Origin of the sequence: Pseudomonas sp. 32_A (assembly GCF_017490905.1) — a bacterium.
In the GTDB taxonomy this organism is placed as follows: Bacteria; Pseudomonadota; Gammaproteobacteria; order Pseudomonadales; family Pseudomonadaceae; genus Aquipseudomonas; species Aquipseudomonas inefficax.
In genome coordinates this window covers 1-230,686 of sequence record NZ_JAFGYI010000001.1, presented here as the reverse complement: position 1 = coordinate 230,686, position 230,686 = coordinate 1, and the positions used below count along the sequence as shown (strand labels likewise).

The following is a 230,686-nucleotide window of genomic DNA, read 5'->3' as shown; positions in this document are numbered from 1 at the left end:
GTGCGCATGGAGCGCCAGTGTGCCAATGCCTTGCAGGTAGCGCGCTTCCTCGAAAGCCACGCGCAGATCGAGCAGGTGTACTACCCGGGGCTGGAAAGCCACCCACAGCATGAGCTGTGCAAACGGCAGATGCGCAGTGGCGGGGCGGTGGTGGCGATGAAGGTCAAGGGCGACCGGGCCGCGCTCAACCGCCTGGTGGAGGCGCTGCAGATCTTTGTGCTGGCCGACTCGCTGGGCGGGGTGGAAAGCATGATCAACCACTCCTGGAGCATGTCGCATTGCTCGCTGAGCCCGGAGCAGAAAGGCGTGATGGGGATCAGCGAGAACCTGCTGCGGTTGTCGGTGGGGATCGAGGATTATCGCGACCTGATCGACGACCTGGATGGGGCGTTGACGGCTGCGGCAGCTGTGTGAGGGCTGCTGGCCTCTTCGCGGGTGAACCCGCTCCCACAGGTACTCCACAGGCCTTGAGGGCAGTGGTGACCCTGTGGGAGCGGGTTTACCCGCGAAGAGGCCGGTGGATTCAATGAATTCCTGTCAGGATTTGGGCGGATGGATGATCCGTTCGATCTTGTCCTTGATCAGCAACCGCTCCTTGCGCAGGCGGTTGACGGCTTCGTCGTTGGTGCCGTTGCCTTCGGCGGCTACCACCTCTTTGTCCTTTGCGTTGTATTCCTTGTGCAGTGAGTGCAGCGTCTGGTCCTTGTCGATGAGCGCCTGGAATGCATCAGCGGTAACGTGCAGGTCAGCGAGCAGATCATGCGGAACTGGCATTTCTTCACCTCTGTCAGGGTTGGCGGATGGTTCTGACCATTGAGGATAGTCGTCTTTGCGCAGGTAGGGGACTGGGGTAGGCTGTCGCATCTCCCCTTACCCGGAACCTGCGCCATGCCTCACGTGAATCTGGAATACAGCGACAACCTGGGCGAGCTCAATGTCGACGTCCTGCTGCTGCGTCTGAACCACGCCCTGGTCGGCAGCGGCCAGTTCGCCGACGAGGCCGATATCAAAAGCCGCGCCGAAGCCTTCAAGCACTATCGGGTGGGCACCGCGCCCGGCGAGCGTGCCTTTGCCCATGTGCGCCTTGCCATCCTCAGCGGGCGCTCGCCCGAGGTGAAGACGCAACTGTCCGCCAGCCTGCTGGATGTGCTGCGAGAGGCCATCCCCGAGCAACCCGGGCTGGACATCCAGCTGTGCGTGGAAGTGCTGGACATCGACCGCGAGCCCTACGCCAAGGCTCGCCTGCGCGGCTGAACAAGCGTTGGATGAACTTCTTTTAATGTAGAAAAGGCGCCGGTTCACGAATTTGTTGGCGCCTTTTTCACGAAATATTGATGGCACGCTTTCTAGAGTTCAGCCAAGTTTCCCAGGTGCCGCGCAGGCCCTCGGGCTGATAATCACTCTTGATTGCGAACACCGATGCTCAACTTCAAATCCCTGCGGACTGAATGGGTCACGCTGCTGGCCAGCCTTTACCTGCTGATCGGCTTCAATGTCTTCCTCTGGCAGCATCTTGAACAGGTCGTGCCGCCCGGTTTGCCTGGGCTTTGGCTGAGCCTGGCGTTTGCCGTGCTGATGTTGTTCGCCTTCAACCTGATCCTTACATTGGTTGCCTTCCGTTATATATTGAAACCGGTACTTATCGTGTTGTTCATGAGCGGCGCGGGCGTGGCTTACTTCATGAATCAATACGGTGTACTTATTGATGCGGGCATGTTCCGCAATATGGCGGAAACCAATGTGGCGGAAGTGCGCGACTTGCTCTCGCTGAAGTTCGCCTTGTATATCCTGGGGTTGGGTGTAGTGCCTTCGGTCCTGTTGTGGAAGGCGCCTGTCGCCTATCGCGCCTGGCACCGTGAACTGCTTGGCAAGTTGGTGGTTGGCGGTGCCTGCGTGGTGGCCCTGGGCTCGGTGGCACTGGTCAACTACCAGGGCCTGTCGTCGCTGTTTCGCAACCACCACGAACTGCGCCTGATGCTCACCCCCAGCAATATCGTGGGGGCCTCCATCGGTTATGTCAGCGAGCGTGTCGGCACCGCATCGCACCCCTTCCAGCATTATGGCGAAGATGCCAAGCGTGATGCCGCCTGGCAAAAGCATGAACGCAAGTCGCTGACCGTGCTGGTGGTGGGGGAAAGTGCGCGGGCAGACCACTTCGGCGTGCTTGGCTACAACCGCGATACCACACCGAACCTTGCCAGGGAACAGGGCCTGCTGGCGTTCTCCGATGTGCACTCCTGCGGCACGGAAACCGCTGTCTCGGTGCCGTGCATGTTCTCTGGCATGCAGCGCAAGGACTACGATGCCCGTGTGGCGAAGAACCGCGAAGGGTTGCTGGACATCCTCCAGCGTGCCGGCCTGGCGGTGCAGTGGCGGGACAACCAGTCGGGCTGCAAGGGCACCTGCGACCGCGTGCAATTCATCGATGTCAGCAACCTCAAGGACCCGCAGTTGTGCACTGATGGTGAATGCCATGACCAGATCCTGCTGCAGGGCCTGGCTGAGCTGATCGACAACCTCGACAAGGACACCGTGCTGGTGCTGCACCAGATGGGCAGCCACGGACCGGAATACTTCAAGCGCTACCCTGGCGCCGACCAGCGCTTTGCACCGGTGTGCCAGAGCAACGCGCTGGACCAGTGCAGCGAGCAGGAAATCGTCAACGGCTACGACAACACCTTGGCCTATACCGACAAGGTACTGGCCTCGCTGATCGACACCCTGCGCAGCAAGCAGGACAAGGTCGACACGGCGATGATCTACCTGTCCGACCATGGCGAGTCGCTGGGTGAATACAACCTGTTCCTGCATGGCACGCCTTACGCCATCGCCCCCGAGCAGCAGAAGCACGTGCCGTTGCTGACCTGGTTCTCCGACAGCTACAAGGAGGACTTCGGCGTCGATACCGACTGCCTGGCCAAGCTCAGCGATGCGCCGCTGTCGCAGGACAACCTGTTCCACTCGATGCTCGGCCTGTTGCAGGTACGCACCGAGGTCTACCAGCAGTCGCTGGACATGTTCGCCAGCTGCCGGCCGTGGATGGCGGCCAAGCGCTGAGGCGAAGCGCGTTCCATACTTGGGCTTGCGCGGTCTTTGTGGGAGCGGGCATGCCCGCGAAGCAGGCGACGCGGTGCATGGCACGGGCTTCGCCCGTGTTCGCGGGCATGCCCGCTCCCACAGGGATTACGCGCACCAGAGTTGCTCCTGCCTGAGCATGCACAACAGCACCATTGATCGATATCAAGGATGGCCCGGGTTTCACCAGCAGTGCCCGCGCCGTATATACTGCGCGCCAATGTTAGTGGGAGAGCCTCGTGGCCATCGAAATACACTGGATCCGTGACGACCAGAGCCTGGCCGAACACTGCCGCGACTGGCACCAGCTGCCCTTTGTCGCCGTCGATACCGAATTCATGCGGGTCGACACCTTCTACCCGAAAGCCGGGCTGATCCAGATCGGCGATGGCCAGCGTGCCTTCCTGATCGACCCGTTGCTGATCGGTAACTGGCAACCCTTGGCTGACCTGCTGGATGACAGCGGCGTGGTCAAGGTGCTGCACGCCTGCAGCGAAGACCTCGAGGTGCTGCTGCGCCTGACTGGCAAGCTGCCACAGCCGCTGTTCGACACCCAGCTGGCCGCTGGCTACCTGAACCTGGGCTTCTCCATGGGCTATTCGCGCCTGGTGCAGGAAGTGCTGGGTATCGACCTGCCCAAGGGCGAAACCCGCTCCGACTGGCTGCAGCGGCCGCTCTCGGAAACCCAGGTCAGCTATGCCGCCGAGGATGCCGTACACCTGGCCGAGCTGTTCACCGTGTTGCGCCCGCGCCTGAGTGACGACAAGTACGCCTGGGTGCTGGAGGACGGCGCCGAGCTGGTGGCTGCATTGCGCCGCGAAGTCGAACCCGAAAGCCTGTACCGCGACGTCAAGCTGGCCTGGAAGCTGGCACCCCAGCAACTGGCGGTGCTGCGCGAGCTGTGCGCCTGGCGCGAGCGTGAAGCGCGCAACCGCGATGTGCCGCGCAACCGCATCCTCAAGGAGCACTCGCTGTGGCCCATGGCCAAGAGCCAGCCGAGCAACCTGTCGGCGCTGGCCAAGATCGACGAGATGCATCCGCGCACCATTCGTCAGGACGGTGAGTTCCTCATCCAGCTGATCAAGCGTGCCGCCAGCCTGCCAGCCGAACAATGGCCACAGGCCTTGCCCGAGCCTTTGCCGATCGAGGCCGCAGGCATCCTCAAGCAGCTGCGTGCCATCGGCCAGGCCGAAGGTGAGCGCCTGGGCATTGCCCCCGAACTGATGCTGCGCAAGAAAGCCCTGGAAGCGCTGCTCAAGAGCGGCTACCCCAATGGCCCCTATCAATTGCCCGATTCGCTGCGCGGCTGGCGCCGTGAGCGCATGGGCCAGGCCCTGCTGGACAGCCTGGCAGGCGCCGGAGAGACCCGATGAAACGCATTTGCTCTATCTACAAGAGCCCCCGCAAGAACGAAATGTACCTGTACGTGCTCAAGGCTGACGGCCTGGAGCGCGTGCCCGAAGGCCTGCTGCCGTTTTTCGGCACCCCCAAGCACGCCTTCGACCTGGTGCTTACCCCCGAGCGCAAGCTGGCCCGCGAGGACATCGCCAAGGTGCTGGAAAACCTCGACAACCAGGGTTACCACCTGCAGATGCCGCCGCCGGAAGACGACTACATCGAGCACCTGCCCGAAGAGTTGCTGCGCCGTAACGACCCTGCCTGATCATGCGAGTACTGATTGCTGAGCATGATCATGCTCGATACGCCGAGATCTTGCGCGCAGCCGCGCCTGAGCTGGAAATCCTGACCAGCGGCGACTCCGCCGAACTGGCCCGCCAGGCGGCACGGTGCCCAGTGTGGCTGGGCCAGCCGGACCTGCTGGCAAGCCTGCTGCGCCAGGGCCACAAGCCGGGCTGGATGCAGTCCACCTGGGCTGGTATTACCCCGCTGCTGGCCGAGGGCCTGCCACGTGACTATCGCCTGACCCGCGCCGTGGGCATCTTTGGCCAGGTGATGGCCGAGTACATGCTCACCTACATGCTCGGCCATGAGCGCGAGGTGCTGTCGCGCCTGGTCAGCCAGGTCGAGCGGCGTTGGGATGACCGCCCGGGGCGTACCCTGGAAGGGCGCAAGGTGCTGATCGTCGGCACTGGCGACATTGGCCAGCGGGTGGCCGAGTTCCTGCAGCCGTTTGGCGTGGTGCTGTATGGCGTTGCCAGCAGCGCCCGCGAGCAGGCGCCCTTCGTCGAGGTAGCGGCGCTGGCCGACCTGCCGCGCATGGTTGGCCAGGTCGACTATGTGCTCAACCTGCTGCCGGATACCCCGGCTACCCACGACCTGTATGACGCGGCACTGTTCAAGTGCTTCCAGCCCACGGCGCTGTTCATCAATGCCGGGCGTGGGGCGGCGGTGGTCGACGCTGATCTGGTCGAGGCGCTGAAGGAAGGGCACCTGGCAGGGGCGGTGATCGATGTCTGCCGACAGGAGCCGTTGCCCAGGCAACACCCGTTCTGGACGGCGTGGGGCTTGCTGCTGACCGGGCACAGCTCGGCGCCCACCTCGCCGGCGGCGATGGTGCGGTTGTTTGTCGAGAATGTGCGGGCGTATGTGGCGGGGCAGGGGTTGCGAGGCGAAGTGGACTTCGCCCGGGGTTATTGATTGTGTAATGCCTGTGCCGGCCTCTTCGCGGGTAAACCCGCTCCCACAGGATCTCCGCTACCCTCAGGTCCTGTGGGAGGCTGGTGTTGGCTGTGCTGGTACAGGATCAACACAGGCCCCATGAGGCAGTGGAGATCCCTGTGGGAGCGGGTTTACCCGCGAAGAGGCCGGTACAGCCAATGCAAGGCTTACAGGCTGAAATCACCCTCGGCAGCCAGCTCGCTCAGTGGCTTGCGCGGGCTCGGTACTTCACGCGCCTGCAGGGCTTCGTTCAGGCTGGCCTTGTCGCCCAGCTTGCCGATTGCCACCATGGCATGCAGCACATAGCCTTCAGGGACCTTCAACTCCTGCCGTGCCAGTTCCTGGTCGAAACCGGCCATGCCATGGGTATGCCAGCCGCTGATGCTGGCTTGCAGGGCCAGGTGCCCCCAGGCTGAACCGGTGTCGAAGGTGTGCCACAGCGCCGGTTTTTCTTCCGTGGCGCCCGGGGCGGCGTAGGTGGTCTTGGAAATCACCAGCACCAGCGCCGAAGCCTGTTGCGCCCAGCTGCGGTTGGCCGGCACCAGCAGGTTCAGGTAACGCTCCCAGTTCGGCGTGTCACGGCGGGCATAGAGGAAGCGCCAAGGTTGCGAGTTGTTCGCCGACGGCGCCCAGCGAGCCGCTTCGAGGAAGCTCAGCAAGGTTTCTTCGCTGATCGGCTCGGCGGTGAAGGCACGTGGCGACCAGCGGTTGATGAACTGCTCGTTGATGGCGTAATCGGCAATGCGGGGGGTGGCGCTCATGGCGGCTCCTGCAAAAGGACGGGAAACACGCACGCTACTGCGTCGCGTCGCGACTGACAAGCGGTCTGGCTTTGCCGAAGGCCAGGCTCTAGACTGGCGCCGCCGCGCGCCGTGGCCCCAAGATGAATGCAGGAACCCCGTGTGATGACCGCTGAAAACGCGCCGTTCTGGCGGCGCAAGACCCTCGAACAACTCAGCCCGCAAGAGTGGGAGTCGCTGTGTGACGGCTGCGGCCTGTGCTGCCTGCAAAAGCTCGAGGACGAGGACGACAACAGCGTCTATTACACGCGTATCGCCTGCAAGCTGCTGGATCTGGATACCTGCCAGTGCAGCGATTACCCCAACCGCTTCGCCCAGGTACCAGACTGCATCCAGCTCACCCCGGGCAAGGCCGACCAGTTCAAGTGGCTGCCGAGCACCTGCGGCTACCGCCTGGTCAGCGAGGGCAAGGACCTGCCGGCCTGGCACCACCTGGTCTGCGGTGATCGCCAGCAGGTCCATGAACAGCGCATCTCCCAGTCGGGGCGCATGCTCAGTGAACACGATGTGCACGAAGACGACTGGGAAGACCACCTGATCTTCCGCGCCAGCTGACCGGCGCGGCCCGCTGCCATGGGGAAACAAGGAGTTTCTGTATGCGTTGCCAGCTGTTGTTGCTGTTGGGCCTGATGGCCAGCTCGTCGGCCTGGGCGAAAAAGGTCGACCTCGACTACCAGGTGCGGCTGTTGCCAACCAGTGGCCAGGCGGAGGTCCGCCTCACCTTGGCCGAAGGCAGTGCCGTGCGCAGCCTGGACTTCGACCTGGGCAAGGTCGGGGCCTACAGCGGCTTCCAGGCTGATGGCCAATGGCAACTGCAGGGCCAGCGTGGCGTGTGGCGACCGGCGGCCGGCAAGACCAGCCTCAGCTACCGCGTGCAGCTGGACCAGAAGCGCGCCAGCGGCGCCTATTCGTCGCGCATCACTCCGCATTGGGCACTGTTCCTCGGCGACCAGCTGGTGCCACCTGCACGCCTCGACCAGCAGGATGGCACCGAGCTGGTGGCGCGGCTGGCGTTCGACCTGCCTGAAGGCTGGAAGAGCATCGAAACCTCCTGGCCACGCATCGGCAAGGACAAGTTCCGCATCGACAACGTTTCGCGCCTGTTCGACCGCCCCACCGGCTGGATGCTTGCCGGCGACCTGGGCAGCCGCCGCGCCCGCCTGGGCGAAACCGAGGTCACCGTGGCAGCACCGGTGGGGCAGGGTATGCGGCGCATGGACAACCTGACCATGCTGACCTTTGTCTGGCCGCAATTGCAGGCGGTGTTCCCGCGCAACCCGCCGAAGCTGCTGTTGGTCGGTGCTCGCGATGGCATGTGGCGCGGGGCGATGGCCGCGCAGGGCTCGTTGTACCTGCACAGTGGGCGGCCGATGGTCAGCGAGAATGGCAGCAGCCCGTTGCTGCGCGAAGTGGTGCAACTGTTTGCGCAGATCCATGGGCGTGATGGCAGTGACTGGCTGGTGGAAAGCCTGACTGACTACTACGCCAGCGAGTTGCTGCGCCGCTCGGGCGGGGTAAGTGACGACCGTTACCAGGCCTGGCAGGCGCGCCTGAGCAAGCAGGGCGCCAAGGTCACCCGGCTCAAGGGCGAGCATGCCACCCCGGCGCAGGTGGCGCGGGGGGTGATGTTGTTGCAGGCGCTGGACAAGGAAATCCGCATCCACACCCAGGCCAAACGCTCACTTGACGATGTGGCACGCGGGCTGATGCGCCTGCCCAGTGTCAGCACCGAAGACTTCGTGCAGATCAGCGAGAACGTGCTGGGGCGGCGCTCCGAGGTGTTGCAGAGCAAGGCGTTGCGCTGAGCATCTCTTTCGCCCCTACCGGCCTCTTCGCGGGTGAACCCGCTCCCACAGGTTTTTCGTTGCCTTGTAGGAGCAGCCTTGTGCTGCGAAGAGGCACTTACAGCCACAGACCTCTTTGATCATACCGGCCCTTTCGCAGCACAAGGCTGTTCCTCCAGGTAATGTACTGCCCTCAAGACGGTGCGGTCCCTGTGGGAGCGGGTTCACCCGCGAAGGGGCCAGCACAGGCAGCGAAAAAATCAACTGCCAGCCAACGGATCCTTCCCGGTCACCGTCACCCCCCGCGTTGCCGCGTCGGCACTGGCCTTCAACGTCTCCAGCTCCGCCGCACTGCGCTCGATGTCCGCACGCAACCGCTGGTATTCCTGACGATGGCGCTGCCACCAGGCCTTGGTCGAGCAATGCCCGCTGACCCCGCGCGCCACCGCCAAACCTCCCACCACCATCTGCAGCAAGCCGACCAGGCCGCCATGGCGCAGCCCCTTGCTGAACATAAGCGCTCCCCCGGCCAGCGAGCTGACCCGTTCCAGCCCATGAACATTGTGCTGCGACGATGCAGTCGCGGAATGGATATCGAGCATGGCAAGGCCTCCGTCTGAAGTGTATGCAGGTGACCTGTCGGCCGCCGTCATCGTTCAGTCGGTTACTTGAACCTGGGGCCTGAACGGGTATTCAGCCCTTTGGCCATGCGGTCATACAGCACCACGTTCACCGTCGCTGCCAGATTCATGCAGCCCTCGGTCGGAATGTAGATGGTCTCTTCGCACCACGCCCGCACATCGGCACTGAGGCTGCCGTCTTCCGGCCCGAAGATGTAGATGGCCCGGTCGGGGTGGGTGTATTCCGGCAATGGCCGCGCACCTTCCACCAATTCCACGGCCACCGGTGTGCAGCCCAGCGGGATGATGCGCTGCAGGTCATCGATACCGATCAGCGGGATGTCGTAGTGCACGCGCTTGGTGTCGGTGATGAAGTCACGGGCACGCTCGTAGCGTTTGCCGGTGTAGAACACCGAATTGACGCCATAGCAACCCGCGGCGCGCATCACCGAGCCGACATTTTCTGCCGACTTGGGGTTGAACAGGCCGATGCAGCTGTATCGTTTGTTTGCCACGTACCGGGGCCCTTCGCGAAAAAAGCGCGATTATACGGGCTGCCCGGCAGCAGCGGGGGGCGAATCGATGGTCAGTCTTTCTTCAGCATGCCCGCCAGCCCGGCGAACGGGTTGTGGGTGGCCTTGGCGATGCTCGGGGTGCTGGTTGAGCCTTCGCTGAAGTACTGCTGGTCGGTATAGCGCGAGTGCTCGTTGTCGTGGCAGTACAGGCACAGCAACTCCCAGTTGGAGCCGTCCTGCGGGTTGTTGTCGTGGTTGTGGTCGCGGTGGTGCACGGTCAGCTCGCTCAGACGCTTGCCGGAGAACTCGCGGGCGCAGCGGCCGCAGACGTGCGGGTACATTTTCAGGGCCTTGTCGCGGTAGCCCATTTCCTTGTCGCGCTTGGCATCGGCCAGGATGCGGTCCAGGCGCGCGGTGGCGGCGGCGGAAGAGGTGGAGCTCATGGTGTTTCCTTTGTTCTGATCAGGCAAATGACGGTTATGCCACTGAGTCTAGCGCGCTTGCGGGGCAGGCGGACAGGCGAAAGCTTTGTTTTAGGCGTAGCCTGTAGGAAGGTTCCCGACAGGAGGTTGCTGATGTTTCGCGCGATCCTCGTTGTGCTGTTGTTCGCCGGCCTGCCCATGGCCGAAGCTGCCAGCACGCCACCCCGGCTGAACACGCCGGTGCCCGGTGCACCGGGTACGCCTACGCCTACGCCATATCCGCAGATTACCCCGAGTACGCCGCCCAAGGCCTATGGCAGCCAGCCGGGGGCGCCACTGTTACCGCCGATGCCGGTGCCCGGGCCGCCGAAGGACCAGCCATTGCCGGGGTTGCGGCCGGAGCCGCCGAAGCCGGCGGTGGATGATGATTAAATAAAATCAGCCTGCACCGGATCCTGTGGGAGCGGGCGTGCCCGCGAACACCGGTGAAGCCGGTGCCAACCACCGCGTTGAGTTCTTCGCGGGCATGCCCGCTCCCACAGGGATCGGCGCGGGTGCTCAACCCTGGGTTTTACGCCACACCCAGCTCACCAAACACGAACGCATACTCCAGCGCCACATCCTTCAAGCCCTGGTACCGCCCGCTCATCCCGCCATGCCCAGCCCCCATCTCGGTCTTGAGCAGCAGCAGGTTGTCGTCGGTCTTGCGCGTGCGCAGCCGCGCCACCCATTTGGCCGCTTCCCAGTACTGCACGCGGCTGTCGTTGTAGCCCGCCACCACCAGCATTGCCGGGTAGGCCTGTGCCTTCACGTTCTCGTACGGCGCGTAGGCCTTGATCCGCTCATACACCTGCGGCTCTTCAGGGTTGCCCCATTCGTCGTACTCGGTCACGGTCAGCGGCAGCTCTGGGTCGAGCATGGTGTTGAGCACATCGACGAACGGCACTTCGGCAATCGCACAGCGGAACAGCTCGGGTCGCAGGTTGAGCACTGCACCCATCAGCAGGCCGCCGGCGCTGCCGCCACTGATGGCCAGGCGATCGGCAGCCGTCACACCTTCGGCGATCAGGTGCTCGGCACAGGCGATGAAGTCGCTGAAGGTGTTGTGCTTGTGCTCCTGCTTGCCAGCGCGGTACCAGGCTTCGCCCAGTTCGCCGCCGCCACGCACGTGGGCGATGGCAAAGGCCACGCCGCGCTCCAGCAGGCTCAGGCGCGCATGCGAAAACCACGGGTCGAGGCTTTCGCCATAGGCACCGTAGCCATACAGGTACAACGGCACGGTCCGGCCCAGGTCCTGACGGCGGCGCACCAGGCTGATGGGCACCCGGGTGCCGTCCGCTGCCGTGGCCCACAGGCGCTCGCTGACATAGTCGTCGGCATCGAACGGCCCCAGCACCGGGGTTTGCTTGAGTACCGCCTGGGCACCGCTGGCCAACTCCAGCTGGCGCACCTGGGCCGGGCGGTTGAGTGCTTCGTAGCGCAGGCGCAGGCGCGTGCTGCTGAACTCCAGGCTGTCCTGCACGTACAGGCTGTAGGCGGCATCGGGTAGTTCGACGCGGTAGGCCGCCAGGCCCTGCGGGCGCACTTCGATGATCGGCAGGCCGCCTTCGCGCAGGCTCAGGGTCAGCGCGCCGGCATTCAGGCTGAGGCCCTCGAGCATGATCGCGTCGCGGTGCGGCACCAGCACCTGCCATTGTTCACGGCTGGGCACCGGCGCGACCGGGGCGTGGTACAGGGCGAAGTTGATGCCGTCCTGGTTGGTGCGGATGAACCAGCGCCACTGGCCGTCGAGCTGGCCGTGGTCAGGGAAGTACTCGTGGCCTTCGACGCGTGGCGCCAGGCAGGTGAACGGTGCCAGCGGGGTCTGCGCATCCAGCACCCAGGCTTCGCTGGTGGTCTTGCTGTTGAGCAGCAGCACCAGTTGGCGTTCGGAGCTGGTGCGGTAGCAGTGCAGGAAGAAGCGCCCGTCGGGTTCCTCGAACACGGTCTGCGCACCTGCGTTGCCCAGCGTGTGACGACGCAGGCGCCACGGGCGGTGGGTGTCGTCCAGTTCGGCGAAGAACAGCGTCTGGCTGTCGTTGGCCCAGGTCAGGCTGCCGTCGCAGTCGTCGAAGGGCAGGGCGGTGACGCTGCCACTGGCCAGGTCCTTCACGTACAGGGTGAAGATTTCGTCGCCGCTGGTGTCCAGGCTATACGCCAGCAGGCGGTGGTCGGGGCTGACGTTGAACGCGCCGAGGGACAGGAAACCGCCATTGGCCAGGGCGTTGGGGTCGAGCAGCAGTTCCTCCTGGCCTTCATCGACCGTGTTGGAGTCGTCGGCCGGGCGCGGGCAGCGGTAGTGACGCGGGTACTCGTCGCCCGCGGTGGTACGGGTGTAGTACAGGTAGGGGCCCCAGGGCGCCGGCAGCGAGAGGTCGGTTTCCAGGATGCGACCCTTGATTTCTTCGAACAGTTGTTCGCGCAGCGGCGCCTGGTCGGCCAGGCAGGCTTCCTGGTAGGCGTTCTCGGCCTGCAGGTAGGCAAGCACCTCGGGGGTGTCGCGCTGTTGCAGCCAGGCGTACGGGTCGGCGGTGTTGTCGGCGTGGGCAATCGGGGGTTGGGGCTTGGTTTGCATTGAAGATCTCATGTTTGGGGTCGCCTGTACCGGCCTCTTCGCGGGTAATGCGCATGGCTCGAAGTCTGCAGTGATCCTGTGGGAGCGGGTTTACCCGCGAAGAGGCCGGCACAGGCAAACACTGTCTGCGCCCGGAAAAGTGTTTATCATAGGCATCTCTTTGCCTGGCTTGCACGAACACCATGACCGAGAACGACTACACCCTCGCCTGGGGCCTTTACGCCGTTGCTGCCCTGGGCTGCCTGATGGTGGGCTTCAAGCTCACCGGCTGGATGTGGCGCTGGCTGCGCGAACCGCTGCGGGTGGTGCTGGCAGTGCTGCTGCTGACCCCGACCATCGTCGACCCGGTCAAGGACAGCTTCGCCCCGGCCATTGCCATCACCGCCCTGGATGTTGCCTTCAAGGTCGGCAACAACGCCTGGCGCGCGGTGTCCGACTTCGCCATGTACGGCATGGGCGCCTTCTCCCTGTATTTCCTCTTCGTACTGCTGCGCTTGCCGCTGGAAAAGCGCGCCCGCGAGCGCCGCGCGCAAGCCGAGGCCGCTGCCCAGCGCCAGGCTGCCGAAGATGACCAGCTTGGCGCCCAGGCCCCGCTGGCCGCAGAGCGTCGCGACCGATACCGTGATGCGCCACCCCCTGCCGCCCCGGCCGTCTCCCGAGGCGGCGGCCGGGTCGAGCCCCGTCTGTAAGCGGAGACACGCCTATGTGCGAACTGCTGGGCATGAGTGCCAACGTCCCCACCGACATCGTCTTCAGCTTCACCGGCCTGATGCAGCGCGGCGGCCGTACCGGCCCGCACCGTGACGGCTGGGGCATCGGCTTCTACGAAGGCCGTGGCCTGCGCCTGTTCCAGGACCCGGCTGCCAGCAGCGAGTCGGAAGTGGCCAACCTGGTACAGCGTTATCCGATCAAGAGCGAAGTGGTCATCGGCCACATCCGTCAGGCCAACGTCGGCAAGGTGTGCCTGTCCAACACCCACCCGTTCGTGCGGGAGATGTGGGGTCGCAACTGGTGCTTCGCGCACAATGGCCAGCTGGGCGACTTCAAGGGCCTGGCCAGCTTCTACCGGCCGGTGGGCGACACCGACAGCGAGGCGGCCTTCTGCGACCTGCTCAACCGCATCCGCAGTGCCTTCCCCGAGCCCGTGCCGGTGGAACAGCTGCTGCCGGTGCTGGTCGAAGCCTGTGCCGGCTACCGCAGCCAGGGCGTGTTCAACTGCATGCTCAGCGACGGTGACTGGCTGTTCTGCTTCTGTTCGACCAAGCTGGTGCACATTACCCGCCGTGCACCCTTTGGTGCGGCACGGTTGAAGGATGTCGACCTGATCGTCGATTTTCACACCGAAACCACCCCCAACGACGTGGTCACGGTGATCGCCACCGAGGCCTTGACCGAGAACGAGACCTGGCAGCGCTACGAGCCGGGTCAGTGGGCCCTGTGGCGGCACGGCGAGTGCGTGGCGCACGGCCAGAGCTAAGGATGCGGCATGTTCAGAAGTTACCTGCGGTTGCTGCTGTTCACCTTCGGCCTGCTGGCCGGTATCCAGGTTCCGGGGCTGGTGAAGGACTACAGCCAGCGGGTCGAGGCGCACCTGTTCGAATCACGCGAGGCGCTCGATGGCTTCCGGCAGACTGCCGAACGCTTTTTCAATGGCGACCTGCAGGCGCTGCTGCGGCATTACCGCAGTAGCGACGATCCGGTGTTCCTCAGTGACGCCAACAGCATCGAAAGCCTGATGATCCGCAACCAATTGCTGGAAAACGAATGGCAGGCGCTGCAAGGGGCATGGGCGCAGCGCACCTGGCATGTGCTGGTGCAGGCGGACCCGCAACTGCGGGAAGAGACCCTGAACGGCTATAGCTATCAGATATTGCTAGTGCCCGAGGCGATTGGCTGGGGCGTAGGCGCAGGGTTTGTGCTGGCCTTCGTGGTCGAGAGCCTGCTGCTGGGGATTGGCTGGGTGATTCTGGGTGGGCGGCGCAGGGCGGTGAAAGAGAGCTGGCGCTGATTACTGCTTGCCTGTACTGGCCTCTTCGCGGGTAAACCCGCTCCCACAGGGTTTGCACAGGATTCAAGCTTATGCAGTACCTGTGGGAGCGGGTTTACCCGCGAAAGGGCCAGCACAGGCAGCACAGCTGGTTCACACCAGCACTATCCGCTGAGCCCCCACATCCCGCGCATACCTTTCCAGCACCTGCCGGCATACCCCGACCACTTCATCCACCAGCACCACCCCGGTCTGCCAGGCCACCACCAGTTCCAGGCTCGGCGGCGGTTGCAGCCCCTGCAGCAACACCAGCTCACCTCGGCTCAACTCGGCATCCACCAGCGCCGGCGGCAACGCACCAATGCCGAACCCGTCGCGCAACAACCGGGTAATCGCCGCCACCGAGTTCACGCAATTCAGCCGCGGCGTTTCGGCACCGGCACCCAGTAGCAGGCTCAGCACTTCCTGGTGCGGCCGCGAGTTCTTCGAGAAGGTGATGATCCGCTCACGCCCAAGCTCGGCCAGTGAGGCGTAGTCGCGGTGCTGGTGCGAGCCGGCGGCCACCACCCAGCCCATCGGGTAGCGCGCCAGGTCCAGGCTGCGGATCGACTGCTCGCGCAGCAGGTCGGTCTGCAGGATCACGTCGAGAAAGCCCTTCTGCAATTGCTCGCGAAGGTTCAGCGCAGTGTCGGCCACCAGTTCGATTTCCACCTGCGGGTAACGCTCGGTCAGCTCCGCCACCAGCGCGCTCATCCAGGTGTGGATCACCGTGTCCATCACCCCGATACGGATGCGCCCGACCTTGGCCCGGTCGCTGTCCAGCGACTGTTTCATGGCCTTGGCGGTTTCCAGCATGCGCTCGGCATATTCCAGTACCTTGCCGCCCTCCGGGGTCAGGCTGACGCCGCGTGAGTCGCGCAGCAGCAGCTTCACGCCCAGGTCGGCTTCCAGCGCGGCAATGCGGCTGGACACCGAGGCCTGGGTGGTGAACAGCTTTTCCGCGGTCAGGCGGAAGCTCTTGAGCCGGGCGACCCAGACGAAGGTTTCGAGGAAGCGAAGGTTCATGATCAGTTTTTCTTGTTCCAGACCGGCGGTTTTTCTCGTTGGACGCAAATGGCGCGGCGTCTGAACAATGGCAGCCAGGCCGCGACTCATTGTCGCCCATAAAACAATACCAACAAGCCGAGGCAAGCATGAACCCCACCGGCGTGCAGCAGCAGGTCAGTTCCCCATCTTCGTCCGGGCCTTTCGCCTGGTATCGCGACATCGACTCACAGCAGCGCCGGACGTTCTGGAGCTGCAAGATCGGCTACGGCCTGGACGGCATGGACACACAGATGCTCAGTTTCGTCATCCCGACGCTGATCATGCTGTGGGGCATCACAACCACCGAAGCCGGGTTGATCCACACCAGCACCTTGATCGCCTCGGCCGTGGGTGGCTGGGTGGCCGGCATTCTCTCCGACCGCATCGGCCGCGTGCGCACCCTGCAACTGACGGTGCTGTGGTTTGCCTTCTTCACCTTCCTCTGCGGTTTCGCCCAGAACTACGAACAGCTGCTGATCGCCCGTACCCTGATGGGCTTCGGCTTTGGCGGTGAGTGGACTGCCGGCGCGGTGCTGATCGGCGAGGTGATCCGTGCCCAGGACCGTGGCAAGGCGGTGGGCATGGTGCAGTCCGGCTGGGCGCTTGGCTGGGGCCTCACCGCCATCCTCTACGCGCTGCTGTTCTCCTGGCTGCCGGCAGAGCAGGCCTGGCGCGCGCTGTTCCTGCTGGGCCTGGTGCCGGCGATTTTCGTGATCTTCGTCCGCCGCCTGGTCAAGGACCCCGAGGTGTACCGCGAGGCCAAGGCGGTGGAAAGCGCCGAGGCTCCTGCGCAGTTCTACGAAATCTTTGCCCCGGGCATGCTCTGGACCACCGTGCGTGCGTCGCTGCTGACCACCGGTGCACTGGGCGGCTACTACGCCATTACCTCATGGCTGCCGACCTTCCTGAAGAACGAGCGGGGCCTGAGTGTGCTGGGTACCGGTGGCTACCTGGCCATGGTGATCGTAGGCTCCTACGTCGGCTATGTGGTCAGTGCGTATCTGTCCGACCTGCTGGGGCGCAAGAAGAACTTCATCCTGTTCGCCGTGGGCTCGTTCGTCATCGTGCTGTTGTACACGCAAATGCCGGTCAGCGACGGCGTGATGCTGTGGCTGGGCTTCCCGCTAGGCTTCTTCGCCTCGGGCATCTTCAGCGGCATGGGCGCGTTTCTCACCGAACTGTTCCCCACGCGTATCCGCGGTTCGGGGCAGGGTTTCTGCTACAACATCGGCAAGGTCATTGCGGCGCTGTTCCCGCTGCTGATCGGCGTGCTCGGCCAGAAAGTGCCGCTGGGCCTGGGTATCGGCGTGTTTTCGGCCGTGTCCTACGGCGTGGTGATCGTGGCGGCGCTGAGCCTGCCGGAAACCCGCGGCAAACAACTGCAGGCGCGGTAAGGTAGGCATATGAACAACGACAACGGAGGCCGCGCGGTGGAACGCCTGCTACTCAATTGCGACATGGGCGAGAGTTTCGGCAGCTGGCGCATGGGCCTGGATGCCGAGGTCATGCCTTACATCGATTGCGCCAACATCGCCTGCGGCTACCACGCCGGGGACCCCGGCATCATGCGCCGCACCGTGGCCCTGGCGCTGCAGCACGGCGTGACCATCGGCGCGCACCCGGCCTACCCGGACCTGGTCGGCTTCGGCCGCCGCTCCATGGCCTGCAGCCCGGAGGAAATCCGCGACCTGCTGCATTACCAGATCGGTGCGCTGGACGGCATCTGCAAAGTGTTGGGCGGCCGCGTGGCGTACGTGAAACCCCATGGTGCGCTGTACAACGACATGATGGCCGACCCGCTCAAGCTGCGTACCGTACTGGAGGCTGTGGCGGCCTATGGCGGCGGCCTGCCACTGATGCTGATGGCTACCGCCGACAACCGCGCCGCCCAGGCCCTGGGCGATGAAATTGGCGTGCCGCTGTGGTTCGAAGCATTCGCCGACCGCGCCTATACCGCCAGCGGGCACCTGGTGTCGCGGCGCCTGCCCGGCGCGGTGCACCACGACCCGGCGCTGGTGGTGGAGCAGGCCGTGCGCCTGGCCCGTGGCGACACGCTGGTGGCGGACGATGGCAGTGCGTTGACGCTGGCGGCCAGCACCCTGTGCGTACACGGCGACAACGACAGTTCGGTGGCGGCGGTGCGGCAGATTCGCCAGGCCCTCGATGCCCTGGAGTCGCGATGAAGCCGCGTATTGAAGTTGTGGCCATCGACAGCCTGATGGTGCGCCTGTTCGACTCCATCGACGAGGGCAACATGCCGTGGATGCTTGCCGCCAGCCAGCGCTTGCACGCGGCGTTCGGCGAGCACTTGCTGGACCTGGTGCCGTCCTACACCACGCTGATGGTGCAGTTCGACCTGCCACCGAGTGAGGCGAGGGCGCTGATCATCCGTTCACTGGAGGGCTTGCAGCCAGACACGGGCAGCGGTGGCCGCCGCCATGAGATCCCGGTGTGGTACGACGCCAGCGTCGGCCCGGAGCTGCCGGTGTTGGCGGCCCGCAGTGGCTTGAGTGAAGCAGAGGTGATCCGTTTGCACAGCGAGCGCGAGTACCCGGTGTTCGCCCTGGGTTTCGCCCCCGGTTTCGGCTTCATGGGCCTGGTGGACGAACGCCTGGCCAGCCCGCGCCTTAGCACCCCGCGCAAGCGCGTGGCGGCCGGCAGCGTCGGCATTGCCGAGCGCCAGACGGCGGCCTATCCGGCGGTATCGCCGGGGGGCTGGAACCTGATCGGGCGTACCCCGGTGCGCCTGTTCGACCGTGAACGCGAGGGCTACAGCCTGTTGCAACCCGGTGACCGGGTGCGCTTCGTGCCGGTTTCGCGCAGCGAGTTCGTGGCGTTGGGCGGTGATGTGGAGGCACAAGCATGAAGCAGTTGAAGATCGAGGCCAGTACGCCGCTGTGCCAGTTGCAGGATGCCGGGCGCTTCGGCGTACGCCACCTGGGCGTGACCCAGGGCGGGGCGCTGGACTGGGTGGCGATGCACTGGGCCAACTGGCTGCTGGGCAACCCGTTGACGGCGCCGGTGGTCGAGGTGGCGCTAGGTGGTTTCTGTGTGGTCGCAGAGCAGGATTGTGTGCTGGCCCTGGCCGGTGCCGACCTGGATGCGCGGGTCGATGATCAGCCGCTGGCGCCCTGGCGCAGCTTTGCATTGGCCAAGGGGCAGCGGTTGACCCTGAAGCAGCCGAAGCAGGGCGTGCGGGCGTACCTGGCAGCACCTGGCGGGTTCCTGGGCGAGGATGTGCTGGGCAGTCGTGCCACGGTCGTGCGGGAAGAACTGGGCGGTATCGATGGCCAGGGCTCTGCGCTCGGCAAAGGCCAGCTGCTGGCATTTTCCAGCGCTTCAGCGACCTTGCGTGAGGTACCGGCAGCGCTGCGGCCACAGTACGCACAAAAGCCAGTGCTTGACCTGGTGATCGGCGCACAGATCGGTGACTTCAGCGGTACCAGCCTGTTCGAGGCGTTCAACCGCGAGTGGACGCTGGACAGCCGTGCCGACCGCATGGGCATCCGCCTGCTGGGGCCGCAGCTGGTCTACCAGGGTGCGCCGATGATTTCCGAGGGGATTCCGCTGGGGGCGGTGCAGGTGCCGCCGGATGGGCAGCCGATCGTGTTGCTCAATGACCGGCAGACCATTGGCGGCTATCCGCGGCTGGGGGCATTGACGCCGTTGGCGCTGGCGCAACTGGCGCAGTGCATGCCGGGGGCGGTGGTGCGGTTCAGGGCGGTGGTGCAGGATGAGGCGTGGCGGGAGCAGCAGGTATACCTGGACCGTTGGCGTCAAGGCTGCCGGCCTCTTCGCGGGTGAACCCGCTCCCACATGTACCCCACAGGCCTCAAGGCTTGCGCAATACCTGTGGGAGCGGGTTCACCCGCGAAAGGGCCGGCACTGGCAAAATCACTTGGACAGGTAACGCATCCCTTCCTCCAACCCCTGCAAGGTCAGCGGGTACATCTTGTCTTCGATCAAGTCCCGCACCAGATGGGTCGATGCGGTGTAGTCCCAGGCCTGCTTCGGGTACGGGTTGATCCAGATGATCTTCCTGAATTTCTCCATGAAACGCTGCATCCACACATACCCGGCCTCTTCGTTCCAGTGCTCCACGCTGCCACCCGGCTGGGTAATCTCGTAGGGCGCCATGGCCGCGTCGCCGACGAACACAACCTTGTAGTCATCGCCGTACTTGTGCAGCAGGTCGAAGGTGGAATAGCGCTCCGAGGTGCGGCGCAGGTTGTTCTTCCACACCGACTCGTACACGAAGTTGTGGAAGTAGTAGTACTCCAGGTGCTTGAACTCGGTCTTGCACGCCGAGAACAGTTCTTCGCAGACCTTGACGTGGGCGTCCATCGAGCCACCGATGTCGAACAGCAACAGCAGCTTCACCGTGTTGCGCCGCTCGGGGCGCATCTGGATGTTCAGCAGCCCGGCATCCCGCGCGGTGTGGTCGATGGTGCCGTCGATGTCCAGCTCTTCGGCGGCGCCTTCACGGGCGAACTTGCGCAGCCGGCGCAAGGCCAGCTTGATGTTGCGCGTGCCCAGCTCCACCTGGTCGTCCAGGTTCTTGTATTCGCGCTGGTCCCACACCTTCACCGCCTTGCCCTGGCGCTTGCCGGCCTCACCCACGCGGATGCCCTCGGGGTTGAAGCCGCCCGAACCGAACGGGCTGGTGCCGCCGGTGCCGATCCACTTGTTGCCGCCGGCGTGACGCTCCTTCTGCTCCTCGAGGCGCTTCTTGAACTCCTCGATCAGCTTGTCCAGGCCACCCAGCGACTGGATCTGCGCGCGCTCCTCATCGGTCAGCGAACGCTCGAACTCCTTGCGCAGCCAGTCTTCGGGGATCAACGCCTCGATGTGCCGGTCGAGGTTCTCCAGGCCCTTGAAGTAGGCAGAGAAGGCGCGGTCGAACTTGTCGAAGTGGCGCTCGTCCTTCACCAGGATGGCGCGGGCGAGGTAGTAGAACTCGTCCATGTCGGCAAACACCACGCGCTTTTGCAGGGCCTGGTGCAGGTCGAGCAGTTCGCGTACCGACACCGGCACCTTGGCCGCGCGCATTTCATTGAACAGGTTGAGCAGCATGGCCCGGCTCCTGTCAGCGGTTGCCGCGCCGGCTCATGAAGGCCAGGCGCTCGAGCAGTTGTACGTCCTGCTCGTTCTTCACCAGTGCACCAGCCAGCGGCGGAATGGCCTTGGTCGGGTCGCGCTCGCGCAGCACCGCTTCACCGATGTTGTCAGCCATCAGCAGCTTGAGCCAATCGACCAGTTCGGAGGTGGACGGCTTTTTCTTCAGGCCCGGTACCTTGCGCACGTCGAAGAATACGTCCAGCGCCTCGCTGACCAGCGACTGGCTGATGTTCGGGTAGTGCACGTCGACGATCTGCTGCAGGGTGGTCCGGTCGGGGAAGGCGATGTAGTGGAAGAAGCAGCGGCGCAGGAAGGCGTCTGGCAGCTCCTTTTCGTTGTTCGAGGTGATGATGATGATCGGGCGCTGTCTGGCCTTGATGGTCTCGTCGATTTCGTAGACGTAGAATTCCATCTTGTCGAGTTCTTGCAGCAGGTCGTTGGGGAACTCGATGTCGGCCTTGTCGATTTCGTCGATCAGCAGGATGACCCGTTCCTCGGCTTCGAAGGCCTCCCACAGCTTGCCCTTTTTCAGGTAGTTGCGCACATCGTGGACCTTGTCCACGCCCAGCTGCGAGTCACGCAGGCGGCTGACCGCGTCGTACTCGTAGAGGCCCTGGTGGGCCTTGGTGGTGGACTTGATGTGCCAAGTGATCAGGCGCGCACCGAACGAGGCTGCCAGCTGCTCGGCGAGCATGGTCTTGCCGGTGCCGGGTTCGCCCTTGACCAGCAAGGGGCGTTCGAGGGTGATGGCCGCGTTTACCGCCAGTTTCAGGTCGTCTGTGGCGACGTAGTCGCGGGTGCCTTCGAACTTCATGGGTCTGTCCTCTGCGGTAAGCCTGTAGCGGCCCTTTCGCGGGTAAACCCGCTCCCACAAGTACCCCACCTTCCCTGAGGTTTGTCGAATACCTGTGGGAGCGGGTTTACCCGCGAAGGGGCCAGTACAGGCAGCATCTATTTTCGATTTGTCACCGACTATAACGCGGGCTTCGCCGACTGGAAACGCAGACCGGGTATTCAGTCCCTGAATGCCCCGTCACTCGATCCTAGTCGGAATCCGGCGCGTCACGCTCGTACCGGGCATTGAACGCCTGGATGAACCCGTTGCGCAGTATCTGCAGAAACGCCTCGAAGGCGCTGACATCCTGCTTGTGCACGCTACCGCTGAGCTCTACACGGGTCGCGAACTGGTTCTTTGGCTGGTTCTTCAATACTGTCTCGGTCGCGCCCACCAGCGCTTCCCAGACTGAGCGGAAGAAGCCTTTGTCCTTTTCCTGCACATCCTGCTGCCAGTCGAACACATCCACATCCCGCAACAGCGGCTTGATGTACCCGTTCAGTCGGCCGTTGGTCGCCTCGGCCTCTATCACCACATCGCCGTGCCCGGCATTGAAGTCGAACTTGCCGTAGGCGCTGGCGAAGTCATTGAGCTTGCGCAGCTCGATACCCGTGGCGCGCAGGCGGAACTCGAAGTCATCGAAATCGCTGAATGGGTCGAAAGTGGCGCGGCTTTCCACCTTGGCATCGCCTACGATCAGCGCCGTGCCATCAAAGCTTGCATCGCGTCGGCCCTTTTCGTCACGAATGTTGGTGAGGTTGCGAATACTGGCATCGAGCTGGGTGGCCTTGAGGTTGACCGGTGGCCTGGAGTTGAAGTTACGGAATGTCAGCACGCCTTTGTCGATGCGAACCTCGTTCAGGGTGATCGGCAGCAGTTTTTCCAGTTGCTGGCGCCAGTCGGTGCCCTGACCAGTCTGCGAGTTCTGTTTGTTGCCGCCATCGACGAAGTTGAGTTCCGGCCGGTCGAACACCACTTCGGCAACCACTGCGCGGTCGTACCACAGGGCGTGCCAGCTTACCGACAGGTCGATCAGCGGAGCGTCGAGAAACGGCACCGGCACCTTGCCGGTGGTCTTGACGATCTTCAGGCCGTTGATCTGGTACGCGCCGCGCCACCAGGCCAGGTCCACATCAGTCACCTGGCCACGGTAGTCGCCCATGTCGGCCAGTTTGTCGTTGAGGTAGTTGCGCACCAGATAGGGCAGGGCCAGGTGCAGCGCCAGCAACAGCACGATCAGGCTGGCCAGGCCGATCAACGGCCAGCGATAACGGGCTCTCATCGGAGTGTCTCCAAGGCAGGATATGCGGTTGACCGCAACGCGTCCGGGGGAGTTCGAACAGGCTTTACGGGCCACCGGCCCAGGCTTACCCTTGAGGTCTTTCCCTGCTTACTTTCATGCCAAGGACCCCTGCCATGAGCCGTATCTTTGCAGACAACGCCCACTCCATCGGTAACACGCCGCTGGTGCAGATCAACCGCATTGCCCCGCGCGGCGTGACCATCCTGGCCAAGATCGAAGGGCGTAACCCGGGCTATTCGGTCAAATGCCGCATCGGCGCGAACATGGTCTGGGACGCCGAAAGCAGCGGCAAGCTCAAGCCGGGCATGACCATCGTCGAGCCCACCTCGGGCAACACCGGCATCGGCCTGGCCTTCGTCGCCGCAGCCCGTGGCTACAAACTGATGCTGACAATGCCTGCCTCCATGAGCCTGGAGCGCCGCAAGGTGTTGAAGGCGCTGGGTGCCGAGCTGGTGCTGACCGACCCGGCCAAGGGCATGAAGGGCGCCATCGAGAAGGCCAACGAAATCGTCGCCTCCGACCCGGCCCAGTACTTCCTGCCGGGCCAGTTCGAAAACCCGGCCAACCCTGCGATCCACGAAAAAACCACCGGCCCGGAAATCTGGAACGACACCGACGGCGCGGTCGATGTGCTGGTTGCAGGCGTCGGCACCGGCGGCACCATCACCGGTGTTTCGCGCTACATCAAGCATACGCAGGGCAAGGCGATCCTGTCGGTGGCGGTGGAACCCGTGGCATCGCCGCTGATCACTCAGACCCTGGCCGGCGAGGAGCTCAAGCCCAGCCCGCACAAGATCCAGGGCATCGGGGCAGGCTTCGTGCCGAAGAACCTCGACCTGTCGATTGTCGACCAGGTGGAAACGGTGACTGACGAAGAGTCCAAGGCCATGGCCATCCGCCTGATGCAGGAAGAGGGCATCCTCTGTGGCATTTCCTGTGGTGCGGCGATGGCGGTGGCCGTGCGGCTGGCCGAAAAGCCGGAAATGCAGGGCAAGACCATCGTCGTGATTTTGCCGGACTCCGGCGAGCGCTACCTGTCGAGCATGCTGTTCAGCGACATGTTCAGCGAGCAGGAAAACCAGCAGTGATGGCCTTGCCGCTGATCCGGCGCAACGTTTGGCGGCTTGGTTTATTGCAAAATCTTCATGATTGAGTTGCCGCCCAGGCTGTTTTTACCCCGGCGGCATCAGTTTATGATGGCAGGATGATTTATCGGAGAGCAGGGCGCACAGCCCTGTTTCTTCCTCAAGGAGTGAAAGCATGACCTTTTCCTTTGCAGCCAAGGCGGGTGTCTTGCTGGTGTTTTTTGGCAGCGTGCTGTTCGTGCACCTGCGCGGCAAGGCTCGCTTGCCGATGTTGCGCCAGTTCGTCAACCATTCGGCGCTGTTCGCCCCTTATAACAGCCTGATGTACCTGTTCTCCGGCGTACCGTCCAAGCCCTACCTGGACCGCCAGCGCTTCCCCGAGCTGGACGTGCTGAAGGACAACTGGCAGGAGATCCGCGAAGAGGCCATGCGCCTGTTCGACGAGGGCTACATCCGCGCCGCCGAGAAGGATAACGACGCCGGCTTCGGTTCGTTCTTCAAGAAAGGCTGGAAGCGCTTTTACCTGAAGTGGTACGACAAACCGTTGCCGTCGGCCGAAGCCCTGTGCCCGCGTACTGTCGAGCTGGTCAGCAGCATCCCCAACGTCAAGGGTGCGATGTTCGCCCTGCTGCCAGGCGGCAGCCACCTGAACCCGCACCGCGACCCGTTCGCCGGTTCCCTGCGCTACCACCTGGGCCTGTCCACGCCCAACTCCGATGCCTGCCGCATCTACGTCGATGGTGAGCAGTACGCTTGGCGTGACGGCGAGGACGTGATGTTCGATGAAACCTACGTGCACTGGGTCAAGAACGAGACCGACGTTACGCGGGTGATCCTGTTCTGCGATATCGAGCGCCCGCTGAGCAGCCCGCTGATGACCCGCATCAACCGCCAGGTCAGCGCGTTCCTGGGGCGTGCCACCGCGCCGCAGAATACCGATGACGAGCGTGTCGGCGGGATCAACCAGGCGTATGCCTGGAGCAAGCGCTTCAGTAACCGGGTCAGTGGCCAGGTGAAGCAGTTCAAGCGCGCCAACCCCAAGGCTTACCGCGTGCTGCGGCCGGTGCTGGCGGTGGTGGTGGCATATCTGCTGTATCGCTGGTTGTTCTGATTCTGCCTGTTGGGGCTGCTTCGCAGCCCATCGCGACACAAGGCCGCTCCTACAGGTGATCGTGTACCCCTGTAGGAGCGGCCTTGTGTCGCGAAAGGGGCGCAAAGCGCCCCCGGCGTTCTCCTAGGAATGTTGTCTCAAGCCGGCTCCAATGCCTCGACTACCTTCCCCCGGCTCAGGTGCACCACCTTGTCCGCCGTATCGAAATACCGGTCATCATGCGAAATCACGATGATGGTCTTGCCCATGCGCTTCAGGTCCGGCAGCAGCTCGGTGTAGAACACCCGGCGGAAGGTCGGGTCCTGGTCCGCCGCCCATTCGTCGAACACCAGCACCGGCCGGCCGTCCAGCCAGGCATTGACCAGCGCCAGGCGCTTGCGCTGGCCGGTCGACAGGTCGGTGGTGGTGAAGGCGCCATCGCGCACGCTCACCTTGTGGGCGATCTCCAGCCGTTCCAGGTAGCGCGTGGCATCGCTGGGCAGGCTGTGCTCGTGCTCGGGCAGGTCGTCGAACAGGTAATAGTCGGCGAACACCGTGGTGAACAGCTGGCGATAGTCATCCAGCCCCTCCGGGCCGACCGCCTTGCCGTTCAGGCGCACTTCGCCGCGTTGCGGGGTGTACAGGCCCAGCAGCAGCTTGATCAGCGAAGTCTTGCCGCAGCCGTTCTCGCCGACGATGAACAGGATCTCGCCCGGTTCGATGCTCAGGTTCACCGGCCCGACGCGGAACGGCTCGTTGCCGTCCACCGGCGGGTAGGCGTACTCGACGTCGTGCAGCTCCAGATGCGCGCTGGCCGGGGCGGCGCGCTTGACCGGCGGCTCCAGCAGCAGGTGCGGCTCGGGCGAGGAGAAGCGCTCGGACAGGTCGGCAATGCGGCGGAACGCCACCTGGGCGCGGCCGAGGATCGGCAGGTTGCCGATCAAGGTTTCCAGCGGGCCTTTCATGTACAGCAGCACCAGCACGAAGCCGCTCATCACCGCCGGGTCGTTGCTCGGCCATAGCGATTGCAGGGCCAGGGTCAGGCCGATGACCACGAAGAACAGCATCGACCCCAGGCTCTTGGCCGCGACGAAGATGTTGATGGCGCGGATATGGGTGTTGGCGATGAAGTCGGCGGTGCCCTGGATGTTGCGGGTCAGCATGGCATGGCGGCGGCGGCGGTCGATGCGCAGCTCCTTGGCGCCCTCGGCGATGGCCGAGTAGTGCTTCTGCAGGTTGTCTTCGGCATCGCGGGCGGCGTTGAAGCCGGCCACGCCTTTCTGCCTGGCCACGTACTGGATGCCACTGCCAATGCCGATGGCCGCCAGGGTGATGAGGAAGATCGGCCACGACAGCCAGGCCAGGTAGGCCATGCAGCCAGTCACGGTGGTGAGCGAGATGGCCAGCGGGGCGAAGGCGAAGGCAAAGTCGCTGATGGTATCGACGTCGCGGGTCAGCACCGGGATCAGGCGGTGGGTGCGGTAGCGCTCGATCTGCTCGATCGGCGCCGACAGCACCTTGGCGCCGAGGTCCTTGCGCAGCCTGGCGATGACTTTCTGCCCAACGTAGTTGGTGCCGCTGTCAGCCGCCACGCTGCTGACCAGGGCCAGCACGCACAGGCCGGCGAAGGCCAGGATCACGCCCTGGCTCATGCCGTCAGCGGCATGCAGGCCCTGGTTGACGGTGGCCAGCAGGGCGGTCACGGCCAGGCCGCCGAGCATGCCCAGCAGCACCGAGACGATTACCGCCGGGCGGTAGGGTTTCAGCAGGCCCAGCAATTCGCGGATGGCCCCGGGGGAGGAGGTTTTCATGAAGCGTGATCTCGCTGGTGAGGTGGGGGCGGGGTCAGCTGCCTAGGGTCAGGGAGCCTTTCATCAAGGTGCCGTGGAATGGGAACGAGCAGTAGAAGCTGTACGCGGTACCTGCCTTCAGCGACCGGACGTCGAGGCTGATGCTGTCTGTTTCACCGCCGCCGATCAGGCGGGTGTGGGCGATCACCCGGGTGTCGCCGGGCTTCACGTAGTCCAGTGCCTCGCCGGCTTTCTGGCCGTCGTCGAGCACGCCTTGCATGTCGGCCTGGGTACTCAGCACCCAGTTGTGGCCCATCACGTTCTTCGGCATGTCGCCAGGGTGGGTGAGCGTGACGGTGAACACGGCGCAGGCCTTGGGCACCGTGATGGCGGCCTTGTCGAAGGTCATCTGGTCGGTGCCATGGATTTCCACGGCGCATGGCTCTGCCGACCACGCGGCAGGGGCCACGGCGAGCAGGGCGAAGAGCAGAAGCTGGCGAGTCATGTACGGTTCCTGGGCGATAGAAGGGTGCACATCGTTCAGACGAACCGGCGCGCGCCGGCTTTACCTGTGTGTGCGGCCCAGGTGAATTTCCCCATCGCCCGCTCGTTCATTCAGTCAGGCGCCGACATGGCGCACATCCCGATTTCGCCGCCTATGCGGCCCTGGCCTGAGGTGACCGGACATGAGTGAACTGCTGAGCTTTGCGATCGAACCCCTGGACGCCGCACGCGGCAACCTGCCGCTGCTGGTGCGCGCGCCAGAGCCGGGTATCGACCTGCTGGAAGCCTTTGCCGAGTTGCAGCCGCTGGTGGACCGGCACCTGCTGCAGGCTGGCGGCATCCTGTTTCGCGGCTTCGAGGTGGGTGGTGCCGAAGCTTTCCGCCAGTTCGCCGCTTCCTTCGGTCACCCGCTGCTCAACTACGAGTTTGGCTCCACCCCGCGCAGCAACGTGACCAAGGGCGTGTACACCTCCACCGAGTACCCGGCGCACCAGAGCATCCCCCTGCACAACGAGCAGGCCTACACCCTGGAATGGCCGATGAAGATCTGGTTCTACAGCGTGATCCCCGCCGCGACCGGTGGCGAGACGCCGATTGCCGACAGCCGCGAGGTGTACCGGCGCATGCCGGCGCGCATTCGTGAGCGGCTGGTGGAGAAGGGGCTGATGTACGTGCGCAACTACGGCAACGGCCTTGATGTGGAATGGTCGCAGGTGTTCAACACTGAAGACCCGCGCCAGGTCGAGGCCTATTGCCGGGCGCATGCCATCGAGTGCATCTGGAAGGATGACGGCGAATTGCGCACCCGCCAGCGCTGCCAGGTGGTGGCGCGCCACCCGGTGACCGGGGAGGATGTGTGGTTCAACCAGGCGCACCTGTTCCATGTTTCGAACCTGCAGCCAGAAGTGCGCGAGTCGTTGATGGACATCGTCGAGGAAGAGGACCTGCCGCGTAACGTGTATTACGGCGACGGTACGACCATCGAGGATTCGCTGCTCGATGAAGTGCGCGGGGTGCTGGACGAATGCACCATCAGCTTTCCGTGGCTGGAGAACGATGTGCTGATGTTGGACAACATGCTTGCGGCACATGCGCGGTCGCCGTTTACCGGCAAGCGCAAGGTGGTGGTGGCGATGGCGCAGGGGTATTCCGAGTTTTTGCGCTGATTAGGGAGTGAGGGCTGCCATGTGCCTGCCTTGAGAGGTGTGGTGTCTGTGAGATCGAGCGCCGCCCGCGCGGCGCTTCGCGGGACAAGCCCGCTCCCACATTTGTTGCAACGTGCCGAACCTGTCAGGCCATGGTTGCCAGCCTTGGTGGGTTGACTGGATTTCTGAGTTGGCATTGCTGCCGCATCACCTGTCTCAAGCCATGCACCCAGGCTGACAACGCCTCTCCCACAGGCATGGCCACGTTGCAACAAATGTGGGAGCGGGCTTGTCCCGCGAAGCGCCGCGCGGGCGGCGCTCGATCTCATAGGCACCGAAAGGGTTGTGGCGAACACCTGTCAGCCCAGATGCATTCCCCAGACATGCCTCCTGCAGCCTTCAAAAATCCCAGACTCTTCCTACGCCTCGGGACTGGCAACTCCACCCCTGCGAAATATCCTACAACCTCTGTCGACATGCGTCTGATTGTTCCTGCAAATCCCGCACTCTAGGCTTTGCCCGTCGCTGACGGTTCAGCGATCGGGTGTGGAAACCTGTAGTAAGCATTTCAGGGTTTGTCGTTACATTCAGGAGAACCCATGACCGACGATACCAAAACCACCCCCGGCGTTACCTACTTCTACCAAGGCGAAGGCCAAACCCATCCGCTGTTCCGTATCGCTGAGGGCATCCCCTGCCGCAGCGCCCGGGAGCAAGCCTCGGAGCTGATGGGCTATGCACGCGACTTGTCACTGACCGGCTTGATGGATGGCGATCAGCAGATGCTCTGGGCTTCGCATTACTTCGCAGCCATGGCCAAGGCGCTGCTGGATGATGCCGAGTTGGGTTTGCTGCGCTGATCCTTGTATTGGCTGGGCTGGCCCTTTCGCGGCTAAAGCCGCTCCTACAGGGATTGTGCATGCCTCAGGTTATGCAGAATGCTTCAGGGTATGCACAACTCCTGTGGGAATGGGTTCATCTGGGTCAGGTTCCAGCAGGCAAGGTTTGGCTGATCGAGTTATTTCGTGAATGGTGCGTAACCTGACAAGAATCCAAAGAGCGCGGCCATAGGCATCCAGCAAGCAATTAACCACATAACATTTGCCCAAGTTATTTGTGAATTTTGCAGCCCGCACGCATCACCTTCGCAGACATTGACTGCCTGCTGTACTTGTATCATTGCTACCACAAAAAATGTGATGTAGGTGAGCATGAGCATGATCGGAGCCATGATCAAGATTGAGGACGGAAGATTAGCAAAATAGGATTCGGAAAGTGAGAACTCCCAGCACATCATCATTAGTGGAGGGATGCAATACATAAGGGTGACGCCGAATGCACTACCTTCTACCGGCTGGTTCGCTTGGCGGCATCGATCGATAATCTTTTTCATCAAGAAGTATATTGTTAGGGCGCCAAAAATTGTACATAGGAGTGGAATGAGTTTAAAGCCACGCTGACCCCGGATGAGTAACCAGTGTTTGTAATTCCAGTAATAAAGATAGAGTCCCGCTGATAGACCTCCCATGATGATGAACTTTGATATGGAGGTTACGTAGAGCTGCGTTCTGGTGTGTGGTAACTCGGCTGGCGAACTCTCAGATGTGTGCATTGCGTTGTCTCTGTTGTGGCTAAATTATGAAGTAGTTTATGACTAGCCAAGTGAGCCCGGTTGTATTTAACCATGATGCGATAACTATTTTGGTTTTCAATGGGCTGGGGAGTTGCTCATAATCTTCTTTGTCAAGTAGGCCTCTGCGAATACTTGAGATTGGGAAGGTGATGGCGCCTGCTACCATGAAAATCACCAGCATTCTTGAGCGTATGCTTTTCTCTCCCCAAAGGGTTATGGCGTATGAAAGACATGGGCTTCGGTGAAGTGCTGTGACCATTTCTTTATACTGCTGAGAACTTGCAATGTGAAAGTCCATTGCAAGTGCGGTCAGGCCGAGGCAGAAAGGTGAGGCTACTATAAATATCCTAAATTTTATGTCCAGATGATCAATCATCTTGAAAGGCCTCGAAGATTACTTCACCTAACTCTTCGCCGCCGTCCATGCCTGCAATGCTTCCCGCTAGTGCGCCTGCGCCAGTAATCACAATTCCGCATGCCAAGCCGGCGGCTCCGGCTTTCCAACAAACTTTTGTGGCGGCTTTACCTGCTATCTTTCCGCCTAGCCAGCCCGCAGCTAGCCCGCCTGAAAAATTCCCCGCTTCAGTATTTTTTACCTTTTGACAATCCTTGATATTGCCTGCCTGGCAAACTTCCGATATTTTCAATGCCGAGCCAGTGCCGCCAATGGTAATGCCTATATAACCTCCGGCCTTGAGGTATTTAGCCATTTTGGCCAGTTTGTCTAGGTGTGTCGAGTAACCAGGGATATGCGTCGGGGTCCCTGCTTTACTCCAGTGATGAACTAGGCTTCTTGATGATATCCCCAAGTCTCGTCGTAGGTTTTCATAGCTTCCAAGATTGAGTTGCTTGTTCAGAGTGGTTGCTTTCAGGTTCGCATTCAATTGCTTGAACAGTCTTTGACGCTCCGCAAAGAATTCAGGGTGGCGGAGATGCCCGTGCTTGATGAATTGCTCTTTATGTAGATCCTCTATTTTTTGCAATAGGGTGCTGAGTTCATCCAGCGACTTGGCAACCATCGCCTCGCTCACCCCCATCGCCAGGCTCACATCGCTGAGCAACGCAGCAATCTCGGCTTGATGGCGCATCATGAATTCCGCCTCTTCGGGCGTCAGTTCCGCCAGTGCTTCACGAGCTTGTTTTGCTGCACTCATCGCAGACAGTTCTTCCCGAGTGCACACCGGGCGCCTCAAACCATCGCCAATGACAAAGATCTCGCCCGCCTTGAACCCCTGCTGATAGGTCGGGTTCAGCCGCTCTAGAATTGACCGAGGCAGGTTGGCCTACGGCGCGCCAAGCTCTGCCAGGACTTCCTGGTATGACATGCAGCGCGGAACGATGTAGAAGCCGGGCTCCATGCCTTGAGGAGTGGGCGAGGGCTGAACCACCTCAGGCTGATAGGTACTTCTTATCGGGTTACCCGTCTGGGCGTGTGCTGGTGCCTCACGAACAGGCTCAGATGCGGGTGCCCCGCGCGAAGCCGGAGGTGCGTACCCATTTGCAACCAGGCGATTGCTGCCCTGTGGGCACCCGCATTGCACCAGTGCTCCGTCCAGAGCTGTGGGAATACCATCCTGCCGCCAGCGGACTTCGCCCTCGACGATGGTGCCCGCTTGTCCACATAGCGGGCAGGGTGTGGTCGGGTCGCCTTGAAGTAGCCAGTTGCGGCCATGCACACGGCCCCTGGCTTGGCTGGCAATGCAGATGGCGCCTGTGGTGGTTTCGTCGCCGTCCAGGCCTTGGTATCGGCCGAAGATGTTCATGCGCATGCTCATGGCTCGCCTCTTTTTCAGGTGGAAGCCAGGAACCTAGCAGGCGGTTGGCGGGTATTTTCGGGGTGGTGGGGGTTTAGGAAGGGTCCTACAAGGAATAGAGATTTGGACTACGTTATTTTATTGATGGCAATGCCGGCCTCTTCGCGGGCATGCCCGCTCTCATAGAACAACACATAAATCATCGATTTAGCAGGGCTCTGTGGGAGCGGGCGCGCCCGCGAACACCGGCGTAGCCGGTGCCATACACCGCGTTAGGCCCTTCGCGGGCGCGCCCGCTCCCACAGTGAATGTGACACGCTCTCGAACCTTGTTCTCTATGCAATCTCCCTGCGCGGTCGGTGTGGGAGCTGGCTTGCCGGCGATCACCGGCGCAGCCGGTGCCATACACCGCGTCGCCTGATTCGCGGGCACGCCCGCTCCCACAGGGATGGTGCGGGGCCTAAGGTCGGCGCCACTAAATCACCCCCCCACACCTTCGTCTGACAGTTACCGCTCGACTGCCAGGACATCGCTCGACATGAATGCCGACCAAACGCTCAAGCTCGCCCGCCGCTTCATCGAACTCAGCCCCGACAAGCGCCGCCTGTTCCTCAAGGCGCTGCAGGGCGAGGGCATGGATTTTTCCGTGCTGCCGATTGCGCCCGGGGTGGAGGTGGCCGAGCGTGATCAGCTGTCATACACCCAGCGGCGCATGTGGTTCCTCTGGCAGCTCGACCCGCAAGGTGCGGCGTACAACCTGCCCATGGCCGTGCGCCTGAATGGCCCGCTGGACCTGGCCGCCCTGCAGCACGCCTTCGATGCCCTGGTGGCCCGCCACGAAACCCTGCGCACCCGCTTTGTCGCCGACGGTGATGACGTGCGCCAGCAGGTCGATACCGTCGCCACCCCGTTGCAGCTGCACCAAGATGCCCTGGCCGACCTGGACGAGGGGGCCCGTCAGGCCGCCATCGAAACCATCGCCGAAGCCGAAGCCCTGGCCCCCTTCGACCTGGCCTGCGGCCCGCTGCTGCGTGTGCGCCTGCTGCAACTGGCGGCACAGGAACACATCCTGCTGCTCACCCTGCACCACATCGTCGCCGACGGCTGGTCGATGAACGTGCTGATCGACGAATTCCTGCACCTGTACGACGCCGCCGTGGTAGGCAGCGAAGCCCGCCTGGAACCGTTGCCGATCCAGTACCGCGACTACGCCCTGTGGCAGCGCAGCTGGCTCCAGGCCGGTGAGCAGGAGCGCCAGCTGGTCTACTGGCAGGCGCGCCTGGGCGACGACCATTCGCCGCTTGAGCTGCCACTGGACCGCACCCGTCAGGGCCACCCCAGCTACCGCGGCGCTCGCCACGAATTCCCGATCGCCGCCGACGTCGCCGAACGCCTGCGCGGTGTGGCCCGCAAGCACAACGTCACCCTGTTCATGGTCCTGCTGGCCGCCTTCAAGCTGTTGCTGCAACGCTACAGCGGCCAGGCCGCGATCCGCGTCGGCGTGCCCATCGCCAACCGCAACCGTGTGGAAAGCCAGGGCCTGATCGGCTGCTTCATCAATACTCAGGTGCTGCATACTGAGATCGACCCACTGCTGGACATCACCGGCCTGCTCCAGCGCGTGCGCGAAACTGCCGTAGGCGCGCAAAGCCACCAGGACTTGCCGTTCGAGCAACTGGTCGAGGCCCTGGACCTGCCGCGCAGCAGCGAAAGCCCGCTGTTCCGGGTGCTGTTCAACCATCAGGCGCAGGTGGCGGATGTGCAGGCCATCGAGACCCGCTCCGGCCTGAGCCTGGCTCCGATTGCCCTGGAAAAGCGCAGCGCACGTTTCGACCTGGCGTTGGACACCCACGAGCGCGGCGGGCAGTTGCATGCAGCGTTCACCTATGCGACCGATGTATTCGATGCGGCTACCGTCGAAACCCTCGGTGAGCAGTGGATGACCCTGGTGCAAGCGCTGGCCGCCGAAACGGCTGGCGCCGTAGGCGAGCTGGCATTGCCGGGCCTGGCCACAGCCATTGGCGTAGCAGCACCGGCTAACGAAGTACCCATGGTGCAGGAGCGCTTTGCTGCTGCGGCCCGCCGTCACCCTGAGCGTATCGCGGTGATGGCTGCCTGCGAGCAGGCCAGCTTCGCTGAACTCGATGCCCGCGCCGAGGCCATCGCCGGCCGGCTGGCCGAAGCCGGCGTGGGGCCGGACTCGCTGGTCGGCGTGCTGGCTGACCGCAGCGTCGGCATGCTCGCCAGCATCCTCGGCGTGCTCAAGGCCGGTGGCGCCTACCTGCCGCTGGAGCCTGAGCAACCAGCCGAACGCCTGGCCTACATGCTTGCCGACAGTGGCACGCGGCTGGTGCTGGCCCCCGGCAGCTGGCAGGCCGAGCTACCCGCAGCCGCGCAGCACCTTGACTGGGCGCAAGCCGGCAATGGCCAGGCCACGCGCATCGCTCCAGCACCGGCCAACCTGGCCTATGTGATCTACACCTCCGGCACCACCGGCCAGCCCAAGGGCGTGGCGATCAGCCACGGCGCCCTGGCCAACTACATCGAGGGCATCGCCGCGCGCCTGCCGCTCGAGCGTATCCGCAGCATGGCCCAGGTCTCGACCCCGGCAGCCGACCTTGGCCACACCATGCTGTTCGGCGCCTTGTGCGGCGGCCATACCCTGCATTTGCTGCTACGCGAGCAGGTGCTGGATGCCGAAGGCTTCGCCGCCTACCTGGCCGAGCATCAGGTAGACGCGCTGAAGATCGTACCGTCGCACCTGGAGGCCATGTTGGTGGCTGGCCGCTCGGCGCTGCCGGCACAGTGCCTGGTGCTCGGCGGCGAGGCCATCAGCCCGAGCCTGTTGGACAAGGTCCGCAACCTGGCCCCGGCGCTCAAGGTGTTCAACCACTACGGCCCGACCGAAACCACCGTCGGTGTGCTGGTTGCTGAACTGAACGGGCAGGCCAGCCTCGGCCAGCCCCTGGCCAACACCCGTGTCGCGGTGCTCGACCGCTGCCTGCAACCCTTGCCGGCCAAAGCCAAGGGCGAGCTGTACATCGGTGGCGCCGGCCTGGCCCGTGGCTACCTGAACCGCCCGGCACTCACCGCCGAGCGCTTCGTTCCCGACCCGAACGGCCAGGGCCAGCGCCTGTACCGCAGCGGTGACTGGGTTCGCCAAGGCAGCGACCTGCAGTTCGCCGGGCGCATGGATGGCCAGGTGAAGATCCGGGGCTATCGCGTGGAACTGGCCGAAATCGAGAACCAGCTGCGTGCCCTGGGCGGTGTCGCCAATGCCCTGGTGCGCGTGCATGGCCAGGCGCCGCAACTGCAACTGGCTGCCTGGCTGGTGCCCAGCCAGATGCCGGCCGATATCCTGACCTGGCAGGAATCGATCCGCGCCAGCCTCAAGAGCCTGCTGCCCGAACACATGGTGCCGACCCACCTGATAGTGCTGGAGCACCTGCCGGTCACGGTCAACGGCAAGGTTGACGTCAAGGCGCTGCCGGAACCCGTCGCCACCCAGGTGGCCTATCAAGCGCCGCAGACCCCGCTGCAAACGCAATTGGCGCAGATCTGGGCGCAAGTCCTGCAAGTACCGCAGGTAGGCCTGGGCGACAACTTCTTTGCCCTTGGCGGCCATTCGCTGCTGGCCACCCAGGCGGTATCGCGGATACGCAAGCAATTGGGCGTGGATATTCCGCTGCGCAGCCTGTTCGACACCGTCGACCTGCAGGCCTTTGCCCAGGCAGTGGCCGAAGGCGAGCAGGGCGCAGGCCTGGACATCGAGATCCTCGACCGCCAGCAACCGCTGCCGGTGTCCCGCTCGCAAAACCGCCAGTGGCTGTTCTGGAAGCTCAACCCTGAAAGCCTGGCCTACAACACGCCGATGGCCGTGCGCATGCAGGGCCACCTCGACCACTGCGCCGTGCAGGCTGCGCTGGATGCCTTGGTAACCCGCCACGAATCGTTGCGCACGGTGTTCGTCGAGGCCGACGGCCTGCCCTGGCAGCGCATCCTGCCGGCTGCCACGGTAGCGATCGGCTTCGAAGACCTCAGCGGCCAGGACCACGCCGCGCAGATGCGCAAGCTGGAAGCCGAAGCCTTCGTCCCGTTCGACCTGGAGCGCGGCCCGCTGCTGCGTGCACGGCTGTTCAAGGTGCATGCGCAGGAGCACCTGCTGTCGCTGACCTTGCACCATATCGTCTCCGATGGCTGGTCGATGAGCCTGCTGGTGCGCGAGTTCGCCGCCGCCTACAACGCCGCCGCCACGGGCCAGGCGCAAACCATCGAGCCACTTCCGGTGCAGTACGCCGACTTCGCCGCCTGGCAGCGCAAGTGGCTGGCCGAGGGGCAGATGCAGGCGCAGATCGACTACTGGAAGGCGCGCCTGGAAGACGACTTCGAAGTGCTGGAACTGCCTGCCGACCGCATTCGCCCGCAGGTCAAAAGCTACCAGGGCAGCCGCTTCGACGTGCGCCTGCCACAGGCCCTCACCGAGCGCCTGCGCGCCCTGGCGGTGGCATCCAACGCCACGCTGTTCCATGTGTTCCTGGCGGCCTATGCCATCGTGCTGTCGCGCTACAGCCGCAAGGGCACGCTCAACATCGGCGTGCCGGTCACCAACCGCAACCGCCTGGAACTGGAAGGCCTGATCGGCTTCTTCATCAACGTGGTGGTGGCCCGTATCAGTGTCGATGGCAGCCAGCCCTTTCCGCAGTTGCTGGCGGCGATCAAGGAAACCACCTTACAGGCCCAGGCCAACAAGGATGTGCCGTTCCTCGAGGTAGCCGAGGCGCTGTACCCCGACCGCAGCCAAGGTGTGAACCCGTTCTTCCAGGTGCTGTACAACCACCTGCGCGACCTTGGCGAGCAGGTGTCCAGCGATGCGCTGCACGGCCTGCAGGTCAAGGAAGTGGACCTGCTGGAGCCGGGCGCGCAGTACGACATCTCGCTCAATACCCTGGAGCGCGCCGATGGCGTGACTGCCTCGTTCAACTATTCCACCGACCTGTTCGATGCTGCACGTATCGAGCGCATGGCCGGGCATTGGCAAGCATTGCTGCAAGCCATCTGCGCCGAGCCACGGCGCTGCATTGCCGAGCTGGACTTCCTTGGCAGTGCCGAACGCCAGCAGCTGACCCACGGCTGGAACCCGGCGCCCCAGGCTGGCAGCGGCTTGTGCGCGCACCAGCTGCTGGCGCGCCAGGCCCACGAGCGGCCGGATGCGCTGGCGCTGATCTTCGACGACCAGCAGATGACCTACGCCGAACTGGACCGCAGCAGCAACCAGCTGGCCCACCGCCTTCGGGCGCTGGGCGTGGGGCCGGACTCGCTGGTCGGCGTGGCTGTCGAGCGCGGCCTGGGCATGGCCCTGGCGCTGGTCGCCATCCACAAGGCGGGTGGTGCCTATGTGCCGCTGGACCCGGACTACCCGCAAGAACGCCTGGCCTACATGGTCGAGGACAGCAATATCGGCCTGCTGCTGGCCGATGCGCCCTCGCGTGAGCGCCTGCAACTGGGCAGGCAACTCCCCTGCGTGGTACTGGAACCGGGCACCGAGTGGCTGCACGCCTGGCCCGCCGAACCGCCGGCCAACCTGGCGGCACCGCACAACCTCGCCTATGTCATCTACACCTCCGGCTCCACCGGCATGCCCAAGGGCGTGGCCATCGACCACCACGCCCTGTCGCTGTTCTGCCAGGTGGCAGGCGACTATTCGCGCCTCACCCCGGGCGACCGCGTGCTGCAGTTCGCCACCATCAGCTTCGACGGCTTCATCGAGCAGTTCTTCCCGCCGCTGGCCCAGGGCGCCTGCGTGGTGCTGCGCGACCTGCGACTGTGGGACACCGCCACGCTGCTGGACGAGATCAATCGTCACGGCGTGACCGTTGCCGATCTGCCGGCAGCCTACTGGCGCCTGCTGGCGCTGGAGCGCCGAGCCCCCGAGGCCTATGGCCGGCTGAAGCAGATTCACGTGGGGGGAGAGGCGGTGCCGGAAGATGCCCTGCGCGCCTGGCTGGTCGATGGCCCGCCAGCCGTGCGCCTGCTGAACACCTACGGCCCGACCGAAGCCACCGTGGTCGCCACCACCTACGACTGCTCGCAGATGACCGTGGAGCAGGTCAGCCAGGGTGGGGTGCCGATCGGCCGTGCCTTGCCGGGGCGTACCCTGCATGCCCTGGACGATGGCCTGGCGCCGACACCGGTGGGCGTGCCCGGCGAGCTGTTCATCGGCGGGGCAGGGTGCCTGGCGCGCGGTTATCACCAGCGGCCGTCACTCACCGCTGAGCGTTTCATCCCCGACCCGTTCGACCCGGTCGGCGGTGGCCGGCTGTACCGCACTGGCGACCTTGGCTGCTACGACGAAAACGGCCAGCTGGCCTATCGTGGCCGAGTCGACCACCAGGTTAAGGTGCGTGGTTTCCGTATCGAACTGGGCGAGATCGAGCAGTACCTGCGGGCGCACCCGGATGTCCGCGAAGCCGCCGTGCTGGCCATCGACTTGCCCAGTGGCAAGCAGCTGTGCGCCTATGCGGTGCCGGCCGAAGGCTACCGCGGCGATCTGCGCCAGGCCCTGAAGCAGTACCTCAAGGCCAGCTTGCCTGACTACATGATCCCGGCCTACCTGGTGACCCTGCCGAGCATACCGCTGACCCCCAGCGGCAAACTCGATCGCAAGGCGCTGCCGCTGCCCGACCCGAACCAGCCACAGCACGACTACCAGGCGCCGCAGACCGAGCGGCAGCAGCAGCTGGCGAACATCTGGGCGCAGTTGCTGAGCGTTGCCCGGGTCGGCCTGAACGACAACTTCTTCGAGCTGGGCGGCCACTCCTTGCTGGCTGCCCAGGCCGTGTCGCGGATCAACGTCGAACTGGGGCTGGACATACCCCTGCGGCTGATCTTCAGCCACCCCGAGCTACGCGCGTTCGCCCAGGCGCTGGACGAGCAGGGCCTGTCGCTCTCCGACGACGGCCTGAGCGATATCGAACAAATGATGAATGCATTCACAGAGGCCTGACATGGAACTCACCGCCGCACAACGCATCGCCCAACGTTTCGTTGGCCTCCCCGTGGAGCAACGCCAGCAGATCCTGGAAAAGATGCAGGCCACCGGGCAGAGCTTCCGCCTGCTGCCCATCGTGCCCGCGCGCCAGGGCCTGGCGCGTATTCCGCTGTCGTACGCCCAGCAACGCCTGCTGTTTCTCTGGCAGCTGGAGCCCGACAGCCCGGCCTACAACGTGCCGATGGCAGTACGCCTGAAGGGCGCCCTGGACCAGGCGCTGCTGCAACAGGCGCTGGATGCGCTGGTGCAACGCCACGAGTCGCTGCGTACGCGCTTCGCCTCGGAGGAGGGTGAGTTCTACCAGGAAATCCTCGAACACTGCCCGCTGGCGCTGGTGATGCTCGACGCTGCCGCCGATGAGGCAGCGCTGAGCGTGGCCGTGGATGCCGCCCTCAAGCAGCCTTTCGACCTGCTGACCGGCCCGCTGCTGCGGGTGACCCTGCTGCGCGTGGCCGCCGATCACCACGTGCTGGGGCTGAGCATGCACCACATCATCTCCGATGGCTGGTCAAGCGATGTGCTGGTGCGGGAATTCATCCAGCTGTACAGCGCCCTGGCCGAAGGCCGGCAGGCCGAGTTGCCGGCTCTGCCGATCCAGTACGCCGACTACGCCATCTGGCAGCGCGCCTGGCTCGAGGCCGGTGAAGCGCAGCGCCAGTTGGCCTACTGGCAGGCGCAGTTGGGCGATGAGCAGCCGGTGCTGAGCCTGCCGCTGGACTTCGAGCGCCCGGCCACGCCCAGCCAGCGTGGCGCGGTGGTGCGCGTGGATATCGGCACCGAACAGGCCGAGGCCCTGCGCAGCCAGGCGCGCAAAGGTGGCCACACGTTGTTCGTGCTGGTACTGGCGGCCATGGCGGTGGTGCTGTCGCGCTACAGCGGCCAGGCCGACATCCGCATCGGCGCCCCGAACGCAGGGCGCAACCGCAAGGAGCTGGAAGGCCTGATCGGCTTTTTCATCAACACCCAGGTGCTGCGCGTGCAGGTAGACGAGCGCGCCACCTTTGCCGCGCTGCTGGAGCAGGTAAAGGATGTGATCGGCGGCGCCCAGTCGCACCAGGAACTGCCGTTCGAGCACCTGGTCGATGCCTTGCTGCCCGAGCGCAACCTGGCCCACAACCCGCTGTTCCAGTTCAAGATCAACCAGCACGTGGCTGCCAGCGATGCGGGGCGCAAGCGCCTGGGCGCGCTGGAGGTGGAGGGCTTTGCCCGTGACGGCGGCGATGCCCGCTTCGACCTGGCGTTCGATTTCTCCGACAAGGCCGACGGCATCGAAGGCTACTTCACCTACGCCACCGACCTGTTCGAGCAGGCCACCATCGAACGCATGGCCGCTTCGCTGCGCCAGGTACTGGATGCGCTGATCCGTGACCCGCAGCAGGCGATCGTCGACAGCCCGCAAGTGGCGACGCTGCTACCGGCGACCACGCAGGCCTACCCGCATGGTGACTTCCTCGCCCTGTGGCGCCAGGCAATGGCGCAAGGTCAGGCACACGGTGGTGTGCGTGCCGGTGACCGGTTCATGACCCAGGCCGGTCTGGAGGCGGCGTCCAACCGGCTGGCCAACTACCTGCGCCAGCGCGGCATCGGCGTCGGCAACATCGTTGCCCTGTGCCTGCCGCGCTCCATCGAGTGGGTCAGCGCCTTGCTCGCAGTGCTCAAGACCGGCGCTGCCTACCTGCCGCTGGACGCCCAGCAACCGCAGGAGCGCCTGCAACAACTGATTGCCGACAGTAGCGCCGCTGTCCTAGTGCATGCGCCGGACGACCAGCGCTTCGCAAGCCTGGACAGCGTGCAGCTGATTGCCTGCGATCACACCGCCTGGGCAACCTGCAGCGACAGCCCGGTCGAGGTGGCCATCGCCGCCGAACAACCGGCCTATCTGATCTACACCTCGGGCTCGACTGGTCAGCCGAAAGGCGTGGTGATCAGCCACGGGGCGCTGGCCAGCTACACCCAGGCGGTGCTGGAGCGCCTGCAACTGCCGGCCGCAGCGAGCATGGCGATGGTCTCCACCACCGCAGCCGACCTGGGCCACACGGTGCTGTTCGGTGCCCTGGCCTCAGGCCGCCTGCTGCACTTGTTGCCACAGGAACTGGCGTTCGACCCCGATGGCTTCGCCAGCTACATGGCACAGCACCAGGTCGGCGTGCTCAAGCTGGTGCCGAGCCACCTGCAAGGTTTGCTGCAAGCGGCACGCGCCGCCGATGTGCTGCCCGCCGAGGCACTGATCCTGGGCGGTGAGGCATGCAGCTGGAGCCTGTTGGAAAAAATCCGCGAACTGCGCCCGGCCTGCCGGGTCATCAACCACTACGGCCCGACCGAAACCACAGTCGGCGTGCTCACGTTCGAGCCGGGGCAGCCACAGCCTGGCTGCCGCACGGTGCCGGTCGGGCGCCCGCTGGGCAACGCCTGCGCCCAGGTCCTGGATGGCTACCTCAACCCGTTGGCGACGCGGGTGCCCGGTGAGCTTTACCTGGGTGGGCAAGGCGTCGCCCAGGGCTACCTGGGCCAGCCGGCTTTGACCGCCGAACGCTTCGTGCCGACCGAGGGTGGTGCCCGCTTGTACCGCACCGGCGACCGCGCGCGGCTGACGGCCGATGGCCTGGTCGAGTTCATCGGCCGTGCCGATGACCAGGTGAAGATCCGTGGCTATCGCGTGGAGCCTGGTGAAGTCGGCCGGGTGCTGGCTGGCCTGCCCGGTGTCAGCGAGGCCGTCGTACTGGCCTTGCCACTGGAGGGTGACGCCGAGCGCTTGCAACTGGTGGCCTACGGGGTGGCCGATGCGGGTGTGACCGTGCAGCAGCTGCAGGCGCAATTGCAGGCACGCCTGCCGGACTACATGGTGCCGGCGCAGATACTGCTGCTGGAGCGTCTGCCACTGACTGCCAACGGCAAGCTAGACAAGCGCGCACTGCCGTTACCGGGCGCTGTCAGCCGTGGCTATGTGGCGCCACAAGGTGAAATCGAGGAAAAACTGGCCGCGGTGTGGGCCGATGTGCTCAAGCTGGAACAGGTTGGCAGCACTGACAACTTCTTCGAACTGGGCGGCGACTCGATCCTCAGCCTGCAAATCATCGCCCGGGCCAAACGCCAGGGCATCAGGATCACCCCCAAGCAGCTGTTCGAACAACAGACCATCGCCCAGCTGGCCCAGGTGGCCAAGCGCATCGAACCGAAGCCAGCGGTAGCCGCCGTGGACATTGCCATCAGCGGCGAGACAGGGTTGTTGCCAGCGCAGGCGCGGTTCTTCGAGATGGAGATCGCCCAGCCGGCGCATTGGAACCAGTCGGTACTGCTCAAGCCGACCAGCCCGGTGCAGGTGCAACATCTGGAGGCAGCCCTGCGCGCCGTGGTCGAGCAGCACGATGCCCTGCGCCTGCGCTTCAGCCGTGGCGAAAGCCAGTGGCAGGCACGCTTCCAGCCGCTGGACAATGCACCACTGCTGCACCAGCGCAGCCTGGCCGTCCTGAATGAACTGGATGCCGCCGGCAATCAGGTGCAGGCCAGCCTGAACCTGGAGCACGGGCCGTTGCTGCGCGCCGAACTGTTCGACTTCGCCGATGGCCAGCAGCGCCTGCTGCTGGTGGTCCATCACCTGGTGGTCGACGGCGTGTCGTGGCGGGTGTTGCTGGAAGATCTGCAAGCGGCCTACCGGCAACTGCTGGGCGGCCAGGCCGTGAGCCTGCCCGCCAAGACCACCTCGGTGAAGACCTGGGCCGAGCGCCTGGCCAGCCATGCCGGCAGCCCGACGCTGCAAGCACAGCGCGGCTACTGGTTGCAGGCGCTGGCCGGCGACTCCGGCGAACTGCCGCGGGACAACCCGCAGGGCAGCCTGGCCAACACCCATGCGCGTACCGCCGCCACACGGCTGAATGCCGAGCGCACTGCCAAGCTGCTGAAACAAGCCCCGGCGGCGTATCGCACGCAGATCAACGAGCTGCTGCTGACCGCGCTGGCGCGCACCCTGTGCCAGTGGAGCGCACAGGGCAACGTGCAGGTACTGCTGGAGGGCCATGGCCGCGAAGACCTGTTCGACGACCTCGACCTCAGCCGCACCGTGGGCTGGTTCACCAGCCTGTTCCCGGTGCGTCTTACACCCGGCCAGGACCTTGCCCAGTCGATCAAGGCGATCAAGGAGCAACTGCGCGGCGTGCCGGACAAAGGCCTCGGCTACGGCTTGCTGCGTTACTTCGGTGATGCTGAAGTGCGTGACCGGCTCGAGCGTGCCGCCCAGGCTCGTGTCACCTTCAACTACCTGGGCCAGTTCGATGCCAGTTTCGATGCCGGGGCCGGCGCCCTGTTCACCCCAAGCGGGGAAAGCGCAGGCCGTACCCAATGTGCCGGCGCACAACTGGGCAACTGGCTGAGCATCACCGGCCAGGTGTACGGCGGCGAGCTGTTCCTGGAGTGGACCTACAGCGCCGACATTCATCACCCGGCCACCATCGAGAAGCTGGCCCAGGCCTACGGGCAGGCCTTGGCAGAGCTGGTCGAGCACTGCTGCGATGCGCGGCACCAGGGCGTGACGCCGTCGGACTTCCCGCTGGCCGCGCTGACCCAGGCGCAACTGGACAGCCTGCCGCTGGAGGCCGGGCAGATCGCCGATGTATACCCGCTGTCACCCATGCAGCAAGGGATGTTGTTCCACACCCTTTACGACCAGCAGGCCGGCAACTACATCAACCAGCTGCGCGTGGATGTGGATGGGCTGGATGTGCAGCGTTTCCTGCAGGCGTGGCAGGCCACGCTCGATGCCCACGACATCCTGCGCAGCGGTTTTATCCTGCAAGGCGAGCTGGAACAGGCCGTACAAGTGGTACGCAAGGCCGTCGGATTGCCATGCAGCGAGCATGACTGGCGTGGCCAGCCGGCGCTGGAGCAGGCATTGCAGGCCCTTGCCGAGGGCGAGCGCCAGCGCGGCTTCGACCTTGCTGCCGCGCCGCTGCTGCGTCTGGTTCTGGTACGCACAGGCGATACCCGCCACCACCTGATCTACACCAACCACCACATCCTCATGGACGGCTGGAGCACCTCGCGCCTGTTGGGCGAAGTGCTGCAGCGTTACGCCGGCCTGGTGCCGCAGGCCCAGGCCACGCACTATCGCGACTACATTGCCTGGTTGCAGGGCCAGGACGCAGCCGTTGCCGAAGCCTTCTGGAAAGCCCAGCTTGCGGCCTTGGACGAGCCGACCCGCCTGGCTCAGGCCATCGCCGGCAGCGCAGGCGCGGGCGGAAGTGGCCATGGCGACCACCGCGTGGCCTTCGACCCTGAGCAGACCGCCCGTATCGAAGCCTTCGCCCGGGCCAACCGGGTCACGGTCAACACTCTGGTGCAATCGGCCTGGCTGCTGCTGTTGCAGCGCTGCACTGGCCAGGCCAGCGTGTGCTTCGGCGCCACGGTCGCCGGCCGCCCGGCAGACCTGCCGGGGGTAGAGGAGCAGATCGGCCTGTTCATCAATACCTTGCCGGTTATCGGCACCCCGCGTGCCGAGCAGACCGTGGCCGAGTGGATCGGCCAGGTGCAGGCCGGCAACCTAGCCGTGCGCGAATTCGAGCACACCCCGCTGTACGATGTGCAACGCTGGGCGGGGCAGGGCGGTGACGCCTTGTTCGACAGCATCCTGGTGTTCGAGAACTACCCGGTGGCCGAGGCGCTGCAACAGGGCGTGCCCGGTGGCCTGCGCTTCGGCGACGTGGCCGTGCAGGAACAGACCAACTACCCGCTGACCCTGGTGGTGGAGCTGGGCACCACGCTGTCGATGCAGTACAGCCACGACCGTGCGCTGTGGAGCGACGAGAGCGTTGGCCGCCTGGCTGGCTACTTTGCCAACCTGTTGCAGGCGCTGGTGGAGAATGCTGACGCGAGGATTGGCGAGCTGCCAATGCTGGGGCTGGCAGAACAGCAACAGATGGTCGAAGGCTGGAACGAAACCCACGCGGCGTACCCGGACGAGCGCAGCGTCCACCAGTTGATCGAAGCCCAGGTACTCGCCACCCCGGATGCAGCGGCGCTGGCCTTTGGCGAGCAGACCCTGAGCTATGCCGAGCTCAACCGCCGTAGCAACCAGCTGGCGCACAAGCTGCGCGAGCAGGGCGTGGGCCCGGATGTGCTGGTGGGCATCGCCATGGAGCGTAGCCTGGAGATGGTCGTCGGTTTGCTGGGTATTTTGAAGGCCGGTGGCGCCTATGTGCCACTGGACCCGGAGTACCCCCAGGACCGCCTCAGCTACATGTTCGAGGACAGCGGCATCGCCTTGCTGCTGACCCAGTCGCACCTGCACGAAGCCCTGCCGATCCCGGCCGGCCTGCGCCGCCTGGACCTGGATATGGTGGACCTGAGCGGCTACAGCGATGCCAACCCGAACATCGACGTGGCCCCGCTGAACCTCGCCTATGTGATCTACACCTCCGGTTCCACCGGTCGCCCGAAGGGCGCTGGCAACAGCCATCAGGCGCTGGTCAACCGCCTGTGCTGGATGCAGAAGGCCTACGGCCTGGGCGCCAGCGACAGCGTGCTGCAGAAAACCCCGTTCAGCTTCGACGTGTCGGTGTGGGAGTTCTTCTGGCCGCTGTTGACCGGGGCGCGCCTGGTCATGGCCCAGCCCGGGGCGCACCGCGACCCGCAGCTGCTGGTGGAATGCATCAACCATTACGGCATCAGCACGCTGCACTTCGTACCGTCGATGCTGCAGGCGTTCATGACCCACGAAGCGGTCGAGAGCTGCGTCAGCCTCAAGCGCGTGGTGTGCAGCGGCGAAGCGTTGCCGGCCGAACTGGCCCGCCAGACCCTGCAACGCCTGCCGGCGGCGGGCCTGTACAACCTGTATGGCCCGACCGAAGCGGCGATCGACGTCACCCACTGGACCTGCCAACCGGACGAAAGCATCAGCGTGCCGATCGGCCAGCCGATCGACAACCTCAAGACCCACATCCTTGAAGGCAGCCTGCAACCGGCGGTGCGCGGCAGTGCCGGCGAGCTGTACCTCGGTGGCGTGGGCCTGGCACGTGGTTACCACCAGCGTCCGGCGCTGACCGCCGAACGCTTCGTACCAGACCCGTTCAGCGACAACGGCGGCCGCCTGTACCGCACCGGTGACCTGGCGCGCTACCGCGCCGATGGCGTGATCGACTACGCCGGGCGCATCGACCACCAGGTGAAGATTCGCGGCCTGCGCATCGAATTGGGCGAGATCGAGGCGCGCCTGCTGGAATTGCCGAGTGTGCAGGAGGCCGTGGTGCTGGCCCAGGACGGACCAAGCGGCAAGCAGCTGGTGGGCTATGTGGTGCCTGCCGACAGCACGCAAGACGAAGGCGCCTTGCGCGACAGCCTGCGCGAGGCGCTCAAGGCCGGTTTGCCGGACTACATGGTGCCGGCACACCTGCTGCTGCTCGACAAGCTGCCAGTGACGCCTAACGGCAAGCTTGACCGCAAGGCCCTGCCGCAGCCGGATGCCAGCCAGACGCAGGGCGAGTACATCGCGCCACAGAGAGAGCTGGAGCAGCAGATTGCGGCGATCTGGGCGGATGTGCTGAAGCTGGAGAGGGTCGGCCTGGGTGACAACTTCTTCGAGCTTGGCGGGCACTCGTTGCTGGCCACCTCGGTGATCGTGCGCATCCGGGAGCAGGTGGGGGTAGTGGCCGAATTGAAAGAACTCTTCGAGTTCCCGGTGCTGGCTGACTTCAGTCGCCAGTTGGAGGCCAGGACGCCCTTGGTCGATTCCACCCAGGACCAGCTGGCCAGATCCCTGGCGTTGCTCGATAGCCTGAGCATGGATGAGCTCGATGAGCTGATTTCCTGAGGCCCTGATGTGATCTGTGCGGGCGGGTAAACCCGCATCCACAGGTACAGCGTATTCCTTGAGCTGGCGGGTTCCCTGTGGGAGCGGGCATGCCCGCGAAGCAAGCGACGCGGTAGATGGCACCGGCTGCGCCGGTGTTCGCGGGCGCGCCCGCTCCCACAGGTACAGCGCATTGCTTCAGCTGGCGGGGGGCCTGTGGGAGCGGGTTCACCCGCGAAGCAGGCGACGCGGTGGATGGCACCGGCTGCGCCGGTGTTCGCGGGTAAACCCGCTCCCACAGGTATGGCGCATTGCTTCAGCTGGCGGGGGGCCTGTGGGAGCGGGTTTACCCGCGAAGCAGGCGACGCGGTGGATGGCACCGGCTGCGCCGGTGTTCGCGGGTAAACCCGCTCCCACAGGTATGGCGCATTGCTTCAGCTGGTGGGGTCCCTGTGGGAGCGGGCATGCCCGCGAAGCAAGCGACGCGGTGGATGGCACCGGCTGTGCCGGTGTTCGCGGGCGCGCCCGCTCCCACAGGTACAGCGCATTGCTTCAGCTGGTGGGGTCCCTGTGGGAGCGGGTTTACCCGCGAAGCAAGCGACGCGGTGGATGGCACCGGCTGTGCCGGTGTTCGCGGGCGCGCCCGCTCCCACAGGTATGGCGCATTGCTTCAGCTGGTGGGGTCCCTGTGGGAGCGGGTTTACCCGCGAAGCAGGCGACGCGGTGGAAGGCACCGGCTGCGCCGGTGTTCGCGGGCGCTACTGCCCTGAATTTCCGTCTAAATCCATGCCACCACTCAACCGTCTAACTACGGAGGAAATTGATGAGCTGATTTCTTAGGAGATTCCCTGTGCAAGAGCTGCTCGATACAGTCGTATCGTTGTCCACCCAAAAACGTAAGGCGTTGGCAGCCTTGCTCAAGAAACAAGGCGTGAACCTGTACGGTGTCACGCCGATCTTCCCGAGGGATCCTGCAGAGCCGGTGCTGCTTTCCTACGCTCAGCAGCGCTTGTGGATACTGTCGCAACTGGGCGAGGTGGGCAGTGCGTACAACCTCTCGTCCGTCTTGCGTTTCAAAGGCCACCTGGATACCCAAGCCCTGCAGCGCAGCTTCGAGGCCCTGATCGAGCGCCACGAAACGCTGCGGACCACCTTCCGCCTGGAAGGCGAGCAGGCGGTTCAGGTGATCCACCCACATGTCCCTTTCGAACTGCCCGTTGAAGTGCTGGCGCAGGCCGATGACAACCACTTGCGCCAGCGCGTCGAAGCCGAAGCCCACCTGCCTTTCGACCTGCAACAGGGCCCGCTGCTGCGTGTGCGCCTGTTGCACCTGGCAGCAGACGAACATGTGCTGGTGCTGACCCTGCACCACATTGTCTCCGACGGCTGGTCGATGCCGGTGATGGTCAACGAGCTGGTGCAGCTCTACCACGGCCACAGCCAGGGCCAACCCGTGGAATTGCCGGCGCTGCCGGTGCAGTACGCCGATTACGCCACCTGGCAGCGCAACTGGATGGAGGCCGGCGAACAGGCAAAGCAACTGGCCTACTGGACCGCGCAACTGGGGGAAGAGCAGCCAGTGCTGGAGCTGCCCGCCGACCGCCCGCGGCCCGCCGTGAGCAGCCATCAGGGCGCACGGGTAAAGGTCGCGCTGGGCCAGGAACTGGCCGAGGCACTCAAGCATCTGGCCCAGCAGCAGGGCGTGACGCCGTTCATGTTGTTGCTGGCCAGCTTCCAGGCGCTGCTGCACCGCTACAGCGGCCAGCCAGACATCCGCGTCGGCGTACCGGTTGCCAACCGCAACCGGGTCGAGACCGAGCGCCTGATCGGCTTTTTCGTCAACACCCAGGTGTTACGCGCCGAGTTCGACTTGCAGATGACTTTCATTGACGTGCTGCAGCAGGTGAAGCAACGTGCATTGGGTGCCCAGGCCCATCAGGACCTGCCATTCGAGCAGTTGGTCGAGACCTTGCAGGTCGAGCGCAACCTTGGCCACAGCCCGCTGTTCCAGGTGATGTACAACCACCAGACCCAGGCCAAGGGCGAGCGCCGTAGCCTGCAAGGGCTGCAGATGGAAGAGCTGGCCTGGGACAACCACACCGCCAAGTTCGACCTGACCCTGGATACCTTCGAGCACGAGCAGGGTATTGGCGCGGCACTGACCTACGCCACCGACCTGTTTGACGCCGCGACCGTCGAGGGCATGGCCCGGCATTGGTTGAGCCTGCTGCAGGGGATCGTGTGCGAACCCGGGCAGCGGGTTGCCGACCTGCCGCTGCTGGACGAGCCTGAGCGGCGCATCATCGTGCGCGACTGGAACGCCACCGAAGCGGACTACCCGGCAGGGCACAGCATCCATCAGCTGATCGAAGCCCAAGTGTTCGCCAACCCGGATGCACCGGCGCTGGCCTTTGGCGAGCAGACCCTGAGCTATGCCGAGCTCAACCGCCGTAGCAACCAGCTGGCGCACAAGCTGCGCGAGCTGGGCGTGGGCCCGGATGTGCTGGTGGGCATCGCCATGGAGCGCAGCCTGGAGATGGTCGTCGGTTTGCTGGGTATTTTGAAGGCCGGTGGCGCCTATGTGCCACTGGACCCGGAGTACCCCCAGGACCGTTTGAGCTACATGTTCGAGGACAGCGGCATCGCCTTGCTGCTGACCCAGTCGCACCTGCACGAAGCCCTGCCGATCCCGGCCGGCCTGCGCAGCCTGGACCTGGATATGGTGGACCTGAGCGGCTACAGCGACGCCAACCCGAACATCGACGTGGCCCCGCTTAACCTCGCCTACGTGATCTACACCTCCGGTTCCTCCGGTCGCCCGAAGGGCGCTGGCAACAGCCATCAGGCGCTGGTCAACCGCCTGTGCTGGATGCAGAAGGCCTACGGTCTGGGCGCCAGCGACAGCGTGCTGCAGAAAACCCCGTTCAGCTTCGACGTGTCGGTGTGGGAGTTCTTCTGGCCGCTGCTGACCGGGGCGCGCCTGGTCATGGCCCAGCCCGGGGCGCACCGCGACCCGCAGCTGCTGGTGGAATGCATCAACCATTACGGCATCAGCACGCTGCACTTCGTACCGTCGATGCTGCAGGCGTTCATGACCCACGAAGCGGTCGAAAGCTGCGTCAGCCTCAAGCGCGTGGTGTGCAGCGGCGAAGCGTTGCCGGCCGAACTGGCCCGCCAGACCCTGCAACGCCTGCCGGCGGCGGGCCTGTACAACCTGTATGGCCCGACCGAAGCGGCGATCGACGTCACCCACTGGACCTGCCAACCGGACGAAAGCATCAGCGTGCCGATCGGCCAGCCGATCGACAACCTCAAGACCCACATCCTTGAAGGCAGCCTGCAACCGGCGGTGCGCGGCAGTGCCGGCGAGCTGTACCTCGGTGGCGTGGGCCTGGCGCGTGGTTACCACCAGCGTCCGGCGCTGACCGCCGAACGCTTCGTACCAGACCCGTTCAGCGACAACGGCGGGCGCCTGTACCGCACCGGTGACTTGGCGCGTTATCGCGCCGATGGCGTGATCGACTACGCCGGGCGCATCGACCACCAGGTGAAGATTCGCGGCCTGCGCATCGAACTGGGCGAGATCGAGGCACGCTTGCTGGAACTGCCGAGTGTGCAGGAGGCCGTGGTGCTGGCGCAGGACGGACCAAGCGGCAAGCAGCTGGTGGGCTATGTGGTGCCTGCCGACGGCACGCAAGACGAAAGCGCCTTGCGCGACAGCCTGCGCGAGGCGCTCAAGGCCGGCCTGCCGGACTACATGGTGCCGGCGCACCTGCTGCTGCTCGGCAAGCTGCCAGTGACGCCGAACGGCAAGCTGGACCGCAAGGCCCTGCCGCAGCCGGATGCCAGCCAGACGCAGGGCCAGTACATCGCCCCGCAGAGCGAGCTGGAGCAGCAGATTGCCGCGATCTGGGCGGATGTGCTGAAGCTGGAGAGGGTCGGCCTCGACGACCATTTCTTCATGCAGGGAGGGCACTCTCTGCTGGCAGTTTCGGTGATTGCCCGCATTCGTCAGCACCTGGGGCTGGATGTGCAGCTGCTTACCCTGTTCGAGGCTCCGGTGTTGAGGAACTTTGCCAAACGTGCCGAGCTTGGTGAGCGGGCACCGGCTGCTGCCATCGAATGCGTGAGCAGGGCTCGGCCGCTGGCGCTTTCCTACGCCCAGCAACGCCAGTGGTTCCTGTGGCAGTGGGCACCGCACAGTGCCACCTACAACATTCCGGCAGCACTGAAGCTGGCCGGGGCGCTGGATATCGCTGCCCTGCAGCAAGCCTTCGGCGCCTTGATCGAGCGTCACGAAACCCTGCGCACCACCTTCCGCCTGGACGGCGAGCAGGCGGTGCAGGTCGTTCATGCCCAGGTGCCGTTCGCGCTGGCCATCGAGGAGCAGGCGCACGCCGATGAGGCCGCTGTGCGTGCCTGGGTCGAAGCCGAAGCCGGGCAACCGTTCGACCTGGAGCAGGGGCCGCTGCTGCGCGCCCGGCTGCTGCGCCTGGCGGCGGACCAGCATGTGCTGGTACTGACCCTGCACCATATCGTCGCCGACGGCTGGTCGATGCCAGTGCTGGTCGATGAGCTGGTGCAACTGTATGCGGGCTACAGCCAGGGCCAGGAGCCGACACTGCCGGTCCTGCCGATCCAGTACGCGGACTTCGCCGTGTGGCAGCGCAACTGGATGGAAGCCGGCGAGCAGGCGCGGCAGCTGGCCTACTGGACCGAACAACTGGGTGATGAGCAGCCGGTGCTGGAACTGCCCTTGGATCATCCGCGCCCGGCTGTACCGAGCCACAGAGGGGCGCGGTTACCGATCGTGCTGGACGATGAGTTGGTCACCAACCTGAAGCGCGTTGCCCAGCAGCAGGGCGTGACGCCGTTCATGCTGTTGCTGGCCAGCTTTCAGACCTTGCTGCATCGCTACTCGGGCCAGGCCGATATCCGTGTTGGTGTGCCCACGGCCAACCGCAACCGGGTCGAGACCGAGCGCCTGATCGGCTTCTTCGTCAACACCCAGGTGCTGCGTGCCGAGTTCGATGTGCAGCTGACTTTCGGCGAGCTGCTGCAACAGGTCAGGCAACGTGTCCTGGGCGCGCAGGCCCATCAGGACCTGCCGTTCGAGCAGTTGGTCGAAGCCTTGCAGCCTGAGCGTAACCTTGGGCACAACCCGTTGTTCCAGGTGCTGTACAACCACCAGACAGAACTCAAGGGTAGCCAGCACCGCTTGCCCGGCCTGGAAATGTCCGGCCTGGACTGGAGCACGAACACAGCCAAGTTCGACCTGAGCCTGGATACCTACGAAGCCGAGCAAGGGATCGGTGCGGCGCTGACCTATGCCACTGATCTGTTCGACGCCAGCACCATCGAGCGCATGGCGCGGCACTGGGTCAACCTGCTCGAAGCCATCGTGCGCCAACCGGGCCAGCGTATCAGTGAGCTGCCGTTGCTGGGCGAGGACGAGCAGCAGGCAGTGCTGCATGACTGGAACCGCAACACAGCCGCCTTCCCGGATGAGCGCAGCATTCATGAGCTGATCGAGGCCCGGGTGGCCGCTGCCCCCGAGGCGCCGGCGGTCACCTTCGGCGAGCAGACCCTGAGCTATGGTGAGCTGAACCGCAGGGCCAACCAGCTGGCGCACAAGTTGATCGAGCGTGGCGTTGGCCCTGATGTGCTGGTGGGCATCGCCATGGAGCGCAGCCTGGAAATGGTCATCGGCCTGCTGGGTATCCTCAAGGCCGGTGGCGCCTATGTGCCGCTGGACCCGGAATACCCACAAGACCGCCTCAGCTACATGTTCGCCGACAGTGGCATTGCCTTGCTGCTGACCCAGTCGCACCTGCGCGAGGTGCTGCCAATTCCGGCCGCTATCGAGTGCCTGGAGCTGGATGAGCAGGTTCTGGCCAGCTACAGCGATGCCAATCCGAATATCGAAGTGGCCCCGCAGAACCTGGCCTACGTGATCTACACCTCCGGCTCTACCGGCAAGCCCAAGGGCACGCTGCTGCCGCACCAGAACGTGGTCCGGTTGTTCGCGGCGACGCAGGCGTGGTTCCGCTTCGATGCCAGCGATGTGTGGACGGTGTTCCACTCCTACGCCTTCGACTTCTCGGTGTGGGAGCTGTTCGGCGCGCTGCTGTATGGCGGCCGGGCGGTGATGGTGGCCAAGGACGTGGCTCGTTCCAGCGAGGACTTCCATGCGCTGCTGCAGCGTGAGCAGGTCACGGTGCTGAACCAGACGCCGTCGGCGTTCCGCCAGTTGATCCCGGTGGCCTGCGCGGCAGCGCGGCAGGGGCAGGGCCTGGCCCTGCGGCATGTGGTGTTCGGCGGTGAAGCGCTGGATGTGAGCAGCCTCGCCCCCTGGTTCGAAGCGTTTGGTGATCAGCAGCCACGGCTGATCAACATGTACGGCATCACCGAGACCACGGTACACGTGACCTACCGGCCGATCACCAAGGCCGACCTGGCCAAGGGTGCGAGCAGCCCGATCGGCGAGGTGATTCCGGACCTGTCGTGGTACCTGCTGGATGCTGCGCTGAACCCGGTGGCCCCGGGCAGCCACGGCGAACTGGTGATCGGCCAGGCCGGCCTGGCGCGGGGGTATCACGGGCGCCCGGGGCTGACCGCCGAGCGCTTCGTGCCGAACCCGTTCGACAGCCAGGGTGGTCGCCTGTACCGCTCGGGCGACCTGGCCCGCTACGGCGGCGCGGGAGTGGTGGAGTACCTGGGGCGGATCGACCATCAGGTGAAGATCCGAGGTTTTCGCATCGAGCTGGGCGAGATCGAGGCGCGGCTGCAGGCGCAGGCCAGCGTGGCCCAGGGTTTGGTGTTGGCCCAGGACGGCCCTGGCGGCAAGCAGTTGGTGGGGTATGTGGTGCCTGTCGACAGCACGCAAGACGAAGGCGCATTGCGCAACAGCCTGCGCGAGGCGCTCAAGGCCGGTTTGCCGGACTACATGGTGCCGGCCCACCTGCTGTTCCTGGCCAAGCTGCCGTTGACCGCCAACGGCAAGCTGGACCGCCGTGCGCTGCCGCAGCCGGACGCCAGCCTGCTGCAAGCGGCCTACGTGGCCCCGCAGAGTGAGCTGGAACAACGGATCGCGGCGATCTGGGCCGATGTGCTGAAGCTGGAGCGGGTCGGCCTGGGCGACAACTTCTTCGAACTGGGTGGGCACTCCTTGCTCGCCGTCCAGGTGATCTCCCGGGTACGTCAGAGCCTGGGCGTGGAGCTGCAGTTGCGCGTGCTGTTCGAAACGTCGAGCCTGGCCGACTTCGCCAGGCTTGCAGCGCAAGGTGAGCGAGCTGGCTCTACCGGTATTGCACGGGTTTCTCGGGAGCAACCACTGGCGCTTTCCTACGCCCAGCAACGGCAGTGGTTCCTGTGGCAATGGGCACCGCACAGTGCCACCTACAACATTCCGGCAGCACTGAAGCTGGCCGGGGCGCTGGATATCGCTGCCCTGCAGCAAGCCTTCGGCGCCTTGATCGAGCGTCACGAAACCCTGCGCACCACCTTCCGCCTGGACGGCGAGCAGGCGGTGCAGGTCGTTCATGCCCAGGTGCCGTTCGCGCTGGCCATCGAGGAGCAGGCGCACGCCGATGAGGCCGCTGTGCGTGCCTGGGTCGAAGCCGAAGCCGGGCAACCGTTCGACCTGGAGCAGGGGCCGCTGCTGCGCGCCCGGCTGCTGCGCCTGGCGGCGGACCAGCATGTGCTGGTACTGACACTGCACCATATCGTCGCGGATGGCTGGTCGATGCCGGTGCTGGTCGATGAGCTGGTGCAACTGTATGCGGGCTACAGCCAGGGCCAGGAGCCGACACTGCCGGTCCTGCCGATCCAGTACGCGGACTTCGCCGTGTGGCAGCGCAACTGGATGGAAGCCGGCGAGCAGGCGCGGCAGATGGCCTACTGGACCGAACAATTGGGGGGTGAGCAGCCGGTGCTGGAACTGCCCCTGGATCATCCGCGCCCGGCTGTACCGAGCCACCAAGGCGCGCGTTGGCCGATTGAGTTGGGTAATGAGCTGGCGGTCAACCTCAAGCGCGTTGCCCAGCAGCAGGGCGTGACGCCGTTCATGCTGCTGCTGGCCAGCTTCCAGACCTTGCTGCATCGCTACTCGGGCCAGGTCGATATCCGTGTTGGTGTGCCCACGGCCAACCGCAACCGGGTCGAGACCGAGCGCCTGATCGGCTTCTTCGTCAACACCCAGGTGCTGCGTGCCGAGTTCGATGTGCAGCTGACTTTCGGCGAGCTGCTGCAACAGGTCAGGCAACGTGTCCTGGGCGCGCAGGCCCATCAGGACCTGCCGTTCGAGCAGTTGGTCGAAGCCTTGCAGCCGGAGCGCAACCTTGGGCACAACCCATTGTTCCAGGTGTTGTACAACCACCAGACAGAACTCAAGGGTAGCCAGCACCGCTTGCCGGGCCTGGAAATGTCCGGCCTGGACTGGAGCACGAACACAGCCAAGTTCGACCTGAGCCTGGATACCTACGAAGCCGAGCAAGGGATCGGTGCGGCGCTGACCTATGCCACTGATCTCTTCGACGCCAGGACCATCGAGCGCATGGCGCGGCATTGGGTCAACCTGCTGGAAGCCATCGTGCGCCAACCGGGCCAGCGTATCAGCGAGCTGCCGTTACTGGGCGAGGAGGAGCAGCAGGCAGTACTGCATGACTGGAATCGCAACACCGTCGCTTTCCCGGATGAACGCAGCATTCACGAGCTGATCGAGGCCCGGGTGGCGGCTGCCCCCGAGGCCCCGGCAGTCACTTTCGGCGAGCAGACCCTGAGCTACGGCGAGCTGAACCGCAGGGCCAACCGGCTGGCGCACAAGTTGATCGAGCGTGGCGTTGGCCCTGACGTGCTGGTGGGCATCGCCATGGAGCGCAGCCTGGAAATGGTCATCGGCCTGCTGGGGATTCTCAAGGCCGGTGGCGCCTATGTGCCGCTGGACCCGGAGTACCCAGAGGACCGCCTCAGCTACATGTTCGCCGACAGTGGCATTGCCTTGCTGCTGACCCAGTCGCACCTGCGCAAAGCCCTGCCGATCCCGGTTGGCCTGCACAGCCTGGATCTGGATGTCGAAGACCTGACCGGCTACAGCGATGCCAACCCGAACATCGAAGTAGCCCCGCAGAACCTGGCCTACGTGATCTACACCTCCGGCTCCACCGGCAAGCCCAAGGGCACGCTGCTGCCGCACCAGAACGTGGTCCGGCTGTTCGCGGCGACGCAGGACTGGTTCCGCTTCGATGCCAGTGACGTGTGGACGGTGTTCCACTCCTACGCCTTCGACTTCTCGGTATGGGAGCTGTTCGGCGCGCTGCTGTACGGCGGCCGGGCGGTGATGGTGGCCAAGGATGTGGCACGTTCCACCGAGGACTTCCATGCGCTGCTGCAGCGCGAGCAGGTGACGGTGCTGAACCAGACGCCGTCGGCGTTCCGCCAGTTGATCCCGGTGGCCTGCGCGGCAGCGCGGCAGGGGCAGGGGCAGGGCCTGGCCCTGCGGCATGTGGTGTTCGGCGGTGAAGCGCTGGATGTGAGCAGCCTCGCCCCCTGGTTCGAAGCGTTTGGTGATCAGCAGCCACGGCTGATCAACATGTACGGCATCACCGAAACCACGGTACACGTGACCCACCGGCCGATCACCAAGGCCGACCTGGCCAAGGGTGCGAGCAGCCCGATCGGCGAGGTGATCCCGGACCTGTCGTGGTACCTGCTGGATGCCGCGCTGAACCCGGTGGCCCCGGGCAGCCACGGCGAACTGGTGATCGGCCAGGCCGGCCTGGCGCGGGGCTATCACGGGCGCCCGGGGCTGACCGCCGAGCGCTTCGTGCCGAACCCGTTCGACAGCCAGGGTGGCCGGCTGTATCGCTCGGGCGACCTGGCCCGCTACGGCGGCGCGGGAGTGGTGGAGTACCTGGGACGGATCGACCATCAGGTGAAGATTCGAGGTTTTCGCATCGAGCTGGGCGAGATCGAGGCGCGGTTGCAGGCGCAGGCCAGCGTGGCCCAAGGAGTGGTGCTGGCCCAGGACGGCCCTGGCGGCAAGCAGCTGGTGGGGTATGTGGTGCCTGCCGATGCAGCCGTGATGGCCAGCATCGAGGCCCAGGCTGCCGAGCGTGAAGCGCTGCGTACTGCGCTGAAGGCGAGCCTGCCGGACTACATGGTGCCGGCCCACCTGCTGTTCCTGGCCAAGCTGCCGTTGACCGCCAACGGCAAGCTGGACCGCCGTGCGCTGCCGCAACCGGATGCCAGCCAGTTGCAGCGTGACTACCTCGCACCACAAAGCGAACTGGAGCAACGGATCGCGGCGATCTGGGCCGATGTGTTGAAGCTGGAGCGGGTCGGCCTGGGCGACAACTTCTTCGAACTGGGCGGGCACTCCTTGCTGGCAACCCAGGTCATGGCGCGGCTACAGGTCGAGCTTGGCACGAGCCTGCCCCTGGCGTTGTTGTTCCAGGCGCAAACGCTGCAGGACTACGCAGCAATGATCAATGGCTTGAATACCCATAGCGATGCAGACCTGGATGAACTCCAGGACTTCATGAGCGAGCTTGAGGCAGTCTGAAATGCAAACGGATAACAGAAACATGGCTCTGGTGCAGCGCTTCATCGGCCTGCCGCTGCCACAGCGCAAACTCTTCCTCGAGAAACTGGCGGCGAAGGGCATGAGCCTGGCCCAGTTGCCGATCCCCGAGGTGCGCGGCGAGCATCCATTGCCGGCGCTTTCATACGCCCAGCAACGGCAGTGGTTCCTGTGGCAATGGGAGCCTGCCAGTGCCACCTACAACATCCCGGCTGCCTTGAAATTCAAGGGGGCTCTGAACACCACAGCTCTGCAACTGGCCTTCGAGGCCCTGATCGAGCGACATGAAACCCTGCGTACCACGTTCCGTCGCGACGGTGAGCAGGCGGTGCAGGTCATTCATGGCCAGATGCCGTTCGACCTGCTCATCGAGGAGCAGGCGCACGCCGACGAGGCCGCGGTGCGGGCCTGGGTCGAGACCGAAGCGGGGATACCGTTCGACCTGGAGCAGGGGCCGCTGCTGCGGGCCCGGCTGCTGCGCCTGGCGGCGGACCAGCATGTGCTGGTACTGACCCTGCACCATATCGTCGCCGATGGCTGGTCGATGCCGGTGCTGGTCAATGAGCTGGTACAGTTCTATCAAGGTTTCAGCCAGGGCCAGGTGCCGCAACTGCCGGCCCTGCCGATCCAGTATGCCGACTATGCCATCTGGCAGCGTAGCTGGATGGAAGCTGGCGAACAGGCACGGCAACTGGCTTACTGGACCGAACAATTGGGTGATGAGCAACCGGTGCTGGAGCTGCCGCTGGACCATCCGCGCCCGGCCATGCCAAGTCACAGAGGGGCACGGTTGCCGATCGTGCTGGACGATGAGCTGGCCACCCACCTGAAACGGGTTGCCCAGCAGCAGGGCGTGACGCCTTTCATGCTGTTGCTGGCCAGCTTCCAGACCCTGCTGCATCGCTACTCGGGCCAGGCGGACATCCGCGTTGGGGTACCGATTGCCAACCGCAACCGGGTCGAGACCGAGCGCCTGATCGGCTTCTTCGTCAACACCCAGGTGCTGCGTGCCGAGTTCGATGTGCAGCTGACCTTCGGCGAGCTGCTGCAACAGGTCAAGCAACGAGCCCTGGGTGCCCAGGCCCACCAGGACCTGCCGTTCGAGCAGTTGGTCGATGCGCTGCAACCGGAGCGCAACCTCAGTTACAACCCGCTGTTTCAAGTGCTGTACAACCACCAGACCCAGGCCAAGGGCGAGCCTCGACGTATAGCAGGGCTGGAGATGGAGGCGTTGGCCTGGGACAACCACACCGCCAAGTTCGACCTGGCTTTGGACACCTCCGAGCATGAACAGGGCATCGGGGCTTCGTTGATCTACGCCACCGACCTGTTCGACGCCAGCACCATCGAGCGCATGGCGCGGCATTGGGTCAACCTGCTGGAAGCTATCGTGCGCCAACCGGGCCAGCGTATCAGCGAGCTGCCGTTGCTCGGCGAAGACGAGCAGCAAGCCGTGCTGCGTGACTGGAACCGCAACACCGTCGCCTTCCCGGATGAGCGAACCATTCATGAACTGATCGAGGCCCGGGTGGCCGCCGCTCCCGAGGCGCCGGCAGTCACTTTCGGCGAGCAGACCCTGAGCTATGGCGAGCTGAACCGTCGGGCCAACCAGCTGGCGCACAAGTTGATCGAGCGTGGCGTTGGCCCTGATGTGCTGGTGGGCATCGCCATGGAGCGCAGCCTGGAAATGGTCATCGGCCTGCTGGGTATCCTCAAGGCCGGTGGCGCCTATGTGCCGCTGGACCCGGAGTACCCAGAGGACCGCCTCAGCTACATGTTCGCCGACAGTGGCATTGCCTTGCTGCTGACTCAGTCGCACCTGCGCCAGGTGCTGCCAATTCCGGCCGCTATCGAGTGCCTGGAGCTGGATGAGCAGGCTCTGGCCAGCTACAGCGACGCCAACCCCGGGGTTGCAGTAGCCCCGCAGAACCTGGCCTACGTGATCTACACCTCCGGCTCCACCGGCAAGCCCAAGGGCACGCTGCTGCCGCACCAGAACGTGGTCCGCCTGTTCGCGGCGACGCAGGACTGGTTCCGCTTCGATGCCAGCGATGTGTGGACGGTGTTCCACTCCTACGCTTTCGACTTCTCGGTATGGGAGCTGTTCGGCGCGCTGCTGTACGGCGGCCGGGCGGTGATGGTGGCCAAGGATGTGGCACGTTCCACCGAGGACTTCCATGCGCTGCTGCAGCGCGAGCAGGTGACGGTCCTGAACCAGACGCCGTCGGCGTTCCGCCAGTTGATCCCGGTGGCTTGCGCGGCAGCGCGGCAGGGGCAGGGCCTGGCCCTGCGGCACGTGGTGTTCGGCGGTGAAGCGCTGGACGTGAGCAGCCTCGCTCCCTGGTTCGAGGTATTCGGCGACCAGCAGCCACGGCTGATCAACATGTACGGCATCACCGAAACCACGGTGCATGTGACCTACCGGCCGATCACCAAGGCCGACCTGACCAAGGGCGCGAGCAGCCCGATCGGCGAGGTGATCCCGGACCTGTCGTGGTATCTGCTGGATGCCGCGCTGAACCCGGTGGCCCCGGGCAGCCATGGCGAACTGGTGATCGGCCAGGCCGGCCTGGCGCGGGGCTATCACGGGCGCCCGGGGCTGACCGCCGAGCGCTTCGTGCCGAACCCGTTCGACAGCCAGGGTGGCCGCCTGTATCGCTCGGGCGACCTGGCCCGCTACGGCGGCGCGGGAGTGGTGGAGTACCTGGGACGGATCGACCATCAGGTGAAGATCCGAGGTTTTCGCATCGAGCTGGGCGAGATCGAGGCGCGGCTGCAGGCGCAGGCCAGCGTGGCCCAGGGTGTGGTGCTGGCCCAGGACGGCCCTGGCGGCAAGCAGTTGGTGGGTTATGTAGTACCTGCCGATGCGGCCGTGATGGCCAGCATCGAGGCCCAGGCTGCCGAGCGTGAAGCGCTGCGTACTGCGCTGAAGGCGAGCCTGCCGGACTACATGGTGCCGGCCCACCTGCTGTTCCTGGCCAAGCTGCCGTTGACCGCCAACGGCAAGCTGGACCGCCGTGCGCTGCCGCAACCGGATGCCAGCCAGTTGCAGCGTGACTACCTCGCACCACAAAGCGAACTGGAGCAACGGATCGCGGCGATCTGGGCCGATGTGTTGAAGCTGGACCGGGTGGGCCTGGACGACAACTTTTTCGAACTGGGTGGCGACTCCATCGTTTCCCTGCAGGTCGTGGGCAAGGCCCGTCAGGCCGGCGTACAGTTCACCCCCAAGCAATTGTTCCAGCATCAGACCGTACAAGGCCTGGCCACGGTGGCACGGCGTGTTGTCGCAGGTGCGAGCGAACAAGGGCCGATCACGGGCAGCACACCGCTGACACCGATTCAGCACTGGTTCTTCGAGGCCGATATTGGCCAGCGCGGGCACTGGAACCAGTCGGTTATGCTGACACCCAGCGAACCCCTGCAGGCGAACCGCCTGCACGATGCGTTGCTGGCACTGGTCGCCCATCATGATGCACTGCGCCTGGGCTTCGAGCAGCAGGCGGGGGCCTGGCAAGCGGAATACAAGCCACAGCAACAGGCCCGGATACTCTGGGAGCATGCCTGCGCGGACGAGGAGGCGTTGACCGTACTCGCTGACCAGGCCCAACGCAGCCTGGACCTGCAGCAAGGCTCGCTGGTCCGTGCGCTGCTGGCCAGCCTGCCCGATGGCAGCCAGCGTCTGCTGCTGGTCATTCATCACCTGGCGGTGGATGGTGTGTCGTGGCGCCTGTTGCTGGAGGACCTGCAACAGGCCTACCAGGCCCTGGGCAACCGGCAGCCGGTGCAATTGCCAGCCAAGACCAGCGCCTACAAGGCCTGGGCGCAGCAGTTGCAGGCCTATGCCCAAAGTGAGGCGCTGCAAGCGGAACTTGCCTACTGGCAAGCGCAGTTGCAGGGCACCAGCGACCATCTGCCGTGCGCCAATGCGCTGGGTGGCAACCAGCAGCAGCACGCAGCGTCGGTCAGTACGCGGCTGGGCCGCGAGGCCACGCGGCAGTTGTTGCATGATGCCCCGGCGGCCTATCGCACGCAGATCAATGATTTGCTGCTGACAGCCCTGGCTCGAGTGATCGCCCGCTGGGCCGAGCAGCCACAGGTGCTGGTCAGGCTGGAAGGCCATGGCCGGGAAGACCTGTTCGACGACATTGACCTGAGCCGCACGGTGGGCTGGTTCACCAGCATGTACCCAGTGAAGTTGAGCCCCTTGGGGGGCATCGGCGAATCGATCAAGGCGATCAAGGAGCAGTTGCGGGCCGTGCCGAACAAAGGCCTGGGCTATGGCGCGCTGAAGTACATGGGGCCGACTGGTGCGCGTGAAGCCCTGGCTGCGTTGCCTCAGGGGGAGATCGTGTTCAACTACCTCGGGCAGTTCGACGGTAGCTTCGACGAGCAGTCGGGCTTGTTCGCACCCGCCCGGGAATACGGTGGTGCGGCCAAACCGGCCGATGCGCCGCTCGATAGCCAGATCGCCCTGAACGGCCAGGTATATGGCGGCGAGCTGAAACTTGGCTGGACCTTCAGTGCGCAGCGCTACGACACGGCGGTCATGCAGCGGTTGGCAGATGACTATGCCGCAGAGCTTGGCGCGCTCATCGCTCATTGCTGCGAGCCTGGCAACCGTGGTGTAACGCCTTCGGACTTCCCACTGGCCGCGCTGAGCCAACAGCAACTGGATGACCTGCCGGCAGTTGCACGGCAGGTGGCCGATATCTACCCACTGTCGCCGATGCAGCAGGGCATGCTGTTCCATTCGCTACAGGGGCCTGAAGGCGCGCTTTACATCAACCAGACGTCGGTGGAAGTCAAAGGTCTGGAAATCGATCGGTTCGTGGCAGCCTGGCAGCAGGTGATCGGCTGCCACGATATCCTGCGCAGTGCGTTCTGGTCGGCGCCCCACCTGGCCGAGCCTTTGCAGCTTGTCTACCGCAAGGTCGAATTGCCGGTGGTCGTGCATGACTGGCGCGACCGCCCGGTGAGTGCGCAGATGCTGCAGGCGCTGGCCGAGGCCGACGCCGCACAAGGCCTGGACCTGAGTGTCGCGCCGTTGATGCGCCTGACGCTGGTGCGGCTGGACGACGAGCGTCTGCACCTGCTGTGGACCCGTCATCACATTCTGATGGACGGCTGGAGCACTTCACGACTGCTCGGTGAGGTGTTGCAGACCTACCATGGTCACCCTGCACGAGCACCGGCAGGGCGGTTTGGCGATTACATCCGCTGGCTTGCCGGGCAACCCAAGGCGGCGCTGGAGCAGTTCTGGCGAGGCAAGCTGCAAGAGCTGGAAAGCCCTACCTGGCTGGCGGACAGCCTGGCGGCTCGCCCGTCGGCAGACCTGCAGGGGCACGCCGCGCTGTACCTGCGCTGGGATGCCTCGCGTACCCGGCAACTGCGTGAGCAGGCCCAGCGCCTGCGCATCACTGCCAACACCTTGATCCAAGCGACCTGGCTGCTGCTGCTTCAGCGCTATACCGGGCAAGCCACGGTGTGCTTCGGCGCCACCGTGGCCGGCCGGCCGGCCGGCTTGCCCGGCGCCGACGAAATGCTGGGGTTGTTCATCAACACCTTGCCGGTGGTGCAGACGCCTCAACCGCAGCAACGGACTGTCGACTGGCTGCAGCAACTGCAGGCCTACAACCTGGAACTGCGGGACCACGAACATGCAGCCTTGGCCGATGTGCAGCGCTGGGCGGGGCAGGCCGGGCAAGCATTGTTCGACAGCATCGTGGTATTCGAGAACTACCCGGTGGACGAGCGCCTGCAAGAGGGCGGGGGTGGCTCGCTGCAGTTCGGTGAGGTGAGCAACCGCGACGTGACCAACTACGCCATGGACCTGGCGGTGCATCTGGGCGAGACGCTCTCGGTCGAGTTCCTCTACCTGCGCAACCGCTTCACGGAGCAAGCCACCGACAGCATTCGTGGCAGTTTCGAACGGCTGCTCGCGGGCATGCTCGACAACCCTGACGCCACCGTGGGCAGCCTGGACATGCTGACCCCGGCGCAAGCGCAGCAGGCCCAGGCTCGCAATGCCCTGCAGCCACGCGAGCGGGCCATGCCCAGGCTGGCCGAGCTGATCGGCCGGCATGCCCAGGCGCGGCCCGAGGCAATCGCGGTGGCCTGTGGCGAGCGACAGTTGAGCTATGCCCAACTGGATGAGCGTGCCAACCGCCTGGCACACCACCTGATTGCCTTGGGCGCGCGCCCGGAGGTTACGGTCGGCATCGCCCTGGAACGCTCGGTGGAGGTGATCGTGGCTTTCCTGGCAGTGATGAAAACCGGCGCCGCCTATGTGCCGCTGGATATCGACTACCCGCAGGATCGCTTGCAGTGGATTGTCGAGGATTCGGCCATGCACCTGCTGCTGACCAGCAGCGGCTTGCGCCAGCGTTTTGCCGGCGTGGAGCACTGCGTGGAGCTGGACCTTCTGGCTATCGCCAGCCTGCCGTCCGATGCCCCCCAGGTGCTGGTGCACGACGCCAACCTGGCGTACCTGATCTACACCTCCGGCTCCACCGGCAAACCCAAGGGCGTGGCGGTCAGCCATGGGCAGATCGGCATGCACTGCCAGGCAATCGCCCGCCTTTACCAGATGGATGAAAGCACTCGTGAGCTGTTGTTCATGTCGTTCGCTTTCGATGGTGCCCAGGAGCGCTGGCTGTCGACCTTGTCGTCGGGCGGTTGCCTGGTGGTGCGCGATAGCCAGCTGTGGACTGCCGAGCAGACCTGGCAGGTACTGCATGCCGAACGCATCGACATTGCCTGCTTCCCGCCGGCGTACCTGCAGCAACTGGCCGAGTTCGCGCAAACCCGGCAGGAGGTTGCACCGCCGGTGCGTATCTATTGCTTTGGCGGTGACGCGGTGCCCGATGCACTGTTCGAGCTGGTCAAGCGGACCTTGCGCCCGCAGTTCCTGACCAATGGCTACGGGCCTACGGAAACGGTCGTGACCCCCCTGTTGTGGAAAGTATCGGCACAGCAGTCATGCCAGGCGGTGTACGCGCCGATCGGTGAGCGGGTTGGCCAACGCACGCTGCATGTACTGGACCAGGGCCTGAACCCGGTGCCCGATGGCGTGGCCGGGGAGCTCTACATTGGTGGCGAGGGTGTAGCGCGCGGGTATCACCAGCGCCCGTCACTGACCGCCGAGCGCTTTGTCGCCGACCCGTTTGCCCAGGGCGGGCGGCTGTACCGCACCGGTGACCGGGTGCGTCGTCGGGCCGATGGCGTGATCGACTTCATCGGCCGCCTGGACAACCAGTTGAAGGTTCGCGGTTTCCGCATCGAGCCCGGGGAAATCGAAGCACGGCTGCGGAACCTGGCGGATGTGCGGGATGCCGTGGTGGTGGCCCGGGAGGGCGCTACCGGCAAGCAACTGGTGGCTTATCTGGTCACCAGCAATGGGGCGACTTCCGCCACACCATTGCGTGACGCCTTGCGTGCCGACCTGCCGGACTACATGGTACCGACCCAGTGGGTAGTGCTGCCGGCGTTACCACTCACGCCCAACGGCAAGATCGATCGCAATGCGCTGCCGGCCCCGCAGTTGGCCGCGCGACCGGCGCGGGTGGCTCCGCGTGATGACACGGAGAGGGCATTGGCGGCTATCTGGCAGGAAGTGCTGGAAGTGGATGAAGTCGGTGTCGATGACAACTTCTTCGAGTTGGGGGGCGATTCGTTGCGTGTGCTGAAGATGCTGTCGAAGGTACGAGCGCGGCCCGACCTGTCGATCGAGCTGAAACTGCGTGATGTCATGGCCAGGCCCACCATTGGCGAGCTTTCCGGCTATACCGATGCCGAAGTCGCCCTTGATCCGCTGCTGCTGCTCAACAGCCGGGTAGCCGGGGCCAGGCCTCTGTTCTGCCTGCATGCAGGCTTTGGCACGGTGTTCGACTACGAGCCGCTGGCGCGTCGACTGGAAGGGCATTGCAGCGTTTACGGCGTGCAATGCCGCATGCTGCTCGATCGCAACTGGCAGGATGATTCGTTGCAGGCCATGGCGATCGACTATGCCCAGTACATTCGCCAGAAGCAGCCCGAAGGGCCATACCAGCTTGCCGGCTGGTCGCTGGGTGGCACGCTGGCGGTGCTGGTGGCCCAGGAGCTGGAAGCCCAGGGCCAGCAAGTATCGATGCTTGGCCTGGTCGACAGTTTCATCCCCACCGGTGCGTCGGCAACGCCGGCTGCGGACTGGAGTGACGACCTTGGCAGCTTCCTGAGTGTGCTGCTGGGGCTGGCCAAGGAGCAGGTGGCGCTGCCGGCCGTTGCGCCGGGCAGTGGTGTTCCGCTGCTTGAGCGGCTGATCGATGAGGTACGCTCGGGGCTGCGGGCATCGTCGGCCTTCGCCAGTGTAGAAAGCGCCGAACTGGCCCACACCTTTGCCGTGGCGATGCAACTGAAGGCGTTGTCGGAGCGCTTGCCGGCATTGCCGACGACCCGTGCCGCTGCCTTGTGCTGGTGGGCTGGTGACCATGGCCAACGTTTCGCGGTTCACGGAAGCCGCGAGAACCACACGGTTGCAGCGGGTCACTATGACATCCTCAAACATCGGGACGTGATCGAGGGGCTGGCGGCCAGGCTGGTGGCGGAGCCGGTCCCGGGCTGATCCGCCAAGCCCAGCTGAATGACCTGTGGGGCCCACCTTCAACCTGGGCCCCACAGGTTTTTCATGTCGGCAGTGCCGTCACCGAGACGAAAAAAAGCGGCGTCATCCTGTGTGGATGACGCCGCTTCGACTACAACGGTACAGGTGGCTGTCGGCCTAGAAGTCGTAGCGCAGGCTCATGGTGGCATTACGCGGGTCACCGTAATGGCCAACACTGCCGCCGATACCCGAGTAGTACTTCTCGTCGAAGATGTTGTTCAGGTTCAGGGTGGCGGCCAGATGGTCGGTGACCTGATAGCGCGCCATCAGGCTGGCAACCGTGTAGTCATCCTGGGTGGCTCGGGCTTTGAGGCTGTTGTAGTAGAGCGACATGCTGGAGTTCCAGGACACCCCGCCACCCACCGTCAGCCTGTTCCAGTCACCCTGGAAGCGATAGGTGTTCCAGAAGCGGAAGGTGTCCATGGAGTACTGCGTCAGCTGGCGCACGCCATCGGCGTCCTCCGTGCGGGCATGGCTGTAGCTGGTCATGACCTGCCAACCAGGCAGTACCTCACCCGACAGTTCCAGGTCGATACCCTTGGTTTCGGTACCCTTTGCGCCCTTGTAGGCTTGCTGGTCGAGCGTGCCTGGCACGATCGCGTCGCCATCCTGCACCGCCAGGTTGTCACGCTTGACCAGGAACAATGCCGTACTGGCGTTCAGACGCCCGTCGTAGAACGCCCCTTTCCAGCCTACTTCGTAGTTGCTGCCTATGACAGGGCCAATGACCGAACCGTTACGATCGAGGTTGGATTGTGGCTTGAAGATATCGGTATAGCTGGCGTACACCGATTGCTCGGGGGTCAGGTCATAGATGATGCCCGCGTACGGTGTTACTTCACCCCGCTCGTGCATTTTGACGTTCGTAGTAGGCCAGTAGTAATAGTCGTAGTCATAGTCGGAGGTGCGCGCGCCCACGATTACGTTGAGGTCGTCCATCAGGTTGAACTTGAATGCCGCGTAGGCGCCTCGCTGGCTGCTCTTGATGTCGAGAATTTCCCCCAGTGCGCCAGTATCGGTAGGCCGAGGCAGGTAGTTGTCCCAGTCATAGAAGTTGACGGTTGTGTTGCCTACGTCATAACCGGTGTGATCGTTCTTGTAATCCTGATAGTTGAAACCGGTGATGAACTCGTGGGTGCGCCCGAACAGGGAAAAAGGCCCCTGCAGCGTCAGGTCCAGGCCGCGCTGGGTCTGGTCGGCTTCAGCGTTGTAACGCAACATTCGCGCAGCGCCGGTTTCTTCATTGATCCACGCTCGGCCCGAAGAGGTCTGATAAGAGCCGTTGTAGTTATCGCGATTGGAATCCATGTAGTTCGCGGCCAGCTTGAGTTGCCAGTCATTGGCGAAAGTGTGCTCGGCGGCCATGAAATAGTTGGTGGTTTCCAGCTCGTCGTACATCCAGCGGGCGCCGGAGCTGGTCGAGCGGGAGAAGTTGGTCTGCTTGCCGTTGGTGAACAACAGCGGCACACCCGGTGAACCGGTGGCCTTGAACTTCTGGTAATCGACGCCGAAACGCACCAGGGTGGCGTCGTTCAGGTCCGCTTCGAGAACACCGTAGAGAATGTCCTTGTCTTCCTTGTACCAGTCGCGAAAGCTGCCGCTTTTCTGCTTGGCCGCCACCATGCGCCCGCGCAGGTTGCCGCCCTCGGTCAAGGGGCCGGAAACATCGACTTCGCTGCGGTAGGAGTCCCAGGAGCCGACAGTGCCCTGGATGTGCGACTGGAATTCGCGGGTCGGGCGTTTGCGAATGAGGTTGACCACGCCGCCGGGTTCACCGGCGCCGGTCATCAGGCCGGTGGCGCCGCGGACGATTTCGACGCGGTCGTAAATGGTCATGTCCAGCAAGGTGCTGGGCATGTTGCGGGTCTGGTTTTCCTGGGTGGTGGTCACGCCGTCAAGCTGGTAGGTGTTGATGGCACTGCCGCGGGAGTAGATGTTGTAGCGCAGGCCACCGTCCTGGGACATGGTGATGCCCGGTGTCTGGTTCAGCACCTGGGTCACGCTGTTGAGCTGCTGGTCGTCCATGCGCTGGCGGGTGATCACACTGATCGACTGGGGCGTCTCACGTATCGACAGGTTCATCTTGGTGGCAGTGTTGGTGACACCGGTGGTGTAGGAGCCCGTGCCTTCGGTGGTGGCACCAAGGCCCACGCTATTGACGTTGGTCGCCGAAAGCTCGACCTGGCCGGCCTGTGCGCCCGAACTGGCCGTCACCGTTACGGTGTTGCCATCGATCTGGTAACGCAGCCCGGTGCCTTGCAGCAGTGTCCGCAGCGAAGACTGCAGGTCATGCCGGCCCTTGAGGGCCGTGGAGCGCAGCCCATTGATGTCCTCCGGGCTGTACAGCAACTGGGTATCGGTCTGCCTGGCCAGTGCCTGCAACGCCGAGTTCATCGACTGCGCTGGAATGTCCAGGGTCCACTCCTGTGCCTGCACCTGGGCAACCATCGCAGCGGATATCGCCAGGCCCAGGCCGATGCGGGTTAACGCGCGCTGGGGGCGAAGGGAATGACGGATCAGTAACGCTTTGGCAAGCGGGTTGAGCGGGCCGGGGAGGGACTTGGACATCTATTGCGGTCTCGTTGGCAGAGGGTTTTTTTCTATGTCAGCTATAGGACGCAGCACCTGTGAAAAACCGGAACGATTCTTATTGGCGATTTTTTTGCCCGGTGCTGCGTTAACCGCGTCACAACTTCACAGTTCGCGTGCTACGCGAAAGCCGAGGAAGTCACCGCGGGTGGTCTTGAGGCGGTCGTTGCGGTTGGCCGAGCGGGAGAAGATCGGCGGTTCGCCCCAGTCGTTGCCGCGCATGTGCGCGCGGATGCACTTGGGGTCCTGGATCCAGGCGCTGCCGTCGGTGGGGGCGCCTTCGTAGCTGTCGTGGTAGCAGTCGGCGACCCATTCGTAGACGTTGCCGTGCATGTCGTACATGCCGAAGGCATTGGGCGGGTAGCTGCCCACCGGGGCGGTGAAGGCGTAGCCGTCCTTGGGACCATAGGTGTTGGCGTGCTTGCTGATTTCGTACTTGCCCGGTTCGTCGAAGGGGAAGGGGAACGGGCCGCTGGAGCCACCACGGGCGGCATATTCGCGTTCGGCTTCGCTGACCATGCGGTAGGGTTTGCCGGTGGTTTTCGCCAGCCATCGGGTGTAGGCCTGCACTTCGTCGTAGTCGACGCACACCGCCGGCTGGCGGGGGCCTTGCTTGTAGCTGGGCTTGCTGGCTTCGCACCAGCGGCCAGGGCGGTCGTCGCCGCTCTTGATGACGGTGCCGGTGGCCTTGATGTAGGCGTCCAGTTCGCCGGCGGTGACCTGGTAGCGGCTCATGGCGAAGGGCTTGGCGAAGGTCACGGTGTGCAGCGGGCCCTCGTCGGGCTGGCGGCCGACTTCGTCGTCGGGGGCACCCATTACATAGCTGCCGGCGGGCAGCACGACCATCTCGGGGCAGTCCTTGCAGTCTTGGAACACGTCGCCGGGCTTGGCGGCGTGGGCGTAGGCGCTGACCAGCAGCAGGCAGGTGACCTGGGCTGGCCGGTAGAGCCAGGCGGATACGTTCATTGGTGGTCCTCGAAACGGGTGAATGCGGGCTGCGTTTCGCATTCAGACGAATCGGGGTGGTGAGAAATTAACCAATACACACGCGGCCCCTTACCAGCCAGTTAACGTCACTGGGGCTGCTGCGCAGCCCATCGCCGGCAAGCCAGGCTCCCATAGGGACCGCGAAAAATCTTGAGGCCTGCGCTGTACTTGTGGGAGCCCGGCTTGCCGGCGATGGGGCGCGAAGCGGCCCCGGCAATATCGGCGTGGATGCAAAGAACTGGGGCCGCTTCGCGCCCCCTCGCGACACAAGGCCGCTCCTACACGGGATCATGGCCGGCGGGGTAGTTGCCAGCCAGGAAACACCGGGCTATAGTCCAGCCCACTGTTCTCTTCCCGAAGACCTGTTCATGCCAGCCAGCCCTTCCACCACAAGCTTTGCCATCGCGCCAGTCGCGGGCATGGTCGTGCGTGGCTGCCAGCAGCCGGCGATGATCAGTCACTATCCACCACCACCTGTCAGTGGCGTCGTAGGCGGCGTAGCTCCGCCTGCTTGCGTGGTCGTGCTGGGCTGATCGGCTTCTGGCCGCATCCCTTCGCACACGCAACCTACTGAACACGGTCGGCGACTTCCCACGCTGAAGCACACGCCGTCCGTCTGGCTTATTCGCCTTGAATCAGGTGGCAATAAATGTCTGTCTTTAGCAAAGCATCCGTGGCCTCGGCGGCCACTACCAGCCTGTTCGTCCTGCTGTGGAGCAGCGGGGCGATCGTTTCCAAACTTGGCCTGGCACACGCCAGCCCGTTCGCCTTCCTGCTGTTGCGCTCGGCGCTGGCCCTGGCCGGCCTGCTGTTGATCGGCCCGTTGCTGGGGCTACGCTGGCCGCGCAGTCGCGGGGCCATCCTGCGAGCCCTGGGTACCGGCTCTGTGTTACTCGGCGCCTATCAGATCTTCTATCTGCTGGCGCTCGATACCCACGTTACCCCCGGCGTCATGGCCACGGTGATGGGGGTACAACCGATCCTGACCGTGGTGCTGATGGAGCGCCAGCGCTCCTGGAGCCGCTTGTTCGGCCTGGGGTTGGGGCTTGGCGGGTTGATCATGGTGGTCTACCAGGGCATCAACCTGGGCGGGGTGTCGCTGGCGGGGATGCTGTTCGCCTTGCTGGCCCTGGTCAGCATGACCTTCGGCTCAATCCTGCAGAAGCGCATCACCGACAACCCCATGGGCACGCTGCCTCTGCAGTATCTGGCCGGCTTTGCCATGTGCGCGCTGTTCGCGCCGCTGCAGCCGTTGCATGTGGAGTGGACTGGTGGTTTCGTCGGCGCGCTGCTGTGGATGGGGTTGGTGGTCTCGTTGCTGGCGACCCTGCTGCTGTACCGGCTGATCGCCAAGGGTAACCTGGTCAATGTCACCAGCCTGTTCTACCTGGTGCCGGCAGTGACCGCGGTGATGGACCTGCTGATCTTCGGCAACCGCCTGGCGCCGCTCAGCCTGCTGGGCATGGGGCTGATCGTGGTGGGCCTGCTGTTCGTGTTTCGCAAGCCCGCCGCGCGCCTGGCCGAGGCGTAGGCCCTAGCGAAATTCTTCGGGGATGGCGTGGCGCAGTACGCCTTCCTCGAAGTCCAGCAGGCCGGCTTCGCGCTGGGTGAGCAGGTAGTAGAGCAAGGTGTCGAGCGAGCGCTGCGGCGGGACCTCGACCGCCAGCATCTTCACCGCCTGCTCGGTTTCGCAGTTGCAGCCGAAGTCGTGCAAGGCCGCGCATACCTGGTCCAGGGTTTCCGGGGGCTTGACGATCACCCGGAACACCGAGCTGCCGCTGCTGCGGCGCAGTTCGGCGAACCAGGTTTCGCCGGCGTCCTCACGGGTGCCGATCACGTCGCCCGGGGCGATGCCGTAGACATGGAAGGGAATGTTGTCGACGGCATAGCCGCCTTCCACGGCCTTGGCCCACAGGCCCTCGACCGAGGCGGGCGGGTAGCCGTTTTCGTCCTGCTCCAGGCGGAACAGCACCTTCTTGTACGCGTCGTTCATCCTGTACCCCGCTTCAGCTTCGTGCCGGGCGCAGCACCAGCCACAATGCCAGGCCAATCAGCAGGCCGCCGTACAGGTGCGCCATCGACAGCGGTTCGTCCAGCAGCCACGCCCCCCACAATACGCCGAATACCGGAATCAGGAAGGTCACGGTGCTGGCCTTGACCGGGCCGATCTCCTCCAGCAGGCGGAAGTACAGGATGTAGGCGAACGCTGTGCACAGCAGGCCCAGCCCCATCAACGACAGCCACACCTGCCAGCCACCCCAGCTGGCAGGCGGCTGGGTCAGCGCGCTCCAGGCGAACAGCGGGCTCAGCATCAGGGTGGCGCCGAGCATGCTGCCCAGTGCCGACAGACGGCTGTCCAGGCCGCTGACCCAGCGGCGGGCGAGGAAGCCGGCAAAGCCGTAGCAGGTGGTGGCCGCCAGGCAGGCAAGTGCGCCTTGCAGCAGGGCCAGGTCCAGGGCCACCGGGCCGGCGCCGCTGAGGATGCCGACGCCGAACAGGCCCAGGAAGATGCCGCAGAGCTTGGCCAGGGTCATTGGTTCGCGGAAGAACAGCACGCCGACCAGCACGCCCATCAACGGCGTGGTGGCGTTGAAGATTGCCGAGTAGCCGGCAGGCAGTACCTGGGCGGCCACGGAGTAGAACGTGGCGGGGATGCCGGAGTTGATCATGCCCAGCACCAGGCAGGCGCCGAGCTTGCCCTGGAAATCCCAGCGCACGCGGGCGGCGGCGAGCAGTGCAACCAGGCCCAGGCAGGCGATGGACACACGGAAGAACGCCGTCGGCACCGTACCCAGTTCGGGGGCGATGATGCGCATGAACAGGAAGCTCGCCCCCCAGACGGCGGCAAGGGTCAGCAGGCGGGCTAGGGCGATGGGGCTCACAGCGGTCTCCGGAGGCGGGGCAGGGGCGCGAGTGTACGTCAGGGGGCCAAGGGATTCTTGTGCTTTCTTGCGGTGTAAATCTGTGCCGGCCTCTTCGCGGGTAAACCCGCTCCCACAGGATTACCACAGGGCCGTGCATTGCACAGAACCTGTGGGAGCGGGTTTACCCGCGAAGAGGTCGGCACAGGCTCCGCAAAAACCAAGAGGCGACTAAGCTCTGTAACTCAACACCGCACCGAGGTCTTCGCATGTCCCAGCCCTGGCCAGCAGTCGAAATCGCCCGGATGATCCTCGCCGGCTTCGACGACTACCGCGACCACTTCCAGCGCATCACCCTCGGTGCCCGCCAGCGCTTCGAGCAGGCGCGCTGGCAGGAGATCCAGCATGCCGCCGCCGCCCGCATCAACCTCTACGAAGAGAAGGTCGCCGAGGTCAACGGCTGGCTGCGTCAGGGCTTTGCCGAGGAGGTGCTGCTCGACGTCGAGCAATGGCCACTGGTGAAGAATGCCTACATCCACCTGATCGACCCGCGGCTGGACGACGAGCTGTCCGAGACCTGGTACAACTCGCTGTTCTGCAGCCTGTTCAGCCATGACCTGATCAGCGACGGCTGCATGTTCATCCATACCACCCGGCCCTCGATGCGCGGCCGCGAGCGCGCCGCGCAGACCCGTACCTATCGGCCGGACGGCGGGCTCAAGAGCCTGCTCCGGGCGGTGTTCACCGATTACCCGTTCGATGTGCCATACGGTGACCTGGAGGGCGACCTGACACGCCTGCAAGAGCAATTGCGCGAGTGCCTGCCGGACTGGGTGTGCAAGGACCCAGCGCTGGCGCTGGAGCTGTTCGTGCCGGTGCTGTACCGCAACAAGGGTGCCTACCTGGTTGGCCGGCTGTTCAACAGCGACGAGCAGTGGCCGCTGGTAATCCCGCTGCTGCACCGCGAAGGGCACGGCATCGAGGCCGATGCGCTGATCACCGACGAGGCCGAGGTGTCGATCATCTTTTCCTTCACCCGCTCGTACTTCATGGTCGATGTGCCGGTGCCGGCGGAGTTCGTCAACTTCCTCAAGCGCATCTTGCCGGGCAAGCACGTGGCCGAGCTGTATACCTCCATCGGTTTCTACAAGCACGGCAAGTCGGAGTTCTACCGGGCGCTGATCAACCACCTGGCCAACAGCGACGACCGCTTCGTCATGGCGCCCGGGGTGCGTGGCATGGTCATGAGCGTGTTCACCCTGCCGGGCTTCAACACCGTGTTCAAGATCATCAAGGATCGCTTTTCACCGTCGAAGACGGTCGACCGTGCCACGGTGATCGACAAGTACCGGCTGGTGAAAAGCGTCGACCGCGTTGGGCGGATGGCCGATACCCAGGAGTTTGCCGATTTTCGCTTCCCGCGCAGCAAGTTCGAGCCGGAGTGCCTGGCCGAACTGCTGGAGGTGGCGCCATCGACCGTGGCGCTGGAAGGTGACACGGTGCTGATCCGCCACTGCTGGACCGAGCGGCGCATGACGCCGCTGAACCTGTATCTGGAGCACGCCAGCGAGGGCCAGGTGCTGGAGGCGCTGGAGGATTACGGCCTGGCCATCAAGCAGCTGGCGGCGGCGAATATCTTCCCTGGCGACATGCTGTTGAAGAACTTTGGCGTTACCCGCCATGGCCGGGTGGTGTTCTATGACTATGACGAGATCAGCTTTTTGACCGAGGTGAACTTCCGCCATATCCCGCCGCCGCGTTACCCGGAGGACGAGATGTCGGGCGAGCCGTGGTACTCGATCGGCCCGCATGACGTGTTCCCCGAGGAGTTCCCGCCGTTCCTGTTTGCCGATATCGGCCAGCGGCGGTTGTTCAGCCGCTTGCATGGGGAGTTGTACGATGCGGATTACTGGAAGGGGCTGCAGGCGGCGATTCGTGAAGGGAAGGTGATCGATGTGTTTCCGTATCGGCGCAAGGGGCGGTGATCTTGTTTTATCAGGCCCGGCCTCTTCGCGGGTAAACCCGCTCCCACAGGGACCCCACTGGTTTCAAATCCTGTGCCGTACCTGTGGGAGCGGGTTTACCCGCGAAGAGGCCGGCCCTGCTTTTCCCAGTTAACCCTTCAAACACTTCAACTCACTGAAATCAGTCCGGACCTTGCTCAATTTTTCCTCCAGAAACCGCCGCTGCTGCGGGGTACTCTGCTGCACCAGGTCGACCAGCAAGCTGCGCGCCTGCTGCTCGGTATTCTGATACGCCGCCCGGTACTCCGGCGTCCACAAACTCTCCTTGCGCTGTAACAACGTCGCCAGGCGCGGCTCGAAGCTGGCGTCGTTGCGCTGGTTCATCGCCAGCAGCAATTGCTGCTGCCAGTGCGCTCGATTGGCGATCCATTCGCGGTTCTGGTCGCCCAGCGCCTGGGACCAGGCCTGCACGCGTTGCTTCTGCACCGCGGTCAGCTCGCCGAACCACGGGGTCAGGCGTTTCTCCATGCGTTCGGTACGGCGGGCGATCTGCTTGGCCAACGGCGTATCCACATACTTCTTCTGCCGTTCGCTGATGTCCTCGCGGAACGCCTCGCGCATCTCCGCCACCTGGGCATCGCTCATGCCGCGCAGCAACTCGGTGGCCGAAGGGGTGATTTCCTCGGCCACCCGGCCAATTGCCTCGCGGGCTTCGCGAGTACGCTGCTGCAGGGCCTGGTCGGTCACCTGGTCGTCGGCGACCATGGCGCGTATCCGGTCCAGCCAGTCGAGGTAGCCGGGCAATTGGGTCTTGCAGTGCCAGGCCAGGTGCTCGCGCAGGCGGTCGTCAAGCAGGGCCTTCTGCTCGCTGTTCATGGCCAGGTAGTCGTCCAGCGACCACGGCACCAGGCGGTCGAGGTTGCGGTAGGCCAGGTCGATGCGGCTGCAGGCGGCCAGGGCCAGGGCGAAGCCGATGGCGATGAGCAGGGCTTTGAACAGGCGTAGCGGCATGTGCTGTTCCTTGCTGGGGGCTGGCCAGACGGTAGACGCGACGAGGGGCTGACGGTTCCACCGCATCAGCGGTCGGGCGGCGCGCTGGCTTCAGGTGTAGAATAGCCACCTTGTCTTGAGGAACATCGGAAATGGCTCTGCTTGGGCGTTACAACAGTTTGCAAATCGTGAAACACGTGGACTTCGGCCTGTATCTGGACGGCGGCGCCGACGGCGAGATCCTGCTGCCCGGGCGCTACATCCCGAAAAACGCCGAAACCGAGGTCGATGACTGGCTGAACGTGTTCATCTACCTGGACAGCGAAGACCAGCTGATCGCCACCACCGAGAAGCCCAAGGTGCAGGTCGGCGAATTCGCCAGCCTCAAGGTCAAGGACATCAACGGTGCCGGCATCTTCCTTGACTGGGGCCTGTCCAAGGACCTGCTGATGCCGTACTCGGAAGAGGCGCGGCCGCTGAAGATCGGCGACTACTGCGTGGTGCACGTGTACCTCGACAAGCGCACCCGCCGCATCACTGCCACCTCACGCCTGGACCGCTACCTGGACCGCACCCCGGCGGACTACCAGGTGGGCCAGCCGGTCGAGCTGCTGGTGGCCGGCGAGACGCCTATGGGCTTCAAGGCGATCATCAACAATCGCCACTGGGGCCTGATCCACAAGAACGAAGTTTTCAAGTTCCTGCGCTCGGGCATGCACGAGAAGGGCTTCATCAAGGAAGTGCGCCAGGACGGCAAGATCGCCCTCAGCCTGCAACCGGTCGGCGCGGCCTTGGCCGACAGCCTGCAGGAGCAGATCATGGCGCGCCTGGATGCCGAAGGCGGGGTGCTGAACGTGAGCGACAAGAGCGACCCGGCGCTGATCAGCAAGCTGTTCAACGTCAGCAAGGGCAACTTCAAGAAGGCCATCGGCGGGTTGTTCAAGCAGGGCCGCATCGTCATCCATGACGATCGCATCGAAAAGGCCTGATCAGGCCTGCACGAAGGTACGGAAGTCCAGCTGCTCGCCACCGGGGCGGGTGTCGCGCAGCAGCGAGTCGCGGTCGGCGCTGAGGGCCAGGCTGATGGTCGAGCGGCGCTTGCCCGGGTTGCGCACTTCCATTTGTTCCTGGTGAGCGCGCAGGAAGTTGGTCGGCACCTTCAGGTGCTGCAGCTCGTCGCTTTCCGGGGTGTGCAGCAGCAGGTTGACCCAGTCGGGCTGGCCCTTGCGCAGCAGGGCCACCGGCACCTCGAACCACCACAGGTTGCGCTTGCGGTCGAGGATGGCGAACAGGGTGTTGCTGCTGGTCAGCACCGGGCGGGCCAGTGCTTCGTTGCGCCGGGCGATGGCGGCGGGTTTGTCGAGTTTCATGCAGGTTCCTGCGGGTTGACGCTATGAAGGCCTGCATTGTGAGGGGTGGCGTGTAGCGGAGCAAGGTTTGCCAACCGCCTTGCCGCTCGGTTCGAAGGCAAAAAAACTGTTGGAACGCTTGGCGAAGGCGTCGGGTCCACCGACTGTCGGCACGGTCCTTGTGCCTCCAATTGCAGGAGTTTTGCCATGAGCGGTACCAAAGACAAAGCGAAAGGCCTGGCCAACGAAGCGATCGGCAACGTCAAGCAGGGTGTCGGCAAAGTGACCGACAACGAGCGGCTGCGGGCCGAGGGCGAGGCGCAGGAGCTCAAGGGCGAGGGGCAACAGATCAAGGGCAACGTGAAGGATGCGGTGAAAAAGCCTTGATGTGAGTGACCTGTCCCGGCCATTTCGCGGGTGAACCCGCTCCCACAGGTGCTGCACAGTGCTTGAACTTGCGTAGGACCTGTGGGAGCGGGTTTACCCGCGAAAAGGCCGGTACTGGCGTAAGCAAATTCTTGCAGCATGGCCGGGATCAGCACAGTAACGGCATGGTCTATTAGACTTACCCATGTACTCACGAATCAAGCGGCGAAAGGAGACGCTATGATTTTCCCCGACCTGCGCGGCCTGCCCCTGCACCGCGTGCTGGTACGCACTGTCAAGGAATTTCTCGACGACGAGATGTCGACCTACGCTTCCGCGTTGGCCTACCAGATGCTGTTCTCACTGTTTCCCTTCTTGCTGTTCCTGATCGCCCTGATCGGTTTCCTGCACCTGCCGGACTTCTTTTCCTGGCTGCGCCTGCAATCGGAACTGGTGCTGCCACCCCAGGCACTGGAACAGGTCAACCCGGTGATCGACCAGTTGCAGCAGTCCAAGGGCGGGCTGCTGTCGGTGGGTATCGTGATTGCCCTGTGGACCGCATCGGCCGGTGTGCGCCTGATGATGAGCGCGATGAACGCCGCCTACGATGTGCCCGAGGGCCGCCCGGTATGGAAGCGCATTCCGTTGTCGATCATCTACACAGTCGGCATTGCCGGCATGCTGCTGGTGGCTGCGGCGCTGATGGTGCTGGGGCCGCAGGTGATGGAGTGGATTGCCGCCCAGATCGGCATGCAGGAGGTGATCGTCACCGTGTGGACCATCCTGCGCTGGCCGGCGATCATCATCCTGATGATGGTGGCGGTGGCGCTGATCTATTACGTGATGCCGGATGTGAAGCAGGAATTCCGCTTCATCACACCGGGCTCGGTGCTGGCGGTGGTGGTGTGGATCCTGGCGTCGCTGGGCTTTGCCTACTACGTGAAGACCTTTGCCGATTACAACGCCATGTACGGCAGTATCGGTGCAATCATCGTGCTATTGCTGTATTTCTATATCTCCGCCGCCGTTTTGCTGCTGGGTGCGGAGATGAATGCGGTGATCGAGCACATGTCGAGCGAGGGCAAGAACCCTGGCGAGAAGGACGTCGATGAGCACAAGCCCGGCGAAACCATTACCGTGCTGGGCCATGAGCACCCTGTACCGAGCGAGCATCAATCTTCCGAGCCGAACCCCCGATGATCCGTGACATTCTCAAGATGGGCGACGAACGCCTGCTGCGCATCGCCCCGCCAGTGCCCGAACATATGCTCGGCAGCGCCGAACTGCAGCAACTGATCGACGACATGTTCGAAACCATGCGCCATGTGGGCGGTGTGGGCCTGGCCGCGCCACAGATCGGCATTGACCTGCAGCTGGTGATCTTCGGCTTCGAGCGCAGCGAGCGTTACCCGAATGCCGAACCGGTGCCGCAGACTATCCTGCTCAACCCGGTCATCACGCCGACGTCCAGCGAGATCGAGGACGGTTGGGAAGGTTGCCTGTCGGTGCCTGGCCTGCGCGGCGTGGTACCGCGTTTCAAGCACATCTGCTATGAAGGCATCGACCCCCAGGGCAACCCGATCAACCGCTTTGCCGACGGCTTCCATGCGCGGGTGGTGCAGCATGAATGCGACCACCTGATCGGCCGGCTGTACCCGTCACGCATCCAGGACTTTTCCCGGTTCGGCTACACCGAGGTGCTGTTCCCCGGGCTCGACGCCAGCGACGACTGACCTCGTTGCATTGCTACCAGGCGCTTGCTGCGCTGGTAGCGCTGCAGGCGGCCAGCCAGGGCTTGCGGCAGCAGCTGGGCGATGTCGAAGCCCAGGCGCTGGTAGAAGGGCGCAAGGTCCGGGTGGCAGAACAGCCAGGTGGGCCCGCCAGCCTGCGCCAGCGCCGCCTCGACCAACCGCCCGGCCACCCCCTGGCTGCGCCGTTGCGGGTCGACGAACAACCCGGTCAGCCAGAAGCCATCGCCTACCGGGCTCAGGCTCAAGCCCGCGATGATGCCAGGGCCTCGCGCTACCCACAGCTCAGCATCGCCCGCAGCACGCATGCGTGAGCCGTGCTGGCGGTAAAAGTGGTCCAGCAGCCGGCGTTCCGGGGCCGAAAGTTTCGAACAATCCAAATTTTCAGAAATCGCGCGCCCTGCCCTGAAAGGTGGCCAGAGGCTCTGGCCCGATATTTTGCGCTGAACTTGTCGCAGATTGTTGCATATCTGGCAAGGGTGAATGTCCGAGTTCGGGGTTCAACTATTCCGGGCCGGGAGTAGACTTTTATCCATCCCCACTGGCAGTACGAAGCGGGATCGGTACTTCGTGCCATCTTCATCGCAGATGGCAACTTCTCCGCGCCGAGCACGGCAATAGAAGTCAATCGATCAGCTTGAATGCTCAAAAGGCAAACTCACATGAAACCATTACTGATTCTTGCATTGGTCGGTATGTCCTCGTTCGCCCTCGCCGATGAGGCCAGACCCGTCTCCAGCGAGCCCGTCGCCCAGCAGTACGACTACTCCATGAACCTGGACATCAAGCGGGTGATCAACCTGTCGACCATCCCCAACGTCTGCGAAGTGGTACCTGCGACCATGACCTACGAGGACCACCAGGGCCAGGTGCACACCATTCAGTACCGGGCCATGGGTGAGGGTTGTCAGCAGGGTTGATCGGACATTTGCCTGGTGTCGATGGCCCTTTCACCAGCCTGCTGGTGTCAGGGCTGTCAACCGTATTGCAGTTCAAGCGCCAGAAAAATCCTGAATGAATATCGAGGAAAAAGTGCTATCTTTGTTTGATAGCATTTTTCGATGAACACTCGATACCGCAAGATCCTCGACGCAATTTTCCGAACGCCGACCACGGCGTCGTTGGCTTTCTCCGAGATCGAGGCATTGGTACTCCATCTGGGCGGTGAGGTGCTGGAGCGGCAAGGCTCCAGAGTCAAACTGGTGCTTGGTGGCCAATTCTGGAGATGCCATCGGCCTCATCCAGGCAAGGAAGCCAAGCGGTATCAGATTGAAGAAGCCCGTGAATTCCTCATGCGGGCAGGAGTCAGGATATGAGTTGCATGCGCTACAAAGGCTACGCCGCCCGTATCGAGTACGACGCGCGTGACGATATTTTCGTCGGCCGAGTGCTTGGTATGCGTGACATCATCAGTTTTCACGCAAGCTCGGTGCCCGAGCTGCATGAGGCATTTCGCGGTGCGCTGGAAGACTACCTGGCCGATTGTGCTGAGCAGGGCATTGCGCCGGAAAAACCTGCTTCGGGCAAAGTAATGTTGCGTATTCGGCCCGAAGTTCATGCCGCCGCGAGTGTTGCTGCCCGTGCTGCCGGCAAAAGCCTCAACCAGTGGGCTGATGAGGTCTTTGAGCAAGCCGCAATGGCCTGAGCCAGCCTGCTTTTCGCTATTTCTCGCAGGTATTCTGCCGTCACCGTGCAGAATTGTTTCCCCTGCCTGTCGATTCCTCCAGTTCCCGTTCGACCATAGGTGAAAGCACGCCGCACCGCGTGCCCAATCACCCATGACCTGTCGGAGGAACCCCCGATGAGCACCGCAGCCGAAACCGAGATCCGCCAATTGATCGAGCGCTGGATGCAGGCCGTGCGCGACCGCGACATCCCCAACATCATCGCTCCCTATGCCGACGACATCGTCGCCTTCGATGCCATCCAGGCCCTGCAGTTCAAAGGCAAGGCAACCTACCAGGCGCACTGGGAAATGTGCATGGGCATGTGCCCCGGCCCGATGGTTTTCGAGTTCGCCGAACTTACCGTGCATGCCGCTGGCGACCTGGCCCTGGCCCACTGGCTGAACCGCTGTGGCCCTGCGGACAATGAAAGCCAGTGCGGCTTCATGCGCGCCACCGTGGGCTATCGTCGTCAAGGTGGCCAGTGGCAGGTCATCCACGAGCACTGGTCGGCGCCGTTCGACATGGAAACCCAGAAAGCCCTGTTCGATCTCAAGCCCTGAGCCGTTATCGCCAAACGCACTTTGCCAAAGCCCTGGAGGCGACCATGAAATACCTGTGCCTGGTCTATTGTGACGAGGGGCTGCTGCACAGCCTGCCCGACAGCCCGGAAGACGCCGAATGCATGGCGTATGCCGAATCCATCCAAGGCTCCGGGCGAATGCTGGCGGCCGAGGCGCTGAAGCCGGTGCAGACCGCCACCACAGTGCGCATGCGCAACGGGCACATGAGCCTGACCGATGGCCCGTTCGCCGAGACCAAGGAGCAACTGGCGGGCTTCTACCTGGTGGAAGCCCGCGACCTGAACGAGGCGCTGAACATCGCCAAGGGCATCCCCGCCGCGCGGGTCGGCAGTGTCGAGGTGCGGCCGGTGCGCGAACTGCAACCCTGACAGCAATGGAGACCTACCAGCATGAGCCTTGCACACCCCGCGCAAGCGCAACACGAGTTGTCCATCAGCCGCCTGATCGACGCGCCACCGGCCAAGGTGTTCCGCGCCTGGACCGATCCCCAGTGGCTGATGCAGTGGTGGGGGCCGCACGGCATGACCACCCCGGAGTGCGAGATGCAGTTGTGGATCGGTGGCCTGTTCCGCACCCTGATGCGGGCGCCGGATGGCAGCGAGTACCCGAACCAGGGCGTGTTCCTGGAAATCGCCGCGCCTCGGCGGCTGGTGTTCACCGATGCCTTCGGCCCAGGCTGGGTGCCTTCGGACAAGGCTTTCATGACTGCCGTGATCAGTTTTGACGAGGAGCAGGGCAAAACCCGTTACACCGCCCGCGCCTGGCACTGGAACGCCGCCGATTGCCGCGCCCATGAGGAAATGGGCTTTCACCAGGGCTGGGGAGAAAGCCTGGACCGCCTGGTGGAGGTGGTGACCCAGCGGATGCCCGACTGATGACGGCACTGGCGCAAGTGCGTGCTGAGGTCGAGGCGGTCTACCGGAGCGAGTCACGGCGCATCCTGGCGACGCTGATCCGCCTGCTGGGTGATTTCGACCTGGCCGAGGAGGCCATGCACGACGCCTTCTTCATCGCCGTCGAGCGCTGGCAGCGCGACGGTATTCCCGATAACCCGCGGGCGTGGCTGGTCTCCACCGGCCGCTTCAAGGCCATCGATGCGCTGCGCCGGCGCGCCCGTTTCGACCGTTCCCAGGCGGACCTGAGCATGCAGCTCGACGGCCACGCGCAGGACCCAAGCGAAGAAGAGCTGTTGGCCGACGACCGTCTGCGGCTGATCTTCACCTGCTGCCACCCGGCGTTGTCCGCCGATGCCCAGGTACCGCTGACCCTGCGTGAAGTCTGCGACCTGACCACCGAGCAGATCGCTCGCGCTTTCCTGCAGAGCCCGGCCACCATCGCCCAGCGTATCGTGCGTGCCAAGGCCAAGATCCGTGATGCGGGCATCCCTTATCAGGTGCCGGAGCTCAGCGAACTGCCCGAGCGCCTGGAGAGCGTGCTGCGGGTGATCTACCTGGTGTTCAACGAGGGCTATTCGGCGTCGTCAGGCGAGGCGCTGTTGCAGCAGGAACTGAGCGATGAAGCCATTCGCCTGGCGCGGCTGCTGGTGCAATTGTTGCCCGACCCGGAGGCGGTCGGCCTGCTGGCCCTGATGTTGCTGCAGGCATCCCGGCAGCGGGCGCGTACCGATGGCCAGGGCAACCTGGTATTGCTCGAGCAGCAGGACCGTAGCCTGTGGGACCGGCGACGCATTGACGAAGGTTGCGAGCTGGTGCGCCAGGCCCTGCAAAGCCGCGCGTTCGGTGCGTATACCGTGCAGGCGGCGATAGCGGCGGTGCATGCCGAAGCGGCGACGGCGGAAGAGACCGACTGGGTGGAAATTGTCGGGCTGTATGACGTGCTCCAGCGGCATTGGCCGTCGGCGGTGGTGGAACTGAACAGGGCTGTTGCGTTGGCCAAGCGGGATGGGCCGGAGGTTGGCCTGCGGGAAGTCGACGGTATTCTGGCGAGGGGGGAGTTGCTGGACTATCACCTGGCACATGCGACGCGGGGCGAGCTGCATTACCAGCTGGGGCATATTGAAGAGGCCCGTGCGGCCTGGCGGCAGGCGCTGGCGCTGACCCGGCAGGAGCCGGAGCGCAGGCATATCGAGCGGCGGTTGCAGGCGATCGAATGATGTTGGCTGCGCCGGCCTCTTCGCGGGTAAACCCGCTCCCACAGGATTGCGTCACGGCTTGATGCTGTGAGGTCCATGTGGGAGCGGGTTTACCCGCGAAAGGGCCGGTACTGCCTGCATCAATCTTCAGCTAGCCACAAAATTCGGCGGCGACACCAGCTCGACGGTCTGCTGCTTGCGCGGTGCAAGGATCTCGGCCTCACCGGCAACCACCAGCTCATCATTCTGGTTGTACACATTGGTGGCGATGCGCACCTTGAACTTGGGCAGCTTTTCCAGGATTTCCAGGCGCACGGTCAGGGTATCGCCAATTTTCACCGGCTTCTGGAAGCTCATCTGCTGGCCCAGGTAGATAGTGCCAGGGCCAGGCAGGGTGCAGGCCACTGCAGCACTGATCAGCGCGCCGCTGAACATGCCGTGGGCAATGCGCTCGCGGAACATGCTCTTGGCAGCGAACTCGGCGTCCAGGTGTACCGGGTTGTGGTCACCGGACATCGCGGCGAACAACTGGATGTCGCGTTCTTCGACGGACTTCTTGTACTCGGCCTTGTCGCCGACTTCGAGGGCTTCGTAAGGCGTGTTGGTGACCTGGGACATCGGGGCTTCCTTAAGCGGTAGGCGAGGGCGGCTATCATTCACTGCGCACAGGGCGGCCTAGGGCCAGTGCCTGTTCGAGCCAGCCGAGGATATCGGCGGTGACCTCGTCACGGTTGGTTTCGTTGAGTACTTCGTGCCGCGCCTCAGGATAGACGCGCAGCTGTACATGTCGATTGCCGGTCGCGCGCAGGGCGTCGGCCAGAAGGGTGAGACGCTTGCCGGCACTGACCGGATCACATTCACCACCGATTACCAGCAGTGGCAGGTTCGGATCGATCTGCGCGAGGTTACTCGGCTGGCTGATCTGCGCCAAGCCTTGCAGCAGGTCGAGCCACAATTGATTGCTGCAGCGAAAGCCGCACAACGGGTCGTTGACGTACAGGTCGACCTGCGCCGGGTCGCGGCTGAGCCAGTCGAACGCCGTGCGGTTGGGCTTGAAAGCCTTGTTGAACGAGCCGAACGACAACCACTCTATCAACGCGCTCTTGCCCAGCGGCCCCTGGCGCCAGGCCTCCAGCCGGGCAATCAGCCGCGCCACGCGGTACAGCGCCGCCGGCTGGTAGTTGGAGCCGCTGAGGATCGCCCCCTGCAGGCTGCCACTGTGGTGCAGCAGGTAGGCCTGGGCGATGTAGCTGCCCATGCTGTGGCCGAACAGGAACAGCGGCGTGCCCGGGTATTGCTGGCCGATGTGCTGGGCCAGCAGCCCGAGGTCGTTGACTACGGCATTCCAGCCATGATGGCGGGCGAACAGGCCGAGGCTGCCCAGTTCGGCGGTGCGCCCATGGCCGCGCTGGTCGGCGGCGAACAGGGCGAAGCCGGCCTCGCTCAGGGCATGGCCCAGGTGCTGGTAGCGCCCGGCATGCTCGGCCATGCCGTGGGCCAGCAGGACCACGGCTTTTACCGGTTTGGCCGGCAACCATTGGTGCACATACAGGCTGCAGTGCTCGCTGGCGGGCAACCAGAAGGCGTCGTGAGGCATGGTGGGTCCTTGTGCGCACAGGTTCCCGAACAGTGTATGCACAACCGACCGGATTGCAGGAAGGGCACAAATAAGATTCACAATGTTAATGGCGGCACTTGGCGTATATGCCGCCTTGGGCTTACCTGCTAACGTCGGGTCAACGCCTTTTCGCTTTCGGGCGGGCAGGTGAAAGGACTACAGGACTCGCAGCAGTCCAGGCAGAGGAACAATAATAAATGCAAGCCGACTTCTGGAATGACAAGCGCCCGGCGGGCGTGCCCTCCACCATCGACATCAATGCCTACACCTCGGTCGTCGAGGTGTTCGAGCGCTCCTGCAAACGTTTCGCCGACCGCCCGGCCTTCAGCAACCTGGGCGTGACCCTGACCTACGCAGAGCTGGAGCGCCAATCGGCGGCCTTCGCCGCCTGGCTGCAGCAGCACACCGACCTCAAGCCGGGCGACCGCATCGCGGTGCAGATGCCCAACGTGCTGCAATACCCCATCGCCGTGTTCGGTGCCCTGCGCGCAGGCCTGATCGTGGTCAACACCAACCCGCTGTATACCGAGCGCGAGATGCGCCACCAGTTCAAGGACAGCGGCGCGCGTGCGCTGGTGTACCTGAACATGTTCGGCAAGCGCGTGCAGGAGGTGTTGCCCGATACCGGCATCGAGTACCTGATCGAGGCCAGGATGGGCGACCTGCTGCCCACCGCCAAGGGCTGGCTGGTCAACACCGTGGTCGACAAAGTGAAGAAGATGGTCCCGGCCTATCAGCTGCCCCAGGCGGTGTCGTTCAAGCAGGTACTGCGTCAGGGCCGCGAGCTGTCGCACAAGCCGGTGCCGCTCAGCCTGGACGACACTGCCGTGCTGCAATACACCGGTGGCACCACCGGCCTGGCCAAGGGCGCCATGCTCACCCACGGCAACCTGGTGGCCAACATGCTGCAGGTGCTGGCCTGCTTCTCGCAGCACGGGCCGGACGGGCAGAAGCTGATCAAGGACGGCCAGGAGGTGATGATCGCGCCGCTGCCGCTTTACCATATCTATGCCTTTACCGCGAACTGCATGTGCATGATGGTCACCGGCAACCACAACGTGCTGATCACCAACCCGCGGGATATCTCCGGCTTCATCAAGGAGCTGGGCAAATGGCGTTTTTCCGCCTTGCTGGGCCTGAACACGCTATTCGTCGCACTGATGGACCACCCGGGCTTCCGCCAGCTCGACTTTTCGGCGCTGAAGGTCACCAACTCTGGCGGCACCGCGCTGGTCAAGGCCACGGCCGAGCGCTGGGAGGCGCTTACCGGTTGCCGCATCGTCGAAGGCTACGGCCTGACCGAAACCTCGCCGGTGGCCAGCACCAACCCCTATGGCCAGCTGGCGCGCCTGGGCACGGTGGGTATCCCGGTGGCGGGCACCGCCTTCAAGGTGATCGACGATGACGGCAACGAGCTACCGCTGGGCGAGCGGGGCGAGCTGTGCATCAAGGGCCCGCAGGTGATGAAAGGCTACTGGCAGCAGCCCGAGGCCACGGCCCAGGCCCTGGATGCGGAGGGCTGGTTCAAGACCGGCGACATCGCAGTGATCGACCCGGACGGCTTTACCCGCATCGTCGACCGCAAGAAGGACATGATCATCGTCTCGGGTTTCAACGTGTACCCCAACGAGATCGAGGATGTAGTGATGGGGCACCCCAAGGTTGCCAACTGTGCGGCCATCGGCGTGCCGGACGAGCGTTCCGGCGAGGCGGTCAAGTTGTTCGTGGTACCGCGTGAGGGCGGGCTGAGCGTGGATGAGCTGAAGGCCTACTGCAAGGCCAACTTCACCGGCTACAAGGTGCCCAAGCACATCGTGCTGCGTGAGTCGTTGCCGATGACGCCGGTGGGCAAGATCCTGCGGCGGGAGCTGCGCGACATAGCTTGAGACCGAGTTGGATTCTTCGCGGGTGAACCCGCTCCCACAGGGGCTTGCAGTTCTCAAGGCCTGTGCAGTACCTGTGTGGGAGCGGGTTCACCCGCGAATGCTTTCAAACCGCTCTAACAGGCTATTTACAGCCCGATCTGCGACATTTTGGATAAATACTCTAAAAATGACCTGTATTGTTCATTGAGTCATTTTTGTGACCGTGAGGCCTGTTTTGGCCTCTAGGCGACCCCTGGCAAAGCTGTTACTCTCGGCCCGCTTTCAGATGATCCGGTTTGCAATGAGCCGTCATCACATATCAATAATAAGCGCATCGACGCGTGAATCGAACTTCGCTGTTGCTGAAGGAGTGGGCTTCCATGATCGAACATTTTTGGAAGGATAAGTACCCAGCCGGGATTACGGCGGAAATCAATCCTGACGAATTCCCCAATATCCAGGCGGTACTCAAGCAATCCTGCCAACGCTTTGCCGACAAACCGGCCTTTAGCAACCTGGGCAAGACTATCACTTATGGCGAGCTGTATGCGCTGTCGGGGGCGTTTGCCGCCTGGCTGCAGCAGCATACCGACCTCAAGCCAGGTGACCGCATTGCCGTGCAACTGCCTAACGTATTGCAATACCCGGTGGCGGTATTCGGTGCCATGCGTGCCGGGCTGATCGTGGTCAATACCAACCCGCTGTACACCGCACGGGAAATGGAACATCAGTTCAACGACTCGGGCGCCAAGGCGCTGGTGTGCCTGGCCAACATGGCCCACCTGGCCGAGAAGGTGGTGCCCAAGACTCAGGTCAGGCATGTCATCGTCACCGAAGTGGCCGACCTGCTGCCGCCGCTCAAGCGCCTGCTGATCAACAGCGTGATCAAGTACGTGAAGAAGATGGTGCCGGCCTACAACCTGCCGCAGGCCGTGCGCTTCAACGACGCGTTGGCGTTGGGCAAGGGCCAGCCGGTGACCGAGGCCAACCCACAGGCCAATGACGTGGCGGTGCTGCAATACACCGGTGGCACCACCGGCGTGGCCAAGGGCGCGATGCTGACCCACCGCAACCTGGTGGCCAACATGCTGCAGTGCCGGGCGCTGATGGGCTCCAACCTGCACGAAGGCTGCGAAATCCTCATCACGCCGCTGCCGCTGTACCACATCTATGCCTTTACCTTCCATTGCATGGCGATGATGCTGATCGGCAACCACAACGTGCTGATCAGCAACCCGCGTGACCTGCCGGCCATGGTCAAGGAGCTGGGCAAGTGGAAGTTCAGTGGCTTCGTCGGCCTCAATACCTTGTTCGTTGCCTTGTGCAACAACGAGGCGTTCCGGGCCCTGGACTTCTCGGCGCTGAAGATCACCCTGTCCGGCGGCATGGCCCTGCAGCTGAGCGTGGCCGAGCGCTGGAAGGCCGTGACCGGTTGCGCCATCTGCGAAGGCTATGGCATGACCGAGACCAGCCCGGTGGCCGCGGTGAACCCGTCGGAGGCCAACCAGGTTGGCACTATCGGTATTCCGGTACCCTCGACCCTGTGCAAGGTGATCGACGACGCCGGCAACGAACTGCCGCTGGGCGAAGTTGGTGAGCTGTGCATCAAGGGCCCTCAGGTGATGAAGGGCTACTGGCAGCGCGAGGATGCCACTGCGGAGATCCTCGACAGCAATGGCTGGCTGAAGACCGGTGACATCGCGGTGATCCAGGCGGATGGCTACATGCGCATTGTCGACCGCAAGAAGGACATGATCCTGGTCTCGGGCTTCAACGTGTACCCCAACGAGCTGGAAGATGTGCTGGCGGCCCTGCCAGGCGTGCTGCAGTGCGCGGCCATCGGCGTACCGGACGAGAAGTCCGGTGAAGTGATCAAGGTGTTCATCGTGGTCAAGCCGGGCATGACCGTGACCAAGGAGCAGGTGATGGAGCACATGCGTGCCAACGTCACCGGCTACAAGGTCCCGCGCCAGATCGAGTTCCGCGACGCGTTGCCGACCACCAACGTTGGCAAGATCCTGCGCCGTGAGCTGCGCGATGAAGAGCTGAAGAAGCAGGGCTTGAAGAAGATCGCCTGATCTTCTGAATTACCGGCCTCTTCGCGGGTGAACCCGCTCCCACAGGTTCTGTGCAACTCTCAAGGGTTACGCAATACCTGTGGGAGCGGGTTCACCCGCGAAGAGGCCGGCAAAATCAGCGCAATTTCTCGAGCATCTGGTAGTACCACATCCCCGCCGCCAGCAGCGGATTCCCCAGCAAGTCCCCCATCGGCACCCGCACATGCTTGCACTGGGCAAAGGTGTCGAACTTCTCCAGCGTCCCGGTCAACGCCTCGGCCATGATCTCGCCCATGATGTGGCTGGTGGCAATCCCGTGCCCCGAATAACCCTGGCAATACCACACGTTCTCCGACAGCTTGCCCAGCTGCGGGATGCGGTTGACCACGATGCCCATGGCGCAGCTCCACTGGAACTCGATCGGCACCCCTTTCAATGCCGGGAAGGTGCGCTCGATGCACGGGCGCAGTTCGCCTTCGATATCCCGTGAATCACGGCCGGAATAGTTGGCGCCACCGCCGAACAGCAGGCGCTTGTCGGCGGTCAGGCGGTAGTAGTCGAGCACGAAGCGGCAGTCGTATACCGCCAGGTCCTGCGGGTTGATCTGGTCGGCCAGCTCCCCCAGCGGTGCGGTGGTGACGATGCCGCCCATGGCCGGGAATATCTTGCCCTTGAGCTGGCGCTTTTCCAGTTTGTGGTACACATCGCCGGCCAGCATCACCTGGCGCGCCTCGACCCGCCCGTGCGCGGTGACCACCGCCGGGCGCGGGCCGTGGACGATCTCCAGCACTTCGGAGTTCTCGAAAATCAGCGCCCCCAGGCCATGGGCAGCACGGGCCTCGCCCAGGCACAGGTTGAGCGGGTGCAGGTGCAGGTTGCGCAGGTTCTTCAGCGCGCCCAGGTACAACGGGCTTTGCAGGTGCTCGGCCATGCCGGCGCGGTCCAGCAGTTGCACCTCCTCGCTCATGCCCCGGCGCTGGGCCTCGGCTTCGAATGCGCGCAGCTCGTCCATGTGCGAGGGCTTCATCGCCGCATGCAGGTGGCCGCGCTTGAGGTCGCAGTCGATGCCGTAGCGCGCCACGCGCTGCTCGATCACCTGGTGGCCGCGCCAACGCAAGTGCCAGATGAAGTCATCGACCTCGGCACCCAGGCGGTTGCGCATCTGCGAGCGCATGGCTTCATCGCCCGACAGGCTGCCGGTAACCTGGCCACCGTTGCGCCCGCTGGCACCCCAGCCGATACGGTTGGTTTCGACGATGGCCACCTTCAGGCCGCGCTCGGCCAGTTCCACCGCCGTGGCGACGCCGGTGAAGCCGCCGCCGATGATCGCCACATCCACCTGTACCGTGCCCTTGAGCTGCGGGTACTCGGTGTGGTCGTTGAGGGTGGCGCTGTAGTAGGACGGCGCGCGCTGCGCCGGGCCCTTGTTCAATGCTGCATTCATGAGGGTTCCTTGTAATCTGGGGCTCAGGCCTGGTGCAGGTACCAGCGCCAGTCCTGCTCGCTGACTTCGGCCATGAACTGGCGGTACTCGGCGCGCTTGACCTTCAGGTACACGCCAAGGAAGTCCTCGCCCAGTGCTTCGCGAGCCCAGCTGGAGTGCTGCAGTGCGTCGAGTGCAGTCAGCCAGTCGGTGGGCAGGTGTTCGGTGGCCTGGGCATAGCCGTTGCCTTCCACCGGTGCCCCCGGGTCCAGCTGTTCGCGGATGCCCCGGTGGCTGGCGGCAAGGATCGCCGCAGCGGCCAGGTAGGGGTTGGCATCGGCGCCGCAGATGCGGTGCTCCACATGCCGGCTGTTGGCCGGGCCGCCAGGTATGCGCAGGCTCACGGTGCGGTTGTCGACGCCCCAGGTTGGCGCCAGCGGGGCATAGCTGTTGGCCTGGAAGCGGCGGAACGAGTTGGCGTTGGGGCAGAACAGCAGCAGCGAGTCGCGCAGGTGGCGCAGCATGCCGGCCACGGCCTGGCGCAGCAGCGGGGTGCCGGCCTTGTCTTCACTGGCGAACAGGTTGTTGCCGGCGCTGTCGGCAAGGCTCAGGTGCATGTGCATGCCGGTACCGGCCAGTTGCGCGAACGGCTTGGCCATGAAGCAGGCCTGCATGCCATGGGCGTGGGCAATACCTTTGACCAGGCGTTTGTAGCGCACGGCCTGGTCCATCGCCTGCAGGGCGTCGCCGTGCTCAAGGGTGATTTCCACCTGGCCGGGGGCGTATTCCGAAATCGCCGTGCGCGCCGGGATGCCCTGGGCCTTGCAGGCGGCGTAGAGGTCGGCGAGGAACGGCTCGATCTGCTCCAGTTCGCGCAGGCCATATACCTGGGTGGTGCGTGGGCGGCCGCCGTCGTTGTCCAGTGCCGGTTGCGGGCGGCCTTGGGCATCAGGTTTCTGGTCGAGCAGGTAGAACTCCAGCTCGCACGCCATCACCGGATGGTAGCCGTCGGCCTTCAATGCTTCGATGGTACGCAGCAGCACGTGGCGCGGGTCGGCGACGCTGGCCGGCAGGCCTTCGTTCGGGTGCATGCTCACCTGCACTGCGGCAGTCGGCACCCGGCGCCAGGGCAGGCGCACCAGGCTGCCTTCAAGCGGGTAGGCGCGGCAGTCGATATCGCCCACGTCCCACACCAGGCCGGAGTTTTCCACGTCGTCGCCGTTCAGGGTCAGGCCGAGAATGGTGCTGGGCAGCGGCCGGCCGGTCTGATACACGGCCAGCAGTTCCTCGCGGTGTAGCAGCTTGCCGCGCGGTACGCCGTTGGCGTCGAGGATGAACAGTTCGAACAGCTCGATATCGGGGTTGTCGGCCAGAAAACGGCTGGCCTGCTCTACGGGTGCAAAGTGCATGTTGGATTCGCTCGCGGATGCACGGGCCACCGCGCATGCAGGCGGCCCGGCTGAGTCAAACGGCCAGACGATGGCCGGGTTTGGTCACAAAGGCGAGAGTGGGAAATCCGGTGGGCGTGCGTGACGGCAGTGCCACAGGGCCCAGAAGGCGAGGATGATGTGGACCAGCGGATTTTCACCGGCACGGCGCCGGGCCTTCGCTTGCGAAGGGCGGGACGACGGTGGGGCGATGGGCTGGACGGGAGTCATGCCTTTGATACTCACATGCGGCGTAAGGTTGATTAAAGCAGTGAATGGCAACCTTTACATCGCATTTGGCTAAACATATGTGCTGTTGCAACTGGCCTCTTCGCGGGTGAACCCGCTCCCACAGGATCGCATCGAGGCTGAGAGCTGTGGGGTACCTGTGGGAGCGGGTTTACCCGCGAAGAGGCCGGCACAGGCAGCAGAAACCCGGCAAATCTGCGACAATCGCGCATCCTTCGAATGCCGATCATGAAAAAGCAGGCCCACCTGCATCACTAAAAAGCCCCATGACTGACCACGCCATCGACAAACTGCTGCAAAACCTCGACCACGCCATGATCGCCGACCGCCATCGCCTGCGCCGGCAATTGCACGAACTGCGCAAGCGCCCCGACGAGGCCAAGCTGGCGCAGTGGGTGGAAAAGGTCCAGGCGTCCTGTGCCCAGGTCACTGCGCGCCAGCAGAGCGTGCCGACCGTGCGCTACGACGACAGCCTGCCGATCGCTGCCAAGCGTGACGAAATCAAGAAGGCCCTGGCCGAGCACCAGGTGCTGGTGATCGCCGGCGAAACCGGTTCTGGCAAGACCACCCAGCTGCCGAAGATCTGCCTGGAACTGGGCCGTGGCAGCCATGGCCTGATCGCCCACACCCAGCCCCGCCGCATCGCCGCGCGCAGTGTTGCCGCGCGGGTTGCCGAAGAGCTGGGTACGCCCCTGGGCGGGCTGGTCGGCTACCAGGTGCGCTTCGAGGACCAGAGCGACGCCAATACCCTGGTCAAGCTGATGACCGACGGTATCCTGCTGGCCGAAACCCAGCACGACCGCTTCCTCGAGCGCTACGACACGATCATCGTCGACGAAGCCCACGAACGCAGCCTCAACATCGACTTCCTGCTCGGTTACCTGAAGACCCTGCTGCACCGTCGCCCGGACCTGAAACTGATCATCACCTCGGCGACCATCGACCTTGAGCGTTTCTCCCAACACTTCGACGGTGCGCCTATCATCGAGGTGTCCGGGCGTACCTTCCCGGTGGAAACCTGGTACCGCCCGCTGACCAGCGAGCAGGACGAGGAGGGCAACCAGATCGAGGACGACCTCACCGTCGATCAGGCCATTGTCGCGACCCTGGACGAACTGGCGCAGCACGAGCGCAGCGAGGGCAAGGGCCCCGGCGATGTGCTGATCTTCCTCCCGGGCGAGCGCGAGATCCGCGATGCCGCCGAGATCCTGCGCAAGGCGCAACTGCGCCACACCGAGATCCTGCCGCTGTACGCACGCCTGTCGCCGGCCGAGCAGCAGCGCATCTTCCAGCCGCACACAGGGCGCCGTGTGGTGCTGGCCACCAACGTTGCGGAAACCTCGCTGACCGTGCCGGGCATCCGCTATGTGATCGACACCGGTACCGCGCGCATCAGCCGCTACAGCTACCGCGCCAAGGTCCAGCGCCTGCCCATCGAGGCGGTGTCGCAGGCCAGCGCCAACCAGCGTAAAGGCCGCTGTGGCCGGGTCGAGCCGGGCATCTGCGTGCGCCTGTACAGCGAAGAGGATTTCAACAGCCGGCCGGCGTTCACCGACCCGGAAATCCTGCGCACCAACCTGGCGGCAGTGATTCTGCAGATGCTGCACCTGCGCCTGGGCGCAATCGACGCCTTCCCGTTCATCGAGCCGCCGGATGGCAAGGCCATCAGCGACGGGTTCAACCTGTTGCAGGAGCTGTCGGCGGTCAACCGCGAGAACCAGCTGACGCCGATCGGTCGCCAGCTGGCGCGCCTGCCGATCGACCCGCGGCTGGGCCGCATGCTGCTCGAAGGCGCCCGCCTGGGCAGCCTGCAGGAAGTGCTGATCGTCACCAGTGCGCTGTCGGTGCAAGACCCGCGCGAACGCCCGCCGGAGCGCCAGCAGGCCGCTGACCAGGCACACGCGCAATGGAAGGATGTGGACTCCGACTTCGCCGCGCTGGTCAACCTGTGGCGTGGCTTCGAGGAGCAACGTCAGGCGCTGACCGCCAACCCACTGCGCAACTGGTGCCGCAAGAACTTCCTGAACTACCTGCGCCTGCGCGAATGGCGCGATGCCCATCGCCAGCTTGCGCTGATCTGCCGTGACCTGCAGTTGACGGTGAACAAAGAACCGTGCGACTACCAGAAGATGCACAAGGCCATTCTCAGTGGTCTGCTCAGCCAGATCGGCCAGAAGACCGAAGAAGGCGACTACCAGGGGGCGCGGCAGCGGCGCTTCTGGGTACACCCGTCGTCTGGCCTGGGGCGCAAGCGCCCGCAGTGGGTGATGGCCGCCGAACTGGTCGAGACCACCAAGCTGTACGCACGCATGGTGGCCAAGATCGAACCGGACTGGATCGAACCGCTGGCCGGCCACCTGGTCAAGAAGAACCACTTCGAGCCGCACTGGGAGAAGAAGCGCGGGCAAGTGGTGGCCTATGAACAGATCACCCTGTACGGCCTGATCCTGGTTGGTCGCCGCCCGGTGCATTTCGGCCCGATCGACCCGGTCACCTCACGCGAGCTGTTCATCCGCGAAGGCCTGGTGGGTGGCGAAATCCAGTCGCGGGCCAAGTGCCTGGCGGCCAACAAGCGACTGCTGGAAACCCTCGACGAACTCGAAGCCAAGGCCCGTCGGCGCGACATCCTGGCTGACGAAGAAACGCTGTACGCCTTCTACGAAGCGCGCCTGCCAGCGGAAATCCACCAGACCGCGACCTTCGACGCCTGGTACCGCATGGGCAGCCAGAAGGACGCCAACCTGCTGATCATGCGCGAGGAAGACGTTCTGGCGCGTGAGGCCAGCGAAGTGACCGCTGCGCAGTACCCCGACAGCCTGCAAGTGGGTGAATTGCGCCTGCCGCTGAGCTACCACTTCGAGCCCGGCCACCCGCGTGACGGCGTGACCGTGCGGGTGCCAGCGCCGCTGTTGCCGAGCCTGCCGGGCGAGCGCCTGGAGTGGCTGGTGCCAGGCCTGTTGGAAGCCAAGTGCGTGGCGCTGGTGCGCAACCTGCCCAAGGCCTTGCGCAAGAACTTCGTGCCGGTGCCGGACTTCGTCAAGGCCTCGCTGGCGCGCATGACCTTCGGCCAGGGCGCATTGCCGCAGGCCCTGGGGCAGGAGCTGCTGCGCATGACCGGTGCCCGTGTGCCCGATGAGGCCTGGGACGAGTCGGTCAACCTGGTCGAAGGCCACCTGCGCATGAACATCGAAGTGGTCGATGGCCAGGGCAAGTTCCTCGGTGAAGGCCGCGACCTGGCCGAGCTGACCGCGCGCTTTGCCGCCGCCAGCCAGGCAGCGCTGGCCGTGCCGCGTGACGCCAAGAGCGAGCAGCCGGTGCAGGCCAAGGCCTTCAGCGAGGTCAAGCAGACCGCGCAGCAGAAGATCGCCGGCCTGTCGATGACCGTGTACCCGGCGCTGGTGGAAGAGGGCGGCACCGTGCGCGAAGGGCGCTTCTCGACCCAGGCCGAAGCCGAGTTCCAGCACCGCCGCGCCTTGCAGCGCCTGTTGCTGCAGCAGCTGGCCGAGCCGGCCAAGTACCTGCGCGGCAAGCTGCCAGGGCTTACCGAACTGGGCCTGCTGTACCGTGAAATGGGCCGGGTCGAGGCGCTGGTCGAGGATATTCTGCTGGCCAGCCTGGACAGCTGCATCCTTGAAGGCGAACAGCCGTTGCCACGTGATGGTGCGGCCCTGGCTGGCCTGGCCGAACGCAAGCGCGGCAGCTGGGCCGAGCATGCCGAGCGCCTGGCACGGCAGACGTTGGAAGTGCTGAAGCTGTGGCATGGGCTGCAGAAGCGCTTCAAGGGCAAGATCGACCTGAGCCAGGCGGTGGCGTTGAACGATATCAAGCAACAGCTTGGCAACCTGGTGTACCCGGGCTTCGTCCGCGAAACGCCTGGGGCCTGGTTCAAGGAGCTGCCGCGTTACCTCAAGGCGGTGGAGCTGCGCCTGGAGAAGCTCGGTTCGCAGGTGCAGAAGGACCGGGTGTGGAGTGGTGAACTGGCCAACCTGTGGGCGCAGTACAAGGCCCGTGCCGACAAGCATGCCCAGGAAGGCAAGCGCGATGAACAGCTGACCCTGTACCGCTGGTGGCTGGAGGAATACCGGGTTTCGCTGTTTGCCCAGCAGTTGGGGACCAAGGTGCCGATTTCCGACAAACGATTGAGCAAGCAATGGAGCCAGGTGGAGGGCTAAACTTCCACAGTTGTGGCAATATTGATGCAATTTGGGGCTGCTTGGCGGCCCCTTCGCGGGTACCACAGTGTTCTCAGGAGCGACGCGATCCCTGTGGGAGCGGGCGTGCCCGCGAACGAGGGCGCAGCCCTCGCCCTTAAATTGGCACTAAAGTGCCATTAACCTGTCATGTTTCCCAGCCAGCGCCCTGTGGCGATGGCCTTTGACCAGAGGAACGACCGTGCATAACGTCGTGATCAGCGGCACCGGCCTGTACACCCCGGCCCAGAGCATTTCCAACGAAGAACTGGTGGCCTCCTTCAACACCTGGTCGCAGCAGTTCAACCAGGACAACGCCGCCGCCATCGAGCGCGGTGAAGTCGAAGCAGCGCCGCTGTCCGACGCGGCGTTCATCGAAAAGGCCTCGGGCATCAAGAGCCGCTTCGTCATGGACAAGGCTGGCATCCTCGACCCGCAGCGCATGAAGCCCCGCCTGCCAGAGCGCTCCAACGACGAGCCGTCGGTGCTTTGCGAAATGGCCGTGGCTGCCGCCCGCCAGGCCCTGGAGCGCGCCGGTCGCACCGCCGCCGATGTCGATGGGGTGATCGTCGCCTGCTCCAACCTGCAGCGTCCGTACCCGGCCATTGCCATCGAAGTGCAGCAGGCGCTGGGCATCCAGGGCTTTGCCTTCGACATGAACGTGGCCTGCTCGTCGGCCACTTTCGGCATCCAGACCGCCGCCAACAGCGTGGCCCTGGGCCAGGCGCGTGCGGTGCTGATGGTCAACCCGGAGGTGTGCACCGGCCACCTGAACTTCCGTGACCGCGACAGCCATTTCATCTTTGGCGATGCTGCCACTGCGGTATTGCTCGAACGTGCCGACAAGGCCACTTCGGCGCACCAGTTCGACATCGTCAGCAGCAAGTTGTGGACCGAGTTCTCCAACAACATCCGCAACAACTTCGGCTTCCTCAACCGCGCGGCGGAAGAGGGCGAGGGTGCAGCGGACAAGCTGTTCATCCAGGAAGGCCGCAAGGTGTTCCGCGAAGTGTGCCCGAAGGTGGCCGAACTGATCGGTGAGCACCTGCAGGAAAACGGGCTGCAGCCCAGCGATGTGAAACGCTTCTGGCTGCACCAGGCCAACCTCAGCATGAACCACCTGATCGTCAAGAAGTTGCTGGGACGTGAAGTGGCCGAGGAGGATGCACCGGTGATTCTCGACCGTTACGCCAACACCAGTTCGGCGGGTTCGGTGATTGCCTTCCACCTGTACCAGGACGACCTGCCCAAGGGCTCGCTGGGGGTGTTGAGCTCGTTTGGTGCGGGGTATTCGATTGGTAGCGTGATTCTGCGCAAGCGCTGATTTATCTGGCGCCTGTACCGGCCTCTTCGCGGGCTTGCCCGCTCCCACAGGGACACCACAGCATTCGAAACTGTGATATCCCCTGTGGGAGCGGGTTTACCCGCGAAGAGGCCGGCGCATTTCTGCCAGGCAAAAAAAGCGGGAAACGCCGGATGGGGTCGGCATTTCCCGCTTCAGGTGACGCAGCGCAGGGTATCGCTTAGAACTTGGCTTCCAGGTCTACCTGCAGGGTATCTACATCGGCATCGCTGTTGGGCAATTGCGACAGATCGGTCTTGGCCATCAGGTAGGCCGCGCCCAGGGAGAAGTTCTTGTCGATTTCATAGCCGACCTTGAACTTGTGCCCGCGCGAACCGGTAAAGCCGTTGCCAAAGTCGGAGTCGGTGAACAGGCTGACCACCGCGTTACGCTGCACGTCGCGGTAGTTGTAGTCCAGGCTCCAGGCGCCGACCTTGGTTTTCAGGCCCGCCAGCCAGGCCTGGTCTTCGCCATCGGTGCTTTCGGTGTTCTTCACGTACTGGCCATACGCAGACAGCGGGATGGCAAAGCCGGTGAAGTCCAGCTGGCCGAAGCCTTCCACCAGGTTGAACTCGTTGGTGGTGTTGCCGAACGACTGCAGAATGGTTGCTTCCTTGTCGTTGTCGTAGCCATAGATACTGGCACCGACGGTCAGCTTGAGCACATCTGCCGGTGCGAACTTGGCGCCCAGCTGGCCGTGATAGACCTGTGCGTCATGCTTGTATTGCACACCGTCGCCATCGACGTTGTCCTTGAGGGTGTACTGACCGGCGCTGGCGAACACTTCGGCCCCGCCCAGGTCGGTCTTGTAGGTGGCTGCCACGCCTTCCGGGTTGATGTCGCTGTCCCAGATGATGTCGCCCATGCTCACCCATGGCTGCGCCATCTTGCCGCCAATCAGGTGCAGGTTGGGAACGGCGGTCGGGTGCCAGTCGAGGTAGGCCTGGTCGACCCACAGCGACTTCTTGTCGAAGTAGTTGTCGAAGCTCTGGTTGGTCGAGCGGCGGTCGGCGCTGCTGCCAGTGGCGATACGGATGCCGGCGTCGACCTGCGGGTTGATTTCGCTGTAGAAGCCGACACGGGCACGCACGCGCTGGCGGTCCTGGTTGCCGCTGCTGCTGTTCGGGTCGTCGACGTTGACGTCTTCGTAACGCAGGCGCACATCACCCTTGACCTGGGTCTTGGCGGCCCATGCCACTTTCTGTTCAAAGGAGCTCATCCGGTCGGACTGAGCTTTCTGAGCGGCCTTTTCCTTGGTTTCTTGAGCCAGGTCCGCCTGCAGTTCGTTGTACTGCGCCTGGTTGATCGAGCCGTTGGCGCGGAGCATTTCGAGCAGCTTGGCGTCGACAGCTGCACTGGCCGGAGTACTCAGAGCCAGCATCATGCCGGTGAGGCTCACTCCGGTAAGTGTAGAAACAAGACGCATAAGGTTCTCCCTGTTGAATAAGATGGGGGAGGCTCAAACGCCCGCCCCTGTATTGGCATGTCTTCGGAAAGGGCCTGAATAGACAGGTTCTGGGGTTCCGGAAAACAGGCGCAAGTATTGCGGGGGCGAGTGACAGATTAATGTCGAATTAGTGGCACTGCTGTTAAGTAATTGAGAATGAAAGGATCTGTCCCGGCTATCGTGATTTGAGTGGCGGGCCTTCCTTGGGGATACTGGGTACATTGAAACAGCGAGCCAGAACCGTGACCAGCCTGTACAGCCTTGCCCATTTGCGTGATCTTCCGGCGGCCACCTGGGATGCCCTGGTGCCGGCCGGCCAACCGTTCCTGCGCCATGCGTTTCTCAGCGCCATGGAGGACAGCGGCAGCGTCGCGCGCAACACCGGCTGGGCTGCCGAGCACCTGGTGCTGGAGCGTGACGGGCAGGTACGGGCGCTGCTGCCGGCGTACCGCAAATGGCACTCGTTTGGCGAATACGTGTTCGACCATGGCTGGGCCGATGCCTGTGAGCGGGCCGGCATTGCCTACTACCCCAAGCTGCTCGGTGCCGTGCCGTTCAGCCCGGTCAGCGGCCCGCGCCTGCTCGCCGCCGACCCAGCCGATGGCCTGCTGGTGCTGCAGGCGTTGCCGGAGTACCTGGGCAAGGGCGGGCTGTCTGGCGCGCACATCAATTTCACTGACCCGGCGCTGGACGAACAGCTCGCTGGCCAGCCAGGCTGGATGGAGCGCCTGGGCTGCCAGTTCCATTGGCGCAATCACGGCTACCGCGACTTCCAGGACTTCCTCGACAGCCTCAGTTCACGCAAGCGCAAGCAAATGCGCAAGGAACGTGAACAGGTAGCCGGGCAGGGCATCGATTTTCGTTGGTACCGCGGGGCTGAGCTGGACCAGGCGCAGTGGGATTTCGTCTACCGCTGCTACGCCAACACCTATGCGGTGCGCCGCCGTGCGCCCTACCTGACCCGCGAATTCTTCAGCCTGCTGGCCGAGCGCATGCCCGAGGCGCTACGCGTGGTGATGGCGCGCCAGGGCGGGCGTGATGTGGCCATGGCCTTGAGCCTGGTGGGTGGCGACAGCCTGTTCGGTCGTTACTGGGGTTGCCTGGATGAATTCGACCGGCTGCATTTCGAGACCTGTTTCTACCAGGGCATGGACTTTGCCATTGCCGAGGGTTTGCAGCGTTTCGATGCCGGGGCGCAGGGCGAGCACAAGTTGATTCGCGGGTTCGAGCCGGTGCTGACGCGGTCATGGCACTACCTGCTGCACCCGGGGCTGCGGCGGGCGGTGGAGGATTTTCTGGTGCAGGAGCGGGACGGGGTGCGGGCGTATGCCGAGGAGGCCAGGGGGATGCTGCCCTATCGCCGGGACTGAGGGGTTTGGGTTGCCTTTGCCGGCCTCTTCGCGGGTAAACCCGCTCCCACAGGGATCGCACAAACTTCACGGCCTATGCAGTACCTGTGGGAGCGGGCAAGCCCGCGAAGAGGCCGGCACAGGAAATCAGTCCACTCCGACAAACCCCCCGGTCTGGTGATGCCACAACCGGGCATACAAGCCTTGCTGCTCCAGCAGCTCAGTGTGGCTGCCACTTTCGACAATCCGCCCCTTGTCCAGCACCACCAGCCGGTCCATCCGCGCAATGGTGGAAAGCCGGTGGGCAATGGCGATGACCGTCTTGCCCTGCATCAGCGTCTCCAGGCTTTCCTGGATCGCGGCTTCCACCTCCGAGTCCAGCGCCGAAGTGGCCTCGTCCATGATCAGGATCGGTGCATTCTTCAGCAGCACCCGGGCAATGGCGATGCGCTGGCGCTGGCCACCCGACAGCTTGACCCCGCGCTCCCCCACATGGGCATCGAAACCGGTGCGTCCCTGGGCGTCCGACAGCTGCGGGATGAACTCGTCGGCGCGGGCCCGGCGCACCGCTTCATGTAGCTCCGCCTCGCTGGCACCGGGGCGACCATACAGCAGGTTGTCGCGGATAGAGCGGTGAAGCAGCGAGGTGTCCTGGGTGATCATGCCGATCTGCGCGCGCAGGCTGGCCTGGCTCACTTCGGCAATGTCCTGGCCGTCGATGAGAATGCGCCCACCCTGCACGTCATACAGCCTTAGCAGCAGGTTGACCAGGGTCGACTTGCCTGCCCCGGACGGGCCGATCAGGCCAATCTTCTCGCCCGGGCGGATGTCCAGATTGAGCCCTTCGATCACGTTGGCCGCCTTGCCGTAATGAAAGTCCACGTCATCGAAACGCACCGCACCGCGGCTGACCTTGAGCGCCGGCGCGTTGGGCCGGTCGGTGACGGTGACCGGTTGGGCGATGGTCTGCAGGCCGTCCTGGACCATGCCGATGTTTTCGAAGATGCCGTTGACCACCCACATGATCCAGCCCGACATGTTGACGATGCGGATCACCAGGCCGGTGGCCAGGGCGATGGCGCCCACAGTGATCAGCGACTGGCTCCACAGCCACAGCGCGAGGCCTGTGGTGGTGACCACCAGCAGGCCGTTGAGGGTGGTGATCACCACATCCATGCTGGTGACCACGCGTGCGGCCAGCTGGGTCTTCTCGGTCTGTTCGCTGATCGCTTCGCGGGCGTATTGCTGTTCGTAGTCGGTGTGGGCGAACAGCTTGAGCGTGGCGATGTTGGTGTAGCCGTCGACGATACGGCCCATCAGCTTGGAGCGGGCATCGGAGGAAATCACCGAACGCTCCTTCACCCTGGGGACGAAATAGAACAGCGCGGCAATGTAGCCGGCGATCCATAGCAACAGCGGCAGCATCAGGCGCCAGTCGGCCTCGGCAAACAGCACCAGCGAGGTAATGGCATAGATCAGTACATGCCACAGCGCATCCACCGCCTGCACGGCGGAGTCGCGCAGCGAGTTGCCGGTCTGCATGATGCGCTGGGCGATGCGCCCGGCAAAGTCGCTCTGGAAGAAATTCAGGCTCTGCTTGAGCACATAGGTGTGGTTCTGCCAGCGGATCAGGCTGGTCATGCCGGGGTTGATGGTCTGGTGCACCAGCAGGTCGTGCAGGCCGAAGAACACCGGCCGCAGCAGCAGGACCACCACCAGCATCCAGATCAGCTCACCGCTGTGTTCGCTGAAAAAATTGGCATTGGGGGTGCCCTGGGCCAGGTCGATGATGCGGCTGAGGTAGCTGAACATCGCCACCTCGATCAGCGAGGCGACCAGGCCGACCACCAGCAGGGCGAGAAAGCTGGGCCACACCTGGCGCAGGTAATACAGGTAGAACGGCCACACGGTGGTGGGTGGCGATTCAGTGGGCGCTTCGCGAAAGATATCGATCAGTTGTTCAAAACGGCGGTACAGCATGGGTAACGACACTCCTGTTCCATCCGGCCCTCAGGCGGTTTCACGTCCCTGTGAAGCCTGCGGTCAGTCGATGCGTTTGGCCGACTTGATGTAGACCGGGTCGGCCGGTACATCACGCATGCCTTTCTTGATGGTGGTCGGCGAATTGACGATCTGGTCGACCACTTCCATACCTTTGGTCACTTTGCCGAACACGGCGTAGCCAGCGTCGCGGCCCGGGTTGAGGAAATCATTGTCGGCGACGTTGATGAAGAACTGGCTGGTGGCCGAGTTCGGGTTGGAGGTGCGCGCCATCGACAGTGTGCCGCGGGTGTTCTGCAAGCCGTTGCTGGCTTCGTTGCGAATCGGGTCCTTGGTGTCTTTTTGCACCATCTGGTCAGTGAAGCCCCCGCCCTGGACCATGAACCCCGGGATTACCCGATGGAAGATGGTGTTGTTGTAGAAGCCACTGTCGACGTACTCGAGGAAGTTCTTGGTACTGATCGGTGCCTTCTCGGCATTCAGTTCGATTTCTACCTGGCCGAAGCTGGTGTCCAGCAGTACGTGCGGGGTCTTGTCGGAGGCCATGACGCTGGTGGCGAAGGCGACCGAGCAGGCGGTGAGCAGGAGTTTTTTCAGCATGGGCTCAAAGATCCTTGAGAGGTGGAAGCGGCTGCAAGGAACTGCAGCAGGGTCTGGTTGAAGACCTCGGGTTGGTCGAGGGGTGTAGCGTGCCGGGAATCGTCGATGACCACCAGCCTGGCGTGGGGCATCAGGGCGACGTAGCGTTCTTTCAGTTGTATCGGGGTGTAATCGTGGTCGGCGGCGATGACCAGGGTAGGACAGTGGATCTGCCCGATGCGTTCCTGCACGCCCCAGTCGACGATGGCGTCGAAACTCTTGAGGTAGGCGCGCTTGTCATTGCGCGCCCAGCGCTGGGCCATCTTCTCTCGCAGCTCGGCCTGCCCGGGCTTGGGGAACAGGCGTTCGGCCAGGCCCTTGCCGACGGTTTCGACACTGAGGAGGCGCGCCAGGCTCCAGCGTTTCAGCCACCAGAGCCAGTCACTGCGGGTGCGGCGCTTTACCTCGGGGGCGCTGTTGACGATGCACAGGCTGCGCAGCCATTGCGGGTGGTCGACGGCAAACTGGAAACCGACCATGCCGCCCATGGACAGGCCGACGAAGTGCACCGGGCCGGTGTGCAGGTGTTCGAGCAGGGCCAGCAGGTCGGCACTGAAGGTGGCGATCTGGTAACCGTCGTGGGGCTTGTCTGAGCGGCCGTGGCCGCGGATGTCCATCACGATCACCCGGTAGTGCTGGCTCAGCAGCGGCACCTGCATTTCCCAGTCCTGGCAGCTGGAACCCAGGCCATGCAGCAATACCAGGGGTTCGCCCTGGCCATATTCCGCGTAATGCAGTGCGCATCCTTCGTGTTCGAAATAGGCCATGGGCGCGGTCCTCTCAAGCTTGTGGGGGGGCTGCGAAGGGCACGTCCAGCGGCGCGGTATCGAAATTGCGCAGCAGGTCGATGAGAATCTGCGTGGCCGGGCCCAAGGTCTTCTCTTTGCTCGAGTAAAGGTAGAACAGTGGGTGGCGGCTGCCACCCTGATCCAGCGGCAACGGCTTGAGCACGCCTTCGCGCAGCTCGCGCTCGATCATGTGCCGGGGCAGCCAGGCAAAGCCCAGGCCACTGCTGACGAAGGTAGCGGCGGTGCCCAGGCTGCCGACGGTCCAGCGTTGCTCGGCGCCCAGCCAGCCGACATCGCGTGGCTGGGCGCGGCCGGAGTCGCGGATCACCACCTGCAACTGGCTTTCCAGGTCCTGAAAGGTCAGTTCACGGCCCAGGCGGTGCAGGCTGTGTTCGGGGTGGGCGACGGCGACGAACTCCACCGCGCTCAGTTCGGCGCCCAGGTAGCCGCCGATGCTGTAGCTGCTGATGGCGAGGTCGGCGATGCCTTCGTGCATCACTTCCTCGACGCCAGAAAGCACTTCTTCACGCAGGCGCACCCGGCAGCCGCGGCTCTGCGGCATGAATGCGGCCAGGGCACGAACCAGGCGGGCACTGGGGTAGGCTGCATCGACCACCAGGCGTACCTCGGCCTCCCAGCCCTGTTCCATGTGGTGGGCAAGGTCTTCGAGCTGGCTGGCCTGCTTGACCAGGTGGCGTGAACGGCGCAGCAGGACATTGCCGGCCTCGGTGAGCACTGCCTTGCGACCGTCGATGCGCAGCAGCGGCACGCCCAGTTGCTCCTGCATGCGGGCCACGGTGTAGCTGACCGATGACTGCGAGCGGTGCAATGCCTCGGCGGCCTGGGCAAACCCGCCATGATCGACCACTGCCTGCAGGGTTCGCCACTGGTCAAGGGTTACGCGCGGCGCTTTCATCTTTCGCTCCTGTTGTCCTAAGCTGCGCTCTTTCAAGGAGAGCGGCCCATGAAGAAATGTTGTGCGGCAATACTGATGTGCCTGCCCCTCGGGGCCATGGCTTATCCCATCGATGTGGAGAAGGACCTGACCGGGGTAAAGCTCGACTACACCGCCTATGACACGGCCTATGACATTGGCGCCATCACCCTCAACAACTATGGGCAGGTACCGGCGGCGTGCAAGGTAACCTTTCGCAACGGCCCAGAGGCACCACGGGTGCGCCGGGTGAACGTACCGGCCGGCAAAAGCGTCGATGTCACTGCCAAGTTCAATCGGCAGATCATCAAACTACGGATCGCCTTGAACTGCAGTGCAGAATAAACTGATAAATCGATAGATTGAACCCATTTTTTACGCTTTTTTATCGATAGGTCAAGCCGTAATCTCACCTCCATCGAATCGCAACCCTTTTTGCCGATGGAGGCACCCCATGTCCCGCGTACTGATCATCGAAAGCAGCGCCCGCCAGCAGGATTCCGTTTCCCGTCAGCTGACCCGTGATTTCATCCAGCAGTGGCAGGCCGCCCATCCGGCCGATCAGATCAGTGTGCGCGACCTGGCTGTCAATCCGGTGCCGCACCTGGACGCCAACCTGCTGGGTGGCTGGATGAAGCCCGAAGATCAGCGCAGCGCCGCCGAACTGGACGCCTTGGCCCGCTCCAACGAACTGACCGATGAACTGCTCGCTGCCGACGTGCTGGTGATGGCTGCGCCGATGTACAACTTCACCATCCCCAGCACCCTCAAGGCCTGGCTGGACCACGTGCTGCGTGCCGGCATCACCTTCAAGTACACCCCGACCGGCCCGCAGGGCTTGCTGACCGGCAAGCGCGCCATCGTCCTGACTGCCCGTGGCGGCATCCACGCCGGCGCCACCAGCGACCACCAGGAACCGTACCTGCGCCAGGTAATGGCCTTCATCGGCATTCACGATGTCGACTTCATCCATGCCGAAGGCCTGAACATGAGCCCTGACTTCCATGAGAAGGGCGTCAACCAGGCCAAGGCCAAGCTGGCGGCGGTGGCCTGAGGCTTGGCGAATTCCCAACCCTGACACCTGTTGTTGCTCCTTTGGGTGTACCTGCCCGGCCTGCATGGCCGGGCTTTTTTATGCCAGAAATTCATGGGTGCCTGTGCCGGCCTATTCGCGGGTAAACCCGCTCCCACAGGAATAACACGGCACCTGAGGCCTGTGGTGTCCCTGTGGGAGCGGGTTTACCCGCGAATAGGCCGGCACTGCCCTTACATTCCCCATGGTTGAACTGATTCCCCGCAACCCGCTAAGGTCGCGGCCTTGATCCACGAGAGGCAACCATGGGCTACCTGATAATCGTCGCGCTGATCCAGGCGTTTTCCTTCAGCCTGATCGGCGAGTACCTGGCCGGGCACGTCGACAGCTATTTCGCCGTGCTCGCGCGCGTGGTGCTGGCGGGCCTGGTGTTCCTGCCGCTGACCCGCTGGCGCCAGGTCGAGCCGCGTTTCATGCGTTCGATGCTGCTGATCGGTGCGTTGCAGTACGGCATCACCTACGTCTGCCTGTACCTGAGCTTCCGCGTGCTCACCGTGCCGGAGGTGCTGCTGTTCACCATTCTCACGCCGCTGCACGTGACGCTGATCGAAGATGCCATGAACCGGCGCTTCAACCCGTGGGCGCTGCTGGCGGCGCTGGTGGCAGTGGCCGGCGCGGCGGTGATCCGCTTCGATACCATCAGCGGTGAGTTCTTCATCGGCTTCCTGCTGCTGCAACTGGCCAACTTCACCTACGCCGCCGGCCAGGTGCTGTACCGCCACCTGGTTGCACGCCACCCCAGCGACCTGCCCCACTACAAGCGCTTTGGCTACTTCTACCTCGGCGCGTTGATCGTGGTGTTGCCGGCCTTCCTGCTGTTTGGCAACGCCCAGCACCTGCCGACCACCGATGTGCAGTGGCTGGTGCTGCTGTTCCTGGGCCTGTGCCCGACGGCGCTGGGGCTGTACTGGTGGAACAAAGGCGCGTGCCTGGTATCCGGGGCCACGCTGGCGGTGATGAACAACCTGCATGTACCGGTGGGGCTGCTGTTGAACCTGCTGATCTGGAACCAGCATGAGCCATTGGGCCGGCTGCTCCTCGGCGGGGCGGTGATCCTGGCCTCGGTGTGGATGAGCCGCCTGGGCGGCCTGACGTTATCGGGCAAGGCATGGCGCAGCTAGCTATGACACGTTCGTTACTGGGCCCGTAACCCGTCGGTGACTACCCGATAATCAAAAAAATAAAAATCGGAGTCCGGCGTGAAGCTAGAAACGCGAAGTATCGAATTTGTCCCACACGCTGAGCGTTATGGTACGCCCAAACGATTGTTCACCATCTGGTTCAGCTCCAATTTCCAGATAACCGCCCTGATGGTCGGCACCCTGGGCGTGGCGTCCGGGCTGAGCCTGGGCTGGACCTTGTTGGCCCTGTTGGTCGGCAACCTGATCGGCACCGTGTTCATGGCCGCGCACTCTGCCCAAGGGCCGCACCTGGGCGTGCCACAGATGATCCAGAGCCGGGCGCAGTTCGGTGTCCATGGTGCGGCGCTCCCTCTGCTGGTGATGGTCACGGCCGCAGTCCTGTTCCTCGCCGCCAGCGGCGTGCTGATGCGCAATGCCCTGCAGGCGCTGGTGCCCATGAGCGATGACCAGGCGATCGTGGTGGTCGGTTTGCTGACTTTTGTCATCGGCTTTGTCGGCTACGAGCTGATCCACCGCCTGGGCGCTTGGATGAGCCTGTTGTCCACGCTGGTTTTTGCCGGCGCCCTGGTGCTGATCCTGCTGCACCCCGGCGACATGGCAACCACAACGGCGGTGAGTACCGGCTTCTCGTTCACCGCCTTCAACCTGATCGTGGCCCAGTCGGCCTCCTGGACGCTGGGGTATGGCCCGTATGTGGCCGACTACTCGCGCTATCTCCCCGCCAACGTCAACCCGCGCGCCACGTTCTGGGCCACCTATTGCGGTTGTGCGCTGGGCTCCTTCGCCATGATGGCGCTCGGTGCGCTGGTGGCTGTGGAACTGCCCTCGGCACTGGGACATGACCCGGCCACAGCCATTGCCGCGCTGTTTGGCCCATGGGCGCCGTTGGCGCTGGCAGTTATCGCGCTGGGGGTGATCCAGTACAACGTCCTGTGCCTGTACAGCGCCTACATGTCGTCGGTCACGATCTTTGGCGCCTTCAAGACCATCCGGCGGGTGACCGCGACGGCCAAGGCCCTGGTAATGGCTGGGCTGACCGCAGCGGCAACGGTGATCGCCATCGCCACCCAGTACAATTTCGATACGTTCTTTGCCGACATCCTGATCGGCCAGCTGTACCTGCTGATTCCATGGAGCGCGATCAACCTGGTGGATTACTACTGGGTATGCCGAGGGCACTATGATGTGGGGGCGCTGTATGACGCCAAGGGGCGTTATGGTTGCTTCAATCGTCGAAGCCTGGCGGTGTACGCCGTGTCGATCATCGGTACCATCCCGTTCATGAAGCTGTCGTTCTACACGGGCTTCGTGGCCGAGTGGCTGGGGGCGGACATCAGTTGGGCGATGGGGTTGATCCTGGCCGGTGCGCTGTATTGCATGGTCCATGGGCGCGAGAGTAACCGGCTTTCGACAACCATGAATGCGCACCCCTGACTCGGCCCTGACACGGAAAGGGGCTACTTAAACACCACCCTAAGGCGTCATGCCTGTCAGTCAAACAATTTGCGGCCCATCGCCGGTAAGCCAGCTCTCATTGAACTGCACATAACTCATTGAATTAGCAGGGGCCCTGTGGGAGCGGCTTCAGCCGCGAACACCGGCGCAGCCGGTGCCATGCACCGCGTTGGATTCTTCGCGGCTAAAGCCGCTCCCACAGGTACAACGAAGATCTCACGATCTGCGTGACCTCTCTGGGAGCTGGCTTGCCGGCAATGGGCTGCGAAGCAGCCCCGGCAATCTCAAGCCTCGCTCATGTCTTCCAGCCGACGCGGCGCAGGCTCTTGTGATATACGCCCGCTCAACCCGATCCGCATGTCGTTGCCACTCGGCTGCTGATACAGGCTCAGCCCGAACTCCGGCAACACCGCCAGCAGGTAATCGAAGATATCCCCCTGGATTCGCTCGTAATCCGCCCACACCGTGGTGGTGGTAAAGCAGTAGATCTCCAGCGGCACGCCCTCGGCGGTGGTCTGCATCTGCCGCACCATGCAGGTCATGTTCGGGTGCACGTTGGGGTGGTTCTTCAGGTAGGCCAGGGCGAACGCGCGGAACGTGCCGATGTTGGTCAGCTTGCGGCGGTTGGCCGACAGCTCGGCCACTGGCCCCATGGCCTCGTTCCAGCGCTGCAGCTCCTGACGCTTGCCGGCCAGGTAGTCGGCTAGCAGGTGCACCTGGCTCAGGCGCTGTTCTTCCTCGCGCGTCAGGAATCGCACGCCGGCCGCGTCGATGAACAGGCTGCGCTTGATGCGCCGGCCACCGGACTGCTGCATGCCGCGATAGTTGCGGAACGACTCGCTCATCAGGCGCCAGGTGGGGATGGAGACGATGGTCTTGTCGAAATTCTGCACCTTCACCGTGTGCAGGGTGATGTCCACCACGTCGCCATCGGCGCCGACCTGGGGCATCTCGATCCAGTCGCCCACGTGCAGCATGTCGTTGCTGGTCAGCTGCACGCTGGCGACGAACGACAGCAGGGTGTCCTTGTACACCAACAGCAGCACCGCCGACATGGCGCCCAGACCGGACAGCAGCAACAATGGCGAGCGGTCGATCAGGGTGGCGACGATGACGATGGAGGCGAAGATCCACAGCATCATCTTGGCCAGCTGCACGTAGCCCTTGATCGAGCGGGTGCGGGCGTGTTCGGTGCGGGCATAGATGTCGAGCAGGGCATCCAGCAGGCACGACAGCGCCATGGTCATGAACAGCAGGGTAAAGGCCAGGGCGACATTGCCGAGGAAGTGCTGGGCGGTGTCGGACAGCTCGGGCACCAGTTTCAGGCCGAACTGCAGCACAAGTGACGGCGTGGTCTGCGCCAGGCGGTGGAACACCTTGTTGTTGCGCAGGTCGTCCAGCCACTTCAGCGCTGGCTGGCGGGCCAGCAGGCGGGCGCCATGCAGCACCAGGAAGCGCGCCAGGCGGCCGATGACCAGGGAAACAAGCAGCAGCACCGCCAGGCCGATGGCCGCGTGCAGCATCGGATGTTGGTCAAGGGTGCCCCACAGGTCGAGGGAGTCACGCCAGATTCGTTGAATATCCATGGGCTTGCTTACAGTCTTGTTGCCAAACGAGGCGCCATTAGAGCGCGGATGGCGACAAAGTTGCCAAAAGAAATTCGGCTAAGGCGGCAGAAAACGTTACCCTATGCAACTGAATTTCCCGCACTTGCCTGAGGTTACCTCCGTGTTCTCCCAATTCGCCCTGCACGAACGCCTGCTTAAAGCCGTGGCCGAGCTTAACTTTGTCGAGCCTACCCCGGTGCAGGCTGCGGCCATCCCCCTGGCCCTGCAAGGGCGTGACCTGCGCGTGACCGCGCAGACCGGCAGCGGCAAGACCGCGGCCTTCGTGCTGCCGCTGCTCAATCGCCTGGTCGACCTGCGCGAGCGCCGCGTCGAGATCCGCGCGCTGATCCTGCTGCCGACCCGTGAGCTGGCCCAGCAGACCCTCAAGCAGGTGCAGCTGTTTTCGCAGTTCACCTACATCAAGTCGGGCCTGGTCACCGGTGGTGAAGACTTCAAGGAACAGGCAGCCATGCTGCGCAAGGTGCCGGATGTGCTGATCGGCACCCCGGGCCGCCTGCTCGAGCAGCTCAATGCCGGCAATCTTGACCTGTCCCACGTGCAGGTGCTGATCCTCGACGAAGCCGACCGCATGCTCGACATGGGCTTCGCCGAAGACATGGAGCGCCTGTGCAAGGAGTGCGAGAACCGCCAGCAGACCCTGCTGTTCTCCGCCACCACTGGTGGTGCGGCCCTGCGCGACATGATCGGCAAGGTGTTGAAAGACCCTGAGCACCTGATGCTCAACAGCGTCTCGCAGCTGGCAGAAGGCACCCGCCAGCAGATCATCACCGCCGACCACGACCAGCACAAAGAGCAGATCGTGCAGTGGCTGCTGGCCAACGAAACCTTCGACAAGGCGATCATCTTCACCAACACCCGCGCCCTGGCCGACCGCATCTACGGCCATCTGGTGGCCAAGGACGTTAAGGCCTTCGTACTGCACGGCGAGAAGGACCAGAAGGACCGCAAGCTGGCCCTGGAGCGCTTCAAGCAGGGTAGCTCCAAGGTGCTGGTGGCTACCGACGTCGCGGCCCGTGGCCTGGACATCGACGGCCTGGACCTGGTGATCAACTTCGACATGCCGCGCAGCGGTGACGAGTACGTGCACCGTGTGGGCCGTACCGGCCGTGCCGGTGGCGAAGGCCTGGCGATCTCGCTGATCACTCACAACGACTGGAACCTGATGTCGAGCATCGAGCGCTACCTGAAGCAGCAGTTCGAGCGCCGGGTGATCAAGGAAGTGAAGGGCACCTACAACGGGCCGAAGAAGGTCAAGGCCTCGGGCAAGGCGGCTGGCAGCAAGAAGAAAAAGGTCGAGAAGAAGACCGGTGACAAGAAGGCAGCCGCCAAGCGCAAGCCAACTGCCAAGCCAAAGGCCAACGCACCGCTGGCCAGCGCTGACGGCCTGGCGCCGCTGAAGAAGCGCAAGCCTGCGGCTGAGTAACGCTCGCTAACGGTGTTGGCTGCTTCGCGGGTGAACCCGCTCCCACAGTGACCCTACAGGCTTCCAGGCCTGTGCAATCCCTGTGGGAGCGGGTTTACCCGCGAAGGGGCCAGCACAGGCGACAACTATTCAGCCTTTTTCTCCGCCCCTTTCAATTCCTTGATCCGCGTGTCGATCAGCTGACACTTGTCGGGCAAATCCTTGCTCGCCGTCCCAAGCTCCATCCCTTGAAGCTCGTCATTGATCTCCTTGGCCTTCTGCGGGTTCTGTTCGGTCAACCGGGTGACCAAACCGGCCAGCTCTTCGCGTTTCTGCGTCGCTTCTTCCGGTGTGCAGGCCCAGGCGGGCAGGGCGCAGAACAGGGCAGTGGCGCAGGCAATGGGCAGTAGCAGTTTCATCCTTCCTACCTCCGGCGGTGGTGATGCCCGGTGGAGGCATGCGCCTGGCCGTTAGTTCAGCGCCTTCGACCGATGGGCCTTGCTAGCCGGTTGGCTAGGCCGTTTCCGCTCTAGGCTGTAATCCATTTCCCAAAGCCTCCTGCGGCTATTGAAGGTCGTGCGATCGCCCCCTAGCCTTGGCCTGGATCAGGAGGTATCGTATGTACAGATGTAAATACGGAGCGTCCCAAGGCAGGGTGATGTCATTCGCATCATTTCTGCACGCAAAGCCACCAGATGGGAGGCCAAACATTATGACCAAAGCATCGAAAACTGACTGGAGCCGCCTGGCTCGACAGGACGACCAGGCTATCGATACCTCGGATATTCCTGAACTGGATGAAAATTTCTTCCGCGAGGCCGAGCTGCGAGTTCCAGCCAAGCAGACGGTGACCATTCGCCTGGATTCCGATGTGCTCGCCTGGTTCAAAGAGCAGGGTAGCGGCTACCAGACCCGGATCAATCAGTTGCTGCGCCAGTACATGCAAGCGCAACAACGCCAGCGCTGAGATATTTCGGAACGCCGGGCAACCTCGACAGGTCCCAACCTGTGTACCCCTTCCGTCCACAGCAGGAGCCCGTAGCCATGAGCATCGCCTACGACTGGGACCTGATCGAGCGTTTGCTGCACGAGGTGCAGAACGGCGCCGGTCACAGCTTCACGCCACGCCCCTATGCCGAGCAGCACGCTGCGGCACTGGCCGCCAAAGGTGAGCCGGTGGGCGACCTGGACCACCTGAAAACCCGCGCCTGCGAGTATGAAAGGCTGTTGTTCGAGCGTGGTTTCATCGAAACCCGGCCCGAAGAGGATGGCGGCAATGGCGAGAACTTCGTGTTGACCGAGCGTGGTTCGCGGCTGATGAGCCTGATCGACAGCAGCATCCCGGGCTTCGAGCACCCGCGCCAGGTGCTGGACGAGCAGGAAGATGCGCTGGACGAAACCACCTTCGAGCAGGTGTCGGCGAAGGCACAGATCGCCTGAGGTCGTTTTGAGGGTGGCAAGGGCGGCCATGGAAACCCGATAATCGGTAGTTCATGAACACTGCCGAGACCTCGCCCATGCCAATGACCACCGTCGAGGCCCGCCTATGAGCGCGGTCCGCAAGAACCCTGATGCCTTTGCCTTCCAGGTGATGCTGGGGCTGTGCCTGATCTGGGGTTGCCAGCAGGTTTTGATCAAGACTGCCGCCATCGATATCGCGCCGGTGATGCAGGCGGCGTTGCGCAACGGCATCGCCGCCGTGCTGGTGGGCCTGATGCTGTGCTGGCGCGGGGGTTGGAACCAGGTCGGCAGCACCTGGCGTGCCGGGGTGGTGGCGGGCGGGCTGTTCGGCCTGGAGTTCCTGTTCATTGCAGAGGGGCTGAAGCTGACCTCGGCGGCGCACATGTCGGTGTTCCTCTATACCGCGCCGGTTTTTACCGCGTTGGGCCTGCATTTCAGGTTGCCCAGCGAACGCCTGCGGCTGCTGCAGTGGCTGGGGATCCTGCTGGCGTTCGGCGGCATTGCCATGGCATTTGCCGGCGGTATGTCGTTCGAGCACATGGATGGCCGCACCCTGTTGGGCGATGCCTTTGGCGTGATCGCCGGGCTGGCCTGGGGGGCGACCACAGTGGTGGTGCGCTGCTCGCGGCTGTCGGAGGCGCCGGCGACCCTGACCCTGTTCTATCAGCTGGCGGTGGGCTTTGCCGGGCTGCTGCTGATTGCCTTGCTCAGCGGGCAGATCGGCGCGGTGGCGCTGACGCCGCTGGCGATGGGCAGTGTGCTGTTCCAGGGGATTGTGGTGTCGTTCATCAGCTACCTGACCTGGTTCTGGTTGCTGCGAAAGTACCTGGCGTCGAACCTTGCGGTGTTTTCGTTCATCACCCCGCTGTTCGGGGTGACCTTTGGCGTGTTGCTGCTGGATGAGCCGCTGAGCCTGAACTTTGTGGTTGGCGCGTTGATGGTGCTGCTGGGGGTGGTTCTGGTGAGTGCCGAGCCTTGGGTGAAGCAGCAATTGCGTAAGTTTGTGGGGTAAGGGCTGGCCTGTGCCGGCCTCTTCGCGGGTGAACCCGCTCCCACAAGTTACTGCACAATATTCGAGACCTGTGACATACCCTGTGGGAGCGGGCAAGCCCGCGAAGAGGCCAGATCAGGCAATCTCAATTCAGGATGCGGCCTTGGCCTGACAGGCGCTGCCCTGCTGTACCGAGCTGGCAAACAAGACCAACCCCCCAGCCACCACCAACCCACCCGCCGCCACCATCAGCGCAGGCTGCAGCCCGCCGCTGTAATGGCTGCTGACCGCCGCCAACAATGGCCCGCTCAATTGCCCCAGGGCAAAGCAGGCCGTCAGCAGCCCGGCATTGCGCTGGGTGGCATGCGGCGCGAGCTCCCGCGAACGTTGCATCACCAGCTGCATGCAGGCCAGGAACGGCCCGCCACACAGCACCACGCCCAACGCCAGGCCGACACCCCCGCCCATCAGGCAGGCCAGTACACCCAGCCCCTGCAGCCACAGGGTGGCGGTGAGCCAGATCGAGGTACGGCCGCCGCGCCGCATGCTCACCACCAGCACCCCCAGCGCCGCCGCCAGGCCGAACGCAGGCCAGAACAGGTCGGCAAGCCACTGCCCACGAAACTGCTGGTTGGCCATCTGCGACAGGAAGGTGGCCGGCAGGATGTAGCCCACGCCATACAGCGCATACACCAGCCCCAGGCGGCCGATGCCGACACTGCCCGTTGGGCCCTGGCGTGCAGCCGACGGCACCGGCGCCGCTTGCAGCGCCCCGGGCAGCCAAGGCCGGACCGCCAGCAGCATCACCAGCGCGGCCACGGCATAGATCAGCCACAGTGCTGCCGAGCCCAACCCCCATAAGTGCGCCACCAGTGCCAGCAAACCGGTCAGCGCAATGCCCAGGCCAGGCCCTGCGAACACCAGGGCACCCAGGCGCTGGCGGTTGTTGGCATTGGCTACCTGCTGGCTGAGGCTGGTGATCATCACCAGCACCCAGGCACTGGCTACACCGGTGCCGAAGCGCAGCAGCAGGTGGCTCCAGAATCCGTCGGCGGCCCATGAGACCAAGGTCAGCAGCACGCACAGCCACAGCCCGCCGTGCAGGCGCAGGCGCACCTGGCCCGGCGAGCGGGCGAACATGGCATCGACCGCGCCGATGAAGTAACCCAGGTAGTTGGCCGCTGCGACCAGCCCGGCGACTGTCAGGTCGAGCTGGCCTTCGGCAATCAGTTGCGGCAGCTGCGGAGTCAGGGCGAAACGGCCGATGCCCATGGCCATCATCAGCGCCACGGCGCTGGCCAGCAGTTGAATGAGTGGCGACATGACAAGTCTCCTGCAGGGATGTAAGCGATGGCTGGCAGGTTAGGGCGGTTTCTTTTTCAATAAAATTGAATAATGATGATCAAGTTGTTCTGTTTTGGAGAATGCCGTGGAGTTCAGCCAACTGCGTATCTTCCAGGCCGTGGCCGAGGAAGGTTCGGTCACCCGTGCCGCAGAGCGCCTGCATCGGGTGCCGTCGAACCTGTCGACGCGCTTGCGCCAGCTCGAGGAACAGCTGGGTGTCGAGCTGTTCCTGCGCGAGCGCCAGCGTCTGCAGCTGTCGCCGGCGGGCAAGGTGCTGCTGGACTATGCCAACCGCATGTCTGCCTTGCGCGACGAGGCACTGGCCGCCGTGCGCGGTGGCCAACCGGCCGGGGACTTCGTGCTGGGGACCATGTACAGCACCGCGGCGACCCATTTGCCGAGGTTGCTGGCGCGCTATCACCAGGCCTACCCGGCGGTTAACCTGCAGGTGCGTGCGGCGCCCAGTGGCGAGCTGCTGGAAGGCCTGCTCAACCACACTTTGGACGCGGCCTTGGTGGACGGGCCGCCGAGCCTGTCCGGGCTGGATGGTGTGCCGCTGTGCGATGAGCAACTGGTGCTGATTACCAGCCCCGAGCACCCGGCGGTGCACACTGCCAAGGACGTGGCGGGCAAGGCGGTGTTCACTTTCCGCCAGGGCTGCTCGTACCGCATGCGCCTGGAGGCCTGGTATGCCCATGCCCATACGCCCATGGGCCGGGTGATGGAGATCGAGTCGTACCAGAGCATGCTGGCCTGCGTGATCGCCGGCGCGGGCGTGGCAATGATGGCCAGGTCGATGCTCGACAGCCTGCCCGGGCGCGATCAGGTAAGGGTCCATCCGTTGCAGGCGCCATTCGATCAGGCGGTCACCTGGTTGATGTGGCGCCAGGGCATGCGTGGGGCGAATTTGCAGGCCTGGATCGACCTGCAACAAAGCGAAACGATTAACCAGTCGTCGGAATGCGCCGGTACGGCTTGATCCGTATCAAAATGGCCCTTATCTGTAGCTGTAGAGGCATGCGTAATACAGGACATAGGGCTATGATCTGTATGAAACATCGCAGGATTGAATTGCCGTGAGGCTGACCCGTCAAGGGGGCATTATGAATAAACCACTGTCCAACTGGCTCCACGACCTGGCTGTCGCCTTGGGGCTGATTCCACCACCCTTGCAGCCGGTGCCGATCCCGACTGATGAAGAGCAGCGCAAACGCCAACCGCGTCGTCGCTGATACAGACAAAGGCCGCTGCACCTGGGTGGGTGCAGCGGCCTTTTTGTGCCTGATGAAAATCTGTTGCCTGTACCGGCCTCTTCGCGGGTAAACCCGCTCCCACAGGTCCCCCACAGCACTCGGCCTGTGATATTCCTGTGGGAGCGGGTTTACCCGCGAAAGGGCCAGTACAGGCAGCCCGGATCTGTCAGGCCAGTTTCACCGCCGCCGCCGGCTTGCGCGACACCAGGCTGACCACCACAAAACTCACCAGGCCAACCGCCAGGCTGTAGTAGATCGGCGTATTGGCCTCCAGCCCATCCTTGAACATGAACAGCAGCGCGGTCGCGAAGCCCAGCGACATGCTGGCGATAGCCCCGGCAGTGGTAGCGCGCTTCCAGAAAATCGCGCCGATCAGCGGGATCAGCATGCCGCCGACCAGCAGGTTGTAGGCCAGGGTCAGGGCATTGATCACATCGTTCACCACCAGGGCGATGCCCAGCACCACCAGGCCGGTGAGCAGGGTGAACAGGCGGCTGACGCCCAGGCTCGACGCCTTGCCGCCACGCAGCTTGGGCAGCAGGTCTTCGGTCAGGGTGGTCGACGCAGCCAGCAGGCCGGCGCTGGCGGTGGACATCATGGCGGCCAGCGCCGCTGCCATCAGCAGGCCACGGATGCCATCGGGCAGGGTGGTCTTGATCATCTCGGCAAAGGCATTGTTCGGGTTGGCCAGGTCGGGCATCAGCACATGCGCGGCCATGCCGATCGCGGCGCAGGCCAGGCCGTACAGCACGCAGTACACACCAGCGGTGGTGCCAGCGCGCTGGCAGACCTTCTCGTCACGGGCAGTGAATACCCGCTGCCAGATGTCCTGGCCGATGAGGATGCCGAAGAAGTAGATCAGGAAGTAGGTGATGATGGTGTCCCAGCCAATGGTAGTCAGCTGGAAGCTGGCCGCCGGCAGCTTGGCCACCAGGGTGTCCCAGCCACCGGCCTTGTACAGGCACACTGGCAGCAGGATGAACATCAGGCCGACGGTCTTGATCACGAACTGGACGATGTCGGTCAGGGTCAGCGACCACATGCCGCCAATGGTCGAGTACAGCACCACCACACCACCACCCAGCAGCAGCGAGGCCCAGAACGGCAGGTCGAGCAGCACCTGCAATACGGTGGCCATGGCCAGGGTCGAGGTGACACCGATCATCAGTGCGTAGGCCAGCATGATCACGGCGCTGGCCTGGCGTGCGGCCGGGTTGTAGCGCTGCTCCAGCACCTGGGTCACGGTGAAGATGCGCAGGCGCAGCAAGGGTTTGGCGAGGAACAGGTTGAGGGCGATGATGCCCAGGCCCAGGGCTGCGCACAGCCAGAAGCCGGAGATGCCGTGGACGTAGCCCAGGCGCACGGTGCCGACGGTGGAAGCACCACCGAGCACGGTGGTGGCCATGGTGCCCATGTACAGGACCGGGCCGAGGTTGCGCCCGGCCACCAGGTAGTCCTCGTGGGTTTTCGCGCGCCGCATGCCATACCAGCCAAGCCCGAGCATGCCGGCGGTATAGATCATTACAACAATGATGTCCAAGGCCATTGGGGGTCTCCCGATTATCTTTATTATGGCGAGATCGACCACCCGGGCGTTTGCACGGCGCCCGGCGGTCATGTCGTGTGTTGGCGGGCCTCAGTGGCCCTCCCATATGGCTCCTGCCGGGGTACAGCGGTATTAGCGACGCACTACGCCCGGTAGCACGCAGAGCATCTCGAACAGCAGGTTGGCACCGAGCAGCGAGGTGTTGCCGGTGGTGTCGTAAGGCGGGGAGACTTCGACGAGGTCACAGCCGATCAGGTCCAGGCCGTGGCAGCCGCGAATGATCTCCATCGCCTGGATGGTGGTCAAGCCGCCGATTTCCGGGGTGCCGGTACCGGGCGCCCAGGCCGGGTCGATGCCATCGATGTCGAACGACAGGTACACCGGACCACCGCCGACCTTTTCGCGCACTTCGGCCATCAACGGTTCCAGCGACTTGTGCCAGCACTCTTCGGCCTGGACCACACGGAAGCCCTGGCGGCGGCTCCAGTTGAAGTCATCGGCGGTGTAGCCCTGGGCGCGCAGGCCAATCTGCACCACGCGGTCGCAATCGAGCAGGCCTTCTTCCACGGCGCGGCGGAAGGTGGTGCCGTGGGCGATCTTCTCGCCGAACATGTGGTCGTTGACGTCGGCATGGGCGTCGATGTGCACCAGGCCGATCTTGCCGTGCTTCTTGTGCAGCGCGCGCAGGATGGGCAGGGTGATGGTGTGGTCGCCACCCAGGGTCAGCGGAATGATGTTGTGCTCGAGGACCTCGTCATACGCTTCTTCGATGATGCGCACGGCGTCCAGCAGGTTGAAGGTGTTGATCGCCACGTCACCGATGTCGGCCACCGACAGCGAGTCGAACGGTGCAGCCCCGGTGGCCATGTTGTACGGGCGGATCATCACCGATTCGGCGCGGATCTGGCGCGGGCCGAAGCGGGTGCCGGAGCGCAGCGAGGTACCGATATCCAGTGGCACGCCGATGAAGGCGGCGTCCAGGCCTTGGGCACTTTGCAGGTGGGGGAGACGGAGCATGGTGGCGATGCCGCCGAAACGCGGCATTTCGTTGCCGCCCAGTGGTTGGTGGAGGATCTTGTCCACGGTGGGCCTCATCAGTCGGTCGATTGTTCTGTTTGTTCGAACCTGTGCCGCCGCGCGCCTTTCAGGTTTGGTCTTGCTGGCGGGCAGGGACATTTCGGCCAAGTCTGCTGAAGGTAGTGCCGGGGAAAAATCGCTACCGGCAAATACTTAGTTCAGGAATTTCTGAACTAATGGCGCAGAGCGGTTAGACTGCGCGCAAATACCCTTGCGGAACCGTTGCACCATGGCCTCGACCTTGCCCGACCTGAAACTGCTGCGCATCTTCGTCAGCGTGGTGCGCCACCAGGGCTTTGCCAATGCCCAGCGCGAACTGAACCTGTCGACCTCGGCCATCAGCACCTACATGAGCCAACTGGAAGGCGCCCTGGGGATTGTGCTGTGCCACCGTGGCCGTGGCGGGTTCAGCCTGACCAGCAAAGGCGAGCTGTTCCACCAGGAAACCCTGCGCCTGCTGGCCGAGCTGGACGGTTTCGAACAGTATGCCGCCGCCCTCAAGGGCGAGTTGCGCGGCACCCTCAACCTGGGGGTGATCGACTCCACGGTCGGTGACCGGGCCTTGCCGCTGGCCGAGGCCATCGGCGCCTATAGCCAGGAACACCCGGCGGTGCATCTTCACCTGTCGGTGTCCAGCCCTTACGAGCTGCAACTGGGCGTGCAGGACAACCGCCTGGACCTGGCCATCGGGGCGTTTTCCTCGCGCATGAGCGGGCTGCTCTACCAGCCGCTGTACCGTGAGCAGCACTGGCTTTACTGCAGTAGCCGCCACCCGTTGTATGCCGAGCGGCGCATTCCCGAGCAAGTGGTGACCCAGCAGCGCATGGTCGGGCGTGGCTACTGGAGCCAGGCCGAGCTGGCCCGGCATGGTTTCAAGCACAGCGCGGCAACCGTGGAGAGCATGGAGGCGCAGTTGATCCTGATCCTGTCCGGGGCCTACATCGGCTACCTGCCCGAGCACTATGCCCAGGCCTGGGTCGACAAGGGCGACTTGCGCGTGCTGTCGCCGTCGACCTTCGGCTACCAGGCACCGTTTTCGCTGATCATTCGCCGCGGGCGCAGTCGCGAGCCATTGATCCAGACCTTCCGCGACCTGCTCAAAAGCCAGCTCATCGTGGGCTGAAGTTCGGCACATGCTGTATTTCGTCGGTGCTCGTTAAATTGTTGGCGCCGCTGACCGACAACATAATGGCGCCCTGCTATATATCAAATCAGCGTGTGCTGCTGACTACCTCCCTTTAATCCTGCAAGGATTGCCCAAGATGCGCATGAATTTGCCCGTCACTGAGCACGAAAGAACCTTTCCCAACGACCAACGCCTGATTTCCACCACTGACCTCAACAGCCGCATCACCTACTGCAACGACGCTTTCGTGGAGATCAGCGGGTTCACCTACGACGAACTGGTCGGCCAACCCCACAACCTGGTGCGCCACCCGGACATGCCACCGGCCGTGTTCGGCCACATGTGGGAAACCATCAAACAAGGCAAACCTTGGATGGGCGTGGTCAAGAACCGAGCGAAGAACGGCGATTACTACTGGGTCAGCGCCTATGTCACGGCCATCTACGAGCAGGGCCGCATCAGTGGCTACGAGTCGGTGCGCTCGGTGCCCACTCGTGAGCAGATCCGCCGTGCCGAGGCGCTGTACGCGCGCTTGCGGGCCGGCCGCGCACCGGTGCCGTGGGTGGCCCGCCTGGGGCATGGCCTGGGCCACGGTTGGCCATTGATCGGTGCTGGCCTGGTGTCGGCAGCGGGCTACCTGTGGCTAGCGCCTTACGCGGCGCTCGGGGTGTTGATGGCCAGCCTGCTGGTGGCCTGGTATCTGGTCGAGCACCGGCAGAACCAGGCCGTCCGCCGCACGCTGGCCGAACATCCCAAGGCCTTCACCAGCCCGCTGGTGGCGCTGACCTACAGCGATAACCCGGGCCTGCAAGGCCAGCTCGACCTGGCCATCATCAGTGAGGAAGCGCGCCTGCAAACGGCGCTGACCCGCCTGGTGGATGCAGGGGTCGGGGTGAAGTCGCGGGCGGCGCAGTCGTCCGACTTGTCCGATGCCCAGGCACAGATGCTCGACCGCCAGCGCAACGAGACCGACCAGTCCGCCGCCGCCATCGCGCAGATGGCGGCGACCATCCAGCAGGTTACCCATAACGTGCAGAGCACGGCGCATGCAGCCGGTGATGCCGACCAGCTGGCGCAGCAGGGCAGCGAGCTGGCCATGCAGAGCTTGCAAGCCATGGGCAGCATGAGCAATGCGGTCAACGATATCGGCCAGGCCGTCAATGCGCTTGCCGAGCAGACTCAGTCGATCGGCAGCGTGGTCGATGTGATTACCTCGATCGCCGAGCAGACCAACCTGCTGGCGCTCAACGCGGCCATCGAGGCGGCGCGTGCCGGCGAACAGGGGCGCGGGTTTGCCGTGGTGGCGGACGAAGTGCGATCACTGGCCCAGCGCACCCGTGCTTCGACCGAAGAGATCCACCAGATCATTGCTTCGTTGCGCGCCGGGGCAGAGCGTGCGGTGAGCACCGCCAGCCGCGGCGAGCAGATCTCGCGGGACAGTGTGCACAGTGTCGAGGCGGTGCAGGCAGCGTTGAGCGGGATTGCCCAGGCGGTCAGCCGCATCACCGGCATGAGCCAGCAGATGGCGACGGCATCGGAGCAGCAGAGCCATGTGGCCGAGGACATCAACCAGCAGATCGTGCGCATAGCCCACCTGTGCGACCAGAGTGCCGGGCAGGCCAGGCAGGGCGCGGAAATCAGCCAGGACCTGGAGCGCATGGCGGAGTACCTGCATAGCCTGGCGGAGCGGTTCAACCGCTGAAATCGCAGGGGCTGCTTTGCAGCCCTTTCGCCGGCAAGCCAGCTCCCACAGGTGTTGCACAAGGCCCAGGTCTGTGGTGATCCTGTGGGAGCTGGCTTGCCGGCGAAAGGCCCGCAAAGCGGGCCCCGGTTCTGTGGCAAACTGTTCCCGCCAAGGAGAACCCCATGCCCAGACCCCGCTGCGAGCGCTGCCAGCGCCCGCTCGACCATTGCCTATGCTCACTGATCCCCGCACTCGACAGCCGCACCCGCGTCATCCTGCTGCAGCATCCCAGTGAAACCTCCCATGCCCTGAATACCGCCCGCCTGGCCGCCCTTGGCCTGAACAACGCCGAGTTGCGGGTAGGCGAGGTATTCGATGACCTGAATGAATTGCTGGCGACCCCTGATTACCGGCCAGCCCTGCTGTTCCCGGGCGATGACGCCCAGGAGTTGCTGGCCTATGGCGCGACGGACGACCAACCCTTGCTGTTGATCGTGCCCGACGGCACCTGGCGCAAGGCGCGCAAGCTGCTGTACCTGAACCCGTTGCTGGAAGCATTGCCGCGGGTGACGCTGGGGGCTGTCGCGCCTTCACGCTACCGGTTGCGCAAGGCGCCGCAGGCGGGGGCGTTATCGACTATCGAGGCCGTGGTGGGGGCGTTGAACGCGTTGGAGCGGCCTGCCTGTTTCGATGCGCTACTGGCACCGTTCGAGGCGTTGATCGAAGGGCAGATCAAGGCCATGGGTTTGGAGACGTTCCAGCGTAACCATGGTAGCGAGTGAGAGCAGGGGGCTGCCTTGCAGCCCATTCGCAGCACAAGGCTGCTCCTACAGATGTTGCGCGCTTTCCTGTAGGAGCAACCTTGTGCTGCGAATGGGCCGCAAAGCGGCCCCAAAATCTCAAACCTGATCAGCGCATGTCAGGCAAGCGCGCCTCGGTGCGTACTTCGGTGGAAGCCAGCGCTTCCGGCGGCAGCGAAATACGTTGCTTGCTAAGCAGCTCGCCCATGGTCGCCAGCACGCGATAGCGCGAGAACTCCTCGGTGTAACGCACCTCGGTGTAGCGGCGGTCGGCGTTGTACAGCTCGTTCTCACTGTCCAGTACGTCCAGCAGGGTACGTTGGCCCAGGCCGAACTGGTCCTGGTAAGCCGCGCGCACGCGCTTGGTGGTCTCGGCGTATTCACGCGCAGTCGGCAGCTGCTTGCTGGCATTGTTCATGGCGTTCCACGCCAGGCTCAGGTTCTCGGTCAGCTCACGCAGGGCGTTGTTGCGAATGTCCAGGGCCTGGTTGACCTTGTGTGCGTCGGAGTTCAGGCGAGCCTTGTCGCTGCCGCCGCGGAACAGGTTGTAGTTCATCTCGACGCCGGCTTGCCAGTCGTTATTGTTGTGACCTTTCTCGCCGCCGGTGTTGTTGTTGGCACCTGTGGCCAGGATGGCATCGAAGCGAGGATAGAAGGTCGACTTGGCCACTTCGTACTGTTTCTCGGCGGCATTCACGTCAGCCTGGGCCGACTTGATATAAGGGTTGTTCTGGCGCATGCCTTCACGCGCCTGTTCGAGATCGGCCGGCATTTCCACCTTGATCGATTGTGGGCTTTCCAGCTCGTCCGGCATACGGCCGACGACGCTGAAGAAGTTGGCCTCGGCATCGGCCAGGTCGACTTCGGCGGTGTCCAGGTTGTTTTCCGCCAGGGCGCGACGTGCGCGGGACTGGTCGAGGTCGGCGGTGCTGCCGACGCCGCGCTCGTTGCGCAGGCCGATCTGGTCGTTGACCCGCAGGTGGGCTTGCAGGTTGTTCCTGGCCAGGGTCACCAGCTCGCGGCGCTTGAGCACTTCCAGGTACACCTCGACTGCACGCAGCGCGACATCCTGGGCAACAGCCTGGGTGTAGTAGGCGCGGGAGGTGGAGACCGCTTCGGTGCGGCCTACTTCATTCGAGGTGTTGAAGCCGTCGAAGATCATCTGCCGCAGGCGCAGCTCGGACTGGGTGTAGTTGAGGGTTTCCTTGTTGTGGTTGCCCTCGGCACGAGTCGTGGTGTTGTCCGAACGCTGGCGGCCATAACCGGCGACCAGATCCACGGTAGGGTAGTAGCCACCACGCGCAAACTTCACATCTTCATCAGCCGACAGCTTGCTGTTGCGATTGGAGCTGACCTGCGGGTGGTAATCCACGGCGCTCTGGACAGCCTCGGTGATCGACATCGCCTGTACGTTGGCACTCGCCAGGGCCAACAGTAATGCACTGGTGATGGGGTTCAAGACGCGCATGGTACATCTCCCTGATCCTGGAATTGATCCTGCCGATCGCCAAAAAAATGACGATAAAGAAATTACATATAGTGTTGCAGGTTTTTAATAAGACAGCTAAGTACATTCATCGCGATAGATAAGAAGATTTATTCATATCATATTGCCATTTAATAGAAAAACTGTCTAACAAGCTTACGAAAGAACAAGATTCCGGCAGCGGAAAAATCCATGTAAGCCAGGTAATACATGGCTTCCACAGAGTTCCAGAATTATTTCGGATAAGTGGGATAAAAGTTAGGCGAAGTTGATATTTGGCGACAAAATATTGTCACTTTGGCTTGCGCAGGGTTTTCTGGCTGAGGATATACAGGCTTACCAGCACGGCACTGGCCAACATGAAGGTGCGCGCCCAGAACAGGGGGACCAGATAGCACGACAGGCCGATGCTGGCCCACATCAGGCCGATGGCGTAGACCTTGCCCTTGAGGGGGATACCTTCACCACTGAGGTAGTCCCGGATCCATGGCCCGAGCTTCGGGTGATGGACCAGCCAGTGGTGAAAGCGCGGCGAGCTGCGGGCAAAGCAGGCGGCCGCCAACAGCAGGAACGGGGTGGTGGGCAGTACCGGCAGGAATATCCCCAACACCCCCAACGCGACGCTGAGCCAGCCGGTGGCCAGCAGCAGGTAGCGCACAGGCGACTTAGTGGTGGCGTGGCTTGAGCAGCGCCGGCTTTTCGTCAGGGGCATGCAGCAGCAGGAACAGCGCCGTCAGCGCTTCGGGGATCTGTACGATCATGTCGTCCTGCAGGCCAGCGTTGCTGGCGATGTCGGCGAACTCCGGCTGCTCGTCGAACAGGCCCGAGCCGACCATGATCGGCAGCAGCATCTCGCTGACTTCTTCCTCGGCGTTCTCGAACCAGGCCTCTTCACGCAGGAATACGCCTTCCATGAAGCCGATGCACCAGCCGCGCAGGTCGGAATCGTCCGGTTCGTCGGTCAGGTCGAGGTCGCACGGCAGCTCGAACTCGTCGTCGCTGGCCAGCTGGCGGGCGATGTGCGCCTTGAGCGCCACCAGGGTGGCCTCGATCTCGGTGCGCTGAGCGTCGCTGGCGTAGTGCGGCTCTTCGGCGAACAGGGCGTCGATCCACTCGCGCTCGGGCACGTCCTCTGCATTGATCGACAGGGCGGTGAGGTAGCCGTGGGCGGCGACGTAGTCCAGAGCTTCTTCGTGCAGCTCGTCGGCGTCGAGGAAGGCTTGCAGGCGGGTCAGTTGCTCGGCGAAGGACATTACAGGGCTACCTTGGGGAATAAACGATAACGAATTCTAGCACCTTGCGACGGCGGCGGGGCAAAGGGAACGTCTATCGCAGTGGTGCCCTGCGCGGGGCGGTGCTGCGGTATACTCCGCGATTTTTCATCCAGGGGCAGGTTTTGCCGGCTGCCTGGCAAAAACCGCTTACGCATTTGGCGTGTGCGGGGCGGGTTTTTCGTCCAGCCTGTATCCGGGATGGTACGGCGATTTGTGGAGTTGCACATGCTCGAACAGGCTCAGCGCGTTCTCAAGGACGTCTTCGGCTACGACAGTTTCCGCGGGCGCCAGGCAGCGATCATCGACTGCGTGGCCAATGGCGGCGATGCCCTGGTGCTGATGCCCACCGGCGGCGGCAAGTCGTTGTGTTTCCAGGTGCCGGGGCTGCTGCGCCCGGGCCTGACGGTGGTGGTCTCGCCATTGATTGCGCTGATGGACGACCAGGTCGCCACGCTCGATGAACTGGGTGTGCCGGCCGCCGCGCTGAACTCCACGCTGACCCCGGAACAGCAGCGTGACCTGGCCGGGCGCTTGCGCCGTGGCGAAGTGAAGATGCTGTACCTGGCCCCCGAGCGGCTGGTGCAGCCGCGCATGCTCGACTTCCTGCGCGACCTGGATATCTCGCTGTTCGCCATCGACGAGGCCCACTGCGTGTCGCAATGGGGCCACGATTTCCGCCCCGAATACCTGCAACTGGGCCAGTTGGCCGAGCTGTTCCCGCATGTGCCGCGCATCGCGCTGACCGCCACCGCCGACATGCGCACCCGCGAAGAGATCGTCCAGCGCCTGCACCTGCAAGGCGCCGAACGCTTCCTGTCGAGTTTCGACCGGCCCAACATCTTCTACCGCATCGTGCCCAAGGAGGCGCCGCGCAAGCAGCTGATGGCCTTCCTCGGCGAGCGCCGCGGCAACGCCGGCATCGTCTATTGCCTGTCGCGCAAGAAGGTCGACGAAACCGCTGCCTTCCTCTGCGATCAGGGCTTCCCGGCGCTGCCGTATCATGCCGGCCTGGCTGCCGAGACGCGTGCGGCCAACCAGCACCGCTTCCTCAACGAGGAAGGGCTGATCATGGTCGCCACCATCGCCTTCGGCATGGGTATCGACAAGCCCAACGTGCGCTTTGTAGCGCACCTTGACCTGCCCAAGTCGCTCGAGGCGTACTACCAGGAGACTGGCCGCGCCGGCCGTGACGGGCTGCCGTCCGATGCCTGGATGGCCTACGGGCTGCAGGACATGGTCATGCTCAAGCAGATGCTGCAGAACTCCGAAGGTGACGAGCGCCACAAGCGCATCGAGCAGCACAAGCTCGACGCCATGCTGGCCCTGTGCGAAGAAACCCGTTGCCGCCGCCAGTCGCTGCTGGCCTATTTCGACGAAACGCTCGAGCAACCGTGCGGGCACTGTGACAACTGTGTCGACCAGGTACAGACCTGGGACGCCACCGAGCCGGCCCGCCAGGCGCTGTCGGCGGTGTTCCGCACTGGCCAGCGCTACGGTGTCGGTCACCTGGTCGATGTGCTGCTGGGCAAGGACACCGAGAAGGTGCGCAATTTCGGCCACGAAAAACTCTCGGTGTTTGGCGTCGGCAAGGGGCTGGCCGAGGTCGAGTGGCGTTCGCTGTTCCGTCAGCTGGTGGCACGCGGCCTGGTTGACATCGACCTGGAAGGCTACGGTGGCCTGCGCCTGTCCGACAGCTGCCGGCCTCTGTTGCGTGGCGAGGTGACCCTGCAGCTGCGCCGTGACCTCAAGCCACAGACCACCGCCAGGACTTCTTCGTCCAGTGGCGGCAGCCCGGCCAGCCAACTGGTGCGTGCCGAAGAGCGCGAGCTGTGGGAAGCACTGCGTACCCTGCGGCGCAAGCTGGCCGAGGAACACAGTGTGCCGCCCTATGTCATCTTCCCCGACTCGACGCTGCTGGAGATGCTGCGCAGCCAGCCGGCCAGCCTCAGCGACATGGCCCAGGTCAGCGGCGTGGGGGCGCGCAAGCTGGAGCGTTATGGCCAGGCCTTCCTCGAGGTGCTGAACAACAGCGGCGGCACCGACGAAGCACCGAAAGTGGTGCTCGACCTGCGCCACGAACTGGTCAGCCTGGCCCGCGCCGGCATGACTCCGGCGCAGATCGCCGGCCAGCTCAACTGTAGCGAGAAGAATGTCTACAGCCTGCTGGCCGAGGCGCTGGGCCGCCAGGAATTGAGCCTGGAACAGGCCCTGGACCTGCCGGAAGACCTGATGATGGAGGTGCAGGATGCCTTCCTCGATGGCGAGGGCGAGTTGCCACCAGTGTCGGCGATTGCGCCGCTGTTCGGGGCACGGGTGCCGGAGGGCGTGCTGTACTGCGTGCGGGCTGCGCTGGCGGCCGAATTCGAGCTGTAAGTGGCGACAGGTTCGAAGGCAGAACTGCCATCTGCTGACCTTTGTCATGTTTTTTGACGATTATCGGATATTCCAGGGCGCCCGAGCCTTGCCTCGTGGGGCGGGGCATGATTAGCTGCCTAATAATTAGATCTGTTCAATGAGTTGCTTATGCCCCTGACCGACAACCAACACCGCTTCGGCATGCAGCTGGCCCAGATGTCCCGGGGTTGGCGTGCCGAGCTGGACCGCCGCCTGGCCGGGCTCAACCTGTCCCAGGCGCGCTGGCTGGTGTTGCTGCACCTGGCCCGTTTCGAAGAGGCCCCGACCCAGCGTGAGCTGGCCCAGAGCGTGGGCGTCGAAGGCCCGACCCTGGCGCGCCTGCTCGACAGCCTGGAGGCGCAGGGGCTGGTACGCCGGCAGGCAGTGCTGGAGGACCGGCGGGCGAAGAAGATCGTGCTGTGCCCGCCGGCCAAGCCACTGATCGACCAGATCGAGACGATTGCCAATCAGTTGCGGGTCGAGCTGTTCACTGGCGTGGATGAAGCGGAGCTGCAGGTGTGCATGCGGGTACATGCCAAGATCCTGGCCAACCTGGAGAAATCCTGAGGGGGCCTGGGGCCGCTTTGCGGCCTGTGGGAGCGGGTTTACCCGCGAAGAATGCGACGCGGTGTATGGCACCGGCTTCGCCGGTGTTCGCGGCTAAAGCCGCTCCCACAGGGTACCCGGCATACCTAGAAGGTATGCCCCAGGTTCAGGTACACCGCCTGCTCATGCGCACTGTTGGCCCCGTAGCTCAGGTTCAACGGCCCCAGCGGCGTCTCCAGCCCCAGGAAGATGCTCGCCGCATTGATGTAGCCACTGTCGAACTCGTTATCGTTGTTCCATGCCCGCCCTCGCTCCAGCGACCCACCGATGTACAGCGGGAAGTCCAGCGGCACGTAGGCCCGTGGCGTCAGGCGGCGGTAGTAGACCATGCGCATCAGGCTCACGTTCTGGCCCGATACCGAGTCCTGGCGGAAGCCTGAAAGCTCCCGCGCGCCACCCAGCACGAAGCTCGAAGTCACCACCTCGGTATCATCCAGCGTGCGCCCGTAGCGCCCGCCCAGCACGAAGGTGTTCGGCCCGCTGCTGATGGCCTTGTCCAGGTTGAACATCCACTGCCGGTAATCCTGGTCGGAATCCAGCGACTGGTCATACTTGCGCAAGGTCAGGCCGATATCTTCGCCGCGATGCGGGAAGTACACGTTGTCGAGGGTGTCGAACGAGTACTTCAGCTCGTAGAAACCTTCGTTGAAACTGACCTTGGGCAGGTCCTGGTCGCCGATGCGCACCTCGGCTTCGCCCCAGGCCTTGCCCACGCCCAGGCGCACTTCACCGTTGGTGCCGATCTGCCGCCCCAGGTTCAGGCCAAAGCCGTAACGCTCCAGGCGGTACTCGGCCACCGGGTCGTTGTCCAGGGTGGCTTCGATGTTCTGCGAGCCGAAGTCCAGATACGGTGCGATGAAATAGCGCGAGCCCACGTCCAGCGGCTGGTAGAACTCGCTGTACAGCTCCTGCTGGTCGCCTATCTGACCACGGGTCAGCCATTCGGCGCCGAGGCTGTTGATGCCGTTGACCCGGTAGCTGGCACCCAGGTTGAAGGCGCTGTCGCCGCGCAGGTCGTCCGACAGGTTCAGGCCCAGGCGCAGGTAGTCGGTGCCACCGCGTCGGCCACGGGCATTGATCACCAAGGTGTTGTCGTCGCCCTTGTGCACCACGCGGTACTGCACCCGGTCGAAGTAGTCCAGGCCGTACAGCGTGCCCATGTCGGTCTGCAGGCGGCCGAGCTCCAGCGGCGCATCGATCGGTTGGCGAATGTACGAGCGGATGACCTCGTCGCTGACCTTGGAGTCGTTCTCGATCCTGATCGCGGTGATCGTCGGCGTGCGCTGGCGCGGCGAGCGGGCCACGGCCAGGCTGCTGTCACCTTCGGGCTGGCGCAGGGCGGCAAGGCGCGGGTCGAGCAGGCGGGTGGCGCGGTAGCCGGCCTCGATCATTTCTTGGGCGCGGCCAAAATCGGTCACGCCGAAGGCAGTCAGCGGTGGCTGGATGAGGATGTCATCGCGGTGCAGGCTGGCCAGTTGTTCTTCCGAGTTGCGCCGGGTCATCAGGGTGATCGACTGGTTGAGCACGTCGACCACCGTGGCCAGCTGCTTGCGGTCACGCAGTGGGGTGCCGATGTCGACCACGATGGCCAAGTCCACACCCATTTCACGGGCGACGTCCACCGGGATGTTGTCGACCATGCCGCCGTCCACCAGTAGCCGGCCGTCCAGCTCGACCGGGGCGAACACCGCGGGGATCGACATGCTGGCGCGGATCACCTGGGGCAGGTGGCCACGGCGGAACACCACCTTTTCGCCACTGGCGATATCGGTGGCCACGGCGCGGAAGGGGATGGGCAGCTTGTCGAAGTCACGGGTATCGGCGGTGTGCGCCAGCTTGCTTTCCAGCAGCAGCGCCAGGTTCTGGCCCTGGATCACGCCCAGCGGCAGGCCCAGGCTGCCGTCGTCGCGAAAACTGAGCTTCTGCTTGACCAGGAAGTCGCGGTCATCCTGCTTGCGCCGGAACGGCACGTCCTTGCGCGGCGGGGCGTCGGACAGCGCCTGTTGCCAGTCGAGGGTGGTGGCGAGCTTTTCCAGCTCTTCGACGCTGTAGCCCGAGGCATACAGGCCGCCGACTACGGCCCCCATGCTGGTGCCGGCGATGGCGTCGATGCGCACACCCTGTTCCTCCAAGGCCTTGAGCACACCAATGTGGGCCAGGCCACGGGCCGCGCCCCCCGACAGCACGAGGCCAACCTTGGGCCTGGCGGGTTCGGTGGCGAATGCCGTGAGGGAGGTGAAGGTGAGCAGGAAACAGAACAGCAAACGGCGCATCGTGAGTCTCAAACCGTGGGCTAAAGACCGCTAGTATAAGCGGCCCCTCACCTGGAGATGCCCCACCATGGCCGACAGCAAACCGGAAATCGTCATCACGTATTGCACCCAGTGCCAATGGCTGCTGCGTGCCGCCTGGCTGGCCCAGGAACTGCTCAGCACCTTTACCGACGACCTTGGCCGCGTGGCACTGGAGCCTGGCACCGGCGGTATCTTCCGCATCACCTGCAATGGCGTGCAGGTCTGGGAGCGCAAGGCCGATGGTGGCTTCCCCGAGGCCAAGGTACTGAAGCAGCGGGTTCGCGACCAGATCGACCCGCAGCGTGGCCTGGGCCACAACGACCGCTGAATCAGGCGCCCTCGGCCAGTGATGGCTGCCTGGGCGGTTGTTCGGCGGCCAGGCGGCTGGACAGTACGATGGCGAAGATGATCAGTGCGCCGCCCAGCAGCATGCGCAGGGTCGGGGTTTCGGCGAACACCGCCCAGGCCACGGCGATGCCATAGACCGGCTCCATGCCGAACACCACGGCGGCGGTGCGCGCCTTGATCACCGACAGGCTGGCGACGAACAGGCTGTGTGCCACGCCGGTGCAGAAGATGCCGAGCAGGGCGATCCACAGCCAGTCCATGGTGGTTACGCCAGCCAGGCCCGGCGCCGCGAACGGCAGCAGGCACAGGCCCACTACCAGGTTCTGCCACAGTGCCGCCTGCACCGCAGGCAGGCGGCCGGAGCCAGCGCGGTTGGTGAGTGACAGCAGGGAGAACAGCAGCCCCGACAGCAATGACCAGAGCAGGCCACCGGTGGCTTCACTGGCCAGGTCGAATGCCGGCGTGACCAGTACCAGGCCGATGCTGACCAGCAGCACCAGCAAAGCCTCGTTGCGGCGGATGCGTTCGCGGAACAGCAGGCCCTCGAGGATTACGGTAAAGGCCGGGAAGCTGGCGAAGCCGAGGGTGGCGATGGCCACGCCGGCAACCTTTACCGCGATGAAGAAGCTGACCCAGTGCCCGGCCAGCAGTACGCCGCCGAGCAGCAGGCGGCGGGCGTCCTGACCGCTCAGGCGTTGCCAGCCCGGCCCGGCCAGGCTGGCGAACAGGGCCAGGGCGAGCACGGCGAAGGCGGCGCGGCCGAAGACGATGATCGCCGGGCTGGCGCTGGCGGCCAGTTTGCCGAAGACGCCGGTAAGGCCGAAGAACAGCGCGCCGATGTGCAGGGCGCCGAGGGCGGTACGGTGGTTCATGGGTGGTCCTTGCTCAAGATCTCTGCTGGCTGTGCCGGCCTCTTCGCGGGTAAACCCGCTCCCACAGGTACTGCACCGCTTTTGAAGCCTGTGCAGTACCTGTGGGAGCGGGTTTACCCGCGAAAGGGCCGGCACAGGCAAAGTGTATAGGCACAGGCAAAGGCGGTCTGTCGCAAGACTGGCGTCAATTGTCGCCAGACTCTCGCCGCAAAGCCAATGGCGTACACCCGAACGCCCGCAACATCGCCGCCGAAAACGCACTCTGCGAGCTGTACCCCACCTGCGCCGCAATCTCCCCCATCGGTAGCAAGGTCTGCGTCACCAGCCGCCGCGCCTTGAGCAAGCGCCGCTGGCGAATGTAGTCCATTGGCGTCATCCCGCACTCCGCTGTGAAGCGCGCATGCAGGCGGGCGCTGGACAACCCGGCGATGCGCGCCAGGTCAGCCACTTGCAGCGGGTAGGCGGCATGCTGCTCGATATGCGCATCGAAGGCTGCATAAGGCAGACGCTGGCTGGCCGTGACGCTGGCTGCCACCGTGGGGTTGAGGCTGGCCAGCAGCAGCGCTGCCCCTTGCCGGGCAATCAGTGGGTCGTGCACGGGGCTGGTCGCCAGCCAGTCCACCAATTGTTGCTGGCGTTCATCCAGGCCCAGGGCGGCGGGGCGGTCGAGCAGGCGACGGCTGGCATCGGCATGTTCGCCCAGTTGCTCGCGCAACCAGTGGTCCCCTGGTACATCCAGCACCAGGCAATCGCTGCCGCCATCGCTGGCGCAAGTGTGGTGGGCGCCCGCCGGTACCACGATCAGCCCTTGTCGATCGATCCCGGCGCCATGCCCCTGCACCTCGAACTCCAGGCGACCGCGCAGGCCGAACACCAGTTGCGGGTGTTCGTGGCTGTGGGCGATCAGGCTGTCGCGGTAATGGCGCAGCGAGAGGATCGGGCCGGCGGTCATGGGAAAAGTTGTCCTCGCAGGGCAGAAACGCATTGTGCCTCATTCCCGGCAGTCCATCACTCGTAACGGTTTTGCCACTGCGCTGTCATCCGCGCCTGCCAGTCTCCAGCAAACCGCGCCGGAGCTTGCCCATGACCCATGCCGAACTGTCCCGCCCCTCGCGCAAGCAACGCGTGCGTACCCTGTGGATTTCCGATGTGCATCTGGGCACCCGCGACTGCCAGGCCGAACACCTGTCGCAGTTCCTCAAGGGTTACCAGGCTGACCGCGTCTACCTGGTGGGCGATATCATCGATGGCTGGAAGCTGCGCGGCGGAATCTACTGGCCTCAAGCTCACACCAACGTGATCCGCCGCCTGCTGACCATGAGCAAGCGGGGCACCGAGGTGATCTACGTCACCGGCAACCATGACGAATTCCTGCGCCGTTACTCCAGGCTGATCCTCGGCAACATCCAACTGGTGGACGAGGCCGAGCACCTGACGGCCGATGGCCGCCGCCTGCTGGTGATCCATGGCGACCAGTTCGATGTAATCACCCGTTACCACCGCTGGCTGGCGTTCCTCGGTGACCGTGCCTACGAGTTCACCCTGGTGCTCAACCGTTGGCTCAACCACTGGCGTGCCCGCTATGGATACGGCTATTGGTCGCTGTCGGCGTACCTGAAGCACAAGGTCAAGGGCGCGGTGAACTTCATCAGCGACTTCGAGGATGCCATTGCCCACGAGTGCACCCGCCGTGGTTTTCATGGCGTGGTGTGTGGGCATATCCATCATGCCGAGATTCGCCAGGTGGGGGAGGTGGAGTACCTCAATTGCGGGGATTGGGTGGAGTCGTGCACGGCGCTGATCGAGCATTGGGATGGCACGATCGAGCTGTACCGGTTGGCCGAGGCGCAGGCGCGTGAAGCGCAGGCAGCGGCGGCGGTGCGCGAACCGGTGTAGGGTTTGAGGCCCCAAAAATCTACAGGCTGATCTTGCCCAACAGGATATCCCTGAACATCGCGAAATCCCCGATCAGGCTGTACAACGGGTGGGTAAAGGTCGCAGGCCGGTTCTTTTCGAAAAAGAAGTGCCCGACCCAGGCAAAGCCGTAGCCGAACACGGGCAAGGCCAGCAGCAGCAACCATTTGCCACTGCCGATGGTATAGGCCAGCAGGGCAATCACCAGGCTGGTGCCGACGAAGTGCAGGCGGCGGCAGGTGGGGTTGCTGTGCTCCCCCAGGTAGTAAGGGTAGAACTCGGCAAAACTGCGAAACTGCGCTGTGCTGTTCATGGCAGTGCTCCGGGATTAATACTTCTGGACAAGATGCACGGCATGGAGCCTGATTCGAGTCTAGAGTGACTGGCGAGGCCTATCAGTGACAATAGGCGCCAATTGAATATCCTTGGGGTTCACCGCAGGAGCGGTCAGCATAAGATGCCTGTCATGAGCGAAAGAACCACGTCGGCCAGCTGGGCATCAGGGATCGTCAAGGCACTCGAACTGGAAGGGCTGGACTGTCGGGCCATGTTCAAGCAGCTGGGGCTGGACTTCGCAGCTCTCGACGACCCCGACGCGCGCTTCCCCCAGGATTCCATGACCCGGCTTTGGCAACTGGCGGTGGAACTGTCGGGCAACGAGGCCATAGGCCTGAACATGGCGAGGGTGGTGCGCCCGGCTTCGTTCCATGTGGTGGGTTATGCGTTGATGTCCAGCCGCACCCTGGCCGAAGGCTTCGAGCGCCTGGTGCGTTACCAGCGCATCATCGCCGAAAGCTCCGACCTCAGCTTCGTCCTCGGCCCCGAGGGCTATTCGCTGATCCTGACCGTACACGGCGATCACCTGCCTCCGACCCGGCACAGTGCCGAAGCGTCGCTGGCCTGCGCGCTGGCGCTGTGCAGCTGGCTCAGCGGTCGGCCGGTGCAACCGCGCCGGGTGCTGGTGCAGGGGCCGCAACCAAAGGACATCGAGCCATACAAGGTGGCGTTCCACTCGCCGCTGGTGTTCGGTGCGCCGCACGATGCGTTGGTGTTCGAACGCGCCGACATGGAGGCACCGCTGCCTACGGCCAACGAAGCCATGGCCATCCTGCATGACCGCTTTGCCGGCGAATACCTGGCGCGTTTCTCGGAAAGCCGGGTCACCCATCGCGTGCGTCAGGTACTGTGCCGTATCCTGCCGCAAGGCGAACCCAAGCGCGAAACCCTGGCCCAGGCCCTGCACCTGTCGCAGCGCACCTTGCAGCGGCGGCTGCAGGAAGAAGGCACCAGCTTCCAGACCTTGCTCGACGATACCCGTCGCGAACTGGCCGAACAGTACCTGGCGCAGCCAGGCATGACCCTGCTGGAAACCGCCTACCTGCTGGGGTTTGCCGACCCCAGCAACTTCTATCGGGCGTTTCGCCGCTGGTTCGATGCCACGCCCAGCGAATACCGCGCCCGCCTGGGTGCCGAGCCTGAGGTGGTCAGTGGCGCCAGAACGCCGGCATGCACAACACTAGCACGGTGATGATTTCCAGGCGGCCGAGCAGCATGCCGCTGGCGAGAATCCACTTGGCAGCGTCCGGCAGCGTGGCGTAGTTGCCTGACGGGCCGATCACTTCACCCAGGCCCGGGCCTACACCGGAGACCGTGCCGGCAGCGCCGGTCAGGGCGGTCATCCAGTCCACGCCAAGCAAAGACAGCAGCAACGCCATGACGCAGATGGTGATGGCGAAGAAGAACGAGAAAGTCAGGATCGAACGCACGATTTCTTCGTCGAGGCGGTGGCCGTTGTACTTCTGCTTGATCACTGCGCGCGGGTGGATCAACTGGTTGAGGCTGGCCTTGAGCAGGATGTAGGCCACCTGGAAGCGGAAGATCTTGATACCGCCTGCAGTCGAGCCGGAGCAGCCGCCGACGAAGCCCAGGTAGAAGAACAGCATCAGCGAAAAGTTGCCCCACAGGCTGTAGTCACCCAGGGCGAAGCCGGTGGTGGTGACCACCGAGGTCACGTTCAGCGCCACGTGGCGCAGGGCGTCCAGCCAGTGCAGGTTGGTGGTGGCCCAGTACCAGGTGCCAAGCACCAGCCAGGTGACCACCAGCATGCCTAGCAAACCTTGCACCTGCTGGTCGCGGATCAGTGCCTTGCGGTTGCCGCGCAGGGTCGCCACATAAAGGGTGAAGGGCAGGCTGCCGAGGATCATCACCACCACCGCGACCCAGTGCACGGCCGGGATATCCCACTTGGCCAGCGACTGGTCGGAGGTGGAAAACCCGCCAGTGGAAATCGCCGACATGGCGTGGTTGATGGCATCGAACGGGCTCATGCCGGCCCACCAGAAGCCCAGCGCGCCCAGGATCGAGAAGCCGACGTAAACACCCACGATCGACTTGGCGACCATGTGCGAGCGCGGCATGACCTTCTCCGAGCGGTCGGACGATTCGGTCTGGAACAGGCGCATGCCACCGATGCGCAGCAGCGGCAGGATTGCTACCGCCATGCCGATGAAGCCGATGCCGCCGAGCCAGTGCAGCATCGAACGCCACATCAGGATGCCCGGCGACATGTTGTCCAGCCCGCTGAGCACGGTGGCGCCGGTGGCGGTGATGCCCGACATGCTTTCGAAGAAGGCGTCGGTGTAGCTGATGTGCTGGGTCAGCAGGAACGGCAGGGCGGCGAACACGCATACCACCAGCCAGCTGCTGACGGTCAGCAGGTACATGTCGCGCGGGCGCAGGTGCACGTGTTCGGGGCGGCCCTGGAGTACCAGGGCCAGGCCGGCGATGAAGGTGATCAGGCTTGACCAGAGGAACGACGGCATGTCACGGGTGCGTTCGAAGACCACCAGCGTAGCCATGGGCACGGCCATGCTGACGGCGAGGGTAATCAGGAAGATGCCGATGATGAAACCAATGATCCTTAAGGTCGGCAACGCCATGTGATCTGCTCTGACTCGAAACGGAAGGGCGCCATTCTACCTATGGGTCTGGTGATGTAAACGCTAGAATGGCGACACATTTACCTGCCAGGAGGGTAGCCGATGGAGGCTCTCGACGCATTGCTCAACCGTGTTTCCGTGCCACGCCTGACCGACCCGGCGCCCAATACCGCCCAGCGCGAGGCACTGTTCCAGGCCGCCCTGCGCGCCCCGGACCACGGCCAGCTGCGGCCGTGGCGTTTTCTCACCATCGAAGGCCAGGGCCGCGAGAAGCTGGGTGAGCTGTTCGCCGAAGCGCTGCAGCACAGGGGGGATGCCAGCCAGGCTGCCCTGGACAAGGCCCGCGCCATGCCCCTGCGTGCGCCGTTGCTGATCGTGGTGGTTGCCAAGCTGCAGGACCATTTCAAGGTACCCAAGTCCGAGCAGCGGCTGGCGGCGGGCTGTGCGGCGCACGGCATCCTGATTGCCGCACATGCGCAAGGTATCGGTGCGGTATGGCGCACCGGGGACATGGCTTTCGATGCCCATGTGCACAAGGGCCTGGGGCTGGCCGCGAACGAGGAAATCATCGGTTACCTGTATGTTGGTACGCCGCTGACCGAGCCGCGCACCGCGCCGATTCTGGAAACCGCTGATTTCGTCAGTGCCTGGGGCGAGTAACCTGGCCTTGGGCTGATTGCAGTATCAGGGCCGCTGGCCCTTTCGCGGGTAAACCCGCTCCCACAGGTGCGGCATAATTCTTGAGTCTTGCGCAGTTCCTGTGGGAGCGGGTTTACCCGCGAAGAGGTCAGAGGCCTTCACATCATCAGCTGCCGATTGCCTCAATCTCCCATAGGTGTGGCTTAAGTCTTGAGTCTTGCGCAGTTCCTGTGGGAGCGGGTTTACCCGCGAAGAGGCCAGAGGCCTTCACATCATCAGCTGCCGATTGCCTCAGCCTCAGGCAACTCCAGCCGAGCTACAAATCCACCTTGTGGGTGATTGTCCAAAATCAGACTACCGCCATGCCGCTCCGCCGCCTTGCGTGCAATCGCCAGCCCCAGCCCATGCCCCGGCGCATCCTGCCCCGGCGCACGGAAGAACGGCTCCCCCAGCTGCGCCAGGTGTTCCGCCGCTGCCCCCGGCCCATGGTCACGCACGCTGATCACGATACGGCCCTGCTCGCGCACGGCGCCGACTTCGATCGGCTGGCCCTGCGGGTTGAAGCGCAGGGCGTTGCGCAGCAGGTTGTCCACGGCACGCTCTATCAGCGTTGGCCAGCCCTGCAAGGTCAACCCCGGCTGTGCTTCCAGGCGCACATCCTGCTCTGGTGCGCTGAGCTGGGCGTCCTTGCGCACGCTGCCGAGCAGGGCGTTGAGGTCGACCGGCTCGGCATGCGCCTGTTCGGCATCGACCCGCGCCAGGGCAAGGATTTCGCTGATCAGGTCCTCAAGGCGGTCGCATTCGCGGGTCAGGCGTGGCCACAGCGCCTCGCGCTGCTCAGGCTCGGCACGCTCGGCCAAGGCCAGGGCGATACGCAGCCGGGCCAGCGGTGAGCGCAGTTCATGGGACACATCGCGCAGCAACTGGCGCTGGCTGCCGATGGTGCTTTGCAGGCGCGCCCCCATCTTGTTGAAGTCCTTGGCCAGCACGCCGAACTCGTCACGCCGCGCCGCCAGCCGCGCCAGGCTGTTCTGCTGGTAGGTGGTCTGGCCCAGGTCATGCACGGCGCTGCGCAGGCGGCTGAGCGGGCGGGTGATGGACAGTGTCACCAGCAGGCTGAACAGGGTCAGCACCACCAGCGCAATGCCCAGCGCACTGAGCGGCCACAACAGGCTTTCGCGGTGCCAGGCATCCAGCGCCGGGTGGGGTATGCGGTAGATCAGCAGGTACGTCTCACCGGTGTCGGGGCTGGTGTATTCCTCGGTCAGCCGGCGCCACGGCAGGCGCCGCTGGTCATTGTGCTGGCGTGCCTCGAAGGCCGCCGCACGGCGCGGGAAAGTGCCGGGCACCACGGCTTCGCCACTGTCGTCGAGCACCTGCACGTCGATCTTGTAGCGGTCCTTGCGCCGTTCCAGGAAGTGTTGTGCCGAAGCCAGGCCTTCCTGTTCGTAATGCTTGGCCCACTTGCTGGCCAGGGTATTCAGGCCCGGGTGGCGGCTGAGGATCCAGGCATCCTGGTTGAGCATATGGCCCAGCAGGATCGACAGGCCCGCAACCAGGGTGATGGCCAGCCAGAAACTGGCCAGGATGCGCCAGAACAGTGAACGCAAGTGCACCTCCTGCAAACAAGAAAAGCCCGGCTCGCACTGAGGCGGGCCGGGCATCGGGCGGACAGCTTACTGGGCCTTGTTGCCTTTTTCAGCTTTCCAGGCCTGGAACTCCTGCCACTCGGCTTTCTTTGCGGCGCGTTCCTTCTGCAGTTCGTCGAACTTCTTCTGCTGCTCAGGCTTGAGCAGGGCACGGACCGCGCCGTCGGTCTTGTCGCGGTTGGCCTGCAGTTCGTCTTTCATCGCCTTCTGGTCGGCGGCCGGCAGTTTGGACAGGTAGCGCTCGGTGATGTCGCGGCGCTGTTTCATCTGTTCACCCATCAGCTTGCCGATCTGCTGGCGCTGGTCACGGCTCAGGTCCAGCTGGTGGAAAGGCGCATCACCGCGATGATGTGGGCCGTCGTGGCGCGGGCCGCCTTCAGGCATGGCCATGGCCACGGTCGGCAGGGCGGCGGCGAACATCAGGGCGATAAGGGTCTTGCGCATGGTGTCTCTCCTTTCATGGGCCGGTGGTTACCGGATGAGCACAGTCTAGGGAGATCATCGTCAAGCGCGGTCAGCGGAGGGTAAAGGCTCGGTAAAGATGAATGAGGGCCGCTGCGCGCCCCGGCGATTTCACAGGCAGTAGTAGTAGCCACGGCTGCGCAGGGCGACGATGCGTGGCCGGCCATCGGCGTGGGGGCCGATCTTCTTGCGCAGGTTGCTGACATGCATGTCCAGGCTGCGGTCGTACAGGGTCAGCTTGCGGCCCAGGCCGATCTGCGCCAGTTCCTGCTTGTCCAGCGGCTCGCCGGGTTGGCGCAGCAGCGCTTCGAGAATGCGGCTTTCGGACAGCGTCAGGGTCATTTCGCGGCCATCGATGCTGGCCACGCCACGGGCAGGGCTGTAGACCAGGTCGCCCAGTTCCACCTGGCTGGTGGTGGCGGTGGGGTGGCTGCGGCGCAACACGGCGCGCAGGCGAGCGGTGAGTTCACGCGGGTCGCAAGGTTTGGCCAGGTAGTCGTCGGCGCCCAGTTCCAGGCCAAGGATACGGTCCAGCGGCTCGCCGCGGGCCGAGAGCATCAGTACCGGCAGTTCGGCATGCTCGCTGCGTAACTGCTTGAGCAGTTCCAGGCCACTGCCGTCGGGCAGCATCACGTCCAGCACCACGGCCGCCGGGGCATGCGTGGCCAAGGCCTGGCGTGCGCTCTGGCCATCGTGGCAGGCGCGCACGGTAAAACCTTCCTGGGTCAGCCAGCTGCCGAGCAGCTCGCACAGCTCCTGGTCATCATCTATCAGTAACAGCTCGCTCATGACTCACTCAATTCAACCATTGACGGCGGCTATTCGGCCCGCCAGTGGCAAAGATACCGCAGACTGATGGCAACAGTATAACTGCCGGCACCGCGTGGCCTTCTTCGCGGGCTTGCCCGCTCCCACAGGGAAAGTGCAAAGCTTGAAGCCTGCGCCGTCCCTGTGGGAGCGGGTTTACCCGCGAAGAAGGCCACGCAGTCTCAGATCAAGGCAGCACTTGCTTGAACGGCTTGACCACCACCTTGTCGTACACGCCCGCGGCAATGTAAGGGTCGGCATCGGCCCAGGCCTGCGCGGCGGCCAGGGATTCGAACTCGGCAACGATCAGGCTACCGCTGAAACCCGCTTCGCCAGGGTCGTTGCTGTCGATGGCCGGGTGCGGGCCGGCCAGTACCACGCGGCCCTCGGCCTTCAACTGCTGCAGGCGTTCGATGTGCGCCGGGCGGGCGGCCAGGCGCTTTTCCAGGGAGTTTGCGACGTCGCTGGCGATGATGGCGTAGAGCATGTCAATCCTTGGGTTTGGAGGTAGAAGGGTCGTCGTGCAGGTGGCGCGACAGGTACACACCCTGCGCCACCAGGAACAGCACGGTCATGCCCAGGCTGCCGAACACCTTGAAGTCGACCCAGAAGTCCTGGAAGGTGAAGGCGACGAACAGGTTGGCCGCGCCGCAGAACAGGAAGAAGCCGATCCAGGCCAGGTTCAGGCGGGCCCAGATGGCATCGGGCAGGCTCAGGGCGTGGCCCATGATGCGTTTGATCAGCACCCGGTCGCCGATGAAGTGGCTGCCGGCGAAGCCCAGGGCGAACAGCCAGTTCACCACCGGCGCCTTCCACTTCAGGAAGGTTTCGCTGTGGAAGGTCAGGGTCAGACCACCGAACACCAGGCAGGCCACCAAGGTCAGCCACTGACCCTTTTCCAGCTTGCGCTGGCGCAGGAACAGCGCGCCGTAGACCACCAGCGAGCTGATGATCAGCATGGCCGTGGCGCTGTAGATGCCGCCGAATTCGAAGCTGTGGCCGGCGACTTCCATGGGGCGCGGGTCAAGCTTGTAGACGATGAAGAACAGCAGCAGCGGGATGAAATCGATGAATTGTTTCACAATGGCAGCCAGAATCGGGATGTGACGGCATAATAACAAACATCGATTCCAGCGAAAGCGCTCCTCCATGAATGTTGATCTGCACTGTCACAGCACGGCCTCCGATGGCGCCCTGTCGCCCTCGATACTGGTCGCCCGGGCCCATGAGCATGGGGTGCAAACGCTGGCACTGACCGACCATGACACCATCGAAGGCCTGCCCGAGGCGCGCCAGGCGTGCCGCGACAAGGGCATGCACTGGGTCAGCGGGGTGGAGCTGTCGTGCACCTGGGGTGGCGCAACCATCCATGTGCTGGGTTATGACTTCCCGCTCGACGCGCCGCCCCTGCTGGCGGCGATCGAAGCGCTGCACCGTGGCCGCTGGCTGCGTGCCGAAGAAATCGACAAACGGCTGGCTGCCAAGGGCATGCCCGGTACCCTCGACGGCGCCCGCGCCGTCCAGCACGAACTGGGCGATAGCGGCAATGCTCCGGCGCGCCCGCATTTTGCCGAGTACCTGGTACGTGCCGGGCACGTCAAGGACCGCGGCGAGGCGTTTCGCAAATGGCTGGGGGCCGGCAAGCTGGGGGACGTCAAGCAGCACTGGCCGACCCTCGATGAAACCGTCGCCACCTTGCGCCAGTCCAACGCTTGGGTGAGCCTTGCGCATCCCATGCACTACGATCTGACCCGCAGCAAGCGCAGAAGGCTGATTGCCGACTATATTCAGGCAGGCGGGCAGGCACTTGAAGTGGTCAACGGGATGATGCCTGCCGAGCAGGTGGGCACCATGTCCATCCTCACCCGTGAGTTCGGCTTGCTGGCAAGCGCTGGCAGTGACTTCCACGGCCCCGGCACCTGGGGCGAGATCGGTGCCTACCGGCCTTTGCCCGAGGACCTGCCACCTCTGTGGCGCCGATTCAGCCATGAACAGCCTTTGGCGGTATGAACAGGACGACTACGTGAGCCAATTTTTCCAGATTCATGCGGAGAATCCGCAGGCGCGCCTGATCAAACAGGCCGTCGAGATCATCCGCAAGGGTGGCGTGGTGGTGTATCCGACCGACTCGGCCTATGCCCTGGGTTGCCAGATCGGTAACAAGGCGGCGATCGAGCGGGTGCGGCGCCTGCGCGGCCTGGACAAGACCCACAACTTTACCCTGATGTGCTGCGACATGTCGCAGCTGGGGTTGTATGCCAAGGTCGATACCGGCACCTTCCGCCTGCTCAAGGCCCACGTACCCGGGCCTTACACCTTCATCCTCAACGGCACCCGCGAGGTGCCGCGTCTGCTGCTGCATGAAAAGCGCCGAACCATCGGCCTGCGCGTGCCGGACCATGCCATCACCCTGGCGCTGCTGGCCGAACTGGGCGAGCCGCTGATGAGCGTGAGCCTGATCCTGCCGGGTGATGACGAGCCGATGACCGACCCTTACGAGATCCGCGAGCGCCTGGAGCATCATGTCGATCTGGTAATCGATGGCGGTTTCGGTGACCTCAAGGCATCGACCATCATCGACCTGTCCGGCGATGAACCGGAACTGGTCCGTGAAGGCTGCGGCGATCCCACGCCGTTCCTGGTCAGCGCGTGAGTCAGGTGGAAACACCCGAGGCACCGGCCGAACAGGCCGAGGAGCCTCGGCAGTTGCAACTGGCCCTGGTCTATGGCGAAGCCTTGACCGAGCTGCCGCTGGACCTGTACATCCCGCCGGACGCCCTGGAAGTCATCCTCGAAGCCTTCGAAGGCCCGCTGGACCTGTTGCTGTACCTGATCCGCAAGCAGAACATCGACATTCTCGACATCCCGGTAGCCGAAATCACCCGGCAGTACATGGGCTACGTGGAACTGATGAAGAGCGTGCGCCTGGAGCTGGCCGCCGAATACCTGGTGATGGCTGCCATGCTCGCCGAGATCAAGTCGCGCATGTTGCTGCCGCGCTCGGCCGACGTCGAGGAGGAGGAGGGTGACCCGCGCGCCGAACTGATCCGCCGGCTGCAGGAGTACGAGCGCTTCAAGGCTGCCGCCGAGGGTATCGATGAGTTGCCACGGGTCGGTCGTGAGGTGGTGGTGCCGCGCCTGGAGGCGCCGCAGGCCAAGGTGCGCAAGCTGTTGCCCCAGGTCAGCCTGGAAGAGCTGCTGGTGTCGATGGCCGAGGTGATGCGCCGCAACGACCTGTTCGAAAGCCATCAGATCACCCGCGAGACCTTGTCCACTCGCGAGCGCATGAGCCAGGTGCTGGAACGCCTCAAGGGCGGCGGTTTCGTGCCGTTCGTCGAGCTGTTCGCCGCCGAGGAGGGCAAGCTGGGCGTGGTGGTGACCTTCATGGCGATTCTCGAGCTGGTGAAGGAATCGCTGGTCGAACTGGTGCAGAATGAACCCTTCGCCGCCATCCACGTGCGGCTTCGCCCGGCGCTTGTTGAAGAACCTGATGAACCTGAATGAACCCCGCGACCTGGCGTCGCTGATCGAAGCCTTCCTGCTGGCTTCGGGCAAGCCGCAATCCCTGGAGCGCCTGTACGAGCTGTTCGAGGAAGCCGAGCGACCGGAGCCCAAAGTCTTCAGGCAGGCGCTGGAGCTGCTGGGCAAGTCGTGCAGTGGCCGCGCCTTCGAACTCAAGGAGGTGGCCAGCGGTTACCGTCTGCAGATTCGCGAGGACTTTGCGCCGTGGGTCGGGCGCCTGTGGGAAGAGCGCCCGCAGCGCTACTCGCGTGCTTTGCTGGAAACCCTGGCACTGATCGCCTATCGCCAGCCCATCACCCGTGGCGAAATCGAGGATGTGCGGGGCGTGGCGGTGAACAGCAACATCATCAAGACCTTGATGGAGCGCGAGTGGATCCGCGTGGTCGGCTACCGCGAGGTGCCCGGGCGGCCGGCGATGTTCGCCACTACCAAGGCGTTTCTCGACCATTTCAACCTCAAGAGCCTGGACGAGCTGCCGGCCTTGGCCGAACTGCGGGAGATGGAGCCGGAGCCGCTGCTCGACCCGGATGATGCGCCAGTGCCGGCGCACCTGCAGGCATTGGCCGATGCCAGCCTTGGGGAAGAGGAAGAGGTTGCCGAGCCGAAGGAGGAGACCAGCTTCCGTAGCCTGCTGGTGGAGCTGGATGCCATGGAAGAGGGGCTGAAGACCGATTTTGATGATTTGCGCGAGGAAGAGGCTGAGGCCTCGGTGGAAGAAGAGGGCAAGTCACTGCCCTGAAGCTTCTGTTGTCTGTGCTGGCCCTTTCGCGGGTAAACCCGCTTGCACAGGTACTGCATCACTCTCAAAGCCTGTGATATCCCTGTGGGAGCGGGTTTACCCGCGAAGAGGCCAGCACTGCCAATACTTCACCATTAGGCAGAAACCTCTGGCAAAGCCCACAAAACCCTCTACCCTCCAGTGCGTTCCGCCGCCGAACCGCGTATGATGCGCGGCCTTTTGGCGCGTTCGTCGCCAGAACCCGTATTTCATTCCTACACCGGGAGGTGCCCAGATGAGTGAGCAAGACCTGCAAGATACCGAGATCACCCCTCCATCCGGCGAAAAGCTGCAGAAAGTGCTGGCGCGCATTGGCGTTGGCTCGCGCCGTGACGTCGAGGCCTGGATCAGCCAAGGCCGCATCAAGGTCAACGGCGTCGAGGCCACCCTCGGCCAGCGCGTCGACCTGCACGACGCCATTGCCGTGGATGGCAAGTTGATCAAGCGCGAAGAGGCCGCCGAGGCCACCCGCCGGGTGATCATGTACAACAAGCCCGATGGCGAAATCTGCACCCGTGACGACCCGGAAGGTCGCCCGACCGTGTTCGACCGCCTGCCACGGCCGAAAGAAGGCCGCTGGATCAACATCGGCCGCCTCGACATCAACACCACCGGCCTGCTGCTGTTCACCACCGACGGTGAACTGGCCAACCGCCTGATGCACCCGTCCTACGAGATGGACCGTGAGTACGCGGTACGTGTGCGTGGTGAGGTCGACGACGAGATGATCGAGCGCCTGAAGGCCGGCGTGATGCTGGAAGATGGCCCGGCCAAGTTCACCGATATCCAGAAGGCACCCGGTGGCGAAGGCTTCAACCACTGGTACCACTGCGTGGTGATGGAAGGTCGTAACCGTGAAGTGCGTCGCCTGTGGGAGTCCCAGGGCATGGTGGTCAGCCGCCTGAAGCGCGTGCGTTTCGGCCCGGTGTTCCTCAACTCCGACCTGCCGATGGGCCGCTGGCGGGAAATGACCCAAGGCGAAATCGACATCCTCGCTGCTGAAGTGGGCCTGCAACCGGTGGCGCTGCCAGCCATGAAGCTCAAGGCCAAGGACAAGATGGAGCGCCTGCAGCGCAAATCGACCCGCCCGCTGGGCCGTGGCGAGCGCGTGCGCAACCTGCGCCCGGCTCAGGAAGGTGCAGCTGCCGGCGAACGCCCGGCGCGCCAAGCGCGTGAAGAGGCCCCGCGCAAGTCCAGCCGTGGCAGCACCGTGGCCGAGCGCCCGAGCGAGATGCGCAAGCGTCCGGCCAAGCCTGAGGGTGACAAGCCTGCAGGGCGTGGCCGCGGCAAACCGCGTGGCTGATTGGCTTTTGCGTTGAAAGAGAACCAGCCTTCGGGCTGGTTTTTTTATGCCTGTGAGATTTTGGGGCTGCTTTGCAGCCCTTTCGCGACACAAGGCCGCTCCTACAGGAACCGCGCAATACTCGAAATTGACGCGGCCTCTGTAGGAGCGGCCTTGTGTCGCGATGGGCCGCAAAGCGGCCCCAAGATATTGAACAAAAAGTATTTTTCGGACGACTGGCAAGTTCTCGAACCGCCTTGTAAAGAAAATTGTACGAATGTGGTCGATTTCAGCCAGGATTTCAGATTTGGTCGAATCATGTAAACAAACCTTGCCGCCGCTTCCTCAACAAGACAGCCGGCCAAGCCTCTCCCACCCTTGCCCAAACCCCCGCCCCACGGTGTTATAGCCGCCATTGCCGTGTGCAAAAGCCTGTCCACAGAGACAGGCTGACAAAACAACAAATGGAGGCGCCATGTACGCCGATCACTCCGCCTCTCAAGGCCCACACCACAGGATCGCTGCGTTTTTTCCCGAGGAAACGATGCAGTGCGTTGACGCCTGCGCGTTTGCAGGGGTATACAGTGCGCCGCGTTTTACCTGTGACTCCTTTGCGTACCGCGCACTCTTGATCACGCCTGGTTGACCCGCCCCGGCGGCACCTGAGGTCAAGAAACCCAAGGTAACCACCTTGCCCATTCCGCTGCGCCACGAGCGCGGTGGGTCCGATTCCGTCACAGATAAAAACAATGCAGGTGACTTCGTTCATGAGTGGACAAAACATGCATTCAGGCGAGCTCAAGCGGGGCCTGAAGAACCGCCATATCCAGTTGATCGCCCTCGGCGGTGCGATTGGTACCGGCCTGTTCCTCGGCTCGGCAGGCGTGATGAAATCCGCTGGCCCGTCGATGATCCTTGGCTACGCCATCTGCGGCTTCATCGCCTTCATGATCATGCGCCAGCTCGGCGAAATGATCGTCGAAGAGCCGGTGGCCGGCTCGTTCAGCCATTTCGCTCACACCTACTGGGGTGGTTTCGCCGGCTTCCTGTCCGGCTGGAACTGCTGGGTGCTGTACATCCTGGTGGGCATGTCGGAGCTTTCGGCGGTCGGCAAGTATGTTCACTACTGGTGGCCGGAAATCCCTACCTGGGTCACGGCGGCAGGCTTCTTCGTGCTGATCAACGCCATCAACCTGATGAACGTGAAGTTCTTCGGTGAAGCCGAGTTCTGGTTCGCCATCATCAAGGTGGTGGCCATTGTCAGCATGATCGGCCTGGGTGCCTACCTGCTGACCAGCGGCAGCGGCGGCCCAGAAGCCACAGTGGCCAACCTGTGGTCGCATGGTGGCTTCTTCCCGAACGGTGTCAGCGGGCTGGTGATGGCCCTGGCCTTCATCATGTTCTCCTTCGGTGGCCTGGAAATGCTCGGTTTCACCGCCGCCGAGGCCGACAAGCCGAAGACCGTGATCCCCAAGGCGATCAACCAGGTCATCTACCGCATCCTGATCTTCTATGTCGGTGCCCTGGTGGTGCTGCTGTCGCTGACCCCATGGGACAACCTGGTCGCCAGCATCGATGCGTCCGGTGGCAGCTATGGCAGCAGCCCGTTCGTGCAGGTGTTCTCGCTGCTGGGTAGTGATGTGGCTGCGCACCTGTTGAACTTCGTGGTGCTGACCGCAGCGCTGTCGGTGTACAACAGCGGCACATACTGCAACGCCCGCATGCTGCTGGGCATGGCCGAGCAGGGCGATGCCCCGGCATCGCTGGCCAAGGTCGACAAGCGTGGCGTGCCGGTGCGTTCGATCCTGGCTTCGGCCGCCGTGACCTTCTTCGCGGTGCTGCTCAACTACCTGATGCCACAGAACGCACTGGAGCTGCTGATGTCGCTGGTGGTGGCCACCCTGGTGATCAACTGGGCGATGATCAGCTACTCGCACCTGAAGTTCCGCCAGCACCTGGACCGCACTGGCCAGAAGCCGCTGTTCAAGGCGCTGTGGTACCCCTATGGCAACTACATCTGCCTGGCGTTCGTGGTGCTGATCCTGGGCATCATGCTGATGATCCCGGATATCCAGGTGTCGGTGTATGTGATGCCGCTGTGGGTGTTCGCGATGTTCGTGGTGTACATGGTCAAGCCGCGTCGCCGGATGAATGGCGGTGTCGCTGCGGGTGGCATGGCCAAGTAAGGTGCCGCAGATAGCGTACAAGAACCCGAAGTCAGGAACTGGCTTCGGGTTTTTTATTGCCTGTACCGGCCTCTTCGCGGGTAAACCCGCTCCCACAGGTTTAGCGCTGCTTTAAGCTCAGGTGATGTCCCTGTGGGAGCGGGTTTACCCGCGAAGAGGCCGGCACAGCCAACAATCAGATCTGTTCGAGCAACCAGCTGCGAAACGCTCGCAGCGACGGCAATGCCTCATTGCGCGGCGGATAGATCAGGTAATAACTGCGCTGGCTGGCAAACGCCACCCCCGGGCTGTACAGCTCGCCCTTGGCGAGTTCTTCCTCCACCAGGATGCGCGGCACCAGGCCGATGCCGATCCCGGCCCGTACCGCCTGGATCAGGTGCGAGGTCAGTTCGAAGCTTGGGCCCAGGCGCATTGCCCGGTGCGCCAGGCCATGATGCGAGAACCATTCACCCCAGGCATGCGGGTTGTTGGCCACATTCAGCAGCACCTCTTCACTGATGCGTGCCGGGCTCCAGCCCTGGCTTTCCGCGCCAGCCTCCGGCGGCAATATCACCACCAGTTCCTCGGCATGCAGCCGATGGCAGATCAACCCGGGCAGATCGTGGCTGGCCACGCCGATGGCGGCATCGATCTCGCTGGTGTCGAAGTTGATGGCTTCGATGCGTGAGTGTATGTGCACCAGCATGCCCGGGTGGGCACTGTAGAAGGCGTGCAGGCGTGGCAGCAGCCATTTCGAGCCGAAGGTTGGCAGGGTGGCCAGGCGCAAGGTGCCCACCCCCGACTGGTAGGCCAATGCCTGCAGGGTGGCGCTGCGGATGCGCCCCAGTGCTTCGCTGAGCTCGCGCTGGTACAGGCGGCCGACATCGGTCAGCTGCACCTGGCGCCCCTCGCGGCGGAACAGGGTCAGGCCCAATTGCTGCTCCAATGCCTGCACCTGGCGGCTGACTGCGCTTTGGGTCAGTGACAGTTCGGCGGCGGCGCGGGTGTAACTTTCATGCCGGGCGGCGGCTTCGAAAGCCAGCAACAACGACATGGACGGGGTCAGATGGCGGTAATTCATTCATGAAAGTCATCAATAGCGGCAGGATTATCCGTTTGCCCCTGAAGCGAAACTACAGGAACATTGGCCTGTACGTCATCCTTGCATGGCTGCATCCATGCCGGAACGACAGGAATCCCGTGAATTAGCCCATATCAAGAGGCCATCCTTCGATGATCGCCCAGCTGCCGACCGTTGCCCCGAGCGCCAACTACCCCGAATTCCTCGAAGCCCTGCGCAACAGTGGCTTCCGTGGCCAGATCAGTGCCGACTACGCTACCCGTACGGTGCTGGCCACCGACAACTCGATCTACCAGCGCTTGCCACAGGCGGCGGTGTTTCCGCTGGATGCCGACGATGTGGCGCGGGTCGCCACGCTGATGGCCGAGCCGCGCTTCCAGCAGGTCAAGCTGACCCCGCGCGGCGGTGGTACGGGCACCAACGGCCAGTCGCTGACCGACGGGATCGTCGTCGACCTGTCGCGGCACATGAACAAGATCCTCGAAATCAACGTCGAGGAACGCTGGGTGCGGGTGCAGGCCGGTACCGTCAAGGACCAGCTCAACGCGGCCCTCAAGCCGCACGGGCTGTTCTTCGCCCCCGAGTTGTCCACTTCCAACCGTGCCACTGTCGGCGGCATGATCAACACCGACGCCAGTGGCCAGGGTAGCTGCACCTATGGCAAGACCCGCGACCATGTACTGGAGCTGCACAGCGTGCTGCTCGGTGGCGAGCGCCTGCACAGCCTGCCGATCGACGATGCCGCGCTGGAACAGGCCTGTGCCGCGCCTGGCCGGATCGGTGAGGTGTACCGCATGGCGCGGGACATCCAGGAAACCCAGGCCGACCTCATTGAAACCACCTTCCCCAAGCTCAACCGTTGCCTGACTGGCTACGACCTGGCGCACCTGCGCGACGAGCAGGGCCGCTTCAACCTCAATAGCGTGCTGTGCGGCGCCGAGGGCTCGCTGGGCTATGTGGTCGAAGCCAAGCTCAATGTGCTGCCGATCCCCAAGTACGCCGTGCTGGTCAACGTGCGCTATACCAGCTTCATGGATGCCCTGCGTGATGCCAACGCGCTGATGGCGCACAAGCCGCTGTCGATCGAGACCGTCGACTCCAAGGTGCTGATGCTGGCGATGAAGGATATCGTCTGGCACAGCGTCGCCGAATACTTCCCGGCCGACCCCGAGCGACCGACCCTGGGCATCAATCTGGTGGAGTTCTGCGGCGACCAGCCGGCCGAGGTCAATGCCAAGGTGCAAGCGTTCATCCAGCACCTGCAGAGCGACACCAGCGTCGAGCGCTTGGGCCACACCCTGGCCGAGGGCGCCGAGGCGGTGACCCGCGTCTACACCATGCGCAAGCGTTCGGTGGGCCTGCTGGGGAACGTCGAGGGCGAAGTGCGCCCACAGCCGTTCGTGGAAGACACTGCGGTACCGCCTGAGCAACTGGCCGACTACATCGCCGACTTCCGTGCGCTGCTCGATGGCTATGGCCTGGCCTATGGCATGTTCGGCCATGTCGATGCCGGCGTGCTGCACGTGCGCCCGGCGCTGGACATGAAGGACCCGGCCCAGGCCGCACTGGTCAAGCCGATTTCCGACGCCGTGGCGGCACTGACCAAAAGCTATGGCGGCTTGCTGTGGGGCGAGCACGGCAAGGGCCTGCGTTCGGAATACGTACCGGAATACTTCGGCGAGCTTTACCCGGCGCTGCAGCGTCTGAAGGGGGCTTTCGACCCGCACAACCAGCTCAACCCGGGCAAGATCTGCACCCCGCCAGACAGCGCCGAGGGCCTGACCAAGGTCGATGGCGTGACCCTGCGCGGCGACCTCGACCGCACCATCGACGAACGCGTGTGGCAGGACTTCCCGAGCGCCGTGCACTGCAACGGCAACGGCGCCTGCTACAACTACGACCCCAACGACGCCATGTGCCCGTCGTGGAAGGCCACCCGTGAACGCCAGCATTCGCCCAAGGGCCGCGCTTCGCTGATGCGCGAATGGCTGCGCCTGCAGGGCGAGGCCAACATCGATGTACTGGCGGCTGCGCGCAACAAGGTGTCGTGGCTCAAGGGCCTGCCGGCACGCCTGCGCAACAACCGTGCGCGCAGCCAGGGCCAGGAAGACTTCTCCCATGAGGTTTACGACGCCATGGCCGGTTGCCTGGCGTGCAAGTCGTGCGCCGGGCAGTGCCCGATCAAGGTCAACGTGCCGGACTTCCGCTCGCGCTTCCTCGAGCTGTACCACGGCCGCTACCAGCGCCCGCTGCGTGACTACCTGATCGGTTCGCTGGAATTCACCATCCCGTACCTGGCCCACGCGCCAGGCCTGTACAACGCGGTGATGGGCTCGAAGTGGGTGAGCAAGCTGCTGGCCGACAAGGTCGGCATGGTCGACAGCCCGCTGATCAGCCGCTTCAACTTCCAGGCCACCCTGACCCGCTGCCGCGTTGGCGTGGCCACGGTACCGGCCCTGCGAGAGCTGACTCCAGCGCAGCGCGAGCGCAGCATCGTGCTGGTGCAGGACGCCTTCACCCGTTACTTCGAAACGCCGCTGCTGTCGGCCTTCATCGACCTGGCCCACCGCCTGGGCCACCGGGTGTTCCTGGCGCCGTACAGTGCCAACGGCAAGCCGCTGCATGTTCAGGGCTTCCTTGGGGCGTTCGCCAAGGCAGCGATCCGCAATGCCACCCAGCTCAAGGCCCTGGCCGAGTGCGGCGTGCCGCTGGTGGGCCTGGACCCGGCGATGACCTTGGTGTATCGCCAGGAGTACCAGAAAGTACCGGGCCTGGATGGTTGCCCGCAGGTGCTGTTGCCGCAGGAGTGGTTGATGGATGTGCTGCCGGAGCAGGCGCCGACTGCGCCGGGTAACTTCCGCCTGATGGCGCACTGCACCGAGAAGACCAATGTGCCGGCGAGCACCAGGCAGTGGGAGCAGGTGTTCGCCCGTTTGGGGCTGAAGCTGGTGACCGAGGCGACTGGCTGCTGCGGTATGTCGGGTACCTATGGGCACGAGGCGCGTAACCAGGACACTTCGCGGACCATCTTCGAGCAGTCGTGGGCGACCAAGCTGGACAAGGAAGGTGAGCCGCTGGCGACGGGCTACTCGTGCCGCAGCCAGGTCAAGCGCATGACCGAGCGGCAGATGCGCCACCCGCTGGAAGTGGTGCTGCAGTACGCCCAGCGCTGACCTTCACGGCCCCGGGGGCTGCCTTGCAGCCCATCGCGACACAAGGCCGCTCCTACAAGAGACCGCGTTTTTCTTGTAGGAGCGGCCTTGTGTCGCGAAAGGGGCGCAAAGCGCCCCCTGTTTTTAGAGGCCCCGCTGCCGCCGCACCTGCCTGTACAGATACAGGCTCAACACCAGCCCGCAGGCCGCCGCCGCAGCAGCAAACAGAAACATCGAAGCAAACCCGAACCCTGCCGCCACCGCGCCCACCAGCGGCCCGGTTACTCCCAGCGATAAATCGATGAACAGCGAATAAGCCCCCACCGCCGCCCCACGGTTGGCCGCCGACACCTGGTTCACCGCCTCCACGCCCAACGCCGGGAACACCAGCGAGAAGCCGAACCCGCTCAGCGCGGCCCCCGCCAACGCCAGTTCGGCACTGGGCGCCAGCCACAGCATCAGCAGCCCAAGCGTTTCCACCGACAGGCAGGCGATCGCCACCCGGAACCCGCCAAGCCGGTTGATCAGGTTGCCAAACAGCAGTCGTGCACTGATGAAGCTGGCGCCGAACAGGCTCAGGGTCAGTGCCGCATTGGCCCAGCCACGGCTGGCGTAATACAAGGTGATGAAGGTGGCGATGGTGCCAAAGCCGATCGAGCCCAGGGCAAGCCCCGAGCCGTGCGGGAACACCTTGCCCAGCACCCTCAGGAATGGCAGGCGCACGCCGCTGACGATCGGTGCGGCCTGTTTGGGCCAGGCCAGCAGCAAGCCGAGTGCACACAGCAGGATGATGCTCACGCCCATGCTCCACAGCCCCAGGCCCTTGACCATCAGCACGCCCAACGGAGCGCCGATGGCCAGCGCGCCATAGCTGGCGATGCCGTTCCAGGAAATGACCTTGGCCGTGTTTTCGGCACCTACGCGGCCAATGCCCCAGCCAATCGCACCGGAGCCCACCAGGCTTTCGGCGCTGCCGAGCACCAGGCGGCCGACCAGCAGGCAGGCAAGGCTCAGCCAGGGCAGGTGAGTGAGGAAGGCGCAGGCCAGCATGAACACCCCGCTGAGCCCGCAGCCGGCCAGGCCATACACGACCGCCTTCTTGCTGCCGTGGTTGTCGATGATGCGGCTGGCGGTGGGGCGGCTGAGCAGGGTGGCCAGGTACTGCACGCTGATCACCAGGCCCGCGACCACGGCACTGAAGCCCAGGTCGTTGTGCACATAGCCAGGCAATACGGCCAGCGGGATGCCGATGTTCAGGTAGCCGATGAAGGTGAAGAGGACGATGGAGACGACTTGCAGGGTAACCGCAAGGGGGCGCGGTGAGTGGGGCATGAGGGCCTACGTGGGTTCTGGACGGTGTGAAAACGTGATGACGGGGGTAGCCCGCAGGTCAGCCGTTTTCACACAGTCGGGGGATGCGCGGTTATTCCTGGTCAGCGCTGGATTGATCGTCACCATCCTGCTCGACGGCAGCTGCCGGTTCGGCGTGAACGGTCACGGTTGGCTCTTCTGGGTTCAGGCTTGGGAAGGGAAGATTCGGGATTTCATGCATCTCGTCGTTCCTCGCAAGTGTGAGTGAAAAGTCTGCGCCAGGCGCGTTTGAGGCTTCGCGAAGCAAGGGCAGGATACACAAGTCTGGATGACAGTTTGGTTTTTTTGCCGTTCATTTGTCGGTTTTGCGGGCGGATACCGGACCGGGGCAGGCCGCTGACTGCAGCGGCCCTTGGGGTCACATCAGCAGTTTGCTGCGTAAATCGCCGAGTAACTGCCGGGTGAGGTTCAGGCCATTGAGCAGATAGTTGTCCATGTCACCGTAAACGATCGCTACTTGTTCGAGTGCGGCGTTCAGGTAGTGCGCATCGACGCCCATGACCGGAGCGTAGATGGCCCTGGTTTCCTCTGGCATGGCTACCAGCGCAGCGTTGATGCGCTGGGCGGTGTAGGTGTTGGTTGCCAGGTAATCGTTCATGAGCGTGGCCTCATCGGCACCTGCAATGCTCAACAACAGTGCCGAAACCCAGCCGGTTCGATCTTTGCCTGCGGAGCAGTGGAACAATACCGGGCCTTGGGTTTCAGCCATTGTCGTCAGGACTTCGCCTAACACCTCTCGAATTGCAGCGCTCTGCACAAAGTCGCGATTTACATCCGCCATGAATGCGGCTGTCTGTTCACCGCTCTCAAAGCTGAATGTACTGAGGTCGGTCCTTTCGAAACGCTCACGCAGTACATTGAACTGCCGATAGGTAGCGCCGCTGGGGATCATGTCTGGTTCTGCCTTGATCTCTTGGTCAGCGCGCAGGTCGAAAATGGCGCGAATGCCAAGTTCCTCCAGCAGGAGCATGTCGGCAGCGGAGGGGATCACGGCGTTGCTGCGGTAGAACGCATTGCTGCGTAGGGTTCCGTGGCAGGTAGAGTATGCCGTGACGGTTCCCGCTACATCACGAAAGTTGTCCATGCTGGGCAAGCGTGGTGTATCAAGCCTGAAGACATCTGGGCTGGCGCAGGCTTTTTGCGAAGCGCCAAGCGCAGTTTTCAGTTCGGGATTGTACGAGGATAGGAGACATTTTCTGTCTCGCGGATTTGAAGAGCGCCTAGTTTCAGATATGCGCGACAGCCGTTTCAGCGGCTGATTCCGAGAGAGACAGGCATTGGGCGATTGGGTATGACAGAAGCGTGGAGCCGGCGTGTATGAACCTGGCCGCGGCATGTACGCCGCAGTCAGGTTTACGGGCAGGGTGTCACTTGCGGCCTTCGGCAGCCTCGGCAACCTTGTCGGTGCGTGCGCACATGATGAAGTCATTGCGGTGCAGGCCTTTGATCGAGTGGCTCCACCAGGTCACAGTGACCTTGCCCCACTCGGTCAGCAGGCCCGGGTGGTGGCCTTCGGCTTCGGCGATCTCGCCCACGGCATTAGTGAACGCCAGGGCGTGCTTGAAGTTCTTGAACAGGAACACGCGCTCCAGCTCCATGTGGCCGTCACGTACTTCGATGTTCCAGTCCGGGATTTCGCGAATCAGTTCGGCCAGCTCTTCGTCGGTGACCTTGGGTGCGTCGGCGCGGCAGGCTTCGCAATGGGCTTGGTTCAAGGCATTCATGTGGTGTTTTCCGGTTCGAGTTGTTATCGGCAAGGTCGCTCAGGCAGCGACCTTGGGTGGAAACTTCGGTGCGTGCAGGCCCAGCTGCATGGCTTTGTGAACCATGCCCATGATGTCTTCGTGGGCCAGGTCGAACAGGCGCTTCATGTTCGGCAGCACGAAATACAACGGTTGCAGAATGTCGATGCGGTACGGTGTGCGCATGGCCTCGATCGGGTCGAAGGCCTGGTGCTCGGGCTCGTCAGACAGACTGTAGACGGTCTCCTTTGGCGACGAGAGAATGCCGCCGCCATAGATCTTGCGGCCCTGCGCGGTTTCCATCAGGCCGAACTCGATGGTCATCCAGTACAGGCGTGCCAGGTACACGCGCTGTTCCTTGGTCGCGGCCAGGCCAAGCTTGCCGTAGGTATGGGTGAATTCGGCGAACCAGGGGTTGGTCAGCAGCGGGCAGTGGCCGAAGATCTCGTGGAAGATATCGGGTTCCTGCAGGTAATCCAGCTCTTCCGGAGTGCGGATGAAGGTGGCCACCGGGAAGCGCTTGCTGGCCAGCAGTTCGAAGAAGGTCTGGAAAGGGATCAGCGCCGGCACCCGGGCAACCTGCCAACCGGTGGTGGCGCCCAGCACCTTGTTGATCTCGCCCAGTTGCGGAATACGGTCATGTGGCAGCTTGAGCTGGTCGATGCCGTCGAGGTATTCCTGGCACGCGCGGCCTTCGATCACTTTCAGCTGACGGGTGATCAAGGTGTTCCATACCGCATGCTCTTGCTGCGGGTAATCGATAAAACCATGCGCATCGGGCTCGCGTGCCACGTATTGCGTCTGTTTCATGTGGCTCTCCTGGTGAGGGCTTTTCTTGTTATGTGCAGGACATACCCAAGGAATATCCCTTCGCTGGCCACTTTGCACGGGGTTGGCCCGTGGAAGGTGTTGGCTTTTGGCGATGTTTTCGTAACGATAATTTTACAAAAAGGTGCAAGTGTCGGAAAATCCGAGGCATCTGGCTGAAGCTTCGGCTGTTTTTGTCAGCTTATCTTTACGACTTTTCCGCGCGGTGTTGAAAAACATTGGCGCTTCGAGAGCCTTCATGCGTATCAAAGTGCACTGCCAGAACCGTATTGGCATCCTGCGCGACATCCTCAACCTGCTGGTGGAGTACGGCATCAACGTGCTGCGCGGCGAGGTGGGCGGTGACCATGGCAACGCCATCTACCTGCATTGCCCGAACCTGATCAATTTGCAGTTCCAGGCGCTGCGACCGAAGTTCGAGGCGATTGCCGGGGTATTCGGTGTCAAGCGCGTGGGGCTGATGCCCAGCGAACGCCGGCACATGGAGTTGAATGCGCTGCTGGGGGCGCTGGACTTCCCGGTGCTGTCGATCGACATGGGCGGCAGCATTGTCGCCGCCAACCGTGCCGCTGCGCAGTTGCTGGGGGTGCGGGTGGACGAGGTGCCGGGCATGCCGCTGGCGCGCTATGTGGAGGACTTCGACCTGCCAGAGCTGGTGCGGGCCAACAAGTCGCGTATCAACGGCCTGCGCATCAAGGTCAAGGGCGATGTGTTCCTGGCTGATATCGCGCCACTGCAGTCCGAGCACGACGACAGCGAGGCGCTGGCTGGTGCGGTGTTGACCCTGCACCGCGCTGACCGTATCGGTGAGCGCATCTACAACGTGCGCAAGCAGGAGTTGCGCGGTTTCGACAGCATCTTCCAGAGCTCGCGGGTGATGGCTGCGGTGGTACGCGAGGCGCGGCGCATGGCCCCGCTGGACGCGCCATTGCTGATCGAGGGCGAGACCGGCACCGGCAAGGAGCTGCTGGCGCGTGCCTGCCACCTGGCCAGTCCGCGCGGCCAGTCACCGCTGATGGCGCTCAACTGCGCCGGGTTGCCCGAATCGATGGCCGAGACCGAGCTGTTCGGTTACGGCCCCGGGGCATTCGAAGGGGCGCGGGCCGAGGGCAAGCTGGGGCTGCTGGAACTGACTGCCGGTGGCACGCTGTTCCTCGACGGGGTAGGGGAGATGAGCCCGCGCCTGCAGGTGAAGCTGCTGCGTTTTCTGCAGGATGGCTGCTTCCGTCGCGTAGGTAGTGATGAAGAGGTGTACCTGGATGTGCGGGTGATCTGCGCGACCCAGGTGGATTTGTCCGAATTGTGTGCTCGTGGCGAGTTTCGCCAGGACCTGTATCACCGGCTCAATGTGTTGTCGCTGCACATTCCGCCATTGCGCGAATGCATGGATGGCCTGGAAGGGCTGGTGCAGCATTTTCTCGACCAGGCCAGCCGACAGATCGGCTGCGCCATGCCGCGCCTGGCGCCGGCGGCAATGGACAAACTCGGCCAGTATCATTGGCCGGGTAATGTGAGGCAGTTGGAAAACGTGTTGTTCCAGGCGGTTTCGTTATGCGAAGGCGGCGTGGTCAAAAGTGAACATATACGTTTGCCGGATTACGGCGTGCGCCCACCGCTGGGTGAGTTTTCGCTGGATGGGGATCTTTCGCAGATTGTCGGGCGCTTTGAAAAAGCGGTGCTGGAAAGTTTGATGGGAGAGTTTTCCAGTAGTCGGGCTTTAGGGAAAAGATTGGGTGTTTCGCATACGACCATTGCAAACAAGTTAAGAGATTATTCGCTTAACAAGTCTGTAGATTAGTTGTTTGGCAAAGAACCTGGGACTGCTGCGCAGTCCTATCGCGACACGAGGCCGCTCCTACAGGTACTGCGCCTGACTTGAAAGCTGCGCAATACTTGTAGGAGCGGCCTTGTGTCGCGATAGGGGCCCACTGGGCCCCCAATTCACAAGGCATCAGCCGTTCGAGCAGCCGTTCCCCATCACGCGGTATTCGAGAATGTGCTTCTGGCCCTTGGAGTCCTCGTAGGTCATGCGGGCGGGCACGACTTCGCACACATTGGGCACTTCGCTCATGGAAATGACGCGAGCAATGTCCAGGTGCTGCGAGTAACTGTACTGTTCAACCGGAATCTGCTCGGCATCTTTGGCTTCGCCGGCCATCGCCGCGCCGCAAAGACTGCCAAGTACCAATACCAGTAAAGCTTTCATTTTCAATTTACCTGTCTAAGGTCGTGAGGGGGCACGCGGCGCTTATGGCGCCGCGAGTATTGCTAGTTTTAACTATCGGGTTTGGATGGGGATTAACGCTTGCCTTCGTGGGGGCTGTTACCAGTTGTTAATCGCCTTGCCGTTGCTGGCGAGGTGAATTTTATGGCTGGGGCCAAGGCCGAAACAGTGGGTCTTTTGATAAAGTGTTTTGACAGAATCTGTAACAATCCTCTGGCAAGCGCCCCCTTTTTTTCTCGCCTGGGCTGTAAGGTGCGTGCCAGAGCGCTTTGCCAGAACGGGCGTACCAAATTACTACCAACGTCGAATGGCTTTTGTCGCTCTGGTACAGTTACAAACGGTTCCATACAAAAACAACTATTACACCGAGGTAACACAGATGAGTGCGGCTCCACTGTATCCCGTTCGTCCCGAGGTTGCGGCCACCACCCTGACCGACGAGGCCACCTACAAGGCCATGTACCAGCAGTCGGTGATCAACCCGGACGGCTTCTGGCGCGAGCAGGCCCAGCGCATCGACTGGATCAAGCCGTTCACCAAGGTCAAGCAGACCTCCTTCGACGACCATCACGTCGATATCAAATGGTTCGCCGACGGCACTCTGAACGTTTCCTCCAACTGCCTGGACCGCCACCTCGAAGAGCGCGGCGACCAGTTGGCCATCATCTGGGAAGGCGACGACCCTTCCGAACACCGCAACATCACCTACCGCGAACTGCACGAGCAGGTCTGCAAGTTCGCCAACGCCCTGCGTGGCCAGGATGTGCACCGCGGTGACGTGGTCACCATCTATATGCCGATGATCCCCGAGGCCGTGGTCGCCATGCTGGCCTGTGCGCGTATCGGTGCGATCCATTCGGTAGTGTTCGGCGGCTTTTCGCCCGAGGCGCTGGCCGGCCGTATCATCGACTGCAAGTCCAAGATCGTGATCACCGCCGACGAAGGCGTGCGTGGTGGCCGGCGTACCCCGCTCAAGGCCAACGTCGACCTGGCGCTGACCAACCCTGAAACCAACAGTGTGCAGAAGATCATCGTGTGCAAGCGCACCGGTGGCGACATTGCCTGGCACCAGCACCGCGACATCTGGTACGAAGACCTGATGAAAGTCGCCTCCAGCCACTGCGCGCCGAAAGAGATGGGTGCCGAGGAAGCGCTGTTCATCCTCTATACCTCCGGCTCTACCGGCAAGCCGAAAGGCGTGCTGCACACCACCGGCGGCTACCTGGTATACGCAGCGCTGACCCACGAGCGTGTGTTCGACTATCGCCCGGGCGAGGTGTACTGGTGCACCGCCGATGTGGGTTGGGTCACCGGCCACAGCTACATTGTCTACGGCCCGCTGGCCAATGGCGCCACCACCCTGCTGTTCGAGGGCGTGCCGAACTACCCTGACATCACCCGCGTGTCGAAGATCGTCGACAAGCACAAGGTCAACATCCTGTACACCGCGCCGACCGCCATCCGCGCGATGATGGCCGAAGGGCAGGCTGCTGTTGAAGGTGCCGATGGGTCCAGCCTGCGCCTGCTGGGCTCGGTGGGTGAGCCGATCAACCCCGAAGCCTGGAACTGGTACTACAAGACCGTGGGCAAGGAGCGTTGCCCGATCGTCGACACCTGGTGGCAGACCGAGACCGGCGGCATCCTGATCAGCCCGCTGCCGGGTGCTACCGGCCTCAAGCCGGGCTCGGCAACCCGCCCGTTCTTCGGTGTGGTGCCGGCGCTGGTGGACAACCTGGGCAATCTGATCGAGGGCGCTGCCGAAGGCAACCTGGTGATCCTCGACTCCTGGCCGGGCCAGTCGCGTTCGCTGTACGGCGACCACGACCGTTTCGTCGATACCTACTTCAAGACCTTCCGTGGCATGTACTTCACCGGCGACGGTGCGCGCCGCGACGAGGATGGCTACTACTGGATCACCGGTCGCGTGGATGACGTGCTGAACGTATCCGGTCACCGCATGGGGACTGCCGAGATCGAGAGTGCCATGGTGGCGCATGCGAAAGTGGCCGAGGCTGCGGTGGTGGGTGTGCCGCACGACATCAAGGGGCAGGGCATCTATGTGTATGTCACCCTCAATGCCGGTATCGAGGCCAGCGAGCAGCTGCGCCTGGAGCTGAAGAACTGGGTGCGCAAGGAAATCGGCCCGATCGCCTCGCCGGATGTGATCCAGTGGGCGCCGGGGCTGCCGAAGACCCGGTCGGGCAAGATCATGCGCCGCATCCTGCGCAAGATTGCCACGGGTGAGTACGATGCACTGGGTGACATCTCCACCCTGGCCGACCCGGGCGTGGTGCAGCACCTGATCGATACCCACAAGGCGATGAGCCTGGCTTCTGCCTGATTGCGAAGCAGGGAAGCGCGGCTTTGTTCAATTCCTGTGGGAGCGGCTTTAGCCGCGAAGAACCCAGCGCGGTGGATGGCACCGGCGTTGCCGGTGTTCGCGGCTGAAGCCGCTCCCACAGGGTAAGGCATGCGCCTGAGGCCTGTACTGTATCTGTGAGATCAGCCAACAAGAACCCCGCCCGGGCAACCGGCGGGGTTTTTGCTTTACTGTTACCCGACATTCATCGGTAACTGTTCTGTCACCGACGCCGCACAATATCGGGGCGGCAGGAAACAATTCCGGCCTGTTTCGGGGCGTTTTCGCAGCGTTTTTTGCGACTCGGCACGCTGCACTTGCCGTAATACAAGGCTTTGCCAATAATAGGCCCGGGAATTGCTAGTACTATAGGTTCTATTTCTTGCGCTTTTGCATATTTTGCAATGGCTGTCAACATCGCCCGCTGCCGTTTCAAGCGCTTCTGTAAGTAGTTGTCGCTTTGAAGAAATATCGACTACCGGGCTGTCGTTAAAATGCCACTCACTCGCTCGTGGTCTGCGACCTTGGTCGAACCCTGCGCGGCTCGCGTTGTACCCATTCGCATATCGGGCAGCCGTTACCTGCCTTGTATTGCTTCGTACCGATGGAGTTACCTGATGAAGAAGCTCGCACTGCTTGGCGCCCTGGCGCTGTCCGTGTTTTCCCTGGTGTCGCAGGCCGATGAAAAACCGCTGAAAATCGGCATCGAAGCCGCCTACCCACCCTTCGCCTTCAAGCAGCCAGACGGCAGCATCGCCGGTTTCGACTACGACATCGGCAACGCCCTGTGCGAAGAGATGAAAGCCAAGTGCACCTGGGTCGAGCAAGAGTTCGACGGCCTGATCCCGGCGCTGAAAGTGCGCAAGATCGACGCCATCCTGTCGTCCATGTCGATCACCGACGACCGCAAGAAATCGGTCGACTTCACCAAGCGCTATTACCTGACCCCGGCGCGCCTGGTGATGAAGGAAGGTACCGCCGTCAGTGAAAGTCTGGATGAGCTCAAGGGCAAGAAGATTGGTGTGCAGCGCGGTTCGATCCACGACCGCTTCGCCAAGGAAGTACTGGGCGCCAAAGGTGCCACCGTGGTTCCTTACGGCACCCAGAACGAAATCTACCTGGACGTGGCAGCTGGCCGCCTCGATGGCACCGTGGCTGACGCCACCCTGCTGGAAGACGGCTTCCTCAAGACCGACGCCGGCAAGGGCTTCGCCTTCGTAGGCCCGTCCTTCACCGACGCCAAGTACTTCGGTGACGGCATCGGTATTGCCGTGCGCAAGGGTGACAAGGCCAACGTCGACCGCATCAACGCTGCCATCGACGCCATCCGCGCCAACGGCAAGTACAAAGAAATCGAGAAGAAGTACTTCAACTTCGACATCTACGGTCCAGACTCGAACTAAGACGTCGGGTTTCACCTGTGCAATGGTGCAAACAGCAGAGGCTCTGAGGTTTGCACCATTTTTCATTCTCTAGGTCGAGGACCTCATCATGTTGAAAGGCTACGGGGCAGTCATCCTCGACGGGGCGTGGCTGACGCTTCAGCTCGCCCTGTCGTCGATGGCCCTGGCCATCGTGCTCGGCCTGATCGGTGTGGCGCTGCGCTTGTCGCCGGTGCGCTGGCTGGCCTGGCTGGGCGATCTGTATTCCACGGTGATTCGTGGCATTCCGGACCTGGTCCTGATCCTGCTGATCTTCTACGGCGGGCAGGACATCATCAATCGGGTTGCGCCGCTGCTCGGTTATGAAGACTACATCGACCTGAATCCGCTGATCGCGGGTATCGGTACCCTGGGCTTCATCTTTGGTGCCTACCTGTCGGAAACCTTCCGCGGTGCGTTCCTCGGTATTCCGAAAGGCCAGGCCGAAGCGGGCGTGGCGTATGGCATGAGCAACCGCCAGGTGTTCTTCCGCATCCAGGTGCCGCAGATGATCCGTCTGGCGATTCCGGGCTTCACCAACAACTGGCTGGTGCTGACCAAGGCCACCGCGCTGATTTCGGTAGTCGGCCTGCAGGACATGATGTTCAAGGCCAAGCAGGCGGCCGACGCCACCCGCGAACCTTTCACCTTCTTCCTGGCGGTCGCGGCCCTGTACCTCGTACTGACCAGCATCTCGCTGCTGGCCCTGAAGTATCTGGAGCGCCGCTACTCGGTTGGCGTCAAGGTGGTTGAGCTATGATCTTCGACTACAACGTCGTCTGGGAGGCACTGCCGATGTACTTCGGCGGCCTGCTGACCACCCTCAAGCTGCTGGCGATTTCGCTGTTCTTCGGGCTGCTGGCGGCCATTCCGCTGGGGCTGATGCGGGTTTCGAAGCAGCCGGCAGTCAACCTGGTTGCCTGGCTCTACACGTATGTGATCCGCGGCACGCCGATGCTGGTGCAGCTGTTCCTGATCTACTACGGCCTGGCGCAGTTCGAGGCGGTGCGCGAAAGCTTCCTGTGGCCGCTGCTGTCCAGCGCTACCTTCTGCGCCTGCCTGGCGTTTGGCATCAACACCAGTGCCTACACCGCCGAAATCATCGCCGGCAGCCTCAAGGCCACACCGCATGGCGAGATCGAGGCGGCCAAGGCCATGGGCATGTCGCGCATGAAGATGTACCGGCGCATTCTGCTGCCGTCGGCCCTGCGCCGGGCGCTGCCGCAGTACAGCAACGAAGTGATCATGATGCTGCAGACCACCAGCCTGGCGTCGATCGTCACCCTGATCGACATCACTGGCGCTGCGCGCACGGTCAATGCCCAGTACTACCTGCCTTTCGAGGCCTATATCACGGCGGGCGTGTTCTACCTGTGCCTGACCTTCATCCTGGTGCGCCTGTTCAAGATGGCCGAACGCCGCTGGCTCGGCTACCTGGCGCCGCGCAAGCACTGACCGCTTTGTGAGAATCGACAGCATGTACAAACTCGAAGTCCAAGACCTGCACAAGCGCTACGGCAGCCATGAAGTGCTCAAGGGCGTGTCCCTGTCGGCCAAGGCAGGCGATGTCATCAGCATCATCGGCTCCAGCGGTTCGGGCAAGTCGACCTTCCTGCGCTGCATCAACCTGCTGGAGCAGCCGCACGCCGGCAAGATCCTGCTCAACAACGAAGAGCTGAAGCTGGTACCGGGCAAGGACGGCGCGCTCAAGGCTGCCGACCCGCGTCAGCTGCAGCGCATGCGCTCGCGCCTGTCGATGGTTTTCCAGCACTTCAACCTGTGGTCGCACATGACTGCGCTGGAAAACATCATCGAAGCGCCGGTGCACGTGCTGGGCGTGAACCGCAAGGAGGCCCTGGAAAAGGCCGAGCACTATCTGGCCAAGGTCGGTGTCGCCCATCGCAAGGACGCCTTCCCGGGGCACATGTCCGGCGGCGAGCAGCAACGTGTGGCAATTGCCCGGGCGCTGGCCATGGAGCCGGAGGTCATGCTGTTCGACGAGCCGACCTCGGCGCTGGACCCGGAGCTGGTCGGCGATGTGCTCAAGGTGATGCAGGCGCTGGCCCAGGAAGGCCGCACCATGGTGGTGGTGACTCACGAAATGGGCTTTGCCCGTGAGGTGTCAAACCAGCTGGTGTTCCTGCACAAGGGCCTGGTGGAAGAAACCGGCTGCCCGCGCGAGGTGCTGGCCAACCCGCAGTCGGAGCGCCTGAAGCAGTTCCTCTCCGGCAGCCTCAAGTAAAAACTGCATTTTTGCACCAGAATAGGGCATGCTGCGCGGCGAGCGCAGCCTGACCCGGCGCACAGACTCGAACGACCTCAGGTTTCGGACCGCACCCTATGACCACCCAGCGAATCGGTTTTCTCATCTGGCCCAGTACCAGGCCCTTGACCCTGGCGCTGGCCGAGGAAGTGTTGCAGGTGGCGCAGCGGGTGCACCCGGAGGTGTCCTACGAGCTGGTCTTCCTGCAGGCGGAACCGGCGCAAGAGGGTAGCTGGCGCCTGCCGGGCGAGCCGTGGAATGGCCGCCTTGAGGGGTGTCAAAAGTTGTTCCTGTTGGCTGACGAGCAGCCGTCGGCGGTGGGGGCGGCGTTGTCGTCGGCGCTCAAGCAGCTTGCGCGCAGTGGCTGCATGGTCGGCGGCCTGTCGGCCGGGGTCTACCCTCTGGCCATGCTGGGCCTGCTCGACGGTTACCGGGCTGCGGTGCACTGGCGCTGGCAGGATGATTTTGCCGAGCGCTTTCCCAAGGTGATCGCCACCAGCCACCTGTTCGACTGGGATCGCGATCGTCTGACTGCTTGTGGCGGCATGGCCGTGACCGACCTGCTGCTGGCAGTGCTGGCCCGTGACCACGGGGCGGAACTGGCCGGGGCGGTGTCGGAGGAGCTGGTGGTCGAGCGCATCCGCGAGGGTGGCGAGCGCCAGCGCATTCCGCTGCAGAACCGCCTGGGCTCCAGCCATCCCAAGCTGACCCAGGCGGTGCTGCTGATGGAGGCCAACATCGAAGAGCCGCTGACCACCGACGAAATTGCCCAGCACGTGTGCGTGTCACGCCGGCAGCTGGAGCGCATCTTCAAGCAGTACCTGAACCGCGTGCCGAGCCAGTATTACCTGGAGCTGCGGCTGAACAAGGCGCGACAGATGCTGATGCAGACCAGCAAGTCGATCATCCAGATCGGGCTGTCCTGTGGCTTCTCCTCGGGGCCGCATTTTTCCAGTGCCTATCGCAACTTCTTTGGTGCAACGCCGCGGGAGGATCGCAACCAGCGGCGTAGCAGTAGTCCGTTCGAGCTGAGCTCGGCGCCTGCCGAAAAAGGCTGAGTTTTCCTTCGCCTGTGCCGGCCTCTTCGCGGGTAAACCCGCTCCCACAGGCTCTCCACAGAACCGGAAGATTGTGCGAACCCTGTGGGAGCGGGTTTACCCGCGAAGAGGCCGGCACAGGCAGTATCCATTCTTATGTGAACACCCGTTCACCCAGCCCCCTCTCTCCCGTACACTGCGCGATTGCGACAGTGTTTGTCGCATTGCCGAAAGCCTTGTCAAAACTGGGTTTTGCGCTGTAACAAGTTGTCGCTTGGCCGCAAGGACAGGCGCTGATCAGTCCTTACAATCCCCCCATCGCTCGCCACTTCCAGGCCAGCGTTCCTCTTCAGGAGACTCAGATGTCCGTTGAGCAAGCCCCGGTGCAACGTGCCGATTTCGACCAGGTCATGGTCCCCAACTATTCTCCGGCGGCCTTCATTCCTGTGCGAGGCGAGGGCTCCCGAGTTTGGGACCAGTCGGGTCGCGAGCTGATCGACTTTGCCGGTGGCATCGCGGTCAACGCCCTGGGCCACTGCCACCCGGCACTGGTCAAGGCCCTGACCGAGCAGGCCAACACCCTCTGGCACGTATCCAACGTATTCACCAACGAGCCGGCCCTGCGCCTGGCCCACAAGCTGGTGGACGCCACCTTTGCCGACCGTGCGTTCTTCTGCAACTCCGGCGCCGAGTCCAACGAGGCCGCCTTCAAGCTGGCCCGTCGCGTTGCCCACGACCGCTTCGGGCCGCAAAAGCACGAAATCATCGCCACCGTTAACAGCTTCCACGGCCGTACCCTGTTCACCGTCAGTGTCGGTGGCCAGCCGAAGTACTCCGATGGCTTCGGCCCGAAGATCACCGGCATCAGCCATGTGCCGTACAACGATCTGGAAGCGCTGAAGGCACAGATTTCCGACAAGACCTGCGCCGTGGTGATCGAGCCGATCCAGGGCGAGAGTGGCGTGGTGCCGGCCGACAAGGCCTACCTGGAAGGCGCGCGCAAACTGTGTGACGAACACAATGCCCTGCTGATCTTCGACGAAGTGCAGACCGGCGTTGGCCGTACCGGTTCGCTGTATGCCTACCAGCACTATGGCGTTACCCCGGACATCCTAACCAGCGCCAAGAGCCTGGGCGGCGGTTTCCCGATCGGTGCCATGCTGACCACCACCGAGCTGGCCAAGCACCTGGCCGTCGGCACCCACGGCACCACCTACGGCGGCAACCCGCTGGGCTGCGCCGTCGCCTGTGCGGTGCTGGACGTGGTCAATACCCCGGAAACCCTCGCCGGTATCAAGGCCAAGCATGAACGCTTCAAGGTCCGCCTGGAGCAGATCGGCCAGCAGTACAACCTGTTCAGCCAGGTGCGTGGCGTTGGCCTGCTGCTGGGCTGTGTGCTGACCGAGGCCTGGAAAGGCAAGGCCAAGGATGTGCTCAACGCCGCCGAAAAAGAAGGCGTGATGGTGCTGCAGGCCGGCCCGGACGTGGTCCGCTTCGCACCAAGCCTGGTGGTTGAAGACGCCGACATCGATGAAGGCCTGGGCCGCTTCGAGCGCGCCGTGGCCACCCTGACCAAGGGCTGATCCGCCCGTGGTCCCTTCGCCGGCCCCGGCGCAGGCTCAGCCCGAGTCTGCACCGAGCCGGTGATACCCGATCCCAGTGCAGGTGCCAGTGCACTTGCCGTTTTCCCGTGCCGCCGTGAGCGGCCCGTATTCCAAAGGAGTGACACCATGCTGGTGATGCGCCCCGCGCAAATGGCTGATCTGAACGAAGTGCAGCGCATGGCTGCAGACAGCCCCATTGGTGTCACCTCGCTGCCGGACGACAGCGCTCGCCTGGGCGACAAGATCGCCGCATCCGAGACTTCCTTCGCCGCCGAGGTCAGCTTCAATGGTGAAGAAAGCTACTTCTTCGTGCTCGAAGACAGCGAAACGGGCAAGCTGGCCGGTTGCTCGGCCATCGTCGCTTCGGCCGGCTACTCTGAGCCGTTCTACAGTTTTCGTAACGAGACCTTCGTGCACGCATCGCGCGAGCTGAAGATCCACAACAAGATTCACGTCCTGTCGCTGTGCCATGACCTGACCGGCAACAGCCTGCTGACCAGCTTCTATGTGCTGCCGGAACTGGTGAACAGTGGCTGGGCCGAGCTCAATTCGCGTGGCCGCCTGTTGTTCATGGCCGCTCACCCGGAGCGTTTCGCCGAGTCGGTGGTGACCGAGATCGTCGGCTACAGCGACGAGCAGGGTGAATCGCCGTTCTGGGATGCCATCGGCCGCAACTTCTTCGACCTCAACTACGCCGACGCCGAGCGCCTGTGCGGCCTGAAAAGCCGCACCTTCCTCGCCGAACTGATGCCGCACTACCCGATCTACGTGCCGCTGCTGCCTGACCTGGCACAGGAAGCCATGGGGCAGGTGCACCCTCGGGCGCAGATTACCTTCGACATCCTCATGCGCGAAGGCTTCGAGACCGAGCACTACATCGACATCTTCGATGGTGGCCCGACCCTGCATGCGCGTACCTCGGGTATCCGCTCGATCGCCCAGAGCCGGGTGGTGCCGGTCAAGCTCGAGGACGCCCCGATCAAGGGTGGGCGCCCATACCTGGTGTGCAACGGCCAGTTGCAGGACTACCGCGCGGTGCTGCTGGAGCTGGACTGGGTGCCGGGCAAACCGGTCAGCCTGAGCCTGGCAGCTGCCGAGGCGCTTGGGGTGGGCGAGGGTGCCAGCGTGCGACTGGTCGCGGTCTGAGGTCTGGCAACAGACGTTTCGGGATTGATGCGTTAGAAGAGTTTCGCGCCGGCCGCCGCCGCCGCAAAAGGAGATAGCATGATCGTTCGTCCTGTACGCAGCAGCGATTTGCCTGCGTTGATCGAATTGGCACGCAGCACCGGTACCACTGGGCTGACCACGCTGCCGGCCAACGAAGAGCGCCTGGGGCATCGCGTTGGCTGGGCGGAGAAAAGCTTCCGCGGCGAAGCCGAGCGTGGCGACACCGACTACCTGTTCGTGCTGGAAAACGACGAAGGCATGGTGGTGGGCATCAGTGCCATCGCCGGTGCCGTCGGCCTGCGCGAGCCCTGGTACAACTTCCGTGTCGGCCTGACCGTCAGCGCCTCGCAGGAACTGAAGATCTACCGTGAAATCCCCACCCTGTTCCTGGCCAACGACCTGACCGGCAACTCCGAACTGTGCTCGCTGTTCCTGCGCAGCGACTACCGCTCCGGCCTCAACGGCCGCCTGCTGTCGCGGGCGCGCATGCTGTTCATCGCCGAGTTCCCCGAGCTGTTCGGCAAGAAGATCATCGCCGAAATGCGCGGCATGTCCGACGAGCAGGGCCGCTCGCCGTTCTGGGAAAGCCTGGGCCGGCACTTCTTCAAGATGGAGTTCAGCCAGGCCGACTACCTCACCGGCGTGGGCAACAAGTCGTTCATTGCCGAACTGATGCCGAAGTTTCCGCTGTACACCTGCTTCCTCTCCGAGGCGGCGCGCAACGTTATCGGCCGCGTGCACAAGGATACCGAGCCGGCGCTGGCCATGCTCAAGCAGGAAGGCTTCAACTACCAGGGCTACGTCGACATCTTCGATGCCGGCCCGGCCATCGAGTGCGACACCGACAAGATCCGCGCCGTACGCGAAAGCCAGACCTTGGTGCTGGCCGTGGGCACACCGGGCGATGACGCCACGCCTTACATCATTCACAACCGCAAGCGCGACGACTGCCGCATCACGGCTGCACCTGCGCGGTTGGCCGCCGGTACCCTGGTGGTCGACCCCCTGACGGCCAAGCGTCTGCGCATGGGTGCCGGCGACAACGTACGCGCAGTGCCGCTGTCGGCAAGCCGGGAGGCCAAATAAATGACCACGCATTACATCGCAGGCAACTGGCAGGCCGGCCAGGGCGAAACCCTGCAGTCGCTCAACCCGGTGACGCAAGCCGTCGTCTGGGAGGGGCAGGGCGCCGACGCCAGCCAGGTGGATGCTGCCGTGCAGGCTGCGCGTCAGGCCTTCCCGGCCTGGGCGCAATTGAGCCTGGAAGCACGTATCGATGTGCTGGAGAAGTTCGCCACGCAACTGAAAGCGCATGCCGAAGCCATGGCCCAGTGCATCGGCGAGGAAACCGGCAAGCCCCTGTGGGAGTCGGCGACCGAAGTCACCAGCATGATCAACAAGGTGGCGATCTCGGTACAGAGCTACCGCGAGCGTACCGGCGAAAAGAGCGGCCCGCTGGCCGATGCCACGGCCGTGCTGCGGCACAAGCCCCACGGCGTGGTGGCGGTGTTCGGCCCGTACAACTTCCCCGGCCACTTGCCCAACGGCCATATCGTGCCAGCGTTGCTGGCGGGCAACTGCGTGGTGTTCAAGCCCAGTGAGCTGACGCCCAAGGTCGCCGAACTGACCGTTAATTGCTGGATTGCCGCCGGCCTGCCGGCGGGTGTGCTGAACCTGGTGCAGGGAGCGCGTGAAACCGGCGTGGCGCTGGCCGCCAATCCGGGTATCGATGGCCTGTTCTTCACCGGCTCCAGCCGCACCGGCAACCTGCTGCACCAGCAGTTCGCCGGTCGCCCGGACAAAATCCTGGCCCTGGAAATGGGTGGCAACAACCCGCTGGTGGTGGATGAGGTGAAGGACCTCGACGCCGCGGTGTACACCATCATCCAGTCGGCGTTCATTTCCGCTGGCCAGCGCTGCACCTGCGCCCGTCGCCTGCTGGTGCCGCAAGGCGCCTGGGGCGATGCGCTGCTTGCGCGGCTGGTCGAGGTGAGCAGAACCATCACGGTCGGCGCGTTCGACCAGCAGCCCGCGCCGTTCATGGGCTCGGTGATTTCGCTGCAGGCGGCACGGGCGCTGATTGCGGCCCAGGCCGAACTGGTCGCCAAGGGTGCGGTGAAACTGCTGGAAATGACCCAGCCGCAGGCCGATGCCGCGCTGCTGACCCCAGGCATTGTCGATGTCACTGCCGTGGCCGAGCGCCCGGACGAAGAGTTCTTCGGCCCGCTGCTGCAGGTGGTGCGCTATGCAGACTTCGATGCTGCCATCGACGAGGCCAACAACACCCAGTACGGCCTGGCCGCCGGCTTGCTGTCCGACTCCCGTGCCCGCTACCAGTACTTCTGGCTGCGCAGCCGCGCCGGCATCGTCAACTGGAACAAGCAACTGACCGGTGCCGCCAGCAGTGCGCCGTTCGGTGGTGTGGGCGCCAGTGGCAACCACCGCGCCAGTGCCTATTACGCAGCCGATTACTGCGCTTACCCCGTGGCTTCGCTGGAGACCGCCAGCCTTGCCTTGCCGGCGACCCTGACGCCGGGCATTACCCTATAACAACAGGTCACGGAGCCTAGCCGATGAAATCCTACGAAGTGAATTTTGATGGCCTGGTGGGGCCTACCCACAACTATGGCGGCCTGTCCTACGGCAACGTGGCTTCGCAGAGCAACAGCCAGCAGGGTTCCAACCCGCGCGAAGCCGCGCGCCAGGGCCTGGCGAAGATGAAAGCGCTGGCCGACATGGGCTTCAAGCAGGGCGTGCTGGCGCCGCAGGAGCGCCCGGATGTGGCCGCGCTGCGCCGCCTGGGCTTCAGCGGCAGCGATGCCGAAGTGATCCAGCGTGCCGCCAAGGAGGCCATGCCATTGCTGGTGGCCAGTTGCTCGGCTTCGAGCATGTGGGTGGCCAACGCCGCCACGGTCAGCCCTAGTGCCGATACTGCCGATGGCCGCGTGCACTTCACTGCTGCCAACCTCAATTGCAAGTACCACCGCAGCATCGAGCACCCGACCACCAGCCGCGTGCTGGGGGCCATGTTCAGCGACGCCAGGCACTTTGCCCACCACGAGGCACTGCCTGCGGTGGCACAGTTCGGTGACGAGGGTGCAGCCAACCACACGCGTTTCTGCCGTGCCTATGGCGAGGCCGGTGTGGAGTTCTTCGTCTACGGCCGCAGCGCCTTCGACAGCCGCTACCCGGCGCCGCAGAAGTACCCGGCCCGGCAAACTCTGGAAGCCTCCCAGGCCGTGGCCCGGCTGCATGGCCTGAGCGACGACGGCGTGGTCTACGCTCAACAGAACCCGGCCGTGATCGACCAGGGCGTGTTCCACAACGATGTAATTGCGGTGGGCAACGGCGAGGTGCTGTTCTACCACGAGGACGCTTTCCTCGACACCGACGCGGTACTTGGCCAGCTGCGAGCTAAACTGGCCAGCAAGGGTGGCAACTTCCAGGCCATCTGCGTGCCGCGGGCAGCGGTGACGGTGGAGGATGCGGTGCGTTCCTACCTGTTCAACAGCCAGCTGCTCAGCCGTGATGACGGCTCCATGCTGCTGGTGGTGCCGGAAGAATGCCGCAACAACGAGCGGGTCTGGGCCTATCTGGGCCAGTTGACCAGCCAGGGTGGCCCGGTGCGGGAGGTCAAGGTGTTCGACCTCAAGCAGAGCATGCAGAACGGCGGTGGCCCGGCGTGCCTTCGTTTGCGCGTGGCGTTGAAGGAAACGGAACTGGCAGCCGTCAACCAAGGCGTTATCATGACCGCCTCGCTGTATGACACTCTGCTGCAGTGGGTCGACAAGCATTACCGCGATCGCCTTGGCGAGGCGGACCTGGCCGACCCGCAATTGCTGGTGGAATGCCGTACGGCACTGGACGAACTGACCCAGATCCTGAAGTTGGGCTCGGTGTATCCGTTCCAACGCCAACCTTGAAGAGAGACTTTGCAATGACCGACGCCCTGCGCCTTATCCTGGAAGATGAAGACGGCACCCAGTTGGAAACTTCCTGCACCCGCTTTGCCGTGGTCTGGCAAGGCAAGGAAGTGTGGATTCAGCAGGATGGTCGTGGCCAGCTGCTGATTGGCGTGGATGTCGAGGAAGACGACACCGAGTACGCCAACCTGCTGCTGCGCCCGATGGCCACCAACCTGGTCAGCCTGCAGCTGGAAATGGAACCGGCCGAGGTCGGCGAAGACGACGATCACGTCCATGGCCCCGACTGCGGCCACCATCACTAAGGAAGTACCTATGCTCGCCCTTGGCAAATTGCTTGAGCTGACCCTCACCGATCACGAACCGGCCGAGAAGACCCAAGTGACACCCAAGGGCGCGCGGTTGCGCTGGCTGGGGGAGGGCGCACTTGAGGTGCGCCCGGCTGAAAGCGACGATTGCGGGCTCGATCTGCTGTTGTCTGCCGGCATCCACGGCAATGAAACAGCCCCCATCGAGTTGCTCGAACGGCTGCTGCACGGCGTGGCCAATGGCAAGATCAAGCCGAAGGCGCGAGTGTTGTTCCTGTTCGGCAACCCGCCAGCGATCCGCAAGGGCGAGCGTTTCATCGAGCAGGACATCAATCGCCTGTTCAATGGCCGCCATGAACTGTCCAGCGGCTTTGAGGCATTGCGCGCTGCCGAGCTGGAGCAGTTTGCCCGGGTGTTCTTCAGCAAGCCGGGGCGCAGCCGCTTGCACTACGACCTGCATACGGCCATTCGTGGTTCCAAGATCGAGCAGTTCGCCTTGTACCCTTATAAAGAAGGGCGCAAGCATTCCCGTCGCGAACTGGCGCGTCTGGCGGCAGCTGGCATGGAGGCGGTGTTGCTGCAGAGCAAGTCGTCGATTACCTTCAGCGCCTTCACCTACGAACAGCTCGAGGCCGAGGCCTTTACCCTGGAGCTGGGCAAGGCCCGCCCGTTCGGCCAGAACGAGGAGGTCAACCTCGACAAGCTGGAAGAGCGGCTGATCCAGATCATTGAAGCCAACGAGCCAGAAGGCGAGGGCTCGCTGGACGGCTTGCAGCTGTTCAGCGTTTCCCGCGAGATCATCAAGCACAGCGACAGCTTCCACCTGCACTTGCCGGCGGATATCGAGAACTTCTCCGAGCTGAGCAAGGGCTACCTGCTGGCCGAAGACCTCGCCGAGACGCGCTGGGTGGTCGAGGAGGAGGGGGCGCGCATCATCTTCCCCAACCCCAAGGTCAGGAACGGCTTGCGCGCCGGTATCCTGATCGTGCCGGACTCGGGGCAGCAGTTGGGCTGAGTGCTGGTCCGGGCATGTGGCGCGCGCTCAGGCGCACCACATGGACACGCTCAGTAGTACGTGCGCACTGGCAGGCCTAGCTCCATTCGCAGTGCGTTTTCGTTGAATGGCGGTGGGTTGCTGTTGGTCGGCGCTGTGTCGGGATCATTGTCGAAATCGTACAGCAGGCCGCTCGGCAGGCCGATTGCCTGCAGGTGTGCGTTAGCGACCCTGATCTGCCGGCGATCGATAGTCCTGATCAGGGTATCGCCAGGTATCGTCGTGCCGCTGAAGGCGTTGTACGCCTCGCACATGCAACGGTAAAGGTCGAGCAGCGGCAAATTGTCGCTGAGCGAGCGCGCCAGGTTGAATGCCAGGTTACCACCCTCTGCAGGCCAGCCGGCTACCCATTCCAGCTGGCTGTTGCGCCGCAGGTAATGGTCGCTGTCAGTCGGGTCAGCAATGTAGACACCAAAATGGGTGGCCCCTTGTGTTTCGCTAACCCTTATCCAGGACCGTTTTGCCAGCTCAGCCAGGAGTTGCTGGCCGCACTGCGTGTGGCGCAAGAAAAACAGATGGTTGTGCACGGCCTGCTTGAAGGTATCGCTGCCCTGTATGTCGAATGTGCTGCTGGCGAGCGTGTCGAAGGGCGCTGGCAGGGGCAGTGCGAAGCGGGCGTCGCCCGCCTGGTTGCGGGCATAGACCACCGAATCATGAGGGTCGTCGACCAGGATATGGCCGTTGATACGGCTGTTCGCCGAACCGCTCTTTATAAACGTCAGCCCTTGGCCCACGTCGATCTGCACATCGCCAGCGCCGGTGAACACCTCGGTGATGCCACCGCCGGTGGTGATACGCGTGGTACCGTCTGCGGCCTGAATGATGACCGGCGTCTTCACTTCCTGCGCCACCTGAACGTTGGCCACACCCTTTGCGGTTCTGATGATGAGGGTTTGCCTGGGCGTAGGGGCGAGGATGAACGTCTTGTTGCCGACCTTGGCCATCAGATGGCAATCGTAGGCGGAAATATCGACATCGACGGCCGGGGCATGGCTGTCAATCACCATGTGGTGCCTTCCGGGGATCTGGCCTTGCTCGAACCATAGCTGCTCCAGCAGGACGTCTACCTTGTCATCCCGGTATTCGTAGAATCGATGAACGGCTCTGCCATCCACGGACGTGTCTGCCCACTGTTGAAAACCGCTGGTCCTACCAGAAATGAAATAAACGGGATTGGGGTGCATGAGGGGCCTCGCTTGCAGTGATGGTGGCGGCAGGTAATGCAGCGGCCAAGGCTAAAGGTCTGGGCAGGCGGGGAGTGGTACTTATCTAGGTGCAGGGGCGCGAGGCGGGGCGTTGTGACGAGGCGCTGAACCGGATAGCCTGCATTTTTATGTTCGCAATAACGATTTAATGCCGATTGGCTATTTCGGGCCGATAAACACGCTGTATCTCCTGTGCAGGCTGGCTATAATGGCGCCCTTTGCCGTCGTTTCGTCGATTCGACGTATTAGCCCAAAACGGCCGCCGTTTCCGTGGAAGAACCTATGAAAAGCGCAGAAATCCGTGAAGCCTTCCTTCGCTTCTTCGAAGAGCAGGGACATACCCGAGTCGCCTCCAGTTCGCTGATCCCGAACAACGACCCGACCCTGCTGTTCACCAATGCCGGCATGAACCAGTTCAAGGACTGCTTCCTCGGTGCGGAGAAGCGTGCCTACACGCGTGCCGTCAGCAGCCAGAAGTGCGTGCGCGCCGGCGGCAAGCACAACGACCTGGAAAACGTCGGTTACACCGCGCGTCACCACACCTTCTTCGAAATGCTGGGCAACTTCAGCTTCGGTGACTATTTCAAGCGCGACGCCATTACCTTCGCCTGGACCTTCCTGACTTCGGAAAAATGGCTGAACCTGCCCAAGGAAAAGCTCTGGGTCACCGTCTACGCCACTGACGACGAAGCCTACGATATCTGGACCAAGGAAGTCGGCGTGCCGGCCGAGCGCATGGTGCGCATTGGTGACAACAAGGGCGCCCCTTACGCCTCCGACAACTTCTGGACCATGGGCGACACCGGCCCGTGCGGCCCATGCACCGAGATCTTCTACGACCACGGCCCGGACATCTGGGGCGGCCCACCCGGCTCGCCGGAAGAAGACGGCGACCGCTACATCGAGATCTGGAACAACGTCTTCATGCAGTTCAACCGCACCGCCGACGGCGTGCTGCACCCGCTGCCAGCGCCGTCGGTGGACACCGGCATGGGCCTGGAACGCGTCAGCGCCGTGCTGCAGCACGTGCACTCGAACTACGAGATCGACCTGTTCCAGAATCTGCTGGCGGCCGCGGCCAAGGCCATCGGTTGCAGTAACGAGGGCCAGGCTTCGCTGAAAGTGGTCGCCGATCACATCCGTTCGTGCGGTTTCCTGATCGCTGACGGCGTGCTGCCGTCCAACGAAGGCCGTGGCTACGTGCTGCGCCGCATCATTCGCCGCGCCTGCCGCCACGGTAACAAGCTGGGCGCCAAGGGCAGCTTCTTCTACCAGATCGTTGCCGCGCTGGTCGCCGAAATGGGCGAGGCCTTCCCGGAACTGACCAGCCAGCAGGCGCACATCGAGCGTGTGCTCAAGGCTGAAGAAGAACAGTTCGCCAAGACCCTGGAGCAGGGCCTGCGCATTCTCGAGCAGGACCTGGCCCAGCTCGAAGGCGACGTGGTGCCGGGCGACGTGGTGTTCAAGCTGTACGACACCTACGGCTTCCCGATGGACCTGACCGCCGACATCGCCCGCGAGCGCGAGCTGACCATCGACGAGGCCGGCTTCGAGCGCGAGATGGACGCCCAGCGTGAACGTGCCCGCTCCGCCAGCGCCTTCGGCATGGACTACAACAGCCTGGTCAAGGTCGACAGCGCCACCGAGTTCCTCGGCTACGAGGCCACCGAAGGCCAGGGCAAGATCATCGCCCTGTACAAGGACGGCCAGGCCGTCGACCAGCTGAGTGAAGGCGAGCAGGGCGTGGTCGTGCTCGACCGCACGCCGTTCTACGCCGAATCCGGTGGCCAGGTGGGTGACACCGGCTACCTGCAGGCTGGCGCTGCGCGCTTCGATGTGCGCGACACCACCAAGACTGGCGGTGCCTTCCTGCACCACGGCGTGGTTGCCAGCGGTGCGCTGGTGATCGGTTCGCCAGTCGAGGCCAAGGTCGATGCCGATGTGCAGCACGCCACCTCGCTGAACCACTCCGCCACCCACCTGCTGCACGAAGCGCTGCGTCAGGTACTGGGTGAGCACGTACAGCAGAAAGGCTCGCTGGTGGACAGCCAGCGTCTGCGTTTCGACTTCAGCCACTTCGAGGCGGTGAAACCGGAGCAGATCAAGGCCCTGGAAGACATCGTCAACCGCGAAGTGCGCAAGAACACCGCAGTGGAAACCGAACTGACCGACATCGAAACCGCCAAGGCCAAGGGTGCCATGGCGCTGTTCGGCGAGAAGTACGGCGATACCGTGCGTGTGCTGAGCATGGGCGGCGATTTCTCGGTAGAGCTGTGCGGCGGTATCCACGCCAAGCGCACCGGTGACATCAGCCTGTTCAAGATCATCAGCGAAGGCGGCGTGGCCTCTGGCGTGCGTCGTATCGAAGCGGTCACCGGCGCTGCTGCGCTGGCGTACCTGAACGCTGCCGAAGAGCAGGTCAAGGAAGCCGCGCAACTGGTGAAGGGTAACCGCGACAACCTGATCGACAAGCTGTCGGCTGTGCTCGAGCGCAACCGCCAGCTGGAGAAGCAGCTGGAACAGCTGCAGGCCAAGGCCGCCAGCGCCGCCGGGGACGATCTCTCCAACGCGGCCGTTGAGGTCAAGGGTGCCAAGGTGCTCGCCGCCCGCCTGGATGGGCAGGACGGCAAGGCCCTGCTGGCCCTGGTCGATCAGCTGAAGAACAAGCTCGGCCACGCAGTGATCCTGCTGGGCAGCGAGCATGAGGGCAAGGTCGTGCTGGTGGCCGGCGTGACCAAGGACCTCTCCAGCCAACTCAAGGCTGGCGATCTGATGAAACAAGCCGCTGCGGCGGTGGGTGGCAAGGGCGGTGGCCGTCCGGACATGGCCCAGGGAGGTGGCGTCGACGTCGCTGCACTGGACCAGGCCCTGGCGCTGGCCGTGCCATTCGCAGAGCAGGGACTTTGAGATGAAGGGGGGATGGTCTAGTCGTCCCCCTTCATGTTGGATTGTTTTTTGGGGCCCTGTATGGGCTGAGGCACCATTGAAATGGCGTTGATCGTACAGAAATTTGGCGGCACCTCTGTCGGTTCCATCGAGCGGATCGAGCAGGTAGCCGAAAAGGTCAAGAAACACCGTGAGGCGGGCGACGACCTGGTGGTTGTGTTGTCGGCAATGAGCGGTGAAACCAATCGCCTGATCGACCTGGCCAAGCAGATTACCGATCACCCGGTTCCACGTGAACTGGACGTGATCGTGTCGACCGGTGAGCAGGTCACCATTGCCTTGCTGGCCATGGCCTTGATCAAGCGTGGTGTGCCAGCGGTGTCCTACACCGGCAACCAGGTGCGCATCCTCACCGACAGCGCGCACAACAAGGCGCGCATCCTGCAGATCGACGACCAGAAGATTCGTGCCGACCTCAAGGAAGGCCGCGTGGTCGTGGTGGCGGGCTTCCAGGGCGTCGACGAGCACGGCAGCATCACCACCCTGGGCCGTGGCGGCTCCGACACCACCGGCGTGGCCCTGGCGGCTGCGCTGAAGGCTGACGAGTGCCAGATCTACACCGACGTCGATGGCGTCTACACCACTGACCCGCGCGTTGTGCCACAGGCCCAGCGTCTGGAGAAGATCACCTTCGAAGAGATGCTGGAAATGGCCAGCCTCGGTTCCAAGGTGCTGCAGATCCGTTCGGTGGAGTTCGCCGGCAAGTACAACGTTCCGCTGCGCGTGCTGCACAGCTTCAAGGAGGGTCCGGGTACCCTCATTACCATTGATGAAGAGGAATCCATGGAACAGCCGATCATTTCCGGTATCGCCTTCAACCGTGATGAAGCCAAGCTGACCATTCGCGGCGTGCCGGACACCCCGGGCGTGGCCTTCAAGATCCTCGGCCCGATCAGCGCCTCGAACATCGAGGTCGACATGATCGTGCAGAACGTTGCCCACGATAACACCACCGACTTCACCTTCACCGTACACCGCAACGAGTACGAGAAGGCGCAGAGCGTGCTGGAAAACACCGCCCGCGAAATCGGTGCCCGTGAAGTGATCGGCGATACCAAGATCGCCAAGGTCTCGATCGTCGGCGTCGGCATGCGTTCGCACGCCGGTGTTGCCAGCCGCATGTTCGAAGCCCTGGCCAAGGAGAGCATCAACATCCAGATGATCTCCACCTCCGAGATCAAGGTTTCGGTCGTGATCGAAGAGAAGTACCTGGAGCTGGCCGTACGCGCGCTGCACACCGCGTTCGAGCTCGACGCTCCGGCACGACAGAGCGAGTAATACGCTGCCTGGAAGGGCGCGGCTTGCCGCGCCCTTCGCGTTTCTGCTCGCCGTGCAGGCCCTGTCCTGGCCTGTGCGGCGGGTAACCGGGGCCTGGTCGTCGTCCACGACCAGGCCGCGACACCAAAGACTGTTACCCCTGAATGTTTTGCGTAAGGAGAAAGCTATGTTGATTCTGACTCGTCGGTGCGCCGAGAGCCTGATCATTGGAGACGGCGAGATCACCGTGACGGTGCTCGGCGTCAAGGGCAACCAGGTGCGTATTGGCGTCAGCGCCCCGAAAGAAGTGGCTGTGCACCGCGAGGAAATCTACCTGCGGATCAAGAAAGAGAAGGACGAAGAGCCAAGCCTTTAATTTTTTTGAAGTTTTTTTCAAAAAAAGGGTTGCAAACGAGGAAGAGCCTGTTTAATATTCGCCTCGTGTTGCGGTGAGGTGGCCGAGTGGCCGAAGGCGCTCCCCTGCTAAGGGAGTATACCTCATAAGGGTATCGGGGGTTCGAATCCCCCCTTCACCGCCATTATTCGCTTAGGGCGCTGTAAACGGTAAGAACGCTAAGTAGTTGATTTTAAACGAAAAAGTTCTTGCAAAAATGTTTCAGCGACCTATAATGCGCGGCAAGACACGGACTCATAGCTCAGCTGGATAGAGTACTCGGCTACGAACCGAGCGGTCGGAGGTTCGAATCCTCCTGAGTCCGCCACTTTTTGAAGTGGCTTTGCTTACAAAGCTGCTTCAAAGAACCAGTGGTAATCTGGTCTAAAACTACCATTGCGGACTCATAGCTCAGCTGGATAGAGTACTCGGCTACGAACCGAGCGGTCGCAGGTTCGAATCCTGCTGAGTCCGCCACTTTTTGAAGTGGCTCTGCTTGCAAAGACGCTTCAACCAACCAGTGGTAATCTGGTCTAAAACTACCACCACGGACTCATAGCTCAGCTGGATAGAGTACTCGGCTACGAACCGAGCGGTCGCAGGTTCGAATCCTGCTGAGTCCGCCACACCAAATCAAGAAGCCCGCTCAATTGAGCGGGCTTTTTGTTTTTCTGCGCCAATGAATTGTTGGTGATGTCGATCTAAGCTCTTCTGTAGATTGAGCGTGTGCCTTTGGGGGCCGCTGCGCGACCCTTTCGCGACACAAGGCCGCTCCTACAGAAGTACGCGATCCCTTGTAGGAGCGGCCTTGTGTCGCGATGGGCTGCAAAGCAGCCCCGAGATCGATCAGGCACCGCATACACATCCAGGCACACAACAAATGTAACTTGACCGCCAGACCCACCGCCGCACTGATAGCTTCGAGCGTTGTCCCAGCTTTATCACGCAAACGATTGTTCTGGCCAAAATTTTAAGCGATCTGACAGCTTTAGCAGTGTATGATTGCGCCCGTCAGCCCCGCCGGGGCTTGTGGAAAACCACCATGGACTTACCCAGTAGTTACTCGCTAACAAGATTCATACAGAAAGATCTGACCGATTGATTCTCCCGGCGTGCTCCGCTGCTGGGAGTGGAGTTCGCCTATGACTGAAGTAGAAGTAAAAAAAGCGCAGGAAAGCCTGCAGGACCGCCTGGCCCAGGTGGTCGAACTGCTGCAGCGCCAGCGCGTGGTCGAAGACCTGACCCACCGTCAGGAAGGCGCCCACAACGACCTGGTGGAAAACCTGGTCCACCGCCAGAACCTCGTCGAGCTGCAGCGCAAGCTCGATGACCTGCACCCCGCCGACATCGCCTATATCCTTGAAGCCTTGCCCCTGGAAGACCGCCTGACGGTCTGGCAGCTGGTGCGCTCCGATCGCGATGGCGACATTCTGCTGGAAGTGTCCGACGCCGTGCGGCAATCGTTGATCGCCGACATGGACGATCACGAGCTGCTCGCCGCAGCCAAGGAAATGGACGCCGACGAGCTGGCCGACCTTGCTCCAGAGCTGCCGCGTGACGTTGTTCACGAGCTGATGGAAACCCTCGATGCCCAGCAACGCGAGCGCGTGCGTTCGGCGCTGAGCTATGACGAGGAGCAGGTTGGTGCCTTGATGGACTTCGAGATGGTCACCATCCGCGAAGACGTCAGCCTGGAGGTGGTTTTACGCTACCTGCGCCGCCTGAAAGAGCTGCCGAACCATACCGACAAACTGTTCGTGGTCGACTATGACGGTATTCTCAAGGGCGTATTGCCGATCAAGCGTCTGCTGGTCAACGACCCGGAGAAAAAGGTGGCGGAGGTCATGGCGACCGACCCGGTCTCCTTCCACCCCGAGGAAGATGCCTATGATGCGGCGCAGGCCTTCGAGCGTTATGACCTGGTATCTGCGCCGGTTGTGGACAAGAACGAGCGCCTGATTGGCCGCTTGACCATCGACGAAATGGTTGACCTGATTCGCGAGGAAAGCGAAAGCGAAGTGCTGAACATGGCCGGTTTGCGCGAGGAAGAAGACATCTTCGCCTCGGTCTGGCGTTCGCTGCGCAACCGCTGGGCCTGGCTGGCCATCAACCTGATTACCGCGTTCGTTGCGTCGCGTGTGATCGGCCTGTTCGAAGGTTCGATAGAGAAACTGGTAGCCCTGGCTGCGCTGATGCCGATCGTGGCGGGCATTGGCGGCAACTCCGGTAACCAGACCATCACCATGATCGTGCGCGCCATGGCGCTGGACCAGGTGTCGCCGGGCAACACCAGCCGCCTGATGCGCAAGGAGCTGGCGGTATCGCTGCTCAACGGCCTGATCTGGGGCGGGGTGATCGGTGCGGTGGCGTTCTGGCTGTATGGCAGCTGGTCGTTGGGCCTGGTGATGACTGCGGCGATGACCTTGAACCTGCTGCTGGCGGCCTTGATGGGAGTATTGATCCCGATGACCCTGACACGCCTGGGGCGCGACCCGGCGATGGGCTCCAGCGTGATGATTACCGCAGTGACCGACAGTGGCGGGTTCTTTATCTTCCTCGGGCTGGCCACGCTGTTCTTGCTGTAACCGATTACCTCCAAACGCTGAGGAGGTCCCTGTGGGAGCGGCCTTGTGTCGCGAAAGGGCCGCAGAGCGGCCCCGCAATTTCAGCGGCGCTGCACAACATTCTGGGGCTGCTTCGCAGTCCTTTCGCGACACAAGGCCGCTCCCACAGAGAGTGATCCCGCAGCGGTGATGAGCCCACAAAAAAGCCAGCTTACGCTGGCTTTTTCATGTTCGGCTGCAAACTTCAGGAGGCGTCGGTAGCCATTTCCACATCGTGAGCGATAAGGGCGACCAGCGCGTTCTGCTGGCGGTGAGACAGTTGGCGGAAGCGTTGCAGCAATTCGCGTTCATGCAGGGACAGTTCAGGGCTGTCCAGGCGCATGCTCAACTCGTCACCCAGCGCACCTTCCTGGATAAGGCTCTGTTCCAGGCGCGCGATGATTTCGGAGTTCATGCTGCGGTGATGGTTGCGCGCTACCTCGGCAATGCGCTCACGCATCCCGTCTGGCAGGCGGACGACGAACTTGTCAGCGGTGCGGCTCGAATAAATAGCCTGTTTCATTGGGCGCATATAAATTGACCGGATTTTGGTTCAGGGGAAGCGGTTCTAAAATTGGCCGCACGGGGTGGTAGTACGACCGTGGCGACGACGAAATGTTCAACCGTCTGTGAAAAATGGATGCTCATCTTGCCTCATGGTCGCCGTTTCCTTGGCGTCAATTCTGTGACAAATAGTGAGCCGGATAAAGGCTTTGTGCCAGTACCAATTATCAGAAATGAGTACTGGTTTGAAAAGTTTTACATGCGCCGGCTTGCCCAATCGTCAGACTTTTGCCGCCAAAAACTGGTGAAACGCAGCAAAAGACCGGGAAAAATCATAGAATGCGCCGGTTTCCTTCCATAGAGCATAGTGGCTATGCAACATGACGCAAGCGACCGCCAATCAGGGGCAGGCCGGTTGATCTATCTGGTAGGACCGTCGGGTTCCGGGAAAGATTCCCTGATCGACGCTTCTCGTGAGCGGCTGGCAGCCGCCGGGGTGCAAATCGCTCGTCGCGTCATTACCCGCTCGGCCGAAGCCAAGGGCGAAGCCGCCCATGGCGTCACATCCGAGCAGTTCGAAGCACTGCGCGCACAAGGTGCTTTCGCCATGTATTGGCAAGCCAACGGCCTGGATTACGGCATTCCAGTACAGGTGGACCAGTGGCTGGCGGCGGGCAGGGCGGTGCTGGTGAATGGTTCGCGGGCTTATCTGGCCGAGGCGCGCCGACGCTACCCGAACCTGTTGGCTGTGCTGGTCCAGGTCAGGCCCGAGGTGCTGCGCGAGCGCTTGCTGGCCCGCGGGCGGGAAAGCGCCGAGGAAGTAGAGCAGCGCCTTGCACGTAATGCACGCTTGCAGGCGCTGGCCGATCCATCGCTGCACGTGCTGGACAACTCCACCACTCTGGAAACCGCGGTCGCGGCATTGTTCGCGCTGCTGCATGATGAAGCTGTGCTGCCGCAGGTGTAGCATTGGCAGAAAAGGATTACGCGAAAAAGCCCGCTTGAGGCATGACAAACGCCAGCATGCTGGTTAACATGCTGGCCGTCCCGCTGTGCAGCGCTCGCTGCCGGCATTTGCGTCTCAGTAGCTCAATTGGATAGAGCATCCCCCTCCTAAGGGGAAGGTTGCAGGTTCAATTCCTGCCTGGGACGCCATTTCTCCTTGCTTCTTTCCTGGCCTGCCTTTTGGCCACCGGTCGTCAACAGCGAAGAATTCAGCCTGATCCCACAGGTATTGCACAAGGCTCAAAGGCAGTACAAATCCTGTGGGAGCGGGTTTACCCGCGAAGAGGCCGGCACCGATTCAGGCATGAAAAAAGACCCGCGGCGCCTGGGGCGCTGCGGGCCAAAATCGGCCTTGGCCGCTTCAGTGTCAGATATGCAGGGCGTGGCCCAGGGCGCGCAGTGCCGCTTCCTGTACCGCCTCACCCAGTGTCGGGTGGGCATGGATGGTACCGGCCACGTCCTCCAGGCACGCGCCCATTTCCAGCGACTGGGCGAACGCCGTCGACAACTCGGAAACCGCCACGCCAACCGCCTGCCAACCGAGGATCAGGTGGTTGTCACGGCGCGCCACCACGCGCACGAAACCGCTTTTCGATTCCAGGCTCATGGCCCGGCCATTGGCGGCGAACGGGAACTGCGCGACGATGCAGTCCAACCCTTGCTGGCTGGCTTGCTCCGGGGTCTTGCCGACCACCACTACTTCCGGGTCGGTGAAACACACCGCGGCGATCGCGCTGGGTTCGAAACGGCGTGCCTTGCCGGCGATGATCTCGGCGACCATCTCGCCCTGGGCCATGGCCCGGTGCGCCAGCATCGGTTCGCCGGCCACGTCGCCGATGGCCCAGACGTTGCGCATGCTGGTCTGGCAGCGTTCGTCGATGGCAACGGCGGCGCCGTTCATCTTCAGGTCCAGGCACTCCAGGTTGAAACCTTGCGTGCGCGGCCGACGGCCCACGGCCACCAGCACCTGGTCGGCTTCCAGGCGCAGTTGGCCGCCCTGGCCATCACGGGCCAGCAGACAGCCGCCTTCGTAACCCTCGACGCTGTGGCCCAGGTGCAGGGTGATGCCCAGCTTCTTCAGCGACTCGGCCACCGGGGCGGTCAGCTCGCTGTCGTAGGTCGGCAGGATGCGCTCGCGCGCTTCAACCACGCTGACCCGTGCACCCAGCTTGCGGTAGGCGATGCCCAGCTCCAGGCCGATGTAGCCGCCGCCCACCACTACCAGGTGCTGCGGCAAGGTTTTCGGCGCCAGGGCTTCGGTCGAGGAAATGATCGGCCCGCCCAGCGGCAGCATCGGCAGTTGGACACTGCTGGAACCAGTGGCCAGCAATAGGTGCTCGCACTGGATGCGCTGGCCGTCGACCTCGACCTGCTTGCCGTCGAGCACCTTCGCCCAGCCATGGATCACCTTTACCCCATGCTTTTTCAGCAGCGCGGCGACTCCGGTAGTCAGGCGGTCGACGATGCCGTCCTTCCAGGCCACGCTCTGGCCAATGTCCAGGCGTGGCGAAGCGACGCTGATGCCCAGCTCCGACGGCCCGGCAAAGCGCGAGGTCTGGTGGAACTGCTCGGCCACGTGGATCAGCGCCTTGGACGGGATGCAGCCGATGTTCAGGCAGGTACCGCCCAGTGCCTGGCCTTCCACCAGCACGGTGGGGATGCCCAGTTGCCCGGCGCGGATGGCAGCCACGTAGCCACCAGGGCCGCCGCCGATGATCAACAGGGTAGTCTGGATAGTCTGTTGCATGCTCACTCCACGAACAGGCAGGCGGGTTGTTCGAGCAGGCCGCGCACGGCCTGGATGAACAGCGCGGCGTCCATGCCATCGACCACGCGGTGGTCGAACGAGCTGGACAGGTTCATCATCTTGCGCACGACGATCTGGCCGTCGATCACCACCGGCCGCTCGACCATGCGGTTGACGCCGACGATCGCCACTTCCGGCGTGTTGACCACCGGCGTACTGACGATACCGCCCAGGGCGCCCAGGCTGGTCAGGGTAATGGTCGAACCGGACAGCTCATCGCGGCTGGCCTTGTTGTTGCGGGCAGCGTTGGCCAGGCGCGAAATCTCGCCGGCATTGCTCCACAGGCTGCCAGCTTCGGCATGGCGCAGCACCGGCACCATCAGGCCGTTGTCACCTTGGGTGGCGATGCCCACATGCACCGCGCCATGGCGGGTGATGACCTGGGCTTCGTCGTCATAGGTGGCATTGATCTGTGGGAAGTCGCGCAGTGCCACGACCAGGGCGCGCACCAGGAACGGCAGCAGGGTCAGCTTGCCGCGGCTGTCGCCGTGCTTGCTGTTGAGTTGCTGGCGCAGGGCTTCCAGGGCGGTGACGTCGATTTCTTCCACATAGCTGAAGTGCGCGACCCGGCGCTTGGCGTCCTGCATGCGTTGGGCGATCTTGCGGCGCAGGCCGATCACCGGCACCTGCTCGCTGTCAGTGCGCTTGGCATAGCCGCTCGACGCTTGCCCGCCAGCGCTGTGCGGCTTGCTCATGAAGGCGTCGAGGTCTTCGTGCAGGATACGCCCGGCCGGGCCGCTGCCATGCACGTAACGCAGTTCGATACCGGCATCCAGGGCACGCTTGCGCACCGCCGGCGAGGCCAGCGGCTTGTCGCCCGGCTGGCGCGGCACGATGGGCGCTGCCTCATGGTTGGCAGGCGCCTGGCATGCAGCAGGCTTCACTTCTTTCTGCGGTTCCGGCTTGGCGGCTACCGGAGCTGCCGGGGCCTCGACCGGCTTGGCGTGCGGCACGTCCACATGGTTGCCGCTGCCTTCCACTTCGATGCGGATCAGCTCGCTGCCGACCGCCATCACTTCACCGGGCTGCCCACCCAGGGCCAGCACCTTGCCGCTGACCGGCGAAGGGATTTCGACGGTGGCCTTGTCGGTCATGACGTCGGCCACTACCTGGTCTTCGGCGATCATGTCGCCGACCTTGACGAACCACTCGACCAACTCGACCTGCGCGATGCCTTCGCCAATGTCCGGCATCTTGATGACGTGCGTGCCCATTCAGACCTCCATGACCTTTTTCAATGCCGCACCTACCCGCGAAGGCCCTGGGAAGTAAGCCCATTCCTGTGCGTGGGGGTAGGGGGTGTCCCAGCCGGTGACGCGCTCGATCGGCGCCTCCAGGTGGTGGAAGCAGTGTTCCTGCACCAGCGACACCAGTTCGGCGCCGAAGCCGCAGGTGCGGGTGGCCTCGTGTACCACTACGCAACGGCCGGTCTTTTTCACCGATTCGACGATGGTGTCGAGGTCCAGCGGCCACAGGCTGCGCAGGTCGATCACCTCGGCGTCGACGCCGGTTTCTTCGGCGGCCACCTGGGCCACGTACACGGTGGTGCCGTAGGTCAGCACGGTCACGTCATTGCCGGGGCGGGTAATGGCCGCCTTGTCCAGCGGTACGGTGTAGTAACCGTCTGGCACGGTACTTTGCGGGTGCTTCGACCACGGGGTGACAGGGCGGTCGTGGTGGCCATCGAACGGGCCGTTGTACAGGCGCTTGGGCTCGAGGAAGATCACCGGGTCATCGCATTCGATCGAGGCAATCAGCAGGCCTTTGGCGTCATACGGGTTGGACGGCATGACGGTGCGCAGGCCGCACACCTGGGTGAACATCGCTTCCGGGCTCTGGCTGTGGGTCTGGCCGCCGTAGATGCCGCCGCCGCAAGGCATGCGCAGGGTCAACGGCGCGATGAACTCGCCGGCCGAACGGTAACGCAGGCGCGCCATCTCGGAAACGATCTGGTCGGAGGCCGGGTAGAAGTAGTCGGCGAACTGGATTTCCACCACCGGGCGCAGGCCGTAGGCACCCATGCCCACGGCAGTGCCGACGATGCCGCTCTCGGAGATCGGCGCGTCGAACACGCGCGATTTGCCGTACTTGTTCTGCAGGCCTTCGGTGCAGCGGAACACGCCGCCGAAGTAACCGACGTCCTGGCCGTACACGACCACATTGTCGTCGCGCTCGAGCATGACATCCATGGCCGAGCGCAGGGCCTGGATCATGGTCATGGTAGTGGTGGCCATGGCGGTTTCCGGGTTGATGCTGTTGTTGTGGTCGTTCATCTCAAACCCCCAGTTCCTGGCGTTGGCGGCGCAGGTGATCGGGCATTTCCTTGTACACGTCCTCGAACATCGAGGCGGCGCTCGGGATGTGACCGTTGGCCAGGGTGCCGTACTGCTCGGCTTCCTTCTGCGCGGCGATGACCGCAGCTTCGAACTCGGCAGTGGTGGCCTGGTGTTCTTCCTCGGACCAGTGGCCGATCTTGATCAGGTGCTGCTTCAGGCGGGCGATCGGGTCACCCAGCGGGAAGTGGCTCCAGTCATCGGCGGGGCGGTACTTGGACGGGTCGTCCGAGGTCGAGTGCGGGCCGGCACGGTAGGTGACCCACTCGATCAGGCTTGGGCCAAGGCCACGGCGGGCGCGTTCGGCGGCCCAGCGCGAGGCGGCGTACACGGCGACGAAGTCGTTGCCGTCAACCCGCAGCGAGGCAATGCCGCAACCCACGCCACGGCCGGCGAAGGTGGTCGATTCGCCGCCGGCGATGGCCTGGAAGGTAGAGATGGCCCACTGGTTGTTGACCACGTTGAGGATCACCGGGGCGCGATAAACGTGGGCGAAGGTGAGGGCGGTGTGGAAGTCCGACTCGGCTGTTGCGCCGTCGCCGATCCACGCCGAGGCGATCTTGGTATCGCCCTTGATCGCCGAGGCCATGGCCCAGCCGACCGCCTGCACGAACTGGGTCGCCAGGTTGCCGCTGATGGTGAAGAAACCGGCCTCGCGTACCGAGTACATGATCGGCAGCTGGCGGCCCTTGAGCGGGTCGCGTTCGTTGGACAGCAGCTGGCAGATCATCTCGACCAGCGACACGTCGCGGGCCATCAGGATGCTTTGCTGGCGGTAGGTGGGGAAGCACATGTCGGTGCGGTTCAGCGCCAGGGCCTGGCCGCTGCCGATGGCTTCTTCACCCAGGCTCTGCATGTAGAAGGACATCTTCTTCTGGCGCTGGGCGACCACCATGCGGCTGTCGAAAATCCGCGTCTTGAGCATGGCACGCATGCCCTGACGGAGAACTTGCGGGTCGATGTCTTCGGCCCATGGGCCTTGTGCGTCGCCTTGCTCGTCGAGCACGCGGATCAGGCTGTAGGACAGGTCCGCGGTGTCGGCAGCATCGACGTCGACAGGGGGTTTACGGGCTTGACCTGCATCGTTCAGGCGCAGGTAGGAGAAATCGGTCTGGCAGCCTGGCCGGCCGGTAGGCTCGGGCACATGCAAACGCAGGGGGGCGTACTCGTTCATGCTTTTTACGCTCGCTCGGGTATTTGTTTTTGTGAGCTTTGAAGCGGCCGCCGCTGAGTACCGGCTTGTGACTGGTAAGTCAGCGTCCCCTACATCTTAGAGGTCCGGCAGGAGAATTTTTCTCTCAAGTTGATTGCCTTTGTCGAGCGGGGCAGATAAACATTCCGCATAAACACAAAAAACCGGTGATTTTGTCTCATGCGCAAACTCGATCGTACCGATATCGGCATTCTCAACAGCCTGCAGGAAAACGCCCGCATCACCAACGCCGAGCTGGCCCGCTCGGTGAACCTGTCGCCAACGCCGTGTTTCAACCGGGTCAAGGCGATGGAAGAGTTGGGCGTGATTCGCCAGCAGGTGACCTTGCTGTCGCCGGAGGTGCTGGGCCTGGATGTGAACGTTTTCATCCATGTAAGCCTGGAGAAGCAGGTGGAGCAGGCATTGCACCGCTTCGAAGAAGAGATCGCCGAACGGCCCGAGGTGATGGAGTGCTACCTGATGACCGGTGACCCGGATTACCTGTTGCGGGTGCTACTGCCGAGCATCCAGGCGCTGGAGCGGTTTCTTGATTACCTGACCCGATTGCCGGGGGTGGCCAACATCCGCTCCAGCTTTGCCTTGAAACAGGTGCGCTACAAGACCGCGCTGCCGTTGCCTGCCAATGGCCTGGCGCTACGCGAGTAGGGCTTGCGCGCAGTGCTCGGCGAAGGCGCTATGCCAGTTTGATATTGCGCAGATTGAATTGCAGGACCTCTCCTGGCCGCTCGCTGGCGTTGAGGAAGGGTTGGTTGGTCAGCGCGACGCTGTTCGGGTCTGGGCGGGTATGGGCAACGCGGTAGCCAAACCTGTCGCGTAGGTAGAATCCAATGCTCTCGGCGCTCCCCAGGTCACCGTCCCACGGTTGCAGGGTTTCGATTTTCCAGTGGTCGGCAGCGCGGGTCAGGTTGGCCAGGTTCACGCTGTCGATGATTCGCCCGACGACGCTGGTGGCATACAGGCCCAGCCAGCCATTGTTGTTGCGTTCGAGCCGCGATCCGGCGTAGTCCCAGTGCTGGCCGCACGATATCTGGTAATAGGTGCGATTGTCTTTCTGCTCGATGAAGGCGAAGTCGAATGCTGCGCGCTTGAACTCGCCTTTTTTCGCGGCGCAGTCGCGGCTTTGCTCGGTGCACAGCCAGCCGTCTTCGTCGGCGCTGGTGAACGGATGGGCACTGAAAGATGTGTCAGCGATGACCACCTGGCCGTACTTGCAGTGCAGTTCGGCGGTAAAGTTGGCTCGAATCATGTGGGTTTTCCTTGAGTTAAATGCTCGGACGGGCACGTGGGGCTTCACGGTAGACCGGTCATGGCCGGTTGAAGATCTGGAACTTCTTCTTCAGCACGCCTATCGGAGCTTCGGGCGCGGCGGCACAAGCCTGATCGCGACACGACCTGCACCGGACACGCCGCAGTAGCGGCAAATCACTCAAGGGGGCCTGCGCCAGGCGGTTTTTGCCCTTATGCTTCTAGCACCCCGCCACCTGACCAGGGAGCTTTACGGGACCTATGCGAAATATCTGGAAGCCGTTTCAGTCGTTGTATTTCGCCGCGCTGATGATGTTGATCGGCTCGGGCCTGCTCAGTACCTACCTGGCCCTGCGCCTGGCAGCCGATCATGTCGACAGCCTGTGGGTGGGTGCCTTGATGGCGGCCAACTACTTTGGCCTGGCGGTCGGCGGCAAGGTAGGCCACCGGTTGATTGGCCGGGTCGGGCACATACGCGCCTATGCTACCTGCGCCGGTATCGTTGGCGCGGCGGTGCTCGGCCACGGCCTTACCAGCTGGCTGCCGGCCTGGGTCGGGCTGCGCATGATCGTTGGCCTGGGGATGATGTGCCAGTACATGGTCATCGAGAGCTGGCTCAACGAGCAGGCCGATGTGAAGCACCGCGGCGCGGTGTTCAGCGGCTACATGATCGCTTCGTACCTGGGCCTGGTGCTTGGCCAGTTGATCCTGGTGGTGCACCCGCAACTTGGCCTCGAGCTGCTGATGCTGGTTGCCATGTGCTTCACCCTGTGCCTGGTGCCGGTCGCGATGACCCGGCGCATTCACCCGGCGCCGTTGCGCCCGGCACCGATGGAGCCGAAGTTCTTCATCAAGCGCGTGCCGCAGTCGCTCAGCACGGTGCTTGGGTCGGGGCTGATTGTCGGCTCGTTCTACGGCCTGGCGCCGTTGTATGCTTCCAGCCAGGGGATGACCACCGAGCAGATCGGTCTGTTCATGGGTAGCTGCATCTTTGCCGGCCTGCTTGTGCAGTGGCCGCTGGGCTGGTTGTCGGACCGCTATGACCGCGCGGTGCTGATCCGCAGCGTGGCAGTAGGCTTGGCGCTGGCGGCTGCGCCGTTGGCGATACTGCCCAGCGTGCCGCTGGAATTGCTGTTCGGCATTGGTTTCCTGATTTCCTTACTGCAGTTCTGCCTGTATCCGCTGGCGGTGGCGTTTTCCAATGACCACGTGGAAAGCGAGCGGCGGGTGTCGCTGACTGCAATGCTGTTGGTGACCTACGGCGTAGGCGCCTGTATCGGGCCATTGGCGGCTGGCGTGCTGATGAAGGTGCTGGGGCCGCAGATGCTGTATGCCTTCTTCGTGTTCTTTGCGCTGGTACTGGTGTGGCGCATCCGGCCGAAAGCGGTTACCGGCCTGCACCAGGTGCAGGACGCGCCGTTGGGCCACGTGGCCATGCCGGCGGCCGGTTCGCCGTTGTCGGCGGCACTGGACCCACGGGTGGATGAGCAGACGGTGCAGGAGGTGATGCAGGCGCCGGTGGCAGCGGAGGACACCGAGGAAGAGCCGTCATCAACCGAGCAGCAGGCTGAAGCCGATGCCGGCCTCAAGCAATCGGTATGATCCTTGCCCGCCGACCTGCAGCGCACTGTGGCAGGCGGCGGGCTCGGGGCCGGTTCAGCCAGCCTTGACGTTCTTCAAGTGGAATGTGAGGATCTCGCCTTCTTTAGTTCCGGCGTTCAGGAACCAGTAATGCAGTTTGACTTTTTCTCGGGTGTAGATCGACTTTGACAGTGCAACACGGTGGCCGTCCCGATCGCGCAAATAGAAAGGCACGCTTTCAATGCTTTGCAAGTCGCCATCCCAGGTGCCCAGGGTTTCAATTTTCCACTGGCCCTTGTCATCAACAAGATCGTCGAAGGCGCCATGAGCTCCTATGACCCTGCCGAGGATGTGGGTTGCGTAAAGGCCCAGCCAACCGTTGCGGTTTTTTTTCATGCTGGCGCCGAAGTATTCCCAGGTTTCCGCTCCGTAGATGTTGTAGTGAATGCGGTCACCGGTATGCCTGATGAAGCGGAAGGTGAAGGTCAGTGGCTTGAAACTGACGGTGTCTCCCCGCTGGTCCTCGGTGCACAACCAGCCATCCTGGTCGAGAGAAAACAGCGGGTGCACATAGATCGGCGTTTCGACGACCCCGACCTGCCCATGTTGACAGTGCAGTTCTGCGGTGAAGTTGCTTTGAATCATGGTGTGTCCAGCTCCAGAAGACGGCGTTGCCAGGAGTGGACACATTAGACAGGCGTAACATGCACGCTCAGCGGGAAATGTTCCGCATGCGGGTCATCAATAATCGTCCTTGTCGAACCGCCGCGCCTCACGCTGCAGCTGGTACACGAAGCTTTCGATCTTGCGCTGCGCCTGGCCGCTGAGGTTGTGGAAGCGCACACCGGCAAAAGTGGTGTTGATGCGCTCTTCATAGTGCAGGTGGCGCAGCTCGACCATGGTGTCCACCAGGCCCAGCGGGTTGCCCGCCTTGAAGCGCTCGTACACCTGGCCCAGTTGCAGGCGATCCTCGACATTGCCTTCAAAGCGCAGTTTGCAGCCGGTGGCGGAGATATCCAGCAGCTTGCCACGCAGAGCGCCGTTGCCTTTGAGATGGGCCCCATCAAAGATGATATCGACCAGCTGCGACAGCTTCAGCGCGGCGCGGAAGGCGTTGCGGCGCTGGTGGTAGGTCATTTCTACCGGCATGGCGCCGCGGTAGCAGCGGTTGCCATCGACTTCGCTGATCTTCAGCTCGTGATTGCAGTCCCAGGCGATACGCACGCCATCGTGGAAGCCCTCGACGCGGAAGTGTTCGCCGTTTTCGATGAACTTCTCACCGTCGCGCGGGATCATCTCGTCCAGCGCCAGGGTGTTGCTTTCACGGTCCACGTGCACCACGTAGCTCTGGAAGCGCTGGCTGCGGTCGTGGAAGGTGATGATCAGGGGGTCGTGGCTCTCCTGCAGCTGCCGCAAGTTGGCCGCAATCTCCAAGGGAGTGCTCAGCACCTTTGGCGGCTGCGGGGCATCGGATTCATTGAACACGGCTTATCGTTCTCCAGGCAAAAGCGAAACACGCAATTAACGGCATTTTGCCAGTATGTTCCGTGCCTTGATAGAAAAATCACACTTGGCTGAGGGCCCGTGGCTTGGTCAGCGGCGAGGTGCTGCCGCGGCTGTCGTAGAGCGAGGGCGAATCGCCACCCATGAGGATGCGGATCTGGTTGTCGGTGACGTGTTGCTGCACCTGGATGATCCGGCCATTGGTCTCGTTGAGCTGCTGGCAGGCTTGCATCAACTGGCTGATCACGTCGAGTTGCTGCAGCAGCAGTTCGCCGTTTGGCGATTGTGCCGCAACGGCCTCCACCCCGGCGCGGTTGGCGCTCAGGCCAAGGCTGGTGAGCAGTTGGTTGCGCCGCAGGCCTTGCTGCTCCAGCAATACGATCAAAGACTGCTTGCGGGCCAGGATGTTTTCCAGTGGCGCCATGTCGCGGCCGTGCAGTGCAACGGCCTCCTTCTGCAGGAGATCGAGCAGTTCCTGCATCGGGGCAATGTCATCTTCGATCAGTTGCAGCAAGGTGGTGTCGTGCATGGCTAACTCTTGGCTTTATCTAGCGTCCGTGAAGTCAGCGCGCCGAACGGTCAGCGCTGGGCTTCGAAATCGAGCAGTTTGCTGGCGACCCGGCCGGCATCGACCTGGTAGCTGCCGTCGGCGATCGCCTGTTTCAACTGGGCCACACGGGCACTGTTGACCACCGGCTCGTCGCGCAGCTTGTCGCTGATCTTCTGCAACTGCTGGGCCTCTTGGCTGAGGTGTACCGCTTCTCCGCTGGCGCTGGTGGTGGTTGCCGCTTCCTGGCTGGCTGCCGGTTTTTCGGCGCTGCCGGACGCGGTGTTGCCGCGCACGCCGCCCGTGACGGACGGAGAGTTATTCAAACGACTGAAGTCGATGACCATGATCAGAAACCTCTGGGTATTTGGACGCTTGCCTTGTTTTCGGCCAACCCGAAAGAAACTTTAGGCACAAATGCACAGCCGCCTGTCAGCAAGCTCGCGAACCCGTTTTCTGACACAGTTTAGGAAAAGCGGTTCCTCACCGCCAGCGCAAATCAATGGGCTGGCTACATACTTACCTCGACCTGGCCGGGGCCGGTCACCCTGGCCTTGATCACCCGTTTGGAATTGAGGTTGCGCACCCGGATCTGTTCGCTCAGGCCGCCCTTGCTCAGGGCCTCGCCGGGCATGCGCACACTCAGGCTGCCACTGCGGGCGATGATCACCACGTGGTCGCCCTTGCGCACCACCTCGGCCTGTTCCAGGTGTTGCGGGGTGAGTACCTGGTCGATCACCGTCGGGCGCAGCATCTTCATGCCCACCGCTTGCTCCAGTTCGGTCAGAAAGCCTTGGCCCAAGGTGCCGACATCGCGTTCGCGCAGGGCCACGTCGCCTTCACCCACCACGTTGTCGCGCTTGAGCGGCCGGGTCACCACCACCACGTTGCGGAACAGCCGCACGGTGGCCGGCACGAACACGGTCCACGGTGTCGTGCCCTCGCAGCGCACCTTTACCGTGACACGGCCCAGCGGCTGGGCCGGGCTTTCCAGCGAGGCGTCCAGCTGCTGGCTGCACAGCGGCATGCGCAGGCGTGGGTCAAGCGGGTTGACCTGGATCTCGTAACGGCCGGCGGTCTGGGTGGTGGCCAGATAATCTTCGACGCTGAATTCAAGAAACCCTTGAGTGACACCGATAAGCTGTTCAGGCATGGTAAACGCGTTCGCCATCGTGCGAACGCCGGGCACCAGCAGGCACAGCATGGCCAGCGAGCCAGTCAGCAGGCGTGTCAATCGTCGGGAAAATGTCGTTTTCGTGTACATGGCGCTCAAAAAAGCAAAGCCCGTGCCGACTCGCTAACTGAGTTGCAACGAAAGGCTGAAACATAAGGAGTCTGGCATGGCAGGTGTTATGGATTCGGTCAACCAGCGCACGCAGCTGGTGGGGCAGAATCGCCTGGAATTGCTGCTGTTCCGCCTCAATGGCGAACAGCTTTACGGCATCAACGTATTCAAGGTCAGGGAAGTGCTGCAATGCCCTGCACTGACCCTGCTGCCCAAGGCGCACCCGGTAGTGCGCGGTGTTGCCAATATTCGCGGGGCAACCATCCCGATCCTCGACCTGTCGATGGCCACCGGGTTGCGGCCGCTGCAGGAAGACACGCGCAGCAGTTTTGTGATCATCACCGAGTACAACACCAAGACCCAAGGTTTCCTGGTGCATTCGGTGGAGCGCATCGTCAACATGAACTGGGAAGAAATCCATCCGCCACCCAAGGGCACTGGCCGCGATCACTACCTGACTGCGGTCACCCGGGTGGATAACCGCATGGTCGAGATCATCGATGTGGAGAAGGTGCTGGCCGAAGTGGCGCCGTCGTCCGAGTCGGTGTCGGCCGGGGTGGTCGATGCCGAGGTGCAGGACAAGGCGGTGCTGCTGCGGGTGCTCACCGTCGACGACTCGTCGGTGGCGCGCAAGCAGGTCAGCCGCTGCCTGCAGACCGTGGGGGTCGAGGTGGTGGCGCTCAATGACGGCCGTCAGGCCCTGGAATACCTGCGCAAGCTGGTGGACGAGGGCAAGAAGCCGGAAGAAGAGTTCCTGATGATGATCTCGGACATTGAAATGCCGGAAATGGACGGCTATACGCTTACGGCCGAGATCCGCAGTGATCCGCGCATGCAAAAGCTGCATATCTGCCTGCATACTTCGCTGTCCGGGGTATTCAACCAGGCAATGGTCAAGAAGGTCGGTGCCGATGACTTCCTGGCCAAGTTCAAGCCGGACGACCTCGCCCAGCGCGTGGTCGACCGGATCAAGGCAACGCATTGAAGCCGCCGGGGGCTGGCCCCCCGGCACCAGTGATTGAAAAGAGGCGGCAGTAGTGTCTACGGGTAATTTGGATTTCGAACAGTTCCGGGTGTTCCTGGAGAAAGCCTGTGGCATCCTGCTGGGCGAGAATAAGCAGTACCTGGTTTCCAGCCGTCTCAACAAGCTGATGGAGCAACAGGGCATCAAGAGCCTGGGCGAGCTGGTGCAGCGCATCCAGGCCCAGCCGCGCGGCGGCTTGCGCGAGCAGGTGGTCGATGCCATGACCACTAACGAGACCCTGTGGTTTCGCGATACCTACCCGTTCGAGGTGTTGAAGAACAAGGTCATCCCCGAGTTCATCCGCAACAACCCCGGCCAGCGCCTGCGCATGTGGTCGGCGGCCTGTTCGTCGGGGCAGGAGCCGTACTCCATCTCGATGGCCATCGACGAGTTCGAGCGCAGCAACCTCGGCCAGTTGAAGATGGGCGCGCAGATCGTTGCCACCGACCTGTCCGGCACCATGCTGACCAACTGCAAGACCGGCGAGTACGACAGCCTGGCGATTGCCCGTGGCTTGTCGCAGGAGCGCCTGCAGCGCTACTTCGACACCAAGGGGCCGGGGCGCTGGGCGGTCAAGCCGGCGATTCGCAGCCGCGTCGAGTTCCGCTCGTTCAACCTGCTCGACAGCTATGCCAGCCTGGGCAAGTTCGATGTGGTGTTCTGCCGTAACGTGCTGATCTACTTCTCGGCGCAGGTGAAGAAGGACATCCTGTTGCGTATCCACAGTACCTTGAAGCCGGGCGGGTATCTGTTCCTCGGGGCTTCCGAAGCGCTGAACGGGTTGCCGGACCATTACCAGATGGTGCAGTGCAGCCCGGGGATCATCTACCAGGCGAAGTAAGCACAAAGGCCGGCAACGCAAGTTGCCGGCCTTTTTGTTTGCCTGTGCCGGCCTCTTCGCGGGTAAACCCGCTCCCACAGGTACGGCGTCGCCTTCGAGAGCTGTGCACAACCCTGTGGGAGCGGGTTTACCCGCGAAGAGGTCCCAACAGACAACAGACACTGACGTCAATTTTTTGTTTTGCCGCTTTTGCCGCCTGGCAATTGCCGCTTTCGTCGCTCAAGGCGGAAGGCCTTTGCCGCTTTTCTGGCATCACTCTGACAGCACCTCGCCCTGCAAGCCCGTATTTCCTGGCTTTCTGTTGGTTGGCACAGCCCTTGCTATACCTTGCCCAACGATATTCCGGTCAACCTCCGAAGGTTTCCCCGACATGAGCATCAGCTTCGACAAGGCGCTTGGTATTCACGAAAAGGCCCTGGGCTTCCGCGCCCAGCGTGCCGAAGTGCTGGCCAACAACATCGCCAACGCCGACACGCCCAACTACAAGGCGCGCGACATGGACTTCGCCTCGGTGCTCGCTGCCGAAAGCGACAAGCAGCAGAGCGGCGGCCGTTTCAGCCTCGATCGTACCAACAGCCGCCATATCGAGGCCGAGGGCCTGGCCATGGCCGACGATACCCTCAAGTACCGCACGCCAACGCAGCCGTCGATCGATCAGAACACCGTGGACGCGCAGATCGAGCAATCGAACTACACCGAAAACGCCGTCGGCTTCCAGGCCAGCTTCACCTTGCTCAACAGTAAATTCAAAGGGCTGGTGTCGGCCCTGCGGGGAGAATGATCATGTCCCTTTCCAGTGTCTTCAACATTGCCGGTAGCGGCATGAGTGCGCAGAACACGCGCCTGAACACCGTTGCTTCCAACATCGCCAACGCCGAGACCGTGTCCTCGAGCATCGACCAGACCTACCGCGCCCGCCACCCGGTGTTCGCCACCACCTTCCAGGACGCGCAGGCCGGCGGCAGCCAGTCGCTGTTCGAAGACCAGGGCGAGGCAGGGCAGGGCGTACAGGTAAAAGGCATCGTCGAGGACCAGAGCAACCTGGAAGCCCGCTACGAGCCCAACCACCCGGCGGCGAACAAGGACGGCTACGTCTACTACCCCAACGTCAACGTGGTCGAGGAGATGGCTGACATGATCTCTGCCAGCCGCGCGTTCCAGACCAACGCCGAGCTGATGAACACGGCCAAGGCCATGATGCAGAAAGTCCTGACCCTCGGTCAGTGATAAGGAAACCAGACCATGGCAATCGATACTACCGGCGTGAACCTCAATGAAGTGCTCACGGCTTCCGGTGTGGGTACACCCACGAAAAAGACCGTCGACACTGCATCCAAGACCGGCAACGACTCGCTCGGCAAGGACGCTTTTCTGCAGTTGCTGGTCACCCAGATGCAGCACCAGAACCCGCTGGACCCGCAGGACAACGGTGAGTTCGTTGCCCAGTTGGCACAGTTCAGCAGCCTGGAAGGCATTACCTCGCTGAACGAATCGGTCAATGCCATTACCGGCTCCATGGCCTCGTCCCAGGCCTTGCAGGCGTCGTCGCTGGTCGGGCGCTCGGTGGTGGTGCAGAACGACAAGGCCGTGGTCGACACCGCCGAAAGCTTCAATGCGCAGTTCGTGGTGCCGCAAGCCATCGGCGAAGCGAAGATCACCATCAAGGACAAGGACGGCAATACCGTCAAGACCATCGAACTGGGCGAACAGAAAGCCGGTTACGCCGATTTCATCTGGGACGGTACCAACAACAGCGGCGAGAAAGTCGACCCTGGCACCTACACCTTCACCGCCAGCACCACGGTAGATGGCAAGTCGGTGCAGATGAACACGCTGCTGCCAGCCAAGGTGACCAGCGTCAGCTTCAGCGCCGCCGGCGAAATGGTGCTCAACCTTGCCGGTGTCGGCAAAGTGTCCCTCTCCGACGTGCAAACCATCGGTATCTAAGGCCCGCTAGTGCGGCAAAAGGAGCGAATTCATGTCTTTCAATATCGGCCTTAGCGGTCTGTACGCAGCAAACAAACAGCTGGATGTCACCGGCAACAACATCGCCAACGTCAACACCAACGGCTTCAAGTCGTCGCGTGCCGAGTTCGCCGATGTCTACGCCGGCTCCAACCGCCTGGGCGTGGGCAAGAACCAGGTGGGTAACGGTGTGCGCCTGGCGGCCGTTTCCCAGCAGTTCACCCAGGGTGACGTCAACACCACCGGCAACGTGCTGGACATGGGCATCCAGGGCCAGGGCTTCTTCGTGCTGTCCGATAACGGCTCGCGTGTGTACACCCGTGCGGGTGCCTTCCAGGCCAGCAAAGACAACTTCGTGGTGACCTCGGACGGCCTGCGCCTGCAGGGCTATGCCGCCGACTCGACTGGCAAGATCCAGAAGGGCGTGCTGACCGATCTGCAGATCGATACGTCTTCGCTGCAGCCAAAGGCAACATCGCTGATCGACCAGGGCATCAACCTGAATTCTTCGGCCGCCGACATCCCGCTGGAAGTCGACGATGGCAGTGGCGCGATGGTGCCGAACCTGCCGTTCGATCCTTCCGACCAGACGACGTACACCAAATCGTTCCCGACCAAGGTCTACGACAGTCAGGGCAACGAGCACACCATGGAGCAGTTCTATCGCAAGACCGGCACCAATGAGTGGACCATGTACACCCTGGTGGACGGGCGCAACCCATTCAACCCGGCCTCCACTGCGCCGCTGACCGGTACCATCAGTTTCAACAGCGATGGTTCGGTCAGCAGCATGACGGCCGATAACACCGGGCATCCGGCGGGTGCTTCGTTCACGGTGAACAACAACACCTTCACCATGACCGGCTGGGTGCCGGCGGTGGAAGATTCCGCAGGTAACTGGGGTTCGAATGGCGCGGCCGGCAACGCCGATGGCATGCGCCTGGCGATGAACAGCACCACCTCCTACAACACCGAGACCGCGCGCATGTCGCAGTCCCAGGATGGTTACGCGACCGGTATTCTGTCGAGCCTGAGCATCGACTCGACGGGCGTGCTGTTCGCCAGCTTCAGCAACCAGCAATCCCGCGCCATTGGTCAGGTGGCCCTGGCCAGCTTCGCCAACGAGCAGGGCCTGCAGCAGATCGGTGGTACCCGCTGGACGGAAACCTATACCTCCGGCATTCCGGGCATCGATGCGCCGAAGACCGGTACCCTGGGCAGCGTCGAGTCCAACGCACTGGAAGGCTCGAACGTGAACCTGACGCAAGAGTTGGTCGAGCTGATCAAGGCGCAGAGCAACTACCAGGCGAACGCCAAGACCATCTCCACCGAAAGCACCATCATGCAGACCATCATTCAGATGACCTGATGGTTGCTGGTTGAGCGTGTTTGGACGAACCCCTTTGTCGTGAAGGGGTTCGTCGTGTTTGCAGGAGGCGTCATGAAACGGCTGGTTGTCACATTGATTGCTGCTTTTTGCCTGTACCAGGCCCAGGCCGGTACCGCGCCCTGGTGGCGTTGGGAAAGCCAGGTGGATGGGCGCCTGGTCTGCTCGCAATGGCCGCCGGGGGATGGCTGGAAGAAATTCGCCGGCCCCTACAGCAATGGTGCTTGTCGCGAGCCTTGATAAGGCCGGTGCCGGCCCTTTCGCGGGTAAACCCGCTCCCACAGGAATTGCACAGGTCTTGAGTTCGGCATTGCCCTTTTGGGGCAACTGTCTTGCCCAATTTCTAAAAGCTGGCGCGATGCCCTTGTGGGAGCGGGTTAACCCGCGAAGAGGCCGGCCCAGGTTTGCCGCCATCGGCAACCCAGCGCCGGATAACCGGCGTTCAACACACCGGCGGCACCTTCGAAAGCCCGTATCCACGGGCTTTTTCACGATTTCGGAAAGTTGGTTCGGAACTTGCTTCAGAGCCATTACAGCAACGGCGAGCGGCAAACGATCGCCAGTGCAGCGGAGGATGACTGTGGACAAGATGCTTTACGTGGCCATGACCGGTGCCAGCCAGAATGCGCTGGCGCAGAAGGCGCACGCCAACAACCTGGCGAACATTTCCACCAACGGTTTTCAGCGAGACCTGGAGCAGGCCCGCTCGATGCCGGTGTTCGGCGACAGCTTTCCGTCGCGCGCCTTTGCCATGACCGAGCGCCCGGCCACCGACTTCAGCGAAGGTCCGATGGTGGAAACCGGTCGTGATCTGGACGTGACGGTGACCGGCAAAGGCTTCATCGCCGTGCAGGCTCCTGATGGCAGTGAAGCCTATGTACGTACCGGCAGCCTGAATATCGACGCCCTCGGTGTGCTGCGTGCCGGCAACGGCATGCCGGTGCTCGGCAACGGTGGCCCCATTGCGATTCCGCCAGAGCAGAAGGTCGAGGTCGGCGCCGACGGCACCATCAGCATCCGCTCCATGGGCGAAGACCCGCGGGTGATGGCCGAGGTCGACCGCATCAAGCTGGTCAACCCTGATACCAAAGGCCTGACCAAGGGCCTGGATGGCCTGATCCATACCCGCGACGGCCAGCCGGCCGACGCCGACGTCAACGTGCGGGTGGTGTCGGGCTTCCTGGAAGGCAGCAATGTCAACGCCGTGGAAGAAATGACCTCGGTGCTGGCGCTGTCCCGTCAATTCGAACTGCACGTGAAGATGATGAACGCGGCCAAGGAAGGCGACGAAGCCATGGCGCGTGTTTTGCAAATCGGCTAACCACATTTGAACGCGTGCCGTAATTCAGGCGCACGAGGAGAACATTAAATGCTTCCGGCTCTTTGGGTCGCTAAAACCGGCCTGTCCGCCCAGGACACCAACCTGACGGTCATCTCCAACAACCTGGCCAACGTCTCGACCACCGGCTTCAAGCGTGATCGCGCCGAGTTCCAGGACTTGCTGTACCAGATCAAACGCCAGCCAGGCGCGCAGTCCACCCAGGACAGCGAGCTGCCTTCCGGCCTGCAGGTCGGTACCGGTGTGCGCATTGTCGGCACGCAGAAGAACTTCCAGACCGGCAGCCTGCAAACCACGGAAAACCCGCTGGACATGGCGGTCAACGGGCGTGGCTTCTTCCAGGTGCTGCAGCCGGATGGCACCGTCTCGTACACCCGTGACGGTACCTTCCACCTGAACTCCGACGGCCAGATCGTCACCGCCAACGGCTTCGCCCTGGAGCCTGCCATCGTCGTGCCTAACGACGCGCAGACCTTCACCGTCGGCCAGGACGGCACCGTGTCGATCACCACCGCCGGCAACCCGGCAGCGCAGGTGATCGGCAACATCCAGACCGCCGACTTCATCAACCCGGCCGGCCTGCAGGCGATCGGCGACAACCTGTTCCTCGAGACCGCCGCCAGTGGCGCGCCGCAAGTCGGCACCCCAGGCCTGAACGGTTTCGGCACCACCCTGCAGCAGACCCTGGAAAACTCCAACGTCAGCACCGTGGAAGAACTGGTGAACATGATCACCACCCAGCGTGCCTACGAGATGAACTCCAAGGTCATCTCTACCGCCGACCAGATGCTGTCGTTCGTTACTCAACAGCTCTAAGGCCGACAGCTCCAAGCCCAGTCACCCTGCTGCACCCGTGAGGTAAGCGTCATGAATCGTCTGTTGTCCGTTTTCGCCCTGGGGGGGGCGGTGTTGCTGGCAGGTTGCGTCGCGCCGACGCCCAAGCCCAACGACCCGTACTACGCGCCGGTACTGCCGCGCACCCCGTTGCCGGCAGCGGCCAACAACGGTTCGATCTACCAGGCCGGTTTCGAGCAGAACCTGTACAGCGACCGCAAGGCGTTCCGGGTGGGTGACATCATCACCATCACCCTCAACGAGCGCACCTCGGCCAGCAAGAACGCCGGCTCGCAGATCCAGAAGAACAGCAACGCCAACATCGGCCTGACGTCATTGTTCGGCACCACGCCGAACACCAACAACCCGTTCGGCGGCGGTGACCTGTCGCTGGAGGCCGGCTACAGCGGCGAGCGCGCCACCAAGGGTGACAGCAAGGCAACCCAGGGCAACACCCTGACCGGTTCCATCACCGTGACCGTGGCCGAAGTGCTGCCCAACGGCATTATCGCCGTACGTGGCGAGAAGTGGCTGACCCTGAACACCGGCGAAGAGCTGGTGCGCATCGCCGGCATGATCCGTGCCGACGACATCGCCACCGACAACACCGTGCCGTCCACCCGTGTGGCCGACGCGCGCATCACCTATTCCGGTACCGGCTCGTTTGCCGATGCCAGCCAGCCCGGGTGGCTGGACCGCTTCTTCATCAGCCCGCTTTGGCCTTTCTGAGTACGGATGACCATGTTCAACGTGAGGCAGCTGATTGCCGCAACCCTGCTCCTGTCCTGTGCCTTCGGCGCCCAGGCCGAGCGCCTGAAGGATATCGCCAGCATTTCTGGCGTGCGCTCCAACCAGCTGATCGGTTACGGCCTGGTGGTGGGGCTCAATGGCACGGGTGACCAGACCACCCAGACGCCATTCACCCTGCAGACCTTCAACAACATGCTGTCGCAGTTCGGCATCAAGGTGCCGGCCGGCTCCGGCAACGTGCAGCTGAAAAACGTTGCAGCAGTGTCGGTGCATGCCGACCTGCCGGCGTTCGCCAAGCCAGGCCAGGTGGTGGACATTACCGTGTCCTCGATCGGTAACTCCAAGAGCCTGCGTGGCGGCAGCCTGCTGATGACCCCGCTCAAGGGTATCGATGGCAATGTCTATGCAGTGGCCCAGGGCAACCTGGTGGTAGGCGGTTTCGATGCCGAGGGCCGTGACGGTTCGAAGATCACCGTCAACGTTCCGTCGGCCGGTCGTATCCCTGGTGGTGCTACCGTCGAGCGTGCAGTGCCGAGCGGCTTCAACCAGGGCAACAGCCTGACCCTGAACCTCAACCGCCCCGACTTCACCACCGCCAAGCGCATCGTCGACAAGGTCAACGACCTGCTCGGCCCGGGCGTGGCCCAGGCCGTGGACGGCGGTTCGGTACGGGTCACCGCGCCGATGGACCCGAGCCAGCGCGTGGACTACCTGTCGATCCTCGAGAACCTCGAGATCGACCCGGGCCAGGCGGTTGCCAAGGTCATCATCAACTCGCGTACCGGCACCATCGTCATCGGCCAGAACGTCAAGGTGTCGCCGGCCGCGGTGACCCACGGCAGCCTGACCGTGACCATTACCGAAGACCCGATCGTCAGCCAGCCGGGGCCGTTCTCCAATGGCGAGACCGCCGTGGTGCCACGCTCGCGGGTAAATGCCGAGCAGGAAGCCAAGCCGATGTTCAAGTTCGGCCCGGGCACCACGCTGGATGAAATCGTCCGCGCGGTGAACCAGGTGGGCGCAGCGCCCAGCGACCTGATGGCCATCCTCGAAGCCCTGAAACAGGCCGGCGCCTTGCAAGCCGACCTGATCGTGATCTGAGGACGGCGCGGATGAACAGCAAGAGCCTGGTTACTGGCAGCGCCGACAGCGGTGCCTACACCGACCTCAATCGCCTGAGCTCGCTCAAGCATGGCGACCGCGACAGCGACGCCAACGTACGCAAGGTAGCCCAGGAGTTCGAATCGCTGTTCATCAGCGAAATGCTCAAGGCCTCGCGCAAGGCCAGTGACGTGCTGGCCGCCGACAACCCGATGAACACCGAAACGGTGAAACAGTACCGCGACATGTACGACCAGCAGCTGGCCGTGAGCATGTCCCGCGAGGGCGGTGGTATCGGCCTGCAGGATGTGCTGGTTCGCCAGCTGTCGAAGCACAAGAGCGCGCCGGCCAACACCAGCCCGTTTCCGCGTACCGAGGGCCATGCCCCGACGCTGTGGGGCAACAAGGTGGCCGAGCCAGTGCATGCCGCGCAGTCGACCACCGCCCGCAACGACGTCGCCGCGCTCAATTCGCGCCGCCTGGCGCTGCCAAGCAAGCTCACCGACCGCCTGGTGGCCGGTATCGTGCCGTCGGCGACCAGCACCAATACCGCAGCCGTGCCAGCCCGTGACGGCCAGCAAGTGGCCAAGGCCTTCGCCGTGCCGGACAACGGTCTGCGCATCCTCGGGCGCGCCGTGGCCCAGCCACCGTTGGCACCGAAAAAAGCCTTTGCCGACAGCGACGAGTTCGTCGCCACCATGTTGCCGATGGCCGAGCAGGCGGCGAAGCGCATTGGTATCGACCCACGCTACCTGGTGGCGCAGGCCGCCCTGGAAACCGGTTGGGGCAAGTCGGTCATGCGCAACACCGATGGCAGCAGCAGCCACAACCTGTTCGGCATCAAGGCGACCGGTAACTGGGAAGGCGGCGAGGCGCGGGCGATCACCAGCGAGTTCCGTGACGGCCAGTTCGTCAAGGAGACGGCGGCGTTCCGCTCCTACGATTCCTACCAGGACAGCTTCCACGACCTGGTCAGCCTGTTACAGAACAATTCGCGCTATCAAGATGCGGTGAAGGCCGCCGATAAACCGGAACAGTTCGTGCAAGAGTTGCAAAAGGCCGGGTACGCCACCGACCCGAATTACGCCAGCAAGATCTCGCAGATCGCAAGACAGATGAAGTCGTACGAGCACTACGCAATGCTCGATACCGCAACGAAACTTTAAGGGCATGGAACCATGGCGAGTCTGATCAACATTGGTATGTCGGGGCTTGGCGCCGCGCAATCGGGGATGTACACCCTCGGCAACAACATCGCCAACGCTGATGTCGAAAGCTACTCGCGCCAGCAGAACGTGCAGAAGACCAAGGGCGGGCAGCAAGTCGGCCAGGTGTTCATCGGCAGCGGTACCACCCTGGCCGACGTGCGCCGGGTGTACAACGCGTTCCTCGAGAACCAGCTGCGCAGCACTACCTCGCTGAGCAGCGATGCCAGCTCGTACCTGAACCAGATCACGCCGCTGGATACCGCCCTGTCGAGCAGCGACACCGGTATCACTGCTGCGCTGAAAAGCTTCTTCAGCGCCATGCAGGATGCTGCGGCCAAGCCGACCGAAGACGCCTCGCGGCAACTGCTGCTGACCAGCGCGCAGTCCCTGGCCAAGCGCTTCAACACCTTGTCGGCGCAGCTCAACCAGCAGAACAGCGACATCAACGCCAACATGGCGTCGATGGCTGATCAGGTGAACACCCTGACCAAGACCATCGCTGAGCTCAACGACCAGATTTCCCGCGTCAGCTCCATCTCCGGCCAGCCCAATGACCTGCTCGACCAGCGCGATGGTGCAGTGCGTGAGCTGAGCAAGCTGATCGGCACCGATGTGGTGGAGCGTGAAGGCAACTACGACATCTACCTGAAGAACGGCCAGGCCCTGGTGCTGGGCAAGACCACCCAGACCCTGGGGGTGGAGCCGAGCGCTACCGACCCGACCCGCATGAGCCTGATCCTCAATCGCGGCTCGACCAAGATGGATATCACCAGCAGCGCCAGCGGTGGCGAGCTGGGCGGCTTGATCCGTTACCGCAAGGAAACCCTCGACCCCGCGCTCAACGAGCTCGGCCGCGTGGCCCTGGTGGTGGCGGATGCGATCAACAGCCAGCTGGCCCAAGGCATCGACAAGAACGGTGAGTTCGGTGCCACCCTGTTCGGTGACATCAATAGCGCCGCGGCCATCAGCCAGCGCAGTATCGCCAAGACCGGCAACAGCGCCGGCTCTGGCAACCTCGATGTGACCATCAAGGACTCCGGCAAGCTGAGCACCAGCGACTACCAGGTGACCTTCACCAGCGCCACTGGCTACAGCGTGCGCAAGCTGCCTGAAGGCACCGACATGGGCAGTTTCGACCTCAGCGACACGCCGCCGCCGGTGATCGACGGGTTCACCCTGTCGCTCAATGGCGGTGGCCTGAGTGCTGGCGACAGCTTCAAGATCACCCCCACCCGCAATGCGGCTGCAGGTATCGACACTGTTCTGACCGACCCAAAGCGCCTGGCCTTGGCTTCGCCGCTGACCGCCACCAGTGGTTCGGGCAACAAGGGCACCGGGGTGATCACCCAGCCGACGCTGACCTCGGAAATGGACATCTACGATGCCGCCCAGCGTTCGCAACTGCAGACGGGCCTGAAGTATTCGACCCCGGTCAAGCTGGTGTTCGGCGACGACACCAGCTCGCCACAGGCCTACAAGATGTACGACGCCAAGGGTACCGAAATCGGCAGTGGCACCATCGTGCCGGGCCAGGAAAACAAGCTGCAACTGTCGGTGCCGATGGTCGATGGCAGCGGTAATCCACTGGGTGGCAACTTCACCTTCGAGATGAGCGTTTCCGGCGCGCCGAAAAATGGCGACAGCTATACCGTGGCGCTGGCCGGCGCAGGCTCGGCGGACAACCGCAACGCCCAGTCGGTGATCGACCTGCAGACCAAGTCCACGGTCGAGGTGGGTGCCGACGGCAAGGGCATCAGCTTGACCGATGCCTATGCCAAGCTGGTCTCCAACGTTGGCGGCAAGGCCGGGCAGGCACAGATGGACAGTGATGCCACCACGGCGTTGCATACCTCTGCACTGGACAGCCGCAATGGCCTGTCGGGCGTGTCGATCGATGAAGAGACCGGCAACCTGATCAAGTTCCAGCAGTACTACACCGCGTCGTCGCAGATCATCAAGGCGGCCCAGGAAACCTTCGCCACCCTGATCAACAGTCTTTAAGGAGCCGTAGATCGTGAGCGTACGCATCTCTACTTCGCAGTTCTACAACACCAACAGCGCCAACTATCAGAGCAACTTTGCCAAGACGGTGAAGACTCAGCAGGAGGCCAGTGATGGCATTCGCGTGCGCTCTGGCAAGGACGACCCGGTGGGGGCGGCTCGCCTGCTGCAGCTGGAGCAGCAGCAGAACATGCTCAAGCAGTACAGCGGCAACATCGTCAATGTGCGCAACGCCCTGGGCACTGCCGAGAGTACCCTGAACTCCATCGGTGCCATCCTGCAGCGGGTCAACGAGCTGGCGGTGAGCTCCGGCAACGGCTCGATGACCGATGCCGATCGCAAGGCCAATGCCGATGAACTGGCGTCGCTGGAAGACCAGCTGTTCTCGTTGATGAACAGCAAGGACGAGAACGGCAAGTACATTTTCTCCGGTTCCAAGGGCGATACCCCGCCTTACGCGCGCAATGCCGATGGCACCTACAGCTACCAGGGCGACCAGGGCAAGCTCAACCTGCAGGTGGGTGACATGCTCAGCCTGGCCGCCAACGAGACCGGCTACGATGCCTTCGAGCAGGCGCTGAACACCAGCCGCAGCCAGACCAGCCTGACCGCGCCGGCCACCGATGATGGCCGTGTCAGCCTGTCCAACGGCCAAGTCTCCGGCAACAGCCTGTACAACGATCGCTTCCGCAGCGGCGAGCCGTACAGCATCGAATTCCTCAGCAGCACCGAATACAAGATCACCGATGCCGCTGGCAACGACGTCACCCTCGAGGCCAGCCAGGGCGGCAAGTTCGACCCCAATGGCGACAACACCAGCATCAGCTTCCGCGGTGTCGATCTGCGCCTGGACATCACCTTCAAGGATGGGGACAAGGGCAACGAAGATGCAGCGATCGCAGGGCATACCTTCAGCCTCAGTTCCAAGGCTGACGAGGTGTCCGGCACCCGCAGCCCGGGCAACACCTCGTCCGAGCAGGTGACTGGTGCGACCATTACCGACCCGGCGGCCTACAAGGCAGCCTTCCCGGCCGGTGGTGCGGTGCTGAAATTCACCGGCGCCAGCACCTTCGAACTGTACGCTGCGCCGATCACCGCTGACAGCCGTCCGGTGGCATCAGGTGCACTGGGCGGGCCGGGCGGCACCACCGCCACCGCGGCAGGGGTCAGCTTCGAGCTGTCTGGCGCACCGAATGCAGGGGACTCGTTTGCGGTCAAGGTCGATACCCACCAGACCCAGAACGTCCTCGACACCATCGGCAAGCTGCGTACCGCCCTGACCAGCCCGGTGGACAACGATCCGGTGGCCCGGCAGAACTTTCTTGCCGCGCTGGATTCCGCCATTGGTAACATCGCCAGTGCCACCAATCAGGTGTCGTCGTCGGTCAGTGCGATTGGTGGCCGTGGCCAGGCGCTGGATGTGCAGGCCGAAACCAACGAGGCGCTGAGCACCGAGAACACCAAGACCCAGAGCTCGATCCGCGAAAGCGATCCGGCTGAAGTGATGCTGCGCCTGCAGATGCAGACCAACATGCTGCAGGCCTCGCTGCAGGCCTATGCCAAGGTCGCCAGCTTGTCGTTGGTCAACTACATCTGATTTCACCCCTCTCGCGTCACCCGGCGTGTGCCAGCCCGTTCGGTGCTGGCCACGCCATCTCTTCAAGGTCTTCGCCGTGAATCAACAGACCCTCGTCAGCATCGCCATCCCCGCCTTCAACCCCGAGTTTTTCCGCGCCACCTTGCTCAGCGCGCTCAACCAGGATTACCCGGCGCTGGACGTGCTGGTGTGCGACGACAGCCGGGGAGCGGAGATCCAGCGCATCGTCGACGAGGTGACGAGCGAGACCGGCAAGCCGGTGCGCTACGTGCGCAACCCGCAAACCCTGGGATTTGCTGGCAACCTGTTGGCGTGCCTGGAGCATGCCCAGGGGCCGTTGATCAAGTTTTTGTGTGACGACGACCGCCTGTTCCCCGACTGTGTCAGCCTACAGGCAGAGGTCATGCAGCAGCATGCCGATGTCAGCATGACCATCTGCCAGCGCATGCTGTGCGCCGCCGATGACGCCTTGTTGCCGCCGCGCATGCTCAATGCGGTGATGTGCCCGGAAGATGCGGTGGTCAAGGGCAGTGACCTGCTCGAGGCCCTGGAAACCAATGCGCCCAACCTGTTCGGCGGGCTGAGCCATGCCTTGCTGCGCCGTGATTGGGTGGCCGAGTTTCTGCCGGCGCTGGTGCAGGAGGGCGGCTTTGTCGCGCGCCTGGACATGGCGCTGTACATCTGCCTGATGCGCCGCGGCAACCTTGGCCACCTGTCACGCTTTCTTAGCATGGAACGCCTGCACCCCGGGCGCCTGAGCCACCAGGCGAGCATGACCATGGCGTTCCCCGTGGAAACCGACTGGATCAAGGCGATGCTGGCCGCGCGCAGCAGCGAGCCCGCGCCGGCCAGTGGCTGGGTGCGGTATCTGCCGCTTGAGCGTTACCAAGGCGGGCAGGATGCGCAGTGGGACGAGTACGAACTCAACCGGCTATACGGCGCCCAGCAGGCGCGCCAGGCGCAGCAGGTCGGCACTGACTGCCTGTCGTTCGACGAGGTGTATGCCCAGTGGCTGGAGTGCCGGGATCTGTCGGCGGCGCAGCTCAAGGCGTTGCCCAAGCGCTTCGAAGGCTGGGGCCGGCAACCGCGCATCATCCCGGTGATCTGGGCCGAGGTGGGAGAGGAGTTGGCCTTGCGTGCCACCCTCGACAGCCTCGCCGCGCAGTCCTATGGCGCTGCCAGCACCTGGCTGCTCGCACCTGCGGTGCTGGAGCTGGCTGACGCTGTCGGGGTCGAGCGCATGCTCGTGCAGGGCAATGGCCTGGCCCAGGTGCAGGCGCGTCTGGCGCGTGCCAATGATGTCGACTGGGTCTTGCTGCTGCGCGCTGGCGACCGCCTGGTGCCCCATGCGCTGGCGATCATGGGCGAGCGGATGGCCCTGCGCGAACGGGCCTGTATCTATGTCGACGAAGGCAGCCATGACACCCTGCGCCCGACCACGCCGATCTTCAAGCCAGACTTCAACCTCGACCTGATGCGCAGCCTGCCCTATGTCGGGCGCGTACTGGCATTCAATTGTGCGGCACTGCGCGAGGTCGGCGGTTTCGACCCGGACTTCGACACGCTCGCGCCTCACGACGCGCTCTGGCGCCTGGCCGAAAGCCGGGGCCTGCAGGCCATCGAACACATCGATGAACTGCTGGTGCACTGCCAATGGGACTTCGGCCAGTGGCTGCATGACCCACGCTGTGTACAACAGGCGCCGCGGGTGGTGCGGGCCCATCTGCAGCGCCTGGGGGTCGATGCCGAGGTGCTCGGTGCCGAAGGCCTGTCACTGTGCCGGGTGCTGTACCAGCACCCGCTGCAAGCCATGGTTTCGATCCTGGTCACGCTCGGTGACGACCTGGGCGCGGCCATGCGTTGCGTTGAGTCGCTGTTCGAACACACCCGCTATGGCCATTTCGAGGTACTGCTGATCGCCTCGCCAGATACCTCGAGCGACCTGCGCCAATGGCTGCAGGCCATGCAGGGCCTGGGCAGCGATCAGCTGCGCGTGGTCGAGGTTGCCGGCGGCAGCCAGGTGGCACAGCTGAACCAGGCCAGCGAGTCGGCTCGGGGCGACTACCTGTTGCTGCTCGAAAGCGCCTGCGTGGCCTTCGACAAGCCCTGGCTGGAGCAGTTGATGGCCCAGGCCCAGCGCCCCGAGGTCGGCGTGGTCGCGCCCAAGCTGTGTACCCAAAGCGGCGAGATCTTTGCCGCCGGGCTGGTGCTGGGGCTGCATGGCGGCGTCAACAGCCCGTTCGTCGGCATGCCGGCGGACAGCGGCGGCTACATGCTGCGGCTCAATGCAGTGCAGAACTGGAGTGCGCTGAGCCTGGATTGCCTGCTGGTGCGCCGCGAGCTGTTCGCCACGCTGGGCGGTTTCGATGTGCAGGGGCTTCAAGGCGGCCTGCAGGACGCCGACCTGTGCCTGCGCATCCGCGAACAAGGCTACCTGGCGGTGTGGACACCGCATGCGGTACTGGTCCGCTTCGCGTCGCCCCGCGATGTGCCGGCCGACAGCCAGCGCAAGCTGCTGGACAAGGACATCTTCCATGAACGCTGGTTGGCCAAGGTGGCCCGCGACCCGGCCTACAACCGCAACCTGAGCCTGAAAATGGCCAGTTTCAACCTCGATGCCGGCCAGCGTCGTGGTTGGGACCCGTTCATCAGCCGGGTACTGCCGTCAGTGCTGGCGCTGCCGATCAATACCTCGGCGGTCGGGCACTACCGGGTGGCGCAGCCGTTTACCGAGCTGGAGCGCGCTGGCTGGATCCAGGGGCGGCTCGATTTCAGCACCCCCGAGATGATCGAGATCGAGCGGGAGCAGCCCGATGTGATGATCTTGCAGTGCCGCTATACGATCAACTCGATCGAGGAAATGACGCGCTTCAAGCGCCTGTCGAACGCCCGGCGCATCTACGAAATCGACGATTACATCATCGATGTGCCGAAAAAGAACGCCCATGCGCGGAACATGCCGGCCAACATGCGCGAGCTGGTCACCCAGGGTATCGCCCTGTGTGATCGGGTGGTGGTGTCGACCCAGCCGCTGGCCGACGCCTTGTCGGGCATGCACCAGGATATTCGCGTGGTCCCCAACATGCTCGCCGCAACGCTGTGGGCCGGGCTGGCCAGCGAGCGTCAGACGAGCGCGCGGCCGCGCGTGGGCTGGGCGGGGGGCACCAGCCACCGTGGCGATCTGGAACTGTTGTTGGACGTGATCAAGGCCCTGGCCGACGAGGTCGACTGGGTATTCTTCGGCATGTGCCCGGATGTCCTGCGTCCTTATGTGAAGGAGTTCCACAAAGGCGTGCCCTTGGCGTTGTACCCGCAGAAGCTGGCCAGCCTCAACCTCGACCTGGCACTGGCACCGCTCGAGCAGAACCTGTTCAACGACTGCAAGAGCAACTTGCGCCTGCTTGAGTATGGTGCCTGCGGCTTCCCGGTGATCTGCACCGACACCAAGGCCTATGACGGCTACCTGCCTTGCACGCGGGTGCGCAACAACACCTCCGAACAGTGGCTGGATGCGATCCGCATGCACCTGGCCGACCCCCAGGCCAGCTACCGCCAAGGGGATGCGCTGCGTGAGGCGGTGCTGCGTGACTATGTGCTGATGCCGCAGCATTTGCAGCAATGGTCGAATGCCTGGTTGGCGGACTGATTCATTTTTTGCGTTCGTTGCGAGCGGGCGCCCAACTCTCCCTTCAGAAAGGTGCTTTATGGTCGAAATCGCAAACGGATCGCGCAGTGACGTCACGGTACTGCTGCTTGGCCACGACCAAGCCGCTCATCGTGAACGGGCACTGCATTATTATCGTCAGGCTGGCATTGCCTGCGTGGCACTGGATGCGCTTGAAGGGCACAGCCCTGCGGCGTTGTGCAGTGCGCGCCTGGAGCAGGCGCTGCAGCAGGTGGCGACACCGCTGGTCAATCTGACCCTGGATGCAGACTTCGTGCAGGCTCCGGCGCTGGACAGCGCCGCCGCCAGCCTGAGCGCCAACCCTCTGGCGCTGGCAGCCCAAGGCTACGCTTTGGGGTATGTCCCGGGCAACAGCCAGGTAGCCTATTACAAGATTGGCCATCCGTTCCAGCCGCTGGAGGGGGAGAGCGTGCTGGCGCGCATGCGCGTGCATGCCCTGTCCAACCAGCCGGCCTGGCGTGCCGTGGTCAGGGTCGAGGGGGTGCGTGCGGCGCTTGCCAGCCTGCCCGAGGACCTGGATTTCGCCGGCTGGCGCGTGGCGCTGTCGTTGGCGTTGCTGGCTGAAGGGCAATTCATCCAGCTGGACCAGACCGACGTGATCTGTGAGCTGGCGCCCCGCAGTGTGTCGGCCGTGGCCCGGGAAGCACAGTTGGCGCACACCGTGCGCCTGTTGCGCGCATGGGATGGGCAACGCGCGCGTGTGTTCGCCGACGAATCCGCCTTCGTTGTGCTCAATCGCCTGGTGCGTGGCAGCTATGACGCAGGTGAGCCGCCGCTGCTGTTCACCTCACGCTGGACCAGTGTGATCGCCGATCCGGAGCGGCTGTTCGAGCCCCGTCAGTATGTGGAGATGCCGTACTACCAGAACAGCCTGTTCCGGCGCCTGACCGAGCTTGAATTCCTCTGCCATGCCTGGCCGACCGGGCGTGAGCACCGTCATGCGCTGGAGGGTACCTGGGTTCGTCAGCGGGAACTGCTCGAAGTGCACCCCAACGACACCACCGAGACGCTGCAGCAACGATACTGGCAGGCGCTGGCGCTGGGCTTGTTTACCCGGGACGTCTGCCAACGCTTGCTGGCGACCCTCAAAGGCGAGGAGCATGTGGAAAAGGTGCGAGAGTTGAGCGCCTGGCTGGAGCACCTCGACGGCGTTCCCGGCCAGGATGTGCCAGGATGGCTCGCGACCACCGGCTCTGGTCAGCTTTTGCAGGCGCTGGCGGCGGCGACACCGACGGCGGCGGTGCGTCAGCGCGTGCTTGCGCAACTGGCCAGGCGGCCAGGCCCACAGATTGCCTTCATGGTGCTGGACCTGCAGGATGATGACCTTGCCTTGCAGGCGACTTTCGACAGTCTGCTGGCCACCGGTCTGCGCAATTTCAAGCTGGTGGTGCTAAAGGCCGGCAAACCGCCAGCCATCACCACGGCGCGGGATACCTTGCATTTCGTTCAGGTCGAGGCAGGTAACTGGGTGTCACACCTGAACCAGGCTGCGCGCCAGGTGCAGAGCGAATGGCTGATGCTGTTGCAGGCGGGCGATGTGCTCGCCAGTGGTGGCTTGCTGCGCTTGCAGCTGGAGCTGAGTGAGTCGCCGGCCTGCGATGCGATCTGTGCCGATGAAGTACAGCGTGATGCCGACGGGCGCCTGCTGGGCGTCATGCGTCCCGGAAGCGATCTGGATGTGCTGCGCAGTCAGCCTGGCCTGATGTCTCGTCACTGGTTGCTGCGCCGACAGGTCGTGCTTGATCTGGGGGGCTTCGACAGCCGCCTTGGCCATGCACTCGAATACGATTTGCTGCTGCGCCTGGTGGAGGAGCGCGGTGTCGGCGGTATGGCGCACATGGATGAGTATCTGGTAATCGGCAGTCAGGCATCGGTATCGATGCCTGCCGAGGCGTTGGAAATTCTCGACCGCCACCTGAAGCGGCTGGGCTATCGGGGGCAGGCGAGCGAACAGGGTGCAGCCGGGTTGGCCATCGATTTTCGACACGGCTCGACGCCGTTGGTCAGCGTGTTGATGGCCTATGAGGGCAATCGATCCGCGCTTGAGCGCAGCCTGACCAGCCTGTTCCAGCGCACTCGCTATCCCCGCTACGAAGTCGTGCTTGCCTGTGCTCAGGATCAACACGATTTGCTGTCCGAAGCGCTTCAGCCGTTCGCTGGTCGCGTACGTCTGGTGATTGCCGAGGCAGCGGAGAATCCGTTCAACCAGGCAGCCATCCAGGCGCGTGGTGAATACCTGGTGTTGCTGAGTGAGCGCTGCCAGGTTATCACCCCGGCCTGGATCGAGGCGCTGCTCAACCAGGCGCTACGGCCCGAGGTCGGAGTTGTCGGCGCGCGCCTGGTCGACAGTGATGGTGGTCTCGCCCATGCCGGTTACGATTTGCTTGCTGGACCGCGTGTGTACACGCCCTGGGCGGGTGTAGCGGGCAGCCATGGTTGCTGGTCTGGCGTTGTTCGTGGCTGCCCTGCGGTATCGGGGGATTGCCTGATGGTGCGCGCAAGCGTGTTCGAGCAATGTGGTGGGCTGCAGGCGCTGCTGGCGGCTGATGTCGACCTGTGCCTCACTGTGGCAGCTGCTGGCAGCCTCGTGGTGCTCGCACCGCAGGCGCAGCTGGCGATCGAAGTCCCTGCTGCTCCGGTTCCTGAGGCTGCTCAGCAACTGCTGGCGAAATGGCCTGGTGCCTTCACCCGCGAAGTTGCCATTGACGGCCAGTGGGTACGCGCCGAAGCCGCTTGGCTCGTCCCGTTCAAGTAGCTGGCGCGGGAATTGCAAAAGCCGGGCAGATGCCCGGTTTTTTTTCGCCTGGCGGCAATTAATTGACAGGCTGACGCCTGGCTTCACGCGGTGTGGACGAGGTCGTGGATGCAAAAGAAAGTGGCTGTGTTGCAGTCCAATTACATTCCATGGAAAGGGTATTTCGACCTGATCGGCAGCGTCGACGCGTTCATTCTGTTCGACGATGTCCAGTACACGCGGCGAGACTGGCGTAATCGCAACAAGATCAAGACTGCACAGGGCGAGCACTGGCTGAGCATACCGGTCAGGAACAAGGGTCGTTACGAGCAGTTGATCAACGAAGTGCAGGTTAGCGAGCCGGGATGGGCGCAGGCGCACTGGAAAACCATCGAGATGAGCTACCGCCGCGCGGCTTGCTTCGAACAAATGGAGGGGCCGATCAGGGCACTCTTCGAGCAGGCCGCAGCGCTCACTCATCTTTCCCGTATCAACCACTTGTTCATCGCTGGCCTGTGTCCCCTGCTGAACATCCACACGCCGCTGTATCGCGCCGAAGAGCTGGGGCAGGCAACCGGCAAGAACGAGCGTCTGATCCAGTTGTGCCAAGCCGTGGGCGGCACGCACTACCTGTCGGGGCCGGCAGCCAGCTGTTATCTGGACGAGGCCGCATTTGCCGCTGCCGGGCTTGGTCTGTCGTACATGGATTATGCCGGCTACCCCGAGTACCCCCAGTTATACGGCGAGTTCCAGCACGCGCTGAGTGTCATTGACCTGTTGTTCAACACTGGCGCTGACGCGCCTGCCTTCCTGGAGCGACGACCATGAGCACTACCATTCTGCGCGAAGTGGAACAGTACTACTCCTCGCGTATTCGCGAGCATGGGGCCACCCCGGAAGGGGTCGACTGGAACGGTAGCGCATCCCAGCATCTGCGCTTCGAACAGTTGCTCAAGCTGGTCCCTCGACAGGAGTGGCAGCAGGGTTTCAGCCTGGTCGACGTTGGTTGCGGCTACGGCGCACTGCTGGAATGGTTGCGTGAACGCGGCGCGGCGGTGGACTACCACGGCTATGACCTGTCAGCCGAAATGATCGCGTCGGCCCGCGCCAGGCACGGGGCGGCCCCGTTCACCAGCTTCGAGGTCGCCGAGCGGTCCAGCCGAACGGCTGACTACGCGGTGGCCAGCGGCATTTTCAACGTTTCACAGCAGACTCCGCGTGAGGCCTGGGAAAACTACATTGCCGAGGTGCTTCGCAGTATGGATGCCTGCTCGACCAAAGGCTTCGCATTCAACTGTCTAACCAGCTACTCCGATGCACCATTCATGCGTGACTACCTGTATTACGGCGATCCGTGCTTTTACTTTGACCTGTGCAAAAGAACCTACTCCAGGCAGGTGGCACTCTTGCATGACTATGGCTTGTACGAATTCACACTGCTCGTGCGCAAGGCCCCGTGACCTGCCATCCAACTTCCCTGTTCCCTGGAGATATCCATGCTCAAGAAAGGCTCTACGTCCGTCACCCAATCCAGCGACAGCCAGCTCGAAGCGCGTGAGCGCCTTTGGCAGTCCTTTGCCAACGCGCCGCTCGATGATGCCGAGAAAGAGCGCAATCTCGGCCTGTTCATCCGTTCGGCATCCCTGGCGCGGATGCTGGCGATTTCCGACCTGTATCGCGAGATTGTCCCGCTGCCTGGTTCGGTGCTGGATTTCGGTACCTGGCGTGGCCAGAACGCGGTGCTGTGCGAAAACCTGCGTGCCATCTTCGAGCCTTTCAACAAGCAGCGCCGGGTAGCGGCATTCGATACCTTCGCCGGCTACAAGTCCCATGACAGCGACAGCAAGGTAGCCAACGAGCACTTCCAGGACGGTTGTTACGATACTGGCAGCGGCTATGCCGATTACCTGCGCCATTTGCTCGCCGTGCATGAAAGCATCAATGCGCTGCCGCAGGTTTCCAGCGGCCATCAGGTGGTCGAGGGCGACATCAAGGATACCTTGCCGCGTTTCATCGAGGAAAACCGCAACCTGCTGGTGGCGCTGGCCTTCTTCGACATGAACCTGGAAGGGCCGACCCGCTTTGCCCTGGAGCAGATTCTGCCGCGTTGCGTACCCGGTTCGCAGCTGGCGTTCTTCCAGTTGCAGCGTGACTTCCTGCCGGGAGAGGGCTACGCCTATGTGGCCGAAGTGCTGGGCAAGGTACGTCATGAGATCAAGCGCTCGCAGACTTACCCGTCCCTGTGCATCGTCAAGTTGCTGTAAGGGAGGCGAGCCATGTTTCTGATCATAGGTAACGGCATGGTTGGCCTGGCAATCGCTGCAGGCCTTTCCCGTTCGGTGCCGGCCGAGCGCATTACCGTCGTGGGCCCGATATCGCGGCCCCACAGTGCGTCGATGGCCGCCGCCGCGATGCTCAACTCGTTCGCCGAACTTGAGCCGGGTGCGCTGGACCAGCCGCGTGATCGCCTCAAGTTCGAACTCAGCCAGGCCTCCGCACGGCTGTGGGCGGCGTTCGTCGAAGAGTTCGAGATCCCCGCCGAGCACTATCGGCTAGGCACCGTGCTGGTCAACAACAACGCTTCCAATGCGTTTGAAGACCAGGCCTTCGATGCCATTGCCGGCTATCTCGAAGAATTCGCCGAACCCTACGAGCGGATCGAGCCGACGCTCGAGCCTGCATACTCGCCGGCTTCGGGCTATCGCAGCCGCAACGCCTTGTTCCTGCCCCGAGAGGGTGTGGTCAACCCGGACGGGGTAGTGCATGCCCTGCAGCAGACCTTGGTCAGGCGCGGCGTGCGTTTTGTTGATGGGGTAGTGGAGTCGCTGGACAAGGTCGGCGGTCGCACCTGTGGCGCGCGCCTGGCCGATGGCCGTGTGCTGGCCGCGGAGCGGGTGGTGCTGGCCAATGGCAGCATGGCAACCCGGCTGTGGGCAGAGGACGACTGCATTCGGGTGATCAATGGCGTCGGCGCCACCGTGGTACTAAAAAACCAGGGTATCCAGGGCCGATACGTGCTTCGCACGCCCAACCGAGGTGGCGCCTGTGGCATCTACCATGCGCCTTACCAGGACGATCTTTTCGTGGTCGGAGCGACAAACCTGATCACTACCGTTGACGAGCAGGTACCGCGTGCAGAGTCGGTGGCAGCCCTGATCAATGGTGCGATCAACCAGGTCAATCAGATGCACCGCGCCAGTGGCTTCGTGCGGTACAACTTTGGCTATCGACCGGTGAGCCTCGATGGTTATCCGGTCATTGGTCAGCTCAACGACAATACGTTCATCGCAACCGGCACGCGGCGCGACGGCTACCATTTCGCGCCCTGGTTGGCGGACAACCTGGCAGCTCTGGTGCAGGGGCAGCATCTGTCACCCCAGGCAAGCGCGTATTTCGCCCACACCCGACCACAGCGACGGGCAATGCTCGATCAGTCGGTCGAGGTGTGCTGTCGCAAATACGCAGCAGTCAAATGCTCGGCGCTTTCCCAGCATGGTTTCGACGCGGGGCATACCGATGCCGACCAGGCGCTTGAGCGGTATTACTACCAGCGTGCCCGGGATTTCTTTACCCGTAATGGCATGGAGCAGGCAGTACAGGTCGAGTTTCTCGATGCGCTGATCGGTGGCTACCTGCCGCTGAGCGATTTCACCTGAGGCACGGGCTGGAGAATACGAACGTGAGCAAACAGGTCATCCCCTTCAACAAACCTTTTGTCGTTGGCAAGGAGCTGTTCTACATCGCCCAGGCGGTGATGAATGGCGGCATTGCTGGCGACGGGCAGTTCACCCAGATGTGCCAGCAGTGGCTGGAAGACAACCTGGGCTGCCCGAAAGCGCTGCTGGCCCATTCATGCACTGCAGCGCTGGAGATGGCGGCGATCCTTGCCGATGTCGGGCCGGGGGATGAGGTCATCATGCCGTCATTCACGTTCGTCTCCACTGCCAACGCCTTCGTGCTGCGTGGTGCGGTGCCGGTGTTCGTGGATATTCGTCCGGACAGCCTCAATCTTGATGAACGCCTGGTCGAAGCTGCAATCACCGAAAAGACTAAGGCAGTCGTGGCCGTGCATTATGCCGGGCAGCCCTGTGACATGGACGCGCTGTTGCGTATCTGCAACCGTCACGGCCTGATGCTCATCGAGGACGCTGCCCAGGCAATTCTTGCTCGTGAGAAGACCCGGGCCCTGGGTACCATCGGCCACCTCGGCTGCCTGAGTTTCCATGAGACCAAGAACGTCATCAGCGGTGAGGGAGGGGCCTTGCTGATCAATGACCCGAAACTGATCGAGCGCGCCGAGATCATCTGGCAGAAGGGTACCAACCGCAAGGCGTTTGCCCGCGGTGAAGTCAGCAAATACACCTGGGTCGATGTCGGGTCTTCGTTCCTGCCCAGCGAGCTGACGGCCGCTTTCCTGTATGCCCAGCTGGAGCAGGGCGAAAGCATCAACGCTCATCGGCGTGGCTTGTACGAGGCTTACTACAACCAGCTGCAGGCACTGGAGGGCGATGGCTTCTTCCAGCTGCCGCGCACGCCTGGGGGGCGGCCAGCCAACGCGCACATCTTCTACCTGCTGATGCGCAACAACCACGAACGTAGCGAGTTGATCCGGTTCCTGCGCGAGCGGGATATCCACGCAGTGTTCCATTATGTGCCGCTGCATGATTCGCCCGCCGGCCTTCGCTATTCGCGCAGCGTCGGAGAACTGCCGGTGACCTGTGATGTAGCCCAGCGCCTGGTGCGCTTGCCGCTGTATTCGGACATGAGCGCTCGCCAGGTAGCCCAGGTATGTGCCGCAGTCGCCCAATTCTTTGCCGAGTCCCGCGCTGTCTGAGGCGGGCTTGCCGTCGTATTTCCTGATTCTGGAGTTTCCAAGCGATGCCCAATTCTGCCGGGGTTGACGCCCATTCGCTCGACCAGGCGCTGATGCGCTTGCGCTTGATGTATGCCAAGCCGGAGCATCCGTATTACATACTGGCGCCGGACTACCGGGAAACCTCGTCGGGCGTCGCGTCCCTGCATTACCTCTGCCATGTGCTCAATCTGAACGGGCGCGAGGCGTACATCTGCGGTGGCCAGGTGGTCAACCCGAACCTCAAGACGCCGCTCCTGGACCCTCGGACCCAGAAGCGGCATCAGGATGAAGGCAAGGTACCCATCGCTGTCTATCCGGAAGTGGTGGTTGGCAATCCGCTTGGCTGCGATGTTGTGGCGCGTTTCCTGCTGAATTTCGAGGGTTTCCTGACCGGCCAGAGCATGCAGGCAGCGGGCAGTGACCTGTTGTTCTATTCCGGCGCCCTGATCGCCGCGCGGCATGGTTACCCGGATGGCGACTTGCTGTGCCTGCCGACCATCGATGTCGAACTGTTCAGTGCGCCGACACCGGGTAGCGCGCGTGAAGGCAAGTACCTTTACCAGAACCGCCACCCGCTGGAGCAGATCGACTACTCGCAGTTGCCCGGCGATATCCGCCTGCTCAGTATGGCCAACGCCCTGTCGTTACCTGAACTGGCGGTGCTGCTGCGCAAGGCCGAAGTGCTGTACACCCATGAGTGGTCGATGACTTGCGTGATCGCCGTGCTGTGCGGCTGCCCGGTGATTTTCATTCCTGGGTACGGGATCGATCAGTCGTTTCTCGAAGCCAGCTTCATCGGCAGCCACGGCTTCGCGATGCTCGATCAGCCGCACGCGTTGGCGCACGCCAGTGCCGGCCTCGAGGGTGCCCTGCAGCGCTATGTGGAAAAGACTGCACCGTTCTGGCAGCACCTTGAGGTGTTCATTGCCAAGACGCAGTTGGCGGCCCGTCGCGAGTTGGCCGGCAACAGCGCCGGCATGCTGAGATGGTTGCGCCAGCGATACCCGTTGCCGCAGCAGTTGCAATTGATGCAGGAACGTCTGGCTGCGCCCGGTGCGCCTTCGATTGCCGTGCTGGTGCTGGATCATGGTGATCCCGCCGCCTTGGCGCGCACCTTGGGCAGCCTCGACGATGTGCTGTACCAACGCATCCAGGTGTGCGTCCTGGGCGCGCAGGAACCCCGCAGGCCGAACGTGCAGTGGTTCTCGGCTGACTGCCGGGCGCCGCTGCCCTCCATCCATGGTGTGCTCGAAAACAGCCCGTGCGAGTGGTGCATGGTAGTCGATGCCGGCGTGCAGTTTACCGCCAGCGGCCTGCTGGTGGCGGCGCTCGACATGGCGCAGGCCCCGGAGACCTGCCTGGCGGTATTTGCCGATGAGGCCGTTCGTGGCGCCGATGACAGTGTCGAAGGGCGCCTGCGCCCCGACCTCAACCTGGATATGTTGCTCGCCCATCCAGCTGCCTTGTCGCGGCACTGGTTGTATGACACGCGGGCGCTGCTGCAGCAGGGTGGGTTCGACCCGGCATCAGGGCGTGCATTCGAGCTGGCGTACCAGTTGCGCCTCATTGCCGATCATGGTCTCGGGGTGGTAGGCCATGTCAGCGAGCCGTTGTTGATTGCCAACCTGGCTCGGTCCCTGACCTGCGATGACGAATGCTCGGTCATCCAGGCACACCTGCTGGAGCGTGGCTACCCGCATGCACAGGTCCGGCCGACGGCGCAGGCGCCGAATCGCTATGAAATCGACTATGGGTACCAGCAGCCGGCCTCGGTGAGCATCCTGATCTATATCGATGGCGACCTGTCGCGGTTGCAGCGCTGCGTGGAGCAGTTGCTGGCCAATACCACGGCCATCGAGCATGAAGTGCTGCTGGTCGAGCCGGGCAATGACGACCCGCTGCTGCTGCAGTGGCTGGAAATGCTGTGCCAGGTGGGTCAGGGACGCATCCATGTGCTGCGTTTCATGGCAGGACAGACGCGCGCCGCCATGTGCAACGCCGCAGCGCAGGAAGCACAAGGCGAATTCCTCGTCTGGCTGGATGCAGTTGCGATGGTCAGTGATGGTGGCTGGCTGCAGGCCTTGCTCAATCATGCGCAGCGCCCTGAGGTTGGAGCCGTGGGCGGCCTGCTGTCGAGCGTCGATGGTGTGGTCCGGCAGGCTGGTCTGGTGCTCGGCCAGGGTGGGAGCGTGGGCCCGGCTTATGCTGGGCGGGCGATTGGCGAGGAGGGTGAGCTGGCGGCGCTGATGACCGAGCGCAACGGCGTGGCAGTGGGTGATCGTTGCCTGATGGTTCGGCGCGCAACCTTCCTCGACCTGGATGGTTTCACTGTCGATCCGTTGTTGGAGCCCTGGATTGCAGTCGATCTTTGCCTGCGTTTGCAGCAGGCCGGCTACCTCAATGTCTGGACGCCACGCGCCAGGCTGCTGCTGGAAGCGACACCAGCCGCAGTGGTAACCGCTGAACAGGAGGAAGCACTCTACGCTCGCTGGTTACCGCAACTGGCCAGTGATCCTTCCTACAATGCCAACCTGTCGCTACTCACCGGCCATAGCCATGCGCGGCAGGATAATGGCCTGTGCTGGCGGCCGCTGCACGGTATCGTCCCGACGGTGCTGGCTTTTGCGGCGGACCAGCAGGCGGCCGGCCAGGCGCGTGTGATCCAGCCGCTCATGGCGTTGCGAAATGCCGGCGCGATCGATGGCTCGGTGACCACCGGTGTGCTCACCCTGGTCGACATTCAGCGTTACGCGCCCTCCACAATCATCCTGCAGCGCCCGCTGGCAGACGCCGGCCTGCTGACCTTGCGTCGTCTGCGCGCGTTCTCCCAGGCGTTCAAAGTGTATGACCTGGACGGCTATGTCGCGGAAATGGGGCTTGCTGCGGGCATGGGGGGCGATGAATTGCTGCAGCGCCTGAATTACGGCCTGATGCAGGCAGACAGGGTGGTCGTGGCCAGCCCGACATTGGCAGAGATGCTGCTAGGGCAATATGACGACGTTCGCCTGCTCGAAAGTGCGTTACCTGCCACTTGGGGGCAGCTGCAAGGCTTGCGTCGTACGGCGGCCAGGCCGCGACTGGGCTGGGTTGGCAACAAAGATGCGGACCTGTTGGCCGAGGTGGTACCAGCCTTGGCCCAGGAGGTCGACTGGGTGGTCCTGGGTGATTGCCCGCAGGTTTTGAGACCGTATGTCAGCGAGCAGCATCCACAGGTCCCGCTCGAGCGCTTGGGCATTACGCTCGCTGCGCTGAATCTGGACTTGGCGCTGGTACCTATGGCCGATACCTTGGGCAACGCGTGCTCGGCCGATCTGCGGGTACTGCAGCACGCAGCTTGCGCTCATCCCGTCATTTGCAGCCGGGTGGCCGGTTTCGCTGGTGCAGGTAGCTTGCCGTTGTCGAAAGTGGATAACCAGCCGGCTGACTGGCTGCGTGCCATTCGTCTGCACCTGGAAGATCGTGACGCCTCGTCTGCGCTGGGCGATGCGTTGCAGAATGCCGTTCGCTCGAATTGGTTGCTCGAGGGTGAGCGCCTGGAAGTTTGGCGCCAGGCCTGGCTCGCCTGAGTTGCCGAGGCAAGGCCGGAAGCCCGCGCAATGCGGGTGTCCGGCCGCACTCGCGTGGCGAGGTTGCACGCGAAGGCATTGATCTTGTCGAACAATTGGCTGATCGTATACACAACCGTGACTTGGCAGTCGAAACGTGCATCTCTAAGCTATCGAGTCTGCGGGCAATCACGTCGTCTCGTCACGCGAGATCCTGACCCTGGCGCGCAAGCCCGCGAATTTTCGCCATATCTATCGGGAAGCCACAATGATTGGCATCAAAAGCATCGCCAGTTACGTACCTGTCGAAGGTGTCGACAATTACGCACAGGGCGCAAAATTTGGCAAAGACCAGGATTTTATCTTCGGCAAGATCGGTTCGACTTTCTTGCCGCGCAAGGGAAACACTCAGGAAACCTCTGATCTTTGTGTGGAAGCAGCGAAAAACCTGTTTGCTGCCAATCCTGAGCTCGATCCTGCATCCATCGATGCCGTGATAGTCGTCACCCAGAATGGTGACGCGGAAGGCTTGCCGCACACCGCTGCCATCGTTCAGCAAAAGCTCGGCCTGACCACGCAGGTTGCAGCGTTCGATATTTCGCTGGGCTGTTCCGGTTACGTCTACGGGTTGTATGCCATGAAAGGCTTCATGGAGGCGACCGGGCTGAAAAATGGCCTACTGATCACCGCCGACCCGTATTCTAAGATCGTCGACCCAGAGGACCGCAACACCACCATGCTGTTCGGCGATGCCGCCACCGCGACCTGGATGGGCGAAGATGCTGCCTGGCAACTCGGCAAGTCGCTGTTCGGCAGTGATGGTGCAGGCGCCGAGCACCTGCGTACCACCGACGGCAAGTTCTTCATGAACGGCCGCCAGGTCTACAACTTCGCCCTGGTCAAAGTGCCTGCGCACCTGCAGCAGTTGCTCGAGGCCAGCCAGTTGCGCGCCGAGGACATCGACCTGTACTGCCTGCACCAGGGTAGCGCGGCGATCGTCGATGCCGTGTCCGCGCGTTTCGACGAGGGCGCGCACAAGCAGAAGTTCGTCAAGGACATGGTCGAAACCGGCAATACCGTGTCGTCGAGCATTCCGTTGCTGCTGGAAAAGCACGTGCTCAACTCGCCGCACAAGCGCGTAGCACTCAGTGGCTTCGGCGTAGGCCTGTCGTGGGGCTCGGCGATCATCGAGCGCAACGGCTGACCGAGTGCCGTACTGTCTAAAGAAGCGCAGCCCGTACAAGGCTGCGCTTCTTTCGTTTCCAATGTTGGTTTTCTGGCGTCAAACCCTTGATTTCATTGGGGTGGCCGGATGCCAGTAAAAAAAGTGAGAAATCGCCCTAAAGCAAACTGCCCTGACGACGATAAAGATTACGAAGGTTCTCTGTGCCACACCCGGCGAATTGCCAAGGCCGGAAGCCGTAGTACCCAATCCAACGAGGAATTCGTCATGGCTTTGACTGTTAACACCAACACCACCTCTCTGGGCGTTCAGAAAAACCTGAACCGTGCTTCCGATGCACTGAGCACCTCGATGACCCGTCTGTCCTCCGGCCTGAAAATCAACAGCGCCAAAGACGACGCCGCCGGCCTGCAGATCGCTACCCGCATGACCTCGCAGATCCGTGGTCAGACCATGGCTATCAAAAACGCCAACGACGGTATCTCCATCGCCCAGACCGCTGAAGGCGCGATGCAAGAGCAGACCAACATCCTGCAGCGTATGCGTGAACTGGCCGTTCAGTCCCGAAACGACTCGAACAGCACCAACGACCGCGTCGCTCTGGACAAAGAATTCCAGTCGATGGCTTCGGAACTGACCCGTATTGCCAACAGCACCCAGCTGAACGGCAAGAACCTGCTGGACGGTTCGGCTTCGGTCATGACCTTCCAGGTCGGTTCCAACACCGGTGCCGCCAACCAGATCACCATCGACCTGAGCGCCAAGTTCACCGCTTCGGACCTGGGCGTTACTTCCTCGATCAACATCCAGGGTTCCGACACCACTACCGCCGAAGCCAACTTCAGCGCTGCTGTTTCGGCCATTGACGCCGCTCTGCAAACCATCAACAGCAACCGTGCTGACCTGGGTGCCGCGCAGAACCGTCTGACCAGCACCATCAACAACCTGCAAAACATCAACGAAAACGCCGAAGCTGCTCGTGGCCGCGTACAGGACACCGACTTCGCTGCTGAAACTGCCCAGCTGACCAAGCAGCAGACCCTGCAGCAAGCTTCCACCTCGGTTCTGGCCCAGGCCAACCAGCTGCCATCGGCAGTACTGAAGCTGCTGGGCTAATCTGCCTGGTTGCTGGCGGGGAAGTGCTGGTAAGGCACTTCCCCGCCTTTTCATTGCGAGGTGGTGGGCATGGACATGAGCGTCAAGCTGAACCTGTCTTATCCGGCCGCACGTCCGGCCGAGCAGGTTGCCGAAAAACCGGTAGTCCGGTCGACGGAAAACGTAAAGCCCGAAGACGACAAGAAAGACCCCAAGGCGGAGCAGGATGCCGACAAGGTCAAACATGCCGTTTCGGAGATCGAAAAGTTCCTGAAGGCATCGCAGCGCAATCTGGAATTTTCCACGGATGAAGAATCCGGCAAGATCGTGGTCAAAGTCATCGCGACCGACAGTGGTGAACTGATTCGCCAGTTGCCCTCGGAAGAGGCCCTGCGGATCGCTCACAGCCTGAGCGATGTCAAAAGTGTTCTGTTCGACGCCAAGGTATGATTGGCGGCGAACACCAATGAAGTGATGCATGTCTGTCCCGCAGGAGCGGGTTGACGCGTTGATGAGAGGGACTACAGCATGGCAAGCCCGATTACTTCCAGTACAGGCCTGGGTTCTGGTCTCAACATTACCGAGATCGTGACCGCGTTGGTCAAGGCCGATACATCCGCCAAGCAGGCGCAGATCACTCGGCAAACCAGCAACAACACTGCGATGATTTCGGGTATCGGCTCGCTGCGCAGTGCCCTCACGGCATTCCAGGACGCCATGAAGGCGCTCAACAACAAGGATGCGCCGTCGTTCAACGCCTATGCAGCGACCTCGGCCAACGAGTCGGTGGTCAAGATCAAGTCCAGCAACACGGCCGTGGCGGGCAGCTACGATATCGTGGTGGACAAGCTGGCCACCAGCTCGAAAGTCGCCAGCCAGCAGTTCGCTGGTGGCGCCAGTAGTGCGATCACGGCTGGCAAGCTGACCATCAGCCAGGGCGGCAAGACCTATGATCTGGACGTAGCCAGCGGCGCCACGCTGCAGAGCGTGCGCGACCAGATCAACAAGGAAATGAGCGCCAACGGTATTTCCGCCAACATCATCAACGAGGAAGGCGGCTCGCGCCTGGTGCTCAGCTCGACCACCACCGGTGCCGGCAGCGACATTTCCCTTAGCGGCATCCCCGAGCTGACGATCGATGGCACCACGCAGATGTCCGGCACCGGCGCCGGCTTCATCTCTGCCAAGGCTCAGGATGCCGAGCTGACCATCGACGGGCTGAAGGTCAAGAGCGCCTCCAATACCCTCGACAGCGCCATCAGCGGCATGACCCTCGAGCTGACCGGGGTCAGCGCCAAGGCCAGCGGTACTCTCGTTGGTACGCCGACCGCGGTCACCGTGGCAGCGGACAACGAGGGCCTGAAGAAGTCGGTGCAGAGCTTCGTCGATGCCTACAACACGCTGCAGAAGGCGATCACATCGCTGACGTCGACCAGCCGTGATGACAATGACAAGCTGGTGCTCGGCCCGCTCACCAACGATCCGACCACCCGCTCTCTGCTGGGGGATGTGCGCAAGGTGCTGAGTGAGGTGGGGGCGGGCGATCAGCTGACCACGCTGAGCCAGTTGGGCATCAACACCCAGAAAGACGGCACGCTCGAATTCAACAGCACCAAGTTCACCTCGGCGATGAACGACAAGAAGCTCGGCCCGGAAGTGCAGGAGCTGTTCACCGGCACCGACGGTATCTTCGAGCGCATGAACAAGGCCATCGATCCTTACAACAAGACCGATGGCAGCCTTGCAACACGCAAGTCGAACCTCGACAAGGCGGTCTCGGAACTGGCCAACCAGCAGGCAGCCCTGGACCGCCGCACCGAGTCCCTGACCGAGTCCCTGACCAAGAAGTACGTGGCCCTGGACACCGCCCTGGGCAAGATGAAAGCCCAGGCCGACCAGATCACCTCGATCTTCGAAGCGATCAACGCCCAGGCCAAGAAGTCCTGATCGGCTGAACATGCCAAAAGCCCGGCGGCGTCCGCGAGACGCCCCGGGCTTTTTGCTTTTCCCCTAAAGTTCTTTGACGTACAGGCGATACAGCAGGTACAAGCAACTTTTTACCGCAGCAACGAGGCAGATCCATGAACCCGATGTTGGCCCTTCGGCAGTACCAGAAAGTCAACGGCGCAGCGCAGACATCCGAAGCCAGCCCGCACCGCCTGGTGCAGATGCTCATGCAGGGCGGTCTTGATCGCATGGCACAGGCCAAGGGCGCCATTGCCCGCAACGACGTCGCGCAAAGGGGCATTCTCATCGGCAAGGCCATCGACATCATCGGCGGCCTGCGTGAAGGCCTGGACCTGGAAAACCATGCTGAAAGCCTGGCCGAGCTGGACAGTTTGTACATGTACATGAGCCGTCGCCTGATCGAGGCCAACGTCAAAGCCGACCCGGCCATCATCGATGAGGTCGCGCGCCTGCTGATCACTGTGAAGGAAGGTTGGGACGCAATCGGCGATCAGTCGTCGGCTTCCTGATAAAGGAGGATGGCATGAGCGAAGTAATCACCCGGATCGAGCAGACTCGGGAAATGCTGCTGGCGGCGCTGGCCGAGCGCAACTGGGAAGCGGTGGGTGAGCTGGACCTGGAGTGCCGCTTGCGCATCGGCGACATGGTGAGCGAGGCGAAAGGCAACGAGGCTGATGTCAGTGCCAGCCTTGAGCAGTTGTTGGCCGTATACCGTCAACTAATCGATGTTGCAAGTGGTGAACGTCAATCCTTGGTGGAAGAAATGACGAAAATCCGTCAGGCGAAGAACGCGGCAAAGGTATACCATTTGTTCACCTGACCACAGATCTGCAAAAAGCCAAGCGCCATTAATTTGACTGGCTGGTGTTTTTTGACTTTACTAGTGGCTGTTTTCGAATTTCAGACGTCCGAACACTGACCATTCAGTCGGAATGATGTCGAGCACGCCCTCGGGCGCCGATATGACTAGGGAAGTTGCTATTGCATGTGGCGTGAAACCAAGATTCTGCTGATCGACGACGACAGCGCACGCCGCCGCGACCTGGCGGTGGTGCTTAACTTCCTCGGCGAAGAAAACCTCGCTTGCTCCAGCCAGGACTGGCAGCAAGTGGTCGAGCCTTTGTCTTCGAGTCGCGAAGTGCTGTGCGTGCTCATCGGCACTGTAAACGCCCCGGGCAATGTGCTTGGGCTCGTTAAGACAGTGGCTGGGTGGGATGAGTTCCTTCCGGTTCTGCTTTTGGGTGAAATTTCTTCTGCGGAGTTCCCGGAAGACCTTCGCCGCCGGGTACTTTCCAACCTGGAAATGCCGCCAAGCTACAGCCAGCTGCTGGATTCGCTGCATCGTGCCCAGGTCTATCGCGAGATGTACGACCAGGCGCGCGAGCGTGGTCGCCAGCGCGAACCCAACCTGTTCCGCAGCCTGGTCGGCACCAGCCGTGCCATCCAGCACGTGCGCCAGATGATGCAGCAGGTGGCCGATACCGATGCCAGCGTGTTGATCCTGGGTGAGTCCGGCACCGGCAAGGAAGTGGTCGCGCGCAACCTGCACTACCATTCCAAGCGCCGCGAAGCGCCGTTCGTGCCGGTCAACTGCGGTGCGATCCCGGCCGAGTTGCTGGAAAGCGAACTGTTCGGCCACGAGAAGGGCGCCTTCACCGGGGCGATCACCAGCCGTGCCGGGCGTTTCGAGCTGGCCAACGGCGGTACCCTGTTCCTCGACGAAATCGGCGACATGCCGTTGCCGATGCAGGTCAAGCTGTTGCGCGTGCTGCAGGAGCGTACCTTCGAGCGCGTGGGCAGCAACAAGACCCAGAGCATCGATGTGCGCATCATCGCCGCGACCCACAAGAACCTCGAGACCATGATCGAGGAGGGCACGTTCCGCGAAGACCTGTACTACCGCCTGAACGTGTTCCCCATCGAGATGGCGCCGCTGCGTGAGCGGGTGGAAGACATCCCGCTGCTGATGAACGAGCTGATCTCGCGCATGGAGCACGAGAAGCGCGGTTCCATCCGTTTCAACTCTGCGTCGATCATGTCGCTGTGTCGCCACGGCTGGCCGGGCAACGTGCGCGAGCTGGCCAACCTGGTGGAGCGCATGGCGATCATGCACCCGTACGGGGTGATTGGCGTGTCCGAGCTGCCGAAGAAATTCCGTTACGTCGATGACGAAGACGAGCAGATGGTCGACAGCCTGCGCAGTGACCTGGAGGAGCGCGTGGCGATCAACGGCCATACGCCGAACTTCAACAACCACGCCATGCTACCGCCTGAAGGCCTGGACCTGAAGGACTACCTGGGTAGCCTGGAGCAGGGCCTGATCCAGCAGGCGCTGGACGATGCCAACGGTATCGTTGCACGCGCGGCTGAACGTTTGCGTATTCGTCGTACCACCCTGGTCGAGAAGATGCGCAAGTACGGCATGAGCCGCCAGGGGGGCGAGGAGCAGGCAGAGGATTGATGGCTGGGTCTGGGGTGTTCGCCTCGACCTTTCCGGCGCCTGTTAGACCGAGCGCCGCCCGCGCGGCGCTTCGCGGGACAAGCCCGCTCCCACATTTGTTGCAACGTGCCGAACCTGTCAGGCCATGGTTGCCTGCCTTGGTGCATGTCGTGAGACGGGCGGGGCGGCATCAATACCCATCTAGAAATCCAGTCATGCCGACAAGGCTGAAAACCATGGCCTCACAGGCATGGCCACGTTGCAGCAAATGTGGGAGCGGGCTTGTCCCGCGAAGCGCCGCGCGGGCGGCGCTCGGTCTAACAGGCGCAGAAAGTGTAACGGCAAACACCCGCGAAGCGCCGCGCGGGCGGCGCTCGGTCTAACAGGCGCAG

The 230,686-nt window shown here is 63.3% G+C and carries 188 protein-coding genes, 5 tRNA genes and 1 pseudogene (1 of these 194 cut by a window edge); 125 read left to right on the top strand and 69 right to left on the bottom strand.

Annotated elements, in window-relative coordinates; genetic code table 11:
• Positions 1-414, top strand: the end of a protein-coding gene (locus tag J5M58_RS00950; RefSeq protein ID WP_207876976.1) for a PLP-dependent aspartate aminotransferase family protein. 768 nt of this gene lie to the left of the window's left edge; only the last 414 of its 1,182 coding nucleotides appear in the window; its start codon lies off the left edge, out of view; it ends in the stop codon at positions 412-414.
• 123 nt (positions 415-537) lie between these two features.
• On the opposite strand, the gene J5M58_RS00945 is transcribed toward J5M58_RS00950, so the two are convergent.
• Positions 538-774 carry a YdcH family protein gene (locus J5M58_RS00945; RefSeq protein ID WP_063912984.1) on the bottom strand — a complete coding sequence of 79 codons (237 nt, stop codon included), beginning with the start codon at positions 772-774 and terminating at the stop codon, positions 538-540.
• Positions 775-888: 114 nt separating this feature from the next.
• Between J5M58_RS00945 and J5M58_RS00940 the strand changes: the two genes are divergently transcribed.
• The 5 genes from J5M58_RS00940 to J5M58_RS00920 all read left to right on the top strand — a co-directional run bounded on the left by J5M58_RS00940 (position 889) and on the right by J5M58_RS00920 (position 5,673).
• Positions 889-1,254: a 5-carboxymethyl-2-hydroxymuconate Delta-isomerase gene (locus tag J5M58_RS00940; protein WP_112254203.1), complete on the top strand. Its 366-nt coding sequence runs from the start codon at positions 889-891 to the stop codon at positions 1,252-1,254.
• A 165-nt stretch (positions 1,255-1,419) separates the two neighbouring features.
• On the top strand, positions 1,420-3,057 hold the full coding sequence (locus J5M58_RS00935; protein WP_207876936.1) for a phosphoethanolamine transferase: 1,638 nt from the start codon (positions 1,420-1,422) through the stop codon (positions 3,055-3,057).
• 257 nt (positions 3,058-3,314) lie between these two features.
• On the top strand, positions 3,315-4,448 hold the full coding sequence (gene rnd / locus J5M58_RS00930) for a ribonuclease D (RefSeq protein WP_112254200.1): 1,134 nt from the start codon (positions 3,315-3,317) through the stop codon (positions 4,446-4,448).
• On the top strand, positions 4,445-4,738 hold the full coding sequence (locus J5M58_RS00925) for a YcgL domain-containing protein (RefSeq protein ID WP_112254199.1): 294 nt from the start codon (positions 4,445-4,447) through the stop codon (positions 4,736-4,738). The genes rnd and J5M58_RS00925 overlap by 4 nt, the downstream gene beginning before the upstream one ends.
• 2 nt (positions 4,739-4,740) lie before the next feature.
• Positions 4,741-5,673, top strand: coding sequence for a D-2-hydroxyacid dehydrogenase (locus J5M58_RS00920; protein ID WP_112254198.1), 933 nt, complete (start codon positions 4,741-4,743; stop codon positions 5,671-5,673).
• Positions 5,674-5,861: 188 nt separating this feature from the next.
• On the opposite strand, the gene J5M58_RS00915 is transcribed toward J5M58_RS00920, so the two are convergent.
• Positions 5,862-6,455, bottom strand: coding sequence for a nitroreductase family protein (locus J5M58_RS00915; protein WP_039613991.1), 594 nt, complete (start codon positions 6,453-6,455; stop codon positions 5,862-5,864).
• A gap of 144 nt (positions 6,456-6,599) precedes the next feature.
• Between J5M58_RS00915 and J5M58_RS00910 the strand changes: the two genes are divergently transcribed.
• Both J5M58_RS00910 and J5M58_RS00905 read left to right on the top strand, forming a co-directional pair.
• Positions 6,600-7,049, top strand: coding sequence for a YcgN family cysteine cluster protein (locus tag J5M58_RS00910; protein ID WP_112254196.1), 450 nt, complete (start codon positions 6,600-6,602; stop codon positions 7,047-7,049).
• Between the two features lie 41 nt (positions 7,050-7,090).
• Positions 7,091-8,299 (top strand): hypothetical protein, encoded by a 1,209-nt coding sequence (locus J5M58_RS00905; RefSeq protein ID WP_207876934.1) that lies wholly within the window; start codon positions 7,091-7,093, stop codon positions 8,297-8,299.
• Positions 8,300-8,538: 239 nt separating this feature from the next.
• Here J5M58_RS00905 and J5M58_RS00900 read toward each other — a convergent pair whose 3' ends face one another.
• From J5M58_RS00900 to J5M58_RS00890, 3 genes are all read right to left on the bottom strand, one after another.
• Positions 8,539-8,880 (bottom strand): DUF2892 domain-containing protein, encoded by a 342-nt coding sequence (locus tag J5M58_RS00900; RefSeq protein WP_112254194.1) that lies wholly within the window; start codon positions 8,878-8,880, stop codon positions 8,539-8,541.
• A 62-nt stretch (positions 8,881-8,942) separates the two neighbouring features.
• Entirely contained in the window at positions 8,943-9,413 is a 471-nt protein-coding gene (locus J5M58_RS00895; RefSeq protein WP_112254193.1) for an RNA methyltransferase, read from the bottom strand.
• A 71-nt stretch (positions 9,414-9,484) separates the two neighbouring features.
• The gene (locus J5M58_RS00890; protein ID WP_003259546.1) at positions 9,485-9,856 is read right to left on the bottom strand and encodes a YajD family HNH nuclease; all 372 of its coding nucleotides are present in this window, start codon (positions 9,854-9,856) and stop codon (positions 9,485-9,487) included.
• Between the two features lie 132 nt (positions 9,857-9,988).
• Between J5M58_RS00890 and J5M58_RS00885 the strand changes: the two genes are divergently transcribed.
• Positions 9,989-10,267: a hypothetical protein gene (locus J5M58_RS00885; RefSeq protein WP_112254192.1), complete on the top strand. Its 279-nt coding sequence runs from the start codon at positions 9,989-9,991 to the stop codon at positions 10,265-10,267.
• Positions 10,268-10,406: 139 nt separating this feature from the next.
• Here the strand turns inward: J5M58_RS00885 and J5M58_RS00880 are convergent, their stop codons facing one another.
• Positions 10,407-12,449 (bottom strand): S9 family peptidase, encoded by a 2,043-nt coding sequence (locus J5M58_RS00880; RefSeq protein WP_112254191.1) that lies wholly within the window; start codon positions 12,447-12,449, stop codon positions 10,407-10,409.
• Positions 12,450-12,631: 182 nt separating this feature from the next.
• Here J5M58_RS00880 and J5M58_RS00875 point away from each other — a divergent pair, with 182 nt between their 5' ends.
• The 3 genes from J5M58_RS00875 to J5M58_RS00865 are packed head-to-tail and all read left to right on the top strand — an operon-like array spanning position 12,632 to position 14,457.
• Positions 12,632-13,138 (top strand): MFS transporter, encoded by a 507-nt coding sequence (locus J5M58_RS00875; RefSeq protein ID WP_207876932.1) that lies wholly within the window; start codon positions 12,632-12,634, stop codon positions 13,136-13,138.
• 14 nt (positions 13,139-13,152) lie between these two features.
• Positions 13,153-13,926 (top strand): class II glutamine amidotransferase, encoded by a 774-nt coding sequence (locus J5M58_RS00870; protein ID WP_112254189.1) that lies wholly within the window; start codon positions 13,153-13,155, stop codon positions 13,924-13,926.
• Positions 13,927-13,935: 9 nt separating this feature from the next.
• Positions 13,936-14,457 (top strand): DUF2937 family protein, encoded by a 522-nt coding sequence (locus J5M58_RS00865; protein WP_112254188.1) that lies wholly within the window; start codon positions 13,936-13,938, stop codon positions 14,455-14,457.
• Positions 14,458-14,589: 132 nt separating this feature from the next.
• Here J5M58_RS00865 and J5M58_RS00860 read toward each other — a convergent pair whose 3' ends face one another.
• On the bottom strand, positions 14,590-15,501 hold the full coding sequence (locus J5M58_RS00860) for a LysR family transcriptional regulator (RefSeq protein ID WP_112254187.1): 912 nt from the start codon (positions 15,499-15,501) through the stop codon (positions 14,590-14,592).
• Between the two features lie 128 nt (positions 15,502-15,629).
• On the opposite strand from J5M58_RS00860, the gene J5M58_RS00855 reads away from it, so the two are divergent.
• Genes J5M58_RS00855 through J5M58_RS00840 form a run of 4 tightly spaced genes read left to right on the top strand, consistent with a single transcriptional unit; the run spans position 15,630 to position 19,326 of the window.
• Positions 15,630-16,916, top strand: a complete 1,287-nt coding sequence (locus J5M58_RS00855; protein ID WP_207876931.1) for an MFS transporter — start codon at positions 15,630-15,632, stop codon at positions 16,914-16,916.
• A gap of 9 nt (positions 16,917-16,925) precedes the next feature.
• The gene (locus J5M58_RS00850) at positions 16,926-17,705 is read left to right on the top strand and encodes a 5-oxoprolinase subunit PxpA (RefSeq protein ID WP_207876930.1); all 780 of its coding nucleotides are present in this window, start codon (positions 16,926-16,928) and stop codon (positions 17,703-17,705) included.
• Complete coding sequence (gene pxpB, locus J5M58_RS00845; protein ID WP_112254184.1) at positions 17,702-18,388, top strand: 5-oxoprolinase subunit PxpB; 687 nt, start codon at positions 17,702-17,704, stop codon at positions 18,386-18,388. Before J5M58_RS00850 ends, pxpB begins: the two co-directional genes overlap by 4 nt.
• Positions 18,385-19,326 (top strand): biotin-dependent carboxyltransferase family protein, encoded by a 942-nt coding sequence (locus J5M58_RS00840; protein ID WP_207876928.1) that lies wholly within the window; start codon positions 18,385-18,387, stop codon positions 19,324-19,326. The genes pxpB and J5M58_RS00840 overlap by 4 nt, the downstream gene beginning before the upstream one ends.
• 90 nt (positions 19,327-19,416) lie before the next feature.
• Here the strand turns inward: J5M58_RS00840 and J5M58_RS00835 are convergent, their stop codons facing one another.
• The 3 genes from J5M58_RS00835 to J5M58_RS00825 all read right to left on the bottom strand — a co-directional run bounded on the left by J5M58_RS00835 (position 19,417) and on the right by J5M58_RS00825 (position 22,757).
• Positions 19,417-20,595 (bottom strand): VWA domain-containing protein, encoded by a 1,179-nt coding sequence (locus tag J5M58_RS00835; protein WP_112254182.1) that lies wholly within the window; start codon positions 20,593-20,595, stop codon positions 19,417-19,419.
• Between the two features lie 13 nt (positions 20,596-20,608).
• Positions 20,609-21,454 (bottom strand): MoxR family ATPase, encoded by an 846-nt coding sequence (locus J5M58_RS00830; protein WP_013973748.1) that lies wholly within the window; start codon positions 21,452-21,454, stop codon positions 20,609-20,611.
• 229 nt (positions 21,455-21,683) lie between these two features.
• Positions 21,684-22,757: a DUF748 domain-containing protein gene (locus J5M58_RS00825; protein WP_207876927.1), complete on the bottom strand. Its 1,074-nt coding sequence runs from the start codon at positions 22,755-22,757 to the stop codon at positions 21,684-21,686.
• Positions 22,758-22,891: 134 nt separating this feature from the next.
• Between J5M58_RS00825 and cysK the strand changes: the two genes are divergently transcribed.
• Both cysK and J5M58_RS00815 read left to right on the top strand, forming a co-directional pair.
• Complete coding sequence (gene cysK, locus J5M58_RS00820) at positions 22,892-23,866, top strand: cysteine synthase A (RefSeq protein ID WP_112254180.1); 975 nt, start codon at positions 22,892-22,894, stop codon at positions 23,864-23,866.
• 172 nt (positions 23,867-24,038) lie between these two features.
• Positions 24,039-24,974 (top strand): aspartyl/asparaginyl beta-hydroxylase domain-containing protein, encoded by a 936-nt coding sequence (locus J5M58_RS00815; RefSeq protein WP_207876926.1) that lies wholly within the window; start codon positions 24,039-24,041, stop codon positions 24,972-24,974.
• Between the two features lie 137 nt (positions 24,975-25,111).
• Here J5M58_RS00815 and J5M58_RS00810 read toward each other — a convergent pair whose 3' ends face one another.
• Together J5M58_RS00810 and azu are read right to left on the bottom strand one after the other, a co-directional pair.
• Positions 25,112-26,764 carry a cyclic peptide export ABC transporter gene (locus J5M58_RS00810; protein WP_112254177.1) on the bottom strand — a complete coding sequence of 551 codons (1,653 nt, stop codon included), beginning with the start codon at positions 26,762-26,764 and terminating at the stop codon, positions 25,112-25,114.
• 34 nt (positions 26,765-26,798) lie between these two features.
• Positions 26,799-27,248 (bottom strand): azurin, encoded by a 450-nt coding sequence (azu, locus tag J5M58_RS00805; RefSeq protein ID WP_112254176.1) that lies wholly within the window; start codon positions 27,246-27,248, stop codon positions 26,799-26,801.
• A 181-nt stretch (positions 27,249-27,429) separates the two neighbouring features.
• Here azu and J5M58_RS00800 point away from each other — a divergent pair, with 181 nt between their 5' ends.
• Positions 27,430-28,413: a TauD/TfdA family dioxygenase gene (locus J5M58_RS00800; protein ID WP_112254175.1), complete on the top strand. Its 984-nt coding sequence runs from the start codon at positions 27,430-27,432 to the stop codon at positions 28,411-28,413.
• 578 nt (positions 28,414-28,991) lie between these two features.
• Complete coding sequence (locus J5M58_RS00795) at positions 28,992-29,252, top strand: DUF3077 domain-containing protein (protein WP_038410083.1); 261 nt, start codon at positions 28,992-28,994, stop codon at positions 29,250-29,252.
• A 158-nt stretch (positions 29,253-29,410) separates the two neighbouring features.
• Here J5M58_RS00795 and J5M58_RS00790 read toward each other — a convergent pair whose 3' ends face one another.
• The 4 genes from J5M58_RS00790 to J5M58_RS28265 all read right to left on the bottom strand — a co-directional run bounded on the left by J5M58_RS00790 (position 29,411) and on the right by J5M58_RS28265 (position 31,788).
• Positions 29,411-29,785 carry a hypothetical protein gene (locus J5M58_RS00790; protein ID WP_243432145.1) on the bottom strand — a complete coding sequence of 125 codons (375 nt, stop codon included), beginning with the start codon at positions 29,783-29,785 and terminating at the stop codon, positions 29,411-29,413.
• A gap of 238 nt (positions 29,786-30,023) precedes the next feature.
• Positions 30,024-30,401: a hypothetical protein gene (locus J5M58_RS00785; RefSeq protein ID WP_207876924.1), complete on the bottom strand. Its 378-nt coding sequence runs from the start codon at positions 30,399-30,401 to the stop codon at positions 30,024-30,026.
• The gene (locus J5M58_RS28270; RefSeq protein WP_306795216.1) at positions 30,394-31,179 is read right to left on the bottom strand and encodes a hypothetical protein; all 786 of its coding nucleotides are present in this window, start codon (positions 31,177-31,179) and stop codon (positions 30,394-30,396) included. Before J5M58_RS28270 ends, J5M58_RS00785 begins: the two co-directional genes overlap by 8 nt.
• Positions 31,180-31,308: 129 nt before the next feature.
• A complete protein-coding gene (locus J5M58_RS28265) occupies positions 31,309-31,788 on the bottom strand; it encodes a PAAR domain-containing protein (RefSeq protein ID WP_306795220.1) in 480 nt (159 codons plus the stop codon).
• A 529-nt stretch (positions 31,789-32,317) separates the two neighbouring features.
• Between J5M58_RS28265 and J5M58_RS00775 the strand changes: the two genes are divergently transcribed.
• The 4 genes from J5M58_RS00775 to J5M58_RS00760 all read left to right on the top strand — a co-directional run bounded on the left by J5M58_RS00775 (position 32,318) and on the right by J5M58_RS00760 (position 65,785).
• Positions 32,318-38,782, top strand: coding sequence for a non-ribosomal peptide synthetase (locus J5M58_RS00775; RefSeq protein WP_207876922.1), 6,465 nt, complete (start codon positions 32,318-32,320; stop codon positions 38,780-38,782).
• 1 nt (position 38,783) lies between these two features.
• Positions 38,784-46,625 (top strand): non-ribosomal peptide synthetase, encoded by a 7,842-nt coding sequence (locus J5M58_RS00770; RefSeq protein ID WP_207876920.1) that lies wholly within the window; start codon positions 38,784-38,786, stop codon positions 46,623-46,625.
• Between the two features lie 892 nt (positions 46,626-47,517).
• The gene (locus J5M58_RS28260; protein WP_306795215.1) at positions 47,518-57,165 is read left to right on the top strand and encodes a non-ribosomal peptide synthetase; all 9,648 of its coding nucleotides are present in this window, start codon (positions 47,518-47,520) and stop codon (positions 57,163-57,165) included.
• A gap of 22 nt (positions 57,166-57,187) precedes the next feature.
• Positions 57,188-65,785 carry a non-ribosomal peptide synthetase gene (locus J5M58_RS00760; RefSeq protein ID WP_207876918.1) on the top strand — a complete coding sequence of 2,866 codons (8,598 nt, stop codon included), beginning with the start codon at positions 57,188-57,190 and terminating at the stop codon, positions 65,783-65,785.
• Positions 65,786-65,941: 156 nt separating this feature from the next.
• Here the strand turns inward: J5M58_RS00760 and J5M58_RS00755 are convergent, their stop codons facing one another.
• Together J5M58_RS00755 and J5M58_RS00750 are read right to left on the bottom strand one after the other, a co-directional pair.
• Positions 65,942-68,392 (bottom strand): TonB-dependent siderophore receptor, encoded by a 2,451-nt coding sequence (locus J5M58_RS00755; protein WP_207876914.1) that lies wholly within the window; start codon positions 68,390-68,392, stop codon positions 65,942-65,944.
• A gap of 126 nt (positions 68,393-68,518) precedes the next feature.
• Positions 68,519-69,379, bottom strand: coding sequence for a formylglycine-generating enzyme family protein (locus tag J5M58_RS00750; protein WP_207876912.1), 861 nt, complete (start codon positions 69,377-69,379; stop codon positions 68,519-68,521).
• Between the two features lie 389 nt (positions 69,380-69,768).
• On the opposite strand from J5M58_RS00750, the gene J5M58_RS00745 reads away from it, so the two are divergent.
• Both J5M58_RS00745 and J5M58_RS00740 read left to right on the top strand, forming a co-directional pair.
• Positions 69,769-69,933, top strand: a complete 165-nt coding sequence (locus J5M58_RS00745) for a hypothetical protein (RefSeq protein WP_166674295.1) — start codon at positions 69,769-69,771, stop codon at positions 69,931-69,933.
• A gap of 116 nt (positions 69,934-70,049) precedes the next feature.
• A complete protein-coding gene (locus J5M58_RS00740; RefSeq protein ID WP_207876910.1) occupies positions 70,050-70,931 on the top strand; it encodes a DMT family transporter in 882 nt (293 codons plus the stop codon).
• Positions 70,932-70,934: 3 nt separating this feature from the next.
• Here the strand turns inward: J5M58_RS00740 and J5M58_RS00735 are convergent, their stop codons facing one another.
• Together J5M58_RS00735 and J5M58_RS00730 are read right to left on the bottom strand one after the other, a co-directional pair.
• Entirely contained in the window at positions 70,935-71,393 is a 459-nt protein-coding gene (locus J5M58_RS00735; protein WP_207876908.1) for a DUF4265 domain-containing protein, read from the bottom strand.
• Between the two features lie 13 nt (positions 71,394-71,406).
• Positions 71,407-72,282 (bottom strand): DMT family transporter, encoded by an 876-nt coding sequence (locus tag J5M58_RS00730; RefSeq protein WP_112253226.1) that lies wholly within the window; start codon positions 72,280-72,282, stop codon positions 71,407-71,409.
• 248 nt (positions 72,283-72,530) lie between these two features.
• Here J5M58_RS00730 and aceK point away from each other — a divergent pair, with 248 nt between their 5' ends.
• Positions 72,531-74,246 carry a bifunctional isocitrate dehydrogenase kinase/phosphatase gene (gene aceK / locus J5M58_RS00725; protein ID WP_207876906.1) on the top strand — a complete coding sequence of 572 codons (1,716 nt, stop codon included), beginning with the start codon at positions 72,531-72,533 and terminating at the stop codon, positions 74,244-74,246.
• Positions 74,247-74,375: 129 nt separating this feature from the next.
• On the opposite strand, the gene J5M58_RS00720 is transcribed toward aceK, so the two are convergent.
• Positions 74,376-75,236: a DUF6279 family lipoprotein gene (locus tag J5M58_RS00720; RefSeq protein ID WP_112253223.1), complete on the bottom strand. Its 861-nt coding sequence runs from the start codon at positions 75,234-75,236 to the stop codon at positions 74,376-74,378.
• 131 nt (positions 75,237-75,367) lie between these two features.
• On the opposite strand from J5M58_RS00720, the gene J5M58_RS00715 reads away from it, so the two are divergent.
• Positions 75,368-76,204 (top strand): S1 RNA-binding domain-containing protein, encoded by an 837-nt coding sequence (locus tag J5M58_RS00715; RefSeq protein ID WP_112253222.1) that lies wholly within the window; start codon positions 75,368-75,370, stop codon positions 76,202-76,204.
• Here the strand turns inward: J5M58_RS00715 and J5M58_RS00710 are convergent, their stop codons facing one another.
• Positions 76,205-76,585 (bottom strand): hypothetical protein, encoded by a 381-nt coding sequence (locus J5M58_RS00710; RefSeq protein ID WP_013973727.1) that lies wholly within the window; start codon positions 76,583-76,585, stop codon positions 76,205-76,207.
• 186 nt (positions 76,586-76,771) lie between these two features.
• On the opposite strand from J5M58_RS00710, the gene J5M58_RS00705 reads away from it, so the two are divergent.
• From J5M58_RS00705 to def, 3 genes are all read left to right on the top strand, one after another.
• A complete protein-coding gene (locus J5M58_RS00705; RefSeq protein WP_015271319.1) occupies positions 76,772-76,951 on the top strand; it encodes a CsbD family protein in 180 nt (59 codons plus the stop codon).
• 219 nt (positions 76,952-77,170) lie between these two features.
• Positions 77,171-78,130, top strand: a complete 960-nt coding sequence (locus J5M58_RS00700; RefSeq protein WP_112253221.1) for a YihY/virulence factor BrkB family protein — start codon at positions 77,171-77,173, stop codon at positions 78,128-78,130.
• On the top strand, positions 78,127-78,663 hold the full coding sequence (gene def / locus J5M58_RS00695) for a peptide deformylase (RefSeq protein ID WP_112253220.1): 537 nt from the start codon (positions 78,127-78,129) through the stop codon (positions 78,661-78,663). The genes J5M58_RS00700 and def overlap by 4 nt, the downstream gene beginning before the upstream one ends.
• Here the strand turns inward: def and J5M58_RS00690 are convergent.
• Complete coding sequence (locus J5M58_RS00690) at positions 78,618-78,986, bottom strand: GNAT family N-acetyltransferase (RefSeq protein WP_207876904.1); 369 nt, start codon at positions 78,984-78,986, stop codon at positions 78,618-78,620. The two genes, def and J5M58_RS00690, sit on opposite strands and share 46 nt — an antisense overlap.
• Positions 78,987-79,340: 354 nt before the next feature.
• Here J5M58_RS00690 and J5M58_RS00685 point away from each other — a divergent pair, with 354 nt between their 5' ends.
• From J5M58_RS00685 to J5M58_RS00655, 7 genes are all read left to right on the top strand, one after another.
• Positions 79,341-79,598 carry a DUF2790 domain-containing protein gene (locus J5M58_RS00685; RefSeq protein ID WP_004375752.1) on the top strand — a complete coding sequence of 86 codons (258 nt, stop codon included), beginning with the start codon at positions 79,341-79,343 and terminating at the stop codon, positions 79,596-79,598.
• Positions 79,599-79,739: 141 nt separating this feature from the next.
• The gene (locus J5M58_RS00680; RefSeq protein ID WP_112253218.1) at positions 79,740-79,994 is read left to right on the top strand and encodes a type II toxin-antitoxin system HicA family toxin; all 255 of its coding nucleotides are present in this window, start codon (positions 79,740-79,742) and stop codon (positions 79,992-79,994) included.
• The gene (locus J5M58_RS00675) at positions 79,991-80,323 is read left to right on the top strand and encodes a type II toxin-antitoxin system HicB family antitoxin (RefSeq protein ID WP_112253217.1); all 333 of its coding nucleotides are present in this window, start codon (positions 79,991-79,993) and stop codon (positions 80,321-80,323) included. The genes J5M58_RS00680 and J5M58_RS00675 overlap by 4 nt, the downstream gene beginning before the upstream one ends.
• A 156-nt stretch (positions 80,324-80,479) precedes the next feature.
• A complete protein-coding gene (locus J5M58_RS00670; RefSeq protein ID WP_189121308.1) occupies positions 80,480-80,905 on the top strand; it encodes a nuclear transport factor 2 family protein in 426 nt (141 codons plus the stop codon).
• A gap of 44 nt (positions 80,906-80,949) precedes the next feature.
• Positions 80,950-81,294: a YciI family protein gene (locus tag J5M58_RS00665; protein ID WP_013973721.1), complete on the top strand. Its 345-nt coding sequence runs from the start codon at positions 80,950-80,952 to the stop codon at positions 81,292-81,294.
• 21 nt (positions 81,295-81,315) lie between these two features.
• Entirely contained in the window at positions 81,316-81,801 is a 486-nt protein-coding gene (locus J5M58_RS00660; protein WP_063912944.1) for an SRPBCC family protein, read from the top strand.
• Positions 81,801-83,039: an RNA polymerase sigma factor gene (locus tag J5M58_RS00655; RefSeq protein WP_207876902.1), complete on the top strand. Its 1,239-nt coding sequence runs from the start codon at positions 81,801-81,803 to the stop codon at positions 83,037-83,039. The genes J5M58_RS00660 and J5M58_RS00655 overlap by 1 nt, the downstream gene beginning before the upstream one ends.
• A 126-nt stretch (positions 83,040-83,165) precedes the next feature.
• Here J5M58_RS00655 and J5M58_RS00650 read toward each other — a convergent pair whose 3' ends face one another.
• A complete protein-coding gene (locus J5M58_RS00650; RefSeq protein ID WP_112253214.1) occupies positions 83,166-83,636 on the bottom strand; it encodes a MaoC family dehydratase in 471 nt (156 codons plus the stop codon).
• 34 nt (positions 83,637-83,670) lie between these two features.
• Positions 83,671-84,615 carry an alpha/beta hydrolase gene (locus tag J5M58_RS00645; protein WP_112253213.1) on the bottom strand — a complete coding sequence of 315 codons (945 nt, stop codon included), beginning with the start codon at positions 84,613-84,615 and terminating at the stop codon, positions 83,671-83,673.
• Positions 84,616-84,833: 218 nt separating this feature from the next.
• Here J5M58_RS00645 and fadD2 point away from each other — a divergent pair, with 218 nt between their 5' ends.
• Complete coding sequence (fadD2, locus tag J5M58_RS00640; RefSeq protein WP_112253212.1) at positions 84,834-86,522, top strand: long-chain-fatty-acid--CoA ligase FadD2; 1,689 nt, start codon at positions 84,834-84,836, stop codon at positions 86,520-86,522.
• 359 nt (positions 86,523-86,881) lie between these two features.
• The gene (fadD1, locus tag J5M58_RS00635) at positions 86,882-88,579 is read left to right on the top strand and encodes a long-chain-fatty-acid--CoA ligase FadD1 (RefSeq protein ID WP_112253211.1); all 1,698 of its coding nucleotides are present in this window, start codon (positions 86,882-86,884) and stop codon (positions 88,577-88,579) included.
• 115 nt (positions 88,580-88,694) lie between these two features.
• Here fadD1 and J5M58_RS00630 read toward each other — a convergent pair whose 3' ends face one another.
• Both J5M58_RS00630 and J5M58_RS00625 read right to left on the bottom strand, forming a co-directional pair.
• The gene (locus J5M58_RS00630; protein ID WP_207876900.1) at positions 88,695-90,002 is read right to left on the bottom strand and encodes an FAD-binding oxidoreductase; all 1,308 of its coding nucleotides are present in this window, start codon (positions 90,000-90,002) and stop codon (positions 88,695-88,697) included.
• 23 nt (positions 90,003-90,025) lie between these two features.
• Positions 90,026-91,390 (bottom strand): glutamine synthetase family protein, encoded by a 1,365-nt coding sequence (locus tag J5M58_RS00625; RefSeq protein ID WP_112253209.1) that lies wholly within the window; start codon positions 91,388-91,390, stop codon positions 90,026-90,028.
• Positions 91,391-91,923: 533 nt separating this feature from the next.
• Between J5M58_RS00625 and hrpA the strand changes: the two genes are divergently transcribed.
• Together hrpA and J5M58_RS00615 are read left to right on the top strand one after the other, a co-directional pair.
• Positions 91,924-95,829 carry an ATP-dependent RNA helicase HrpA gene (gene hrpA / locus J5M58_RS00620; protein ID WP_207876898.1) on the top strand — a complete coding sequence of 1,302 codons (3,906 nt, stop codon included), beginning with the start codon at positions 91,924-91,926 and terminating at the stop codon, positions 95,827-95,829.
• Positions 95,830-96,049: 220 nt separating this feature from the next.
• Positions 96,050-97,171 carry a beta-ketoacyl-ACP synthase III gene (locus J5M58_RS00615; protein WP_207876896.1) on the top strand — a complete coding sequence of 374 codons (1,122 nt, stop codon included), beginning with the start codon at positions 96,050-96,052 and terminating at the stop codon, positions 97,169-97,171.
• Positions 97,172-97,370: 199 nt separating this feature from the next.
• Here the strand turns inward: J5M58_RS00615 and J5M58_RS00610 are convergent, their stop codons facing one another.
• Positions 97,371-98,615 carry a putative porin gene (locus J5M58_RS00610; protein WP_112253205.1) on the bottom strand — a complete coding sequence of 415 codons (1,245 nt, stop codon included), beginning with the start codon at positions 98,613-98,615 and terminating at the stop codon, positions 97,371-97,373.
• A gap of 263 nt (positions 98,616-98,878) precedes the next feature.
• On the opposite strand from J5M58_RS00610, the gene J5M58_RS00605 reads away from it, so the two are divergent.
• Positions 98,879-100,006, top strand: a complete 1,128-nt coding sequence (locus J5M58_RS00605; protein ID WP_112253204.1) for a GNAT family N-acetyltransferase — start codon at positions 98,879-98,881, stop codon at positions 100,004-100,006.
• A 126-nt stretch (positions 100,007-100,132) separates the two neighbouring features.
• On the opposite strand, the gene J5M58_RS00600 is transcribed toward J5M58_RS00605, so the two are convergent.
• The 4 genes from J5M58_RS00600 to J5M58_RS00585 all read right to left on the bottom strand — a co-directional run bounded on the left by J5M58_RS00600 (position 100,133) and on the right by J5M58_RS00585 (position 104,329).
• Entirely contained in the window at positions 100,133-101,965 is a 1,833-nt protein-coding gene (locus J5M58_RS00600; RefSeq protein ID WP_207876894.1) for an ABC transporter ATP-binding protein, read from the bottom strand.
• Positions 101,966-102,028: 63 nt separating this feature from the next.
• Complete coding sequence (locus tag J5M58_RS00595) at positions 102,029-102,586, bottom strand: peptidylprolyl isomerase (RefSeq protein WP_133974584.1); 558 nt, start codon at positions 102,584-102,586, stop codon at positions 102,029-102,031.
• The gene (locus tag J5M58_RS00590; protein ID WP_207876892.1) at positions 102,580-103,392 is read right to left on the bottom strand and encodes an alpha/beta fold hydrolase; all 813 of its coding nucleotides are present in this window, start codon (positions 103,390-103,392) and stop codon (positions 102,580-102,582) included. Before J5M58_RS00590 ends, J5M58_RS00595 begins: the two co-directional genes overlap by 7 nt.
• 13 nt (positions 103,393-103,405) lie before the next feature.
• Positions 103,406-104,329, bottom strand: a complete 924-nt coding sequence (locus J5M58_RS00585) for a LysR family transcriptional regulator (RefSeq protein ID WP_012273620.1) — start codon at positions 104,327-104,329, stop codon at positions 103,406-103,408.
• Between the two features lie 48 nt (positions 104,330-104,377).
• Between J5M58_RS00585 and J5M58_RS00580 the strand changes: the two genes are divergently transcribed.
• The 4 genes from J5M58_RS00580 to J5M58_RS00565 all read left to right on the top strand — a co-directional run bounded on the left by J5M58_RS00580 (position 104,378) and on the right by J5M58_RS00565 (position 108,016).
• The gene (locus J5M58_RS00580) at positions 104,378-104,692 is read left to right on the top strand and encodes a 3-phosphoglycerate kinase (protein ID WP_207876890.1); all 315 of its coding nucleotides are present in this window, start codon (positions 104,378-104,380) and stop codon (positions 104,690-104,692) included.
• A 109-nt stretch (positions 104,693-104,801) separates the two neighbouring features.
• On the top strand, positions 104,802-105,401 hold the full coding sequence (locus tag J5M58_RS00575) for an FMN-dependent NADH-azoreductase (RefSeq protein WP_112253200.1): 600 nt from the start codon (positions 104,802-104,804) through the stop codon (positions 105,399-105,401).
• A 284-nt stretch (positions 105,402-105,685) separates the two neighbouring features.
• Complete coding sequence (locus J5M58_RS00570; protein WP_112253199.1) at positions 105,686-106,561, top strand: carboxylate/amino acid/amine transporter; 876 nt, start codon at positions 105,686-105,688, stop codon at positions 106,559-106,561.
• A 78-nt stretch (positions 106,562-106,639) separates the two neighbouring features.
• Complete coding sequence (locus J5M58_RS00565; protein WP_207876888.1) at positions 106,640-108,016, top strand: cytosine permease; 1,377 nt, start codon at positions 106,640-106,642, stop codon at positions 108,014-108,016.
• Positions 108,017-108,321: 305 nt separating this feature from the next.
• On the opposite strand, the gene J5M58_RS00560 is transcribed toward J5M58_RS00565, so the two are convergent.
• Positions 108,322-109,623, bottom strand: coding sequence for a mechanosensitive ion channel family protein (locus J5M58_RS00560; protein ID WP_207876886.1), 1,302 nt, complete (start codon positions 109,621-109,623; stop codon positions 108,322-108,324).
• 103 nt (positions 109,624-109,726) lie between these two features.
• Here J5M58_RS00560 and J5M58_RS00555 point away from each other — a divergent pair, with 103 nt between their 5' ends.
• A complete protein-coding gene (locus tag J5M58_RS00555; protein ID WP_133974574.1) occupies positions 109,727-111,088 on the top strand; it encodes a DEAD/DEAH box helicase in 1,362 nt (453 codons plus the stop codon).
• Between the two features lie 125 nt (positions 111,089-111,213).
• Here the strand turns inward: J5M58_RS00555 and J5M58_RS00550 are convergent, their stop codons facing one another.
• On the bottom strand, positions 111,214-111,486 hold the full coding sequence (locus tag J5M58_RS00550) for a hypothetical protein (protein ID WP_112253195.1): 273 nt from the start codon (positions 111,484-111,486) through the stop codon (positions 111,214-111,216).
• A 229-nt stretch (positions 111,487-111,715) separates the two neighbouring features.
• Between J5M58_RS00550 and J5M58_RS28255 the strand changes: the two are divergent.
• From J5M58_RS28255 to J5M58_RS00535, 4 genes and pseudogenes are all read left to right on the top strand, one after another.
• A pseudogene (locus J5M58_RS28255) lies at positions 111,716-111,802 on the top strand (BrnT family toxin); the annotation flags it as partial.
• Positions 111,780-112,034, top strand: a complete 255-nt coding sequence (locus J5M58_RS00545) for a BrnA antitoxin family protein (RefSeq protein ID WP_046614667.1) — start codon at positions 111,780-111,782, stop codon at positions 112,032-112,034. The pseudogene J5M58_RS28255 and the gene J5M58_RS00545, both read left to right, overlap by 23 nt.
• A gap of 77 nt (positions 112,035-112,111) precedes the next feature.
• Positions 112,112-112,507: a hypothetical protein gene (locus tag J5M58_RS00540; RefSeq protein WP_013973698.1), complete on the top strand. Its 396-nt coding sequence runs from the start codon at positions 112,112-112,114 to the stop codon at positions 112,505-112,507.
• 106 nt (positions 112,508-112,613) lie between these two features.
• Complete coding sequence (locus J5M58_RS00535) at positions 112,614-113,540, top strand: DMT family transporter (protein WP_112253194.1); 927 nt, start codon at positions 112,614-112,616, stop codon at positions 113,538-113,540.
• Positions 113,541-113,669: 129 nt separating this feature from the next.
• Here the strand turns inward: J5M58_RS00535 and J5M58_RS00530 are convergent, their stop codons facing one another.
• A complete protein-coding gene (locus J5M58_RS00530; RefSeq protein WP_112253193.1) occupies positions 113,670-114,842 on the bottom strand; it encodes an MFS transporter in 1,173 nt (390 codons plus the stop codon).
• Between the two features lie 106 nt (positions 114,843-114,948).
• On the opposite strand from J5M58_RS00530, the gene J5M58_RS00525 reads away from it, so the two are divergent.
• A complete protein-coding gene (locus J5M58_RS00525) occupies positions 114,949-115,842 on the top strand; it encodes a LysR family transcriptional regulator (protein ID WP_112253192.1) in 894 nt (297 codons plus the stop codon).
• A gap of 124 nt (positions 115,843-115,966) precedes the next feature.
• Entirely contained in the window at positions 115,967-116,095 is a 129-nt protein-coding gene (locus J5M58_RS28250; protein ID WP_009683677.1) for a PA1414 family protein, read from the top strand.
• Between the two features lie 187 nt (positions 116,096-116,282).
• On the opposite strand, the gene J5M58_RS00520 is transcribed toward J5M58_RS28250, so the two are convergent.
• Entirely contained in the window at positions 116,283-117,662 is a 1,380-nt protein-coding gene (locus J5M58_RS00520) for a sodium:solute symporter (protein WP_112253191.1), read from the bottom strand.
• Between the two features lie 132 nt (positions 117,663-117,794).
• Positions 117,795-118,745 (bottom strand): agmatinase, encoded by a 951-nt coding sequence (gene speB / locus J5M58_RS00515; protein ID WP_133974558.1) that lies wholly within the window; start codon positions 118,743-118,745, stop codon positions 117,795-117,797.
• A 223-nt stretch (positions 118,746-118,968) separates the two neighbouring features.
• On the opposite strand from speB, the gene J5M58_RS00510 reads away from it, so the two are divergent.
• The 3 genes from J5M58_RS00510 to J5M58_RS00500 all read left to right on the top strand — a co-directional run bounded on the left by J5M58_RS00510 (position 118,969) and on the right by J5M58_RS00500 (position 122,331).
• On the top strand, positions 118,969-119,862 hold the full coding sequence (locus J5M58_RS00510) for a LysR family transcriptional regulator (protein WP_112253190.1): 894 nt from the start codon (positions 118,969-118,971) through the stop codon (positions 119,860-119,862).
• A gap of 139 nt (positions 119,863-120,001) precedes the next feature.
• The gene (locus tag J5M58_RS00505) at positions 120,002-121,567 is read left to right on the top strand and encodes a PAS domain-containing methyl-accepting chemotaxis protein (protein WP_207876884.1); all 1,566 of its coding nucleotides are present in this window, start codon (positions 120,002-120,004) and stop codon (positions 121,565-121,567) included.
• Between the two features lie 164 nt (positions 121,568-121,731).
• On the top strand, positions 121,732-122,331 hold the full coding sequence (locus J5M58_RS00500) for a tRNA-uridine aminocarboxypropyltransferase (protein WP_207876881.1): 600 nt from the start codon (positions 121,732-121,734) through the stop codon (positions 122,329-122,331).
• A gap of 127 nt (positions 122,332-122,458) precedes the next feature.
• Here the strand turns inward: J5M58_RS00500 and J5M58_RS00495 are convergent, their stop codons facing one another.
• From J5M58_RS00495 to J5M58_RS00485, 3 genes are all read right to left on the bottom strand, one after another.
• Positions 122,459-123,817 carry a TolC family outer membrane protein gene (locus tag J5M58_RS00495; protein ID WP_112253187.1) on the bottom strand — a complete coding sequence of 453 codons (1,359 nt, stop codon included), beginning with the start codon at positions 123,815-123,817 and terminating at the stop codon, positions 122,459-122,461.
• Positions 123,818-124,127: 310 nt separating this feature from the next.
• A complete protein-coding gene (locus J5M58_RS00490) occupies positions 124,128-124,547 on the bottom strand; it encodes a YbaN family protein (RefSeq protein WP_181457368.1) in 420 nt (139 codons plus the stop codon).
• Complete coding sequence (locus J5M58_RS00485; protein WP_112253185.1) at positions 124,501-125,088, bottom strand: YecA family protein; 588 nt, start codon at positions 125,086-125,088, stop codon at positions 124,501-124,503. The genes J5M58_RS00490 and J5M58_RS00485 overlap by 47 nt, the downstream gene beginning before the upstream one ends.
• Positions 125,089-125,334: 246 nt before the next feature.
• Here J5M58_RS00485 and recQ point away from each other — a divergent pair, with 246 nt between their 5' ends.
• Positions 125,335-127,482, top strand: coding sequence for a DNA helicase RecQ (recQ, locus tag J5M58_RS00480; protein ID WP_207876879.1), 2,148 nt, complete (start codon positions 125,335-125,337; stop codon positions 127,480-127,482).
• Positions 127,483-127,632: 150 nt separating this feature from the next.
• Positions 127,633-128,070 (top strand): MarR family transcriptional regulator, encoded by a 438-nt coding sequence (locus J5M58_RS00475; RefSeq protein ID WP_013973685.1) that lies wholly within the window; start codon positions 127,633-127,635, stop codon positions 128,068-128,070.
• A gap of 125 nt (positions 128,071-128,195) precedes the next feature.
• On the opposite strand, the gene J5M58_RS00470 is transcribed toward J5M58_RS00475, so the two are convergent.
• Positions 128,196-130,382, bottom strand: coding sequence for a patatin-like phospholipase family protein (locus tag J5M58_RS00470; protein ID WP_112253183.1), 2,187 nt, complete (start codon positions 130,380-130,382; stop codon positions 128,196-128,198).
• 67 nt (positions 130,383-130,449) lie between these two features.
• Here J5M58_RS00470 and J5M58_RS00465 point away from each other — a divergent pair, with 67 nt between their 5' ends.
• Positions 130,450-130,731: a SelT/SelW/SelH family protein gene (locus tag J5M58_RS00465; RefSeq protein ID WP_112253182.1), complete on the top strand. Its 282-nt coding sequence runs from the start codon at positions 130,450-130,452 to the stop codon at positions 130,729-130,731.
• Position 130,732: 1 nt separating this feature from the next.
• Here the strand turns inward: J5M58_RS00465 and J5M58_RS00460 are convergent, their stop codons facing one another.
• Together J5M58_RS00460 and J5M58_RS00455 are read right to left on the bottom strand one after the other, a co-directional pair.
• Entirely contained in the window at positions 130,733-131,623 is an 891-nt protein-coding gene (locus J5M58_RS00460; protein ID WP_112253181.1) for a DMT family transporter, read from the bottom strand.
• 184 nt (positions 131,624-131,807) lie between these two features.
• Positions 131,808-132,575: an AraC family transcriptional regulator gene (locus J5M58_RS00455; RefSeq protein ID WP_112253258.1), complete on the bottom strand. Its 768-nt coding sequence runs from the start codon at positions 132,573-132,575 to the stop codon at positions 131,808-131,810.
• A 131-nt stretch (positions 132,576-132,706) separates the two neighbouring features.
• Between J5M58_RS00455 and J5M58_RS00450 the strand changes: the two genes are divergently transcribed.
• Positions 132,707-133,519 (top strand): UDP-2,3-diacylglucosamine diphosphatase, encoded by an 813-nt coding sequence (locus J5M58_RS00450; protein ID WP_112253180.1) that lies wholly within the window; start codon positions 132,707-132,709, stop codon positions 133,517-133,519.
• Positions 133,520-133,538: 19 nt separating this feature from the next.
• On the opposite strand, the gene J5M58_RS00445 is transcribed toward J5M58_RS00450, so the two are convergent.
• Positions 133,539-133,850, bottom strand: a complete 312-nt coding sequence (locus J5M58_RS00445) for a DUF962 domain-containing protein (RefSeq protein ID WP_112253179.1) — start codon at positions 133,848-133,850, stop codon at positions 133,539-133,541.
• A 153-nt stretch (positions 133,851-134,003) separates the two neighbouring features.
• On the opposite strand from J5M58_RS00445, the gene J5M58_RS00440 reads away from it, so the two are divergent.
• Entirely contained in the window at positions 134,004-135,065 is a 1,062-nt protein-coding gene (locus J5M58_RS00440) for an AraC family transcriptional regulator (protein WP_112253178.1), read from the top strand.
• Here J5M58_RS00440 and J5M58_RS00435 read toward each other — a convergent pair.
• Positions 135,022-136,476, bottom strand: a complete 1,455-nt coding sequence (locus tag J5M58_RS00435; RefSeq protein WP_112253177.1) for a TrkH family potassium uptake protein — start codon at positions 136,474-136,476, stop codon at positions 135,022-135,024. The genes J5M58_RS00440 and J5M58_RS00435 overlap by 44 nt on opposite strands.
• A 102-nt stretch (positions 136,477-136,578) precedes the next feature.
• Here J5M58_RS00435 and J5M58_RS00430 point away from each other — a divergent pair, with 102 nt between their 5' ends.
• Positions 136,579-137,136 (top strand): NAD(P)H nitroreductase, encoded by a 558-nt coding sequence (locus tag J5M58_RS00430; protein ID WP_112253176.1) that lies wholly within the window; start codon positions 136,579-136,581, stop codon positions 137,134-137,136.
• A 254-nt stretch (positions 137,137-137,390) separates the two neighbouring features.
• On the opposite strand, the gene J5M58_RS00425 is transcribed toward J5M58_RS00430, so the two are convergent.
• The 5 genes from J5M58_RS00425 to J5M58_RS00405 all read right to left on the bottom strand — a co-directional run bounded on the left by J5M58_RS00425 (position 137,391) and on the right by J5M58_RS00405 (position 141,115).
• Positions 137,391-138,731 (bottom strand): HAMP domain-containing sensor histidine kinase, encoded by a 1,341-nt coding sequence (locus J5M58_RS00425; protein WP_112253175.1) that lies wholly within the window; start codon positions 138,729-138,731, stop codon positions 137,391-137,393.
• 60 nt (positions 138,732-138,791) lie between these two features.
• Positions 138,792-139,208 carry a Spy/CpxP family protein refolding chaperone gene (locus tag J5M58_RS00420; RefSeq protein ID WP_112253174.1) on the bottom strand — a complete coding sequence of 139 codons (417 nt, stop codon included), beginning with the start codon at positions 139,206-139,208 and terminating at the stop codon, positions 138,792-138,794.
• 129 nt (positions 139,209-139,337) lie between these two features.
• Positions 139,338-140,015 carry a response regulator transcription factor gene (locus J5M58_RS00415; protein ID WP_025340136.1) on the bottom strand — a complete coding sequence of 226 codons (678 nt, stop codon included), beginning with the start codon at positions 140,013-140,015 and terminating at the stop codon, positions 139,338-139,340.
• A 205-nt stretch (positions 140,016-140,220) separates the two neighbouring features.
• Positions 140,221-140,520 carry a YciI family protein gene (locus J5M58_RS00410; RefSeq protein ID WP_012273585.1) on the bottom strand — a complete coding sequence of 100 codons (300 nt, stop codon included), beginning with the start codon at positions 140,518-140,520 and terminating at the stop codon, positions 140,221-140,223.
• Between the two features lies 1 nt (position 140,521).
• Positions 140,522-141,115, bottom strand: coding sequence for a septation protein A (locus J5M58_RS00405; protein WP_112253172.1), 594 nt, complete (start codon positions 141,113-141,115; stop codon positions 140,522-140,524).
• Positions 141,116-141,182: 67 nt separating this feature from the next.
• Here J5M58_RS00405 and J5M58_RS00400 point away from each other — a divergent pair, with 67 nt between their 5' ends.
• From J5M58_RS00400 to J5M58_RS00375, 6 genes are all read left to right on the top strand, one after another.
• A complete protein-coding gene (locus tag J5M58_RS00400) occupies positions 141,183-142,043 on the top strand; it encodes a PHP domain-containing protein (protein WP_023661025.1) in 861 nt (286 codons plus the stop codon).
• 13 nt (positions 142,044-142,056) lie between these two features.
• Positions 142,057-142,686: an L-threonylcarbamoyladenylate synthase gene (locus tag J5M58_RS00395; RefSeq protein ID WP_112253257.1), complete on the top strand. Its 630-nt coding sequence runs from the start codon at positions 142,057-142,059 to the stop codon at positions 142,684-142,686.
• Positions 142,687-142,811: 125 nt separating this feature from the next.
• Positions 142,812-143,537: a ScpA family protein gene (locus tag J5M58_RS00390; protein ID WP_170978905.1), complete on the top strand. Its 726-nt coding sequence runs from the start codon at positions 142,812-142,814 to the stop codon at positions 143,535-143,537.
• The gene (gene scpB / locus J5M58_RS00385; protein WP_112253170.1) at positions 143,524-144,294 is read left to right on the top strand and encodes an SMC-Scp complex subunit ScpB; all 771 of its coding nucleotides are present in this window, start codon (positions 143,524-143,526) and stop codon (positions 144,292-144,294) included. Before J5M58_RS00390 ends, scpB begins: the two co-directional genes overlap by 14 nt.
• A 274-nt stretch (positions 144,295-144,568) precedes the next feature.
• Positions 144,569-145,636, top strand: coding sequence for a 23S rRNA pseudouridine(2605) synthase RluB (gene rluB, locus J5M58_RS00380; RefSeq protein WP_112253169.1), 1,068 nt, complete (start codon positions 144,569-144,571; stop codon positions 145,634-145,636).
• A 746-nt stretch (positions 145,637-146,382) separates the two neighbouring features.
• Complete coding sequence (locus tag J5M58_RS00375; protein WP_181457367.1) at positions 146,383-147,801, top strand: amino acid permease; 1,419 nt, start codon at positions 146,383-146,385, stop codon at positions 147,799-147,801.
• A 175-nt stretch (positions 147,802-147,976) separates the two neighbouring features.
• Here the strand turns inward: J5M58_RS00375 and J5M58_RS00370 are convergent, their stop codons facing one another.
• On the bottom strand, positions 147,977-148,861 hold the full coding sequence (locus J5M58_RS00370) for a LysR substrate-binding domain-containing protein (protein WP_039612606.1): 885 nt from the start codon (positions 148,859-148,861) through the stop codon (positions 147,977-147,979).
• Between the two features lie 152 nt (positions 148,862-149,013).
• Here J5M58_RS00370 and J5M58_RS00365 point away from each other — a divergent pair, with 152 nt between their 5' ends.
• The gene (locus J5M58_RS00365) at positions 149,014-152,034 is read left to right on the top strand and encodes an FAD-binding and (Fe-S)-binding domain-containing protein (protein WP_112253167.1); all 3,021 of its coding nucleotides are present in this window, start codon (positions 149,014-149,016) and stop codon (positions 152,032-152,034) included.
• 123 nt (positions 152,035-152,157) lie between these two features.
• Here the strand turns inward: J5M58_RS00365 and J5M58_RS00360 are convergent, their stop codons facing one another.
• From J5M58_RS00360 to phhA, 5 genes are all read right to left on the bottom strand, one after another.
• Positions 152,158-153,345, bottom strand: coding sequence for an MFS transporter (locus J5M58_RS00360; RefSeq protein ID WP_112253166.1), 1,188 nt, complete (start codon positions 153,343-153,345; stop codon positions 152,158-152,160).
• A gap of 91 nt (positions 153,346-153,436) precedes the next feature.
• The gene (locus J5M58_RS28245; RefSeq protein WP_015271274.1) at positions 153,437-153,565 is read right to left on the bottom strand and encodes a hypothetical protein; all 129 of its coding nucleotides are present in this window, start codon (positions 153,563-153,565) and stop codon (positions 153,437-153,439) included.
• Positions 153,566-153,742: 177 nt separating this feature from the next.
• Entirely contained in the window at positions 153,743-154,468 is a 726-nt protein-coding gene (locus J5M58_RS00355) for a tyrosine-protein phosphatase (RefSeq protein WP_207876877.1), read from the bottom strand.
• A gap of 283 nt (positions 154,469-154,751) precedes the next feature.
• Positions 154,752-155,108: a 4a-hydroxytetrahydrobiopterin dehydratase gene (locus J5M58_RS00350; protein ID WP_112253164.1), complete on the bottom strand. Its 357-nt coding sequence runs from the start codon at positions 155,106-155,108 to the stop codon at positions 154,752-154,754.
• A gap of 39 nt (positions 155,109-155,147) precedes the next feature.
• Positions 155,148-155,936, bottom strand: coding sequence for a phenylalanine 4-monooxygenase (phhA, locus tag J5M58_RS00345; protein ID WP_133974508.1), 789 nt, complete (start codon positions 155,934-155,936; stop codon positions 155,148-155,150).
• A 256-nt stretch (positions 155,937-156,192) separates the two neighbouring features.
• Here phhA and J5M58_RS00340 point away from each other — a divergent pair, with 256 nt between their 5' ends.
• Positions 156,193-157,752 carry a sigma-54-dependent transcriptional regulator gene (locus tag J5M58_RS00340; protein ID WP_112253162.1) on the top strand — a complete coding sequence of 520 codons (1,560 nt, stop codon included), beginning with the start codon at positions 156,193-156,195 and terminating at the stop codon, positions 157,750-157,752.
• Positions 157,753-157,905: 153 nt separating this feature from the next.
• Here the strand turns inward: J5M58_RS00340 and J5M58_RS00335 are convergent, their stop codons facing one another.
• Positions 157,906-158,160 (bottom strand): DUF2790 domain-containing protein, encoded by a 255-nt coding sequence (locus tag J5M58_RS00335; protein WP_003260110.1) that lies wholly within the window; start codon positions 158,158-158,160, stop codon positions 157,906-157,908.
• Between the two features lie 397 nt (positions 158,161-158,557).
• Between J5M58_RS00335 and acs the strand changes: the two genes are divergently transcribed.
• The 13 genes from acs (at position 158,558) to astE (ending at position 173,275) form a co-directional block, all read left to right on the top strand.
• Entirely contained in the window at positions 158,558-160,519 is a 1,962-nt protein-coding gene (gene acs, locus J5M58_RS00330) for an acetate--CoA ligase (protein ID WP_112253161.1), read from the top strand.
• 635 nt (positions 160,520-161,154) lie between these two features.
• Positions 161,155-161,940 carry an ABC transporter substrate-binding protein gene (locus J5M58_RS00325; protein WP_112253160.1) on the top strand — a complete coding sequence of 262 codons (786 nt, stop codon included), beginning with the start codon at positions 161,155-161,157 and terminating at the stop codon, positions 161,938-161,940.
• Positions 161,941-162,028: 88 nt separating this feature from the next.
• Positions 162,029-162,718 carry an ABC transporter permease gene (locus J5M58_RS00320; RefSeq protein WP_207876875.1) on the top strand — a complete coding sequence of 230 codons (690 nt, stop codon included), beginning with the start codon at positions 162,029-162,031 and terminating at the stop codon, positions 162,716-162,718.
• Positions 162,715-163,413, top strand: a complete 699-nt coding sequence (locus J5M58_RS00315; protein ID WP_003260115.1) for an ABC transporter permease — start codon at positions 162,715-162,717, stop codon at positions 163,411-163,413. The genes J5M58_RS00320 and J5M58_RS00315 overlap by 4 nt, the downstream gene beginning before the upstream one ends.
• Before the next feature lie 22 nt (positions 163,414-163,435).
• Entirely contained in the window at positions 163,436-164,200 is a 765-nt protein-coding gene (locus J5M58_RS00310) for an ABC transporter ATP-binding protein (protein WP_025340127.1), read from the top strand.
• A gap of 98 nt (positions 164,201-164,298) precedes the next feature.
• Positions 164,299-165,279 (top strand): transcriptional regulator ArgR, encoded by a 981-nt coding sequence (argR, locus tag J5M58_RS00305; RefSeq protein ID WP_112253158.1) that lies wholly within the window; start codon positions 164,299-164,301, stop codon positions 165,277-165,279.
• A 341-nt stretch (positions 165,280-165,620) separates the two neighbouring features.
• A complete protein-coding gene (locus J5M58_RS00300) occupies positions 165,621-166,841 on the top strand; it encodes an aspartate aminotransferase family protein (protein ID WP_207876873.1) in 1,221 nt (406 codons plus the stop codon).
• Between the two features lie 147 nt (positions 166,842-166,988).
• Positions 166,989-168,008: an arginine/ornithine succinyltransferase subunit alpha gene (gene aruF, locus J5M58_RS00295; RefSeq protein ID WP_112253156.1), complete on the top strand. Its 1,020-nt coding sequence runs from the start codon at positions 166,989-166,991 to the stop codon at positions 168,006-168,008.
• A 78-nt stretch (positions 168,009-168,086) separates the two neighbouring features.
• On the top strand, positions 168,087-169,115 hold the full coding sequence (gene astA, locus J5M58_RS00290; RefSeq protein WP_112253155.1) for an arginine N-succinyltransferase: 1,029 nt from the start codon (positions 168,087-168,089) through the stop codon (positions 169,113-169,115).
• Entirely contained in the window at positions 169,116-170,579 is a 1,464-nt protein-coding gene (gene astD / locus J5M58_RS00285; RefSeq protein ID WP_112253154.1) for a succinylglutamate-semialdehyde dehydrogenase, read from the top strand.
• A gap of 23 nt (positions 170,580-170,602) precedes the next feature.
• Positions 170,603-171,952, top strand: a complete 1,350-nt coding sequence (gene astB / locus J5M58_RS00280) for an N-succinylarginine dihydrolase (protein WP_112253153.1) — start codon at positions 170,603-170,605, stop codon at positions 171,950-171,952.
• A 14-nt stretch (positions 171,953-171,966) separates the two neighbouring features.
• Entirely contained in the window at positions 171,967-172,257 is a 291-nt protein-coding gene (locus tag J5M58_RS00275; RefSeq protein WP_003256592.1) for a topoisomerase II, read from the top strand.
• A gap of 10 nt (positions 172,258-172,267) precedes the next feature.
• Positions 172,268-173,275 (top strand): succinylglutamate desuccinylase, encoded by a 1,008-nt coding sequence (astE, locus tag J5M58_RS00270; RefSeq protein WP_112253152.1) that lies wholly within the window; start codon positions 172,268-172,270, stop codon positions 173,273-173,275.
• Positions 173,276-173,325: 50 nt separating this feature from the next.
• On the opposite strand, the gene J5M58_RS00265 is transcribed toward astE, so the two are convergent.
• Complete coding sequence (locus tag J5M58_RS00265) at positions 173,326-174,498, bottom strand: M91 family zinc metallopeptidase (RefSeq protein ID WP_112253151.1); 1,173 nt, start codon at positions 174,496-174,498, stop codon at positions 173,326-173,328.
• A gap of 303 nt (positions 174,499-174,801) precedes the next feature.
• On the opposite strand from J5M58_RS00265, the gene alaS reads away from it, so the two are divergent.
• The 8 genes from alaS to mgtE all read left to right on the top strand — a co-directional run bounded on the left by alaS (position 174,802) and on the right by mgtE (position 181,701).
• A complete protein-coding gene (alaS, locus tag J5M58_RS00260) occupies positions 174,802-177,426 on the top strand; it encodes an alanine--tRNA ligase (protein WP_207876871.1) in 2,625 nt (874 codons plus the stop codon).
• An 81-nt stretch (positions 177,427-177,507) separates the two neighbouring features.
• Positions 177,508-178,743: an aspartate kinase gene (locus J5M58_RS00255; protein ID WP_112253149.1), complete on the top strand. Its 1,236-nt coding sequence runs from the start codon at positions 177,508-177,510 to the stop codon at positions 178,741-178,743.
• Between the two features lie 166 nt (positions 178,744-178,909).
• Complete coding sequence (gene csrA / locus J5M58_RS00250) at positions 178,910-179,098, top strand: carbon storage regulator CsrA (RefSeq protein ID WP_003254503.1); 189 nt, start codon at positions 178,910-178,912, stop codon at positions 179,096-179,098.
• Between the two features lie 72 nt (positions 179,099-179,170).
• Positions 179,171-179,261 (top strand) — tRNA-Ser (locus J5M58_RS00245).
• 106 nt (positions 179,262-179,367) lie between these two features.
• Positions 179,368-179,444, top strand: a tRNA-Arg gene (locus tag J5M58_RS00240).
• A 72-nt stretch (positions 179,445-179,516) separates the two neighbouring features.
• Positions 179,517-179,593, top strand: a tRNA-Arg gene (locus J5M58_RS00235).
• Between the two features lie 72 nt (positions 179,594-179,665).
• A tRNA-Arg gene (locus J5M58_RS00230) sits at positions 179,666-179,742 on the top strand.
• Positions 179,743-180,258: 516 nt separating this feature from the next.
• On the top strand, positions 180,259-181,701 hold the full coding sequence (gene mgtE, locus J5M58_RS00225; RefSeq protein WP_025340118.1) for a magnesium transporter: 1,443 nt from the start codon (positions 180,259-180,261) through the stop codon (positions 181,699-181,701).
• 223 nt (positions 181,702-181,924) lie between these two features.
• On the opposite strand, the gene J5M58_RS00220 is transcribed toward mgtE, so the two are convergent.
• The gene (locus tag J5M58_RS00220) at positions 181,925-182,251 is read right to left on the bottom strand and encodes an Arc family DNA-binding protein (RefSeq protein WP_012273554.1); all 327 of its coding nucleotides are present in this window, start codon (positions 182,249-182,251) and stop codon (positions 181,925-181,927) included.
• 345 nt (positions 182,252-182,596) lie between these two features.
• Between J5M58_RS00220 and phnN the strand changes: the two genes are divergently transcribed.
• Both phnN and J5M58_RS00210 read left to right on the top strand, forming a co-directional pair.
• Positions 182,597-183,190: a phosphonate metabolism protein/1,5-bisphosphokinase (PRPP-forming) PhnN gene (gene phnN / locus J5M58_RS00215; RefSeq protein ID WP_207876869.1), complete on the top strand. Its 594-nt coding sequence runs from the start codon at positions 182,597-182,599 to the stop codon at positions 183,188-183,190.
• A gap of 111 nt (positions 183,191-183,301) precedes the next feature.
• Positions 183,302-183,378 (top strand) — tRNA-Arg (locus tag J5M58_RS00210).
• A gap of 217 nt (positions 183,379-183,595) precedes the next feature.
• On the opposite strand, the gene lpdA is transcribed toward J5M58_RS00210, so the two are convergent.
• Genes lpdA through J5M58_RS00190 form a run of 4 tightly spaced genes read right to left on the bottom strand, consistent with a single transcriptional unit; the run spans position 183,596 to position 188,542 of the window.
• The gene (gene lpdA, locus J5M58_RS00205; RefSeq protein ID WP_112253127.1) at positions 183,596-184,975 is read right to left on the bottom strand and encodes a dihydrolipoyl dehydrogenase; all 1,380 of its coding nucleotides are present in this window, start codon (positions 184,973-184,975) and stop codon (positions 183,596-183,598) included.
• Positions 184,976-184,977: 2 nt separating this feature from the next.
• Positions 184,978-186,249: a dihydrolipoamide acetyltransferase family protein gene (locus J5M58_RS00200; RefSeq protein ID WP_207876867.1), complete on the bottom strand. Its 1,272-nt coding sequence runs from the start codon at positions 186,247-186,249 to the stop codon at positions 184,978-184,980.
• Complete coding sequence (locus tag J5M58_RS00195) at positions 186,250-187,308, bottom strand: alpha-ketoacid dehydrogenase subunit beta (protein WP_112253125.1); 1,059 nt, start codon at positions 187,306-187,308, stop codon at positions 186,250-186,252.
• A 1-nt stretch (position 187,309) separates the two neighbouring features.
• Positions 187,310-188,542 carry a 3-methyl-2-oxobutanoate dehydrogenase (2-methylpropanoyl-transferring) subunit alpha gene (locus J5M58_RS00190; RefSeq protein ID WP_112253124.1) on the bottom strand — a complete coding sequence of 411 codons (1,233 nt, stop codon included), beginning with the start codon at positions 188,540-188,542 and terminating at the stop codon, positions 187,310-187,312.
• 198 nt (positions 188,543-188,740) lie between these two features.
• Between J5M58_RS00190 and bkdR the strand changes: the two genes are divergently transcribed.
• A complete protein-coding gene (bkdR, locus tag J5M58_RS00185; protein ID WP_112253123.1) occupies positions 188,741-189,226 on the top strand; it encodes a Bkd operon transcriptional regulator BkdR in 486 nt (161 codons plus the stop codon).
• A gap of 28 nt (positions 189,227-189,254) precedes the next feature.
• Here the strand turns inward: bkdR and J5M58_RS00180 are convergent, their stop codons facing one another.
• A complete protein-coding gene (locus tag J5M58_RS00180; protein WP_112253122.1) occupies positions 189,255-189,827 on the bottom strand; it encodes a hypothetical protein in 573 nt (190 codons plus the stop codon).
• 260 nt (positions 189,828-190,087) lie between these two features.
• Here J5M58_RS00180 and J5M58_RS00175 point away from each other — a divergent pair, with 260 nt between their 5' ends.
• Positions 190,088-191,428: an MFS transporter gene (locus J5M58_RS00175; RefSeq protein ID WP_112253121.1), complete on the top strand. Its 1,341-nt coding sequence runs from the start codon at positions 190,088-190,090 to the stop codon at positions 191,426-191,428.
• A 54-nt stretch (positions 191,429-191,482) separates the two neighbouring features.
• Here the strand turns inward: J5M58_RS00175 and J5M58_RS00170 are convergent, their stop codons facing one another.
• From J5M58_RS00170 to flgA, 5 genes are all read right to left on the bottom strand, one after another.
• Entirely contained in the window at positions 191,483-192,052 is a 570-nt protein-coding gene (locus J5M58_RS00170; RefSeq protein WP_207876865.1) for a hypothetical protein, read from the bottom strand.
• Between the two features lie 96 nt (positions 192,053-192,148).
• Positions 192,149-192,892, bottom strand: a complete 744-nt coding sequence (locus tag J5M58_RS00165) for a flagellar brake protein (RefSeq protein WP_112253119.1) — start codon at positions 192,890-192,892, stop codon at positions 192,149-192,151.
• A gap of 79 nt (positions 192,893-192,971) precedes the next feature.
• Positions 192,972-193,439, bottom strand: coding sequence for a flagella synthesis protein FlgN (locus J5M58_RS00160; RefSeq protein ID WP_112253118.1), 468 nt, complete (start codon positions 193,437-193,439; stop codon positions 192,972-192,974).
• A gap of 50 nt (positions 193,440-193,489) precedes the next feature.
• Positions 193,490-193,804 (bottom strand): flagellar biosynthesis anti-sigma factor FlgM, encoded by a 315-nt coding sequence (gene flgM, locus J5M58_RS00155; protein WP_112253117.1) that lies wholly within the window; start codon positions 193,802-193,804, stop codon positions 193,490-193,492.
• Between the two features lie 164 nt (positions 193,805-193,968).
• Complete coding sequence (flgA, locus tag J5M58_RS00150; RefSeq protein ID WP_112253116.1) at positions 193,969-194,721, bottom strand: flagellar basal body P-ring formation chaperone FlgA; 753 nt, start codon at positions 194,719-194,721, stop codon at positions 193,969-193,971.
• Positions 194,722-194,797: 76 nt separating this feature from the next.
• Between flgA and J5M58_RS00145 the strand changes: the two genes are divergently transcribed.
• From J5M58_RS00145 to fleQ, 29 genes are all read left to right on the top strand, one after another.
• A complete protein-coding gene (locus J5M58_RS00145) occupies positions 194,798-195,727 on the top strand; it encodes a chemotaxis protein CheV (protein ID WP_112253115.1) in 930 nt (309 codons plus the stop codon).
• A 52-nt stretch (positions 195,728-195,779) separates the two neighbouring features.
• Positions 195,780-196,607, top strand: a complete 828-nt coding sequence (cheR, locus tag J5M58_RS00140; RefSeq protein WP_015271244.1) for a protein-glutamate O-methyltransferase CheR — start codon at positions 195,780-195,782, stop codon at positions 196,605-196,607.
• Between the two features lie 370 nt (positions 196,608-196,977).
• Positions 196,978-197,388: a flagellar basal body rod protein FlgB gene (flgB, locus tag J5M58_RS00135; RefSeq protein ID WP_015271243.1), complete on the top strand. Its 411-nt coding sequence runs from the start codon at positions 196,978-196,980 to the stop codon at positions 197,386-197,388.
• A gap of 2 nt (positions 197,389-197,390) precedes the next feature.
• The gene (gene flgC / locus J5M58_RS00130; RefSeq protein ID WP_003257260.1) at positions 197,391-197,834 is read left to right on the top strand and encodes a flagellar basal body rod protein FlgC; all 444 of its coding nucleotides are present in this window, start codon (positions 197,391-197,393) and stop codon (positions 197,832-197,834) included.
• Positions 197,835-197,849: 15 nt separating this feature from the next.
• Positions 197,850-198,554, top strand: coding sequence for a flagellar hook assembly protein FlgD (gene flgD / locus J5M58_RS00125; RefSeq protein WP_112253113.1), 705 nt, complete (start codon positions 197,850-197,852; stop codon positions 198,552-198,554).
• 31 nt (positions 198,555-198,585) lie between these two features.
• Positions 198,586-199,941, top strand: a complete 1,356-nt coding sequence (gene flgE / locus J5M58_RS00120; RefSeq protein WP_112253112.1) for a flagellar hook protein FlgE — start codon at positions 198,586-198,588, stop codon at positions 199,939-199,941.
• Positions 199,942-200,013: 72 nt separating this feature from the next.
• Entirely contained in the window at positions 200,014-200,199 is a 186-nt protein-coding gene (locus J5M58_RS00115; protein WP_112253111.1) for a hypothetical protein, read from the top strand.
• A gap of 340 nt (positions 200,200-200,539) precedes the next feature.
• Positions 200,540-201,280 (top strand): flagellar basal-body rod protein FlgF, encoded by a 741-nt coding sequence (gene flgF, locus J5M58_RS00110; protein ID WP_112253255.1) that lies wholly within the window; start codon positions 200,540-200,542, stop codon positions 201,278-201,280.
• 48 nt (positions 201,281-201,328) lie between these two features.
• Positions 201,329-202,114, top strand: coding sequence for a flagellar basal-body rod protein FlgG (gene flgG, locus J5M58_RS00105; RefSeq protein ID WP_015271239.1), 786 nt, complete (start codon positions 201,329-201,331; stop codon positions 202,112-202,114).
• A 51-nt stretch (positions 202,115-202,165) separates the two neighbouring features.
• Positions 202,166-202,861, top strand: a complete 696-nt coding sequence (gene flgH, locus J5M58_RS00100; RefSeq protein WP_085589051.1) for a flagellar basal body L-ring protein FlgH — start codon at positions 202,166-202,168, stop codon at positions 202,859-202,861.
• 6 nt (positions 202,862-202,867) lie between these two features.
• Positions 202,868-203,983 (top strand): flagellar basal body P-ring protein FlgI, encoded by a 1,116-nt coding sequence (locus J5M58_RS00095; RefSeq protein ID WP_181457366.1) that lies wholly within the window; start codon positions 202,868-202,870, stop codon positions 203,981-203,983.
• A gap of 11 nt (positions 203,984-203,994) precedes the next feature.
• Entirely contained in the window at positions 203,995-205,149 is a 1,155-nt protein-coding gene (flgJ, locus tag J5M58_RS00090) for a flagellar assembly peptidoglycan hydrolase FlgJ (RefSeq protein WP_112253109.1), read from the top strand.
• A gap of 12 nt (positions 205,150-205,161) precedes the next feature.
• A complete protein-coding gene (flgK, locus tag J5M58_RS00085) occupies positions 205,162-207,192 on the top strand; it encodes a flagellar hook-associated protein FlgK (protein ID WP_207876863.1) in 2,031 nt (676 codons plus the stop codon).
• 13 nt (positions 207,193-207,205) lie between these two features.
• Positions 207,206-208,789: a flagellar hook-associated protein 3 gene (locus tag J5M58_RS00080; protein WP_207876861.1), complete on the top strand. Its 1,584-nt coding sequence runs from the start codon at positions 207,206-207,208 to the stop codon at positions 208,787-208,789.
• 76 nt (positions 208,790-208,865) lie between these two features.
• Positions 208,866-212,435, top strand: a complete 3,570-nt coding sequence (locus tag J5M58_RS00075) for a glycosyltransferase (protein WP_207876859.1) — start codon at positions 208,866-208,868, stop codon at positions 212,433-212,435.
• Positions 212,436-212,493: 58 nt separating this feature from the next.
• Positions 212,494-215,229: a glycosyltransferase gene (locus J5M58_RS00070; RefSeq protein ID WP_207876857.1), complete on the top strand. Its 2,736-nt coding sequence runs from the start codon at positions 212,494-212,496 to the stop codon at positions 215,227-215,229.
• A 108-nt stretch (positions 215,230-215,337) separates the two neighbouring features.
• Positions 215,338-216,036: a WbqC family protein gene (locus J5M58_RS00065; protein WP_207876855.1), complete on the top strand. Its 699-nt coding sequence runs from the start codon at positions 215,338-215,340 to the stop codon at positions 216,034-216,036.
• Positions 216,033-216,668 carry a class I SAM-dependent methyltransferase gene (locus J5M58_RS00060; RefSeq protein ID WP_207876853.1) on the top strand — a complete coding sequence of 212 codons (636 nt, stop codon included), beginning with the start codon at positions 216,033-216,035 and terminating at the stop codon, positions 216,666-216,668. The genes J5M58_RS00065 and J5M58_RS00060 overlap by 4 nt, the downstream gene beginning before the upstream one ends.
• A gap of 36 nt (positions 216,669-216,704) precedes the next feature.
• The gene (locus J5M58_RS00055) at positions 216,705-217,472 is read left to right on the top strand and encodes a dTDP-6-deoxy-L-hexose 3-O-methyltransferase (RefSeq protein WP_207876851.1); all 768 of its coding nucleotides are present in this window, start codon (positions 216,705-216,707) and stop codon (positions 217,470-217,472) included.
• A gap of 12 nt (positions 217,473-217,484) precedes the next feature.
• Complete coding sequence (locus J5M58_RS00050; protein ID WP_207876849.1) at positions 217,485-218,864, top strand: FAD-binding oxidoreductase; 1,380 nt, start codon at positions 217,485-217,487, stop codon at positions 218,862-218,864.
• A gap of 23 nt (positions 218,865-218,887) precedes the next feature.
• The gene (gene rffA, locus J5M58_RS00045; RefSeq protein ID WP_207876847.1) at positions 218,888-220,042 is read left to right on the top strand and encodes a dTDP-4-amino-4,6-dideoxygalactose transaminase; all 1,155 of its coding nucleotides are present in this window, start codon (positions 218,888-218,890) and stop codon (positions 220,040-220,042) included.
• A 44-nt stretch (positions 220,043-220,086) separates the two neighbouring features.
• On the top strand, positions 220,087-223,629 hold the full coding sequence (locus tag J5M58_RS00040; protein WP_207876845.1) for a glycosyltransferase: 3,543 nt from the start codon (positions 220,087-220,089) through the stop codon (positions 223,627-223,629).
• Between the two features lie 247 nt (positions 223,630-223,876).
• The gene (locus J5M58_RS00035; RefSeq protein ID WP_207876843.1) at positions 223,877-224,812 is read left to right on the top strand and encodes a ketoacyl-ACP synthase III; all 936 of its coding nucleotides are present in this window, start codon (positions 223,877-223,879) and stop codon (positions 224,810-224,812) included.
• Positions 224,813-225,058: 246 nt separating this feature from the next.
• Positions 225,059-225,907, top strand: a complete 849-nt coding sequence (locus J5M58_RS00030; protein WP_112253097.1) for a flagellin domain-containing protein — start codon at positions 225,059-225,061, stop codon at positions 225,905-225,907.
• Between the two features lie 69 nt (positions 225,908-225,976).
• Positions 225,977-226,336 (top strand): flagellar protein FlaG, encoded by a 360-nt coding sequence (locus tag J5M58_RS00025; protein WP_112253096.1) that lies wholly within the window; start codon positions 225,977-225,979, stop codon positions 226,334-226,336.
• Between the two features lie 78 nt (positions 226,337-226,414).
• Positions 226,415-227,833, top strand: a complete 1,419-nt coding sequence (fliD, locus tag J5M58_RS00020; protein ID WP_112253095.1) for a flagellar filament capping protein FliD — start codon at positions 226,415-226,417, stop codon at positions 227,831-227,833.
• 134 nt (positions 227,834-227,967) lie between these two features.
• Positions 227,968-228,363 (top strand): flagellar export chaperone FliS, encoded by a 396-nt coding sequence (gene fliS, locus J5M58_RS00015; protein WP_112253094.1) that lies wholly within the window; start codon positions 227,968-227,970, stop codon positions 228,361-228,363.
• Between the two features lie 14 nt (positions 228,364-228,377).
• The gene (locus J5M58_RS00010) at positions 228,378-228,674 is read left to right on the top strand and encodes a flagellar protein FliT (RefSeq protein ID WP_112253093.1); all 297 of its coding nucleotides are present in this window, start codon (positions 228,378-228,380) and stop codon (positions 228,672-228,674) included.
• Positions 228,675-228,839: 165 nt separating this feature from the next.
• A complete protein-coding gene (gene fleQ, locus J5M58_RS00005) occupies positions 228,840-230,315 on the top strand; it encodes a transcriptional regulator FleQ (RefSeq protein WP_112253092.1) in 1,476 nt (491 codons plus the stop codon).
• Positions 230,316-230,686: the final 371 nt, after the last annotated feature.

Bases quoted from the DNA above. Each gene is read 5' to 3' on its own strand.
- J5M58_RS00945 (WP_063912984.1), bottom strand. From the start codon at position 774: ATGCCAGTTCCGCATGATCTGCTCGCTGACCTGCACGTTACCGCTGAT.
- J5M58_RS00940 (WP_112254203.1), top strand. From the start codon at position 889: ATGCCTCACGTGAATCTGGAATACAGCGACAACCTGGGCGAGCTCAAT.
- J5M58_RS00935 (WP_207876936.1), top strand. From the start codon at position 1,420: ATGCTCAACTTCAAATCCCTGCGGACTGAATGGGTCACGCTGCTGGCC.
- J5M58_RS00925 (WP_112254199.1), top strand. From the start codon at position 4,445: ATGAAACGCATTTGCTCTATCTACAAGAGCCCCCGCAAGAACGAAATG.
- J5M58_RS00920 (WP_112254198.1), top strand. From the start codon at position 4,741: ATGCGAGTACTGATTGCTGAGCATGATCATGCTCGATACGCCGAGATC.
- J5M58_RS00915 (WP_039613991.1), bottom strand. From the start codon at position 6,455: ATGAGCGCCACCCCCCGCATTGCCGATTACGCCATCAACGAGCAGTTC.
- J5M58_RS00910 (WP_112254196.1), top strand. From the start codon at position 6,600: ATGACCGCTGAAAACGCGCCGTTCTGGCGGCGCAAGACCCTCGAACAA.
- J5M58_RS00905 (WP_207876934.1), top strand. From the start codon at position 7,091: ATGCGTTGCCAGCTGTTGTTGCTGTTGGGCCTGATGGCCAGCTCGTCG.
- J5M58_RS00900 (WP_112254194.1), bottom strand. From the start codon at position 8,880: ATGCTCGATATCCATTCCGCGACTGCATCGTCGCAGCACAATGTTCAT.
- J5M58_RS00890 (WP_003259546.1), bottom strand. From the start codon at position 9,856: ATGAGCTCCACCTCTTCCGCCGCCGCCACCGCGCGCCTGGACCGCATC.
- J5M58_RS00885 (WP_112254192.1), top strand. From the start codon at position 9,989: ATGTTTCGCGCGATCCTCGTTGTGCTGTTGTTCGCCGGCCTGCCCATG.
- J5M58_RS00880 (WP_112254191.1), bottom strand. From the start codon at position 12,449: ATGCAAACCAAGCCCCAACCCCCGATTGCCCACGCCGACAACACCGCC.
- J5M58_RS00875 (WP_207876932.1), top strand. From the start codon at position 12,632: ATGACCGAGAACGACTACACCCTCGCCTGGGGCCTTTACGCCGTTGCT.
- J5M58_RS00870 (WP_112254189.1), top strand. From the start codon at position 13,153: ATGTGCGAACTGCTGGGCATGAGTGCCAACGTCCCCACCGACATCGTC.
- J5M58_RS00865 (WP_112254188.1), top strand. From the start codon at position 13,936: ATGTTCAGAAGTTACCTGCGGTTGCTGCTGTTCACCTTCGGCCTGCTG.
- J5M58_RS00860 (WP_112254187.1), bottom strand. From the start codon at position 15,501: ATGAACCTTCGCTTCCTCGAAACCTTCGTCTGGGTCGCCCGGCTCAAG.
- J5M58_RS00855 (WP_207876931.1), top strand. From the start codon at position 15,630: ATGAACCCCACCGGCGTGCAGCAGCAGGTCAGTTCCCCATCTTCGTCC.
- J5M58_RS00850 (WP_207876930.1), top strand. From the start codon at position 16,926: ATGAACAACGACAACGGAGGCCGCGCGGTGGAACGCCTGCTACTCAAT.
- pxpB (WP_112254184.1), top strand. From the start codon at position 17,702: ATGAAGCCGCGTATTGAAGTTGTGGCCATCGACAGCCTGATGGTGCGC.
- J5M58_RS00840 (WP_207876928.1), top strand. From the start codon at position 18,385: ATGAAGCAGTTGAAGATCGAGGCCAGTACGCCGCTGTGCCAGTTGCAG.
- J5M58_RS00835 (WP_112254182.1), bottom strand. From the start codon at position 20,595: ATGCTGCTCAACCTGTTCAATGAAATGCGCGCGGCCAAGGTGCCGGTG.
- J5M58_RS00830 (WP_013973748.1), bottom strand. From the start codon at position 21,454: ATGAAGTTCGAAGGCACCCGCGACTACGTCGCCACAGACGACCTGAAA.
- J5M58_RS00825 (WP_207876927.1), bottom strand. From the start codon at position 22,757: ATGAGAGCCCGTTATCGCTGGCCGTTGATCGGCCTGGCCAGCCTGATC.
- cysK (WP_112254180.1), top strand. From the start codon at position 22,892: ATGAGCCGTATCTTTGCAGACAACGCCCACTCCATCGGTAACACGCCG.
- J5M58_RS00815 (WP_207876926.1), top strand. From the start codon at position 24,039: ATGACCTTTTCCTTTGCAGCCAAGGCGGGTGTCTTGCTGGTGTTTTTT.
- J5M58_RS00810 (WP_112254177.1), bottom strand. From the start codon at position 26,764: ATGAAAACCTCCTCCCCCGGGGCCATCCGCGAATTGCTGGGCCTGCTG.
- azu (WP_112254176.1), bottom strand. From the start codon at position 27,248: ATGACTCGCCAGCTTCTGCTCTTCGCCCTGCTCGCCGTGGCCCCTGCC.
- J5M58_RS00800 (WP_112254175.1), top strand. From the start codon at position 27,430: ATGAGTGAACTGCTGAGCTTTGCGATCGAACCCCTGGACGCCGCACGC.
- J5M58_RS00795 (WP_038410083.1), top strand. From the start codon at position 28,992: ATGACCGACGATACCAAAACCACCCCCGGCGTTACCTACTTCTACCAA.
- J5M58_RS00790 (WP_243432145.1), bottom strand. From the start codon at position 29,785: ATGAAAAAGATTATCGATCGATGCCGCCAAGCGAACCAGCCGGTAGAA.
- J5M58_RS00785 (WP_207876924.1), bottom strand. From the start codon at position 30,401: ATGATTGATCATCTGGACATAAAATTTAGGATATTTATAGTAGCCTCA.
- J5M58_RS28270 (WP_306795216.1), bottom strand. From the start codon at position 31,179: ATGAGTGCAGCAAAACAAGCTCGTGAAGCACTGGCGGAACTGACGCCC.
- J5M58_RS28265 (WP_306795220.1), bottom strand. From the start codon at position 31,788: ATGAACATCTTCGGCCGATACCAAGGCCTGGACGGCGACGAAACCACC.
- J5M58_RS00775 (WP_207876922.1), top strand. From the start codon at position 32,318: ATGAATGCCGACCAAACGCTCAAGCTCGCCCGCCGCTTCATCGAACTC.
- J5M58_RS00770 (WP_207876920.1), top strand. From the start codon at position 38,784: ATGGAACTCACCGCCGCACAACGCATCGCCCAACGTTTCGTTGGCCTC.
- J5M58_RS00760 (WP_207876918.1), top strand. From the start codon at position 57,188: ATGGCTCTGGTGCAGCGCTTCATCGGCCTGCCGCTGCCACAGCGCAAA.
- J5M58_RS00755 (WP_207876914.1), bottom strand. From the start codon at position 68,392: ATGTCCAAGTCCCTCCCCGGCCCGCTCAACCCGCTTGCCAAAGCGTTA.
- J5M58_RS00750 (WP_207876912.1), bottom strand. From the start codon at position 69,379: ATGAACGTATCCGCCTGGCTCTACCGGCCAGCCCAGGTCACCTGCCTG.
- J5M58_RS00745 (WP_166674295.1), top strand. From the start codon at position 69,769: ATGCCAGCCAGCCCTTCCACCACAAGCTTTGCCATCGCGCCAGTCGCG.
- J5M58_RS00740 (WP_207876910.1), top strand. From the start codon at position 70,050: ATGTCTGTCTTTAGCAAAGCATCCGTGGCCTCGGCGGCCACTACCAGC.
- J5M58_RS00735 (WP_207876908.1), bottom strand. From the start codon at position 71,393: ATGAACGACGCGTACAAGAAGGTGCTGTTCCGCCTGGAGCAGGACGAA.
- aceK (WP_207876906.1), top strand. From the start codon at position 72,531: ATGTCCCAGCCCTGGCCAGCAGTCGAAATCGCCCGGATGATCCTCGCC.
- J5M58_RS00720 (WP_112253223.1), bottom strand. From the start codon at position 75,236: ATGCCGCTACGCCTGTTCAAAGCCCTGCTCATCGCCATCGGCTTCGCC.
- J5M58_RS00715 (WP_112253222.1), top strand. From the start codon at position 75,368: ATGGCTCTGCTTGGGCGTTACAACAGTTTGCAAATCGTGAAACACGTG.
- J5M58_RS00710 (WP_013973727.1), bottom strand. From the start codon at position 76,585: ATGAAACTCGACAAACCCGCCGCCATCGCCCGGCGCAACGAAGCACTG.
- J5M58_RS00705 (WP_015271319.1), top strand. From the start codon at position 76,772: ATGAGCGGTACCAAAGACAAAGCGAAAGGCCTGGCCAACGAAGCGATC.
- J5M58_RS00700 (WP_112253221.1), top strand. From the start codon at position 77,171: ATGATTTTCCCCGACCTGCGCGGCCTGCCCCTGCACCGCGTGCTGGTA.
- def (WP_112253220.1), top strand. From the start codon at position 78,127: ATGATCCGTGACATTCTCAAGATGGGCGACGAACGCCTGCTGCGCATC.
- J5M58_RS00690 (WP_207876904.1), bottom strand. From the start codon at position 78,986: ATGCGTGCTGCGGGCGATGCTGAGCTGTGGGTAGCGCGAGGCCCTGGC.
- J5M58_RS00685 (WP_004375752.1), top strand. From the start codon at position 79,341: ATGAAACCATTACTGATTCTTGCATTGGTCGGTATGTCCTCGTTCGCC.
- J5M58_RS00680 (WP_112253218.1), top strand. From the start codon at position 79,740: ATGAACACTCGATACCGCAAGATCCTCGACGCAATTTTCCGAACGCCG.
- J5M58_RS00675 (WP_112253217.1), top strand. From the start codon at position 79,991: ATGAGTTGCATGCGCTACAAAGGCTACGCCGCCCGTATCGAGTACGAC.
- J5M58_RS00670 (WP_189121308.1), top strand. From the start codon at position 80,480: ATGAGCACCGCAGCCGAAACCGAGATCCGCCAATTGATCGAGCGCTGG.
- J5M58_RS00665 (WP_013973721.1), top strand. From the start codon at position 80,950: ATGAAATACCTGTGCCTGGTCTATTGTGACGAGGGGCTGCTGCACAGC.
- J5M58_RS00660 (WP_063912944.1), top strand. From the start codon at position 81,316: ATGAGCCTTGCACACCCCGCGCAAGCGCAACACGAGTTGTCCATCAGC.
- J5M58_RS00655 (WP_207876902.1), top strand. From the start codon at position 81,801: ATGACGGCACTGGCGCAAGTGCGTGCTGAGGTCGAGGCGGTCTACCGG.
- J5M58_RS00650 (WP_112253214.1), bottom strand. From the start codon at position 83,636: ATGTCCCAGGTCACCAACACGCCTTACGAAGCCCTCGAAGTCGGCGAC.
- J5M58_RS00645 (WP_112253213.1), bottom strand. From the start codon at position 84,615: ATGCCTCACGACGCCTTCTGGTTGCCCGCCAGCGAGCACTGCAGCCTG.
- fadD2 (WP_112253212.1), top strand. From the start codon at position 84,834: ATGCAAGCCGACTTCTGGAATGACAAGCGCCCGGCGGGCGTGCCCTCC.
- fadD1 (WP_112253211.1), top strand. From the start codon at position 86,882: ATGATCGAACATTTTTGGAAGGATAAGTACCCAGCCGGGATTACGGCG.
- J5M58_RS00630 (WP_207876900.1), bottom strand. From the start codon at position 90,002: ATGAATGCAGCATTGAACAAGGGCCCGGCGCAGCGCGCGCCGTCCTAC.
- J5M58_RS00625 (WP_112253209.1), bottom strand. From the start codon at position 91,390: ATGCACTTTGCACCCGTAGAGCAGGCCAGCCGTTTTCTGGCCGACAAC.
- hrpA (WP_207876898.1), top strand. From the start codon at position 91,924: ATGACTGACCACGCCATCGACAAACTGCTGCAAAACCTCGACCACGCC.
- J5M58_RS00610 (WP_112253205.1), bottom strand. From the start codon at position 98,615: ATGCGTCTTGTTTCTACACTTACCGGAGTGAGCCTCACCGGCATGATG.
- J5M58_RS00600 (WP_207876894.1), bottom strand. From the start codon at position 101,965: ATGCTGTACCGCCGTTTTGAACAACTGATCGATATCTTTCGCGAAGCG.
- J5M58_RS00595 (WP_133974584.1), bottom strand. From the start codon at position 102,586: ATGCTGAAAAAACTCCTGCTCACCGCCTGCTCGGTCGCCTTCGCCACC.
- J5M58_RS00590 (WP_207876892.1), bottom strand. From the start codon at position 103,392: ATGGCCTATTTCGAACACGAAGGATGCGCACTGCATTACGCGGAATAT.
- J5M58_RS00585 (WP_012273620.1), bottom strand. From the start codon at position 104,329: ATGAAAGCGCCGCGCGTAACCCTTGACCAGTGGCGAACCCTGCAGGCA.
- J5M58_RS00580 (WP_207876890.1), top strand. From the start codon at position 104,378: ATGAAGAAATGTTGTGCGGCAATACTGATGTGCCTGCCCCTCGGGGCC.
- J5M58_RS00575 (WP_112253200.1), top strand. From the start codon at position 104,802: ATGTCCCGCGTACTGATCATCGAAAGCAGCGCCCGCCAGCAGGATTCC.
- J5M58_RS00570 (WP_112253199.1), top strand. From the start codon at position 105,686: ATGGGCTACCTGATAATCGTCGCGCTGATCCAGGCGTTTTCCTTCAGC.
- J5M58_RS00560 (WP_207876886.1), bottom strand. From the start codon at position 109,623: ATGGATATTCAACGAATCTGGCGTGACTCCCTCGACCTGTGGGGCACC.
- J5M58_RS00555 (WP_133974574.1), top strand. From the start codon at position 109,727: ATGCAACTGAATTTCCCGCACTTGCCTGAGGTTACCTCCGTGTTCTCC.
- J5M58_RS00550 (WP_112253195.1), bottom strand. From the start codon at position 111,486: ATGAAACTGCTACTGCCCATTGCCTGCGCCACTGCCCTGTTCTGCGCC.
- J5M58_RS00545 (WP_046614667.1), top strand. From the start codon at position 111,780: ATGACCAAAGCATCGAAAACTGACTGGAGCCGCCTGGCTCGACAGGAC.
- J5M58_RS00540 (WP_013973698.1), top strand. From the start codon at position 112,112: ATGAGCATCGCCTACGACTGGGACCTGATCGAGCGTTTGCTGCACGAG.
- J5M58_RS00535 (WP_112253194.1), top strand. From the start codon at position 112,614: ATGAGCGCGGTCCGCAAGAACCCTGATGCCTTTGCCTTCCAGGTGATG.
- J5M58_RS00530 (WP_112253193.1), bottom strand. From the start codon at position 114,842: ATGTCGCCACTCATTCAACTGCTGGCCAGCGCCGTGGCGCTGATGATG.
- J5M58_RS28250 (WP_009683677.1), top strand. From the start codon at position 115,967: ATGAATAAACCACTGTCCAACTGGCTCCACGACCTGGCTGTCGCCTTG.
- J5M58_RS00520 (WP_112253191.1), bottom strand. From the start codon at position 117,662: ATGGCCTTGGACATCATTGTTGTAATGATCTATACCGCCGGCATGCTC.
- J5M58_RS00510 (WP_112253190.1), top strand. From the start codon at position 118,969: ATGGCCTCGACCTTGCCCGACCTGAAACTGCTGCGCATCTTCGTCAGC.
- J5M58_RS00505 (WP_207876884.1), top strand. From the start codon at position 120,002: ATGCGCATGAATTTGCCCGTCACTGAGCACGAAAGAACCTTTCCCAAC.
- J5M58_RS00500 (WP_207876881.1), top strand. From the start codon at position 121,732: ATGCCCAGACCCCGCTGCGAGCGCTGCCAGCGCCCGCTCGACCATTGC.
- J5M58_RS00495 (WP_112253187.1), bottom strand. From the start codon at position 123,817: ATGCGCGTCTTGAACCCCATCACCAGTGCATTACTGTTGGCCCTGGCG.
- J5M58_RS00490 (WP_181457368.1), bottom strand. From the start codon at position 124,547: ATGCCCCTGACGAAAAGCCGGCGCTGCTCAAGCCACGCCACCACTAAG.
- J5M58_RS00485 (WP_112253185.1), bottom strand. From the start codon at position 125,088: ATGTCCTTCGCCGAGCAACTGACCCGCCTGCAAGCCTTCCTCGACGCC.
- recQ (WP_207876879.1), top strand. From the start codon at position 125,335: ATGCTCGAACAGGCTCAGCGCGTTCTCAAGGACGTCTTCGGCTACGAC.
- J5M58_RS00475 (WP_013973685.1), top strand. From the start codon at position 127,633: ATGCCCCTGACCGACAACCAACACCGCTTCGGCATGCAGCTGGCCCAG.
- J5M58_RS00470 (WP_112253183.1), bottom strand. From the start codon at position 130,382: ATGCGCCGTTTGCTGTTCTGTTTCCTGCTCACCTTCACCTCCCTCACG.
- J5M58_RS00465 (WP_112253182.1), top strand. From the start codon at position 130,450: ATGGCCGACAGCAAACCGGAAATCGTCATCACGTATTGCACCCAGTGC.
- J5M58_RS00460 (WP_112253181.1), bottom strand. From the start codon at position 131,623: ATGAACCACCGTACCGCCCTCGGCGCCCTGCACATCGGCGCGCTGTTC.
- J5M58_RS00455 (WP_112253258.1), bottom strand. From the start codon at position 132,575: ATGACCGCCGGCCCGATCCTCTCGCTGCGCCATTACCGCGACAGCCTG.
- J5M58_RS00450 (WP_112253180.1), top strand. From the start codon at position 132,707: ATGACCCATGCCGAACTGTCCCGCCCCTCGCGCAAGCAACGCGTGCGT.
- J5M58_RS00445 (WP_112253179.1), bottom strand. From the start codon at position 133,850: ATGAACAGCACAGCGCAGTTTCGCAGTTTTGCCGAGTTCTACCCTTAC.
- J5M58_RS00440 (WP_112253178.1), top strand. From the start codon at position 134,004: ATGAGCGAAAGAACCACGTCGGCCAGCTGGGCATCAGGGATCGTCAAG.
- J5M58_RS00435 (WP_112253177.1), bottom strand. From the start codon at position 136,476: ATGGCGTTGCCGACCTTAAGGATCATTGGTTTCATCATCGGCATCTTC.
- J5M58_RS00430 (WP_112253176.1), top strand. From the start codon at position 136,579: ATGGAGGCTCTCGACGCATTGCTCAACCGTGTTTCCGTGCCACGCCTG.
- J5M58_RS00420 (WP_112253174.1), bottom strand. From the start codon at position 139,208: ATGCGCAAGACCCTTATCGCCCTGATGTTCGCCGCCGCCCTGCCGACC.
- J5M58_RS00415 (WP_025340136.1), bottom strand. From the start codon at position 140,015: ATGAGCGAGCTGTTACTGATAGATGATGACCAGGAGCTGTGCGAGCTG.
- J5M58_RS00410 (WP_012273585.1), bottom strand. From the start codon at position 140,520: ATGCTCTACGCCATCATCGCCAGCGACGTCGCAAACTCCCTGGAAAAG.
- J5M58_RS00400 (WP_023661025.1), top strand. From the start codon at position 141,183: ATGAATGTTGATCTGCACTGTCACAGCACGGCCTCCGATGGCGCCCTG.
- scpB (WP_112253170.1), top strand. From the start codon at position 143,524: ATGAACCTGAATGAACCCCGCGACCTGGCGTCGCTGATCGAAGCCTTC.
- rluB (WP_112253169.1), top strand. From the start codon at position 144,569: ATGAGTGAGCAAGACCTGCAAGATACCGAGATCACCCCTCCATCCGGC.
- J5M58_RS00375 (WP_181457367.1), top strand. From the start codon at position 146,383: ATGAGTGGACAAAACATGCATTCAGGCGAGCTCAAGCGGGGCCTGAAG.
- J5M58_RS00370 (WP_039612606.1), bottom strand. From the start codon at position 148,861: ATGAATTACCGCCATCTGACCCCGTCCATGTCGTTGTTGCTGGCTTTC.
- J5M58_RS00365 (WP_112253167.1), top strand. From the start codon at position 149,014: ATGATCGCCCAGCTGCCGACCGTTGCCCCGAGCGCCAACTACCCCGAA.
- J5M58_RS00360 (WP_112253166.1), bottom strand. From the start codon at position 153,345: ATGCCCCACTCACCGCGCCCCCTTGCGGTTACCCTGCAAGTCGTCTCC.
- J5M58_RS28245 (WP_015271274.1), bottom strand. From the start codon at position 153,565: ATGCATGAAATCCCGAATCTTCCCTTCCCAAGCCTGAACCCAGAAGAG.
- J5M58_RS00355 (WP_207876877.1), bottom strand. From the start codon at position 154,468: ATGGACAACTTTCGTGATGTAGCGGGAACCGTCACGGCATACTCTACC.
- J5M58_RS00350 (WP_112253164.1), bottom strand. From the start codon at position 155,108: ATGAATGCCTTGAACCAAGCCCATTGCGAAGCCTGCCGCGCCGACGCA.
- phhA (WP_133974508.1), bottom strand. From the start codon at position 155,936: ATGAAACAGACGCAATACGTGGCACGCGAGCCCGATGCGCATGGTTTT.
- J5M58_RS00340 (WP_112253162.1), top strand. From the start codon at position 156,193: ATGCGTATCAAAGTGCACTGCCAGAACCGTATTGGCATCCTGCGCGAC.
- J5M58_RS00335 (WP_003260110.1), bottom strand. From the start codon at position 158,160: ATGAAAGCTTTACTGGTATTGGTACTTGGCAGTCTTTGCGGCGCGGCG.
- acs (WP_112253161.1), top strand. From the start codon at position 158,558: ATGAGTGCGGCTCCACTGTATCCCGTTCGTCCCGAGGTTGCGGCCACC.
- J5M58_RS00325 (WP_112253160.1), top strand. From the start codon at position 161,155: ATGAAGAAGCTCGCACTGCTTGGCGCCCTGGCGCTGTCCGTGTTTTCC.
- J5M58_RS00320 (WP_207876875.1), top strand. From the start codon at position 162,029: ATGTTGAAAGGCTACGGGGCAGTCATCCTCGACGGGGCGTGGCTGACG.
- J5M58_RS00315 (WP_003260115.1), top strand. From the start codon at position 162,715: ATGATCTTCGACTACAACGTCGTCTGGGAGGCACTGCCGATGTACTTC.
- J5M58_RS00310 (WP_025340127.1), top strand. From the start codon at position 163,436: ATGTACAAACTCGAAGTCCAAGACCTGCACAAGCGCTACGGCAGCCAT.
- argR (WP_112253158.1), top strand. From the start codon at position 164,299: ATGACCACCCAGCGAATCGGTTTTCTCATCTGGCCCAGTACCAGGCCC.
- J5M58_RS00300 (WP_207876873.1), top strand. From the start codon at position 165,621: ATGTCCGTTGAGCAAGCCCCGGTGCAACGTGCCGATTTCGACCAGGTC.
- aruF (WP_112253156.1), top strand. From the start codon at position 166,989: ATGCTGGTGATGCGCCCCGCGCAAATGGCTGATCTGAACGAAGTGCAG.
- astA (WP_112253155.1), top strand. From the start codon at position 168,087: ATGATCGTTCGTCCTGTACGCAGCAGCGATTTGCCTGCGTTGATCGAA.
- astD (WP_112253154.1), top strand. From the start codon at position 169,116: ATGACCACGCATTACATCGCAGGCAACTGGCAGGCCGGCCAGGGCGAA.
- astB (WP_112253153.1), top strand. From the start codon at position 170,603: ATGAAATCCTACGAAGTGAATTTTGATGGCCTGGTGGGGCCTACCCAC.
- J5M58_RS00275 (WP_003256592.1), top strand. From the start codon at position 171,967: ATGACCGACGCCCTGCGCCTTATCCTGGAAGATGAAGACGGCACCCAG.
- astE (WP_112253152.1), top strand. From the start codon at position 172,268: ATGCTCGCCCTTGGCAAATTGCTTGAGCTGACCCTCACCGATCACGAA.
- J5M58_RS00265 (WP_112253151.1), bottom strand. From the start codon at position 174,498: ATGCACCCCAATCCCGTTTATTTCATTTCTGGTAGGACCAGCGGTTTT.
- alaS (WP_207876871.1), top strand. From the start codon at position 174,802: ATGAAAAGCGCAGAAATCCGTGAAGCCTTCCTTCGCTTCTTCGAAGAG.
- J5M58_RS00255 (WP_112253149.1), top strand. From the start codon at position 177,508: ATGGCGTTGATCGTACAGAAATTTGGCGGCACCTCTGTCGGTTCCATC.
- csrA (WP_003254503.1), top strand. From the start codon at position 178,910: ATGTTGATTCTGACTCGTCGGTGCGCCGAGAGCCTGATCATTGGAGAC.
- mgtE (WP_025340118.1), top strand. From the start codon at position 180,259: ATGACTGAAGTAGAAGTAAAAAAAGCGCAGGAAAGCCTGCAGGACCGC.
- J5M58_RS00220 (WP_012273554.1), bottom strand. From the start codon at position 182,251: ATGCGCCCAATGAAACAGGCTATTTATTCGAGCCGCACCGCTGACAAG.
- phnN (WP_207876869.1), top strand. From the start codon at position 182,597: ATGCAACATGACGCAAGCGACCGCCAATCAGGGGCAGGCCGGTTGATC.
- lpdA (WP_112253127.1), bottom strand. From the start codon at position 184,975: ATGCAACAGACTATCCAGACTACCCTGTTGATCATCGGCGGCGGCCCT.
- J5M58_RS00200 (WP_207876867.1), bottom strand. From the start codon at position 186,249: ATGGGCACGCACGTCATCAAGATGCCGGACATTGGCGAAGGCATCGCG.
- J5M58_RS00195 (WP_112253125.1), bottom strand. From the start codon at position 187,308: ATGAACGACCACAACAACAGCATCAACCCGGAAACCGCCATGGCCACC.
- J5M58_RS00190 (WP_112253124.1), bottom strand. From the start codon at position 188,542: ATGAACGAGTACGCCCCCCTGCGTTTGCATGTGCCCGAGCCTACCGGC.
- bkdR (WP_112253123.1), top strand. From the start codon at position 188,741: ATGCGCAAACTCGATCGTACCGATATCGGCATTCTCAACAGCCTGCAG.
- J5M58_RS00180 (WP_112253122.1), bottom strand. From the start codon at position 189,827: ATGATTCGAGCCAACTTTACCGCCGAACTGCACTGCAAGTACGGCCAG.
- J5M58_RS00175 (WP_112253121.1), top strand. From the start codon at position 190,088: ATGCGAAATATCTGGAAGCCGTTTCAGTCGTTGTATTTCGCCGCGCTG.
- J5M58_RS00170 (WP_207876865.1), bottom strand. From the start codon at position 192,052: ATGATTCAAAGCAACTTCACCGCAGAACTGCACTGTCAACATGGGCAG.
- J5M58_RS00160 (WP_112253118.1), bottom strand. From the start codon at position 193,439: ATGCACGACACCACCTTGCTGCAACTGATCGAAGATGACATTGCCCCG.
- flgM (WP_112253117.1), bottom strand. From the start codon at position 193,804: ATGGTCATCGACTTCAGTCGTTTGAATAACTCTCCGTCCGTCACGGGC.
- flgA (WP_112253116.1), bottom strand. From the start codon at position 194,721: ATGTACACGAAAACGACATTTTCCCGACGATTGACACGCCTGCTGACT.
- J5M58_RS00145 (WP_112253115.1), top strand. From the start codon at position 194,798: ATGGCAGGTGTTATGGATTCGGTCAACCAGCGCACGCAGCTGGTGGGG.
- flgB (WP_015271243.1), top strand. From the start codon at position 196,978: ATGAGCATCAGCTTCGACAAGGCGCTTGGTATTCACGAAAAGGCCCTG.
- flgC (WP_003257260.1), top strand. From the start codon at position 197,391: ATGTCCCTTTCCAGTGTCTTCAACATTGCCGGTAGCGGCATGAGTGCG.
- flgD (WP_112253113.1), top strand. From the start codon at position 197,850: ATGGCAATCGATACTACCGGCGTGAACCTCAATGAAGTGCTCACGGCT.
- flgE (WP_112253112.1), top strand. From the start codon at position 198,586: ATGTCTTTCAATATCGGCCTTAGCGGTCTGTACGCAGCAAACAAACAG.
- J5M58_RS00115 (WP_112253111.1), top strand. From the start codon at position 200,014: ATGAAACGGCTGGTTGTCACATTGATTGCTGCTTTTTGCCTGTACCAG.
- flgG (WP_015271239.1), top strand. From the start codon at position 201,329: ATGCTTCCGGCTCTTTGGGTCGCTAAAACCGGCCTGTCCGCCCAGGAC.
- flgH (WP_085589051.1), top strand. From the start codon at position 202,166: ATGAATCGTCTGTTGTCCGTTTTCGCCCTGGGGGGGGCGGTGTTGCTG.
- J5M58_RS00095 (WP_181457366.1), top strand. From the start codon at position 202,868: ATGACCATGTTCAACGTGAGGCAGCTGATTGCCGCAACCCTGCTCCTG.
- flgJ (WP_112253109.1), top strand. From the start codon at position 203,995: ATGAACAGCAAGAGCCTGGTTACTGGCAGCGCCGACAGCGGTGCCTAC.
- flgK (WP_207876863.1), top strand. From the start codon at position 205,162: ATGGCGAGTCTGATCAACATTGGTATGTCGGGGCTTGGCGCCGCGCAA.
- J5M58_RS00070 (WP_207876857.1), top strand. From the start codon at position 212,494: ATGGTCGAAATCGCAAACGGATCGCGCAGTGACGTCACGGTACTGCTG.
- J5M58_RS00065 (WP_207876855.1), top strand. From the start codon at position 215,338: ATGCAAAAGAAAGTGGCTGTGTTGCAGTCCAATTACATTCCATGGAAA.
- J5M58_RS00060 (WP_207876853.1), top strand. From the start codon at position 216,033: ATGAGCACTACCATTCTGCGCGAAGTGGAACAGTACTACTCCTCGCGT.
- J5M58_RS00055 (WP_207876851.1), top strand. From the start codon at position 216,705: ATGCTCAAGAAAGGCTCTACGTCCGTCACCCAATCCAGCGACAGCCAG.
- J5M58_RS00050 (WP_207876849.1), top strand. From the start codon at position 217,485: ATGTTTCTGATCATAGGTAACGGCATGGTTGGCCTGGCAATCGCTGCA.
- J5M58_RS00040 (WP_207876845.1), top strand. From the start codon at position 220,087: ATGCCCAATTCTGCCGGGGTTGACGCCCATTCGCTCGACCAGGCGCTG.
- J5M58_RS00035 (WP_207876843.1), top strand. From the start codon at position 223,877: ATGATTGGCATCAAAAGCATCGCCAGTTACGTACCTGTCGAAGGTGTC.
- J5M58_RS00030 (WP_112253097.1), top strand. From the start codon at position 225,059: ATGGCTTTGACTGTTAACACCAACACCACCTCTCTGGGCGTTCAGAAA.
- J5M58_RS00025 (WP_112253096.1), top strand. From the start codon at position 225,977: ATGGACATGAGCGTCAAGCTGAACCTGTCTTATCCGGCCGCACGTCCG.
- fliD (WP_112253095.1), top strand. From the start codon at position 226,415: ATGGCAAGCCCGATTACTTCCAGTACAGGCCTGGGTTCTGGTCTCAAC.
- fliS (WP_112253094.1), top strand. From the start codon at position 227,968: ATGAACCCGATGTTGGCCCTTCGGCAGTACCAGAAAGTCAACGGCGCA.
- J5M58_RS00010 (WP_112253093.1), top strand. From the start codon at position 228,378: ATGAGCGAAGTAATCACCCGGATCGAGCAGACTCGGGAAATGCTGCTG.
- fleQ (WP_112253092.1), top strand. From the start codon at position 228,840: ATGTGGCGTGAAACCAAGATTCTGCTGATCGACGACGACAGCGCACGC.